The sequence below is a fragment of the Arthrobacter sp. MOO21 genome (assembly GCF_057369995.2).
The window spans coordinates 456,069-682,304 of sequence record NZ_CM170671.2 but is presented as its reverse complement, the minus strand read 5'-3'; the positions used below and the strand labels follow the sequence as shown (position 1 = coordinate 682,304).

208 protein-coding genes, 3 rRNA genes and 3 pseudogenes (2 of these 214 running past the window's edge) are annotated in these 226,236 nt (G+C 65.4%); 104 read left to right on the top strand and 110 right to left on the bottom strand.

What is annotated here, in order from left to right; translation table 11 throughout:
* Positions 1 to 184 carry the 5' end (the start) of an aldo/keto reductase gene (locus AC2JAJ_RS03080; protein ID WP_486414300.1) on the bottom strand. 791 nt of this gene lie to the left of the window's left edge, so only the first 184 of its 975 coding nucleotides appear in the window; it begins with the start codon at positions 182 to 184; its stop codon lies off the left edge, out of view.
* 306 nt (positions 185 to 490) lie between these two features.
* On the opposite strand from AC2JAJ_RS03080, the gene fdhA reads away from it, so the two are divergent.
* The 5 genes from fdhA (at position 491) to AC2JAJ_RS03055 (ending at position 5,515) form a co-directional block, all read left to right on the top strand.
* The gene (fdhA, locus tag AC2JAJ_RS03075) at positions 491 to 1,702 is read left to right on the top strand and encodes a formaldehyde dehydrogenase, glutathione-independent (RefSeq protein ID WP_486414301.1); all 1,212 of its coding nucleotides are present in this window, start codon (positions 491 to 493) and stop codon (positions 1,700 to 1,702) included.
* Positions 1,703 to 1,815: 113 nt separating this feature from the next.
* A complete protein-coding gene (locus AC2JAJ_RS03070) occupies positions 1,816 to 2,169 on the top strand; it encodes a GNAT family N-acetyltransferase (protein ID WP_221387036.1) in 354 nt (117 codons plus the stop codon).
* Positions 2,170 to 2,371: 202 nt separating this feature from the next.
* Positions 2,372 to 3,307, top strand: a complete 936-nt coding sequence (locus AC2JAJ_RS03065) for a serine hydrolase (RefSeq protein ID WP_473693705.1) — start codon at positions 2,372 to 2,374, stop codon at positions 3,305 to 3,307.
* 67 nt (positions 3,308 to 3,374) lie between these two features.
* Positions 3,375 to 4,739, top strand: a complete 1,365-nt coding sequence (locus AC2JAJ_RS03060) for an MFS transporter (protein ID WP_486414302.1) — start codon at positions 3,375 to 3,377, stop codon at positions 4,737 to 4,739.
* A gap of 32 nt (positions 4,740 to 4,771) precedes the next feature.
* Complete coding sequence (locus AC2JAJ_RS03055; RefSeq protein ID WP_486414303.1) at positions 4,772 to 5,515, top strand: dienelactone hydrolase family protein; 744 nt, start codon at positions 4,772 to 4,774, stop codon at positions 5,513 to 5,515.
* Between the two features lie 101 nt (positions 5,516 to 5,616).
* On the opposite strand, the gene AC2JAJ_RS03050 is transcribed toward AC2JAJ_RS03055, so the two are convergent.
* The 4 genes from AC2JAJ_RS03050 to AC2JAJ_RS03035 form a co-directional block, all read right to left on the bottom strand.
* Entirely contained in the window at positions 5,617 to 6,912 is a 1,296-nt protein-coding gene (locus tag AC2JAJ_RS03050; protein ID WP_486414304.1) for a hemolysin family protein, read from the bottom strand.
* Positions 6,913 to 6,982: 70 nt separating this feature from the next.
* Positions 6,983 to 7,735 (bottom strand): SDR family NAD(P)-dependent oxidoreductase, encoded by a 753-nt coding sequence (locus AC2JAJ_RS03045; RefSeq protein ID WP_486414305.1) that lies wholly within the window; start codon positions 7,733 to 7,735, stop codon positions 6,983 to 6,985.
* A gap of 17 nt (positions 7,736 to 7,752) precedes the next feature.
* The gene (locus AC2JAJ_RS03040; RefSeq protein ID WP_486414306.1) at positions 7,753 to 8,598 is read right to left on the bottom strand and encodes a fumarylacetoacetate hydrolase family protein; all 846 of its coding nucleotides are present in this window, start codon (positions 8,596 to 8,598) and stop codon (positions 7,753 to 7,755) included.
* A 37-nt stretch (positions 8,599 to 8,635) separates the two neighbouring features.
* A complete protein-coding gene (locus tag AC2JAJ_RS03035; protein WP_486414307.1) occupies positions 8,636 to 9,604 on the bottom strand; it encodes an aldo/keto reductase in 969 nt (322 codons plus the stop codon).
* A 165-nt stretch (positions 9,605 to 9,769) separates the two neighbouring features.
* Between AC2JAJ_RS03035 and AC2JAJ_RS03030 the strand changes: the two genes are divergently transcribed.
* The gene (locus AC2JAJ_RS03030) at positions 9,770 to 10,540 is read left to right on the top strand and encodes a FadR/GntR family transcriptional regulator (protein WP_486414308.1); all 771 of its coding nucleotides are present in this window, start codon (positions 9,770 to 9,772) and stop codon (positions 10,538 to 10,540) included.
* Positions 10,533 to 11,879 (top strand): alpha-L-fucosidase, encoded by a 1,347-nt coding sequence (locus AC2JAJ_RS03025; RefSeq protein ID WP_486414309.1) that lies wholly within the window; start codon positions 10,533 to 10,535, stop codon positions 11,877 to 11,879. The genes AC2JAJ_RS03030 and AC2JAJ_RS03025 overlap by 8 nt, the downstream gene beginning before the upstream one ends.
* A gap of 78 nt (positions 11,880 to 11,957) precedes the next feature.
* On the opposite strand, the gene AC2JAJ_RS03020 is transcribed toward AC2JAJ_RS03025, so the two are convergent.
* From AC2JAJ_RS03020 to AC2JAJ_RS03010, 3 genes are all read right to left on the bottom strand, one after another.
* Complete coding sequence (locus AC2JAJ_RS03020; RefSeq protein ID WP_473693683.1) at positions 11,958 to 12,710, bottom strand: ArsR/SmtB family transcription factor; 753 nt, start codon at positions 12,708 to 12,710, stop codon at positions 11,958 to 11,960.
* A gap of 42 nt (positions 12,711 to 12,752) precedes the next feature.
* Entirely contained in the window at positions 12,753 to 13,985 is a 1,233-nt protein-coding gene (locus tag AC2JAJ_RS03015) for a mechanosensitive ion channel family protein (protein WP_486414310.1), read from the bottom strand.
* Between the two features lie 85 nt (positions 13,986 to 14,070).
* Positions 14,071 to 15,501, bottom strand: a complete 1,431-nt coding sequence (locus AC2JAJ_RS03010) for an FAD-binding oxidoreductase (protein ID WP_486414311.1) — start codon at positions 15,499 to 15,501, stop codon at positions 14,071 to 14,073.
* Between the two features lie 249 nt (positions 15,502 to 15,750).
* Between AC2JAJ_RS03010 and AC2JAJ_RS03005 the strand changes: the two genes are divergently transcribed.
* Positions 15,751 to 16,086 (top strand): cupin domain-containing protein, encoded by a 336-nt coding sequence (locus tag AC2JAJ_RS03005; RefSeq protein ID WP_486414312.1) that lies wholly within the window; start codon positions 15,751 to 15,753, stop codon positions 16,084 to 16,086.
* Between the two features lie 21 nt (positions 16,087 to 16,107).
* Here the strand turns inward: AC2JAJ_RS03005 and AC2JAJ_RS03000 are convergent, their stop codons facing one another.
* From AC2JAJ_RS03000 to AC2JAJ_RS02940, 13 genes are all read right to left on the bottom strand, one after another.
* Positions 16,108 to 16,920, bottom strand: a complete 813-nt coding sequence (locus AC2JAJ_RS03000) for a hypothetical protein (RefSeq protein WP_486414313.1) — start codon at positions 16,918 to 16,920, stop codon at positions 16,108 to 16,110.
* Positions 16,917 to 17,465: an RNA polymerase sigma factor gene (locus AC2JAJ_RS02995; protein ID WP_486414314.1), complete on the bottom strand. Its 549-nt coding sequence runs from the start codon at positions 17,463 to 17,465 to the stop codon at positions 16,917 to 16,919. The genes AC2JAJ_RS03000 and AC2JAJ_RS02995 overlap by 4 nt, the downstream gene beginning before the upstream one ends.
* Before the next feature lie 91 nt (positions 17,466 to 17,556).
* Positions 17,557 to 18,207 carry a hypothetical protein gene (locus tag AC2JAJ_RS02990; RefSeq protein ID WP_486414315.1) on the bottom strand — a complete coding sequence of 217 codons (651 nt, stop codon included), beginning with the start codon at positions 18,205 to 18,207 and terminating at the stop codon, positions 17,557 to 17,559.
* A 156-nt stretch (positions 18,208 to 18,363) separates the two neighbouring features.
* Positions 18,364 to 19,617 (bottom strand): MFS transporter, encoded by a 1,254-nt coding sequence (locus AC2JAJ_RS02985; protein WP_486414316.1) that lies wholly within the window; start codon positions 19,615 to 19,617, stop codon positions 18,364 to 18,366.
* A gap of 161 nt (positions 19,618 to 19,778) precedes the next feature.
* Positions 19,779 to 20,000, bottom strand: a complete 222-nt coding sequence (locus tag AC2JAJ_RS02980; protein ID WP_486414317.1) for a hypothetical protein — start codon at positions 19,998 to 20,000, stop codon at positions 19,779 to 19,781.
* A 37-nt stretch (positions 20,001 to 20,037) separates the two neighbouring features.
* Complete coding sequence (locus AC2JAJ_RS02975) at positions 20,038 to 21,315, bottom strand: AGE family epimerase/isomerase (protein ID WP_486414318.1); 1,278 nt, start codon at positions 21,313 to 21,315, stop codon at positions 20,038 to 20,040.
* Positions 21,316 to 21,353: 38 nt separating this feature from the next.
* Entirely contained in the window at positions 21,354 to 22,097 is a 744-nt protein-coding gene (locus tag AC2JAJ_RS02970; RefSeq protein ID WP_486414319.1) for a sulfite exporter TauE/SafE family protein, read from the bottom strand.
* Positions 22,098 to 23,537, bottom strand: a complete 1,440-nt coding sequence (locus tag AC2JAJ_RS02965) for an NAD-dependent succinate-semialdehyde dehydrogenase (RefSeq protein ID WP_486414320.1) — start codon at positions 23,535 to 23,537, stop codon at positions 22,098 to 22,100.
* 82 nt (positions 23,538 to 23,619) lie between these two features.
* Positions 23,620 to 24,435: a carbohydrate ABC transporter permease gene (locus tag AC2JAJ_RS02960; protein WP_486414321.1), complete on the bottom strand. Its 816-nt coding sequence runs from the start codon at positions 24,433 to 24,435 to the stop codon at positions 23,620 to 23,622.
* 4 nt (positions 24,436 to 24,439) lie between these two features.
* On the bottom strand, positions 24,440 to 25,396 hold the full coding sequence (locus tag AC2JAJ_RS02955; RefSeq protein WP_486414322.1) for a carbohydrate ABC transporter permease: 957 nt from the start codon (positions 25,394 to 25,396) through the stop codon (positions 24,440 to 24,442).
* Positions 25,393 to 26,682, bottom strand: coding sequence for an ABC transporter substrate-binding protein (locus tag AC2JAJ_RS02950; RefSeq protein ID WP_486414323.1), 1,290 nt, complete (start codon positions 26,680 to 26,682; stop codon positions 25,393 to 25,395). The genes AC2JAJ_RS02955 and AC2JAJ_RS02950 overlap by 4 nt, the downstream gene beginning before the upstream one ends.
* Positions 26,683 to 26,771: 89 nt before the next feature.
* Positions 26,772 to 27,656 (bottom strand): aldolase, encoded by an 885-nt coding sequence (locus tag AC2JAJ_RS02945; RefSeq protein WP_486414324.1) that lies wholly within the window; start codon positions 27,654 to 27,656, stop codon positions 26,772 to 26,774.
* A 32-nt stretch (positions 27,657 to 27,688) separates the two neighbouring features.
* A complete protein-coding gene (locus tag AC2JAJ_RS02940) occupies positions 27,689 to 28,588 on the bottom strand; it encodes a carbohydrate kinase family protein (protein WP_486414325.1) in 900 nt (299 codons plus the stop codon).
* Positions 28,589 to 28,726: 138 nt separating this feature from the next.
* On the opposite strand from AC2JAJ_RS02940, the gene AC2JAJ_RS02935 reads away from it, so the two are divergent.
* The 9 genes from AC2JAJ_RS02935 to AC2JAJ_RS02895 all read left to right on the top strand — a co-directional run bounded on the left by AC2JAJ_RS02935 (position 28,727) and on the right by AC2JAJ_RS02895 (position 35,016).
* Complete coding sequence (locus AC2JAJ_RS02935) at positions 28,727 to 29,869, top strand: Gfo/Idh/MocA family oxidoreductase (protein WP_501053353.1); 1,143 nt, start codon at positions 28,727 to 28,729, stop codon at positions 29,867 to 29,869.
* Positions 29,870 to 29,940: 71 nt separating this feature from the next.
* On the top strand, positions 29,941 to 30,723 hold the full coding sequence (locus tag AC2JAJ_RS02930; RefSeq protein WP_473693653.1) for a DeoR/GlpR family DNA-binding transcription regulator: 783 nt from the start codon (positions 29,941 to 29,943) through the stop codon (positions 30,721 to 30,723).
* The gene (locus AC2JAJ_RS02925; RefSeq protein WP_486414327.1) at positions 30,720 to 31,637 is read left to right on the top strand and encodes a 2-hydroxyacid dehydrogenase; all 918 of its coding nucleotides are present in this window, start codon (positions 30,720 to 30,722) and stop codon (positions 31,635 to 31,637) included. The genes AC2JAJ_RS02930 and AC2JAJ_RS02925 overlap by 4 nt, the downstream gene beginning before the upstream one ends.
* 51 nt (positions 31,638 to 31,688) lie before the next feature.
* Positions 31,689 to 32,156 (top strand): SRPBCC family protein, encoded by a 468-nt coding sequence (locus AC2JAJ_RS02920; protein ID WP_473693649.1) that lies wholly within the window; start codon positions 31,689 to 31,691, stop codon positions 32,154 to 32,156.
* Between the two features lie 7 nt (positions 32,157 to 32,163).
* Entirely contained in the window at positions 32,164 to 32,508 is a 345-nt protein-coding gene (locus AC2JAJ_RS02915) for an iron chaperone (RefSeq protein ID WP_473693647.1), read from the top strand.
* A gap of 219 nt (positions 32,509 to 32,727) precedes the next feature.
* Complete coding sequence (locus tag AC2JAJ_RS02910) at positions 32,728 to 33,474, top strand: hypothetical protein (RefSeq protein ID WP_486414328.1); 747 nt, start codon at positions 32,728 to 32,730, stop codon at positions 33,472 to 33,474.
* 121 nt (positions 33,475 to 33,595) lie between these two features.
* Positions 33,596 to 33,919, top strand: a complete 324-nt coding sequence (locus tag AC2JAJ_RS02905) for a spore germination protein GerW family protein (RefSeq protein ID WP_486414329.1) — start codon at positions 33,596 to 33,598, stop codon at positions 33,917 to 33,919.
* A 228-nt stretch (positions 33,920 to 34,147) separates the two neighbouring features.
* Positions 34,148 to 34,534, top strand: coding sequence for a VOC family protein (locus tag AC2JAJ_RS02900; RefSeq protein WP_473693641.1), 387 nt, complete (start codon positions 34,148 to 34,150; stop codon positions 34,532 to 34,534).
* Between the two features lie 137 nt (positions 34,535 to 34,671).
* Positions 34,672 to 35,016, top strand: a complete 345-nt coding sequence (locus AC2JAJ_RS02895; protein WP_221386999.1) for a cupin domain-containing protein — start codon at positions 34,672 to 34,674, stop codon at positions 35,014 to 35,016.
* Positions 35,017 to 35,030: 14 nt separating this feature from the next.
* Here the strand turns inward: AC2JAJ_RS02895 and AC2JAJ_RS02890 are convergent, their stop codons facing one another.
* The gene (locus tag AC2JAJ_RS02890) at positions 35,031 to 36,287 is read right to left on the bottom strand and encodes an MFS transporter (RefSeq protein ID WP_501053352.1); all 1,257 of its coding nucleotides are present in this window, start codon (positions 36,285 to 36,287) and stop codon (positions 35,031 to 35,033) included.
* Positions 36,284 to 36,745 (bottom strand): MarR family winged helix-turn-helix transcriptional regulator, encoded by a 462-nt coding sequence (locus tag AC2JAJ_RS02885; RefSeq protein WP_486414331.1) that lies wholly within the window; start codon positions 36,743 to 36,745, stop codon positions 36,284 to 36,286. The genes AC2JAJ_RS02890 and AC2JAJ_RS02885 overlap by 4 nt, the downstream gene beginning before the upstream one ends.
* Positions 36,746 to 36,964: 219 nt before the next feature.
* Here AC2JAJ_RS02885 and AC2JAJ_RS02880 point away from each other — a divergent pair, with 219 nt between their 5' ends.
* The 6 genes from AC2JAJ_RS02880 (at position 36,965) to AC2JAJ_RS02855 (ending at position 44,219) form a co-directional block, all read left to right on the top strand.
* Positions 36,965 to 37,555, top strand: coding sequence for an SOUL family heme-binding protein (locus AC2JAJ_RS02880; RefSeq protein ID WP_486414332.1), 591 nt, complete (start codon positions 36,965 to 36,967; stop codon positions 37,553 to 37,555).
* A 309-nt stretch (positions 37,556 to 37,864) separates the two neighbouring features.
* On the top strand, positions 37,865 to 40,012 hold the full coding sequence (locus AC2JAJ_RS02875) for a beta-galactosidase (RefSeq protein WP_501053351.1): 2,148 nt from the start codon (positions 37,865 to 37,867) through the stop codon (positions 40,010 to 40,012).
* Positions 39,951 to 40,928, top strand: a complete 978-nt coding sequence (locus AC2JAJ_RS02870; protein WP_486414334.1) for an ABC transporter permease — start codon at positions 39,951 to 39,953, stop codon at positions 40,926 to 40,928. The genes AC2JAJ_RS02875 and AC2JAJ_RS02870 overlap by 62 nt, the downstream gene beginning before the upstream one ends.
* Positions 40,929 to 40,939: 11 nt before the next feature.
* Positions 40,940 to 41,839, top strand: coding sequence for a carbohydrate ABC transporter permease (locus AC2JAJ_RS02865; RefSeq protein WP_221386993.1), 900 nt, complete (start codon positions 40,940 to 40,942; stop codon positions 41,837 to 41,839).
* A 6-nt stretch (positions 41,840 to 41,845) separates the two neighbouring features.
* On the top strand, positions 41,846 to 43,480 hold the full coding sequence (locus AC2JAJ_RS02860) for an ABC transporter substrate-binding protein (protein WP_486414335.1): 1,635 nt from the start codon (positions 41,846 to 41,848) through the stop codon (positions 43,478 to 43,480).
* A gap of 49 nt (positions 43,481 to 43,529) precedes the next feature.
* A complete protein-coding gene (locus AC2JAJ_RS02855) occupies positions 43,530 to 44,219 on the top strand; it encodes a DUF624 domain-containing protein (protein WP_486414336.1) in 690 nt (229 codons plus the stop codon).
* Between the two features lie 6 nt (positions 44,220 to 44,225).
* Here the strand turns inward: AC2JAJ_RS02855 and AC2JAJ_RS02850 are convergent, their stop codons facing one another.
* The gene (locus AC2JAJ_RS02850; RefSeq protein WP_501053350.1) at positions 44,226 to 46,625 is read right to left on the bottom strand and encodes a glycoside hydrolase family 3 N-terminal domain-containing protein; all 2,400 of its coding nucleotides are present in this window, start codon (positions 46,623 to 46,625) and stop codon (positions 44,226 to 44,228) included.
* A gap of 233 nt (positions 46,626 to 46,858) precedes the next feature.
* Between AC2JAJ_RS02850 and AC2JAJ_RS02845 the strand changes: the two genes are divergently transcribed.
* From AC2JAJ_RS02845 to AC2JAJ_RS02830, 4 genes are read left to right on the top strand one after another with little or no spacing between them, the layout of a single operon-like run.
* Entirely contained in the window at positions 46,859 to 47,992 is a 1,134-nt protein-coding gene (locus AC2JAJ_RS02845) for a Gfo/Idh/MocA family protein (protein ID WP_486414338.1), read from the top strand.
* A gap of 25 nt (positions 47,993 to 48,017) precedes the next feature.
* The gene (locus tag AC2JAJ_RS02840) at positions 48,018 to 48,992 is read left to right on the top strand and encodes a DUF6807 domain-containing protein (RefSeq protein WP_486414339.1); all 975 of its coding nucleotides are present in this window, start codon (positions 48,018 to 48,020) and stop codon (positions 48,990 to 48,992) included.
* 2 nt (positions 48,993 to 48,994) lie between these two features.
* A complete protein-coding gene (locus tag AC2JAJ_RS02835; protein ID WP_486414340.1) occupies positions 48,995 to 49,726 on the top strand; it encodes a cupin domain-containing protein in 732 nt (243 codons plus the stop codon).
* Between the two features lie 31 nt (positions 49,727 to 49,757).
* Entirely contained in the window at positions 49,758 to 50,780 is a 1,023-nt protein-coding gene (locus tag AC2JAJ_RS02830) for a substrate-binding domain-containing protein (protein ID WP_501053349.1), read from the top strand.
* 24 nt (positions 50,781 to 50,804) lie between these two features.
* On the opposite strand, the gene AC2JAJ_RS02825 is transcribed toward AC2JAJ_RS02830, so the two are convergent.
* Positions 50,805 to 51,197 (bottom strand): VOC family protein, encoded by a 393-nt coding sequence (locus AC2JAJ_RS02825; protein WP_473693618.1) that lies wholly within the window; start codon positions 51,195 to 51,197, stop codon positions 50,805 to 50,807.
* Positions 51,198 to 51,477: 280 nt separating this feature from the next.
* On the opposite strand from AC2JAJ_RS02825, the gene AC2JAJ_RS02820 reads away from it, so the two are divergent.
* From AC2JAJ_RS02820 to AC2JAJ_RS02790, 7 genes are all read left to right on the top strand, one after another.
* Positions 51,478 to 52,809 (top strand): GmrSD restriction endonuclease domain-containing protein, encoded by a 1,332-nt coding sequence (locus AC2JAJ_RS02820; RefSeq protein ID WP_486414341.1) that lies wholly within the window; start codon positions 51,478 to 51,480, stop codon positions 52,807 to 52,809.
* Positions 52,810 to 52,858: 49 nt separating this feature from the next.
* Positions 52,859 to 53,578 (top strand): PASTA domain-containing protein, encoded by a 720-nt coding sequence (locus AC2JAJ_RS02815; RefSeq protein ID WP_221386983.1) that lies wholly within the window; start codon positions 52,859 to 52,861, stop codon positions 53,576 to 53,578.
* A gap of 595 nt (positions 53,579 to 54,173) precedes the next feature.
* Positions 54,174 to 55,695, top strand: a 16S ribosomal RNA gene (locus AC2JAJ_RS02810).
* A gap of 533 nt (positions 55,696 to 56,228) precedes the next feature.
* Positions 56,229 to 59,357 (top strand): 23S ribosomal RNA (locus tag AC2JAJ_RS02805).
* A gap of 175 nt (positions 59,358 to 59,532) precedes the next feature.
* Positions 59,533 to 59,649: ribosomal RNA gene (gene rrf, locus AC2JAJ_RS02800) — 5S ribosomal RNA — on the top strand.
* Together the 16S, 23S and 5S rRNA genes form the textbook arrangement of a ribosomal RNA operon.
* A gap of 140 nt (positions 59,650 to 59,789) precedes the next feature.
* Positions 59,790 to 60,467 (top strand): FCD domain-containing protein, encoded by a 678-nt coding sequence (locus AC2JAJ_RS02795; RefSeq protein WP_501053348.1) that lies wholly within the window; start codon positions 59,790 to 59,792, stop codon positions 60,465 to 60,467.
* Between the two features lie 204 nt (positions 60,468 to 60,671).
* Positions 60,672 to 60,923, top strand: a complete 252-nt coding sequence (locus AC2JAJ_RS02790) for a hypothetical protein (RefSeq protein ID WP_501053347.1) — start codon at positions 60,672 to 60,674, stop codon at positions 60,921 to 60,923.
* Here AC2JAJ_RS02790 and AC2JAJ_RS02785 read toward each other — a convergent pair whose 3' ends face one another.
* The 4 genes from AC2JAJ_RS02785 to AC2JAJ_RS02770 all read right to left on the bottom strand — a co-directional run bounded on the left by AC2JAJ_RS02785 (position 60,924) and on the right by AC2JAJ_RS02770 (position 62,507).
* Positions 60,924 to 61,172, bottom strand: a complete 249-nt coding sequence (locus AC2JAJ_RS02785; protein WP_486414344.1) for a hypothetical protein — start codon at positions 61,170 to 61,172, stop codon at positions 60,924 to 60,926.
* Positions 61,173 to 61,185: 13 nt separating this feature from the next.
* Positions 61,186 to 61,344 carry a hypothetical protein gene (locus AC2JAJ_RS02780; protein ID WP_486414345.1) on the bottom strand — a complete coding sequence of 53 codons (159 nt, stop codon included), beginning with the start codon at positions 61,342 to 61,344 and terminating at the stop codon, positions 61,186 to 61,188.
* Entirely contained in the window at positions 61,337 to 61,975 is a 639-nt protein-coding gene (locus AC2JAJ_RS02775) for a hypothetical protein (protein WP_486414346.1), read from the bottom strand. Before AC2JAJ_RS02775 ends, AC2JAJ_RS02780 begins: the two co-directional genes overlap by 8 nt.
* A 97-nt stretch (positions 61,976 to 62,072) precedes the next feature.
* Positions 62,073 to 62,507 carry an ester cyclase gene (locus AC2JAJ_RS02770; RefSeq protein ID WP_473693604.1) on the bottom strand — a complete coding sequence of 145 codons (435 nt, stop codon included), beginning with the start codon at positions 62,505 to 62,507 and terminating at the stop codon, positions 62,073 to 62,075.
* A 167-nt stretch (positions 62,508 to 62,674) separates the two neighbouring features.
* Here AC2JAJ_RS02770 and AC2JAJ_RS02765 point away from each other — a divergent pair, with 167 nt between their 5' ends.
* Both AC2JAJ_RS02765 and AC2JAJ_RS02760 read left to right on the top strand, forming a co-directional pair.
* The gene (locus tag AC2JAJ_RS02765; protein ID WP_501053346.1) at positions 62,675 to 63,724 is read left to right on the top strand and encodes a LuxR C-terminal-related transcriptional regulator; all 1,050 of its coding nucleotides are present in this window, start codon (positions 62,675 to 62,677) and stop codon (positions 63,722 to 63,724) included.
* A 17-nt stretch (positions 63,725 to 63,741) separates the two neighbouring features.
* Positions 63,742 to 64,671: a CPBP family intramembrane glutamic endopeptidase gene (locus tag AC2JAJ_RS02760; protein WP_486414348.1), complete on the top strand. Its 930-nt coding sequence runs from the start codon at positions 63,742 to 63,744 to the stop codon at positions 64,669 to 64,671.
* Position 64,672: 1 nt separating this feature from the next.
* Here the strand turns inward: AC2JAJ_RS02760 and AC2JAJ_RS02755 are convergent, their stop codons facing one another.
* The 3 genes from AC2JAJ_RS02755 to AC2JAJ_RS02745 form a co-directional block, all read right to left on the bottom strand.
* Positions 64,673 to 65,413: a hypothetical protein gene (locus AC2JAJ_RS02755; protein ID WP_486414349.1), complete on the bottom strand. Its 741-nt coding sequence runs from the start codon at positions 65,411 to 65,413 to the stop codon at positions 64,673 to 64,675.
* A gap of 110 nt (positions 65,414 to 65,523) precedes the next feature.
* Complete coding sequence (locus tag AC2JAJ_RS02750; RefSeq protein ID WP_486414350.1) at positions 65,524 to 66,840, bottom strand: MFS transporter; 1,317 nt, start codon at positions 66,838 to 66,840, stop codon at positions 65,524 to 65,526.
* A gap of 21 nt (positions 66,841 to 66,861) precedes the next feature.
* Positions 66,862 to 67,884, bottom strand: a complete 1,023-nt coding sequence (locus AC2JAJ_RS02745) for an MBL fold metallo-hydrolase (RefSeq protein ID WP_486414351.1) — start codon at positions 67,882 to 67,884, stop codon at positions 66,862 to 66,864.
* A gap of 94 nt (positions 67,885 to 67,978) precedes the next feature.
* Between AC2JAJ_RS02745 and AC2JAJ_RS02740 the strand changes: the two genes are divergently transcribed.
* Positions 67,979 to 68,896, top strand: a complete 918-nt coding sequence (locus AC2JAJ_RS02740) for a LysR substrate-binding domain-containing protein (RefSeq protein WP_501053344.1) — start codon at positions 67,979 to 67,981, stop codon at positions 68,894 to 68,896.
* 82 nt (positions 68,897 to 68,978) lie between these two features.
* Here the strand turns inward: AC2JAJ_RS02740 and AC2JAJ_RS02735 are convergent, their stop codons facing one another.
* Both AC2JAJ_RS02735 and AC2JAJ_RS02730 read right to left on the bottom strand, forming a co-directional pair.
* On the bottom strand, positions 68,979 to 69,869 hold the full coding sequence (locus tag AC2JAJ_RS02735; RefSeq protein WP_486414353.1) for a potassium channel family protein: 891 nt from the start codon (positions 69,867 to 69,869) through the stop codon (positions 68,979 to 68,981).
* 75 nt (positions 69,870 to 69,944) lie between these two features.
* Positions 69,945 to 71,621: an FAD-binding dehydrogenase gene (locus AC2JAJ_RS02730; RefSeq protein ID WP_486414354.1), complete on the bottom strand. Its 1,677-nt coding sequence runs from the start codon at positions 71,619 to 71,621 to the stop codon at positions 69,945 to 69,947.
* A gap of 108 nt (positions 71,622 to 71,729) precedes the next feature.
* Between AC2JAJ_RS02730 and AC2JAJ_RS02725 the strand changes: the two genes are divergently transcribed.
* The 3 genes from AC2JAJ_RS02725 to AC2JAJ_RS02715 all read left to right on the top strand — a co-directional run bounded on the left by AC2JAJ_RS02725 (position 71,730) and on the right by AC2JAJ_RS02715 (position 74,631).
* A complete protein-coding gene (locus AC2JAJ_RS02725; protein WP_486414355.1) occupies positions 71,730 to 72,944 on the top strand; it encodes a glycosyltransferase in 1,215 nt (404 codons plus the stop codon).
* 156 nt (positions 72,945 to 73,100) lie between these two features.
* A complete protein-coding gene (locus AC2JAJ_RS02720) occupies positions 73,101 to 74,486 on the top strand; it encodes an OFA family MFS transporter (RefSeq protein ID WP_486414356.1) in 1,386 nt (461 codons plus the stop codon).
* A gap of 1 nt (position 74,487) precedes the next feature.
* Entirely contained in the window at positions 74,488 to 74,631 is a 144-nt protein-coding gene (locus AC2JAJ_RS02715) for an MFS transporter small subunit (RefSeq protein ID WP_486414357.1), read from the top strand.
* Between the two features lie 110 nt (positions 74,632 to 74,741).
* Here AC2JAJ_RS02715 and AC2JAJ_RS02710 read toward each other — a convergent pair whose 3' ends face one another.
* Complete coding sequence (locus tag AC2JAJ_RS02710) at positions 74,742 to 75,173, bottom strand: DUF2177 family protein (protein WP_486414358.1); 432 nt, start codon at positions 75,171 to 75,173, stop codon at positions 74,742 to 74,744.
* 208 nt (positions 75,174 to 75,381) lie between these two features.
* On the opposite strand from AC2JAJ_RS02710, the gene AC2JAJ_RS02705 reads away from it, so the two are divergent.
* The 3 genes from AC2JAJ_RS02705 (at position 75,382) to AC2JAJ_RS02695 (ending at position 79,490) form a co-directional block, all read left to right on the top strand.
* Positions 75,382 to 76,251, top strand: a complete 870-nt coding sequence (locus AC2JAJ_RS02705) for a DUF1295 domain-containing protein (protein ID WP_486414359.1) — start codon at positions 75,382 to 75,384, stop codon at positions 76,249 to 76,251.
* A 147-nt stretch (positions 76,252 to 76,398) separates the two neighbouring features.
* Positions 76,399 to 77,604: a hypothetical protein gene (locus AC2JAJ_RS02700; protein WP_486414360.1), complete on the top strand. Its 1,206-nt coding sequence runs from the start codon at positions 76,399 to 76,401 to the stop codon at positions 77,602 to 77,604.
* Positions 77,601 to 79,490 (top strand): metallophosphoesterase, encoded by a 1,890-nt coding sequence (locus tag AC2JAJ_RS02695; RefSeq protein WP_486414361.1) that lies wholly within the window; start codon positions 77,601 to 77,603, stop codon positions 79,488 to 79,490. Before AC2JAJ_RS02700 ends, AC2JAJ_RS02695 begins: the two co-directional genes overlap by 4 nt.
* 167 nt (positions 79,491 to 79,657) lie before the next feature.
* On the opposite strand, the gene AC2JAJ_RS02690 is transcribed toward AC2JAJ_RS02695, so the two are convergent.
* Complete coding sequence (locus AC2JAJ_RS02690; protein ID WP_486414362.1) at positions 79,658 to 80,326, bottom strand: hypothetical protein; 669 nt, start codon at positions 80,324 to 80,326, stop codon at positions 79,658 to 79,660.
* Positions 80,327 to 80,511: 185 nt separating this feature from the next.
* Here AC2JAJ_RS02690 and AC2JAJ_RS02685 point away from each other — a divergent pair, with 185 nt between their 5' ends.
* Positions 80,512 to 81,345, top strand: a complete 834-nt coding sequence (locus tag AC2JAJ_RS02685) for a GmrSD restriction endonuclease domain-containing protein (RefSeq protein ID WP_486414363.1) — start codon at positions 80,512 to 80,514, stop codon at positions 81,343 to 81,345.
* A 22-nt stretch (positions 81,346 to 81,367) separates the two neighbouring features.
* Here the strand turns inward: AC2JAJ_RS02685 and AC2JAJ_RS02680 are convergent, their stop codons facing one another.
* From AC2JAJ_RS02680 to AC2JAJ_RS02665, 4 genes are all read right to left on the bottom strand, one after another.
* Positions 81,368 to 82,138, bottom strand: a complete 771-nt coding sequence (locus AC2JAJ_RS02680; RefSeq protein WP_486414364.1) for a YoaK family protein — start codon at positions 82,136 to 82,138, stop codon at positions 81,368 to 81,370.
* A gap of 99 nt (positions 82,139 to 82,237) precedes the next feature.
* A complete protein-coding gene (locus tag AC2JAJ_RS02675; RefSeq protein WP_501053343.1) occupies positions 82,238 to 82,702 on the bottom strand; it encodes a hypothetical protein in 465 nt (154 codons plus the stop codon).
* A gap of 238 nt (positions 82,703 to 82,940) precedes the next feature.
* Positions 82,941 to 84,236: an Nramp family divalent metal transporter gene (locus tag AC2JAJ_RS02670; protein WP_486414365.1), complete on the bottom strand. Its 1,296-nt coding sequence runs from the start codon at positions 84,234 to 84,236 to the stop codon at positions 82,941 to 82,943.
* A 127-nt stretch (positions 84,237 to 84,363) separates the two neighbouring features.
* Positions 84,364 to 85,299: a dihydrodipicolinate synthase family protein gene (locus tag AC2JAJ_RS02665; RefSeq protein WP_486414366.1), complete on the bottom strand. Its 936-nt coding sequence runs from the start codon at positions 85,297 to 85,299 to the stop codon at positions 84,364 to 84,366.
* Positions 85,300 to 85,466: 167 nt separating this feature from the next.
* Here AC2JAJ_RS02665 and AC2JAJ_RS02660 point away from each other — a divergent pair, with 167 nt between their 5' ends.
* A complete protein-coding gene (locus tag AC2JAJ_RS02660; protein ID WP_486414367.1) occupies positions 85,467 to 86,486 on the top strand; it encodes a LacI family DNA-binding transcriptional regulator in 1,020 nt (339 codons plus the stop codon).
* Between the two features lie 27 nt (positions 86,487 to 86,513).
* Here the strand turns inward: AC2JAJ_RS02660 and AC2JAJ_RS02655 are convergent, their stop codons facing one another.
* Positions 86,514 to 87,113: a TMEM175 family protein gene (locus AC2JAJ_RS02655; protein ID WP_486414368.1), complete on the bottom strand. Its 600-nt coding sequence runs from the start codon at positions 87,111 to 87,113 to the stop codon at positions 86,514 to 86,516.
* Between the two features lie 79 nt (positions 87,114 to 87,192).
* Here AC2JAJ_RS02655 and AC2JAJ_RS02650 point away from each other — a divergent pair, with 79 nt between their 5' ends.
* Positions 87,193 to 88,089, top strand: a complete 897-nt coding sequence (locus AC2JAJ_RS02650) for a diacylglycerol/lipid kinase family protein (RefSeq protein WP_486414369.1) — start codon at positions 87,193 to 87,195, stop codon at positions 88,087 to 88,089.
* Positions 88,090 to 88,161: 72 nt separating this feature from the next.
* Here AC2JAJ_RS02650 and AC2JAJ_RS02645 read toward each other — a convergent pair whose 3' ends face one another.
* From AC2JAJ_RS02645 to AC2JAJ_RS02635, 3 genes are all read right to left on the bottom strand, one after another.
* A complete protein-coding gene (locus tag AC2JAJ_RS02645) occupies positions 88,162 to 88,386 on the bottom strand; it encodes a hypothetical protein (protein WP_486414370.1) in 225 nt (74 codons plus the stop codon).
* Between the two features lie 550 nt (positions 88,387 to 88,936).
* On the bottom strand, positions 88,937 to 91,597 hold the full coding sequence (locus AC2JAJ_RS02640) for a PEP/pyruvate-binding domain-containing protein (RefSeq protein WP_486414371.1): 2,661 nt from the start codon (positions 91,595 to 91,597) through the stop codon (positions 88,937 to 88,939).
* 61 nt (positions 91,598 to 91,658) lie between these two features.
* On the bottom strand, positions 91,659 to 92,126 hold the full coding sequence (locus AC2JAJ_RS02635; protein ID WP_501053342.1) for a hypothetical protein: 468 nt from the start codon (positions 92,124 to 92,126) through the stop codon (positions 91,659 to 91,661).
* Between the two features lie 282 nt (positions 92,127 to 92,408).
* Here AC2JAJ_RS02635 and AC2JAJ_RS02630 point away from each other — a divergent pair, with 282 nt between their 5' ends.
* Positions 92,409 to 92,729, top strand: coding sequence for a GYD domain-containing protein (locus tag AC2JAJ_RS02630; RefSeq protein WP_486414373.1), 321 nt, complete (start codon positions 92,409 to 92,411; stop codon positions 92,727 to 92,729).
* A gap of 140 nt (positions 92,730 to 92,869) precedes the next feature.
* Here the strand turns inward: AC2JAJ_RS02630 and AC2JAJ_RS02625 are convergent, their stop codons facing one another.
* From AC2JAJ_RS02625 to AC2JAJ_RS02615, 3 genes are all read right to left on the bottom strand, one after another.
* A complete protein-coding gene (locus AC2JAJ_RS02625) occupies positions 92,870 to 93,586 on the bottom strand; it encodes a hypothetical protein (RefSeq protein WP_486414374.1) in 717 nt (238 codons plus the stop codon).
* Positions 93,587 to 93,779: 193 nt separating this feature from the next.
* A complete protein-coding gene (locus tag AC2JAJ_RS02620) occupies positions 93,780 to 94,586 on the bottom strand; it encodes an alpha/beta fold hydrolase (protein WP_486414375.1) in 807 nt (268 codons plus the stop codon).
* Positions 94,587 to 94,703: 117 nt separating this feature from the next.
* On the bottom strand, positions 94,704 to 95,471 hold the full coding sequence (locus AC2JAJ_RS02615) for a DUF6994 family protein (protein WP_486414376.1): 768 nt from the start codon (positions 95,469 to 95,471) through the stop codon (positions 94,704 to 94,706).
* A 207-nt stretch (positions 95,472 to 95,678) separates the two neighbouring features.
* On the opposite strand from AC2JAJ_RS02615, the gene AC2JAJ_RS02610 reads away from it, so the two are divergent.
* Positions 95,679 to 96,899, top strand: coding sequence for a virginiamycin B lyase family protein (locus tag AC2JAJ_RS02610; RefSeq protein WP_486414377.1), 1,221 nt, complete (start codon positions 95,679 to 95,681; stop codon positions 96,897 to 96,899).
* Positions 96,900 to 97,302: 403 nt separating this feature from the next.
* On the opposite strand, the gene AC2JAJ_RS02605 is transcribed toward AC2JAJ_RS02610, so the two are convergent.
* On the bottom strand, positions 97,303 to 98,955 hold the full coding sequence (locus tag AC2JAJ_RS02605; RefSeq protein WP_486414378.1) for a LuxR C-terminal-related transcriptional regulator: 1,653 nt from the start codon (positions 98,953 to 98,955) through the stop codon (positions 97,303 to 97,305).
* A 158-nt stretch (positions 98,956 to 99,113) separates the two neighbouring features.
* Here AC2JAJ_RS02605 and AC2JAJ_RS02600 point away from each other — a divergent pair, with 158 nt between their 5' ends.
* Entirely contained in the window at positions 99,114 to 99,500 is a 387-nt protein-coding gene (locus AC2JAJ_RS02600; RefSeq protein WP_486414379.1) for an antibiotic biosynthesis monooxygenase, read from the top strand.
* 292 nt (positions 99,501 to 99,792) lie between these two features.
* Here AC2JAJ_RS02600 and AC2JAJ_RS02595 read toward each other — a convergent pair whose 3' ends face one another.
* The 5 genes from AC2JAJ_RS02595 to AC2JAJ_RS02575 all read right to left on the bottom strand — a co-directional run bounded on the left by AC2JAJ_RS02595 (position 99,793) and on the right by AC2JAJ_RS02575 (position 103,753).
* Complete coding sequence (locus AC2JAJ_RS02595; RefSeq protein WP_486414380.1) at positions 99,793 to 100,074, bottom strand: HPr family phosphocarrier protein; 282 nt, start codon at positions 100,072 to 100,074, stop codon at positions 99,793 to 99,795.
* Between the two features lie 42 nt (positions 100,075 to 100,116).
* Positions 100,117 to 101,559 carry a PTS ascorbate transporter subunit IIC gene (gene ulaA / locus AC2JAJ_RS02590; protein WP_486414381.1) on the bottom strand — a complete coding sequence of 481 codons (1,443 nt, stop codon included), beginning with the start codon at positions 101,557 to 101,559 and terminating at the stop codon, positions 100,117 to 100,119.
* A gap of 126 nt (positions 101,560 to 101,685) precedes the next feature.
* The gene (locus AC2JAJ_RS02585) at positions 101,686 to 101,958 is read right to left on the bottom strand and encodes a PTS sugar transporter subunit IIB (RefSeq protein ID WP_473693521.1); all 273 of its coding nucleotides are present in this window, start codon (positions 101,956 to 101,958) and stop codon (positions 101,686 to 101,688) included.
* A 38-nt stretch (positions 101,959 to 101,996) separates the two neighbouring features.
* Positions 101,997 to 102,458 carry a PTS sugar transporter subunit IIA gene (locus AC2JAJ_RS02580; RefSeq protein ID WP_486414382.1) on the bottom strand — a complete coding sequence of 154 codons (462 nt, stop codon included), beginning with the start codon at positions 102,456 to 102,458 and terminating at the stop codon, positions 101,997 to 101,999.
* 116 nt (positions 102,459 to 102,574) lie between these two features.
* Entirely contained in the window at positions 102,575 to 103,753 is a 1,179-nt protein-coding gene (locus AC2JAJ_RS02575) for an ROK family protein (protein WP_486414383.1), read from the bottom strand.
* 311 nt (positions 103,754 to 104,064) lie between these two features.
* On the opposite strand from AC2JAJ_RS02575, the gene AC2JAJ_RS02570 reads away from it, so the two are divergent.
* The 4 genes from AC2JAJ_RS02570 (at position 104,065) to AC2JAJ_RS02555 (ending at position 106,396) form a co-directional block, all read left to right on the top strand.
* The gene (locus AC2JAJ_RS02570) at positions 104,065 to 104,676 is read left to right on the top strand and encodes an RNA polymerase sigma factor (protein WP_486414384.1); all 612 of its coding nucleotides are present in this window, start codon (positions 104,065 to 104,067) and stop codon (positions 104,674 to 104,676) included.
* Positions 104,673 to 104,930, top strand: a complete 258-nt coding sequence (locus AC2JAJ_RS02565; protein WP_486414385.1) for an anti-sigma factor family protein — start codon at positions 104,673 to 104,675, stop codon at positions 104,928 to 104,930. The genes AC2JAJ_RS02570 and AC2JAJ_RS02565 overlap by 4 nt, the downstream gene beginning before the upstream one ends.
* Positions 104,931 to 104,948: 18 nt before the next feature.
* Positions 104,949 to 105,734: a methyltransferase domain-containing protein gene (locus AC2JAJ_RS02560; protein WP_486414386.1), complete on the top strand. Its 786-nt coding sequence runs from the start codon at positions 104,949 to 104,951 to the stop codon at positions 105,732 to 105,734.
* A 92-nt stretch (positions 105,735 to 105,826) separates the two neighbouring features.
* On the top strand, positions 105,827 to 106,396 hold the full coding sequence (locus AC2JAJ_RS02555; RefSeq protein WP_486414387.1) for an OsmC family protein: 570 nt from the start codon (positions 105,827 to 105,829) through the stop codon (positions 106,394 to 106,396).
* A gap of 148 nt (positions 106,397 to 106,544) precedes the next feature.
* Here AC2JAJ_RS02555 and AC2JAJ_RS02550 read toward each other — a convergent pair whose 3' ends face one another.
* The 6 genes from AC2JAJ_RS02550 to AC2JAJ_RS02525 form a co-directional block, all read right to left on the bottom strand.
* Positions 106,545 to 107,474, bottom strand: a complete 930-nt coding sequence (locus AC2JAJ_RS02550; protein ID WP_486414388.1) for an NADP-dependent oxidoreductase — start codon at positions 107,472 to 107,474, stop codon at positions 106,545 to 106,547.
* A gap of 249 nt (positions 107,475 to 107,723) precedes the next feature.
* Positions 107,724 to 108,044, bottom strand: coding sequence for a hypothetical protein (locus AC2JAJ_RS02545; protein ID WP_486414389.1), 321 nt, complete (start codon positions 108,042 to 108,044; stop codon positions 107,724 to 107,726).
* 229 nt (positions 108,045 to 108,273) lie between these two features.
* Positions 108,274 to 109,221: an Ltp family lipoprotein gene (locus tag AC2JAJ_RS02540; protein ID WP_486414390.1), complete on the bottom strand. Its 948-nt coding sequence runs from the start codon at positions 109,219 to 109,221 to the stop codon at positions 108,274 to 108,276.
* Positions 109,222 to 109,724: 503 nt separating this feature from the next.
* A complete protein-coding gene (locus AC2JAJ_RS02535; RefSeq protein WP_486414391.1) occupies positions 109,725 to 111,272 on the bottom strand; it encodes an HD domain-containing phosphohydrolase in 1,548 nt (515 codons plus the stop codon).
* A 51-nt stretch (positions 111,273 to 111,323) separates the two neighbouring features.
* Positions 111,324 to 112,076, bottom strand: coding sequence for a hypothetical protein (locus AC2JAJ_RS02530; RefSeq protein ID WP_486414392.1), 753 nt, complete (start codon positions 112,074 to 112,076; stop codon positions 111,324 to 111,326).
* Between the two features lie 84 nt (positions 112,077 to 112,160).
* Positions 112,161 to 112,910 (bottom strand): SDR family oxidoreductase, encoded by a 750-nt coding sequence (locus AC2JAJ_RS02525; protein WP_486414393.1) that lies wholly within the window; start codon positions 112,908 to 112,910, stop codon positions 112,161 to 112,163.
* Between the two features lie 299 nt (positions 112,911 to 113,209).
* On the opposite strand from AC2JAJ_RS02525, the gene AC2JAJ_RS02520 reads away from it, so the two are divergent.
* Entirely contained in the window at positions 113,210 to 113,380 is a 171-nt protein-coding gene (locus AC2JAJ_RS02520) for a hypothetical protein (protein WP_486414394.1), read from the top strand.
* A gap of 8 nt (positions 113,381 to 113,388) precedes the next feature.
* Here AC2JAJ_RS02520 and AC2JAJ_RS02515 read toward each other — a convergent pair whose 3' ends face one another.
* The 7 genes from AC2JAJ_RS02515 to AC2JAJ_RS02485 all read right to left on the bottom strand — a co-directional run bounded on the left by AC2JAJ_RS02515 (position 113,389) and on the right by AC2JAJ_RS02485 (position 122,702).
* Positions 113,389 to 114,651, bottom strand: coding sequence for a DnaJ domain-containing protein (locus AC2JAJ_RS02515; RefSeq protein ID WP_501053341.1), 1,263 nt, complete (start codon positions 114,649 to 114,651; stop codon positions 113,389 to 113,391).
* A 196-nt stretch (positions 114,652 to 114,847) separates the two neighbouring features.
* Positions 114,848 to 116,506 carry a thiamine pyrophosphate-binding protein gene (locus AC2JAJ_RS02510; protein ID WP_486414395.1) on the bottom strand — a complete coding sequence of 553 codons (1,659 nt, stop codon included), beginning with the start codon at positions 116,504 to 116,506 and terminating at the stop codon, positions 114,848 to 114,850.
* 434 nt (positions 116,507 to 116,940) lie between these two features.
* Positions 116,941 to 119,040: a KAP family P-loop NTPase fold protein gene (locus AC2JAJ_RS02505; RefSeq protein ID WP_486414396.1), complete on the bottom strand. Its 2,100-nt coding sequence runs from the start codon at positions 119,038 to 119,040 to the stop codon at positions 116,941 to 116,943.
* Positions 119,041 to 119,200: 160 nt separating this feature from the next.
* Positions 119,201 to 119,464: an Lrp/AsnC ligand binding domain-containing protein gene (locus tag AC2JAJ_RS02500; RefSeq protein WP_486414397.1), complete on the bottom strand. Its 264-nt coding sequence runs from the start codon at positions 119,462 to 119,464 to the stop codon at positions 119,201 to 119,203.
* A gap of 74 nt (positions 119,465 to 119,538) precedes the next feature.
* On the bottom strand, positions 119,539 to 120,609 hold the full coding sequence (locus tag AC2JAJ_RS02495) for a reverse transcriptase family protein (protein WP_486414398.1): 1,071 nt from the start codon (positions 120,607 to 120,609) through the stop codon (positions 119,539 to 119,541).
* 283 nt (positions 120,610 to 120,892) lie between these two features.
* Positions 120,893 to 122,101: a phosphoribosyltransferase-like protein gene (locus tag AC2JAJ_RS02490; RefSeq protein ID WP_486414399.1), complete on the bottom strand. Its 1,209-nt coding sequence runs from the start codon at positions 122,099 to 122,101 to the stop codon at positions 120,893 to 120,895.
* Between the two features lie 97 nt (positions 122,102 to 122,198).
* The gene (locus AC2JAJ_RS02485; protein WP_486414400.1) at positions 122,199 to 122,702 is read right to left on the bottom strand and encodes an Lrp/AsnC family transcriptional regulator; all 504 of its coding nucleotides are present in this window, start codon (positions 122,700 to 122,702) and stop codon (positions 122,199 to 122,201) included.
* Between the two features lie 93 nt (positions 122,703 to 122,795).
* On the opposite strand from AC2JAJ_RS02485, the gene hisC reads away from it, so the two are divergent.
* Both hisC and AC2JAJ_RS02475 read left to right on the top strand, forming a co-directional pair.
* The gene (hisC, locus tag AC2JAJ_RS02480; protein WP_486414401.1) at positions 122,796 to 123,905 is read left to right on the top strand and encodes a histidinol-phosphate transaminase; all 1,110 of its coding nucleotides are present in this window, start codon (positions 122,796 to 122,798) and stop codon (positions 123,903 to 123,905) included.
* Positions 123,906 to 123,948: 43 nt separating this feature from the next.
* Positions 123,949 to 125,361 carry an amino acid permease gene (locus AC2JAJ_RS02475; protein WP_486414402.1) on the top strand — a complete coding sequence of 471 codons (1,413 nt, stop codon included), beginning with the start codon at positions 123,949 to 123,951 and terminating at the stop codon, positions 125,359 to 125,361.
* A 254-nt stretch (positions 125,362 to 125,615) separates the two neighbouring features.
* Here AC2JAJ_RS02475 and AC2JAJ_RS02470 read toward each other — a convergent pair whose 3' ends face one another.
* The 7 genes from AC2JAJ_RS02470 to AC2JAJ_RS02440 form a co-directional block, all read right to left on the bottom strand.
* Entirely contained in the window at positions 125,616 to 126,149 is a 534-nt protein-coding gene (locus tag AC2JAJ_RS02470; RefSeq protein ID WP_486414403.1) for a hypothetical protein, read from the bottom strand.
* Between the two features lie 78 nt (positions 126,150 to 126,227).
* Positions 126,228 to 126,938 (bottom strand): HNH endonuclease, encoded by a 711-nt coding sequence (locus tag AC2JAJ_RS02465; protein ID WP_486414404.1) that lies wholly within the window; start codon positions 126,936 to 126,938, stop codon positions 126,228 to 126,230.
* 342 nt (positions 126,939 to 127,280) lie between these two features.
* Positions 127,281 to 128,831, bottom strand: coding sequence for a GmrSD restriction endonuclease domain-containing protein (locus AC2JAJ_RS02460; RefSeq protein WP_501053340.1), 1,551 nt, complete (start codon positions 128,829 to 128,831; stop codon positions 127,281 to 127,283).
* Positions 128,818 to 129,753: a hypothetical protein gene (locus AC2JAJ_RS02455; protein WP_501053339.1), complete on the bottom strand. Its 936-nt coding sequence runs from the start codon at positions 129,751 to 129,753 to the stop codon at positions 128,818 to 128,820. The genes AC2JAJ_RS02460 and AC2JAJ_RS02455 overlap by 14 nt, the downstream gene beginning before the upstream one ends.
* Positions 129,754 to 130,472: 719 nt before the next feature.
* Positions 130,473 to 131,855 (bottom strand): phospholipase D-like domain-containing protein, encoded by a 1,383-nt coding sequence (locus tag AC2JAJ_RS02450; RefSeq protein WP_486414406.1) that lies wholly within the window; start codon positions 131,853 to 131,855, stop codon positions 130,473 to 130,475.
* Positions 131,852 to 135,262, bottom strand: coding sequence for an AAA domain-containing protein (locus tag AC2JAJ_RS02445; protein WP_486414407.1), 3,411 nt, complete (start codon positions 135,260 to 135,262; stop codon positions 131,852 to 131,854). Before AC2JAJ_RS02445 ends, AC2JAJ_RS02450 begins: the two co-directional genes overlap by 4 nt.
* A gap of 230 nt (positions 135,263 to 135,492) precedes the next feature.
* Complete coding sequence (locus tag AC2JAJ_RS02440; protein ID WP_486414408.1) at positions 135,493 to 136,461, bottom strand: IS481 family transposase; 969 nt, start codon at positions 136,459 to 136,461, stop codon at positions 135,493 to 135,495.
* Positions 136,462 to 136,717: 256 nt separating this feature from the next.
* Here AC2JAJ_RS02440 and AC2JAJ_RS02435 point away from each other — a divergent pair, with 256 nt between their 5' ends.
* The 8 genes from AC2JAJ_RS02435 (at position 136,718) to AC2JAJ_RS02400 (ending at position 146,310) form a co-directional block, all read left to right on the top strand.
* A complete protein-coding gene (locus tag AC2JAJ_RS02435) occupies positions 136,718 to 138,586 on the top strand; it encodes an ATP-binding protein (protein ID WP_486414409.1) in 1,869 nt (622 codons plus the stop codon).
* Entirely contained in the window at positions 138,576 to 139,559 is a 984-nt protein-coding gene (locus AC2JAJ_RS02430; RefSeq protein WP_486414410.1) for a PP_RS20740 family protein, read from the top strand. Before AC2JAJ_RS02435 ends, AC2JAJ_RS02430 begins: the two co-directional genes overlap by 11 nt.
* A complete protein-coding gene (locus AC2JAJ_RS02425) occupies positions 139,447 to 139,761 on the top strand; it encodes a hypothetical protein (RefSeq protein WP_501053338.1) in 315 nt (104 codons plus the stop codon). The genes AC2JAJ_RS02430 and AC2JAJ_RS02425 overlap by 113 nt, the downstream gene beginning before the upstream one ends.
* 230 nt (positions 139,762 to 139,991) lie before the next feature.
* Positions 139,992 to 141,299, top strand: coding sequence for a DNA cytosine methyltransferase (locus tag AC2JAJ_RS02420; RefSeq protein ID WP_486414411.1), 1,308 nt, complete (start codon positions 139,992 to 139,994; stop codon positions 141,297 to 141,299).
* Between the two features lie 146 nt (positions 141,300 to 141,445).
* Entirely contained in the window at positions 141,446 to 142,852 is a 1,407-nt protein-coding gene (locus AC2JAJ_RS02415; protein WP_486414412.1) for a hypothetical protein, read from the top strand.
* A complete protein-coding gene (locus tag AC2JAJ_RS02410; protein ID WP_501053337.1) occupies positions 142,849 to 144,681 on the top strand; it encodes an SNF2-related protein in 1,833 nt (610 codons plus the stop codon). Before AC2JAJ_RS02415 ends, AC2JAJ_RS02410 begins: the two co-directional genes overlap by 4 nt.
* A 103-nt stretch (positions 144,682 to 144,784) precedes the next feature.
* Positions 144,785 to 145,519 carry a protein NO VEIN domain-containing protein gene (locus tag AC2JAJ_RS02405; RefSeq protein WP_486414414.1) on the top strand — a complete coding sequence of 245 codons (735 nt, stop codon included), beginning with the start codon at positions 144,785 to 144,787 and terminating at the stop codon, positions 145,517 to 145,519.
* Positions 145,520 to 145,614: 95 nt separating this feature from the next.
* The gene (locus AC2JAJ_RS02400) at positions 145,615 to 146,310 is read left to right on the top strand and encodes a KpnI family restriction enzyme N-terminal domain-containing protein (RefSeq protein ID WP_501053336.1); all 696 of its coding nucleotides are present in this window, start codon (positions 145,615 to 145,617) and stop codon (positions 146,308 to 146,310) included.
* A 337-nt stretch (positions 146,311 to 146,647) separates the two neighbouring features.
* Here AC2JAJ_RS02400 and AC2JAJ_RS02395 read toward each other — a convergent pair whose 3' ends face one another.
* The 3 genes and pseudogenes from AC2JAJ_RS02395 to AC2JAJ_RS02385 all read right to left on the bottom strand — a co-directional run bounded on the left by AC2JAJ_RS02395 (position 146,648) and on the right by AC2JAJ_RS02385 (position 149,751).
* On the bottom strand, positions 146,648 to 147,583 hold the full coding sequence (locus tag AC2JAJ_RS02395; RefSeq protein ID WP_486414415.1) for a NaeI family type II restriction endonuclease: 936 nt from the start codon (positions 147,581 to 147,583) through the stop codon (positions 146,648 to 146,650).
* A 782-nt stretch (positions 147,584 to 148,365) separates the two neighbouring features.
* Positions 148,366 to 148,885: pseudogene (locus tag AC2JAJ_RS02390) on the bottom strand (GNAT family N-acetyltransferase).
* Positions 148,882 to 149,751, bottom strand: coding sequence for a ribokinase (locus AC2JAJ_RS02385; protein WP_486414416.1), 870 nt, complete (start codon positions 149,749 to 149,751; stop codon positions 148,882 to 148,884). The pseudogene AC2JAJ_RS02390 and the gene AC2JAJ_RS02385 overlap by 4 nt, the downstream one beginning before the upstream one ends.
* A gap of 148 nt (positions 149,752 to 149,899) precedes the next feature.
* Between AC2JAJ_RS02385 and AC2JAJ_RS02380 the strand changes: the two genes are divergently transcribed.
* The 3 genes from AC2JAJ_RS02380 to AC2JAJ_RS02370 all read left to right on the top strand — a co-directional run bounded on the left by AC2JAJ_RS02380 (position 149,900) and on the right by AC2JAJ_RS02370 (position 152,811).
* The gene (locus AC2JAJ_RS02380; RefSeq protein ID WP_486414417.1) at positions 149,900 to 151,345 is read left to right on the top strand and encodes an MFS transporter; all 1,446 of its coding nucleotides are present in this window, start codon (positions 149,900 to 149,902) and stop codon (positions 151,343 to 151,345) included.
* Between the two features lie 29 nt (positions 151,346 to 151,374).
* Entirely contained in the window at positions 151,375 to 152,376 is a 1,002-nt protein-coding gene (locus tag AC2JAJ_RS02375; RefSeq protein ID WP_486414418.1) for a nucleoside hydrolase, read from the top strand.
* A 96-nt stretch (positions 152,377 to 152,472) separates the two neighbouring features.
* Positions 152,473 to 152,811 carry a DUF8189 domain-containing protein gene (locus AC2JAJ_RS02370; RefSeq protein WP_486414419.1) on the top strand — a complete coding sequence of 113 codons (339 nt, stop codon included), beginning with the start codon at positions 152,473 to 152,475 and terminating at the stop codon, positions 152,809 to 152,811.
* A gap of 351 nt (positions 152,812 to 153,162) precedes the next feature.
* Here the strand turns inward: AC2JAJ_RS02370 and AC2JAJ_RS02365 are convergent, their stop codons facing one another.
* Positions 153,163 to 153,468, bottom strand: coding sequence for a hypothetical protein (locus AC2JAJ_RS02365; RefSeq protein ID WP_142031125.1), 306 nt, complete (start codon positions 153,466 to 153,468; stop codon positions 153,163 to 153,165).
* A 359-nt stretch (positions 153,469 to 153,827) separates the two neighbouring features.
* Positions 153,828 to 154,070 carry a hypothetical protein gene (locus AC2JAJ_RS02360; RefSeq protein ID WP_486414420.1) on the bottom strand — a complete coding sequence of 81 codons (243 nt, stop codon included), beginning with the start codon at positions 154,068 to 154,070 and terminating at the stop codon, positions 153,828 to 153,830.
* 6 nt (positions 154,071 to 154,076) lie between these two features.
* Here AC2JAJ_RS02360 and AC2JAJ_RS02355 point away from each other — a divergent pair.
* The 4 genes and pseudogenes from AC2JAJ_RS02355 to AC2JAJ_RS02340 form a co-directional block, all read left to right on the top strand.
* Positions 154,077 to 154,184, top strand: a pseudogene (locus AC2JAJ_RS02355) (IclR family transcriptional regulator); the annotation flags it as partial.
* 40 nt (positions 154,185 to 154,224) lie between these two features.
* Positions 154,225 to 154,458 (top strand): IclR family transcriptional regulator domain-containing protein, encoded by a 234-nt coding sequence (locus AC2JAJ_RS02350; RefSeq protein ID WP_486414421.1) that lies wholly within the window; start codon positions 154,225 to 154,227, stop codon positions 154,456 to 154,458.
* A 65-nt stretch (positions 154,459 to 154,523) separates the two neighbouring features.
* The gene (locus AC2JAJ_RS02345) at positions 154,524 to 155,261 is read left to right on the top strand and encodes a mycothiol-dependent nitroreductase Rv2466c family protein (RefSeq protein WP_486414422.1); all 738 of its coding nucleotides are present in this window, start codon (positions 154,524 to 154,526) and stop codon (positions 155,259 to 155,261) included.
* Between the two features lie 36 nt (positions 155,262 to 155,297).
* Positions 155,298 to 155,798, top strand: a complete 501-nt coding sequence (locus tag AC2JAJ_RS02340; RefSeq protein WP_486414423.1) for an SRPBCC family protein — start codon at positions 155,298 to 155,300, stop codon at positions 155,796 to 155,798.
* Between the two features lie 55 nt (positions 155,799 to 155,853).
* On the opposite strand, the gene AC2JAJ_RS02335 is transcribed toward AC2JAJ_RS02340, so the two are convergent.
* From AC2JAJ_RS02335 to AC2JAJ_RS02325, 3 genes are all read right to left on the bottom strand, one after another.
* On the bottom strand, positions 155,854 to 156,366 hold the full coding sequence (locus AC2JAJ_RS02335; RefSeq protein ID WP_501053335.1) for an HNH endonuclease: 513 nt from the start codon (positions 156,364 to 156,366) through the stop codon (positions 155,854 to 155,856).
* Positions 156,367 to 156,957: 591 nt separating this feature from the next.
* Positions 156,958 to 158,358, bottom strand: a complete 1,401-nt coding sequence (gene xylB / locus AC2JAJ_RS02330) for a xylulokinase (RefSeq protein WP_486414425.1) — start codon at positions 158,356 to 158,358, stop codon at positions 156,958 to 156,960.
* Entirely contained in the window at positions 158,355 to 159,335 is a 981-nt protein-coding gene (locus AC2JAJ_RS02325; protein ID WP_486414426.1) for a sugar-binding transcriptional regulator, read from the bottom strand. The genes xylB and AC2JAJ_RS02325 overlap by 4 nt, the downstream gene beginning before the upstream one ends.
* Before the next feature lie 120 nt (positions 159,336 to 159,455).
* On the opposite strand from AC2JAJ_RS02325, the gene AC2JAJ_RS02320 reads away from it, so the two are divergent.
* The 6 genes and pseudogenes from AC2JAJ_RS02320 to AC2JAJ_RS02295 all read left to right on the top strand — a co-directional run.
* Entirely contained in the window at positions 159,456 to 160,808 is a 1,353-nt protein-coding gene (locus tag AC2JAJ_RS02320; protein WP_486414427.1) for an ABC transporter substrate-binding protein, read from the top strand.
* Positions 160,809 to 160,828: 20 nt separating this feature from the next.
* Positions 160,829 to 161,812: a carbohydrate ABC transporter permease gene (locus AC2JAJ_RS02315; protein ID WP_486414428.1), complete on the top strand. Its 984-nt coding sequence runs from the start codon at positions 160,829 to 160,831 to the stop codon at positions 161,810 to 161,812.
* A complete protein-coding gene (locus tag AC2JAJ_RS02310) occupies positions 161,809 to 162,738 on the top strand; it encodes a carbohydrate ABC transporter permease (RefSeq protein WP_486414429.1) in 930 nt (309 codons plus the stop codon). The genes AC2JAJ_RS02315 and AC2JAJ_RS02310 overlap by 4 nt, the downstream gene beginning before the upstream one ends.
* A gap of 40 nt (positions 162,739 to 162,778) precedes the next feature.
* The gene (locus tag AC2JAJ_RS02305) at positions 162,779 to 163,840 is read left to right on the top strand and encodes an NAD(P)-dependent alcohol dehydrogenase (protein WP_486414430.1); all 1,062 of its coding nucleotides are present in this window, start codon (positions 162,779 to 162,781) and stop codon (positions 163,838 to 163,840) included.
* A gap of 26 nt (positions 163,841 to 163,866) precedes the next feature.
* Positions 163,867 to 165,339 carry a mannitol dehydrogenase family protein gene (locus AC2JAJ_RS02300; protein WP_486414431.1) on the top strand — a complete coding sequence of 491 codons (1,473 nt, stop codon included), beginning with the start codon at positions 163,867 to 163,869 and terminating at the stop codon, positions 165,337 to 165,339.
* Between the two features lie 147 nt (positions 165,340 to 165,486).
* Positions 165,487 to 165,777: pseudogene (locus AC2JAJ_RS02295) on the top strand (FHA domain-containing protein); the annotation flags it as partial.
* 933 nt (positions 165,778 to 166,710) lie between these two features.
* Here the strand turns inward: AC2JAJ_RS02295 and AC2JAJ_RS02290 are convergent.
* The 5 genes from AC2JAJ_RS02290 to AC2JAJ_RS02270 all read right to left on the bottom strand — a co-directional run bounded on the left by AC2JAJ_RS02290 (position 166,711) and on the right by AC2JAJ_RS02270 (position 172,501).
* On the bottom strand, positions 166,711 to 167,193 hold the full coding sequence (locus AC2JAJ_RS02290; protein ID WP_486416752.1) for a DUF4231 domain-containing protein: 483 nt from the start codon (positions 167,191 to 167,193) through the stop codon (positions 166,711 to 166,713).
* Positions 167,174 to 168,355: a toll/interleukin-1 receptor domain-containing protein gene (locus AC2JAJ_RS02285; protein WP_486414432.1), complete on the bottom strand. Its 1,182-nt coding sequence runs from the start codon at positions 168,353 to 168,355 to the stop codon at positions 167,174 to 167,176. Before AC2JAJ_RS02285 ends, AC2JAJ_RS02290 begins: the two co-directional genes overlap by 20 nt.
* A gap of 56 nt (positions 168,356 to 168,411) precedes the next feature.
* A complete protein-coding gene (locus AC2JAJ_RS02280) occupies positions 168,412 to 169,713 on the bottom strand; it encodes an ArgE/DapE family deacylase (protein ID WP_486414433.1) in 1,302 nt (433 codons plus the stop codon).
* A 96-nt stretch (positions 169,714 to 169,809) separates the two neighbouring features.
* Positions 169,810 to 171,138: an MFS transporter gene (locus AC2JAJ_RS02275; RefSeq protein ID WP_486414434.1), complete on the bottom strand. Its 1,329-nt coding sequence runs from the start codon at positions 171,136 to 171,138 to the stop codon at positions 169,810 to 169,812.
* Between the two features lie 169 nt (positions 171,139 to 171,307).
* On the bottom strand, positions 171,308 to 172,501 hold the full coding sequence (locus AC2JAJ_RS02270) for a helix-turn-helix domain-containing protein (protein ID WP_486414435.1): 1,194 nt from the start codon (positions 172,499 to 172,501) through the stop codon (positions 171,308 to 171,310).
* Between the two features lie 160 nt (positions 172,502 to 172,661).
* Here AC2JAJ_RS02270 and AC2JAJ_RS02265 point away from each other — a divergent pair, with 160 nt between their 5' ends.
* The 3 genes from AC2JAJ_RS02265 (at position 172,662) to AC2JAJ_RS02255 (ending at position 176,722) form a co-directional block, all read left to right on the top strand.
* Positions 172,662 to 174,356, top strand: a complete 1,695-nt coding sequence (locus AC2JAJ_RS02265; RefSeq protein ID WP_486414436.1) for an amidohydrolase — start codon at positions 172,662 to 172,664, stop codon at positions 174,354 to 174,356.
* Complete coding sequence (locus AC2JAJ_RS02260) at positions 174,353 to 175,606, top strand: M20 family metallo-hydrolase (RefSeq protein ID WP_486414437.1); 1,254 nt, start codon at positions 174,353 to 174,355, stop codon at positions 175,604 to 175,606. The genes AC2JAJ_RS02265 and AC2JAJ_RS02260 overlap by 4 nt, the downstream gene beginning before the upstream one ends.
* Positions 175,607 to 175,753: 147 nt before the next feature.
* Positions 175,754 to 176,722 carry an IS481 family transposase gene (locus tag AC2JAJ_RS02255; protein WP_486414408.1) on the top strand — a complete coding sequence of 323 codons (969 nt, stop codon included), beginning with the start codon at positions 175,754 to 175,756 and terminating at the stop codon, positions 176,720 to 176,722.
* On the opposite strand, the gene AC2JAJ_RS02250 is transcribed toward AC2JAJ_RS02255, so the two are convergent.
* From AC2JAJ_RS02250 to AC2JAJ_RS02230, 5 genes are all read right to left on the bottom strand, one after another.
* Entirely contained in the window at positions 176,719 to 177,483 is a 765-nt protein-coding gene (locus AC2JAJ_RS02250) for an SDR family NAD(P)-dependent oxidoreductase (RefSeq protein WP_486414438.1), read from the bottom strand. The two genes, AC2JAJ_RS02255 and AC2JAJ_RS02250, sit on opposite strands and share 4 nt — an antisense overlap.
* Entirely contained in the window at positions 177,480 to 179,180 is a 1,701-nt protein-coding gene (locus tag AC2JAJ_RS02245; RefSeq protein WP_501053334.1) for an FAD-dependent oxidoreductase, read from the bottom strand. The genes AC2JAJ_RS02250 and AC2JAJ_RS02245 overlap by 4 nt, the downstream gene beginning before the upstream one ends.
* The gene (locus tag AC2JAJ_RS02240) at positions 179,177 to 180,259 is read right to left on the bottom strand and encodes an alcohol dehydrogenase catalytic domain-containing protein (protein WP_486414440.1); all 1,083 of its coding nucleotides are present in this window, start codon (positions 180,257 to 180,259) and stop codon (positions 179,177 to 179,179) included. The genes AC2JAJ_RS02245 and AC2JAJ_RS02240 overlap by 4 nt, the downstream gene beginning before the upstream one ends.
* Positions 180,260 to 180,265: 6 nt before the next feature.
* Positions 180,266 to 180,556, bottom strand: a complete 291-nt coding sequence (locus tag AC2JAJ_RS02235) for a YciI family protein (protein WP_486414441.1) — start codon at positions 180,554 to 180,556, stop codon at positions 180,266 to 180,268.
* 176 nt (positions 180,557 to 180,732) lie between these two features.
* Entirely contained in the window at positions 180,733 to 181,629 is an 897-nt protein-coding gene (locus AC2JAJ_RS02230; RefSeq protein ID WP_486414442.1) for a LysR family transcriptional regulator, read from the bottom strand.
* Positions 181,630 to 181,773: 144 nt separating this feature from the next.
* On the opposite strand from AC2JAJ_RS02230, the gene AC2JAJ_RS02225 reads away from it, so the two are divergent.
* From AC2JAJ_RS02225 to AC2JAJ_RS02185, 9 genes are all read left to right on the top strand, one after another.
* The gene (locus tag AC2JAJ_RS02225) at positions 181,774 to 182,676 is read left to right on the top strand and encodes a LysR substrate-binding domain-containing protein (RefSeq protein ID WP_501053333.1); all 903 of its coding nucleotides are present in this window, start codon (positions 181,774 to 181,776) and stop codon (positions 182,674 to 182,676) included.
* 157 nt (positions 182,677 to 182,833) lie between these two features.
* Positions 182,834 to 184,210 (top strand): MFS transporter, encoded by a 1,377-nt coding sequence (locus AC2JAJ_RS02220; protein ID WP_501053332.1) that lies wholly within the window; start codon positions 182,834 to 182,836, stop codon positions 184,208 to 184,210.
* Positions 184,211 to 184,214: 4 nt separating this feature from the next.
* Entirely contained in the window at positions 184,215 to 185,153 is a 939-nt protein-coding gene (locus AC2JAJ_RS02215) for a shikimate dehydrogenase (RefSeq protein ID WP_501053471.1), read from the top strand.
* Positions 185,150 to 186,274 (top strand): Gfo/Idh/MocA family protein, encoded by a 1,125-nt coding sequence (locus AC2JAJ_RS02210; protein WP_486414445.1) that lies wholly within the window; start codon positions 185,150 to 185,152, stop codon positions 186,272 to 186,274. Before AC2JAJ_RS02215 ends, AC2JAJ_RS02210 begins: the two co-directional genes overlap by 4 nt.
* A gap of 9 nt (positions 186,275 to 186,283) precedes the next feature.
* Complete coding sequence (locus AC2JAJ_RS02205) at positions 186,284 to 188,350, top strand: FAD-dependent oxidoreductase (protein ID WP_501053331.1); 2,067 nt, start codon at positions 186,284 to 186,286, stop codon at positions 188,348 to 188,350.
* Positions 188,347 to 189,216: a TIM barrel protein gene (locus AC2JAJ_RS02200; protein ID WP_501053330.1), complete on the top strand. Its 870-nt coding sequence runs from the start codon at positions 188,347 to 188,349 to the stop codon at positions 189,214 to 189,216. Before AC2JAJ_RS02205 ends, AC2JAJ_RS02200 begins: the two co-directional genes overlap by 4 nt.
* The gene (locus AC2JAJ_RS02195; RefSeq protein WP_486414448.1) at positions 189,213 to 190,052 is read left to right on the top strand and encodes an aldo/keto reductase; all 840 of its coding nucleotides are present in this window, start codon (positions 189,213 to 189,215) and stop codon (positions 190,050 to 190,052) included. Before AC2JAJ_RS02200 ends, AC2JAJ_RS02195 begins: the two co-directional genes overlap by 4 nt.
* Positions 190,053 to 190,064: 12 nt before the next feature.
* On the top strand, positions 190,065 to 191,879 hold the full coding sequence (locus AC2JAJ_RS02190) for an FAD-dependent oxidoreductase (protein WP_486414449.1): 1,815 nt from the start codon (positions 190,065 to 190,067) through the stop codon (positions 191,877 to 191,879).
* An 88-nt stretch (positions 191,880 to 191,967) separates the two neighbouring features.
* Positions 191,968 to 192,447 (top strand): nucleoside deaminase, encoded by a 480-nt coding sequence (locus AC2JAJ_RS02185; RefSeq protein WP_486414450.1) that lies wholly within the window; start codon positions 191,968 to 191,970, stop codon positions 192,445 to 192,447.
* 31 nt (positions 192,448 to 192,478) lie between these two features.
* On the opposite strand, the gene AC2JAJ_RS02180 is transcribed toward AC2JAJ_RS02185, so the two are convergent.
* Complete coding sequence (locus AC2JAJ_RS02180; RefSeq protein ID WP_486414451.1) at positions 192,479 to 192,781, bottom strand: YciI-like protein; 303 nt, start codon at positions 192,779 to 192,781, stop codon at positions 192,479 to 192,481.
* 86 nt (positions 192,782 to 192,867) lie between these two features.
* Positions 192,868 to 193,530: a TetR/AcrR family transcriptional regulator gene (locus AC2JAJ_RS02175; RefSeq protein ID WP_486414452.1), complete on the bottom strand. Its 663-nt coding sequence runs from the start codon at positions 193,528 to 193,530 to the stop codon at positions 192,868 to 192,870.
* A gap of 98 nt (positions 193,531 to 193,628) precedes the next feature.
* Here AC2JAJ_RS02175 and AC2JAJ_RS02170 point away from each other — a divergent pair, with 98 nt between their 5' ends.
* Positions 193,629 to 194,078: a nuclear transport factor 2 family protein gene (locus AC2JAJ_RS02170; protein WP_473693388.1), complete on the top strand. Its 450-nt coding sequence runs from the start codon at positions 193,629 to 193,631 to the stop codon at positions 194,076 to 194,078.
* Entirely contained in the window at positions 194,075 to 194,965 is an 891-nt protein-coding gene (locus AC2JAJ_RS02165) for an SDR family oxidoreductase (protein WP_486414453.1), read from the top strand. The genes AC2JAJ_RS02170 and AC2JAJ_RS02165 overlap by 4 nt, the downstream gene beginning before the upstream one ends.
* Before the next feature lie 29 nt (positions 194,966 to 194,994).
* On the opposite strand, the gene AC2JAJ_RS02160 is transcribed toward AC2JAJ_RS02165, so the two are convergent.
* Entirely contained in the window at positions 194,995 to 195,768 is a 774-nt protein-coding gene (locus AC2JAJ_RS02160) for a DeoR/GlpR family DNA-binding transcription regulator (RefSeq protein WP_473693384.1), read from the bottom strand.
* A gap of 75 nt (positions 195,769 to 195,843) precedes the next feature.
* Positions 195,844 to 198,216: a 4-hydroxythreonine-4-phosphate dehydrogenase PdxA gene (gene pdxA / locus AC2JAJ_RS02155; protein WP_501053329.1), complete on the bottom strand. Its 2,373-nt coding sequence runs from the start codon at positions 198,214 to 198,216 to the stop codon at positions 195,844 to 195,846.
* A gap of 94 nt (positions 198,217 to 198,310) precedes the next feature.
* Between pdxA and AC2JAJ_RS02150 the strand changes: the two genes are divergently transcribed.
* Together AC2JAJ_RS02150 and AC2JAJ_RS02145 are read left to right on the top strand one after the other, a co-directional pair.
* A complete protein-coding gene (locus AC2JAJ_RS02150; protein WP_486414455.1) occupies positions 198,311 to 198,475 on the top strand; it encodes an SDR family oxidoreductase in 165 nt (54 codons plus the stop codon).
* A gap of 396 nt (positions 198,476 to 198,871) precedes the next feature.
* Positions 198,872 to 199,714, top strand: a complete 843-nt coding sequence (locus AC2JAJ_RS02145) for an esterase/lipase family protein (RefSeq protein ID WP_486414456.1) — start codon at positions 198,872 to 198,874, stop codon at positions 199,712 to 199,714.
* Between the two features lie 250 nt (positions 199,715 to 199,964).
* Here the strand turns inward: AC2JAJ_RS02145 and AC2JAJ_RS02140 are convergent, their stop codons facing one another.
* Complete coding sequence (locus AC2JAJ_RS02140; protein WP_486414457.1) at positions 199,965 to 200,207, bottom strand: HAD family hydrolase; 243 nt, start codon at positions 200,205 to 200,207, stop codon at positions 199,965 to 199,967.
* A gap of 158 nt (positions 200,208 to 200,365) precedes the next feature.
* Between AC2JAJ_RS02140 and AC2JAJ_RS02135 the strand changes: the two genes are divergently transcribed.
* Positions 200,366 to 200,986, top strand: coding sequence for a flavin reductase family protein (locus AC2JAJ_RS02135; protein ID WP_486414458.1), 621 nt, complete (start codon positions 200,366 to 200,368; stop codon positions 200,984 to 200,986).
* A gap of 76 nt (positions 200,987 to 201,062) precedes the next feature.
* On the opposite strand, the gene AC2JAJ_RS02130 is transcribed toward AC2JAJ_RS02135, so the two are convergent.
* The 6 genes from AC2JAJ_RS02130 to AC2JAJ_RS02105 all read right to left on the bottom strand — a co-directional run bounded on the left by AC2JAJ_RS02130 (position 201,063) and on the right by AC2JAJ_RS02105 (position 208,344).
* Entirely contained in the window at positions 201,063 to 202,295 is a 1,233-nt protein-coding gene (locus AC2JAJ_RS02130; RefSeq protein ID WP_486414459.1) for a Wadjet anti-phage system protein JetD domain-containing protein, read from the bottom strand.
* On the bottom strand, positions 202,285 to 205,692 hold the full coding sequence (locus tag AC2JAJ_RS02125) for an ATP-binding protein (protein WP_501053328.1): 3,408 nt from the start codon (positions 205,690 to 205,692) through the stop codon (positions 202,285 to 202,287). The genes AC2JAJ_RS02130 and AC2JAJ_RS02125 overlap by 11 nt, the downstream gene beginning before the upstream one ends.
* Positions 205,689 to 206,321 carry a DUF4194 domain-containing protein gene (locus AC2JAJ_RS02120; RefSeq protein WP_486414461.1) on the bottom strand — a complete coding sequence of 211 codons (633 nt, stop codon included), beginning with the start codon at positions 206,319 to 206,321 and terminating at the stop codon, positions 205,689 to 205,691. Before AC2JAJ_RS02120 ends, AC2JAJ_RS02125 begins: the two co-directional genes overlap by 4 nt.
* Entirely contained in the window at positions 206,318 to 207,760 is a 1,443-nt protein-coding gene (locus AC2JAJ_RS02115) for a DUF3375 domain-containing protein (protein WP_486414462.1), read from the bottom strand. The genes AC2JAJ_RS02120 and AC2JAJ_RS02115 overlap by 4 nt, the downstream gene beginning before the upstream one ends.
* Positions 207,761 to 208,002: 242 nt before the next feature.
* The gene (locus AC2JAJ_RS02110; RefSeq protein ID WP_486414463.1) at positions 208,003 to 208,116 is read right to left on the bottom strand and encodes a GNAT family N-acetyltransferase; all 114 of its coding nucleotides are present in this window, start codon (positions 208,114 to 208,116) and stop codon (positions 208,003 to 208,005) included.
* Positions 208,117 to 208,149: 33 nt separating this feature from the next.
* Positions 208,150 to 208,344 carry a hypothetical protein gene (locus AC2JAJ_RS02105; protein WP_486414464.1) on the bottom strand — a complete coding sequence of 65 codons (195 nt, stop codon included), beginning with the start codon at positions 208,342 to 208,344 and terminating at the stop codon, positions 208,150 to 208,152.
* 109 nt (positions 208,345 to 208,453) lie between these two features.
* Between AC2JAJ_RS02105 and AC2JAJ_RS02100 the strand changes: the two genes are divergently transcribed.
* On the top strand, positions 208,454 to 209,734 hold the full coding sequence (locus AC2JAJ_RS02100) for a S8 family serine peptidase (RefSeq protein ID WP_501053327.1): 1,281 nt from the start codon (positions 208,454 to 208,456) through the stop codon (positions 209,732 to 209,734).
* Between the two features lie 29 nt (positions 209,735 to 209,763).
* On the opposite strand, the gene AC2JAJ_RS02095 is transcribed toward AC2JAJ_RS02100, so the two are convergent.
* Positions 209,764 to 210,546, bottom strand: coding sequence for a GntR family transcriptional regulator (locus tag AC2JAJ_RS02095; RefSeq protein WP_486414466.1), 783 nt, complete (start codon positions 210,544 to 210,546; stop codon positions 209,764 to 209,766).
* A gap of 189 nt (positions 210,547 to 210,735) precedes the next feature.
* On the opposite strand from AC2JAJ_RS02095, the gene AC2JAJ_RS02090 reads away from it, so the two are divergent.
* Complete coding sequence (locus AC2JAJ_RS02090) at positions 210,736 to 211,593, top strand: class I SAM-dependent methyltransferase (protein ID WP_501053326.1); 858 nt, start codon at positions 210,736 to 210,738, stop codon at positions 211,591 to 211,593.
* A gap of 19 nt (positions 211,594 to 211,612) precedes the next feature.
* On the opposite strand, the gene AC2JAJ_RS02085 is transcribed toward AC2JAJ_RS02090, so the two are convergent.
* Together AC2JAJ_RS02085 and AC2JAJ_RS02080 are read right to left on the bottom strand one after the other, a co-directional pair.
* Positions 211,613 to 212,974, bottom strand: a complete 1,362-nt coding sequence (locus AC2JAJ_RS02085) for a right-handed parallel beta-helix repeat-containing protein (protein WP_486414468.1) — start codon at positions 212,972 to 212,974, stop codon at positions 211,613 to 211,615.
* A gap of 166 nt (positions 212,975 to 213,140) precedes the next feature.
* Complete coding sequence (locus AC2JAJ_RS02080) at positions 213,141 to 213,944, bottom strand: alpha/beta fold hydrolase (protein WP_486414469.1); 804 nt, start codon at positions 213,942 to 213,944, stop codon at positions 213,141 to 213,143.
* A 200-nt stretch (positions 213,945 to 214,144) separates the two neighbouring features.
* On the opposite strand from AC2JAJ_RS02080, the gene AC2JAJ_RS02075 reads away from it, so the two are divergent.
* Positions 214,145 to 215,143, top strand: a complete 999-nt coding sequence (locus AC2JAJ_RS02075; RefSeq protein WP_486414470.1) for a metallophosphoesterase family protein — start codon at positions 214,145 to 214,147, stop codon at positions 215,141 to 215,143.
* A 4-nt stretch (positions 215,144 to 215,147) separates the two neighbouring features.
* Here the strand turns inward: AC2JAJ_RS02075 and AC2JAJ_RS02070 are convergent, their stop codons facing one another.
* A complete protein-coding gene (locus tag AC2JAJ_RS02070) occupies positions 215,148 to 215,876 on the bottom strand; it encodes a hemerythrin domain-containing protein (protein WP_221384179.1) in 729 nt (242 codons plus the stop codon).
* 187 nt (positions 215,877 to 216,063) lie between these two features.
* On the opposite strand from AC2JAJ_RS02070, the gene AC2JAJ_RS02065 reads away from it, so the two are divergent.
* Positions 216,064 to 217,311, top strand: coding sequence for a S8 family serine peptidase (locus AC2JAJ_RS02065; RefSeq protein ID WP_501053325.1), 1,248 nt, complete (start codon positions 216,064 to 216,066; stop codon positions 217,309 to 217,311).
* A 118-nt stretch (positions 217,312 to 217,429) separates the two neighbouring features.
* On the opposite strand, the gene AC2JAJ_RS02060 is transcribed toward AC2JAJ_RS02065, so the two are convergent.
* The 3 genes from AC2JAJ_RS02060 to AC2JAJ_RS02050 form a co-directional block, all read right to left on the bottom strand.
* Positions 217,430 to 219,019, bottom strand: a complete 1,590-nt coding sequence (locus AC2JAJ_RS02060; RefSeq protein ID WP_501053324.1) for an alkaline phosphatase D family protein — start codon at positions 219,017 to 219,019, stop codon at positions 217,430 to 217,432.
* Positions 219,020 to 219,149: 130 nt separating this feature from the next.
* A complete protein-coding gene (locus AC2JAJ_RS02055; protein ID WP_501053470.1) occupies positions 219,150 to 220,127 on the bottom strand; it encodes a GAF domain-containing protein in 978 nt (325 codons plus the stop codon).
* 67 nt (positions 220,128 to 220,194) lie between these two features.
* Positions 220,195 to 220,443 carry a hypothetical protein gene (locus AC2JAJ_RS02050; protein WP_501053487.1) on the bottom strand — a complete coding sequence of 83 codons (249 nt, stop codon included), beginning with the start codon at positions 220,441 to 220,443 and terminating at the stop codon, positions 220,195 to 220,197.
* Between the two features lie 152 nt (positions 220,444 to 220,595).
* Here AC2JAJ_RS02050 and AC2JAJ_RS02045 point away from each other — a divergent pair, with 152 nt between their 5' ends.
* Both AC2JAJ_RS02045 and AC2JAJ_RS02040 read left to right on the top strand, forming a co-directional pair.
* The gene (locus tag AC2JAJ_RS02045; protein WP_501053323.1) at positions 220,596 to 222,386 is read left to right on the top strand and encodes an NAD(P)-binding domain-containing protein; all 1,791 of its coding nucleotides are present in this window, start codon (positions 220,596 to 220,598) and stop codon (positions 222,384 to 222,386) included.
* Positions 222,387 to 222,407: 21 nt separating this feature from the next.
* On the top strand, positions 222,408 to 223,463 hold the full coding sequence (locus AC2JAJ_RS02040) for a 2,3-butanediol dehydrogenase (protein ID WP_486414473.1): 1,056 nt from the start codon (positions 222,408 to 222,410) through the stop codon (positions 223,461 to 223,463).
* Between the two features lie 83 nt (positions 223,464 to 223,546).
* On the opposite strand, the gene AC2JAJ_RS02035 is transcribed toward AC2JAJ_RS02040, so the two are convergent.
* Entirely contained in the window at positions 223,547 to 223,831 is a 285-nt protein-coding gene (locus AC2JAJ_RS02035) for a hypothetical protein (protein WP_221384240.1), read from the bottom strand.
* A gap of 52 nt (positions 223,832 to 223,883) precedes the next feature.
* On the opposite strand from AC2JAJ_RS02035, the gene AC2JAJ_RS02030 reads away from it, so the two are divergent.
* The 4 genes from AC2JAJ_RS02030 to mgtA all read left to right on the top strand — a co-directional run.
* Entirely contained in the window at positions 223,884 to 224,258 is a 375-nt protein-coding gene (locus tag AC2JAJ_RS02030; RefSeq protein ID WP_486414474.1) for a hypothetical protein, read from the top strand.
* 109 nt (positions 224,259 to 224,367) lie between these two features.
* The gene (locus AC2JAJ_RS02025) at positions 224,368 to 225,048 is read left to right on the top strand and encodes a hypothetical protein (protein ID WP_486414475.1); all 681 of its coding nucleotides are present in this window, start codon (positions 224,368 to 224,370) and stop codon (positions 225,046 to 225,048) included.
* Positions 225,049 to 225,062: 14 nt separating this feature from the next.
* Complete coding sequence (locus AC2JAJ_RS02020) at positions 225,063 to 225,719, top strand: class I SAM-dependent methyltransferase (protein ID WP_486414476.1); 657 nt, start codon at positions 225,063 to 225,065, stop codon at positions 225,717 to 225,719.
* Positions 225,716 to 226,236, top strand: the beginning of a protein-coding gene (mgtA, locus tag AC2JAJ_RS02015) for a magnesium-translocating P-type ATPase (protein ID WP_501053322.1). 2,185 nt of this gene lie beyond the right edge of the window; the window shows 521 of its 2,706 coding nt (coding positions 1-521); it begins with the start codon at positions 225,716 to 225,718; its stop codon lies off the right edge, out of view. Before AC2JAJ_RS02020 ends, mgtA begins: the two co-directional genes overlap by 4 nt.

The following is a 226,236-nucleotide window of genomic DNA, read 5'->3' as shown; positions in this document are numbered from 1 at the left end:
GTTCCTCGTTGGTGAAGGGGCCGTACATGTCGGCAGTATCGAGCAGGGTCCCGCCGGCGTCCAGGAACTCATGGATGGTGGCGATCGACTCCTGCTCGTCCCCGTCGCCGTAGAACTCGCTCATGCCCATGCAGCCAAGGCCCAGGGCGGAAACCGTCAGTTGTCCAATAGTGCGCGTTTTCATGCCGTTCTCCTTCAAGGTGGAACCTGCTCGGGAACCGGCCAAGCGGCATTTGCGGAAGCCGGCTGGTGCAGCGTACGCCACTATAGGTGCCCACCCTTGGAGTTGCCTCGAAAAACAAGGGGCTTCCTACCCCTAGACCCCTATGGGGAGCGTGCCTAGACTGGGCGAATCCCCACCCGGGAACTGGTACCTGACCATGCCAAACATCAGGAAGCACCACAGGGCCAGGGCTGTTCCCCGCACGGGATGTCTCACCTACCCAGATCATGGCCGTCCCACCGGACGCCTGACTATAGGAGAAAATTGATGACAGGGAACAAAGCCGTTGCCTACAAGGAAGCCGGCAAGGTCGAAGTAATTGACATTGATTACCCAACGTTTGAGCTCAAGGACGGACCGGGGGTCAACCCCGCGAACGTGGGGCGGGCAGTCAACCACGGCGTGATCCTCAAAACGGTGGCCACCAACATCTGCGGGTCCGACCAGCACATGGTCCGCGGCCGCACCACAGCTCCGCCCAACCTGGTGCTCGGCCACGAAATCACCGGCGAAGTGGTGGAAGTGGGCCGGGACGTCGAATTCATCAAAGTGGGCGACCTGTGCTCGGTGCCGTTCAACATCGCCTGCGGCCGCTGCCGCAACTGCAAGGAGCGCAAGACCGGCATCTGCCTCAACGTCAACCCGGACCGGCCCGGCAGCGCCTACGGCTACGTGGACATGGGCGGCTGGGTGGGCGGCCAGGCCAACTATGTGCTGGTGCCGTACGCGGACTGGAACCTGCTGAAGTTCCCGGACAAGGACCGGGCCATGGAGAAGATCATGGACCTGGCCATGCTCTCGGACATCTTCCCCACCGGCTTCCACGGCGCAGTCACCGCCGGGGTGGGCGTTGGCTCCACGGTGTATGTCGCGGGAGCAGGTCCTGTTGGCCTCGCAGCGGCGACCAGCGCGCATTTGCTGGGCGCCGCCGTCGTTATTGTTGGCGACCTCAATGAGGACAGGCTGGCGCGGGCGCGCAGCTTCGGCTGCGAAACGGTGGACCTCACCAAGGGCGATCCCAAGGACCAGATTGACCAGATCCTGGGTGTGCCTGAGGTGGACTGCGGTGTGGACGCCGTGGGCTTCGAAGCGCGCGGCCACGGAAAGGGCGCCCAGGAAGCGCCGGCAACCGTCCTGAACGACCTCATGGACATCACCGCCGCAGGCGGCGCCCTCGGCATTCCCGGCCTGTATGTCACGGGCGACCCGGGCGGCATCGACGAAGCTGCCAAGAAGGGCTCACTGAGCCTCAGCCTGGGCACGGGCTGGGCGAAGTCGCTCAGCTTCACCACAGGCCAGTGCCCGGTGATGAAGTACAACCGGCAGCTGATGATGGCCATCCTGAACGACAAGGTGAACATCGCCAAGAACGTGAACGCCAAGGCGATCACGCTTGAGGAAGCGCCGCAGGGTTACGCCGAATTCGACGCCGGTGCTGCCACCAAGTACGTCCTGAATCCGAACGGCTACCTGAGCTGACCCGGCGGGCGGACGGGGATGCCGCCTGGGAGCCGTCGTTTGCGGAAATAAGTGCGGCCCGGGCCGGGTTAGGCTTTGCACCGGCAGCACTATCCGCAACGAAGGAGTTTCCCTTGAGTGACATCACCGTCCGCCACAACCCTGAACGCCAGCGTTTCGAGATCCTTGACGCGGGAAACCGGATCGGCAAGGCGGCGTACAAGGATTACGACGGCGGGACGGCACCGCAGCGGATTTTCTACCACACGGTGATCAACGAGGAATACGGCGGCCAGGGCCTGGCGGGCCGGCTGGCGGGGGTTGCACTGGACAGCACGGTGGACGCAGGCATGGGGATCGTCCCCGTCTGCCCGTTCATCAAGAAGTTCGTCGCAAAGCACCCCGAGTACCTGGGCAGCGTGGTGGCCGTGACGCCGGCCCACCTGGAATTCCTGGAAGCGGCGCTCGCGGCACGCACCCGCGCCTGACTTCCCGGGCAACCTACTTCCCGCAGCGCAATCCTCCCGCCGCGCAATCCTCCCGCAGCCCAGCCCCGCTGGGCGCTCCGGAAGACACTCCGCCGGCCATCAGGAAGCTCCCAAAATCCAGTGATTTAATCACCTCTGTCAGCGTGGTTTCGGACCGCGCTGACGTTGTTTGTGAATGCTGATCCGGGACAGGAGCCCTTGTATGTCCGTGCACCCCACGGTGCCCACGCCAGTCCGCGACGCACCTCCGCCGGGGCCTGGTGTACGGCAGCCCGGTAAACGGCAGGCCGCCCGGCGGCTGGTGCTGCTGTTCGTCGCCGTGGTGCTGGTCATCGGCGGCACCCTCACCCTCGCCGTGTCCCGCTCCGAACCCCGGTCAGGTGCAGCGGTGCCGGCCCAGCCGGCGGTGCCTGCCTCCCCGGTGGCGGCAGCCCCGGCGTCGTTGCAGGACAGGGTGGAATCCATCCTCAGCGAGGCGGACGAATACCGAATCGGGCTGGCCCTGGCCGACGTCAACGGGGGAGCGGAACGCACCTTCGGCGACGAGGAGGCCTTCACCGCGGCCAGCACGGCGAAAATCCTGACCGCTGCCGCCTACTACCACCTGGTGGAAAACGGCGAGGCCAGCCTGGACCAACCCCTGGGCGACTACGATGCAGCCTTCCAGCTCAAGGCGATGGTCAACGACAGCAACAACGACTCCTGGCTGCTGCTCATGGATGCGGTTGGCTACCCCCGGCTGATCGACTACGCAAAGTCCATCGGCGTCACCTACGACCCTGAGCAGAACCTCCTGACCGCCGCGGACATGGCCCTGGTGCTGAAGAAGTTGTACGCGGGGGAACTGCTCAACGAGGACAACACCGAAGAGCTGCTCAGCTACATGCAGGACACCAACAACGAGGACCTCATTCCTGCCGGTTCGAAAGCAGGCGTGGAGGTGCACCACAAATACGGGGAACTGTCCGGGGAGCTGCACGATGCGGCGCTCGTGACGTACCGCGGTTCAACGTTTGCGCTGGTGATCTACACCGAGAACCCCGACGGCGTGCAGGACGACGGCCAGGCGGACGTGATCCGTGCACTGACGCGGGCCGTGGAGGACGCCCTGTTCCCGGCGGTGACGGCGCCCAGGTAAGGCACGCCACAGGCCGCGCGGGGCCTCAAAGTCGCCCGCGCCTCGCGCTGTAGGACAGACTGTTACCGTGAGCAACAAACCCCGGACTGCCTTGGCCGTCGCCGGCCTCAGCCTGGGCACGGCACTGAACCCGCTGAACTCCTCCATGATCGCCGTGGCCCTGGTGGTGCTGCGCGCCGACTTCGGGCTCGACGTCGCTGCCGTCACCTGGGTGATTACCTCCTTCTATCTCGCCTCCGCCGCGGGCCAGCCGGTGATGGGCAGGCTGGCCGACCGGTTCGGACCGCGGCGGATGTTCATGCTCGGGATGGCACTGGTGGCTGTGACGTGTGCCCTGGCGCCGCTGGCACCAAATTTCGCGCTGCTCTGCGTGGCGCGCGCGGTCATGGCCCTCGGCACGGCAACGGCATACCCCAGTGCCGTGGTGATGGTCGGCGCGCTGGCGCACCGGGCGAAAGTGGACTCGGCGCGGCCCCTGGGGCGCCTGCAGATGGCCAACACCTCGGCTGCCGCGGTGGGGCCCGTCGTCGGCGGCCTGCTGGTGGCGCTTGTGGGCTGGGAGGCGCTCTTCCTGATCAACGTTCCCCTGGCGCTGGCCGCGCTGCTGATCGTCCGGCGTGCGGCGCCGCCGGACCAGGTCAGGGAGCACGGCAGTGTGGCGGAGCTGCTGCGGGACTCGGACATTCCCGGGATCGCCGGTTTCATCGGGGCCCTGCTGCTGGTGATGATGGCCGCGCTCAACGTCGCCCCGGCCTACCGCTGGTGGATGCTGGCCGCCGGAACCGTCATCGCGGCGCTGTTCACGTGGCGTGAGCTGCGCTTCGCCAGGCCGTTCCTGGACCTGCGCCTGCTGGGGCGGAACCGGCCCCTGATGCTGGTCTACCTGGCCTTCGCTGTGTTCAGCAGCGTCTACTACTTCGTCTTCTTCGGCCTGCCGCAGCTGCTGCAGGAGGCCGGCGGCTACGATCCGGGCCTGGTGGGGCTGCTGATGCTGCCCCTGGCGGGGATGTCCGTGGTGGCCACCCCGTGGGCAGTCTCCGCGATGGGACGGTTCGGGGTGCGCCGGGTGCTGATTGCCGGCGTCGTCCTCTTGACCGTGGTGGCCGCGCTGATGTGGCTGCTGACCGGCACCTTGGCCATTCCGTTCGTGGTGGTGCTCACCGGCCTGATGGGCCTCCCGTACGGGACCGTCAGCATCGCCTCCAACCAGGGCATGTTCCTTTCCACCCGGCCGCAGGACCGCGGTATCGCCGCCGGCATCTACCAGACCTGCCGGTACGTGGGAGCCATCACCGCCACGGTCATGATCGGCGTGTTCGCCTCCGGTGGGGTGGACCAGGCCGGCTGGATGCGGATGGTGCTGGCCATGCTGGTCCTCTGCGCGGTGACCTTGGGCATCTCGGTGTTCTGGAAGCAGCAAACCAACCCCTAGGAACCGCCCTGTCCGCGTGCCATGCTGGCCCCATGGGAAACATGATGACGCTCGGAAACGCCTCGACGTCGGTGCATGCCTACGTCAGTGAACCCGCCGGGACGCCCCGGGGCGGCCTGGTGGTGGTCCACGAAGTGTGGGGCCTGGTGGGCCATACCAAGGACGTCGCGGACCGGTTCGCCGCCGAGGGGTACTTGGCGGTGGCGCCCGACCTGCTGACCGGTGCCGGGGGAACGGCGGACCTCACCGGAGAGCTGCAGGAGGCGGCGTTCGATCCTCGGCAGCGCAGCAACGCCCAGCCGCGGCTGCGGAAACACATGGCCCCCATCCGCTCCCCGGAATACGCCAAGCACGCCGTCGCCGCCCTCCGCGCCTGCTTCGACCACCTCGAGGGCGTGCCGGGACTGGCCGGAAGGGTGGCGGCCACGGGCTTTTGCCTGGGCGGGACCTACACGTTCTCACTGGCCGTTGCCGAGTCCCGGCTGCGGGCCGCCGTCCCGTTCTACGGCCACGCCGAGTTCAGGGACCCGGAGCTGCGTGCCATCTCCTGCCCGGTCCTGGCCTTCTACGGGGAGAACGACAGCGCGCTCATGGAGGAGCTGCCCGGGCTGAAGAAGCGGATGCAGGCGGCCGGCGTGGAGTTCGAAGCCGTGGTGTACCCGGGGACGGGCCACGCCTTCTTCAACGACACCAACAAATACACCTACAACGCGGAGGCTGCGACGGACGCCTGGACCCGCACTCTCGCGTTCCTGGAGCGTCACTTGCAGAAGTAGACCTCGCGGTCGTACTGCAGGCTGTCCCTGACCTGGTGGTTGGGCCGCCTTTGGCACCTGGGCAGCGTGCCGCCGTCGTGCCTTTCAGCCTGGTTCGCCTCTTATCCTGGCTGGCCACCCAGCGGGGTGACCCGGACCCGCGCAATCCGGAGCCGGTCCATGGCAAGGACTGTCAGCACGTGTCCGGGAATCTGGACCCTGTCGCCGGTCTTGGGCAGGCGGCCCAGCCGGTCCATGATGAACCCGGCCACCGTCTCGTAGTGGCCCTCCGGCAGGTCGATCCCGGCGGCCGCCCTGAACTCCTGCAGGATCAGGCCGCCATCCACGTCGATGGTCCCGTTGGCCACGCTGACACGGTCCTCGTGCTCCGTGCCGGTGTCGTACTCGTCGTAGATCTCGCCCACCAGTTCCTCCACCAGGTCTTCGAGCGTGACCACACCGTCCGTGCCGCCGTACTCGTCCACCACCAGCGCGATGTGCTGGTTGGTCCTGCGCATGCGGGACAGCGACGGCAGCACCCGGTTCGTGCCGGGCAGTGGGAGGATTTCCCGCGCGATGTCGCGCACCGGCGCCTGGTCCTGCGCCTCATCCCGGGGCATCAGGTCGCGGATGTGCACGAAGCCCAGCACGTCGTCGGGGTTTCTGCCGATGACGGGGAACCGGGAGTAGGGCCCGTCCCTGACCATCCTGCGGGCGTCGGCCACCGTCATGGCACCGTCGATGAAGATGACCTCCGTGCGCGGCCGCATCACTTCCTGCAGCGTCCTGTCGCCGGCGCCGAACACGTCGGCCAGGATGGTCCGGCTGTTCTCTTCGATCAGTTCGTTCTCCGCCACCATGTCCCAGAGCTCTTCGGAACTGATGCTTTCCCGCCTGGCGTGCGGGTCGCCGCCCACCAGCCGGACCACCGCATTGGTGGATACCGACAGGAGCCAGATAACCGGCCGCATGATTTTGGCGAGGATGATCAGCGGCGGGGCCAGGATTTTGGTGAAGGGGACGGGCCTTTGCAGCGCCAGCCTCTTGGGCGCCAGTTCACCGAGCACCAGCGACAGGTAGGCCACCAGCAGGGTCATGCCGATCAAGGACACGGGCCCGGCCGCCGCCCCCAGCCCGAGGGCTTCCAGCAGGGGCACGACGGCGGGCGCGATCGCCGAGGCGCCGTACGCTGCGGAGAAGAATCCGGACAGGGTCACCCCGATCTGGACGGTGGAAAGGAACCGGTTCGGGTTGCGTGCCAGGTCGGCAGTCCGGGCACCGAGGTCCCCGGACTTTTCAATCCGGCGGACCTGGCTTTCGCGGAGGGAGACGAGCGCCATTTCGGCGGCAGCGAAGACCCCGCCGAGCAGCACGAAACCGAGAACCAAGGCGACGTTGAGCAGGGCACTGCTGTCCATGACATGACATTACCGGCCCGCGGCTCCCGTGGCGGCCGGCTTGGACCACCGCTGCCAGAAGGCGGCGCCGTCAGGAGGCGGAGCGGGGCCGCAGCCGGAGCGCCTGCATGCCACCATCTACGGCAAGGTCCACTCCGGTAGTGGACCCGGAGAGCGGGCTGGCCAGGTAAACGATGGCTGCCGCAACTTCCTCCGGGGAGACCAGCCGCCCGTGCGGCTGGCGCGACTCCAGCGCCGCCCGTTCCGCCGCGGGATCCGGTGCGCTGGAGAGGAGCCTGCCGATCCAGGGGGTGTCTGCAGTCCCCGGATTGACGCAGTTGACCCTCACGCCTTCCGGCAGGTGGTCTGCGGCCATGGCCAGGGTGAGTGACAGTACGGCGCCCTTCGTCGCGCTGTAGAGGGCGCGCTGGGGGAGCCCTGCGGTGGCTGCGACCGAGCACGTGTTCACGATCGCCGCGTGGCCGGACCGGCGCAGGTGGGGCAGGGCGGCCCTTGAGACGCGGACCATCCCCAGCACGTTGATGTCGAACACGCGGTGCCATTCGTCGTCGTCGTTCGCCTCGATGGTGCCCTGGGCACCCACCCCGGCGTTGTTAACCACGACGTCGATCCCGCCCAGTTGCTCTGCGGCCTCTTCGACAGCCCGGCGGACCGAGGCGTCGTCGGAGACGTCGCAGCGGATGGCTTTGACCCCGGCCGCCTGGTCCGGGTTGAGGTCCAGCACGGCGACATCGGCTCCGCGCTCCTGGAGCAGTTTCGCCGTCGCGGCCCCGATCCCGGAGGCTCCGCCGGTGACGATTGCCTTAAGTCCCGCAAACTCCATTGTTTGTCCTCTCGTGGTTAACCCTGGAAGAATTCCTGGCGCTGGCGGCCCAGTCCCGCCACTTCGATGTCGACGACGTCCCCGGCCTTCAGGTAAGGGAAGCGCCCGGACAGGGCTACTCCCTCCGGGGTGCCGGTGCAGACCAAGTCACCCGGTTCAAGGACCAGGAACTGGCTCAGGTCATAGATCACCTGCTCCACACCGAAGATCAGGTCCCGGGTGCTGGAGTCCTGGCGGATTTCGCCGTTGACCCAGCTGCGCAGCCGAAGGTCCCCGGCATCCACCTCATCGGGGGTGACCAGGTACGGTCCGGTGGGACAAAATCCTGCACAGCTCTTTCCCTTGGACCATTGGCCGCCGGACACTTCCAGCTGGAACGTGCGCTCGGACAGATCATTGACGGTGACGTAGCCGGCGATATAGTCCCGGGCCTGCGCAGGGGATTCCAGGTACGAGGCGCGCCGGCCGATGACCACGCCCAATTCGACTTCCCAGTCGGTCTTCGTGGAACCACGCGGAATCGCCACGGCATCGAACGGGCCAGCCACGGTGTTGGGGGCCTTGTGGAAGATGATGGGCACGGTAGGGGGAGCAGAGCCCGACTCGGCGGCGTGCGCGGCGTAGTTCATGCCCACACAGATCACGGAGGACGGCCTGGCGATCGGTGCACCGATCCGGGCGCCGTCCACGGTGAGTTCCGCCAGTTCCCCCGCGGCCAGCGCCGCTGCCGCGCGGCCGGGACCGTCGGATTCCCAGAAATCGGCGTCGATGTCCCGGGCCACGTGTTCCAGGGAGTAGTACTTCTTCCCGTGCAGCAGGGCGGGGACTTCCTTGCCGGGGGCACCTATGCGTGCAAATTGCATTCGTTTCTTCTTTTCTTGGTTGTGCGTGGTGGGTTTTTTAAGTGATCAGTCCGCGGTCGCGGAGGTCAGCCCACAGCTGGTCCGGGACGGCCTGCGAGGCCAGGTCCAGGTTTTGCTTCACCTGTGCCGGCGTCCGCATGCCAAGGACAACGCTGGTGACGGCGGGGTGCTGGTAGGGGAAGTGGAGGGCGGCGGCGGGCAGCGTGGTGCCGTGGGATTCGCAGACGTCTGCCAGCAGGTTGGCCCTGTCCAGCAAATCCTGCGGGGCCGGGGCGTAGTTATAGGTGGCGTTGGCCGCGGGCCGCTCCTTGGACAGCAGGCCCGAATTGAAGACACCGACGTTCACCACGCCAACCCCGCGCTCCAGGCAGGCAGGAAGCAGGTCCTGTGCTGCACCCTGCTCAAGGAGCGTGTACCGGCCGGCCAGCATGACAACGTCGATGTCCGTTTCGGTGACGAACCTGTGGAGCATCCCGGATTGGTTCATGCCTGCGCCCCAGGCCCTGATGACCCCTTCGTCCCGCAGGGCGGACAGCGCCGGGGCGGCGCCCTCCACGGCCTCGGTCCAGTAGTCGTCAGGGTCGTGGATGTAGACGATGTCGATCCGGTCGGTCCCCAGCCGCTGCAGGCTTTCCTCGATGGAGCGCAGCACCCCGTCGCGGGAGTAGTCGCGGACCCGGATGAGGTCGTCCGGGACGTCGAAGCCCTCGGTGTCCTTGCCCTGCGGGGACGGGTTGGGGCGCAGGAGCCGCCCGATCTTCGTGCTGAGCACGTAACTGTCGCGGTCCTGCCCTGCGAGCGCGGCGCCCATGCGGCGTTCCGAGAGCCCCAGCCCGTAGTGCGGGGCGGTATCGAAATAGCGGACGCCGCCCTCCCAGGCCGCGCTGACGGCGTCCACCGCTTCCTGCTCCGGGACCTGCCGGTAGAGGTTGCCGATGGGGGCCCCGCCGAAGCCGAGCACCGGCAGCAGGACGTCCGTGCCGGGGATGGTGCGGGTTTCTTGCATGATCAGTCTTTCTCCTGGCGTGCAAGGTACACGGGTAACAGTTCATCAGATGTATTTCGCCCGTTTTGGTGACACTATAGGAATGGAGCCCGCTTTCCAAGCAATAGATCAGATGAATCACGTACAACTCGCGTCCATGCAGTAAGCACGGAGATAGGGGGCGGTATGTCCAACGGGTCCATGTCCCAGACCGACGTGGTCATCACTGGCTTGAAGCGCATGCTGACTTCCCGCCGGCTGCGGCCAGGTGACCGGCTGCCTGTCGAAAAGGACCTCGCGGCAGAGCTGCAGGTGTCCCGCGGCTCGCTGCGCGAAGGCGTGCGCGCGTTGTCCACCATGGGCATCCTGGAAACCAGGCAGGGTGCCGGGACTTTCGTCACCAAGCTGGAGCCAGCCGCCCTGCTTTCCGCCATGGAGTTCTGGGTGGGCCTGCAGGATGGGGAACGGGCCAACCAGGTGCACACGGTGCGCCGCGCACTGGAGACCGAGGCCGCGGCCGCGGCTGCTGTTTCCATTACCGAGCTGCAGCTGGCAGAGGCGGAGCGAATCCTGGAGCGGGCCGGCGAAGCCATACATGGCACGCCCATCGACCACGAGGGTGCGATGCGCTGCGACATCGAATTTCACCGGCTCATCGCGGAATCATCCGGGAACCACGTGCTGTCCGCCTTGATCGAGACAGTCTCCACCAGGACAGTCCGCGGGCGGATGTGGCGGTCAATCCACGACAGCGAGGGCCTCGTGGCCACCCACGGGGAGCATCTGGGCATTCTGGCGGCGCTGAGACGGCATGATGCCGACCGCGCGCGGACCCGGATGGCAAACCACCTGTATGCCGTAGAGGACTATGTCACGGCCATCCCGGAACATGAACTCGGCGAGCCTGCCGCCGAGACGGATGCCCCGAGCCCAGGTATTGGAGTACAGCATGACTGACAGCACAGCCACGCCTGAAGACTGGAACGAGTTGTCCCGGCCCTTGCCGGAGTGGTTCCAGAACGCGCCGTTCGGCATCTTTATCCACTGGGGCGCCTACTCCGTTCCCGCCTGGGCTGAACCCATTGGCGCCCTGGGCACCATCGAGGACCGCGAGTGGTTCACCCACAACCCCTACGCGGAGTGGTACTACAACACCATCCGCATCGACGGCAGCCCTGCCCAGCAGCACCACCGGGACGTGTACGGTGGCGAGGACTATGACGCCTTCCTGGACCAGTGGAAGGCCGAGCAGTTTGATCCTGCCGACTGGGTGGAGCTGTTCAAATTTGCCGGCGCCGACTACGTGGTGCCCACCACGAAGCACCATGACGGCATCGCCCTGTGGGACGCCCCGGGAACGGGGGAGCGGAACACTGTCCACCGTGGCCCGCGCAAGGACCTGATCGGCGAAATCGCCCGGGCCGTGGAGGACAACGGGCTGAAGCTGGGCCTTTACTACTCAGGCGGCCTGGACTGGCATGAGCGTCCCTTTCCGCCGCACATCACCAGTGAAAGCGTCCATGACACCTCCCGGCCCAAAGACGCCGGTTACGCGGAGTATGCGTACAACCATGTGGCCGACCTGGTGGACAAGTACCGGCCCCACGTCCTGTGGAATGACATTGAATGGCCCGACGCCAAGCACTTCGGTGAGCCTGGGCTCGGCACCCTGTTCGAACGTTTCTACGCGGCCGTTCCCGACGGCGTGGTGAACGACCGCTGGGGTGACACCCACCAGGACTACGCCACCAGCGAGTACGAAGCCGCCAGGGAGAACGAGTCCGAATCCGAGTGGGAGAACTGCAGGGGCATCGGATTCTCCTTCGGCTACAACCAGGTGGAAGGCCCGGAGCAGTCACTCACCGGCCAGGAGCTGGCGCGCCACCTGGCCGACGTTGTCTCCCGGGGCGGCCACTTCCTGCTCAACGTTGGCCCGAGGGCTGACGGCACCATCCCGGAGATCCAGCGGCAGGCCCTGACCGGGCTGGGCCACTGGATGGCAACCGCCAAGCAGTTCCTGGTGGGCGGGCGGCCGCTTCAGGCTGGCCCGGCGGCAGGCAGTGACGGGGACAGCTGGGTCCGCTGGCTGGACCGGGGGTCCGAAGTCGTCGCCTTCGTTGACTCGCTTGGCGGTAAGAGCGAGGCCGTGGTGACGCTGGACGCGGACGCGTTCTCCCTGGCGCGGGCGTCCGTGGAGGGCGGCGGCGGAACCGTGGAGGCTTCCGGCGATGCGCTCACGGTGACGCTGTCACCCGACCGTCCCGGTCCAGCCATCGTGCGCATTCCCCGGGCGTAGGCCCCGGGGTGCCTCCACGCCAGCACCACCACGACGGCGGCCGTCCCAACCAAGGGGACGGCCGCCGTCGTCGGCGTTTTACGTGTACATCAGCGACCCGGGCGTTGTGAGTTTCTCGCCGGTCTCCAGCCAGGTCTTCAGGCCGGAGAGGATCATCGGCCAGCCGCCGTAAAGCTGCTCGTTGGCGCCCTCGCGCAGGTCGCTGTGCGTGACGGTGAGATGGCAGGAATCGCCCACCGGTTCGATCTCCCAGGTGACCTTCGAGGTGCCCTCGGCCTTGACGTCTTCACCCCAAAGGGCCCGCATGGTCTGGACCAGGCGGCGCGGCGGATCCACCTCCAGGTTCTCGCCCTCGCCCAGCGGTGCACCCGCCTTGGGGTTGTTCATCACGAACCGGCCGCCCGGGGACCAGTCTGCCTCGATGGTGTTCCCGAACTGGTAGTTGCTGCGGATGTTGCTGTCCGTGATGGCTTCCCAGAGCCGTTCCGGCGTGGTCTTGATGTAAATCTCGAAGATCTTTTCCATGGGACTTTCCAATCTGGATTTGAGGTCGCTGAGGGCAGCGGCCCATGGTTCTGCGTATTTGCTGACCCACCGGTCGTGGACCAGCCGGATGGGCACCGGGTTCAGGAAGTGCAGTTTTTCCCGGCCGCGGCGCCGGGTGACCACCAGGCCCGCGTCCTCCAGGATGCGGAGGTGCTTGGCGATCCCGAACCGGCTCATGTCGAACCGTGCCTCAAGGGCGCTCAGCGATTGGCCGTCCTCGCGGAACAGCTCGTCGAGCAGGTCCCGGCGGGTGGGGTCGGAGAGTGCCTTGAACACGTCGTCCATGACCCCAATGATAGGTGACCATATGGTCACCTATCAAGGGTTTCAGTTGCGGGAAGCCAGGCTGCGGTCCCGTTCCTCGAAGACTTCGTCACCTGGCCCGGTGAAGGCCCGGGACCGCTCCACTGCTTCAATCGAGCCGGTGAACAGCTGCGATTCGTGCGGGTCCGCCGGGGGACGCGCACCGCCCGCCGAGGGCGCACCCAGCCCGTGAAGTGGTGCGCTGCGCCGGGCGGCCGCGCCGCCGTCGTGCGCCTGTTCCCAGCGCTGGTGCGGCAGCGCTTCCGGGTGCCCCTGCTGCAGGAAGGTGACCATGGTTTCACGGACCAGGCAGCGCAGGTCGAAGAGCGCGGCACTGTCCGCCGCGCTGACCAGGATCCGGACGCGGACGAAACCGCCCGTGGCGTCGGTGATCTGCAGGACGCCCACGCGCTCGTCCCACAGCTCGGTGCCCGCCAGGACGCGGCGCAGTTCGGTGCGCATGTCCTCCACGGGCGCGCGCCAGTCCAGATCGAACTCCACGGTGCCCATCACCTCGGACTGGCGTCGGGTCCAGTTCTCGAACGGGGTGGTGGTGAAGTAGGTGGACGGCAGGATCAGCCGCCGGTCGTCCCAAAGATGCACCACCACGTAGGTCAGCGTGATCTCCTCGATCCGGCCCCACTCCTTCTGGACCACCACCACGTCGTCCACGCGGATGGCATCGGTGAACGCAAGCTGCATGCCGGCAAAGACGTTCACCAGCGAGGTCTGGGCAGCCAGGCCGGCAACAATGGAAATCACGCCGGCGGACGCGAGCAGCCCGGTGCCCAGGGCCTGGATCGCGGGGAAGGTCAGCATGGCGGTGCCCACGGCAAGCACGACCACCAGTGCCACGGCGATCCGCCGGGCCAGGATCATCTGCGTGCGCAGCCGGCGTGCCCTCCGGTTGTCCGCCACATCCACGCTGTGCCGCTTCAGCACCACGGCCTCAAGGATGAGCAGCACCGCAATGGCCAGCCAGGCGAAGGCACCGATGAGGGCTATCAGGAGGAAGTGGTCGACGGCGCCGTGCCAGCTTTCGCCGGCGGCCGTCATTCCCAGCGCGGCACGGACGCCCACCAGGCACAGTGCCAGCCGCAGCGGTTGGCGGGCCACCCGGGAGGTGGCCTGCAGTTCGGGTCGTTTCCGGTTCAGCCGCAGGACAATCTTGCGCAGCAGCCATGACAGGGTGAGTCCGGCCACCACGGCCAGGGCCATGGCGATGAAGGGCAGTGCTGGGTTCAGGACGTCTTGCATCCTTTAACGTCTATCAACTGCGGCCGGAGGGGCTGAAATCGGGGCGGCGCGCCGGCATGCCTGACCGGTCCCGGAACAGGGCCGCCTAGGGGTTGGCCGATGGCTGGCGTGGCGCGATGTTGTGGTTGCGGCTGAAGAGGTTGTCGGGGTCGTACCGCTGCTTGAGGTCCAGGAGACGCCCGTACTTGTCCGGCCCGTAGGTCAGGGGCACCGCATTGGGGTCCTGCCGGGCTTCGCTGCCCAGGAAGTTAAGGTACTCGCCCGTTTCGGCGAAGGGCTGCATCCGTGCATGCGCTGTGCGGGCAAATTCGCTAAGGCGCAGGTCGTCCTCAGCCGAAGCCCAGAACCCGTAGACGTTCAGCAGGTAGCGTGCGGAGCGGTTGGGGTAGGCGGTCGATTCTTCCGGAACCCGCGCGAAGGCTCCGCCGAGCAGGTGGACGTCGATTCCGGTGCCCTGCCACCGCACCTCCGAGGCGAACCCGGTCAGCACGTCGATGACCTCCCCGTCGAGGCGGGAGAAGGAGACGTTCTTCCAGTAGCCCCTCGATCCGGTGGGAAAAAGGCTGTCCATGGCGCTCTGCCATTCAACCCAGGAAACCGGGCCCACCTCCTCCTCGTCCGGCGGGGCAAGTGTGCGCAGCTGGTCGATCAGAGCCAGTCCGGGCCGGTGGTCCGCGCCCGCCCACGCACAGCCGAGGATCATCCAGGGGTCACTTCCCATCCCGAACTCCGGCGGCAGGACCAGGAAGCTGGTGATGGGGTTCATCTCGTCAGGCAGGTCCCGGCTCCCCCGCTCAAAGCCGGCCAGCGCGGTTGTCCAGTGGTCCGGCCGGTAAGAGAGGTTTCCGCCGAGTACGGGCTGGGGCAACTGACAAGCCCGGAAGGTGAAGGAGGACACAACACCGAAGTTGCCGCCTCCTCCGCGCAGCCCCCAAAACAGATCCGGATTCTCCCCGCCGCTGGCCTGCAGCTGCTCGCCGGAGGCCGTGACTACACTGGCGGAGTCCAGGTTGTCCAGCGTCAGTCCGTTGCTGCGGGTCAGCCAGCCAACGCCGCCGCCAAGGGTAAGGCCCGCGACCCCGGTGGCACTGATGACGCCCAGAGGGACTGCCAGGCCGTGCTCCGTGGTGGCCCCGTCCACGTCGGCCAGCGTTGCGCCCGGTTCCACGGTTACCAGATTTCGTTCCGTATCCACGGCGACCTTCCGGAGTTGGCTCAGGTCCAGGACCAGGCCGCCCTCCACGCTGCCGTGCCCGGCCACGTTGTGGCCCCCGCCGCGCACCGCCAGTGGCAGTCCGGTACTGCGTGCCGTGGCCAGGACGGGGGCGATGTCCGCAGTTGAGCCGGCACGTGCAACGGCCCTTGGCCGCAGGTCATGCATCCCGTTCCAGATGCGCCGGGCCCCGTCATATCCTGCGTCGCCCGGTTCGAGCACGCTGCCTGCGATCCGGGTTTGCAGGTCTTCCAGTTCCCTGGCCACCCGGCGTTCCGGCTCGCCACGCTCCACTAAACCCATGATCCGACCTCGCCAGGGCTGCTGGATCTCCGTCGATCCAGGCGGTTGAAAAACGAAAAAGTGCGCCTCGAACCGGCGCGACAGGCTACGGCAGTCCAAGTATCCGGCGGGGTACCGAGGAGGTCAAGATGCACGGGTCCCCTCAAGGAGGTGAGGGGCCCCGGCTGCTGCAGGAGGAGGGCCGCAAGGGCCGGAACCGTGGCGGCGGGGTGGCTCCCTTGCGGGAAGAACGCGGGTAGCCTTGGGCGCATGCAGAAGATATCGATCGACGCACTGGCCCGGCAGCAGCTTGAGGCTGCGATCGGCTCCACGAACGGGCGTGCGGCGGACACCGTGTACGGCGGCCACGAGAAGGTCCTCCGCCAGACGGTGATGGCCATGACCGCCGGGACCCGGTTGAGTGAGCACCAGAACCCGGGCGATGCCACGGTCTTTGTGATCCAGGGCTGCGTCAACCTGCGGGCAGGCACGGAGTCCTGGCAGGGCAAGCCCGGAGACCTGCTGATCGTCCCGCCCGGCCTGCACAGCCTGGACGCCGAGGAGGACTCCACCTTCCTGTTCACGGTGGCCAAGCACCGCGACTGACGTTTGCCTCCGGAGCGCGGCTCAGCGCGACGGGCTGGTTTTGTCCCCCGGTTCGTCGGGTTGTTCGTCGGGTTGTTCGCTGGGCTGGCCGGCGGGCTGGCCCGCGCCCGGCACCGCGCCGTTTCCGTTCCTGCCGGGACGGGCATCGGGTTCGACCTCCGCCGCCTGGCTGGCCGCTGGAGGCTCCGCCGGCTCGCGCGAGTCCTTGCCCGGGACGGCAGGAGTGGCGTGCTCGTTCTGGCCCTCCGGCCATGTGGCCGGGCCCTCCATCCCGGGGCCCGGGTGGAACGTCGCCATATTCTCTGCTGGACCGCTGATCTCCCCGGGTTCCGGGCCGGCAGGATCAGCAGCGGGAGAAGCGGCCGGAACACCGGCGGGCAAGGTTTCGGGGGAGACAGGCACGACGGCGGGCGCCGGGCTGGATGCCCCTGGCCCCGGTGCGGGGGGAGCGGGAGTCAGCGGCGCCGGAGGCGAAAACGACCGGAGAATGCCTTTCACGGTCCCCTCCGCTCCGCGCCGCAGGTCCTCATTTCCGGCGGCTGCCCCGCCTGCGACGGCGAGCGAGGCAGCGACGCCCAGGGCGGTGAAGACAAAGCGCCTGTTCCGCCGGGGCCGGCCGGGGTCCAGCCGGGCTACCGTCCCTGAAGGGGAGGCCAGGAGAGCGGCGACTTCCTCCGACGGCGCCGGAACCTCATCTGTCCGCAGGCTTCGCAGCTGCAGCAGCAGGTCCCGCAGCGCTGCATCGTCCCCGCATCCGGCTTCGGCAAGCAGCGCGTCCACCGCACGCTGGTCATCCAGCCGGTGCTGCCGCCGTGCATGGTTGTCGCCCGTCATGACTGGTCCTCTCTCCGTGAGGGGATGAGCTTGCGCAGCCGGCACAGTGCCCGGCGCTGCAGTTGCTTGATGGCCCCGGGGCTTTTGCCCATGATCTCCGCCGTGGTCTCGACAGACAGGTCGGCAACCACCCTCAGGGCAATAACCTCCTGCTGGTCGCGCTGCAGGGTGCTCAGCAATGAGGTGACGCTGGCCGAGCTTTCAACCGCCAGTAACTGGTCCTCTGCGGAGTCGCTGCAGCGGGAGTCCGCGGCGGGATCGTAACCGGTGGTCGGCGGGGCCTTGAGCCGGCGCCGGTGCTCGTCCACGTAACGGGCATGCGCAACGGAAAAGGCCAGGGACTTTGCCCCCTTCATCCCACCGGACAGGTCGCCGAGCTTCGGGTAGAGGGCCAGGAAGACTTCCTGGGTGAGTCCTTCCGGATCCTCGACGCCGCGTGAGCGAAGGTAGCTGAGCACGCCGGGGGAGAGCTCACGGTAGACGGCGGAAAAGTAGCCGTCGTCGGTTTGCCCGGGCCGCTCCGCCTCGTGCCTTGTCCCTTGCATCCGCCCCCCTGCGGCAGATCCGGTTGCCCGGTTTGTGGCTGCCATGCCGGGACGTCCAGGCCGTCCCGGCACGGCAGTGCTTGCTGACAGGCTACCGCCGTCCGCCGCCGGAGGGCTGGGCATAGCTGCTGTCGTCATGTCCGGCACCTCGGTTGTTGGCAGGGGCCTCCTGGCGCTGCTCCTGCACCTGGCCCTGCTCCTGGACTTCGTCTGAACCAGCGGCAGGTGCGGTGTCCTCGTCGCCGTCTTCGGGAGCAGCGACAGTGTCGCAGTATGCCTCGATACCGCCCTCGCCGCCGGCTGCGTCAGCGAGGGCGGCGTAGGCCACCGACGTGGTGCTCAACCCGCCATTGGCGAAGGCGTTGCAGAGGCCGACGGCGGCCGGTCCCGTGGCGTCCGGCCCTGCCGCCGTGGAGGTGGGCGCCGGGTCCGCGGTTTCGGTGGGAACGGGCTCGGGGGCCCCCGTTTCAGTTTCGGTCGGAGCAGGCTCCGGAGCCTCAGTCTCGGTCTCCGTAGGGGTGGGATCCGGTGACTCGGTTTCCGTTGCCGTGGGGCTGGGATCCGGCGATTCGGTTTCCGTTGCCGTGGGGCTGGGCGACGGTGACTCCGTCTCCGCGAGTACCGACGGGCTGTCCGGCAGCGACTCCGCCATGGCGGCCACCCCGGTTCCGCCTACCGCCAGGGCGCCTGCTGCGAGCACGGTCATTGCGAGCTTGTTGCCTGAAAAGGTAAAGAAAGCCATGAGACCCTCCGTTGACGAATTTTATGGATTGCGATCAACTTCGCGGGATGTCCCCGCACTTAATGGATCGAAATCCGCGTCACAGAGGTTACGGGTTTGCGATAGGTCTTTTGACTGTTTTGTCATTTCCCTGGCGTCAGGCTCCCGTCCAGGGCGTTAGGCGCGTTCCTCCACTGCCGGCTCCGACCGTTCCTTGACCGGCCGGGGCTCGAGCCATACCTGTTCCCGGGGTCCCGGCGGATAGGCGTGCCTCTTGCCGGCAAGGGTGATCACCAGCGCGGCCACCACCGGAACCGCTGCGGCCACCGGCACCAGCAGCGGACCACCCGCCACCAGCGCACCCGAGCCGTACAGGGCGCCAACGGTGATCCCCAGCTGGATGGTCAGGACCGTCAGGCCGTTGGCGGCCTCGCTGTATTCTCCACCGGCGCGCAGGATGGCGGCCTGGTTGTAGATGCCGATCGCGCCCAGGCCCGCACCCCAGACGGTCATGAGCACCATCGCCAGCACGAGGTTGCCCACGGCCAAAGGCAGCAGGACCATCGACCCGGCGACCGCCGTCGTCGTCAGAATCAGCGAACGGCGCGGACGCGAATCCACGGTGAGCCCGGCAACCCAAATGCCCAGCAGGCCCGAGGCACCCAGGATGGTGAGCGACAGGCTGGTGGCGTAATCGGGCAGCGCGGCTTCGCGGATGAACGGGGCGATGTAGGTGAACAGCGCGAAGTGGGCCAGCACCAGCAGTGGCCAGGCCGTGGCCACCGCCTTCACGCCCGGCTCGGCGATGGCACGCCGGATGGACGGCCGGGCGGCATCGGAAATGCGCCGGACCCTCGGCAGCAGGAAGAAGGCAAGCACCGCAAGGACCAGCCCGAATCCGGCCAGCACCAGGAACGCGGCCCGCCAGCCAAGGAAACCGCCCAGCGCCGTGCCGACCGGGGCGCCGATCGCCAGGCCCAGGCTGTTGCCGCTGAACACGATCGCCAGGGCCTTGCCCACCTTGTCCGCCGGAACCACCCGCGTGACGAACGGCGCCATGGTGGTCCAGAGCAGCCCGTGCGCCAGGCCGCCCACCATCCGGGCGATCATCGCGGTGGTGAAGTCCGGCGCCAGCCCCACCCAGGCGTTGCTGGCCGCGAACGTCAGCACCAGGCCCACCAGCAGCGCGTGCCGGGGGATCCGGGCCAGCAGCCGCGCCACCGGAACCACGGCGACCACAATGACGGCGGCGTAGGCGGCTGCGAGGTAACCGGCCACGGGCTCGGAAACGTTCAGGCCGGTACTGATTTGCGGCAGCAAACCGGAGGGGAGCAGCTCAGTGGTGATCGCGGTGAAGGCGATGGTGGCCAAAACCGCCATCGCGGCGTAGGGAAAACGGGCAGGGGACGGCGCGGAAATCGCGGAAAGCATGGGGGAGGGTCCATTCAAGGGGAGGGTTGGAACGCGGCTCGCTGGCCGGACAATTCCTCCCTCAAATTTACAGGATCAAAACCCCTGCTCCGCGCGGCTCACGGCGTGTTCCACCGCGTCCGGTGCGTGTCCGGCGCCCTGCCCGGGAAGGAGCCGGACTCCTAGTGGCGGGTCCCAAAATCGGTGTCCGTGTAGGCTCCGGGCCGGCGGGCGGAGGCACCCCGGCAGGTGCAGGTTCCGTCCACCTCGAGCCGGACGCTTACCGGGGTGTCGGCTTCCAGGCGGAGGCTGAGAAGGCTGTTGTTGGCCGGGCTGTTGCCGGCGTGGCGATTGCCGGTGGGGGAGTTCTGCAGGACTGTTTCTTCGGGGGCAATGGCAGACACGGGTGTGGCCTTTCGGATGGAGGGTGTTGAGGGGGAATTAGCGGGCGGCAGGTTCGGCGCCCTGGCCGGCCGCATTGTTGAGGCGTGCGTCCAGCAGGCCTGCCGCGACTGCCGGGGCCAGGCCCGGCGCCAGCGGAAGGCGCGGGACCACCAGGCAGTGCCACAGGTGGTAGATGTCCGCCTTGCCGGACCAGACGGTGGAGGTGACGTTGCCGTTCTCGTCGAGTTCCTGCTTCCAGGATCCGTGCTCGTAGTCGATGAACCAGTCGCGGGCGTGGTCCCAGATCCGCTCGTACCAGTCCGCATACTTCTTCTCGCCCGTGGCGATGTAGAGGGCGGCGGCGCCCCCGATTGCCTCGGCCGGAACCCAGCGGATGCGGGTGGTGACAACGGGCTTGCCTTCCCAGTCCACGGTGTAGACAAATCCCGGATGGCCGTCCGGCTGCCAGGCGTCGCGGATGGCGGCGTCGAACAGGCCGCGGGCGTCCTCAAGCAACCACGCCGGGACATCCAGGCCACGGGCTTCGAGCCCCGCGCGGAGGTGGAGGAGCAGGCGCGCCCACTCCACCCAGTGGCCGGGCGTTCCGCCGTAGGCGCGGAACTGGCTGGCACGGTCGTCCGTGTTGTACTCCGGCATCGGGTTCCACTCCGGGTCGAAGTGCTCGAACACCCGGTAGTTGTTGTTGCGCGCAAAGTCATGGATGAGCACCTCGGCGATGTCCAGGGCCCGTTCGATCCAGCGGTTCTCCCCGGTTACGTCGGCGACGATCAGGTAGGCCTCCACCGAGTGCATGCTGGCGTTTCCGCCGCGGTAGGCCTCGGTTTCGGTGAAGTCGCGGTTCCAGGAGTCGAAGCACATGTTGGCCCCGTGGTCCCAGAATTTCGTATCGGCGATCCGCAGCGCCTCGTCCAGCAGTTCCCGGGCTCCGGGGCGCCCTGCGGCCACGGCACTGGCGGCGGCGAGGAGCACGAAGGAGTGCTGGTAGCCGGACTTGGTGTCGTTGACCGGGCCGTTGTCGTCCACCTCGGCGTACCAGCCGCCGAACTCGTCATCGTGGAGGACGCCGTTGAGTGCCGCGATGCCGTGGTCCACCAGGGTCGCAGCACCTGGCCGTCCCATCAGCGCGGCGACGGCGAAGCTGTGGGTCATCCGCGCGGTGATCCACAGGTGGGTCGGCTTGTCGGCGAACACCTTGCCGTAATTGTCCAGCCAGCCGAATCCCGTGGGGACCTTCGAGGCTGCGGCGAAATTGATGAGCCGGTCGGTTTCCGCCTCGAGCCATCGTGCGTGGGCCGCACTGTCGAGCCAGGTCATGTCATGTCCTCTTTCTGGTGAAGGTGCAAAATGTCAGGTCAGCCGACGGCGTCGGATACGCCGCGGATGATGGTGGCGGCCGCTCCCAGGTAGGCCAGGATGATCAGGAGGATCTGCGCGGCGCGGGCGGGGACGTGCTTTGAGGCGAGGTCGCCAAGCACCAGGCCGGCCAGGCAGGCGACGGCGACGGCGATCCACATGGCCAAAGGCAGCGCCGGGAACGAGGCGGGAGCGGTAATCGCCTTCGAGACCAGGGAGAACGTGCCGATGGTGAAGAAGTACGGCTGCATGGTGGCCGCGAAGGATTTGTGCTGCCACCGCGTGGCAATGGAGTACATGCTGACGGCCGGCCCGCCCACGCCTGCCGCCGTGTTCATGAACCCGCTGAGGCCGCCGGCGGTGAAGAGGTAGCGGCGGCGCTCCGGCAGGGTGGCGGATTTCAGGACCAGCAGGACGGTCAGGCCGACAGCGAGGATCACCCCGATGGAGATCTCCAGGATGGCCGGCGGTATGAAGCGGATCAGGATCGCCGCGGGGATGATCCCCAGCAGGGCCGAGGCCGCGAGCAGCAAGTACCGCTTCCAGTCGATGTCCCGGACCACCCGGAAGATGATGGCCCCCGCCGTGACGGCGCCGCACACGTTCACCAGCACCACACCCTCCACCGGGCCCAGAAGCAGGACCAGGAAGGGGGCAGCCACCAGCGCGAACCCCATGCCGGTGACGCGCTGCATTCCTGCCCCCATGACGACGGCGCCCAGCACCAGCCCGGTGGTCAGCATTTAGGGCCTCCAGGCCACGTACTGGACCTCCTCGAACTCTTCGAGGCCCAGGCTTGATCCCTCCCGGCCGAGTCCGGACTGCTTGGCGCCGCCCATGGGGGCGAAGGCAACGGACGGCAGGGGGTCGTTCACGCCCACGATGCCGGCCTCGAGCCGTTCGGGGATGTCCCAGCCGCGCTTCGGGCTGCTGCTCCACACGTAGGCGGCCAGGCCCATCTCGGTGGCGTTTGCCTTACGGATCGCCTCGTCCTCCGAGGAGAAGGTGATGACCCCGGCAGCCGGGCCGAACACTTCGGTCGCCACCAGGGGTGCGTCGTCGGGGACGTCCGCAAGCAGCGTGGGTGCCATGAAGGCGCCTTTGACGGGTACTGAAGTCCGCTGGGTGACCTGGCGGGCGCCGCGTTCCAAGGCGTCGTCCACCAGCGCCTGCACCGCGGACACCCGTTCGGCGTCGATGACCGGGCCGAGGTCCGGGACCGGTGCGCCGGCGTCGGGAACACCGTGGCCGATGCTCATCGCGTCGAAGCGGGCACCGAGCTTCTGCGCGAACTCGTCCGCGATGCTGTCCTGGACCAGGAACCGGTTGGCGGCCACGCAGGACTGGCCGGTGTTGCGCAGCCGGCCCAGGATGGCGCCTTCGACGGCTGCGTCCAGGTCAGCGTCCTCGAACACGATGAAGGGTGCGTTGCCGCCCAGTTCCAGCAGGGGCCGGACCACGCGCTCGGACGCTGAGGCCATGATCTGCCGGCCGACTCCAGTGGAGCCGGTGAAGCTCACGGCCCGGACCGCAGGGTGGGACATCAAAGCCCCGGTGATCTCGCGGGAGGGGCCGTGGACCAGGTTCACCACTCCGGCGGGGAACCCGGCGTCGTGCAGGACCTCGAACAGTCCGGTGGCGGCCAGCGGAGCCTTCTCGGACACCCTGCCCACCACCGTGCAGCCGGCGGCCAGCATCGCGGCGAGCTTCCGGGCCTGGATGGAGACCGGGAAGTTCCAGGGCGTGAGGCTGAGGGCCACGCCGACCGGTTTGCGGGTGCTCAGGTGCCGGCGGCCCTGCAGCTCGGGAGGGCTGACGGTGCCGGTGGCGCGGCGCGCCTCCTCGGCGAACCAGCGGAAGTATTCCACGGAGAAGTCCACCTCGCCCTGCGCTTCGGGGAGCCGCTTGCCCGCTTCCAGTGCCAGGGTGTGTGCGAGTTCGTCGCGGCGTTCCGCCAGGAGGTCGGCGGCGTTGCGGAGCAGGTCCGCCCGGTTGCGGACGGTGGTCCGTGACCACGAGCCGAAGGCCTCCGCCGCGGCATCGGCCGCCTGCGTGGCATCCCCGGCGGTGCCCCACGCCACCTCGCCCACCGTGCTGCCGTTGCCAGGATCAGTCACGTCCTTGGCGGTTCCGGCGGTATGCCAGCGGCCGTTAATAAGGTGCTGGGCCGATGTGAGGTTCATGAATGGTGCCTTTCGTTGGCTGGGAGGGCGCGGCCACCCGCGCAGCCGCCCGTCGTCGTCGTACTCAATCCCTTGCCCGCGCTCATCCCTTGCTCGCGCCTGCGGTGATGCCGGCTACGAAGTAGCGCTGCAGGAAGACGTAGGCCACCACCACGGGCAGGGACGCCAGGATGACGCCGGCGAACAGCAGCGGGTAGTTGGTCTGGAATTCGCCCTGGAAGCTCAGCAGCGCCAGCGGCAGGGTGCGGTTGCCGGGAGTCTGGATGAACAGCAGCGGGTACAGCAGCTCGTTCCAGTGGATGACAAACAGGAAGATCGCGGCGGCCGCAATGGAGGGGGCGGAGAGCGGAAGGGCGATGGAGGCGTAGGTCTTCCACGGTCCGCTGCCGTCGATGGAGGATGCTTCGTAGAGTTCCTTGGGCAGCGTCCGCATGAACCCGCCCAGGATGAACACTGCGATGGGCAGGGTGGACACCACGTTGGCCAGGATCAGGCCGGCCAGGTTGTCCAGCAGGCCCAGCCTGCCGAAGAGCACGTACAGCGGCACCATGTTGGCCTGTGCCGGGATGGCCATGCCGAGGACCAGGAAACCGAAGATGGCCCAGGACATGAACCCCTTCAGCCGGGACACGGCGTAGCCGGCCAGGCTGGCCAGGAACAGGGTGAGCGGCACGGAAACGGCCGTGACGATCACGCTGTTCATGAAGGACGAGCCCAGGTTCTGGCCGCCCACCACCTCGGCGAAGTTGTCCGGGGCGAGGGAGTGCGGGAGGCTGAACGGCCCGGCGAAGAGTTCCTGCGTGGACTTGAAGCTGCCGAAGGCCACCACGGTCAGCGGAACGATAATGATGACCGCGTAGATGGCCAGGATGGCGCGGCGGCTTACTGAGGCGAGCATGCTGCTAGTCCCCCTTCGGGGTCAGCCGGAGCAAGCGGCGCTGCAGCCAGGTGACCAGGGCGATCATCGCCATGAAGATGATCGACTGGGCGGCGGCGTAGCCGAACTCCGAGTTGGCAAAGGTGCTGTAAATGCGGGTGGACAGGATGTCCAGCGAGCTCTTGGGCGGGTTGCCCGCGATGCCCAGGATCAGGTCGAACGCCTTGAATGACTGCACCGTGGTGTAGGCCACCACGATGGACGTTGCCGGTGCCACGAACGGCCAGGTGATGGACTTGAACTGCTGCCACTTGTTGGCGCCGTCCATTTCCGCCGCCTCGTAGAGCTCCTTGGGGATGGCCTGCAGGCCCGCGATGTAGACAACCATCATCTGGCCCGAGTGGAACCACACCTGGGTGACGGCCACCCAGTACAGGGCCTGCGCGTCGTTGCCGAGGTAGGCGCCGCCGTCCATCCCCACCGTTCGAAGGACCGTGTTGGCCAGGCCGAAGTTGGGGTCGTAGATGAACTTCCAAATGAAGGCCACCGACACGGAGGACAGGATAGTGGGGAAGAAGAACAGGGCCCGGAGCAGGATGCTGCCGCGCGAGTTCTTGGTGAGGAGCAGTGCGAGGATCAGTGAGAAAATCGTCTGCGCGATCACCACCAGCAGCACGAACTTCAAGTTGTTGCTGAGCGCGTTGGTGAACAGCGTGTCATTCGTGAACGCGCGGATGAAGTTGTCCAACCCCACGTAGTTGAACGCCGCCGAGAAGCCGTTCCAGTCCGTGACGGCGTACTGGAAGGCCTGCAGCGTGGGCATCACCAGGAAGAAGGCGACGACGGCGACGGCCGGCAGCGGGAACAGGTACAGCGCCGGATTCACCCGGGTGGGGGAACGGCGGCGCGCCTTGGGCGCGTTCGCGGCGGTTTGACTGTCCGGTGCCTTGCGTTTGGCAGCGGTCCCGGGATGGATGCTCATAGCCGTTCGTCAACAATCTTCTGGGCGGCTGCGGCTGCCTGCTCCGGGCTGGTGCCGGAAATGACCGCCGTGCAGCTGGCCTCCACCGCGTTGCGGACGTCCAGGTTGTTGAACTGGAACCGTGCCGCAAGGGCGGTCTTCTTTTGCAGCCAGGGGCTCAGGCGCTTCAGGTCCGGGTTGGTGTACTCCACCTTGTCCACGGAAACGTGCTGTGCGGTCTGGTTGGCGTAGTAGCCGGCGTTTTCGGGCTCGGAGAGGAAATCGATCCACGCGGCCGCGGCGGCCTGGTTCTTGCTGGCCGAGTTGACGCCCAGGATGAAGGTGGCGTTGTAGACGCCTTCATACTTGGCTTTCCCGTCGGAGGAGGTGTTGGGGAACACCAGGTCGATGGGGAATTTCGCACCCAGTCCACGGACGGCGGCGATGTGGTAGGAGCCGGTGGCCAGCATGGCGGCCTTGCCCTGGGAGAACAGGTTCTGGGCAGGCTCCACCGCGGTCCCGGTGGCGTTGGGCTGCAGGTACGGGACCAGGTCCTTGTACTGGTTCAGCATCTTGATGAACCAGTCGTCGGTGACCTTGAGCTTGCCCTGCTCGATCTGGGCGCACATGTCGTCCACCGGGGCGTTGTTGGCGATCATGCAGTTGAACAGCTGCCCGCCGTTTCCAACGTCCCCGCCTGGCCAGGAGATGGGAATGACACCCGCGGAGGCGAGCTTCTCACACATGCCCAGGAAGGCGTCCCAGGTCTTGGGGGCAGTCTCGGCGCCGGCCTTGTCGAAGATGTCGAGGTTGGCCATGGGCATGGGGAAGACCACCTGGTAGGGCAGGCCCAGCTGGCTGTCGCCGTTCTGGCCGGCGGAGAGCAGGCCCTTCTGGTAGTTCTTCACCGCCTGGCTGTCCTTTAGCTCGGTGTAGATCCCGGCTTCGGTGAAGTTCTTGAACTGGGCGCCGCGGAAGGTGGCGAAGGCGTCGCCGATGGAGCCGCCGCGCAGCTTCTGCAGGGCCTGGGCGTTGTAGTCGTTGGAGGTGGAGATGTCCTGGGCGACCTCCACGCCGCTGTGCTTTGCCGCAAAGCGCTTGATGAGCTCGTCAAACACGGCTTTGTCCTCGCCGCGCCAGTGCGCGAAGGAGACCTTGCCGGTGACGGCGCCGGTGGACGGGGCGGCCGGCCCGCTGGCTCCTCCGGGCGCGGTGGATCCGCCGGGGCCGGCGCACGCCGCCGCGGTGGCGCCGAAGCCCAGGGCGCCGAGAATGGCCATGGCCTGCCTGCGTGAAATCTGACTCACAATAATCTCCTCGTTGAGTGTGTGCTGTGCCTTGTTTGCTTGCTGCGGAGAGGGGTTGCCCCGGCGACGCTGCGGTGCTCCAACCGCGCCTAGGCGTGGGTCCGTTGGCTGGAGACGACGTCGTCCACCACGGCGCAGAGGCGCTGCAGCCGGCGGACGGCGTCCGTGGAGAGGGATTCGACGACGTCGGGGGCGCCGATGCAGGAAGCCCACACGGCGCGTCCGGAGAGGAAGCCGCTGGCCCCTTCCAGGCAGGCCCACCGGACGGCGTCGGGGAAGACGTCTTCGGGGACACCCGAGGACAGGACCACCCAGGGCCCGTCGATGGCCTTGGTCAGTTCGGCGCAGGCGGCGCGGACCTCTGCCTCGGGGGCCTGGCCCTTGAAGGGGACCTCTGCCTTGTAGAGGTCGGCGCCCAGGCCGCCCAGTTCCTTGGCGGCGGCGAGGATGCCGGCGTTCCAGTCGAAGTCGCCGCCGGCAAGTGGCTTGCGGGAGATGGGTTCGATGATGCTGATCAGCCCGGCGGACCGGCAGCTCTCCACGAATTCGCGGACCATGGCCACCCGGCCCTCGGCGGGCTCATCGGGGCGGTACAGCACCAGCAGCTTGAGGGCCTTGGCGCCGAGGGCCTTGTACTTGTGAGGCTCCACCAGGCGGTCGATGGTCACTTCGCCCACCAGTTCGCCGTGCGCGGACTCGAAGTGGTCCGCGGAGGCGATGAGTCCGCAGCCGGGGTCCACGACGCCGGCCTCGATGGCCTGGTCAAGGGCGAACTGCCGGTCGATGAGGATTCCCGAGGCATAGGGGCTGAGGATCCGTGCGGCCTCCAGCTTGAAGGTGCGAAGGTCCTCGTCGGTGACGGGCTTGTCCGTGTGCTCGGCGAACATGTTGCGCATGGCTTCGCGCTGGTCCACGGCGAGCATCGCGAAGGCGCCTGAGGGGCGCTGCAGGGGGGAAAGGTCGGTGTGGCTCATGGGCTGCTTCTTTCAGCTGGCTGGTGGGATGGCTAGGCAGGTTGGTTGGTGGCAAGTTCGGCGTTGACGGCCTGGTGCGGGATGGCCGAGCGGCCATCCAGCCCGGCACAGGATGCTGCGGCGGTGCGGCCGGCGAACGCGGCGGCCTCCACCAGCGGCAGCCCGGCCGCGACGGCGGCGAGGAGCGCGCCGTGGTAGACGTCGCCGGCGCCGAGGGTGGAAACGATCGTTGCCGGCGTGGCGGGCACGTGGACGGGTTCGCCGCCCCGTTCCAGGACCCAGGCCCCGTCTGCGCCGGCGGTGGCGACGACGGCGGAGGCGCCGTCGTCGACCGCTTTGCCCAGGAGCGCCGCGGGGGAGAGGTCCGCGCCGTACTCGGCGGCGAGCCGTTCGATGGTGGGGACGTAGAGTGCGACGCCGCGTGGGCTGAAGGACGGGATGGGGTTGCCGGCGTCCACGCTGATGTTCAGGGCGGCGGTGCCGGCCAGGGCGTTCCAGCCAAGGTGGTCCGTGTGGACCCACGCGGCTGATTCCAGTAGTTCGAAGAACCGGCTCCCGGCGGGAAAGCTGACCGGGGGCACCGGGCGGGTGACGATGGCCCGGCTTTCGGTGGCCCTGCTCACGATGATCACGCTGGCACCGGTTTTGACGTCCGGATCGCGGATGACGGCCGACGTGTCGACGCCCTCGGCCTCGAGTCCCGCGACGATGCGGTCGCCTTCTTCGTCCGTGCCGAGGACGCCGGCGAAGGCGGTGCTGGCGCCTGCCCGGGCCGCTGCGACTGCCGCCGTGGCTGCGGGGCCGCCGCCCGCCGTCGCGAAATCCGTGGCGACGGTGCGGCTGTCCGCTGCGGGGTAGTCCTGCACCAGGGCGATGGAGTCAAGGGTGGCGCAGCCTACGAAGAGCAGGGGTCCAGTTGACGGTTGGGGCACGTTCCACCTCGTTGTAGTTGCGGCTGGTACTGAAGAAATATACACACGCCATGTTGGAAAAACAACACTTTCTGTATAGTTGTGTTTGGGATGCAACGCCGCGGTCCCCCCACTCAACGTAGAGAAACGGAGCAGCTCATGTCATTGCCTACTGCGGAAACGGTCCGGACCATCCGGTACGGGCTCATAGGAGCCGGCCATATGGCCCGTGAACACGTCCGGAACCTTGCACTGATTCCCGGGAGCCGGATCACCGCAGTGTCCGATCCCACGCCGTCCTCGCTCGAGGAGACCGCCCGGGAGATCGGCTATGAGGTGCGGACCTTCGACTCGCACCGGGACCTGCTGGCCTCCGGCCTCGTGGATGCGCTGGTCATCGCCAGCCCCAACGACACCCACCTGGGCATCCTGAAGGACATCTTCGCCAGCGGAACCAACCTGCCCGTGCTCGTGGAAAAGCCCGTGTGCACCAGCGCGGAGCAGGCAGACGAACTCGAACAGCTCGCCGCCAGCTACCCCGCGCCGGTGTGGGTGGCCATGGAATACCGCTACATGCCGCCGGTGCAGGAGGTCATCCAGGCCGCGCACAACGGCAAACTCGGCAATATCTACATGCTCTCCATCGTGGAGCACCGCTTCCCGTTCCTGCACAAGGTGGACTCCTGGAACCGCTTTGCCGAACGGACCGGCGGCACCCTGGTGGAGAAGTGCTGCCACTTCTTCGACCTGATGCGGCTGATCCTGCAGGATGAGCCCGTCCGCGTCTACGCCAGCGGCGGCCACGACGTGAACCACATGGACGAGATGTACGACGGGCGGATCTCCGACATGGTGGACAACGCGTACGTGATCGTCGATTTCAAGGGCGGCCGCCGGGCCATGCTGGAGCTGTCCATGTTCGCCGAGGGGTCCAAGTTCCAGGAGCGGATCTCCATCGTGGGTGATGCCGCCAAGATCGAGACCCTGATTCCTGTTGCCGCCAACCACTGGATCCCCGGGGACGAGGCCGAGGCCACGGTGGAGTTCAGCCCGCGCTCGCCGCTGGGCCCGGAAAAGCACGAGGTCCCGGTGGACGAGGCAGTCCTCGCAGCAGGCGCCCACCACGGCTCCACCTACTACGAGCACCTGGGCTTCCGTAAGGCCATCCTGGGCGAAGGGCCGGTGGAAGTGACCGTGGCGGACGGCCTGCAGTCGGTCCGGATGGGCCTGGCCGCCGAACGTTCCATTACGGAAGGCCGCCCCGTAGAGCTTACGAATGCCGCTTCCGGGGTACGTTCCTAAGTAGATTGGTGTTGGAATTGCAACACTCCGCCAGGCTCCGGCCCGGCATATTGGGGAGGAAAGAAGGGGATATGAGCACCGCACGGAAAGAGGGTGCGCTGACGCCCCGCCAGCGCACCATCCTGGACGAGTTGGGCAGGCGCGGGTTCATTTCCACGACCGACCTGGCGGAGACGTTTGCAGTTTCGGACATGACCGTCCGCCGCGACACCCGCGTGCTGTCCAAGCTGGGCCTTGCCCGGGTGGTCCACGGCGGCGTCAGCGCGGTCGACGGGCACGGGCAGAATGCCGACTTCGCGGCGCGGGTGCGGGAGGATTCCGACGCCAAGCTGCGGGTGGCACGGGCGTGCGTGGCGATGGTCGGGGAGCGGGACGCGATCATCCTGGACGCCGGCACCACCACGTACCAGATCGCGCAGCAGCTGCCCACGTCGTTCACGGGCACCATCATCACGCACTCCGCTCCCGCCATCCAGCGCTGCCTGCAACTGACCGCGGCGCGCACCATCTGCCTTGGCGGGGAACTCCTGCTGGACAGCCAGGCGTTCAACGGGCCCATGACTGTCAGCGCCGCTGCCGGACTGCGGGCCAGGACGGCGTTCATCGGGGTGTCCGGCATCCACGACGAAGCGTTCTACATTGAGCGGGACGTGGAACGCGCCACTAAGATCGCCCTTATGAATTCGGCTGAGCAGGTGGTGGTGGTGGCAACCCACCAGAAGATGCTGCGGTACGCGCTGGCGCGGCTCGCGGCCTTTGATGCGGCGGACGTCCTGGTAACGGATGCGCCGCCGCCCAGGGAAATCGAGAAGGCGCTCAGCGCCGCCAACGTCAAGCTCGTGGTTGCCGCGTGACCGCGCCGCTGCGGGTATGCCTGCCCGACCAAAAGCTCATCGACGCGCTCGAGCCGATGGACGGCGTCGAGTTCGTCCTCTGGGACCTGTCCGGCCCTGCACCGGAAGGCCGCGTGGACCTCCTGGTGCCTGGCTACATGGGTAAGCCCACGGCGCTCGCCGCGCTGGAGGGCGTCGACGTCGGCCTGGTACAGAGCCAGTCCATCGGGTACGACGGCGTCGCGTCCGTCCTGCCCGCGGGCGTCACCTTCGCGAACGCGGCAGGTGTCCACGAGACATCGACGGCGGAGCTTGCCGTGGGCATGATGATCGCCTCCCAGCGCGGGCTTCCGGACTTCGTGCGGAACCAGGACGGCGGGACCTGGGACAACACGCAGCGGCCCAGCCTCGCGGACCGGCGCGTGCTGCTGGTGGGCTACGGGGGAGTGGGCAAGGCGATCGAGGCCAGGCTCCTGCCCTTCGAAACGGAGGTCACCCGGATGGCCAGCCGCTCACGGGAGGATGACCGGGGGACCATCCACGGCATCGATGAACTGTACGAGCAGTTGCCGGTGCACGAGATCGTGGTGGTCAGCGTCCCGCTGAGTGAGGCCACGGAGCGGCTCGTGGACGCGAAGTTCCTCGCCGCCATGCCGGACGGTGCCCTGCTGGTCAACGTGGCCCGGGGACCGGTGGCGGACACGGACGCGTTGCTGGCCGAGGCTTCAAGCGGCCGCCTTCGCGCGGCACTGGACGTGACCGACCCCGAGCCCCTGCCCGCGGACCATCCGCTGTGGACGACGCCGGGCGTGCTCATCACCCCGCACGTGGGCGGGGCGAGTTCGGCGATGTTCCCACGGATGGTCCGGCTCGTGCGGAAGCAGATCGGATTGCTGCTGGATGGCAAGGACCCGGTGAACGTAGTGCTGCCGTAGTGCTTCCGAGCCGCGCTACCCAGGGCGTTCCCGGGCTCCTATGCTTGGGCCATGTCCACCTTTGAGGTCCGCCGCAGTGCCGTCATCCCTGCCGCCGCCGAAGATATCTTTCCGCTGGTCAACGACTTCCACGAGTGGACCAAGTGGTCCCCGTGGGAGGTGGTGGATCCCGGCATGAGCCGGCGCTACTTCGGCCCGGACGCGGGCACCGGGGCCGGGTACGAATGGAGCGGCAACCGCAGGGCAGGCAGCGGAACCATGGAGATCGTGGAGTCGCTGCCGCCCAGCACCATCCGGATCCGGCTGCAGTTCACCAGGCCCTTCAAGGCGCTGAACCCCACAACCTTTACGTTCGCACCCGTCCCCGGCGGAACTGAGGTCACCTGGGTGATGACCGGCGAGAACAAGGGCCTGGGCAGGGTGTTCGCCCTGTTCATGAACATGGACAAGATGGTGGGCGCCGATTTCGAACGGGGACTCGCCTCGCTGTCCGCCGCCGTGGCGGCAAAGACGGGCTGATCGTTCCGTGGGCCTGGTGGATGAGGCAATCGCCGCCGTTGCGGAACCGGACCGCGGCTGCCTGCAGCGCGTCGTGGAGATCGCCCGAGCCCTGGCGCCGGAGGCAACCGAGGGCATGAGCTACGGCATGCCCGCGCTGAAGGTGGATGGCAAGCCCCTGCTGGCCGCCGTGGCCGCGGCCAGGCACCTCTCCATCTTCCCCTTCTCTGCCGCCGTGGTGGAGGCGGTGGCCCCGAGGCTGGACGGCTACTCGCTGTCCAAGGGAACCATCCGCTTCACCGCGGACCACCCGGTGCCGGAGGACGTGGTCGGGGACATCGTCAGGCTGCGGCTGGCGGAGATCCGCACGTAGGACAGCGAAGGATCGAGCTACCTAACGGCCTCCCGTGCTCCTCCCCAATTTGTGTTTTTGCATTCCGCTTCGCAACGCTTGAGCTTAAAATTTCCCCACAGGAGAGGGCGTTTCGGGGGATTGATGTCGCGTGCAGGGCAAGGAAGCCGGCACGCACAACGCCAGGGCGCTGGGGCGGCGGCTCATATCCGAAGTAAGAAAAGAGTGCAGCGTCAATAATTGCAGGACGCCCGGTTTTTAAGCTTGCATCGGCGGCGCCTGGCTGGGGATGCGCCGTGCAAAGGTCCACCGTTTCTGGGTGACGGCGCGGGCCATATCCGCCTTGCCGCGCGAAGCTACCGCTGCGGCAAACAGGAATTGCTATCCCCATCCTTTTGGATCATCAGCATCCACGAAGAGGCAACCATGAAATCCCACCTTCGGCCATTCCTGATGCTGTTTACGGCCCTGCTGTTCGTATTCGCGACAGGACTGTCTGCAGCGCAGGCCGCCAGCCCGCACTTCAAGAAGAACGGCGAACCGGTTTGTGCAGTTTCCGTCTCAGGAGCAACGGCTAGCACGACGTGTAAGACGGTGCTCGCTGGCCTCGGCAATGACGATCTCCTCGCAACTGTTACGGTTTCCGGCTTCGCCGTCTACGAGTGCCAAAACCAGGGCGGCAATGTCGCCCCCGGCCAGAACAAGGTCGTAACAGGCCCTGTAACCGAGCCAACCTTCATCGACAGTTCCGCCATCAAGAACGGGAACCTTAGCCTCACCACTGATGCGGCCATTTTGTCGGCTAAGTCCGAGGTCACGGCCGAGGAAGCCGGCTGCCCTAATGACAACTGGAAAGGCATCAATCCGGTGTTGACCGTGACTGATATTTACCTTGTTATCGAACAGCCGGTCGGAACGACGATCTTCAGCTGCTCGGCCACAGGTTTGAACATCACCAAGACAACGACGGTGGCCCTGACCTGCTAAATCCGTCAGGATTGTTACCGTTTGGCCATAGGCCCCAGCGTCGCCCGAAGGGGCGGACTGGGGTCTGTTCCTGGCGATGAAGGCTGCGGTTGGCAGCGGAACCAAACATAGGGTGGACAGCATGGCAAACACGTTTGAGTCCCTTGTGGACACCTTCAAGAACATGGGCGTCGCCAGGGCCTACGGCACCCCGGTGACCCTGGATGGCCAGGAGATCGTTCCCGTCGCGCTGGTGACGTTCGGTTTCGGCGGCGGCAGCGAATCAGAGGAGGGCGCGTCCGGAGGCGGCGGTGGCGGCATGGTGCTGCCTCTTGGCGTCTATGTCACCGAGAACGGCCGGCCGGTGTTCCGTCCGAATACGGTCGCCGTCCTGGCGTGCCTGGTTCCACTCGTGGGAGCCGCCGGCGTGGCGCTCCGCCGGGCGATTGCCGCGGCGCGGAAATAGCCCTTCCGGAGCTGCTTAAAACCCCTATTTCCCCCCGGTAGAAACGGTTCCATAATGGCCTCATAAGCTTCGGGGATTCCGCGCTGCTGAGGGCTGGCGCAGCGGAAAAGGGTCCCAGGTGGCCGCCCCGGCAGTCGGCGCACGGGCGGCCACGTGGCCCGGCGCGGGACGGCCGGACCGCCTCCGGGGGAGAGCAACGCCATCACAAATGTGGCAAGGAGAATTGTCATGCTCACAGATAAGCAAGTCATGGCTGTACTGCCGGCCAAGGACATCGACCGGGCCAGGGAGTTCTACCGGGACAAGCTGGGCCTGGAGCCCGCCCAGACCATCGATAACGACAATCTGGTCTACCGGTGCGGCAACGGAACCGGCTTCCTGCTTTACCGGACGGACAACGCCGGTTCCGCGAAGAACACCCAGATGGGCTGGGGCGTCGAAGACGTCGAAAAGGAAGTGGAAGAGCTGCGCGCCCGCGGCGTGGTCTTCGAAGAATACGACATGCCCGGCCTGAAGACCGAGAACGGCATCGCCACCATGGAAGGCATGGGCAAGGGTGCCTGGTTCCTTGACACCGAAGGCAACATCCTCAACATTTCCTCGATCCCGTCTTGACGGCCAGGGCCTGCGGCAGCAGGCTCAGCACATAGAACAACGACGCCGGCACTTGCCGCCCGAAGCACCCCTTGCGCGGGTGCGCCGCAGCGGCAGGCCGGCGCCGCCGTCGTACGGGCCGCAGGAAGGGGACCGCAGTGGATGGCGATGAAGTGGTGCCGGCCTCGAAAGGCGTCAGGGTTGAACTGCTGGCAACGGTGGACCTGGCGGGCGAGATTGAGGGGATGGAGGGACGCCAGCTGCGGATGCGGATGGTGACCATTGAGCCCGGCGGGGTCTTCGGTCCGCTGCATGACCATCAGGACCGCCCCGGGACCGTCTATATCCTGCGGGGAACCATCACCGACCACCGGGACGGCGTCGCCACCGAATACGGCCCGGGAGTGGGCTGGCCCGAAGACCGGAACACCCTGCACTGGCTTGAGAACCGGGGCACGGTTCCGGCAGTGGAAATCTCGGTGGACATCGTCCGCAAGGACTGACCCCACCTGATTGCCTAGACGGCGGGTTCGCGCCGGCCCAGCGCCAGCCGGACGGCGTCCCGGAAGCTGAGGCGGTTCCGCCGCGTCACCGCAATCACCGCGGCCAGCCCCGCCACCAGCACCACGATGCCGCCCGCAGCCACGGCCCAGCGCGCGCCGAATTCGCTGCCGATCCACCCCATCAGGGGCGCCCCCACCGCCGTCCCGCCCTGGAGAACGGCAAAGTACAGGGCCAGCACGCGGCCCCGGAAGTGCGGCTCCACCGAGAGCTGGATGCTGGTGTTGCAGTTGTTCAGGAACGTGATGGACGCCAGGCCCACGGGAACCAGCAGGGCGGCGTAGAGCCAGAACGACGGCGCCGCGCTGGCTACCAGCGTGAAGATGCCCAGCCCCAGTGCCCCGCCGAGCAGGTACCGCAGCCGGGGCCCGGACCGCCGCGCCGCGAGCAGTGCGCCGCCCAGCGTGCCAACGGCCATGATGGAGCCGAGGAGGCCGAATTCGCTGGGGCCCATGTGGAACTCGGTGGTGGCCATCAGGGAGTTCGTGACCGGGAAGTTCATTCCGAAGGCGCCCAGTGCCCCCACCAGCACCATGATGAGCATGAGGTCCGGCCGGCGCCGGATGTAGCCGATGCCCTCAGCCACCTGGTGCTTGCTGCGGGCGGGCCGGGCCGGCGGGGCCAGCTCGGACCTGCGGATCCTGAACAGCGAGACCAGGACGCCGGCAAAGCTGGCCGCATTCAGCAGGAACACCGGGCCGGTTCCCACCCAGGCAATGAGTACGCCGGCGATGGCGGGGCCGGTGAGGCGTGCCGTATTGAACGACGCGGAATTCAGGGCAACGGCATTGGCGATGTTGTCCTGGCCCACCAGTTCGGACACGAAGGCCTGCCGGGCCGGAGCGTCCACGGCGCTCGCCATGCCCAGGCAGAAGGCTGCCAGGTAGGCATGCCACAGCTGGGCGGTCCCGGTAACCACCAGGAGCCCCATGGCCAGGCCGGTCAGGCCCATGGCCAGCTGGGTCCAGCGCAGGATGATGCTCTTGCGGTAGCGGTCCGCCAATACCCCGCCGTAGGGGCCGAAGAGCAGCATGGGCAGGAACTGCAGGCCGGTAGTGATGCCCACGGCGGCACCCGAGTGGTCGGTGAGGACTGTCAGCACCAGCCAGTCCTGGGCCACCCGCTGCATCCAGGTTCCGATGTTGGAGACGATGGCGCCGCTGGCCCAGATGCGGTAGTTGGGGTTCTCCAGCGCCCGGAACATCGCGCTCATTTGCCGCTCATTTCCTGCATGATGCGGGCGGCCTGGCTGAGGATCAGCCGCTCTTCCCCGCTGAGCCCGGCCACGCGCTGGGCGAGCCAGGCGGTGCGCTGGCTCCGGGCTTCTTCGAGGACGGTGCGGCCGGCGTCGGTGATGTCGATCCGGACCTGGCGGCCATCTTCTGGATGCGCGGACCGGCCGACGAAGCCCTGGCTGGCGAGGGCGTTGACGATCCTGGTCATGGACGGGGCCTGGACGTGCTCGCGATCGGCGAGTTCGCGGAGGGTGCGGGAGCCAGACTCGTTCAGCTGGGCCAATACGGTGTACTGCCCGGGGGTGATCACGTCGCCGGTGGCTTCGACGCGGAGCCTGCGCGAGGTGCGCATGACGGCGGTGCGGAGGTCGATGGCGAGGGTGTCCGGTGCGGCGGGGTCTACGGTTTTCAGAGCTTTCGGCTGAGTGGATGTCATGTGGTCGGGTGCGCCTCCTGGCGGCGGTGACGATCAGGCTGCTGATAGTTAGCACTGCTAATTAGTCCTGCTAACCAGTATGCCCCCATTGCTTGCCGGGGGCAACGGGTTGCGGGTGTGCTTCCTGCCATACCTCCTTGGTCCCGGCGGAGATAGGGGGATCCTTGGGGCTCTCCGCCCTGGCTGCTCCCGGTGGACGGGCGTAGGCTCTGAAGCACCATGACCGAGCAGCAGCCCTATGAACTGGTCCGGCGCTACCCGCACTTCGAACTGCGCCGCTATCCGGAGTATGCCGTGGCCGAGGTTGTGGTAACGGCGGACTTCGACCGTGCCGGCAATGCAGCCTTCCGCCACCTCTTCAACTACATCAGCGGAAACAACGCGGGCCGGCAGAGGCTGGCCATGACCGCCCCGGTAATCCAGGAACACGTCACGGGGGAGCAGGGGGCGCCGCAGAAGCTGGCGATGACTGCGCCCGTGATCCAGAGCGGTCCCCTGCCCGGTGCCGGGGAGCCCGCCGAATTTGTTGTGGCCTTTGTGCTGCCGGCGGGAGTGACGGCTGAGACTGCCCCGGTGCCGACGGACCCCAGGGTCGCAGTGCGGGCGGTGGCGGGCTCCCTTGCCGCGGCGGTGCGTTTCTCCGGCAGCGGATCGGCGGCAGGCTTTGCGCGGCACAACGAGGGGCTGCAGGTGGCGCTTGCCCTTGCCGGCCTGGCCCCCGTTGGGCCGCCCCGTTTTGCCCGCTTCGATCCACCCTTCAAGCCGTGGTTCCTGCGGCAGAACGAAGTCATCCAGGACGTCAACGAGTAGTCCGCCATGGAAGGCCGGGTGGTATCAGCCCAGGCCGCGCGGATGCATTGACGTTCCGATAGTTTCCATATTTCCGCCGGTTTTCGCGCGGAAAATATCTTCTGGCCTCGACATTATGCACGCCTCCGCGCATACCTTCGGGGGCCTGTGCTGCTCCTGTTAGCGCCCTCACGCCAATGCGACGTGCGATAAATAGCATCCTCCCACTTGTTGTCACCTGTTGTTATTGCTGAAACTTTACGATAGTTTCTTCCGTGTGATGCAGGTCGCACTGGTGGGGAGCCCGCGGCCATAGCCAAACAAAGGACAATGATGACCAGCGAGCCCAGCGCCAGCACACCCGAACACCGCCTAAAACGCCTGCATGAACGCCTTGGCGGCATCGCCTACGGCGGGGACTACAACCCCGAACAGTGGCCCCGGGAGGTATGGCAGGAAGACGTCCGGCTCATGAAGGAAGCCGGCGTCAACCTGGTCACCCTGGCCGTCTTCTCCTGGAGCCGGCTCGAAACCGCGGACGGGGTCTACGACTTCGGCTGGCTGGACGAAATCATGGACCTCCTGCACGCCAACGGCATCGGCGTTGACCTTGCCACCCCGGATGCCGTCCCGCCTGCCTGGCTCATTGCCCGGCACCCGGACATCCTCCCCGTCCTTGCGGACGGCTCCACCTTCGGTTTCGGCTCCCGCCAGCACTTCGACGTATCCCACCCGGCCTACCGGGAAAAGTCCCTGGCCATGGCGGAGAAAATGGGGGAACGCTTCGCCAGCCACCCTGCCCTGTGCATGTGGCACGTCAACAACGAATACGGCCCCGTCTCCTACGGCCCGCACGCGGACCGGGCCTTCCGGGAATGGCTGCAGGACAAGTACGGCAGCCTGGACAAGCTCAATGCCGCCTGGAGCACCGATGTGTGGGGCCAGGTCTACTCGGACTGGTCCCAGGTCAACGCACCTGCCCAGCCGCGGACCTGGTCCAACCCGTCCCGCCGCCTGGATTTCCACCGCTTCACCTCGGACAGCATGCTGGCCCATTACACGGCCGAACGCGACGTCCTGCGCCGGCACACCCCGGACCTGCCCATCGTCACCAACTTCATGCGCTTCTACAAGAACAATGACTACTGGGCCTGGGCCGCCGAGGAGGACGCCGCGGCCCTGGACATCTACCCGGACCCGCGGGAGGACGACGCCCACGTGGCCGCCGCCCTCAACTTCGACCTGATGCGCTCCCTGCGCAAAGGCCAGCCCTGGCTGGTGATGGAACAGGCCACCGGCGCCGTCAGCCAATGGTCCGTCAACGTTTCAAAGCTCCCGGGCAAGATGCGGCTGGGCTCCTACCAGGCCATCGCCCAGGGTGCCGACTCCATCCTCTTTTTTCAGTGGCGCCAGGCCCGGGGCGGCACGGAACGCTTCCACTCCGGCATGGTCAACCACGCCGGACCCAACACCCGCATCTTCCGGGAGGTCTGTGACCTGGGGCAGGAACTGAAGCACCTGGGCGCCATCACCGGCACCCGCTCCACGGCCAAAGTGGCCATGGTGTTCGACTGGGACTGCTGGTGGGCACTGGAACTGGGCAACTCCCCGCGCTCGGACCTGAACTACCCGCAGGAAGTCCTCCGCCTGTACCGGCCCTTCTTCGAGGCCAACACCACCGTTGACTTCGTGGACACGAAGAGCGACCTCAGCCAGTACAGCCTGCTGGTCCTGCCCGCCACCTACCTGTTGAGCGATGAGGCGGCCCAGCGCATTGAGGACTGGGTTGCGGGCGGCGGCCGCCTGGTGGCCAGCTACCTGTCCGGCGTCGTGGATCCGGACAACACCATCCGCCTTGGCGGCTACCCCGGGGCGCTGCGCAACGTCCTGGGCGCGTGGAGCGAGGAGATGCACCCGCTCGCCGGCGAGGGCGAGGAAGTCAAACTTTCAACGGCCGACGGCGGCACGGCCTCCGCGGACTACTGGACCGAGCACCTGCACGCCACCACGGCAGACGTCCTCGCCAGCTACGCCTCGGGCAGGCTGGCCGGCGCCCCGGCCGTTACCCGCAACAGCTTCGGCGGCGGCAGCGCCGTCTACCTGTCCGCGCGGGTGGACAGCAACTTCCTGGCTGAACTGCTCGCGGCCGAACGTGCCGCTGCCGGGGTCCGCCCGGAACTGGACGCGCCGCTGGGAGTGCAGGTCCGCCGTCGTGCAGGCAGCGGACGCAGCTACCTGATGGTCCTCAACCACAACGACGCCCCCGCTCTGGTGGACGTCGAGAGCCGGCGGCACGGACCTGCTGGCAGGGGCAGCAGTGGCCGGCACCGTGGAGCTGGCCCCGAACGGCGTCCTGGTCATCGAAGAAACACCATCAGCATCAGCACCCGCGGAAACAGGCCGGTAGGAGGCAGTTATGGCCATGCGATTGGAAGTACCGCCCGAGGCGGCCACCACGGAGCCGGCAAAGACCGATAAACCAAAAAACAAACCCGGCAGCTGGAAGCTGGCCATCAAACGCGACTGGCGGCTCTACACCCTGGTGCTGCTGCCGCTGGCGTACTTCGCCGTCTTCCGCTACCTGCCCATGGCCGGCAACGTGATCGCGTTCCGGCAGTTCCAGCCAGGCGGCAGCATCTTCGGTGAGAAGTGGGTGGGCCTGAAATACGTCACCTTGTTCATCAACGATTCCAGCTTCTGGCAGGCGTTCCAGAACACCATCGTCCTGGGCGTCCTCACCCTCCTGTTCTGCTTCCCCATGCCCATCATCTTCGCGCTGATGCTCAACGAACTGCGCTCGCAGAAGTTCAAGAAGTTCGTCCAGACAGTGGCGTACCTGCCGCACTTCATGTCCGTGGTGATCATCGCGGGCATGATCCTGCAGAACTTCTCCATGACCGGCACCGTCAACCAGATCGCCAACACTGTCTTCGGCAGCACCGTGAACTTCACCCAGGATGCCGCCTGGTTCCGGCCCATGTACATCAGCTCCGAGGTGTGGCAGACCATGGGCTGGGGCGCCATCCTCTACCTGGCTGCCCTGACCCGGGTGGACGAGTCGCTGTACGAGGCGGCGCGGATCGACGGTGCCAACCGCTGGCAGCAGACCTGGCATGTAACCTTGCCGGCCATCCGGCCCACCATCATCACCCTGCTGATCCTGAACATCGGCACCTTCATGGCCGTGGGCTTTGAAAAGATCCTCCTGATCTACAACCCGCTGAACTACGAAACCTCGGATGTCATCTCCACCTACCTGTACCGGGTGGGCCTGGAGTCCAGCAACTTCAGCTACGCCGCCGCGATCGGCATGTTCGAATCCGTGATCGGCCTGACGCTGATCCTCTCCGCGAACGCCCTCTCCAAGCGGCTCGCAGGAACGAGCCTGTGGTGAAAGGGACAACCATGAAAGAAACCGGCGTCCTAGTCAAGGACATGAAAGTCTCCAACGCCATGCGCGTGTTCCGGGGGGTGAACCTGGTCTTCCTGCTGGTGGTGGTGTTCCTGACCCTGTACCCGTTCCTGAACATCATCGCGCAGAGCTTCTCCAGCGAGGGGTTCATCAACGCCGGCCAGGTCAACCTCTTCCCCAAGGGCTTCAATACCGAGACGTACCGGCTGATCCTGGCGGACTCGTCCTTCTGGCGGAACTACGGCAACACCGTCCTCTACACGGTGGTGGCCACCGCCATCTCCATGGTCCTGACCACCAGCTTCGCGTATGCCATCGCCAAGAAGGACCTGAAGGGCCGCAGCGTGTTCATCGGCATCGCCGTGTTCACCATGTTCTTCAACGGCGGCCTGATCCCCAACTACGTGCTCATCACCTCGCTGGGCATGCGGGACACGCTCTGGGCGGTGGTTCTGCCCAACGCCATCAGCGTCTTCAACCTGCTGATCATGAAGTCCTTCTTCGAGAACATGCCCAGGGAGCTGGAAGAGGCGGCGGCCATTGACGGGCTCACCCAGTACGGCGTCCTGTTCAAGGTGGTCCTGCCGCTGAGCAAGGCCATCGTGGCCACCATGGTGCTGTTTTACGCGGTAGCCAACTGGAACTCCTGGTTCCAGGCCTTCCTCTACCTGGACAACCCGGACCTCTTCCCGGTGACCATCTACCTGCGCAACATGATCGCCGGCGTCACCACGGCAGGATCTGCCGGCGGCACGGCGGAGAACGTGGGCCAGATCGCCGCGAACATCCAGTCCGTCACCATCGTCCTCACCGTCATCCCCATCCTGTGCGTCTACCCCTTTGTCCAGAAGTACTTCTTTTCGGGCGTCATGCTCGGCTCCGTCAAGGAATAACCCGTTATGAAAGGAAAAACAATGATCCGCAGACGAGACTTCCTCGGCCTGTCCGCGCTCGCAACCTTCGGCCTGGTCATGGCCGGGTGTGACTCCGATTCCGGCAGCACGGTGGACACCTCCAAGGCACGCACCGGCGCGATGGACAGCTTCGGGGTGGGGGACACGTTCAAGGCGACGACGCCGCTGAGCTTCACGTTCCTTTTCAGCGACCAGCCCACCTACCCCATCAAGAAGGACTGGCTGCTGTTCACCAAGATGGCCAGCGACAACAACGTCACCCTGGAAACAACCGTGGTGCCGTTCAGCGATTATGAGCAGAAGCGCAGCCTGCTCATCAGCTCCGGCAAGGCGCCGGAGATCATCGCCAAGACCTACCCCGGCCAGGAGAGCGCCTACGTGTCCTCCGGCGCTGTCCTGCCGGTCAGCGACTACGTGGACCTGATGCCGCACTACCAGGACAAGATCAAGAAGTGGAAGCTGGAACCGGAGATCGCCGGCCTCACCCAGGCGGATGGCAAGTACTACGTCCTCCCCGGTCTGCATGAGGAACTCTGGCCTGACTACACCCTGGCCTTCCGCACCGACATCCTGGAAAAGGAAGGCATTGCCGAGCCCAAGACCTGGGACGAGTTCCGCGAGGTGCTGCGCAAGCTCAAGAAGGCCCACCCCGACGTCGTGCCCTTCTCCGACCGGTTCAACGGCAACAGCGTGCTGAACATTGCCGGCACCGCTTTCGGCACCGTGGCCGGCTGGGGGCTGGTGGACGGCCTGAGCTTCGACGCGGGCAAGAAGGAGTTCACCTTCGGCGCCGGCACCAGCCAGTTCAAGGACCTCGTGACGTACTTCAACTCGCTGGTGTCCGAAGGGCTGATGGACCCGGAAAGCTTCACGCAGACGGACGATTCGGCCATCCAGAAGTTCACGTCGGGCAAGTCGTTCGTGATCAGCGCCAACTCGCAGAACATCATCACCTACCGCACGTCCATGGAGCAGTCCCTGGGCAAGGGCAACTTCGCCGTCCGCAAGATCACCGTCCCCGGTGGTCCGGCGGGCGACATCATCGGCGGATCGCGCCTGGAGAACGGCATCATGCTGAACTCCTCCGTCAAGGACAAGGACAGCTTCGTGGCGCTGATGCAGTACATCGACTGGCTGTTCTACAGCGACGCCGGCCAGGAGTTCGCCAAGTGGGGCGTCGAGGGCACCACCTACACCAAGGAGGGCGGCAAGCGTGTCCTGGCCAAGGACATCAACTTCCAGGGCCTGAACCCCGCAGGCACCAAGGACCTGCGCGTGGATTACGGGTTCTCCGGCGGCAACTTCGCCTACGGCGGCACCACCGACCTGCTCCAGTCCACCTTCAACGAGGAGGAGCTGGCGTTCCAGAAGGCGATGAAGAGCAAGAAGCCGCGGCCGGTTTCCCCGCCCGTGCCGTACACCGATGCTGACCGCGAGCAGGCCACGCTGGTGCTCACTCCGCTAAAGGACCACGTCAAGCAGAACACGCTGAAGTTCATCACCGGCCAGCGGCCCCTCTCCGAGTTCGATGCCTATCTCAAGGAGCTGGACAGCAAGGGCATGGGCAAATACGTAGAGTTGGCCAACAAGGCGTACAAGGCGTACGCGGACAAGAAATAGGGCGGACGACGGCGGCCCGGGGACTTCCGCCGTGACCGAAAGGCTGTAGGTGGTTCAGAAGAAGGCGGAGTACGGTGCCGGCCCCCTGTTCAGGGTGGCCGGCGCCGTGGCCGGCGTGATGATGGGCTCGGCCCTCCTGGTCCTGGCGAACCTGCTGCTGGTGCCGGCGCTGCTGCTGGCTCCTGCCGCCGGCAGCTGGGTGCTGCTGGCCGCCCTGGTGCCGCTCGGGCCGTCGCTGGCGGCCTGCAGCTACGCATTCAACCGGCTCCTGGCCGGGCACGGGACCGGGGTGTTCCGGGACTTCATCCGCGGCTGGCGGGTGAACTTTGGCCAGGCCGTCCGGGTCTGGCTTCCGTACCTGCTCGTCCTGGCTGTGACCGCGGCCAGCCTCACCGCGCTGCCCGCCGCCGTCGGGCCGGGGAGCCCCGCTGAGCCCGCCCTCCGGTTGGCGCTGCTGGTGCTGGCCCTGCTGGTGGCCACCGCAGCCCTGCATGCCCTGCTGTTGCTTTCCCGGTTCTCGTTCCGGACCCGGGACCTGCTCCGCCTGTCGCTGTACAGCTTCGGCGCGCAGAAGCGGGTGGCCCTCGGAAACGCCGGGATCCTGTTTGTCACCGCCACGCTGCTGCTGGCCACCACCGCGTTCCTGCTGCCGGTGATTGCCGGCGCCGTGGTGTTCCTGACCTGCCTGAACTCCCGGCCGCTGCTGCGCCTCGTGGAGGAGAACTTCACCGCCGGTTAGGGCCCCCTACTGCGGGGTCACCGCCACCGGCGTCAGCATCTCCCGTTCGAAGCCCACCACGCGGCGCTCGCCGTGCAGGGTCACCTCGTGCGTGTGGACATCGGCGGTGCTGGACGTCGCCACATGCAGCCTCACCAAGCCCGGCGTCACCACCCGCTTCAGGTCCACGCCGGTGAAGGACGTCCGGTCCGCGTGCACCGTGAACTCCACCCGGGCCGAGGCGCCGGCGGCGAGTTCCACCCGGGCGTAGCCAATCAGTTCCCGCAGGGGCCGGACCACCTCGCCCACCGGGTCCTCCAGGTACAGCTGCACCACTTCAGCGCCATCAATGGCACCGGTGTTGGTGACCGTGCAGCCAACCGTGACAGTGCCCGACGTCGACAGCGTGGGCGAACCCGACGCATGGTCGGAGAATTCGAAGGTCGTGTAGGACAGGCCGTGGCCGAAGCCGAACAGCGGGGACGGGTCCAGCGCACTGACCTCTGTCCTGCCGGCCAGGCGGCTGTGCAGGTAGGTGCCGGGCTGGCCGCCGGAGGTGCGTGGCACGGAGACGGGCAGTTTGCCGGACGGGTTCACCGCCCCGGTCAGCACGTCCCACAGTGCCTCGGCACCTTCCTCGCCCGGGAAGAAACCCTGGACGATTGCCCCGGCCCGCCCGGCGAAGTCACCCAGGGCGTAAGGACGCCCACTCAGGACCACGACGACGGCGCGCGTCCCGGCTGCCCCGGCTGCGGACAGCACCCGGTCCAGCATGGCGTGCTGGTCGCCGGGAAGCCGAAGGTCTGCCGCGTCGTTGCCTTCGCCGGAGGTACCCCGGCCGAAGAGGCCGGCGTTGTCGCCCACCACCACCACGCAGGTATCCACGGACGCGGCGATGCCGCACGCCTCGAGGATTTGTTCCTCGGTGATCACCTCGCAGGTTCCGGTTGAGGCTGTACTGACCGATCCGAAGCGTTCGGTGGCAGCGCCGGCCACCGTTGGAACCCGGATGCCCATGGGCACGTCGGGATGGGAAGCACCCACATGGGCGTCGAACGAGTAGCAGCCCAGCATCGCGAACGGATCCTGGGCCAGGGGCCCCACGACGCCCAGTGTGTGGCCGGCTGACCCGGGCCGTGCCGTTGCCGGGCCGGGCAGCGGCAGGCACGGCCCGCCGTCGTGCGTCCTGTTGGTGAGCAGCACCAGCGACTGGGCTGCGATCTCCCGGGCCAGGGCGCGGTTCGGCGCCGGGTCCAGGTCGATTGATCCGGCGGCGAGAACCGGGGGAGCCGGGCTGAAGTCGGGTGCGAGCAGTCCCGCTTCCTCCTTTTGCCGCAGCACGCGGCGCAGCGCGGTGTCCACCAGCGACTCGGGAACCGCGCCGGACCGGACGCGCTTGAGCAGCGGAGTGCCGTAGCAATTCACGGTGGGCAGTTCCACGTCCACCCCGGCCGCCAGGGCAAGGGCGGCGGCTTCGCCGGAATCGGCGGCGACGCCATGTGTGACGTTCAGGAATGCGACGCCGAAATAGTCAGCCACCACCGTCCCGGCGAAGCCCCACTCGTCACGCAGCAGGGCGGTCAGCAGGGCCCGGTTCGCGGCGGCCGGGACGCCGTCGGTGTCCGTGTACGCGTGCATCACGGAGCGGGCGCCGCCGTGCTTGATGGCAAGCTCGAACGGCGGCAGCATCACGTCCGCGAGTTCGCGCGGCCCCATGGACACCGGAGCGTGGTTGCGGCCGGCGCGGGACGCGGAGTAGCCCACGAAGTGCTTGAGCGTTGCCACGATCCCGGACTGTTCCAGGCCCGAGACGTAGGCGCTGGCCAGGGTGCCCACCAGGTAGGGGTCCTCGCCGATGGTTTCCTCCACCCGGCCCCAGCGCAGGTCCCGCACCACGTCGAGTACCGGCGCCAGGCCCTGGTGGACGCCGAGCGCGCGCATCTGGGTGCCGATCAGCCCGGCCATCCGGTGCACCAGGACCGGGTTGAAGGTGGCACCCCAGGCCAAGGGCACGGGGAACGCGGTGGCTTTCCAGGCGGCCAGCCCGGCGAGGCATTCCTCATGCACCTGCGCCGGGATCCGGAACCGGGAGGCGGCCATGATCTGTTCCTGCGCCGCCGCCAGCCGGCGTGCGCCTTCCAGCGGTTCCAGCGGAACGGTGCCGTACATCCGGGTGATCTGGCCGAGCCCGGAGGAGATCACGTCCTCCCAGGACCGGGCGTCGCCAACCATCTCGTTCTGGAGCGGCGCCACGGAATCGCCGTCGGTGGACGCGTTCACCCACACCCCCGCCAGTTGAGCCAGCTTTTCCTCCAGCGTCATGTCCCGGACCAGGTCTTCCACGGAGGGACGTCCGGCGGCGCGGGCGGCGTCTTCGCTGGACGCGTGGATGGGTGGGGCTTGCTTTTCGGCGGCACCGCTGGTCACGGGCGTCTCCTCGCAGTGGGGAAGTGTTTTCTAAGAAAGTATCAGAAACTTTTGTTTAGTTTCTAGGCCCAATTCCCTTGACTCTTCCGTCGTGGCGTTCCTACGGTTGAGAGCGGGCGCCGACATCAGCGGCCAAGGGATGCTCCGAAAGTTCAAGCGTGAGATCGAAACTTTCTCTGCGCGCGTCTCTTCCACCCGCTTCAACAGGCGATTACTGCAAAGACGGAGAGAACATGCGGACGTACAAAGTGGCCCTCGTAGGAACCGGCGGCATCGCGGCGGTACACGCGGACAACCTGGCGCGCACGGGTGGACGTGCCGAACTCGTGGCCGCCTGCGACGTGGACCAGGGCCGGCTGGACGCCTTCGCGGACGCGCAGGGCATTCCCGGCAGGTACCTGAACCTCGCGGACCTCCTGGCGGAGGCAAGGCCGGACATCGTGCACCTGTGCACCCCGCCCATGCTGCACATCGACCAGGCCATCGAATGCCTTGAGGCAGGGGTCCACGTGCTCTCCGAGAAGCCGCCTGCGTTGAGCCTTGCCGACTTCGACCGGCTGGAGAGGGCGCAGGTGAAGGGCGGCGCCCAATTCTCCTGCGTTTTCCAGCACCGCTTCGGCGATGCTTCCGCGGCAGCGCAGCAGCTGATCGGCGGGGCGGAATTCGGCCGTCCCCTGGTGGCCCGCTGCGACACCCTCTGGTACCGCCCGGACAGCTACTGGGACCTGCCCTGGCGCGGCACGTGGAGTGCCGAGGGCGGCGGGCCCACCCTGGGCCACGGCATCCACCAGTTCGACCTGCTGCTGCACCTGCTGGGCCCCTGGGAGGAGGTCACGGCGGTCGCCGGCCGGCAGGCACGCGCCACTTCCACGGAGGACCTGTCCGCCGCGCTGGTCCGGTTCCGCAACGGGACCGTGGCCACCATCGTCAACTCCCTGCTCTCGCCCCGGGAAACTTCCGACATCCGGATCGACTGCGAATTCGCCACCGTGGAGCTGAGCCATCTCTACGGCTACAGCACCGACAACTGGACCATCACCGGCGCGCCCGGCCACGAGGTGCAGGTGGCCGGGGCCTGGGCCGCGCAACCGCTGGAGCGCGGCAGCGGCCACAGCGCCCAGTTCCTGGCGATGTATGACGCGCTCGACGCCGGCCGTCCCCTTCCTGCCGGAGCGGACTCCGCGCGGCAGACGCTGGAACTCGCTGCCGCAATTTACGCTTCGGCGTTCACCGGCCAGCCGGTGCGGCGCGGGGTGATCGTTCCCGGACACCCCTTCTACGGCGGCATGGACGGCGGCGGCCTCGGCACCGAGGTCCTGGATGCCACAGCCCTGAACGAAACCGCCTTCGATTCCGCCCGCGCCTGACCCCCAAACTTCCAAGGAGATCCCCATGACCACACCAGCCAGCGCCGCTCCCCGGGCAGCCACCGTGGGCCGGCTCAGCTTCGACGATGACGGAGCAGCCCTTACCTTCACCGCCAACGGCCGGCCCATCGCCACCTATACCTACAGACCGGCCGATGACCAGTACGAGAGCCCCCGGCCGTTTTTCCACCCGCTCACCACCCTGGGCGGGGACGAGGTCACGATTTCCCGCCCGTGGGACCACGTCTGGCACAAAGGACTTTCCTGGGCACTGCCGAACGTCGGCAGGCACAACTTCTGGGGCGGCGCCACCTACACGCGCGCAACCGAGTACGCCAACCTGGACAACAACGGCGCCATGGCCCACGGGTCCTTCACCGGGATCGACCAGTCCGACGCCGGGATCACCGCCTCGGAATCCCTCACCTGGACCTCGCAGGAAGGGGAGCCCGTCATTGCGGAGAGCCGCCGCTTCGGCATTCAACTGCTGGAAGGAGAAGCCGGCAGCCACGCCGGGGGTGCGTACGCCATCCTCTTCGAGACCCGGATGAGCAACATCTCCGGCGAGGAGATCAGCATCGGCAGCCCCACCACCGAGGGCCGCCACAACGCCGGCTACGGGGGCCTGTTCTGGCGCGGCCCCCGCTCGTTCACCGGCGGCACGTTCCGGAACCAGGACGGCACGGGCACTGACGAATTCATGGGCACGCGCTCGCCGTGGATCGCCTTCACCGGCACACACGACGGGAGCTGCCGGTCCTCAACCATTGCGTTCGTGGAAGACGCGGGCAACCCGGGAGCACCCAACCAGTGGTTCGCCAGGTCGTCCATGTTCGCGTGCCTGGGCTCGGCACCGTTCTTCAGCGCGGAGGTGCCGCTGCGGGAGGGCTCGCCGCTGATGTACCGCTACGCCGTGGTCATTGCCGACGGCGGCGTGGACGCCGAACGTGCGCAGCGGCTGGCGGATGCCGCGCAGGCCGCACTCAACAGCTGGGCATAGGTGTGGGGTCCACCTTTCCGGGCGCCACCGGACTGTCCGAGATCAGCATCTACGACTGGCCCGGAGCCGACGGCGCCGCAGGCGGCTCCCCGCACGTGCACACCGCCTCCACGGAGGCCTACGTGGTGCTGTCCGGTTCCGGACGTCTTGAAACCCTGGACTCCCGCGGCTACACATCCACCCCGCTGGTCCCGGGCGTGGTCCTGTGGTTCACCCCCGGGACCGTGCACAGGGCCATCAATGATTCCGGCGACCTGAAGGTCCTGGTGGTGATGCAGAACGCGGGACTGCCCGAGCATGGCGACGCTGTGATGACCTTCCCGCCGGAGTACCTTGCGGACACCGAAACGTACCACCGCGCTGCCGCCCTGGAGCACAAGGACGCCGACGCCGGACTGGCCGCTGGGGAGAAAGCCGCCCGCCGCCGTCGTGACCTGGCGCTGGAAGGGTACCTTTCGCTCAAGGAGGCCGTGCTGGAATCCGGGCCGGACGCCCTGGCCGGCTTCCACGCGGCGGCTGCCCGGCTGGTCAGGGCCAGGACCGGGCAGTGGGCGGAACTTCTGGCCGGGGGAGCGGCCCGGCAGGCAGCGGCCACCCGGCAGCAATTGGCGGCGCTGGACACGGCAGAAAGTTTCTATCTGGCCGACGCCAGAACTACCATGGGAAAACGGGAAAACCGCAGGATCTACGGCATGTGCGGCCGGATCCAGACGTGGGAACTTTCCGATAACTAGCGCCGGCGAGTCCGGTTGAGAGGTGGTTTCCGTGGTGAGCAAGCAGGACACCAGGCGCGCGACGATCAGCGAGATCGCCCGGGAGGCCGGCGTTTCCGTCCCCACGGTCTCCAAAGTCCTGAACGGGCACGCCCACGTGGCGGCGGAGACCCGTGCGCGGGTGGAGGAGATCATCGCCCGGCGGGACTACGCCCGGCCTGCCAAGCGCCGGCAAAAGGCCGGCCTGGTGGACCTCGTGTTCCCCGGCCTCGGTTCCGAGTGGGCGCTGGAGATCATCGAGGGCGTGGAGCGCGTGGCGCAGGACGCCGGGTACGGCACCGTGGTGAGCAGCCTCAACCTGGACGGCTCCAGGATCCGGCCATGGCTGGCCAACCTGGCCGAGCGGAAATCCGATGGCCTGCTGATGGCGGTGTATCAGCTGGACGCCAAACAGATCCAACGGGTCAAGTCACTGGGAATCCCGGTGGTGCTGATCGATCCCGTGGGCCAGCCCGGTCCGGACCTGATGACGGTGGGCGCGGCCAACTGGGAAGGCGGCTACTCGGCCACCGACCACCTGCTGCAGCTGGGGCACAAGAGGATCGCCATGATCGGCGGGCGCGAGGACCTGCAGTGCAGCAGCGCCCGCGAGGACGGCTACAGTGCGGCGCTCCGCCGGGCCGGTATTGCCCTGGACCCGGCGCTCATGGTGCCGGGCGATTTCTCGATCGAAGCCGGCGAGGCCGCCACCCGCAAGCTGCTGGAGCTGCCAAATCGGCCCACGGCGATCTTCACCGGCAATGACGACCAAGCGCTGGGCGCCTACCGGGCGGCGCGGGCTGCAGGGCTCCGGATTCCGGAGGATCTGTCCATCATCGGGTTCGACGACATTCCTGCCGCCGAGTGGGTGGAGCCCGGGCTGACCACCATTCGCCAGCCGGTGGTGCAGATGGCCGAAACGGCTATGCGGGCGCTGCTCCGCCACCTGGACGGGGACGAGGAACTGCCGCAGCGGATCGAGCTGGGCACCGAACTGGTGGTGCGCGGCTCGACGGCGCCCCCCGCCGGGAAGTAGCCCGCCCGCGTTGCCTGTGGCTGCCTACGGTTTGTAGGCGCCGCGGACTGCTGGCGGCGTCTGCTCCTGCACCACCCAGCGGTTGCCGTCGGGGTCGCTGAAGTAGGCGAACAGGACGCCCCCAAGGTCCTGGATGTCGCTGATGGCCGCGCCGCGCCCTACCAGCTCGTTCCTGACTTCCGTGATGTCCGGGACTACAAGCTGCAGCCCCTCGAGGCTGCCCGGTGCCATGGCGGTCATACCCGTGCCGATGACGATCGAAGCCGCGGAACCCGGAGGCGTCAGCTGGACCACCCGCATCCCGGGAATGTGCTCCACGTCGTGGTCCAGGACGAAGCCGAGTTTTTCGGTGTAGAACGCCTTCGACCTGTCGACGTCGGACACCGGGACCTGGACAACCTCGAGGCGCATCTGCATGCGGGCCACTTTAGCTTTGACGCATCCGGCTGGGAATGGGATGTCCCGTCCCGCGTTTGTCCGGACTTGGTTTTGCGCCGGAATATTAAGTGCCGAAGCCCGAATATGCAACGGTTCCTCAAGGTTGCATCAAGAGTGGCTGAATGTTGGCTGAGGAATGCGGAAGCGGGGCGAAGGCGCCCTGAACAGGACATAGGCTCCGGACAACAAGTTTGTCGGGCTTAGCAGCAGGCCCGGCAAATGCAGGGCCCTGTTCGTGGCCCGCATCAATGGGGAAACAATGTCCGATCACCGAACCCTTCCCCGGTCTGTTCCGCCTGCGCGCCGGCCGGAGCCGCAGCGCAAGCCCCGTGCCTCCACCTTCATCGTCGGCGGCATCACCGCCCTGTTCATGCTCCTCGGCGCACTGAGCAGGGGGATCGGCCTGGCGCTCATCTTCCTGGCCATCACCGCTGCGCTCACCGGTTTGTACGTTCTTGCCACTGGCCGGCGCTCCTGGGCATGGCTACCCGCCCGGCGCAAGGCCGGGGCCGTCGCGCTTGCCGGGTCCCTTGCCCTTTTGGTCGGCGGGGGCATCGCCCTGCCGCACGTATCAAGCGCAGACCTGGAGGCGGCGTCGTCCGGGAGCGCTGCCAAGGCGGCGACCGCGAAGGCAAGCGCCACCGCCCCAGCCAAGCCGTCGCCGTCGTCCACTCCGACGCCGACCCCGCCGGCGCAGGAAACCGGCGAACCGCTGGACCCGGACACCCCGTACGTTCTGGCGGCAGGCGTTGCGGCCACCGCGCCCAACGCGCAGCCCACCTACGCCACCAGGGCGCTGGACCTGCTGGCCACCCTTCCCATCAAGGGCCGGGCGCCGAAGACGGGGTACGACCGTGCCCTGTTCGGCCAGGCGTGGGCGGACGTTGACCGCAACGGCTGCGACACCCGCAACGACATCCTCAAGCGGGACCTGACCGGCATCACGTACACGAACAGCGTGCCCTGCAAGGTTCAGTCGGGCACCCTGGCCGACCCCTACACGGGCACGAGCATCAGCTTTGTCCGCGGTTCCGGCACCAGCAGCGCCGTGCAGATCGACCATGTGGTGGCGTTGAGCGATGCCTGGCAGAAGGGTGCCCAGCAGCTGACGGTGGAGCAGCGGACCGCCTTCGCCAACGATCCATTGAACCTGCAGGCGACAGACGGGCCCACGAACATCAAGAAGGGCGACGGCGACGCCGCCACCTGGCTGCCGCCCAACAAGGCTTTCCGGTGCGAGTACGTAGCCCGGCAGATTTCGGTCAAGGCGACGTACGGCTTGTGGGTCACCCAGGCGGAACACGACGCGATGGCCCGCATCCTGGGCGATTGCGCGGGGCAGTTGGCGCCAACAAACCAGACCGCACCTGTCATTGAACCGGCTCCGGCCCCTGCTGCCGTGGCTCCCGCCACTCCTGTAGCTCCGGCGCCTGTTGCTCCGGCACCTGTTGCACCGGCTCCTGCGCCGGCCGCTGCCTACTACGCCAACTGCGCGGCGGCACGGGCGGCGGGAGCTGCGCCGCTGTACGCCGGCCAGGCAGGCTACCGCTCCGCACTTGACCGTGACTCCGACGGCGTTGCCTGCGAGTAGCGGCGCCCACGTCCTTCCATCACCATCACAACCATTCCCAGGGGGAAACATGCAAGAAAGTTCCAAACCTGCCGTCGGCACGTTGCAGAAGACGCTGGCGCTGGCCGTGCTGACCGGGCTTCTGCTGACTGGATGCGGCGGGAAGCAGGAGGCGACGCAGCCGGCAGCCACGGCAACCGCTGTTTCGCAGACAACGGAGAACGTCACAGTTCCCGGGGTGGTTGGCCTCACCCTGGACAAAGCGACCGATCAGCTGGAACGCCTCGGGCTCAAGGTCGAGGCCGTGGACACCGCCCACGGCAAGTCGGTCATCGTCAAGAAGAACTGGCAGGTGATTTCACAGGACCCCGCCAACGGCGCACAGGCGGCCAAGGGCTCCGCAGTGCATCTTGGCGTCAAGAGCCTTGACGATATCGCTGCGGAGAAGGCCGCTGCGGCGAAGGCTGCAGCCGACAAGGTCGCAGCAGAACAGGCCGCTGCGGCGAAGGCTGCCGCTGATAAGGCCGCTGCCGAACAGGCCGCTGCGGCGAAGGCTGCCGCGGACCAGGCCGCGCGGGATGCCGCTGCCAAGGCAGCCGCCGAGCAAGCAGCTGCCCAGAAGGCTGTCCCCGCTCCGGTCCAAGCACCGGCACAAGCGCAAGCGACCGTCGACGGAGTAACCCCCGGTGCGTTTTGTTCCCCGACTGGGGCCATGGGTCTAAGCGCCAAGGGGACCACCTACACCTGTAAGCCGTCGGCTACAGATACGCGATCCCGCTGGCGTCAGTAGCTGACTTCGGGAATCCTGCCGTGGACACCTCTTCCGGGAGGTGTCCACGGCATTGCTCTTTCTGTGCCGCAGCCCACACAAAGACATTGCGACGGCGGAGGGCCGGCGGGGTGCCCCGATGGCCCCTTCTGCCGCGGAATTCCGGGGGACCGGAGGCGCCGGAGGGTGGATTTGCGGTGGGGTTGTGGGGCGTGTATTGTTTTCTGAGTCGCCGCCGCTGAAGCGGAAAAATAGCGGCCAAACCCCCTTCTGAACGGCCTGGAAAATGGTTCGCTTTTGAGCGTGCTGTTGTGTGGGTGGGGCTGATCCTGGTGTTGGTGGTCGCGGAAACGTGGATTTGCCAAGTGCTGGTGGGTCGGGTAAGTTTGGAAAGTTGCTCCGGAGCGATCCTGAATGTTTGGTTTGGGTGGTGCCGGGTGTGTCTGTTGTTTGAGAACTCAATAGTGTGCCATGTTTGTTGATACCGATTTTTTATGAATTGGTTGAATTTGCTGTGCCGCCACCCCGTGGTTGGCATGGTTTTTTAGCTGGTTTCAAATTTTGTGCAGCCTGGTTCCGCGTTATTTCCGTGGTTCTTGGTTGTGTCTGTTTGTTTTCAACGGAGAGTTTGATCCTGGCTCAGGATGAACGCTGGCGGCGTGCTTAACACATGCAAGTCGAACGATGATGCCCACTTGTGGGTGGATTAGTGGCGAACGGGTGAGTAACACGTGAGTAACCTGCCCTTGACTCTGGGATAAGCCTGGGAAACTGGGTCTAATACCGGATATGACCTTCCATCGCATGGTGGTTGGTGGAAAGCTTTTGTGGTTTTGGATGGACTCGCGGCCTATCAGCTTGTTGGTGGGGTAATGGCCTACCAAGGCGACGACGGGTAGCCGGCCTGAGAGGGTGACCGGCCACACTGGGACTGAGACACGGCCCAGACTCCTACGGGAGGCAGCAGTGGGGAATATTGCACAATGGGCGCAAGCCTGATGCAGCGACGCCGCGTGAGGGATGACGGCCTTCGGGTTGTAAACCTCTTTCAGTAGGGAAGAAGCGAAAGTGACGGTACCTGCAGAAGAAGCGCCGGCTAACTACGTGCCAGCAGCCGCGGTAATACGTAGGGCGCAAGCGTTATCCGGAATTATTGGGCGTAAAGAGCTCGTAGGCGGTTTGTCGCGTCTGCCGTGAAAGTCCGGGGCTCAACTCCGGATCTGCGGTGGGTACGGGCAGACTAGAGTGATGTAGGGGAGACTGGAATTCCTGGTGTAGCGGTGAAATGCGCAGATATCAGGAGGAACACCGATGGCGAAGGCAGGTCTCTGGGCATTAACTGACGCTGAGGAGCGAAAGCATGGGGAGCGAACAGGATTAGATACCCTGGTAGTCCATGCCGTAAACGTTGGGCACTAGGTGTGGGGGACATTCCACGTTTTCCGCGCCGTAGCTAACGCATTAAGTGCCCCGCCTGGGGAGTACGGCCGCAAGGCTAAAACTCAAAGGAATTGACGGGGGCCCGCACAAGCGGCGGAGCATGCGGATTAATTCGATGCAACGCGAAGAACCTTACCAAGGCTTGACATGGACCGGACCGCCGCAGAAATGTGGTTTCCCCTTTGGGGCCGGTTTACAGGTGGTGCATGGTTGTCGTCAGCTCGTGTCGTGAGATGTTGGGTTAAGTCCCGCAACGAGCGCAACCCTCGTTCTATGTTGCCAGCGGTTCGGCCGGGGACTCATAGGAGACTGCCGGGGTCAACTCGGAGGAAGGTGGGGACGACGTCAAATCATCATGCCCCTTATGTCTTGGGCTTCACGCATGCTACAATGGCCGGTACAAAGGGTTGCGATACTGTGAGGTGGAGCTAATCCCAAAAAGCCGGTCTCAGTTCGGATTGGGGTCTGCAACTCGACCCCATGAAGTCGGAGTCGCTAGTAATCGCAGATCAGCAACGCTGCGGTGAATACGTTCCCGGGCCTTGTACACACCGCCCGTCAAGTCACGAAAGTTGGTAACACCCGAAGCCGGTGGCCTAACCCCTTGTGGGAGGGAGCTGTCGAAGGTGGGACTGGCGATTGGGACTAAGTCGTAACAAGGTAGCCGTACCGGAAGGTGCGGCTGGATCACCTCCTTTCTAAGGAGCACCTACAGCAACCATTCATCGTGTATGCGGTGGTGTGGTGTTGTCAGGAAGCAAGCCCGTTGCGCAGGCGTCTGTTCTGCGGCGGGTGCTCATGGGTGGAATATCAACGAATTTGCCGGGCACTGGGTGTCTTGTTCTTCTCTAGTACGAACCATTTGTGTGGTTCTGGAACGGTGGGGCGGGTTTCCTGGTGGTTGGTTATGGCACACTGTTGGGTCCTGAGGCAACAGGACCATGTGGCGGCTCTCCTGGTGGGGGTTGTTGTGTGGGACTTTGTTTCTGGTTTCCCTGCCGCGACGCTTTCACGCATGTTTGATCCCTTTTGGGGGGTTGGTGTGTGGGGTGTGTGGTGTGGGGTTGTTGTTTGAGAACTACATAGTGGACGCGAGCATCTTGTATAAGAAGCAATTTCCAAGATTATGAACCTGGATCTGGTTCGTGTGCTGTGGCTCTCCTTGTGGGGGTTGTGGTGCGCGGGACGGTTTCTGTGGTTCTCTCGAGTGTTTTTTGTTTTTGATCTTTGTGGTCAAGTTTTTAAGAGCACACGGTGGATGCCTTGGCATTAGGAGCCGATGAAGGACGTAGGAATCTGCGATAAGCCTGGGGGAGTCGATAACCGGACTGTGATCCCAGGGTGTCCGAATGGGGAAACCCCGCTAAGCGCGCGAGTGACTTGGTGACCCGTACCTGAACACATAGGGTGCGTGGGGGGAACGCGGGGAAGTGAAACATCTCAGTACCCGCAGGAAGAGAAAACAATAGTGATTCCGTTAGTAGTGGCGAGCGAACGCGGATCAGGCTAAACCGTTCCATGTGTGATAGCCGGCGGGCGTTGCATGGTCGGGGTTGTGGGACTTTCCATACCAGTTCTGCCGGGCTGGTGGGGTGTGATGTGCGCGCATAGGTGAACGGTTTTGAAAGGCCGGCCAGAGAGGGTGTTAGTCCCGTAACCGTAATGCGTTTGTGCCGCCTGTGAGAGTATCCCAAGTAGTACGGGGCCCGAGAAATCCCGTGCGAATCTGTCAGGACCACCTGATAAGCCTAAATACTCCCTAATGACCGATAGCGGACCAGTACCGTGAGGGAAAGGTGAAAAGTACCCCGGGAGGGGAGTGAAACAGTACCTGAAACCGTGTGCTTACAATCCGTCGGAGCAGCCTTGTAGCTGTGACGGCGTGCCTTTTGAAGAATGAGCCTGCGAGTTAGTGTTACGTCGCGAGGTTAACCCGTGTGGGGCAGCCGTAGCGAAAGCGAGTCTGAATAGGGCGTGTGAGTGGCGTGATCTAGACCCGAAGCGAAGTGATCTACCCATGGCCAGGTTGAAGCGACGGTAAGACGTCGTGGAGGACCGAACCCACTTCAGTTGAAAATGGAGGGGATGAGCTGTGGGTAGGGGTGAAAGGCCAATCAAACTTCGTGATAGCTGGTTCTCCCCGAAATGCATTTAGGTGCAGCGTTGCGTGTTTCTTACCGGAGGTAGAGCTACTGGATGGCTAATGGGCCCTACAAGGTTACTGACGTCAGCCAAACTCCGAATGCCGGTAAGTGAGAGCGCAGCAGTGAGACTGTGGGGGATAAGCTTCATAGTCGAGAGGGAAACAGCCCAGACCACCAACTAAGGCCCCTAAGCGTGTGCTAAGTGGGAAAGGATGTGGAGTTGCCCAGACAACCAGGAGGTTGGCTTAGAAGCAGCCACCCTTAAAAGAGTGCGTAATAGCTCACTGGTCAAGTGATTCCGCGCCGACAATGTAGCGGGGCTCAAGTACACCGCCGAAGTTGTGGCATTCACACATATCTCTAAGCCTTTGTGGTTCAGGAGTGTGGATGGGTAGGGGAGCGTCGTGTGGGCGGTGAAGTCGCGGTGTAAACCAGCGGTGGAGCCTACACGAGTGAGAATGCAGGCATGAGTAGCGAAAGACGGGTGAGAAACCCGTCCGCCGAATGATCAAGGGTTCCAGGGTCAAGCTAATCTGCCCTGGGTAAGTCGGGACCTAAGGCGAGGCCGACAGGCGTAGTCGATGGACAACGGGTTGATATTCCCGTACCGGCGAAAAACCGCCCATGCTGAGCGGGGGATACTAACTGCCCGAAACCTGCCCGACACCCCTTGTGGGTGAAGGGTTTTGGTGGAGCGCAGGACCTGATCCCGGGAGGCAAGCGTATTAACAGGTGTGACGCAGGAAGGTAGCCGAGCCGGGCGATGGTTGTCCCGGTCTAAGGATGTAGGGCGAACGGTAGGCAAATCCGCTGTTCATGATGCCTGAGATCTGATGGGACCCCCGTATGGGGGGATTTGGTGATCCTATGCTGCCGAGAAAAGCATCGACGCGAGGTTTTAGCCGCCCGTACCCCAAACCGACACAGGTGATCAGGTAGAGAATACCAAGGCGATCGAGAGAATTATGGTTAAGGAACTCGGCAAAATGCCCCCGTAACTTCGGGAGAAGGGGGGCCCCAACCTTGAACGGACTGCGCGTCCGGGAGGGGATCGGGGCCGCAGAGACCAGGGGGAAGCGACTGTTTACTAAAAACACAGGTCCGTGCGAAGTCGCAAGACGATGTATACGGACTGACTCCTGCCCGGTGCTGGAAGGTTAAGAGGACCGGTTAGCCTCACGGCGAAGCTGAGAATTTAAGCCCCAGTAAACGGCGGTGGTAACTATAACCATCCTAAGGTAGCGAAATTCCTTGTCGGGTAAGTTCCGACCTGCACGAATGGAGTAACGACTTCCCCGCTGTCTCAACCATAAACTCGGCGAAATTGCAGTACGAGTAAAGATGCTCGTTACGCGCAGCAGGACGGAAAGACCCCGAGACCTTTACTATAGTTTGGTATTGGTGTTCGGAGTGGCTTGTGTAGGATAGGTGGGAGACGTTGAAGCCCGGACGCCAGTTCGGGTGGAGTCATCGTTGAAATACCACTCTGGTCACTTTGGACATCTAACTTCGGCCCGTAATCCGGGTCAGGGACAGTGCCTGATGGGTAGTTTAACTGGGGCGGTTGCCTCCTAAAAAGTAACGGAGGCGCCCAAAGGTTCCCTCAGCCTGGTTGGCAATCAGGTGTCGAGTGTAAGTGCACAAGGGAGCTTGACTGTGAGAGAGACATCTCGAGCAGGGACGAAAGTCGGGACTAGTGATCCGGCGGTACATTGTGGAATGGCCGTCGCTCAACGGATAAAAGGTACCTCGGGGATAACAGGCTGATCTTGCCCAAGAGTCCATATCGACGGCATGGTTTGGCACCTCGATGTCGGCTCGTCGCATCCTGGGGCTGGAGTAGGTCCCAAGGGTTGGGCTGTTCGCCCATTAAAGCGGTACGCGAGCTGGGTTTAGAACGTCGTGAGACAGTTCGGTCCCTATCCGCTGCGCGCGCAGGAAATTTGAGAAGGGCTGTCCTTAGTACGAGAGGACCGGGACGGACGAACCTCTGGTGTGTCAGTTGTACTGCCAAGTGCACCGCTGATTAGCTACGTTCGGATGGGATAACCGCTGAAAGCATCTAAGCGGGAAGCTCGCTTCAAGATGAGATTTCCATACACATTTATGTGTGAGAGGCCCCCAGCCAGACCACTGGGTTGATAGGCCGGATGTGGAAGCGAGGACTAACGACTCGTGAAGCTGACCGGTACTAATAGGCCAACAACTTACACCACACAGAAACATACAAACTCTGCTTGCGTCCACTATGTGGTTCCCAACCAACAACCCCCGTTGCTGGTGGAACCAATTAACTGAATAACAACACCACCATGCTGTCCCAGGACAGCAAGTCGTAACCACACAAGATTTCCCAACCCCAGCCACGGCTGACGGTCCGGGTACAAGGGTTACGGCGGTCATAGCGTGGGGGAAACGCCCGGTCCCATTCCGAACCCGGAAGCTAAGACCCACAGCGCCGATGGTACTGCACCCGGGAGGGTGTGGGAGAGTAGGACACCGCCGGACACACACCACATGGTCGAGGCCCCAACCACACGGTTGGGGCCTCCCACATTTAAAACACCACCACGCCCCATTCCCGGGACGCCCGAGCGACCGCCTGTCGGTTGTCCGGGCACGCCGCCGGAGGCCTATATCGTGGAGCCATGACGTTTGACGAGGTGTTGGCTGATCTGCAGAACGAGGCCAGGACCACCAAGCACGCCGAAACCGGGCTTTGGGTTGCCGCGCAGCTCCGCAGCCGCATCGAGGCGGGACAGCTGAAGCCCGGATCCAAGCTCGCCGAGGAAGCACTCCGCGAAGCCCTGGGGGTGTCCCGCAACACGCTCCGGGAGGCGTTTACCGCCCTGCACGCCGAGCATATCGTCACGCGCATCCCCAACCGCGGTGTCTTCGTGGCCCGCCCCACGGCAGCAGACATCCGCGAGATCTACAGGGTCCGCCGGTTTCTGGAGCCCGCGGCAGTGCTGTGGTCCGGGGATGCGCCGCTGGGCCCCCTCAAGGAGATCATCCGCCGTGCCCGGGCCGCGGCCGCCAAGGGCAACATTCCTGCCATGGCCGGCGCCAACCAGGACTTCCACCGTGCGCTGGTCAACCGTGCCGGCAGTGAGCGCCTGAACGGGCTCATGGACCAGGTGCTCGCGGAGATGCGCCTGGTGTTCCACTCCATGGCCGCCGACCCCGCCTTCCACGAGCCCTATGTGGAGGACAACGCCAGGATCGTGGAGCTCCTGGAGGCCGGGGATCCTGCCGCGGCAGCGAACTTCCTTGCCGGCTACCTGAACCGCGCCGAAACGCAACTGCTCGCGGCCGTCGACCGCTAATGATCATGTGCGGGCCGGCAGTCACAATTGGTAGCCCGGGCCCGGGCGGGCATGCGCGCCCCGCCGCAGGGTAGTCTGGCTTCACCACGCAGGAGTGCGTGACCTGGAGCAGCGGGCAGGGTTGTAATGAGCTGGCCATCCGCCCGCGACGCAAGGAACACCCATGCACCACAACCAACAGAACCACGTCCAGGAGCCACGGCAATGGTAGGGCCCGCCGCTACCCTTCGGCCACGAAGGAAACGGGTCCGGCATCCCCGCCTGGCAGTGGGGGACAGTGTCCGGTACAGCGAAGGAACCCTTGCCGGCACCGGGGTCGTGGACGCCATCACGACAGACTATTCCATCATCTGGGTATGGACCGACGACGGCCACGGCCGCCGCATGTTCCTCCAGGGCTGCGGCAGCATCGTCTCCTCGCTGGCTTCCGCCGACCAGGATGCTGCGGCCGGCTGATCAGGAGTCCTTCCGCGCATCCCCGGACGATGGACCAGACCGGGTACGATTCCTGCGCAGGAAATCCCGCCTCACCAGCACCAGCACCACGGCCTCAAGGATGAAGAAGGCGCCGAGAGCAACCCAGTAGCCAAGCATGGCCTGGACGGCCACGAAGGCCACCAAGCCGAGGCCGAGAGCAACCACGAGGATGGTGACCGGTGAAAGATCCTGGGAGCTTGCCGCCATCCAGTCCGGAGGGGTGTTCACCCTGCGCCATGGCCTATGCGCCATCTCTGTCCAGCACCGCGGCGTGGCGCCGCCGCCGCTCGTCAGCCTGGCCGATCCCGTCCCGGACCGCGGCACGCACCACGGCGTACAGGATGTAGAAGAAGACGGCGACGAAGACCGCGTACAGGACAAGCCCAGTGAAACTACCCATTGCTGCTGCCCTCCCCGGGCCAGTACTGCTGAACGCCGGAAGCGGCATCCCGCAGCCGGCCGCCGTCGAGCGTGATGGACGTTTCGTCGAGGCCGAAGTCGGTCCACTGGGCAAACAACCGGAGGTCGCCGGCAGGGGGAAGCGGCCACAGCCAGAGGGTTCCGGTGCCGGCAAGTTCGTCATCGCCACCGCCGCCGCCGCCGTTGTTGAGGGCAAGCGTTGGAGGCGCTGGCTGCCCGCCGGTGCCCATGAGCCCGTACGGCACCTGATGGCCGGAACTGGCCCTCGAACCGTCGGGAAGCTGGACACCGAACATCAGCGCGGACCGGGTGGCCCTGCCCTGGTGCATGCCCATGGGCCGGAAGAACAAGCCGCGCCTTTCATCCCAGGCCTCCTCGTTTTCTTCCCCCCGGCGGAAGACCCACGACAGGTTGAACGACACACCCGTTGAGAACACCTCGGCACTTCGCAGCGCGACGACCGTCGTCGGGCTGCGGTGCAGGAAGGCGCCGAGGTGCACAACGGCCGGCAGTTCGTAGGCTGGCGGGGCGGCCCACGGCGGCGGGGCGTGCTGGGCGGCACGGGGCCGGGGTGGCAGGGGAGGGACGGGAAAATCCTGGAAGAAGGCCACGGTGGTCCTTTGCATTGGCCGGCGACCGACCAGCGGAAAAGGCAGCAGACACCGCCCTGGATCCCCCAATCCGTCCTTACCCGGCCAGTCTAGCCTCCTACTGCCTGGACGGTTCCGGGAGCAGCCCGAGCTGTCCCAGGAGTTCCATCTGGTCGAAGTAGGCACGGTATGCGGTGATCGCGCCGGCCTCCACCCTGGCGACGTCGCAGCTCCTGACCCGGACCTGCCGGCCGGTGGGCGGAAGTGTCCCGCCGGTGGGCAGGTTGAGCGCGCCGGTGTTCGTACCCGTCACGAAGCCTTCATCGATGGCCACGTTCCCGGCCTCATGCTTGTCCACGAACTCGTACCTGACGTCCGGCATGGCCTCCCAGAAATGGAAGTAATAGTCCGCGATTGCCGCGCGTCCGGTAATCTCCCCCTGGTCCGGCGTGTCCAGTACCGCGTCGGCGGCATAGCAGCCAGCCAGCGCGTCCTTGTCCTTCGACTCCATGGCCGCCATCAGCCGGTCCATGACATCGCGTGCCTGTCCCATTGCAACCTCCTTTGATCCGGTGACGCCGGGCCTGGTCCGGCATCCATAAGGGAAAAGTACGACGGCGCCACGCACCGCCGCGATCCCCTCACCGGGGGTTTCGGGGTGCTTGGGAGCCCCCCAAATTAGGGGATTGCCGCGCCGCCGTCCGGGACGATACTTGAGGTATGTGGGAGGAGCGCGCGGAGCGTGCCCGGCGGGACATCGCAGCACTGGCTGCCGGCGGGATGGGCCTGGCAGACCTCTACACCTCGGCCCTCGCCGTCGTGCAGCGCGAGGTGCCGTTCGAGCAGGGGTGCTGGGCCGCCGTCGACCCCGATTCAATGGTCATGACGTCCATCACCAACTGGCAGCCCTGGCCGGTGGGCAAGGACCAGTACGAGGAGTACAGCCTCCGTTTTGCCCAGACCGAATACACCGGACAGGAACCCAACACCTTCGCCGAGTTGCTGCGCCGGCCGCATGCCATCGCCAGGATGTCGGACGCGCCGCACCGGGAGGTGGTGCGCAGCGTCCGCATCAACGACCTGCTCAAGCCGCAGGGCCTGGAACACGAGCTGCGGGCGGCGTTCCGCGTGGACGACACGTGCTGGGGAGTGGGCAGCATTTTCCGCGACGGCGGCCGCGACTTTACCGACCGCGAGCTCGAATTCCTGGACGCGGTGACAGCCACCCTTGCGGCCGCTACCAGGGTCGCCGTCCGTGTGGCGCACCCGGTGTGGCAGGCCGCCGTCGGACCCGTCATTGTCCTGGCCGGGCTGCACGGCGAGCTGCGCGCGGCCACCTCCGCGGCCGCCACCTGGCTGGCCGAGGTGGAGGAAGCCGCCCCCGGCAGGTTCAGCATGACGCTCTATTCGGTCGTGGCGCAGGCGCATGCGGCTGCCTCCGGAACGGCGCGGGCCAGGATGCGCGACGCCGGGAACAACTGGGTGGTGCTGCAGGCCAGCCGGCTGATCACGGGGGACGACCCGGAGCAGATGGTGGTCACCGTGGAGCCCGCCACCACCCATGAACTGGCCAGCCTGCTGCTGATGGCGTACGGGGTTACGGCCCGGGAGCGGGACGTCTGCCTGGAGGTGCTGTCCGGAAATCCGACGGCGGACATCGCCAGGCACCTGTTCATCTCCCCGCACACCGTGCATGACCACCTGAAGTCGGTCTTCGGGAAAGTCGGCGTTGGGAGCCGGGGGGAGTTGGTGGCCCGGCTCGTGGCCTGAAACGCGGGGAGGTTCCCATGCATGCCCTGGCGACATCGGTGCGCAGGCATCCGCTGCCGTGGTACTTCGCCGTGACCTTCACCCTGTCCTGGGGCGCCATTGTCTCGGCCGTATGGGCCGTCACCGGCGGCCTCTCGCCGACGCCGGAGCAGTTCCAGCTCACCATCCCCGCCACGGTGCCGGCGATGCTGCTGGGACCCGCGGTGGCCAGCCTGGTCCTGACCGGAATCGTGTCGGGACGGGAAGGGTACCGGGACCTGTGGGCCCGGCTGGTGAAGTGGCGGGTCGAGGGCCGCTGGTACCTCTTCGCCCTGCTGGTCGCACCAGTAACGCTGGCCGCTCCCGTGCTGGTGCTGTGGATGTCTTCCCTGAATTATGCGCCGAGGATTGCCACGGGGCCGGACAGGGCAGGGACGCTCGTCACGGCGGTCGTGCTGGGGCTGGTGGTCGGGCCCCTCGAGGAGATCGGCTGGACGGGGTTCGCCATTCCCCGGGCAAGGCAGCACTTCAGCGTTCTCTGGACAGGGCTGCTGGTGGGGGTGCTGTGGGGTGCCTGGCACTTCTTCGTCAACTACTGGGGCGGTGGCGGCACGAACGGCGGCGTGCCGCTGGCGGTCTTCATGTCGCTGTGGGCAGCCGCGGTACTCGTCGGCCAGCTGACGGCCTACCGGGTGCTCATGGTTTGGGTCTACGACCACACGGGCAGTGTGTTCGTGGCGGCGCTGATGCACGCGAGCCTGGCGGCATTCCAGTTCATCCTCAACCCGACGACGCCCGGAGTCCCCCAGCAGGTCTACCCCTGGGGGCAGGCGGCCACGACGTGGCTCGTGGTTGCTGCCGTGGCGCTGACCAGCCGGGGCGAAACCATCGGCCCGCGCCGTTTCCGGCCCATCCACATCCGGATACCGCACAGGTCATCGCGCAGGTCATCGCATAGGCGGAGGTAGCCTACGGGCTGCTGCGGGCGGTGGCCGGAAGGTGCTGCGCGGGATCGAACGTGTCGAAGGCCGAAGCGCCGATCACGAAGATGCCCCGCTGGGGAATCCAGAAATCGCCCAGCCGGGTCTGGGCGGGCAACGGCTGCGGGCTGCCGAGGTCCTCGCCGCCAAGGGTTGCCGAACTGCGGGAGATGAACCACATGCGCCGCGGTTTGGCCCGGAATCCCTGCTTGTTGGGAACGCGGCCCGCCAGTCCGAGCCGGCCCGCGCCGAGCATGGGCCCGGCAGCGGCACTCATGGCCTTGAGGAACGCTGTGTTCGAGAGGAGCGCGTGGGGCAGCGCGCTCATGATGGCGCTCATGGAAGTGGTGATGGGAGTGGCCGCCAGCTCCACCGTCCAGGTCAGGTCCACGTCGTCGCGGCCGATCGTGGCGGTGAAGGCGTTATCCGCCGTCCAGCTGACATCGACGCCGCACTGGACGGCGTCATCCAGGGCCGCACCGAAATAGCGGGCGCAGGAGACCTCGGGCGGGGCGTCGGCATAGATGGTCCACCTGCCGGTTGGCCGGCGAAGCCAAACGGAGCTGTAACCCGGCCCCACGCTGGTCACGGGGAAGCGCCGCATGGCCAGGACGTGTCCGGAGCTGAAGGGAAGGCCCATGACGCCGTACCCGGAAAACCGCTCGTCGCCGCCCGGGGTGAGCCTGGCGTTCTGTTCCGCTTCGAGGGCCTGCGCCCGGATGCTCTTCATGGCTTCCCGCCTCCGGGTCGATGGTGGGCTGAGTCTACGCCTGGGCACTCACAGCGACAACGGACTCCGCTTTCCGGCAGGCAACGCCGGGCTGCTGGTCCAGCCGGCAGTCACTGAACGTCCCGGCGTGTGCCCTCGGGGGTGAAGCGTACCGCCGCCGCGGCCGCACCCAGGACAACAATCCAGAAGACTCCGATAAGCCAGATGCTTCCTCCGCCGGCCAGGCTCAGGCCGGTGACGATCAGGGGTGTGAACCCGGCTCCCAGCATGGAGGCGCCCTGGTAGGCGAGTGAGGCCCCGGTGTAGCGGTTGCGCGTGGGGAACTGCTCGGCGACGTAGGCGGCGATGGGCCCATAGAGAAAGCCCTGGACGAGTCCGTTTCCGAGCACTATCGCCAGGCCAAAGCCCCAAAGGGTCCCGTTGGTGATCAGCATGAGGATGGGGTAGGTGAGGACCATGCCGAGGACGGAGGCCCCGATGAGAACACGGTTCCGGCCGATCCGGTCGCTGAGGCGCGCCGAATAGAAACAAAGGACAAGGGTCAGGACTGCAGCGCCGGCCTTGATGTTCAGCACACCGTTTTTATCGGCCCCGTTCTCCACCGCGACAGATACGCCCCATACGGTGGTCATTGCCTGGCATACATAGAAGGCAGTGGTGGCGGCCAGGCCCAGGAGCACTGCACGTGAGTTGTTGCGCAGGACGTCGAGCAGCGGCACCCGCCGTTGTTCACCGGCCGCCTGGAGCTGCTGGAACGCGGGAGTTTCGGAGACCTTGAGCCTGATCACGAGGCCGACGACGATCAGCACGGTGCTCAGCAGGAACGGGATCCGCCAGCCCCACACCAGGAAGTCCCCACCGGACAGGGCTGCGAACAGTGAGAGTGCCAGGGTGCCGAGGATGGCACCGGCCGGGCCGCCGGCGTTGGCGAACGCGGCGGCGAATCCGCGGCGTTCCGCGGGAGCGTGCTCGATTGCCATGAGCGCGGCGCCTCCCCATTCGCCGCCCACCGCGATGCCCTGGATGAGGCGCAGCAGCACCAGGGCGACCGGCCCCACCATGCCGGCCTGCGCCGCTGTGGGCAGGAGGCCGATCGCAACCGTGGCGAAGCCCATGATCAGCATCGACACCACGAGCATCCTCTTACGCCCGAGCAGGTCGCCGAAGTGACCGAACACGATGCCGCCGAGTGGCCGTGCGAGGTAACCGGCCGCGAGCGTCGCGAAAGAGGCAAAGAGCGAAAATCCCGGGCCCAGGCCGGCAAAGAACACCTTGTCGAACACCAGCGACGCCGCCGTTGCATAGAGCATGAAGTCGTAGTACTCAATGGCGCTGCCGATAAAGGACGAACCGAGGATGCGGCGCATGTCCCGGGTATTGAGCGAGACGGTCTGGTCGCCGGTGATGAGCGGGGTTGTGGAAGCCATGTCGTTTTCCTGACGTAATTCTCAGCGCTGGGAGCCGAAAGGGATGGTGTCGAGGTCGTTGGGCAGGACGAAGCGGCCGGAAAAGTGTTCCGCTGCTTCCAGCCACACCCGGTCGGGTGCGTGGCCGGGGACGAGGTGGTGCAATGCGAGCTGCCGGGCGCCCGCCGCTTGGGCCGCTTTGGCGGCGTCGCGCGCGCTTGTATGCGACTTGTAGTGATGGTCGCGGGCGGCATGTGACGCGCCGTCTGTTTTGTCGCCGTACAGCTGTTCGACCCAGTCGAAGTCGATCGCTTCGTGCAGCAGAAGGTCGGTGTCCTGTGCCAGGGTGACCAGATTCTGCGTGAAGCACGTGTCTCCGGAGATGGTCACTGAGCCTTCCGCGGTGTCGAACCGGAAGGCGAACGCCGGGGCCACCGGTGGATGCTCCACGAGGATCGCCGTGACGGTGACGAGGTCGTCGCGGTAGACCTCGAAGGGGTCCATCTGCGGAGTTGGGTTGCTGTTGGGGTGGTATCCGGTGCCTTCGGGAAGCTGGATGTCTTCCGCCCGGAAGACATCCAGGGGGCTGGGCTTGAGGCTGTCGAGGATCCGGTCGTTGAGGTCCGTTGCGTGGGCGGCCATCAGGGTTTCGAACATGTGCCGGGTTCCCGGCGTGGGATTCCCGGGGGCGAGGGGTGCGGGGGCGACGGCGGCGCGCGGCGACACCGGGGGCAGCGCGCCCCGGTCGCCCGGTCCGATGATGCGGACGGGATCGTCCGTTCGGTGCTGGAGGGCGTAAAGGCCGAAGATGCCCAGGCCGGCGAGGTCATACACGTGGTCGGAGTGAAGGTGGGTGATGAACAGCGCCCGCAGGTCCTTCAGGTCCAGGCCCGCCTGGGCAAGCCGCTTGCCCGCCCCCTGGCCGCAGTCAACAAGGTAGAACGCGTCGCCGACGACAACAGCGGTGGCGATCCCGGTCCGTTCGCCCGAGTCGGCGGCGGCCCACCAGCGGGGACCGCCGGCCGTACCGAGTGTAATGACGAAGGGGGAGCGGTGGCGCGCCATGGGAATCTCCTTTGGTTCGGGGCTGCCTTAAGTGTGGTGCGGCACACAACATTTGTATAATCAATCAATTTGAGCAGTCTGATCAGGAAAACTTATGCCAGCCGAATTCACCCTCCGCCAACTCCAGTACTTCGTTGCCGTCCTCGATGCCGGTTCCGTGACTGATGCAGCCAGGAACAGCAACATCTCCCAGGCCGCAGCGTCGATGGCCATCGCCCAGCTCGAGCGGGCGCTCGGCGTCGAACTCTTCCTGCGGACCCGGTCCAAGCGCGTGGTGCCCACTGCTGCAGGCGAAGCGCTGGGGGCACGGGCACGCCGTGTCCTGGGGGAGGCAGCCGAGATTCCGGATGCCGTGCGTTCCGGCTGGGAGGAACTGCGCGGACGCGTGTCGATCGGGTGCATGGTGGCCATCAGCCCCCGCCTGATGCCACGGCTCCTGGCCGAAGTGGGAAGGCGCTGGCCCGAGATTGAACTGGACTTCACTGAAGGCGCGGCCGAGGAACTGCAGCAGGCTGCCGCCGATGGTTCCCTTGACGCGGCCTTTGTCTACTCGCTCCAGGCTGTTCCCGGCGTGGACCTCCTCCCCATCGCAGAGTCCCGGATGCACTTCCTCCTGCCTGCCAACCACCCTCTCGCGGGCCGCAAGTCACTGCACTTCGCCGACCTCGCGGACCAGGACGCGGTCCTGTTCAACGTTCCGCCCAGCGCCGAGCGCGTCCTGGCCATGTTCCAGTCGGCCGGCGTCGAGCCGCGCGTCCGCTGGAAAAGCGTGGTGTCCGAAACGATCCGCGGCATCGTCGCAAGCGGCCAGGCCTACAGCGTCCACAACGTCTGGCCCGGGATGGAACACCTTTATCCAGGATCCGGCGTCGTCCTGGTTCCCGTGGCGGACGACGTGCCGCGCAACGGCGTGGTCGCTGCCGTCCCGCCCGGGGGGCGCCGGCCCCGGCGTGTTGACGCCGTCATTGACGTGGCGAGGGAAATTGCCAGCACCGTGGCTACTGCGTCATGACCGTGACCAGTCGCTTCACCGGCCCCGGCAGGATGCGGGAAGAGACCACGCGACGCCGGGCCTGCTCCTCTATCAGCGGCGGCTACCGCCCGGGCTCCGGCGGCCGCCGGTGCCTGTGGTGGAGTTCGTAGTGGTCGAAGACATCGGAGGATGATTCCCCCACATGGCCGAACTTTCCGCGGAGGACGTTGGCCAGGTCATCAAGTGCCGCGAAGAGCATCCGGCCGGCAAAGCGAAGTTCGGGGTTGTCACTGTCCTGGGCCTCGGACGCCAGCCGGTGGGCGTAGGCGACCGTGGCCGGCAGGGACCCCCGCTGCTCCCTCTCCTGGAAGTAGTAGGTTTCGTGGAACGAGAGCAGATCGATGCTGACCGACGCCACGTTCTCGGCCATCGATTCCAGCAGCCCCGCCGCATGCCTGGGTTCCAGGGAGGCAATGCCGGACGCTCCTGCCGCTTCCCGGAAAAGGTTCAGCCGGTGCGCAAGGACCCGGCGGCGGCTCAGCGCCGGGTAGGTCTGCAGGATCCAGGAGACGGTGGCGGTCAACAGGCCGAAGCCGGCAACGGCCTGGAATGCCATCACCAGGCGAAGCAGTGGATGGGTGGCGACAATCTCGCCGAAGCCCGCGGTGGAGAGTGCCACCAACGAGACGTACAGGGCTTCCAGGAAGTCGGCCTGCGGCCTGACGTCCGGTGAGTAGGAAAAACCGTCTGGCAGGTGGGGAAGGTAGAGCAGTGCCCAGCCCACCGCGGCCAGGGCAGCCCAGGCGGCGATCACGGCAGCCATGGCAATTGGCGCCTCGCCCGAGGAAGCGCCGCCACGAAGCTTCCGGGACAGCAGCCAGACCCCGCGCATGATCGTGCGCCCCACCGGCCCCGAGCCGTGGGGATACAGCAGGGTGAGGAAGACGTCGGCGACCATCAGAAGAATCAGCGCGGCGCCCACTGCGGTCAAGAGCGCGTCCTCGAAGTCCATGACTCATCTTAAGTGCGCAGCAGCCAGGGACGTGGAGCGTACGACGGCGACGCGGGGCCTGGGTACGAAGCCTGGTCAGAGTGCACGGGCGAGTGAGCGGCCCACCGTGAGGCCGGTGAAGATGCAGCCGCCCAGGAACGTTCCTTCCAGGGCGTTGTAGCCGTGGGCGCCGCCGCCGCCGAAACCGGCTGCCTCCCCTGCGGCATAGAGCCCGGGGATGGGGGAGCCATCCTGCCCAAGGGCTTGGCCGTCAAGGTTGGTCTGGATCCCGCCCAGCGTTTTCCGCGTCACCACGTGCAGCCGGACCGCGATGAGCGGACCGGCGGCCGGGTCCAGGATCCGGTGCGGCTTCACCGTGCGGAACAGCCGGTCGCCCAGATAGCGCCGGCTGTTGCGGATCCCCGCCACTTGGATGTCCTTGGAGTAGGGGTTCCGGATCTCGGCGTCGCGCTCCTCTATCTGCCGCTTGAGCTGGGCGTAGTCCAGCAGCGGATGCTCCGTCAGCCTGTTCATCCCGCGGACCAGGTCCGCAAGGTTGTCCGCCACCACGAAGTCCGCGCCGTGCTCCTTGAACGCCTCGATGGGAGCACCCGCACCACGGCCCAGCCGGGTACGGAGCAGCAGCTTGAGGTCCCGGCCGGTGATGTCCGGGTTCTGCTCGGAGCCGGAGAGTGCAAACTCCTTCTCGATGATCCGCTGGTTGAGGATGAACCAGGAGTGGTCGTACTGCTGGATGTCCGGGGTGGTCCGCAGCAGCCGCAGGGTGCCCAGGGTGTCGTAGCCGGGCAGTCCGGGGGAGGGGAGCCTCCGGCCCAGGGCATCGAACCAGAGCGAGGACGGTCCCGGCAGGATCCGGATGGCGTGGTCCGGCCAGATGGGGTTCCAGTTCTGGATTCCCTCGGTGTAGTGCCACATCCGGTCGCGGTTCACCAGCCGGGCGCCGGCGTCATCGGCGATGTCCAGCATCCGCCCATCCACGTGCGCCGGCACCCCGGTGACCATCTTCCGCGGCGGTGTCCCCAGCCGCTCCGGCCACCAGCGCCGCACCTGCCCGTGGTTGCCGCCGATCCCGCCTGAGGCAATCACCACCGCCTGGGCCCGCAGCTCGAACTCCCCGACGATGTCCCGGTTGGAGGACACTCCCCGCGGAGACGCGTCGGGTGCCAGCACCGAGCCGCGCACCCCGGTGACCGTGCCGCCGTCGTACGTTAAACCGTCCACCCGGTGCCGGAAGAAAAACTGGACGCGTCCTGCCGACTCAGCCTCCCGGGCACGCGTGGCGAAGGGCTCCGAAATCCCGGTGCCGGTGCCCCACGGGACGTGGAAGCGGGGAACCGAGTTGCCGTGGCCGCCGGCCCTGCCGTCCCCGCGTTCGGCCCAGCCCACCAGGGGCGTGAACCGGATGCCGTGCTCCCGCAGCCATGCGCGCTTCCCGCCGGCGGCGAACTCCACGTACGCGCGGCCCCACTGCCGCGCCCACTCGTCCTCGGGATGCGCGCCGGTGAGCCGGTCCCACTGCGCCGAGCCCTGCCAGTCCTGCCACGCCAGCTCGAAGGAATCCTTCACGCCCAGGCGCCGCTGCATCGGGGTGTCCACCAGGAAGAGCCCGCCCAGCGACCAGAACGCCTGCCCGCCCAGGTTGGCCTCGTTTTCCTGGTCCACGATGGCCACGCGCCTGCCGGCCCGGACCAGCTCGTTGCTGGCCACCAGCCCGGCCAGCCCGCCGCCGATGATGATGACGTCCGCGTCCATGCGGCACCTGCTTCCAGCTTGCTACTGACGGGTACCGGTCCAACGTACAGCAGTGGGTGGGGCCCTTGTATGCTGTGGTTTCTACAGCCCGGAGGGGAGCGCTGCGCAATGAAGATCATGCTGCTGACTGCCGGATCGCGTGGAGACGTGGAGCCCTTCTTCGCGTTGGCCAGGGCCGCAGGTTCACGCGGGCACCAGGTCAGGACCGCCATCCCCGAGAATCCCGGAGCGGACCCGGCAGGCCTTGACACCGTCAGCCTGCACATCGACTTTGCCCAGCTCGTCGCAGACCGCGGTGTCTCACCCCGGGCCGCGGCCAGGGCATTCCGCACAGTGATCCGCCCAGGCATGGCCCGGCTCCTGTCAGCTGCCGTGGAGCACGTCATCGCCTTTGCTCCGGACGTTGTGGTCTACCACCCAAAGGTCCTCAGCGCTCCAGCCGCCGCACGCAGCCTCGGCATACCCTCGGTGCTGGTGGAGACAGTTCCTTCGCTGACCCCCACCGGTGAGTTCCCCGCCCGCTTCATCACCACGCGCAACCTGGGCCCTTTGAACCGCGCCAGCTACCGGACATCACAGCTGGCTGCCCTGATGTTCCGGCGTGAGCTGCGAAGCGCCGTCCACGCCCTGCCACCTGGAGCAGGGCCTCACACCGTGCCCCTGTGGAAAGCGGGACCAGATGCCACCGCGATCCCGGTCAGCCCGCAGCTTCTGCCCCGCCCCGCCGACTGGCCCGCCAGTGTCCACCTCACCGGCCACTGGGCCGGGGAGCCACCCGCCGCCAAGCCGGATCCGGAACTGGAGGAATTCATCAACGCCGGGCCCTTTGTCTATGCGGGATTCGGCTCCATGAAGGCAGGCGACGCAGCGGCACGGGGTGAAGCCATCATTGCCGCGGCCCGCAACAACAATTTACGGACACTGGTTGCCGAAGGCTGGGGCGGCATCAGCGTTGCCCCCGGCCTCAGGGGCTCCGATGTCTTGGTCAGGGAATCGCTGGCACACCACCTGGTCTTTCCGCATGCCGTGGCAGCCATCCATCACGGCGGCGCCGGCACTGCCCATGCCGCAGCCCGGGCAGGCATCCCGTCCGTGGTGGTGCCCTTCATCGCCGACCAGCCGTTTTGGGGCCACCTGCTCAACCGGGCCGGGCTGGCACCGAAGGCCATTCCGTACCGTAAACTCACCGCGGCCCGGCTCAGCCGCGCACTGGCCCAGACCCCCGGCCTGCGCGGGCAGGCCGGGGAAACCGGGATGCGGATGCGGGAGGAAGACGGCACCGCCGCCGCGGTTGCCCTGCTGGAAACCCTGGGCCGGTCCTAGGCGGGAACCGCCCGCTCACCGTAAAAACCCAGCCGCTCGGCGCGCCATTAGTACGTTTGCTGATGATCTGCCGGATGATTGCCGAAGGCAAACGGGCCCGGGTATGAGCCTTTAGCCTCTGGACACCGTCGTCTTCCAACAGCAAGGGAATCAATCATGGGCTTCCTGGACCGTGACCACTCCATCGCCCCGCCGGGCTTCAACCGCTGGCTCGTCCCGCCGGCCGCGCTCGCCGTCCATCTCTGCATTGGCCAGGCCTACGCCACCAGTGTCTACAAGACAGCGCTGGTCAAGCACTTCGGCGCCAGCCTGACCGAGATCGGCGTGATCTTCTCCATCGCCATCGTGATGCTGGGCCTGTCCGCCGCGGTCATGGGCACCTGGGTGGACACCAACGGGCCCCGCAAAGCGATGTTCACCGCCGCCATGTTCTGGGCTGGCGGCTTCCTCATCGGCTCGCTGGGCATCTTCACGCGTCAACTCTGGCTGGTCTACCTGGGCTACGGCGTGGTGGGCGGCGTCGGCCTGGGAATCGGTTACATCTCGCCCGTGTCCACGCTGATCAAGTGGTTCCCGGACCGGCCCGGCCTGGCCACCGGCATGGCGATCATGGGCTTCGGCGGCGGCGCGCTGATCGCCAGCCCGGTATCGCAGGCCCTGCTCAAGGCCTACGACCCCAACTCCGGCGCCCAGGGCTGGGTGGCCAGCGGCGACGCCGTCGGGAAGCTCTTCCTCACCCTCGCCGTCGTCTACCTCGTGTACATGCTCTTCGGCGCGTTCACCATCAAGGTGCCTGCGGACGGCTGGCGGCCCGCGGGGTTCGACCCCGCGACGGTCAAGGCCGCCAAGCTGGTGACCAGGGAGAACGTTTCCGCTAAGAACGCCATCAAGACGCGCCAGTTCTGGCTCGTCTGGGTGGCGCTGTTCTGCAACGTCACCGCCGGCATCGGCATCCTGGAGCAGGCCGCACCCATGATCCAGGACTTCTTCCGGCAGGCCGACGGCAAGTCCTTGGTCAGTGCCGGTGTCGCGGCGGGCTTCGTGGGACTGCTGTCCATCGGCAACATGTCCGGCCGGTTCGCCTGGTCCGCCACCTCCGACGTCACCGGCCGCAAGCGCATCTACATGGTGTACCTGGGCGTCGGCGCAGTGCTCTACACTATCCTGGCCCTGGCCGGCTCCAGCACCACCATCCTGTACGTGGCGCTCGCGTTTGTGATCATCTCCTTCTACGGCGGCGGGTTCGCCACGGTCCCGGCGTACCTGCGGGACCTCTTCGGTACCTTCCAGGTGGGCGCAATCCATGGCAGGCTGCTCACCGCCTGGTCCGCCGCCGGCGTGGCCGGGCCGCTGATCGTCAACGCGTTCCTGGACGCCCAGGGCAAGCCCGGCCAGCTGAACGCGGCGTCCTACCAGCCGGCGCTGTTGACCATGGTGGCCCTGCTCATCATCGGCTTTGTGGCCAACCTGCTGGTCAAACCCGTTGATGCCCGATTCCACGAACCCCGCCCCGAGCGGCACGAACCAGCCATGGAGGCCTGAGATGAGCACTGTTCCAAGCAACAATCACCAAACGCCCGTCAACACCTCTGCCGGGAAGCTCGCCGTCGGCTGGGCCCTGGTGGGCGTGCCCCTGGCCTACGGCGTCTACGAGACCCTGACCCGGGTGGCGGCGCTGTTCGGCTGACCTTTACCCCTGCCGTGCCCAACTGGCCCAGTTTTCAGGAGCGTTTGCCAGTACTCCCGTGGATTTTTGGCAGCCCACCCGTGAAAACTGGGCCAGTTTGGCTCACGGCGTCACGCAGCTGCGGGCCGAGCGAGGCGGCGCCGAAGCAGCGTTGCGGTCAGCCAGGTCACGGCGCTGCAGGCCGCGGCTCCCCAGAGGATGTCCGTTACCGCCACCACGGCGGGGAAGTCCCTGAGCACTGCGAAGGCCGTCAGCGCCCACGTGGCATAGGTGAAGAAACCGAAGAGGGCAGCGCCCGCCACGCGTTGCCGGAGCGTGGCCTCCGGGTGGTTGGGCCGGACGCCGTAGTGCACCATGCCGGCCACGAAGATGGCATAGAACAGGACGGCGCCGGGCAGGTTGGCCTTCGGCGCCAGCAGGTGGCCGATCTGGTTCTGGTACTGGGGGTTGGCCACCAGCAGGATCCAGGCCACATCCAGGACGGCGAAGATCAAGGCGGTGACAATGTAGGCGGTCAGCCAGTTCCTGGCGCGGCGGCTCATGGTGTACTCCTGGGGTCGGGGACTCCTGCAGCAGCAGTTCGGTGCCGGTGAGGCGGCCGGACTGGTCCACCCATACAACAGCCCCTCCGCTCCGAAGACTGGGTGGACAGCGCGCAAGGCGTTGTTGGATGTAACCGTCCCTTCAAAAAGGGGCGGGGGACCAGCCGTGCAGCAGCGCGCGGCAGGCCGTAGGGAAGGACCGGGCCGCATGAACGGAAACAGCCGCAAGGCGATTATCAGTATCCTCGTAGCCGTGGTGGTGGCCGTGCTCATCGCCCTCGCCGGCAGCGAGGGCGGGTCAAGGATCGGCGGGTTCCCGGTGTTCGCGCTTGGGGTGGCGGCCGCATTCGTGATCCAGTGGCTGGTGTTCATCCCGTCCTACAAGGCGCAGACGGAGAAGTTCTACGACCTCACCGGCGCCCTGACCTACATCTCCATCACCGTGTTCCTGGTACTGGCCTCCCCGGGGGTGGACGCCCGCGGCATGCTGCTGGCGGCCATGGTGGTGCTGTGGGCGGCGCGGCTGGGCAGCTTCCTGTTCCTGCGCATCCGCAAGCACGGCAAGGACGACCGCTTCGACGAACTCAAGCCGGACTTCTTCCGCTTCCTGAACACCTGGACCATCCAGGGCCTGTGGGTGGTGCTCACCGCGGCGCTCGCCTGGGTGGCCATCACCTCGGACAGGAAGGTGGGCCTGGACGGGTTCTTCTGGGCGGGCCTGCTGGTGTGGGCCGCGGGCATCACCATCGAGACCGTGGCGGACCTCGAGAAGACCCGTTTCAAGGCCGACCCCGCCAACAAGGGCCGGTTCATCAGCACCGGCCTGTGGTCAAAGTCCCGCCACCCCAACTACTTCGGCGAGATCACCCTCTGGGTGGGCGTGGCCATCATCGCCCTACCGGTACTGCAGGGCTGGCAATGGGCAGCCCTCATTTCCCCGGTGTTCGTGACCCTGCTTCTCACCAAGGGCAGCGGCGTGCCGCCTTTGGAGAAGAAGGCCGACAAGACGTGGGGCGGCCAGCCGGACTACGAGGCGTACAAGAAGACCACGCCGGTGCTGGTGCCGAAGCTCAAGTAGCGAACGTACGACGACGGCACCCGGCTTGGGTGCCTCGGCGCAGGTTAGGGGGATATCCCCCAAGTACGGGCGGCGCCGGGAATTAGGTACCCCGTACTCGTGACTTCCGGTTGACCCGGGTCCTAGCCTCGTAGGAACAGGGCCGCCATGGCCGTGGTCGATTGTGCTGCAGATGCTGCTGGAAGTCTGGAGCTCAAACTCCTGGGAGCAACAGTGCGGGACGACGGATCCACCAAATCGAACCAGAGTGGCAGCGGCCGGGGGATACGGCGGCCCCAGGCGCTCCTGACCGCCGCGCTGCTCGCGCTGGAGGGCGCCGTGGTGATGGTGCCCGTAGCGGCGACGGCCGCTCCGGCAGGCTTGCCCACTGCCACCAACTGCACGGCGCGGCTGCTCCCCGGACTGGGAGGCCGCGGCAGCAACGCAATCGCGGCCAGCAGCAGCGGCCTGGTGGTCGGCATCGCTGACACGTCCAACGGCGGGTCGGCGCCGGTCCTGTGGCAGAACGGCCAGCCGACGGCGCTGTCCATCCCGCTTGAGGTTCCGGTCCCCGCCTCGGTGAACAAGGACGGAGTCGTGGTCGGCACCGGGTATGACGCCAGCCAGGAGATGCTGGTGGGCTGGTGGTGGCAGAACGGCCAGTACCATCCGCTTGACGCGGGCCCCGGAAACGTTGCGATGCCATCGGCAATATCGGACAGCGGCGTCGTTGCCGGTGTTTTGGTCGCCAACGATGACCACGCGGACGGGCCGGGTGCCGATGAGGACGAGCACCCGGCGGTCTGGTCCAGCGTGACGGCGGCACCGCGCGAGCTTACACTGCCAGCCGGTGCGCGGGGCGGCCATCCGTTCGCGATTGGCCGGGACGGCACCATCGGAGGAGTGGCCATTGGCGACGGCGGCATGGCTGTCCTGTGGGCGCCCGACGGTACACCGAAAGTCCTCCCAGACCTGGCTGGACGTGGCGGCATAGTGCTTGCCATCGATCCAACCGGGCAGGCGCTGGGCCAAAGCGCCGTGAGCGAGGGAACCCACGCAGTCGCTTGGGGAGCCGCCGGACCTGTTACCGATCTGGGTGCAGCAGCCGCGGGGCCCGCCTCAAGCGCGCAGGGCGGGGCTGCCGGAATTGCCGTAGGCGTTGGCAGCACACCGTCCGTCCGTGCATCGCGGCCACAGGCGGTGATGTGGATCGGCAAGAGCGCCCGGGTCCTGCCGCCGGGGTCTGACGGCCAGTTCACCGGCGTGTCCGGGGCGGCGACTTCGGTGACAGGGGCGGGCGCCGCGACGACCGTCGTCGGGTATTCCGCGGCAGCCAACGGGTTGCGCCGCGCCACCGAATGGAGCTGTCGATGAACGCGCGCCAGCCATCCCACCATGCACCGCACGGTGCACTGCCCCACCCGCTGCGCTGGCTGCTGGCATGCCTGCTGGCCCTGGGACTCGTCCTCGCCAACGTGTACTTCCTCGCCACGTCGCGGGAGACCAAGGCCACCGCTGCAGCAACGGTGAGCCTGGGGTTCGCCGGCGATACCGGCGGCAACACGGTGACCGGCAAGGTGATCGACGCGGCACGGAACGCCGGGACCTCGGCCTTCTTCAACCTCGGCGACATGTCCTACTCCCAGATCACCCCGGAATCGTCCTGGTGCTCCTTCGTCTCGCAGCACGCGGGAACGATGCCCTACGAGGTGGTGGCCGGGAACCACGAGGACAACGGACCCGACGGCGTGTGGTCCAACTTCGCCGCGTGCCTGCCGGACAAGCTCGGATCGTCGGGCGACTATGGCCAGCAGTTCTACACGGACTACCCGGCCGGCAGCCCGCTGGTCCGGGTGATCATGGTGTCGCCGAAGCTGACTTTCGACGGCAGCACCACCAACTGGTCCTATAGGGAGGGCACCCAGGGCTACCAGTTCGTGTCCTCGACGATCGACGCGGCACGGGCCGCCGGCATCCCGTTCGTCGTCGTCGGGATGCACATGTACTGCCTGTCGATGGTCAACTACCCGTGCGCTGCCAGCCCGGACCTGATGAACCTGCTGGTGGCCAAGAAGGTGGACCTGTACCTGCAGGCGCATGACCACGCGTATGCGCGCAGCTACCCGCTCGCCCTCAATGGCAGCTGCACGGCCATCCCGGTCAGCAGCTTCAACCCTGACTGTGTGGCGGACACGAACCCCACCGGCCAGTTCGCCGCCGGCACCGGGACCATCCTGGCCACGGTGGGTTCGGGCGGCAGGTCGATCAACAAAGAGAGCAATACGACGACGGCGCCGTACTTCCAGAGCTTCATGGGCAGCAACAACAACCCGACGTACGGCTTCCTGAACGTATCGGTGACGGACACGACGCTGACGGGCAGCTTTGTCCGCGCGTCGGGCGGGACCTACAGCGACAGTTTCACGCTGACCCGGCCGGCACCGCCACCAAGCCCGACGCCGACTCCAACTCCAACTCCAACTCCAACGGCGACGTCAACAGCGACGCCGACGCCGACTCAAACTCCAACGGCGACTTCAACAGCCACTCCGACGCCGACTCCTACCTCGACACCAACGGCGGCGACCCCCGTCTCTGTCAGGTCCACCACGACGGGGGCCGGCGAGCTGACTGCCTCCGGCTCGTACACGCCCACCCTGCCGGCGGGCTGGCAGCCGGGCGACACGGTCTTCCTGTTCTCCCAGGTGACGGTGGCGGGCTCGGCGAACGTCACCACTCCGGCGGGCTGGACGCGGGCCATCGCGGACTTCACGAGTGCCGGCTCCACGTCGGCGCACCAGGCGGTCTGGTACCGGGTGATGCAGGCCGGGGACACTGCACCGAGCGTGTCGGAGCCCGCCTCCCGGTATGCGTGGGCCACTGTTGCCGTTCAGGGCACGAACACGACGACGCCGCTGGACGTCACCCCGGCCACTGACACCAACAGCGGGGTGGCCTACCCGGACGTGCGGGCGCCGTCCGTCACGCCGCTGACCGCGGGGGCGTTGCTGTTGACCGCTCACGGTGTGCGGAACGGCACCAACTCGGCTACCACGTCCTTCACTGCGCCGGCGGGGACAAGTGAGCTGGGAGACGTGACGTCGAACATTGCGTCCAAGTCGAACGCGGCCATCGAGGTGAACAGCCTCGCCCTGACCGATACGTCGGCCACCGGGACGAAGACGGCCACCGCGGCCTCGAGTTCCGGGACGGCCATCAACCAGTGCGGCTCGGCCATCGTGGTGCGGCCGGCCTCGTGACCGGAGCGGGAAGCCTGGCTGCCGGTTAGGCAGGTTCTTCAGACCTGGACTCACGACGGCGGCACCCGGGCTGGGTGCCGCTGTCGCCGTGCCTGCTGCGAGCCTGCGCCCGCATCCAGGCGCGGATGGACTCGCAGCTTGAGCCGGGTCGAGCCTTGTTCGCCCGATTAGTTTTGCCGGGCCGCAAGAACTTCCTGAATACGGTTAAAGTATGTCCGAGAATGGATTTCCCACCAGTCATTTGAGTCGTAGGCGAAGGCAGTATTTCCAGGAAGCTCAATAACAGCTCCCATGGTGAGCGTGCAGCCGTTAGGTGTGGGCTCGAGTCGATAGGTATAGCGCCGGTTAGCTTCGTCCTGTGCAATCGGCCTCGTCGTTGCCCACCACGGGCTTTCCTCGCCAATGACTTCGATAATTGAGACGGAGCCGTCGCGGTTGATGAAACACTGTTGCTCCCCTACGCCCGGAGGCGTGCCGGGAACAGTGAAGGCCCGCCGTGCATCTGAGAGGAAGACCGCGCTTTCAGCAGGGCGAATGAGGGACCAAACTGTGTGGGCGTCGTGGTCGTATGAGGCAGAGGCATGCAGGCTGTGAACTCTTCCCGGTAGGTTTGCCGCACCTGCTGGTGGCTCCTGTACGAGCCCCATCCGTTTGTTCTTGCGGTTAATCGCTGCTCCAAGAACGAGTATGGCCACGTACATCGACATGGCAACTGCAAAAATTGCTATCTCAATGTCTTTTCGGCCGAAGTGGCTTACCACAAGGGCGAGTACGAGTATGGAGAGGTAGCCAGCAAAAAACAGGGCATTGTGAAGGATTTTGAAAATTGTGACCACCCACTCATTATCAGATAGCTGAATTAGCCTCCGTTGAATATCGCCACAGGATTCGCGCAGGAATTGGGAAGAGTTGGCCCAGTTCGGGGAAATCGCTCGTAGGCGGCCGATAAGCTCGTCCGTGGCGTCGGCAGCCGTGGAGCCCCGGCCCTCTCAACTTTCGTGCACACAAACTGGGGAACCGCATGTCCACGTCTTTGCCCACCATGCCCGCGTCCGGCACCCGCTGGGCTGCCGCCGTCGTCCTGTCCGCCCTGCTGGCGCTCTTCGGCGGAAACCTGCCAGCCGTTGCCGCGGACACCACCACGGCTTCGGACCTCCTCGAGACCCTTCCCGTGAAGGGCCGCGCGCCCAAGACGGGGTATGAGCGCTCGCTGTTCGGACCCACCTGGGCGGACGTGGACCGGAACGGCTGCGACACCCGCAACGACATCCTCAACCGGGACCTGACGGACATTACGTACGTCAACAGCGTCCCCTGCACGGTCAAGACCGGCGTGCTCGCTGACCCGTACACGGGCACCGTCATCGACTTCATCCGCGGCACCACCACCAGCAGCGCCGTGCAGATGGACCACGTGGTGGCCCTCAGCGACGCCTGGCAGAAGGGCGCCCAGCAGCTCACCACCGAGCAGCGCACGGCGTTCGCCAACGATCCCCTGAACCTCCAGGCCACGGACGGGCCCACCAACCAGCAAAAGGGCGACGGCGACGCCGCCACCTGGCTGCCGCCGGCCAAGGGTTTCCGGTGTGAGTATGTCGCCCGGCAGGTTTCCGTGAAGGCCCGGTACGGCCTGTGGGTGACGCAGGCCGAGCATGACGCGATCGCTGGCATCCTCGGCGGCTGCCCCGGGCAGCCGGCACCGACGTATGTCGCGGCGGCCTCCAGCAGCACTGTTGTCTACTACGCCAACTGCGCGGAGGTGGTGGCTGCCGGAGCAGCGCCGCTCTACGCAGGAACGGCCGGGTACCGCTCGGGGCTGGATGGCGACGGCGACGGGGTGGCCTGCGAGGGCTGACCGCCTTTTCTGCGGCAGGGGCCTACGGTTCGGCCTGGGGATCAGGTCTTACGACGGCGGCTCCCGGGCTGGGTGCGGCCCCGGCAGTGTCTGCGGCGTGTGGGGGAGAGTGCCTGTTGGTGGCACTCCAGCCCAGCAGGGCGACCCCAAGGGTGAGCAGCGCGGTCAGCAGCACCCCGAGCCCCAGGTGGAGCTGCACGAAACCTGCGCCCACGGCAGCGCCGGCCATGATGAGCCCGATGGCAGCAAGCCGCCGCCCCCAGAAGGGGTGGGTGGCGGCGCCGAGGCGTGAGTCAGCGGCCAGACCGGTGATGGTGGACGTAACCACCACGGTGGGGACGTCCCGCACGTTCAGATGACGTGCGGTGGCGGCCTGCGTACCCATGGTGACCGCCAGCGTGCCGGTGATGGCAACCGTCAGGATCTCGTTGTGCCGCGGGTTGACCCCGGTCAGGAGAACGATTGCCACAACCGCCATGACGGCGCTGACACCTACCAGCAGCGTGGTGGTGCGGCGGTTCCAGCCCGCGCTGCTGAGCCGCAGTGCACGTCCGGAGATCATGGCACCGGTCATGAACCCGGCCAGGGCCACGATGGGGCCGAGGATGGGAAGGTTGTCGCCGCCCAGAAGCGCCATGCCCAGGATCACCACGTTGCCTGTCATGTTTGCCGTGAACACCCGGTCCAGGCCCAGATAGCCCACCGCGTCCAGCACGCCGGTGGAGAACGTGAGCGCCAGCATGAGCACCAGGTGCATGCGGGGCGGGTGGGCGGGGAGGAAGCGGGCGGGCATGGGTGTACCTTTCGGCCGTCCTGGGGACGCAGTCGTTACTGGCGGGGGAGGCTCTCTTAGTATCCTCCGGTCTTCCAAGAGGCCGCGCAGCGGTGATGGTTACTGCGATGTGCCCGGCTGCGTCCGTGGCGGCCTGTCCTTCGGCAGAACGGCTGCCGCGATGAGCGCGCCGGCCGCCAGAAGCACAAGCGGTGTCTGGAAGATTGCGACCAGGATGGCGAACCCTGAATCGGCAATGGGCTGCGATGACGCGATGAATGCTGCCACGTCCATCGCCAGGGCCACCACGTAGCCGGCGGCGAAGACGACCATCGCGGCAGGTGGTCTGAAATTCTTGGTGGCCGCACGAACGGCGGAGTCGTAAACCAGGTACTTGAGTCCGATGAGGCTGGGCGTGAAGGTCAGGACGAAGAAGACGTCGACGTCCTGCGGGAATTTGATGAGCGGGACGTTTGAGCCGCCCTGATAAACGCCCTCCGAAAAGAACCACAGGCTGCCTACATGGATCCCGACCAGCAGGGCCGAAACCAGCCCATATCGCATCCACGTTCCACGCCGTGTCATCCCCCAAGCCATGGCCCAGTACGGCGTCGGCTGGGAAGGGGATTCAACCGGGCTCCTGCCGGCCGGAAGAACTCCGGCAACAAGGTGGACTTCGTTCCCGTGCACCCCGGCATGGGGGAGTAGCCGGCGAGTCCTGCTGCGGGTCCACCCGGAGAGGTTCCTGCTAATGGAGAAGTGGCGCCTCCAACCGATCCGGTTGGAGGCGCCACCTGTCCGTGCTGTTGCTGGCGTTTCAGCGTTAGCCGAGCAACGCTGTGATCAGCCGGATGGATGAAGCGACGATGGCAATGAGCCCGATGGCAGCGAACAGGTTGTGCCACCACTTGTTGCGGAGATCGCCCATCAGGGAAGACTTGTTGGCCATGATGACGATCAGGAATCCCAGCAGCGGTGCGATCAGGACCGTCAGTGACTGGGCTACAACGATCAGGCCGACAGGCGAGCCCTGGAACGTGAGGGTGACGATCAGGCCGAAGGCCAGGATCATCCCCGTGAAGATGCGGGCCATGGGTGATCCGGCCTTGGATCCGCGGCCCAGGGCATCCGAGACCATGGTGCCGCCGGCGGTCGCGTTGGCGATCATGGATGAGAAGGCTGCCCCGGAAAGCCCGAGCGCAAAAACGGTGGCGCCGATAGGTCCGGCAAGGGGCGTGAAGATGGAGGCGAGGGCATTGATCGTGCCTGCTTCGCCCCCGGTCTTGCCGAGGACCGCAGCGGCCACCATGATCACCAGGGCCGTCATGACGCCCGGGGCCACGATGCCAGGGATGGTGTCCGCAAAGGTGATGTCGCGGTAGTCAGCACGTGTGCGGCGGTGTTCCTTGATGCCATAGGAGGTGTAGAAGGCGGCGTTGATGGAGAAATTGGTGCCCACCAGGGCCACGACCAGGATTTCGCTGCCTGCCGGGAGCGTGGGGACCGCACCTTCGAGGGCGCGGTACCAGTCTGGCTGGGCCACGACGGTGCTGGCGATGAAGGCCAGCCCCATGAGGACCACAATCACCAGAAGTACTTTTTCCACGATTCCGTAGACGTTGCGGAAGGCCAGGACGAATCCGACGGCGATGGTGCAGGCGATCGTCCAGAGGACGGGGGAGCCGCCGAAGACCAGGGACAGGCCCAGGCCTGAGCCGACGGCATTGCCGACCGAGAACATCAGGGTGATCCCGAAGACGCCGACGCCGGCAAGCACCCCTACCCACTTGCCGAGGTGGTCCTTGATCGAGGTGATCAGGGAGGTCGGTGTTGCGATGCCCAGGCGGACGCTCATGTCGGTGAAGAAGATCATGAGGACCGTTGAGACGGCAATGACCCAAACGAGGGAGTAGTCGAAGCGGCTGCCCGCCTGCACCGCAGTGGTGAGGTTTCCGGGCCCGAACTGCCAGGCCCCCACGACGAAGGCCGGGCCCATGAGGGCAAGGTAGCCCAGGAAGGAACGGCGTTCGGTGGCGCCTGCGGCCTGGTTTCCTTGCTGGGTTGCCATCTGTTCTTCCCTGTGACCTGTGCGGGTGATGGTCTTATTGTGCTCGCGCATCGGCGAGTCCTCCTTCTACAGCGACGTTGCTGGGGGGCGTGGTGGCCCGGGGTGGAGAGTAAAAAGCTGGGGCACGGGCGGCGGGCCAAGGGGGCCCGCCGCCCGTGAGGACCCGTAACGGGTGGGGTCAGACGGTGGCGGTGACCTTGCCGATGTTTGCGGCTGCGAAGGCCTCGGCGATTTCGGTCTCGGCGCCCTCCGGCAGGGGCAGAAGCGGGGTGCGTACTGTGGCGTGGTCGAGGATGCCCCGGTTCACGAGGCCCCACTTCAGGGCGACGGTGCCCTCCATGTGGGAGCCGCGGTGGTAAACGTTCTTGGTCACCGGCAGCAGCCGCTCGTGAATTGCGTGGGCACGCTTGTAGTCCTGTGCCTTGCCGGCCTCGATCAGTTCGACGAGCAGTTCGGGGGCGATGTTGCCGTAGCCGACGAGCAGGCCGTCGACATCGAACATTGTCGGCAGCAGGTATTCGTCGTGGCAGGACAGGATCTGCAGCTCGGGGTGCGCGGCGCGCAGCGCGGGGATCTCGGTGTACCAGCGGCGCATGTTCCGGACACCGTTCTTCGTGGCAAAAACGCCCTCCTGGCCGGCGATCTCCAGCTGGGTGTCGAGGTCGTAGGTGGCCTTGGTGTTGTCGGGGTACTGGAAGAGGATCAGCGGCAGGCCGGACTCTTCGTAGATCTCCCGGTAGCGCGTCTGCGGAGCACCCTTCTGGTATCCAAAGCGGAGCCACCCGTGCGAGGGGTAAACGAGACCAGCTGACGCGCCTGCCTCGACGGCCTTCTTCGCCTCGAGGGCCGCGGTCTTGTTGCCCTCCTTCGTGATGCCCGCCACGACCGGTATGCGGCCGTCGGTCGACGCCACGAATGCGCGGATAACGTCCAGCTGCTCCTCTTCGGTAAGGAACGTGCCTTCGCCGGCGTGCCCCAGGACGACGAGGCTCTTCACGCCCTCGACCGATCCGAGCCACGAACCCAGACGCTGGATCGCAGCGAAGTCGACAGCGCCGTCTTCGGTGAACGGGGTGACGGGTGCGGGGCTGAGTCCGCGGAGATCGAGTGTCATTGCAGCTACCTTCTTGTCTTCTTTGATGGTCGGTAGTCCCGCTATGGTGAGAACGTTTGCGGGAACGTTTTCAAGTTTGCAACGTGTCCTGGCTCACTGTCAAGAGAACGTTTGCAAGTTGGAGGAATAGAGTGTCTGTTACACCCCTGCTGAAGAGGAGAACCTTCATGGAACCGGCTTCCCCGGGCACGATCGTCACACTGAAGGACGTGGCTGCGGCCAGCGGCGTCAGCATTTCCACTGCCAGCCGCGCCCTGGACGAACGCATCATGTCCCGCTCCGCTGCAGCCGCCCATGTCAGGAAGGTTGCGGAGGAGCTGGGCTACCGCAGGAACTCCTTCGCTTCAAGCCTCCGCCGCGGTGAGACCCGGACCCTTGGAGTCCTGGTTCCCCGGCTCAGCGACACGGTCATGGCGCTGATGTTCGAGGAACTCGAACGTGCCGCATCCTCGCGGGGATATTTCGCAATGGTCGCCACCAGCGGCGATGACCCCGACGACGAGAAGCGGGCGGCCGAAACCCTGCTGGACCGGAACATCGACGGCCTGATCCTCGCCACTGCCCGCCTGGACGACGAGCTGCCCCGTCTCCTGCGCGAGCGCAAGGTCCCGCATGCGCTGGTACTCCGTACCGACGGCATCAGCCCCTCGGCTCTTGGTGATGACGAAGTCGGCGGCTACCTCGCGGTGCGGCACCTTCTCGACCTGGGCCACCGAGACATCGCGGTGGTCACGGGCCCGGCCTTCACCTCCACCGGCATCGCCCGCCTCGCCGGGGCCCGGAAGGCCCTCGAGGAAGCAGGCATCACCCCTCGTGAGCAGTGGTTGGTGGCGGCAGGCTACGGCATTGAAAACGGGTTCGCCGCCGGAGAGGCGCTGCTGGCGGACGGGCGGGACCGGCCCACAGCCATTTTCGGCGCCAATGACAACATCGCGATGGGCATTATGGCGGCAGCGCACCGCCACAACCTGAAGATCGGCCAAGACCTCGCGCTCGTCGGTTACAACGACACGCCCCTCTCGGCCAGGCTGCCAACGCCCCTGACGTCAGTGCGGGTTCCTTTGGACCAGATCGCCAGGACAGCCATCGACCTCATCACTGATCCCGGCAAGGAGCCGCGGGTGAGGAAATCCATCCCCACTCTCATCCCGCGCGAATCAAGCGGCCCTCCACGGCAACGCCGCTGACCTGTCCTACCCCGTAGCGCCCCTGTTTCACGGCTGGCCGGCGCTGTCCTGGGCCTTGACGACAAAGTGTTCCACCCGCCGGTCCGGCACCAGCCAGATCAGCGCGACGACGGTGAAGGCCGCGACTCCCAGGAGTGGCTGGACCAGGGTGAGGGCGATCCCGGCGAGGTAAATGACGGGGGAGGCTTTGCCCTTCCAGTCCTTCCCGACAGCCCTGGCGAGGGCCCCGTCCTTGCCCTGCACCGCAATAAGCCGACGTTCCAGGATGAAGTAGGCAATCGCGGCACACAGCAGGTTGATCCCGTACAGCAGCACGGGGACCTGCTGGAAGCCGGATTCGTCCATCCACCGCGTGGTGAACGGGAACAGCGACAGCCAGAACAGCAGGTGCAGGTTGGCCCAGAGAATGGCGCCGTTCACCCTGCTCGCGAGGTGGATCATGTGGTGGTGGTTGTTCCAGTAGATCCCCACGTACACGAAGCTCAGCAGGTAGGTGAAGAGCATCGGCAGGACGGCGGCGACCCCTGCCCACGTGGGTTCCTCCGGGGTGTGCAGTTCGAGCACCATGATGGTGATGATGATTGCCAGGACGCCGTCGCTGAAGGCTTCAAGCCGGTTCTTGTTCACCCGAACATCATGCTGTGAAGGGCGGCTCCAAGGCTAGGCTGGAGTCAGCCGCACCAGGAACCGGGAGAATGGGCACGCCATGGCTGATGACGGAGCACCTGCCGCACTCTTTGACCGCGCCGTGGTGATCTTCAATCCGGGCAGGGCCCTGATGGGCCCGCGGATCGAGGCCTTGGAGCGGGATCTGGCAAACAACCTTCCTGGCCTGCCTGTCCACCTGCTGCCCACCGGGTATGCGGGGCATGCGCGCCTGCTTGCGCGGACCGAGGCCGGCCGGGGTGCTCCGCTTCTTGTCTCAGTCAGCGGTGACGGCGGGTACAACGAGGTGGTGAACGGCGTGATGGACGTTCCCGGCAGCAACGCTGTCTGCACCGTGCTTCCGGCCGGCAACGCCAACGACCACTTCCGGAGCCTGCCGCCCCGGCCCCTGGGTGATGCACTCCGGGCGGGAAGTGTGCGGCACATCGACCTGCTGCGGGTGACGTTCCGTTCCGGACACCGGGAACAGGTCCGGTACGCGCATTCCTACGTGGGTTTCGGGCTGACGCCCTTGATGGCCATCGGCATTGAGAAGGGCGGCAAAGGGAAAGTCCTCGAACTTGTTTCCGTTGCCCGCACGCTCTCGGGCCTGAAGCCGTTCGAACTCGTACGGGACGACGGAGCCACCGCGGTGTTCGATAGCCTGATCCTGGCCAACATCTCGCGCATGGCGAAGTATGGAAAGGTCAGCGAGTCGCACTACCCGGACGACGGCCGGTTCGAGGTGGTGACGCTGCCCCATGCCGGGCTGATGAAGACGGCGCTGATGACGCTCCGCGCCGTCACGCTGGGTCTCGGGCATCAACCGAGCGTCACGGGCTACGCCTTTTCCACGCGGAATGCTGTTCCGTGCCAGATTGATGGCGAGGTGGTCCATATCCAGGCAGGCACCCATGTCCGGGTGGAAAGTGCCAAGGGAGCCCTCGCCACTATTTGACCGGGATGTCCGGCCCGGGACGCACCGGTGCCGGCCGCAAGTTAACGGCCGGCACCACGCGGTTGCTGCGGTTTAGTCGAAGTGGATGTCGGCTGCCGCCCGGCGGAGGGATTCAAGACGCTCTTCCTCGACCAGCCCCAGGGCTTCCACTTCTTCGGCGCGGTCAGTGCGTTCCTGGGAGGCCTGGGCCGAGATGTCGTGCAGGATCACGCCAATGAGGTGGGCCAACCCGGCTTTGAGGTCTGCGAGATTGGTGTTGGCGATGAGGAGGCGGCGGTCGGAGACGTGGATGTCCACGTCGCTGTATCCGGCGTCGGCGAGGCGCTGCTTGGTGGCGGCGCCGTGCAGGAGATCGATTTCCCGGGGCTGGGCCGGCGGGAGAAGACAGCCGGGACGGTGTAGCGAGTGGGACCCTGCGCCGTGCCCAGATTGTGCGGCAATGCGGATGCGAGGACTCCGCTGAGCGTCAGTGCCGAATCGGCGTGGACGGCAGAGTCTTGGGCGGTGGTGGTCATGGTGTTCTACCAGCGTTCTAGAGATGCACTGCGGATCCCGGGTTGGGGTCCGGCGGTGAAAAGGGCAGGGGACCCGGGACCGGGCCGGCTGCGGGAGGGAACGGCCGAATGCCGTTGTGGCCGTGATTCGCTCGTGGCCGCCCTCGTTGTTCCAATTCCCTGCAGCGCCGGCGTCGAAGTCACTCGGTAAGGCGCTGGTCTGCAGCCCCGGCAGGGCTGCAGGAGAATGGAACGCATGTTCGGGGCACCGCATGTCCAGTCACGGTGTTCCGAGATACTTTGAGTCTACGCCTCTTTCAGCACGCCCCGCGCCGGCGGGCCCGCGCAGCCGCTCAATCCTGTCGTGTGTCACCGGTGCGCGGACGCTCGGGGGTGACCGTCCCGGCGTCGCCATCCACCGTGACCTGCAGGCCATCGGCCAGCCGCTGCGTCGCCACCCCGGTGCCCAGCACCGCAGGGATGCCGTATTCGCGGGCCACGATGGAGCTGTGGCTCAGCGGACCGCCGACGTCGGTCACTACCGCGGAGGCCATCGCGAACAGCGGCGTCCACGCGGGAGTGGTCATGCGGGCCACCAGCACCTCGCCCGGCCGCATGAGCCCGAAGTCCTCGGGACCCCGCAGCACCCGGGCAGGTGCGGTGACGCGGCCGGAGCTCGCGCCGGCACCCTTGATCACGTCGCCGGCCTGCTGCTGCGGGCCCGCCGGCATCATCGACCCGAACGCCTTCTCCATCCAGGCCTTCTGCGGCAGCATCTGCGGGGCTGTTGCCTTCGCCTGGCCCCGCCACAGCATCCTGCGCTCCTCGACGGCGTCGGCCCGGACCGGACGTGACGCCCCGGCCAGGGAAACGCCGGCATCAGTTTCCGCCAGCCCGAACTCCACGGCACTTTGCAGCTCGGAGAACCGCAGCCAGAACACGTCCTCCGGCGCGGCAATCACCGAAGAAGCCACCAGCCGCCGCCCGAGTTCCAGCAGCATCCGCCGCAGCAGCGGCCAGGCGAGTCCGACGTCGGCCAGCGCGTCTTCGCGGACCGGCGCAGTCTCCTGCGCCCACTTCAGCAGACGGAAGAACAGGGCCCGGCGCTGCGGCCGGAGCCGTGAACCCACCTCCTGCGTGAGCGATTCCCGGCGCTCGGTCAGTTGCCGCTGCCGCTCATGAGGGTCGGTGGCCTGCCCACGCAGGTAGAACTTCACCGTCTCCAGCTGCGCGGACGGGTCGTCTGCCGGCACCGGGGTGGCGAAGTCCAGGTTGTAGACCGCGTGCCCATACAGGGCCAGGTGCTCCTGGAAGGTGAACCGCCATTCCTGCCACAGGGCGTCGTCCACGCCTGCCGGCGCCGAACCGGACCGCAGGCACTCGGCGAGCTCCGCCGTCGGCCGCTCCAGCAGGGCGGAAACCAGCGACGGATCGCTGCGCGCCCACCCTGCCAGGTCGTACAGCGACTTCTCCGCCCGGATGGGTTCGCTGTCGAAGCCCAGCAGGAAGGCCTGGGCCGGGGGATCGCCGTCGCGCCGGACGGACTTGTAGAACGCGCGGAAGGCGAGTTCGCTCATGTCGGCGAGCGGAATGATGGACTGCACTGCGGTGTAGTAGACGGTTCCGGCGTCCAGGAGGGCCTGCGCGCCGGCCAGCAGCCGTTCGCCGGCAAGCCCTGCCGGCGGCGTAGCGGACCAGTCCTTGATGGTCCGTTCGTAGCGCGGATGCGAATGCTCGCGCCATCCTTTGACGCCCATGTGGGCCTTGCCGCGGAACAGCGCGCCCATCGCCGGAACGGTCCTGCCCGTCATCCGCAGCATGGGCCAGGTGCGGTAGTAGTAATAGGCGTAGCCGTTGATGGTGGGGAAGCGGACGTCGCCCTCGCGCAGGGACTTCTGGCCCAGCGCCTCGTTCATGAGGGCCGAGATCGAGCGGGACACCGAGCCGTCGATGAGGTCGGCGAAGAGCGGGGAGAGCGGCTCCGGCATCTGCTCCACGATGCTCGCCCGGAAGTAGAGGCCCTTGGGATAGGGGACGGGCCATTCTGTGGGAACGTCGGCCGACGGTTCGGGCAGCGCGGTGATGGGGCGGGACTGCAGCAGGAAGTACTGGCCGTCCACCCGCGCCCACTCGATGTCCTGCGGCGCGCCGAAGTGGTCCACGGTCTGCCGGCCGTAGCGCGCCAGCTCCGCTGCCGCGGCATCGTCCAGGACAGGCGCACGACGGCGGGCTTCCGCCACCTTCTCCTCGGCCGTTCCGTTCGCCGAGAGGACGGTCATGAGTTCCTTGTCGGCTGTCTGCCGGGAGAGGACCTTGCCCGTGGCGGTGTCCACCACCAGGTCATCCGTGGTGACCGCGCCGCTGACCACCGCCTCGCCCAGGCCCCAGGCCGCGCTGACCACCGTCTGGTCGCGGCGGCCGTTCGCGGGGTTGGCGGTGAACATCACCCCGGCGGCATCCGCCTCCACCATCTGCTGGATGACGACGGCGAGGCGCACGTCATCGGGCCGGATGCCGGCGCGGGCGCGGTAGGCCATGGCGCGCGCCGTCCACAGGGAGGCCCAGCAGTCGATGACGGCCTTGCTGAGAGCCTCCGGTCCGCGGACGTTGAGGTAGGTTTCCTGCTGCCCGGCGAAGCTGGCCGAGGCGAGGTCCTCGGCGGTGGCGGAGGAGCGGACGGAGACGGCGATGTCCTTGCCCAGGGGCTCGTAGGCGGCCTCGAGTTCGGCCTGAATTCCGGGCGGCATGGCTCCTTTGCTGAACAGGGTGCGGAGAAGCGCGGAGGCGTGCTCATAGTCCTCCGGCGAGGCATCGGGCGGGAGGGCGGCCAGCGCCTGGATGGCTTGCCCCAGGTTGTTCTCCGCCACGAAGTCCGAGTACGCGGCGGTGGTCAGGACAAACCCCGGTGGCACCGGGAGCCCGGCCTGGATGAGTCCGCCGAGGCCCACGGCCTTGCCGCCGGCCGTGTCCAGATCGCCCCGCTGCACGTTGCCCAGGCCGTTCGCGTATTTCATGACGATGCCTCCTTGCTGCCCGACGGCGGGCGCCTGCTGGAAGTTGTACCGTGCGGGGCTTTTACGGCACGACCGGACGGCCGAAGGACGGAGGCAGGCCGGACCGGTAGGCAGAGTCGATGACGGGTTCGAGCTGGTCCAGTACTGTGGAGTTGCCCGGGAGCACCACGTGGGCCAGGAACTCGGATTCAAGGGTGGCAATTCCGGCCGACGCCGCTCCCAGCTTGGCGTCTATGGCAAGGGCCAGGGCGTGCCAGGACTTGCGGTTGGCCCGTTCCAGGATTTTTGCATTCGCTTCGTGGAGCCGGCCGTCGGCCACATCCCCGCGGATGGCGAGGGCCCCTTCGGACTGCAGCAGCGGCATGACGATCCGGAATTGCCTTCCGCCGCCCCTGAAGGCAACGGCACTCAGGTTCCCGCGCTGGGTGAACAGCACGTCGGTGGCCCCGTAGTCCGCGAGCGCTTGCCGGATGTGTTTCCGGGACGCTTCGCTGCTGAAGGAATCGCCCCGCGTGTAAGGACTTGTCATGGTCTAACTATGCGCCTTTCCGGTGCCGGTTCCTACGTCTCCAAAGTGCGGCAGTTCCCGCTTATTGACTGCCGGGAGCCCGAGGAATAACCTCTGCGGTAGCGGGGCCGATCGCTCCGCTTCCACGAAACAAGGGGCCGGATCTGGGCCGCTCCTGCACGGCCATGGGCCAGGTGAGGAGGATTCTGTGGACGCCGCCCTGCACCGGATGAGCCCGGGATCCGTGGGCGCCTTCCCGATGGCTGCGGAACACCGTGTCAGCGATCCAGGGAAGGAAACACCATGCCGAAGTATCTGTTCGAAGCAACGTACGTGGGCCAGGGCATCAAGGGGCTCATGCAGGAAGGCGGCACCAAACGCCGCGATGCCGTGACGGAGGCAGTGAAATCCGTGGGCGGGACGCTGGAGAGTTTCTACTTCGCGTTTGGCTACTACGACGTCCTTGGCGTTTTTGAACTGCCCGATGATGCCAGCGCCGCAGCGCTGTCGCTGCTGATCAACTCGTCGGGCAGCGTCAATGTACGCCTGAAGCCGCTCCTCAGCGTCGAGGACCTTGACGAGGCCGCCAAGAAGACCCCGTCCTACCGGGCGCCGGGACAATAGGGGCGCGGGCAGTAGGTTAGCTGGACGCCTTGGCCAGCGGGCCGCCGTCGTAAACGTACGACGGCGGCCCGCTGGCTGAGTGCGGCGGCGTTGGCGCGGGTGCTTGGCTGCTGCGCCCTAGTGGTCCGGGGCTCAGGGGATCAGGGGTTCAGCGAGCCGACGGCCTGGGACGTAGCCTGGATGCTTTCCCAGCCCCGGCGGGCAGCCGCTACAGTGCGTGGATCCAACGGGGTGCCCTTGTTCTGGAGGATGGCCACGAGGGTTGCGTTGACTACGTCCTCCCGGAGCTCCTTCAGCCAGGGGCCGCGGAGGTTCGGCATGACCGGCACCCGGGCCCGGCACGTCAGGAAGTGTCCGCCGGCTACGGCGAAAGCAAAGCACGCGATACCGGCAAGCAGGAGTTTCAGGAGGTCATCCGGGCCGGTGGCCACAATGTACGCCGGAGGTGCGATCAGCGCGGCCATCAGCCCCAGCCGCAATGCCAGGATCTCCTGGACCCGGCCGCCGGCCCTCCGCCGCGCCAGGGTACCGGCCAGTTGCTGATCCCAGACGGCCTGGGCTTTGAGGCGCCACTGCCGCTGCGAGCCGAGGTGAAGCCGCACGAGGGCACGCGCTGCGGCCAGTTCCTCCGGGTTCCCGGTCCGAAGTGCTTCGACAGCCGGGTCTGCTTCATCAGCCCATGCGCTCCTCAGCCTGCGGTCAATGGCCGCGGCCATCACGTCCAGGCTGAGCTTTGCAGCGCCCTCTGCCACGTCGGTGGGAGCAGTGACGGGCGTCGCCGCCTGCACTGTGCCCGCTGAATCCGTGCGGTGGCCATAGCGTGGCGAGCCGTCGGCGAGTTGGTATTCATTGCTCATGGTTCCCCCAATAAGGCCCCTGCAGAGGCAGTGCCCTGGATTTCGTTCTGTTTCCCTCGAAGAGAGTCTTCGCAGTGGCTGCTGAAAATATTGTGTGCGCGGCCGCCTGCGTAAAGCGCGATTCTTGGGGAAACCTTCGGGGATTTTGAGCCGGGGTTGAGGAAATCCCAAGAGGGCTTGAGGCCGCCGCGATTCAGCGCCGGGAGCGGAGGAACGCCATCGCGTCCGCTGCCACCTGCTCCGGGCACTCCCACAGAACCAGGTGACCGGCGTCAGGGTAAATCCTCAGCACCGCCCCCGGGATCCGGGCCGCCAGGGTTTCCTGGCTGCTGCGCGGCAGCAGGGTGTCCTGTGCACCCCAGAGGATGAGCGTCGGAACCTGGATGGTTCCGGCTTCCGTGGGCGGCGCGGCCTCGCACAACCCGTTGAGGATGTCCCTCCAGGCATGCGCCGGCATCCGCAGGCCGTCGCGCACGCGGTCCTCGACGTACCAGGCAGGGACGTGGTGGAGCAGGGGGAACCAGGCCAGCGACTCCCGCACCCAGCCCTCGTCGAGGGGGTCGGCCAGGGCGTCCACCTCGTCGGCGAAGGCGGGCCGTCCCTGCAGGCTCAGGGGAGACCCCACCAGCACCAGCGCGGCCACCTTTCCGGGATGGGCGACGGCAAGTTGCTGGGCCACGTAACCCCCGCTGGAGGAACCGACGACGGCGGCGCGTGGCAGCCCGAGCGCGTCCAGGATTGCGGCGGCATCCTCTGCCTGCTCCGCCAGGGAGTAGCCTGTGGCCGGCTTGTCGGCGTCGCCCTGCCCGCGCAGGTCCGGCGCGTAGATCCGGCAGCCGGGCAGCAGGGGGATGAGCCGGTCGAAGCTCCTGCGCGATTCGCCCCAGGCATGCAGCAACAGCAGGGGAGTGGCCGCACTGTCGGCTTGGCCGTTGTCATGGACGAGGCACGGCACCGTGATGCCGGTGCGGATCCGGAGTTGCCGTACATCGGCGTCCATGGGTTCAGGCTACGCCTCCTGCTGCTCCACGAGCTAAGCGCCCGAAGCTGCGATCCACCCGTTCCCTGACGCGCAGCCTGAAACCGAAGGTATGGCGCACGCTGGCGTGAAGGTTTGTTATTGCCGCCGGACCTCAATGTCGGGGTGGTTCTTCTCGACCCAGTCGGCCATCCGGTTGCCCCGCAGCGTTATGAACCTCAGCGAGGCTTCCCGAACCCTGATGTACTCGTCCTTCGTGACGGGGACGGCGGGACGCTCGAAGTTCGCGTCCTCCTCCCCGAGGAAGAAGTCGATCTTCCCCTCCGGCGTCACGAGATCCTGGAAGTGGAAGAACTCCACGAACTTCTCGAACGTGCCGAAGAGTTCGAAGAAGTCCCCATAGTTAGTGGTGACGTCGGCGAGGGGGCTGCCTGGCTCCTCAGCGTAGTGGCGCCGGATGCATTCCAGAGTCAGGTCCATCCGGTCCGCAATCCGTGTCCGCATTCCCCTGGCGGTGTTGAGGGTAGGCAGGTGTATTGTCCTGACGGGCCAGATCATGGCGCTGCCGATCGTGTACGGCGGGTTAAAGTAGCGGCGCTTCTGCTCCTCACTCAACTCGGCCTTAGCCTCGACCAAGGCCTTAGGCCTCCCCCACCTGGTGTAGGAGTTCGTGATGGCATCACTGCCGACCGTGAACCTCTTGTCGGGCGTCTGCTCGAACATTAGGTAGTTTTTCCGACGCACCTTGGGATCTTCCGAGACCACCAGTTCGAACAGCTGCCCCTCGCATAGCTCCTTGGTCCAGAGCAGCTGATGATCAGCCTTGAGCCGCGGACTATGAGAGTCCGGGTCCTTTCCCGGAGGGCTGTCGAGTTGGTAGTCGAAGGTGATGTCGAAGACGCGCATGGAAGGGAGTCTATGTGCCCGCTGGTTGCGAGCCGCGGACCTACAGCTGAAACAAACCGCAGCCGTCGCTGCAATTACGACGTTTCACAACCTATACCGTCACCCTCTGCCTCCACACGAGGTCCATGGCACGGACACCGGCCGGTGGCTGGCAAGTAGGATCGGAGGGTTGCCGAGGGGGTTGGCAGCATTCTTGGGGGATCATTCATGAAGACGAAGCTTTCACGCCCGCTCGCCGCGCCGTTCCCGGCCGCCATGCGGGTGCTGCTGACCGGCGTCGCGCTCTTGCTGGCTGCCGCCGTCGTGGCCGTTCCGGCGTCGGCCGCTGACTCGAAGACTATTGGTTTTTCCGGCCAGCCGGTGGCCGTCGCCACCGGGCCGGACGGCACGCTGTATGTCAGCGACCAAACCTACAAGGCCGGCGTTTTCGCCTACAGGCCGGGGGAGACCGCGCCGTCCCGCACCATCAGGACCGGGGCCGGTCCCACCTCGCTCGCGGTGACGCCGGACGGGACGCTGTACGTGGCGCAGAGCGAGGGCGCCCAGTCGGAAATCGGCGTGGTGGCCCCCGGCGCCGGCGAGGTCTCCCTGGTCATGAAGGTCTCTTTCGGCACGCACTGGCTCACGGTGGGGCCGGACGGATCGCTGTACGTGGCCAACCCGGAGGAGAACTCCCTGTCCGTGGTGAAGCCGGGCGAGGCGTGGGTGAACCGGACCGTCCAGACCGGGCCGTATCCAGTGCGGGTGGCGCTGGCAAAGGACGGGACGGCCTATGCCACCAACCAGCTCGCAGCTACCGTCACCGTGATTCTCCCCGGCGCGGCGTGGCCGTCGCACACCATTGATGTGGGCGCGCAGGCCAGCCCGCACGGGATCGCGGCGGCCCCGGACGGGACCGTCTACGTGGCCAACATCATGACCAACGACGTCGCGGTGATCGAGCCCGGCGGCACCACGGTGGCGCGGCGGATCCCCGTGGGCCGGGCGCCGCAGGAGGTGCTGGCCGCCGCCGACGGGACCGTGTACGTGACCAACAGCCTGGACGACTCCGTCTCGGTCATTCCCGCGGGGGCTCCGGCCGCTTCTAAAACCATCGCGGTCGGTGACGACCCCGGGCGTCTGGCTGAGCGGAGCGACGGATCCGTGGTCGTGGTGAACAGGCGCGGCAAGTCGCTGACAGTGCTCGACGGCGGATCTGTTGCGGCTGCTGCGTCGCCCGCCCCGGTGGCGGAAGAGACACAGTCAGCGGGGCCAGCCGACGCCGGCACAACAGACGGTGCCGGGGGTTCCTTCGGTGCCGCAGTCCCGGCGGTCGCTGCCGGAGCGGGTGCCCTGCTGCTGGCGGGCGCTGCCGTCCTTGTCGGAGTGCTGCGGCGCCGGAGGAAGGCCAGCGGCGCGGGTGTGGAGCAGGCCTGGGCGCTGGACTGACCTTCCTCGGGGCTGGTCGGTCTCGGCTTATTGCGCGCTGCGTCTGGCCGCAAGGCGTGCGAGGTCGTAGATCACTTGCCGGATTTCGCGCTCGCGGCCGGCGGACCTCGACGGCGGAGCCTGGGGGACTGCGTAGCCTCGGGGAGTAACGACAGGGCGCCGGGCAGTTGGTCGTGCCATGTATTTGGGTCCGTCGGCTGCGGGTGCCGTACCCAGGCCGGCGGTCTGCGCCGCGGCGGCATCATCGCAGCCCCTGCCGGCATTCGTGTCCGTGATCATCGAAGTTGTCCCCCTAGTCAAGCTCGTGGGATCACCTTAGAAAGGCGTGGCGTAGTCCGGGAAGAGTGTTTGTCTACCGGGAAGATTTATTGCCCCAATCTTGAGGGAACCGTGCAGCTCAGTCTTATGGGGCGGTGCTGATGATCCCACGGTCGAGGGCGTGCGTCGCAGCCTGTGTCCGGGAGTTGACACCGAGCTTGTCGAAAATGTTGCTCACATGGCGCTGGACGGTTCGCTCGCTGAGGAACAACTCTGCAGCTATTGCCCGGTTGGTCAGGCCCCGCACGATCAACCGGAGCACCTCGACCTCGCGGGGCGAGAGGCCGTGCTGGCCCGGAAGGGCCGGATGTCGGAGCATGCCCTGGACCTCCAGCAGATCGCGCCGGGCGCCGAGGCGCGTGAAGGCCTCACGCGCCGATTCGAGTTCCAGGTCCGCTGCCTCGTCGTCCCCCACACCCCGGTATGCGGTGGCCAGGAGCACGGAGCACCGTGCCGTTTCGTAGGGGACATCAAGGTCCCGCCACAGACCCGCGGCCTGCCGGAGTTCGGGAAGAGCCTTCTGCCACTCATCGTTGGCGAGAGCCACTTCGCCGAGGGCCCGTGCGTGGCTGGCCCGCACGCTGTCGGAGGCGAATCGCTCGGCGAGGCTGCCGAACTCGGCTGCAGCGGCCGCTGCTTCGCCTGCCGCGTCCGCCGCGCAGAGTACGGTCACTGCCGCCGGCAGCAGCTCCACGCGGGCTGCCGGCCCCACGGACTCGCCAAGCGCACGACGGATCCCCGTTGCTGCCGCCGGCACATCTCCGAGGGTGAGCCTCAGCAGGGCGAGCCCTGGCTGCGTGGTGCCTCCGGCGAACGCCGCCGCCCGGTAGGCCGCCTCGGCCTCGGGGAAGTCGCCCAGGAGCCGGTGCGATTCACCGAGCTCGTAACGCGCATGGCCAACCAGGCGGATTCCTGCGCCCTGGGCCAGGCTTTGGCATGCCTCTTCCAGCAGGGAGAGGGCAGCCGCCCACTGGCCTGCGAGCCGGAGGTGGACCGCGCGGTAAATCAGGCAGTTGCCGTAGAAGGGGCCGCCGAACGGAGGCACCGTATCGAGCCAGGACCCGAGGGCAGCGCTCCATTCCCGGACCCGCGAGACATCCCGGACCTCCATTTGGCACGTGCCGATCGCCGCACAGAAGAGCAGGCTCGTGACTCTCGGGGTCGTCTCGCCCGCCACTACCCGGACCATGGCATCGTCGAGCCAATCCAGCCCGTCCCCAAGTCGGCCGGACTGGACCAGGGCGCGTCCGGTGAGGAGCGTCGAGAAGGCGAGCTGGTCGGCGTCGTGCATTCTCGCGGCCCCTTCCCGGGCACGGGCAAGGAGCGTCAAAGCCTCGTCATATGCACCCGCGGCGATCCTGCCGTACGCTGCGGTGATCAGCAGCCAGCCAGGCTCGTCGCCGGCCTCGTCCGGGCCCAGTTCCCGGGCCCGAGCCATCCAGCCGTTGGCCTGGCCGAACTCGCTGTTCAGGTTGTAGGCCTCCCACAGCCAGAAAGCGGAGGCGACGGCGGGACGCACCTGGCCGTTCGCGGCCCGCGTCTCGAAGGCCTGCGCCAGCGCGGCAATTGCCTCGTCGCGGAACCCCACGATTTGTGCGCACTCGGCGAAACGCTCGACGTCCTCGACACCAAGGCCGGCGAGCCCGCCGGCGGCGCGGAACTCGGCGCAGGCCTGCCGCCATGCGTACGACGCGTGGAACGCCCGGGCGCGCGCGAGGTGATTTCCGTCGTCGGCCACGTCAACCTCCTGATCACTACTATGCATCGTCGGACTGGGCATAACTACCCAGTGCCGGATGCCGAAGGTGGCGCGATCCGCCGATGCCCGCGCGGTGCGTCGGCGGGATCCTGAAGGTGATCCGCAGGGTGTGGATCACCTGGTTTTAGGAGGCCATCATGTACGAGCCGTTTGTCTACTTGAGCACCTATACCGTGCGCCCTGGGCACCTCGATGAAGCCCTCGAGGCCTGCCGCGAGGTGGCAGGCCTGGTGGAGAGCCGTGAGCCGAGGATGCTGGTGTTCCAGTTCTTCGCCGATGAACAGGGCCGGCAGATCACCGTCCTTCAGGTCCATGCCGACGCCGAATCCATGGCCAACCACATGGCTCTGGTCAGCGAACACCTGGCACGGTCCGGGTCGTGGATCGAATCGTTCAGCAACACGACCGTCCTGGGCCAGCCGCCGACGGTTCTCTCGCAGTGGTACCAGGAGGCGGGCGAGGACCTGACAGAGTTTCCGCGGCACGTTGCGGGGGTTCTCCGGGCCGGGTCACCTGTTGGATGAGAGGGTCCGGGCAGGACCTTATCGGCTTTCCCACGGGGCGTCTCCGGCCAAAGTGGTGCTAGGGAGCTGAATCAGAAACGGAGGATTCTTGGCCGTCCATCCGATGGCAGTGAGCGCCCAGGGACGAGAGTGCAGCTGCTCGCCGGTCAGGACGGACGCAGGGTCCTGCGGCCGGCATCAATGCTCTCTCCGTCCGCGTCCCAATCAGCGCGAGGTGCCCTACTTTGCACAGCATCGGGGGTGGCGTGCACCTTGTGCGCGCCACCCCGTAGGTGCTGATTTCCTGCTGGTTTTAGGCCTCTACATCATGGTCCGTCTCCAGGATCCCCACCAGGTGGTCGAGGGCTGCATCGGCACCCGGGCCGTCGGCGCGAAGTACCACAACGTCCCCATGCGAGGCACCCAGGCTCATGAGGGAGAGGATGCTCGCAGCGTCGAGGGCCTCGTCGGGGCTGACTTCCGGGGAAGCGATGGTCACCTCCAGTTCCAGCTTGCTGACTTCCTCCGCGAAGACCGATGCGGGACGGGCGTGGAGGCCCACTCGGCTGGCAATCGTGGCTGTACGTTCGGGCATGTGGTTCCTTTGTCTGCGTGTTTTGCTGTGTTGGGGAATCGGTTAGGCCGTGGGAGTTTCTTGCTTGGCTTGGGTTTTCTCGCTTTCCTGGGCTTCGGCGAGCCATGCGTCGCGCTTGGCCCCGGGGACCCACCCAGCATCCACCACCCTCCGTTGGAAGATGATCGCGGCTGTCACAAGGGCGGTGGCGATAAGGACAGTCAGAACGGCGCCGATGGCAGGGCCGCCGCTGAGGCTGACGCCAATGAGGGTGCCGAACCAGCCGAAGTCGGCGTCACCGAAGGTGCTGTTGGCGAGCCCGAACTGGCCCAGGACGAGCAGCAGGACGGCGGGCAGGATCGTAATGATGATGCCGTTGACGAAGCCGCCCAGCATCGCTCCTCTGCGTCCGCCGGTTGCGTTGCCGTACACGCCGGCGCCGCCGCCGGTGAAGAAGTGCGGGACCATTCCGGGCAGGATCAGGGCCAGGCCGAAAGCGGGGTTCAGCCAGAGGGCGAGGACGCCGAGGGCGAGCAGGCCGCCGGTGAAGGAGCTCAGGAAGCCGATCAGCACGGCGTTGGCTCCAAAGGGGAAGACGATGGGGATGTCGAGGGCGGCCTTGGCGCCCGGGACCACCTTGGCTGCGATGCCCTGGAAGGCCGGGACGAGTTCGCCCAGTACCGTGCGGACACCGTAGAGGATGACGGCCACGCCGACGCCGAACATCAGCGCTTGCTTGAAGCCGGCCATGATGAATGCTCCCGCGTCAGGGACGTCAAAGATTGCCAGCGCCTCGGCAGAAGGAAGGGCGATGAGTCCCCAGATGGTGAAGACCATGTAGATCAGGACCATGGACAGCGAGGTGGCGACCATGGAATCGCGGAGGAACTTCAGCCCTTGCGGGAACTGGATCTCCTCGGCTGACTTGCTGCGCTTGCCCGCGGCCTGCCCCACTGCACCCGCGGCAATGTAGCCCAGCGAACCGAAGTGGCCGATGGCGATGGTGTCGTTACCGGTGATCTTCTTCGTCCAGGGGTGGAGGAATGCCGGCATGACCACCATGATGACGCCCAGCAGGACGGCCCCGAGGAGTACGACCAGCCAGTCAGAGCCTTCCCCCAGGCCGACGGACAGGATAACGGTGAGCATGGTGGCCATGAACACCATGTGGTGGCCGGTCAGGAACACGTACTTCAACGGCGTGAAGCGCGCCAGCACCAGCATGGTGAGGAAGCCAAACGTCAGGACGTATGCGCTTTGGGCGCCGAACTGTTCCTGGGCCATTGCCGTGATGACCTCGTTGGTGGGGATCACACCTTGGGCCCCGGTCACGGTGAGGATGAGTTGGCCAAGGGGATCAAGCGATCCGGTGACCACGGTGGCACCCACGCCGAGGATGAAGAAACCCAAGGCCGCCTTGAGTGCGCCTCCGATGACTTGGCCCGAGTTGCGGCGCAATGCCATGAGGCCTGCTGCGGTGATGATGCCGATCAGGTAAGCGGGCACATTGAGAATCTGCTGCCCTATGAAATTCAGTACTACTACGAGCCAGTCCATGCCGTAGGCACTCCCTTAATGCTGAAAATGTTGGTTGATGTTGTGATGGCGCAGGTGGAGGAACCTCCGCGGTGGCTAGCGGACAGCGGCAGACAGTTTCTTGTGGATCTCTTCAAGATCAAAGAAGTTCTCGATGACAATGACCTCTGCGGGGACATCACCAATTTCCGGTGCGAGCTCCTCGGACGTGAGGACGATTTCCGCCGTCTGCGCCGCACCGCGGGCCACGCCGATGTCGGCAGCCTCGATATCGGCATCGACGCCGAGATCCTGGAGGACCTTTTCCGCGTTCATTTTCAGGAGCACTGATGTCCCAATGCCCATTCCACATACAGCGACGATCTTCATGGTTCGTTGCCTTTCAATTCAGGGGGGTGGTGGTGTTGCTACTTGTTCGGCGAGGCCGTGCCCGCCAGGAGGGAGCGGACTTCTTCCGCGCTCTCTGCGGCGTCAAGGCCCCTGCGGGTGGTGGGATCAGAAAGGATCCCGGCGACTGCCCTGAGGACTTCGATGTGGGCAGTGTGGTCAAGTGCTGCAAGGCCTATGACCAGGGAAACGGGGTCGTTCGAGGTGTGCCCGAACGTGACGGGGGAAGCCAGGCTGACCCAGCTGAGCCCTCCCTTTTTGACGGATTCGGAGGGGCGGGCGTGGGCGAGCGCGACGCCGGGGGCGATGACGATGTAGGGGCCGTGCTCTTCCACGGCCGCAATCATCTGTTCGGTGTAGTCCTCCGTGGTGACTCCGCCTGCCACGAGTCCGTCGCCGGCGCGGCGGATAGCCTCCCTCCAGTCGGAGGCGGCCACGTTGGTGGTGATGGAGGAAAGTTCTTCAGCGAGGTTGATAGCCACGTGGGGATCCTTTAGTCAGCGGATCACATCACGACGATGTGAGTTAGATCACCGTAACAAGGATTTGTGGCTTAAGTCTACTAGTAGACCAAAGTGTTATTCGTCGAAGGGCCCCTTCAGACGGAGGCCATCGCGAGGGAGTTTGCTCCGCTGTGGGTCAACCGGCTGATCCTGTCGGGCGCGAAGAGCGCGTCCTGGGCAAGCAGCGATGCTCCTGTCAGGCCCGCAACGGCTCCAAGGCCGGACCGTTCGACGACGAGGTCCCGGGTGGCGAACTCACGCGCCCCTGCGTAGATGGCTTCCCGGATGGGCCGGAGGAAGGGTTCGCCCGCGGCGGCAAGGCTTCCGCCGATGATGACCGCCTCGGGGTTGATCAGTCCGACGATGTCGGCCAGTGTCTGTCCAAGGGTTGTTCCGGTTTCTTCAAGGAGGGTCAGCGTCCGGTGATCCCCGTTGTTGGCGAGCTCGACGATGTCCGCCCCTGTCCTGACCTTGTAGCCGCGGGCTACGAGTTCGGCGCGCACGACCGCTCCGCTGGCTATCGTTTCAAGCCGCTGCAGGCGGCCGCCGCCGATGCGCGGGCGGCTCAAATCTCCCGCACCTCCGCGTGCTCCGCGGTAGACGGCGCCGTCGAGGACGAAACCCAGCCCGATCCCGATGCCCGCTTTGACGCCCACAATGTCCCGGTATCCCACACCGCCGCGCCTTGCTTCGGCCATCGTCATGACGTTGACGTCCCGGTCGACCGCAAGGACGGCATGTTCGTATCTGCTTGCGAAGTAGTCGCGGACAGCGACGCCGTCCCACTGCCCATCGACTTGCGGCGATGCCAGGCGGCCGGTTGTGACATCGACCGGACCGGGGACTCCCACACCGATCCCCAGGACGTCGGCCCTGGTCTTTCCGAGGCGTTGCAGCATGAGGTCAAAGACCTGGCCGGCCCACTCGAAAATCTCAGCCGGGCCCTGGCTTGGACCGATGTCTGCCTCGTCCACGGCGAGGATGGTGGACACCAGGTCCGTAATGGCGACCTGGCTGTGTGAACCGCCGATGTCCAGGGCCAGCAGCACGCCTGAATCCGGCTTCACGGCGAACTTTTCAGGCGGGCGTCCTCCCCGTGAATCGAGCTGGCCGACGCTCCTGATGATGGACGCGTTCAGCAACTCCTCGAGCCGCCGGGCAAGGGTGATGCGCGACCATCCCAGCCGCTCCAGAAGGTCGGTCCTGGTGGTGGCCTCTCCGGACCTGATCAGGTCCAGGACAACACCTGATCCTGTCGAAAGTGATTGCGCCATTCCAACCTCTCGTGATTCGGTCGCTGCCCCGGGATCCTTACCGGAATTATGCATACTGATATTCGAAAGCCTACCCCGTCTTTACCACGGCTACTTGAGCTTAAACAGTGGCGGCAGGCTGACCTTCCAATTTCGATTGTGGCCCACGTGACGTGAAGGCCGTGCCCCTCCGGCTCCTTCAGTAGGAAGGGGCCACAGAGCTGATGCTGATGGTAGCCACGTTGCTGGCCAGCGACTCGAGTCCGGCGTTCCTCGGGAACCAATCCGGGACTGCTGCGTCTTCTCCTTTAAGGAAGAAGGTGTGTGATCCTATGAGCATGGCAACCGAGGCAGTGCGGTCGTCGGCGCAGCACGCATGGTTCTCGGATGAGGTCCAGGCGCTGCTGCCGAAGCTCTACGGTGCCGCGGTGAAGCTGTGCCGCGACCGCACCAACGCGGAAGACCTGGTCGCCGAGGCGCTGACGCGGGCTTGGGCGAAGCTCCCGACGCTGGCTGACCGCGGCACCTTCCAGGGGTGGCTCTTCCGGATTCTCACCAACGTCTACATTTCGCAGTATCGTGCCGCCCGTGTACGCCCCGAGGAGGAGTACTTGGGGGTCGATGCCGAAAACTTTTCGATTTTTGAGCGTATCCACCAGCCGATCCTGTTGTGGTGGGGCAACCCGGAACAGGAGTTCTTCGACGGGCTGCTGCGAAGTGACCTGCAGGCGGCTCTCGACTCGCTTCCGGAGCCGTACCGTTCCGCCGTGGTGCTGGTGGACGTCTACGAGCTGTCATACAGGGACGCCGGTGCGGCGCTCGACGTGCCCGTTGGCACCGTCCGGTCGCGCCTCTCCCGGGGGCGCGCGCTGATGCAGAAGCACCTCTGGCAGTACGCCGGACCAGGCCACGGGCCGGCACAGGGGAAGGGAGAACGGGAATGAAGCCCACATCGATCACCTCATGCGAGGAGGCCATCCGTGTGCTCGCCGAGCATCTTGACCACGAGCTGAGCGGGCGGCTGGAGGCCGAGCTGAACGCCCACCTGGAAACCTGCCGCAGCTGCTGCTCGAGGGCAGAGTTCGAGCGTGAGCTCAAGACGCGGATCCGCCACCTTGGCGCCGAGCCGGTGGACCAGGGCGTCGCCGGCCGGGTACAGGCCCTCCTCCGCAGTTTCGCCGATACCCCCGCCCCCTGAACCAGAAAGGCCAGTGAGATGGTCGTCATCACTTCGGACCAGCGCCAAGTCATTTTCGACGCCGTCATCGCGATGTACACGAACGTGGCGCTCAGCCCCGGGCAGGGATACCACTTCCCGACTGGCCGGGCGGCCGCGGAGTACGTCGGCTATCCGCCGGAGCTCCTCGACCGGCTGCCCGCGGCGGCGGTCGAGTCCTTCGCCGGGGTGGGCTACCCGTTCGCGGCCGAGGTCCTCAAACCGGGGGACGCGGTGCTCGACATCGGCTCGGGCTCGGGGACCGACCTGCTCGTCGCGGCCTTGTCTGTGGGCAGCGAGGGCTTCGTGTACGGGGTGGACATGACCGAAGCGATGCGCGGCAAGGCCAGGGCGAACGCGCGCCTCGCCGGAGCGGACAACGTCGAGGTCCTGGAGGGCAACGCCGAGAACCTGCCCCTCGCGGACGGCAGCGTGGACGCCGTCACGAGTAACGGCGTCATCAACCTCGTCCCGGCCAAACGGAAGGCGGTCGCCGAGATCCACCGCGTGCTCAGGCCTGGCGGCTGGGTGCAGATCGCCGACATCGTCGTCGAGGACCTGCCCTCCGAGGCCTGCCGAGCGAAGCCGCGGCTGTGGGCCGAGTGCATCGTAGGGGCGACGACGCAGGCCGACTACCTGCGGATGTTCACCGAGGTGGGCTTCACCGACGTCGAGCGGCTGGGGGACCTGGACTACTTCGCCGCGAGCAGCAGCGCCTCCACCCGGGCCACGGCCGGCGGGTTCGGCGCACACGCAATGGTGATGCGCGCCCACAAGCCCGCCTAGAACGACAGCCGGCCCCAATCGGCGGGACGGCGCCAACTGTCCGCCGGGCAGAAGAACCCTGTCCGAAAACAACAACAATGAGGAGAATTGCCATGTCCGCGCCCACCGAAGCCGTCGAATTGAACGGCATCAGCGTCACCCAGCTCGCCGACACCATCGCGGCGATTCAAGGCGAACCGTCCATCGCGGAGTTCCGCTTCCGCGCCAGCACCAGCTGGCAGGGAGGAGGCCGGAGCCAGACCCGGATCAAGGGGTTCTACGGGGCGAACGCGGAGGACTCGTCCAGGACAGGGCCTTTCACCCTGAGCGGCGACGAGCCGGCGGTACTGCTCGGCAGCAACACCGCACCCAACGCGGTTGAAGCTGTGCTGCACGCCCTCACCTCATGCCTGACCGTCGGGTTCGTCTACAACGCTGCCGCCAAGGGGATCACGGTGCGCAGCCTCGAGTTCGATATAGAGGGCGAGCTCGATCTGCACGGGTTCCTCGGCCTGTCCCGGGACGTCCGCCCCGGCTACCAGAAGATCTGGATTACCTACCGGGTGGACGCCGACGCCTCCGACCAGGAGATAGACGAACTGTGCCGCTATGTACAGCGCACGTCGCCCGTGCTCGACATCGTCCGCAACCCGGTGGAGGTCAGCCTGGCCCGCAGCCGATAAAGCCAGACCGGAACGGCAGAAACCAGCCCTTCATTGGCCTGGGGCTCGGCCCGGTCCACGCCGATATCGGAGGCAATGGGCAAGCGCGGGTCTACACGAGGAAGGCTCCGTCCCACGGGACGGAGCCTTCCTCAGCCAGCTGTGCGGGTCAGGAATGCTGGTCCACTGCGACCACGATCTTGCCGCGGGTATGTCCTTCCATGTTGGACCGGAAGGCATCCGCGGCCTTTTCGAGCGGGAAGACTTCGGCAACTTCCACACGCATTTCCCGGTTGTCCACCAGGTCCGTGAGTGCCTGCAGGTCGGCCGCCACTGGGTTGACCCACATCCACTCGCCGCCGTGCTCTTCAACTTCGCTGTCGGCAATCGAGGCGTGCCGGCCTCCCTCAGCCAGCACGGCCAGTGTGGCCTCGAGATTGCCGCCAACGAAATCGGCAACCACGTCCACGCCGTCGGGACGCAGCGCGCGCACGCGGTCTGCGAGCCCATCCCCGTAGGCAACCGGCTCGGCGCCCAGGGAGCGGAGGAACTCGTGGTTCTTCTCAGAGGCGGTGGCAATGACGCTGGCACCCGTTGCGACGGCGATCTGGATGCCGAGGGAGCCCACGCCTCCGGAGCCACCATGGATCAGGACACTTTCACCGGCCTTCAGGCCCAGCCGGTTGAGAACCTGGTAGGCGGTGAGGCCGGCCAGCGGCAGGCCCGCCGATTCGTTCCAGCCAAGCGAGGCAGGCTTCCGGGCCAGAAGGCGCTCCGGCAACGCGATGTACTCGGCAAAGCTTCCACCATGGACGTAGTCCTTGCGGCCGTAGGCGATGACCTCGTCGCCGGGCTTGAACTGCCGGGCATCGATCCCGACCGACTCCACAACTCCCGCTACGTCCCAGCCGGGGATGGCGGGAAACTGCAGGTCCATGACGGCATCCAGGTAGCCCGCCATGATCTTCCAGTCCACCGGATTCACTGCGGCTGCCTTGACTTTGACCAGGACCATGCCGGGACCCACCTTTGGCATCGGCTGGTCGCCGTACTCAAGGACGTCCGGGTTTCCGTATTCGCTGTAGGTGATTGCCTTCATGTCTGCCACAACGGCGGGGTCACGTGTGGCTATTCCGGATCTCTTCGGGAAGTGGTGCATCGCACGGGAGTCCAGCCGTGTTCTCGTGGGAACGGGAGTCGAGATCTTTGCGAGAGGTGCGGGTCTGGCCCTGGCATAGACGCGAAAATCCCGCAGCCTTTTACTTGGTGCCGGGCGGTTGGTGAGAGCGGTTGAGGGACTTTAAGGGCGCGTCCGGCCCAGCCGGACGCACCCTTAGCAAAGCAGAAACTACTTGGTTACGTGCACAACTACAGCCTTACTGACGGCTTGTTCCAGACCTGCATTATCAATTCCAGTAACTGTCCAGTTACTGAGCAACAACACGGTCTTGCCTGTATCAGAGTTGTAGACGACCTTTTTGAAACCCAAGGCAGTCAACTCATCGTCGAGCGCCTCCGCGTTCATTCCGGCGACATTGGCCGGGATCACGGCAGTTGCTGGTGCTGCCGGGGCGGGAGGTGGTGGGGCCACCGGCGGGGCCACCGGCGTCGCAACAACCGCAGGAGCGACAGGTTCAGCCGTTACCGTTACTGTTGCCGTTGCAGTCACGGTAGCAGTGGCTGTCTGTGTAACGACTTGCGTGACGGTGGGAGCTGCTTGAGGTGAGCCTGAGGAGCAGCCAGCGAGGGCTAAGCACATAATCACGCCGCTGGCTAAGGATATGGTGAGTTTCAAGAACATTACCTTTTCAAATATTAGCGAGGTAATTCCACGTCGGCAGTCACTTCGCTGATCGAATGAAATTTACCGTCTAAATGGAGTTGTCGAACCTATCGAACTAAAGCCCGGTTGTGTTTACCCCGTATTCTGCCTGTTCTGGGGTGAAGCCGTTGTAAAGCAACTGGTCGATCAGATCGCCTCGCGAGAATGAACTGAACTTCAGGTAACTCGCTGCTTTCTTGGCTGCCTGTTCGTTCCAGTCGACCGTCACGCGGTCCACTGCCCAGGTTGCATCTTCAGTCGAAAACTTGTTGTATTCCAGCTGGCCGATGAGGTCGGAGCGGGAGAAGGCACTGAATTTGAGGTAGCTCTCAGCTTTGCGGAGCGCGTTCTGCTGGCTGATAGTGCCCCTCTTGGCGGCCGCCTCAGCCTCGGCAGCAGCCTTGGCAGCCGCGGCGTCAGCATCCGCCTTTGCCTTGGCGGCCGCATCGGCTTCAGCTTTCGCTTTAGCCGCCGCCTCGGCTTGGGCCTTAGCGGCAGCATCCGCCTCCGCCTTTGCTTTCGCAGCAGCGTCAGCCTCAGCCTTCGCACTGGCTGAGGCTTTCGCTTCCGCCGCAGCGACGGCAGGATCCTTCGTGGGCGTTGGCGTTGCAGAGGCCGTCTGAGCTGCAGCGGCCACCTTCGGAGTGGAGGGAGCGGGCGCAGACGCAGGGGAAGACCCAGCCCGGGCTGAATTGACAACGATGCTCAGGAGAATGAGGACGCCGGTGACGATAAGGGCGACCTTCCGGTGCCTGTCGTAGCCCACCAGCGGAAGGCCCTGTTTGTCCCTCATTTTGTTGGTGAGAATCAGGATGAGGTCAATGAGAGCCCAAATACCAAAGCCACCGAGAGTAACCAGTTTCAGAATTCCAGTTCCCACTTTGCCCAGGTAGAAGCGGTCCACCCCGAAGACGCCAACGAGCAGTGAGAGCAGCCAGGCAGTTAGGAACGATTTGTTGCCTATCGGCGGCTGCCCATAGCCGTAGTTCGGGGGATAGGGGGCTGTGTAGGGTTGCTGGCTCATGAGAGTCCTTTCAGAGGACACCTGACCGACGTGCAATGCGAAGCGTGCGGGATGGGTGCGGTGATGGACGCAAGTGAGGGTAAGTCCGTTTTGAGTCCCATCCGCAAACGCGGACTGTCGCGCCAGCCGATAGATACAGCCATCTTCGCTTCCCCCAAGTAGCGTCGCGGGCTTAGATACCCGCAAATAGGAGGCTACTTTCTAAGGCTCAAGACTTGCTCAATGTTTTCGCAGGATCTCCGAAGCTGTTTCTTGGGAATCTTAATGATGGGAACGAAATTATCGCACTCACTTGGAATAGCAGCGCATTGTCAATCTCAGGCTTCAATATCGTTGGATGGCCGAGGGCGCTTCCAACTCAACGTTCAAATAAGAGTTGATATCAAATGAGGAACGAGTCAGCAAAATGAAGGGCAAATTCAAATAGAACGCTGCGCACTATGACCAGTACGACGGCGAACGCCGGGTGGATAGCTGCTGCGTGTCCAGAGCGGCCCAACGGGTCACTGCTCGATCAGCCCGTTCCTCACCGCGAACAGTGTGGCCCCCACCCGGTTGGTCGCACCGATCTTGGTGTAGATGTGCTCCACGTGGTTGCGGACGGTCTTGCGGGCGAGAAACAGGCTGCCGGCTATCTCGGCCGGAGTCATTCCGCGGCAGAGCATGCCGAGGATTTCCATTTCCCTGGGCGTGAGCCCAGCCGGAGCGGCTGGGCGGTGGTGGGGCTGCTGGCCGGCCGCCGTGAGCACGGCGTCCGCAGCCTCGCGGCTGATCCGGCCGGCTGAAACTTCCTGCCTCAGCCTGGCAGCCGCGTCGGCCGGCGCGAGCGCTGCCCGGTGCGGACGGGGCTCCAGGGAGGCGTGGTAGGAGTCCGCGGCCGCGAGAATCCGCTGCTTGATCCCCAACTCCGTTCCGCCAATCCCGCGCGGGTAGCCGGATCCGTCCAGCCGCTCATGGTGCAGGCCGGTCAGGGCCGCTTCGCCCTTCAGCCCGGGCACGCGGCTGAGGATCCGTTCCCCCAGGTACGGATGCATGTGGATGCGTTCCAGGTCCGCCCGGGTGAGGGGCTCCTTCTTGTCCCATACCTGGTTGGATACTCCCAGGCGGCCCAAGTCGTGAACCCATCCTGCACGGCGGAGCTCACTCACATCGTCGGCCGGCAGCCCGTGCTCCTCGCCTGCGGCGGCTGCGAGGGCAGCCACTGCGCGGGAGTGTCCGGCGGTGTAAGGGGATTTGAGGTCCGCGAAGTCACCGACCGCCCGCAGCACCGCATCCAGCTGGGGCCCGGACAGGGGAGCGTCGCTGGGAGCCAGGTCCAGGGCAGCCTGCCAGCAGTCGACGTCGAGCAGTCCTTCGGTGAGCGCCTCGGCCTGGTCGATGAACAGCCCGGCCAGGGCCGGATCGAACTGGGTGCCGCGGCGCGCCCGCACCATCGCCACCGCACCCGCCAGGCCCTCCTGGCGCAGGAACACCTCCGCCGTATCCGCCAAATGCATGATCCGCATTTCCAGCGGAATGGCGGGCCCCGCTACGCCCTCCGGCAGGCCCTTGCCGTCCCACCGCTCAAAGGTGTGTGCAAGCAGACCTGCCACGCCGCCGTCGAGCCCTACATTGCTGGCCAGCACCCCGGCGGAGATGCAGTGCGAGGCAATCATGTTCCGCACCGCAGCGCTGCCCGTTGCCGCGAAACGCGTCCAGTAGGCAACGCGGGCGAGAGGAGGCAGGCCCGCGCCGGCATGGCTGAACATGCCGGCGTACATGGGCAGTCCGTGCTGGTCGCGGTTGTAGTAATCGGCGCGGAAAGCGATGTCGTCCGTGAACAGCGCGGCCAGTTCGAAGGAATCCGCGTGGCAGCCGATCCACGCCACCTGGTTGGCGTAGTAGAGCCTGCTCTGACCGGCCGCATCAACTCCCGCCGCCTTAGCGATCCGCAACGCCAGCAGGCAGGACCGCAGCATGTGCTCCATCGGCTGCCCCAGGCCCAGGTCAATGGCGAGGGACAGCGCGGCCAGGACTTCACTGCGGCGCGGTCCAGCCGGTGACTGCTTCACACCTGCCATTCTAGGAAGCCATCACCGCGGGCAGTAGGGATCAGCCCGGCGTCATGCGGCCTGCTTCTTCCCTCCGCGGACGCCGGCGGGTTCCACGCCAGGACGGGCGGTGGACGGGAACCGCACGCCCACCCGGGCTCCGAACAGTCCACGTTGCGGAAGCCAGAAGTCCGCCAGGTGGTCCTGCACCTCCAGCGCCCCGGGCACGCCCGCGTCCTCACCGAGGATGGTGGCCTGGGAATCGGTGACCAGCCACAACTGCCGGGGCTGGGCCTGGAACGTCTGGCCGTTGGGCACCACGCCGGAGACCTTCATCCTGCCGGCGTTCAGCAGCGGCCCGGCGAAGGCTCCCATGGCGCGGAGCACGAGCTCGTTGCGCCACAGCGTTTCGGGCATCCGCATGGCCATGGCGGTCAGCATTGTGGTTGCCGCGGAGGTGCCCAGCTGCAGGTGCCAGTCAAGGACGCCCGGGACCGTGATTGCGGCGGTGAACGGCCCGCTCCAGTGGATGTCGACGTCGGTCTCCACCGTATGGTGGAAGGCTGCCCCGAAATAGCGGGCGCAGCTGAACTCGGGTGCGACGTTGGCGTAAAGGGTCCATTCCCCGACGGGCGTGCGGTGCCAGACGGAGCGGTAGCCGGGGCCAACGGAGCTCACCGGAAAGTCCCGGAATGCCAGGTAGTGGCCGCTGGTGAAAGGTAGCCCGAAGACGGCGTAGCCGGCGAAATGCTCCGCTTCGTCCTCGGGAAGTTCGGCGAGTTTCGGTGTTGCCTGTGCTGATGACTGCGGCTGGTAGGTGTTCATGGCCGCCTCCTTTTCTCCATGCCCTGAGCGTAGGACCGGGCCGCAGCAAGGGCATGGGGCAACTGCCCCATTTAGGACCGGCTTCTACGCGGCGTCGCTGGCTTCGAGCCACTCCAGGAACGTCTGGCGTCCGACGGCGGAACCCGGCGCCGGGATCAGGGCGCCTTTGCGCATGGCCTTGCCCATGGGGCCGGGGACGTGCAGTGGAACGATCCGTTTTTTCTGCCGCGTCCTGGCCAGGTAGGCCGAGACGAGGTCCTTCAGCCGTTCGGTCCGCGGGCCGCCGAGGTCCGGGATGCGGCCCTTCGGCCCCGCCTCCGCCGCGTCCACCAGGGCCGCGGCCACCTCCTGTGCCGCCACCGGCCGGGTGAACATCGTGGGCACGAAGACCAGCGGGCCCACCGAGGTGGCCCTGATGGACATCGGCACGAACTCGTGGAACTGGGTGGACCGGAGGAGGGTCCAGGGAACGCCGCCGTGCCTGACTTCGTCCTCCTGCACCAGCTTCCCGGCGTACAAGCCCGAATTGGCGTTGTCGATGCCCACAATGGACAGCGCCACATGGTGTTTCACGCCGGCCTTCTTCTCGGCCGCCAGCAGGTTCTGGGTGGCGTTGGTGAAGAAATCCACGGCTTTCTTGGTGGACATGGTTTGGATGCCGGCGACGTCGATGACTGCCTCGACATCTTGGAGTGCCTGGTCGAGGCCGCGCCCGCTGACCAGGTCCACCCCAGCGGTGCGGCTGATGCTGACCACATCGTGCCCGCGCTCTCTGGCGATGGCCACAACGTGGCGGCCCACTGTCCCGGTTCCCCCTGCAACGGCAATCCTCATGGAAGAAATCCTAGGCCGGGTCTACGACAAAACAGGTGCGTCCGGCGGCCCGGCGGTGTGGATTGATCTGGCGGCTTAGGCTTGGCCCTTCGCCAGCCCCATGAACATGGTGCGGTGCAGGATGTCCACGTGCTTCCGGGAGACCTCCACCGCTTCCTCAACCCTGCCGGCGCGGAGGGCTGCCACCAGCGCGATGTGGTCAAGGTTCGACTTGTGCAGCTTCTCGATGGGGTAGGGGATGAAGTAGTCGTACAGTTCGGCCAGGGTCTCGTGGTAAACCTCGACGGCGGTGTCCAGACATGATGCCGTCCGGAGCTGGCCAGGTCACTGGCCGACGCCGGCGCGCAGGTCCTGCTGGTCTGCTCGTCCTGGGTGCCGGGGGAGCACAGGTGCTGACGGTGGAGGTTTCGCTGGAGACGGTGGAACGGGTGCTGGAGTCGTTCCCGATGTTCCGGCAGCGGCGGCTGTAGGACGACTCCTACACCATCGAGCGAAGGAGTCCAGCCAAAGCGGGTACCTGAACAGTATGCGGGGCATCCCCCTGTATCAGGAAGGCGTGGATCTCGGACACGAGTTCTAGCGGGGTGACCAGGCGAATGGGCGCCCGGCCGGGAAGCGGGAACATGCCAGCACGCTCTACCGAAGGCAGGGCAAGGCGTCCCGTTGGTGAGTGCAGCACCACCCAACCTTCAACAACAAACCCGGGGTAGGCGGCACGAATTGCCTCAACGCCTGCTCCCAACCCAAAGGCTTTCAGCTCTCGTCCGTTTCGGAAAAGTCGTTTATTGTCCCACCAGTAGGCGCCGTCCGCCCACATTTTTGAGTCAATTAGAGCGATTCTGTTTCCGGCGATAACAGCATGATCCAGATCGGCATGTTCAGATCCAGGCCAATGTAGGCCGTTGATAAGTCTGGCAGCTGGGATTGCAGGAAGAACGGAATCAGTGATGAGCCGTGCAGTGCGCTTTTCGCCCTCAGCACCGATCTCCGCTTTGTCCCCAAAGCGCCCCACAGACAGTCCCCGACCAGGCGCACCATGCACGTTCCGGCCGATAAGTTCTTCAACCAGATAAGCGCTGGCAAGAACAGCAGGCGGTGCAGGCCGCTTCCTGGTTGTCCACCACTTTGGGAGCATGGCGAGCACAAACCAGAACCCGGCAGTCAGGACAGTAGCGAATAAACAGGCTGTCCAGGTCGAAAGCCAGTTGGGGTTTGTCTGGGAATTGCAGAAGTACCAGATCGTAGCGACCAGCGGCGGAAAGGTGAACACGCTGCCCAGGACTATAAAGACAGTTCGCCAAGTACGTGTCCAAGCAGGCGCAGGTCGCCGGATCTTCTCAGGTTTGCCCGACGGCGGTGTGAGCGGAGGGCGATACTCCACGTCCGGGCCTGTCCACGAAAGTCGCGAGGGCGGTTGCTCCATGTCAGCGAAGGCTGCCTCCGGTCTCCGCTGCGAGGAGTCCGAACGGGACCGCGTTTGTTCCTGTCGCGTCCCCTGGGTGTTCCCGCCACGATCGTGCCCGGAATTACTGCCATTCGGATTTCGGTCGTAAGCCTGCCTCCGGATCGGATCGGAGAGGACCTCGTAGGCTTCCTGAACGAGCCGAAATAGTCCTGTACTGCCGCCCATGTCCGGATGTGCTGTGCGGAGTCTGCGCTGGTAAGCCCTCTTTATTTCAGCAGCATCGGCCGTTTTCGATATCCCCAGCACCTCATAATGGGTAATGGCTGCCTGTGTCATGCGGACTATTCCTCTCGTTCCCCTGAGGCAGCCTACCCGCGGTTTTGCGTCTTTGCTTATAAGCCTTCTTTTACCAAAACTCAGTGGACCGAGATTCCCGGCTCGAGGACCTTTGTTTTCCCGAAGTCCCCTTTGAATGACAGTGGTACTTCTGAGGTTGTTCCTGACGTCTTTCATCGGGGAAGAAGATGCGTCGCTACCCGGCGACTGCTGCCTTTGCTGCCCGGCTCGCCTTCATCCACTCGGTCAGCCACGGCGCTCGGACAGAGGACGTGATGCGGCAGTCCGCCACGAACGTTCCCACCGCGCCGGCGTCGATCCAGTCCTGAAGCGCCGACAAGTCAGACAGCGACCGGATAATTGCCGACTCCGCGCCCAAAGCCCGGGCAAGCCCACTAAAATCCACCTCCGGAATCAGCATCGGCTTCTCGGTCAGGCCCAGGGAGCCGTACTGGTGGATCTCGGCCCCGTAGGCGGCATCGTTGTAGATCACAACGATCGCGCTGCGGGCCGCACCAATCAGCGATTCGAGGTCGGACAGGCCCATCAGGAAACCGCCGTCACCCGACGCCAATACCAAGGTGCGGTCGTCTTCCACCGCACGGGCGGCCCCGACGGCACTCGCCAAGCCCAGCCCGATCGATTGAAACGCCGTTCCCACCATTACCAGATCCTGCGGCCGCGGGATGTTCCAGTACATGGGCGCCCACCCGATGAAGTGCCCGCCGTCCTGCACAACCGTGCGGCGCTCCGGCAGCACGGCGTCCAGCGCGGTCGCCAGAGTGCGCGGGTCCAGCCGCCCGTCCACAGTCGAAACCGAACCGGCAGCATGACCCGGCCCACCAGCCAGACGCCGGGCAGCTTCAGCACGCCACGCCACCGCAGCAGCCTCACCATCGACCAGTGACAACAGCCGCGAAGCAGCAGCCTTCACGTCCGCCTGCACAAACAGATCCACACGCGCATGAGTCGGCTCCACCGCGGTGTCGATCTGAATAACCGTCGCATCCGGGCCCAGCAGGTGCCCGAACCGCATGGTGAACGGGCTCAGGCTCGCCCCGGCCACCAGGACCACGTCGGCCTCACACATGAGCCCGGCCGCTGTGTCGGTGCCGAAACCGCCGGCCACACCCAGGTACCCCTCGCCATTGAGGAGGTTGAGCGCGAGGGCGGTTCCGGCGGTCAGTGCGCCGAGCCGATCGGCGAGTCTGCGGAGCTCCGGCCCGGCTCCGGCGAGGTGCGCACCCCGGCCGGCCAAGATCAGCGGCCGCCTGGCACCGGCGAGCAGGCGGGCGACCTGCCCAAGGTCCGCGCCGCCGTCGTCCGTCACCTTCAAAGCTGCCGGCTCCGGAAGTTCCTCGTCCGCAGCCTCGAGTGCGGCGAGGTCGTAGGGGATGGCGAGCACGACGGCGGTGCGCCGGGTGAGTGCGTACTCCACCGCCTGCCGGGTGACGGCGCCCGCGGCGTCGCGGGTGACGGTGAAGGTGGCCGCGCCGAGGCCGGCGGCGATGACCGCCTGGTCCACGTCCCAGGGCCGGGCGCCGCTGGTGGGCGCGTCGCCGGTGACCAGCACGACGGGGATCTGCGCCTGGACCGCCTCGGCGAGGGCGGTGAGCGCGTTGGTGTAGCCGGGGCCGTAGGTGGTGGTGCCCGCGGCGAGCCGTCCCGATGCCCGGTAGTAGGCGTCGGCCGCGGCGATGGCGGCGCCCTCATGCCGCACGGCAGTGAAGCGCAGGCCCTGCTGTTCCGCCGCGTCCAGGAAGTAGACGTTGCCGTTGCCCATGACGCCGAAGACGTCGCTGACATAGCTGCTGAGAACCTGCGCCACACGGCCGGAAACGGTAAGTGAAGTCATGCACGAATCCTGTGACGCAGACCTCAGATGAGCAAGAGGCGCGTTTGCGGCTGGGATTTTTGGCAGCGGAAGGAAGGAGGAGTGACAAATCGCCCAGCTGTGGTGCCTATCGCGCCTCCCGCTCGACGAGGTTCCAGAGTGTCTCCGGTTCGCCCCTGAAGCTGCCCCTCGGACCCCATCGCAAAGATCCTGTCGAAATCGCGGGCGCGAACAGACTGGAGCGATCACTTGGTGGATGCGGGTGCCGACGCCCTCGGCGGAACGTCGCACGTATGACTCGCCCTGAAAGATCGCATTGCCGAAGCGGGTGCGGATGTGGCGGGTCCCTCGGCTGGGAGGACGTCGGTGGCCCTAGTCATCCGCCAGAGCTGGGCCGTGCAGCGACTGCCGGTTTTATCGCCGGGGCCCACGCGTCGGTCGAGTGGGTGCAACGGTTACCACTCGTCGTCATCCTTCGGCCGGTTCCCCTGGGCATACTCAAGGGCCAGCGCGACGTATCGAGCATCATCTGCTGACACTTCTGCTGCGTCTAACGATGCAAGCGCACTCAGCAAGGCTTCTTCGGTACCGTATAGCTCGACGAGGGTTTCCCAGTTGAGCTTCAGTGTCCGCCTGATGGCCCTATTTCCCATTGATTGTCCGATGGACTCAGAGCAGGCTTTTCTGATCATTGAAACGGTAAAAAATGTTTCCAGCCTATTGGCCAGCGATATTGGCTCACGTCCAAGCCGTTTAGGTAGGTAAAGAAGGCGTAGCAGTTGGTCTTCGCGCGCAAGTTCGGCCGATGTGGCCATTTCTACTTGGTCGGCAAGACCTGCGAAAAGGTGACTTTCCAATGCCTCGGAGATTAGCCTCTTGTCATCGCCTTGGTCGGGCACAAGAACGTGCAGAAGTTCGAACTTGGATGAAAGGGTGCTTAGTTGCGGCATGACCATCTTGGTCACGCTTTCTCTCTCATCTTCTGTTCCGACGTCGGATAGAATTCGATAGCAAAGGCTTCCAACAACCATGCGGGCGCCGAAGTCGAACATCCCTCTTGGTCGTTCAGGTATATCCGGAAGTATGTTAAGGATCGAAACCAGAAAGATCACTTTTCCATCCTTTGGAATCTCCGTGAATGATCTAAAGGCCGTTATGACGTCTTCCAGCTCTCCTGTATCCAGACCTCGTAGGTAGGCTTCAAACCTGGTAGCGTCCGTTACGAGTTTGAGAGCCTTCTCGGCGTGGTCGAAAGCGGCAAGCTTTTTGGAGCCAACGCGGTCGAGATACAGCTCAAGGATGTCTGGATGCGCCACAACGCGCTTCCGAAGCCAAATGTCCTGCCAGTCCGACCCATAGTGACTCTCTCCCAGATGGCGGCGACCGGCGGGAAATAGCCGCCTGATTATGGATTCGCCCAAGTCGCGCTGGTCTCCACATGCGGTAAGAAAGTCCTCTATGTCCTTTTTCGCGACAGGCGAGTCACTGTTGCCCATGCTGTACAAAGAGACCGTTTGGGTAAGACTGGACCTTATCTGTGATATTCCGCCGATCAGATCAGGCCTAAAAGTTCTGACGGCCTCTAAAGCCAGTACGTCCCCAAGCTCAATTCTTTCTTTTAGGGTCGCGACTGCCAACTGTGCGGATGAGCAGTACCTTTTTACATCGCGCATGTTTCCGACGAGAGGCAAAACAATTTCCGCGAAAGTATCTGGCCATCGATTCGCATCGAACAACGTCACATCGCCGACAGAATCCACCATCTCCTGAAGCGACCGACTGAGTTCCCGGTTTATAGCTCCCTGCGGTACGACGGGCAGGTCGATGGTGGTTTGAACGATCTTCTCCAAGTACGCTCGACCATCAATGCCAGCGGTAGTTAGTGCAGTCTCCACCCGCGTACGGTCATAGACCAGGACGTAGACAATATTGGGAAGGTTGGCAGTGAGCCGGACCAGCTTGAAGATGTCCCGGATCTCTTCCTGAGTGAGTCGGTCGATGTCGTCGATAAAGACCAAAAGCGGTTCTTTGAGGTCAATAAGGGCTTGGGCTAGCTGAGCCTTTTGCTCAACTACGCTCTTCTTTGCGTTATCGCGGATTTTCTTAGTAGCACCTGTGAGCGCCTTCCACTGCGTGAACATCCATCCCACTCCTGGAACCCACGCGAACGGGGTAAGGAGTGAGCTGTAGTTATCGATTGCATCAATGACTTTGTCGAGTTTGGCGTTGCTCCTGAGACGGAGCTGTGCAGCGAGCTCACGGAAGAAGGTGTCGACGAGTTGCGTTGTCCCCGAAAACATCCACGGGTTGAAGTCAAGGATGACGCGTTGGTCCCTAAACAGCGGACGAACCAAGTTCACTAGTGATGTCTTCCCTGAACCCCAAGCACCCGTAAGTGCTACGACGTGTCCCTCACGAGCTGGCAGCAAGTTCAAGAGATTGTGTAGCTCCTCGGCGAGGCTGGCCCTGCCAAAGAGGTCCTCGTCCGGACTCTCAATCGGGTTATCTCCGCGAGTCATGTTTACCTTTACAAAAAGCAACGAATACGTTGTCACGGACTCTACCTGCGGCGAGCAGTTTCGAACGCCAACAAAGCCAATCATTGTTCGTCGCAGACGCTAGGGTCTACGGCATGGCTATTGATTGGGGAGCACGCGGGCTTCGAGCAACGGCAGTCGTAGTTTTGGCCGCCCCTGCGTTCTGCATCGCTCGCGCTTAGGCCGAAGGACTCGCCTCCTCCTTCGACAGCCGGCTGATCAGCCCGTCGTACCGGGGCGGCATGAGTTCCAGGATGGAGATGGCCGTGCTGGTCCGCTCGATTCCCTCGATCTCCAGGATCTCGTTGGTGATGCGGTAGAGGCCGGCGGTGCCGCGGGCCACCACCTTGGCCATGTAGTCCGCGTCGCCGGTGGTGGCGTGCACCGGTGTAACTGTCGCGACTCCGGTCGCCCGCGAGACGAGGAACTTGAGACCTCTCACCCGTGAGACCCTCCCACTCACTCGAATTCTGGGCCGCTACATGACGAAGGACTCCGGTTTGGGCGAACGCGGCTTCATGCGTCCTGACCGACAGGATGTCCGTGCTTGTCGAGCGCAGCCCGCCACCGAGCCTTGCGCAGAGCTGTCCACGCAGGCTCGATGTCAATGGCGAATGCCAAGCAACCATCCACGTAGTTGATCATTGACAGGGCTGAATCAAAATGTCGAGCGCTTGCGTGGGCTGCTGGACCGAAACGCTCCACACAGCGAATGTGGTTGTCTACGCGACGTCGAAATTCGGGCAAAAGTCTTACGGCATCCGGGGTCAACATGAGCCCAAGTACAATCTGCCGGGCTCCAGGAGTAACAATGCGTGTCTTCCCTTTGTGTACCTCGAATCCGGAAAGCGAGATCGCACGTTCTATCTGAAGAATGAGTTTGGATACTTCTGGGCGGGATAGGCTCTCGGAGGACGAGAATGTGAGGTCGTCTGAGTACCTGGTGTATGTTAGCCCGCTTTCTTCCGCAATAAAGGTCAGCCGCGTGTCAAGGTGAAATGCAATTGTGTTTGCCAAGGCACCGCTGGTTGGGGCGCCTTGTGGAAGCACCCCCCGGTAAGAGGCTCCGTAAGCGTCTACACCTCGACCGGCGAGCCAAGGTTTCGGCTCGCCGCCAGACGCGATCGGCTTCGTGCAGAGTCTTGCCATTTCGAGTGCGAGCAGTGCGGGATATCCGAGGTGTCTAAGCACTCCGTAAACCCGCGACTCTTCGATGCTTCCAAAGAAGTTATGCAGGTCCATTTTCAACAACCAGCTAGCACCTACATGTAGTTCAGCGCAATGCTTTATCGATCGGCCAGTTCGATAAGCGAATGCCGCATCGTGGAACTGTAGCCCGGTCAGGACGTTTGACAGCATCCAGCGCTGAACATGCATGAGGCTGGGATTGGGTGCGGAGATTTCCCTGAAAGAGCCGTCCCGCTTGCGCCGCCGGATCGAAGAGTACTCATTTAAACGTCGTTCAACAATGGATCTTAGGTACCCCCATTCAGTACCGGTCTCTCGAGCAAGGTGACGCAATGTGAAAAGCGGGTACGCGTTGTTCGCGGCAATTACCCGTTGATAGGCAGCTGCTCGACGAAGCACGTGGACGTCGCGGCCGAGTGCGAGGCCTTCAGCTATGTAGCGATGAGGAGATGGCAAAATTCGGGCCTACTCTGATAGGAGATCCCGGAGGGATCCACGGGCAGGAAGAGCCCGAAGGCCCACGCAGGGCGGCCTGTCCGTGCTTGCACGCGTTGCGCGAGCTAGTCCGAATGCGCCGGCTATCCCGGGCACCAAGGTTCGAACACGAACCTCTTGAGCAATTTGGCTCAACGAGTCACGACGACGCCGCAACTTCATTTCTAGGCCACCTTCTACCATCTCCTCACCTCAGTGATTCAGGATAGTAGGGCCCCGGGTTCACCGGAGCTGGCCGCTGCGCGACACGCCGAGCTTTGCGTTTCCCGGCGGTCAACTCTGCGATTCCGGGTTGAGTAAGGCTGTGACTGTCCGTGATCCAACCTTGAGACACCATGTAGTCCAGAAGAGCCGAAACCTCAGCCTGGGTAAGATCCAGTGCAAGCTCCAAAAGGGAAGCACGCTCGGGTGAAGCCCTTAGGAGCGCCAGTGCAGCGAGGATGTCGCGATTGCTTTCCCGCTGTTGTTTGTGGATGCTAATGGAAAGGCGCTCTTGGCGAACCGCCGCCACCACATCATCATGAGCAACTCCTGCCTCTGAGGAGTCGAGAAGTTCACCAATTACTCCAGTTGGGACTAATCGCCCACCTTTTCCTTCGAATAGAGGTGCCCAATCGGGACCTGTCTGTCGGAAGACTTTGGGGACGGTATTTGGTACCCGGTCCTGAAACCCGAAGAGGCTGGCTTGTCCCCCATAACCAAGAACCTCGGATCCTCGCCCATACTGGCGGCAAAGAGAGATCGCCTCCGAGATGTCGTTTGTAGGCCAAGGCAAACTTCGGATGGTTGGTGCACGTCGAACGAACCGAAGGGAGTCTAACGCCGCTAAGTGAGAAAGAGCCTTTTCCCCTTCTCTGGAAACGGCGTATGCGACGACCTTTAGCTGAAACCAGTGAAACGATCGCCAGCTTTTTAGCGTGGGGTTTCGAAGTAAAGCCTGCACATACTTCGCAATCTGTGAACCTGTCTCAATTGTGTCGGTGACCACTATAATTGTGCGTAACTTTTTGTTGCGGAGTACTGAAAGTTGGGCTGTCGCCGGAAGCACACCCCTACCCTGAACATCTCTTAGTAGATGGCCGATAAGGCCCTCGCTACCAGGCATTGAAGGGATATTCATGCCTGGCTCAAAGTTTCCGAACGCGACCAACGGTTCGCCTTGATGTAGGTGGTTTGCCCTGCGGACATCGCCGGAATCCATTGCAGGAATTACCCAGACAGCACCAGCTTTCTGTGCCTCGCTTATCTCAGTCCTGAGAAGGTCTAGAAGGCGGGCACGTGCGGAAGTCCAGCTGTCAAGCGCGAACGCGTCGAGCAGTTTCCGTGCGAGTTGGCGATCTTCGCGCGCGAAATTCTCAAGCCACATGCCTCCAACTTCGGTGTCAGACAAAGTCATGTTTCCCCCCAAGCCATCTACCTAGTTCGCCGCGTTTCGTCCATTCTGACAGGCTTGAGAACATCAAGTGCTGCTCTTGCCGTTCTTCACAGCGGGTCTATTCCGTCACCCGGGACTCCTCCTTGGATAGCCGGCTGATCAGCCCGTCGTACCGGGGCGGCATGAGTTCAAGGATGGAGATGGCCGTGCTGGTCCGCTCGATCCCGTCGATCTCGAGAATCTCGTTGGTGATGCGGTAGAGGTCGGTGGTGCCGCGGGCCACCACCTTGGCCATGAGGTCCGCGTCGCCGGTGGTGGCGTGCACCTCGATGACCTCCGGGATCGCGGCGAGCCCGTTCTCCACCGAGCCGGTCCGCGTCTGGCTGATGGACAGCGAGAGGAAGGCCATCAGCTCGTAGCCGAGTGCTGCGGGGTCCAGTCTTCGGCTGAAGGAGCGGAGCGCGCCGCTTCGCTCCAGCCTCGCCAGCCGGGCGTGGACGGTGTTGCGGGCGACGCCGAGTGTCCGGGAGAGTGCCAGGGCGCTGGCTTCGGGGTCCTTGTCGAGGGCGAGGATGATCCTGCCGTCGAGCGAGTCGAGGGTGCGGGTGTTCGCGATGGTCATATTTTCACCACAAGTAGTAGAAGTTGAGCAGAAGTCCCAAGCATGGAAGCGTACCTTGCAATGTGGCCCGGGTCACTTCCATGATCGGACGTCATGAGCCCTGATCAACTCCTGGCCCTCCCAGCAACAAAGCTGCCCACCCTCCGCAGCGCCGTCTCCGGACTTCCCGCCTACGTCCCCGGCCGGCGCAGCGCCGGTGCGGACATCGCCGCCCTCGCCAGCAATGAAAGTCACTACGAGCCGCTGCCCGCAGCCACCGCCGCGGTGGTCGAAGCGGCCGGCAGGATGAACCGCTACCCGGACATGGCCGCCGTCGAACTCCGCGAACGGCTCGCCCGGCACCTGGGCGTCACCGTGGAGGAGGTGGCGGTGGGGCCCGGCAGCGTGGGCGTCCTGCAGCAGATCATCACCGGCCTGTGCGACGCCGGGGACGAGGTAGTCTTCGCGTGGCGCTCCTTCGAGGCGTACCCCATCCTGGTGGAGCTGGCAGGCGCCCGGCAGGTCCGGGTCCCGCTGGACGACGCGGAGGGCCACGACCTCGACGCGATGGCCGCCGCCGTCACCTGCCGCACCAAGGTCATCCTGCTCTGCACGCCCAACAACCCCACCGGCGTGCCGATCGGCCACGACCGGCTCGAGGCCTTCCTGCAGTCCGTCCGCCCCGACGTCCTGGTGGTGATCGACGAGGCCTACGTGGAATACGCCGACGCCGGCAGCGGCCCCGATTCCCTGGCGCTCTACCGCCGGTACCCGAACGTCTGCATCCTGCGCACCTTCTCCAAGGCCTACGGGCTCGCCGGCCTGCGCGTTGGATACGCCATTACGACGGCGACAATCGCCGAAGGTCTGCGGCGCACCGCCCTGCCGTTCGCCGTGAGCGCGCTGGCGCAGCAGGCGGCCATTGCGTCGCTGGACGCGGGGGAGGAGATGGCAGCCCGGGTTTCTTTCGTGAAGCGGGAGCGCGCCCGGATGGCCGCGGAGCTGGAAGCCCAGGGCTGGACGCTGCAGCCGAGCCAGGGCAACTTCCTGTGGATCCGCGCCGGTGACCAGCTGCTGGCGACGCTGGTGGACGCGTTCGACGCTGCCGGCATCCTGGTTCGCGCGTACCCGGGCGACGGCGTCCGCGTCACCGTGGCCGACCCCGGCTCCAACAACCGCGTGCTCCGGCTCCTCGCAGCCTACGCATCCCTTACCACTTCCTGATCCTTTTCTCCTTCCGTTCGACCGACAAGTAAGAGGAATCCCCATGGAACAACAGACAAAGCCGTCTGCCCGCCCACTCGGCGCGGCCCTCAAACCCCGCCAGCTCACCATGATGGGGCTGGGCAGCGCCATCGGCGCCGGCCTGTTCATAGGATCCGGCGCCGGCATCCAGGCCGCCGGCCCGGCGGTGCTGATCTCCTACCTCGTGGCCGGCACGCTCATCATCCTGGTGATGTGGGCCCTCGGCGAGATGGCGGCCGCCAACCCGGACAGCGGCGCCTTCTCGGTCTACACCGCCAAGGCCTACGGGCCGGTGGCCGGCGCAACCGTCGGTTGGCTCTGGTGGATCCAGCTCGTGGTGGTCATCGCGGCTGAAGCGCTCGGTGCGGCGGGCCTGCTCGCGACGATCTTCCCGGCCCTGCCGGTATGGCTGATGGCGTTGGTGTTCATCGTGGTGCTCACGGCCGTGAACCTGACAAGCGTGAAGAACTTCGGCGAGTTCGAGTTCTGGTTTGCCCTGCTGAAGGTGGCGGCGATCGTCGGGTTCCTGCTGGTGGGTGCAGCCCTGCTCTTCGGTTTGGTTCCAGGGGTGCAGTCGCCGGGCCTGGGCAACTTCATGGGGGAAGGGTTCGCGCCGGGCGGCTTCGGCGGGATTGCGACGGCGCTGTTCGTGGTGGCGTTCGCGTTCGGCGGCACGGAGATTGTCTCCGTGGCGGCAGCCGAGACCGCAGAGCCTGCCCGCAGCGTGAAGAAAGTTGTCCGGACCGTGCTGTGGCGCATCCTGGTGTTCTACATCGGCGCCATCTTCGTGATCGCGGCGGTTGTTCCCGTCGGTTCTGAGGGGCTGAAGAGCCCGTTCGCCGCCGTGCTCGAGGCCGCCGGCATGCCCGGCGCAGCCACGGCCATCACCCTGGTGGCCGTCGCGGCACTGCTGTCCGCGCTCAATGCCAACCTCTACGGTGCCTCCCGGATGGCGTACTCTCTTGCAGAGCGAGGTGAAGCACCGAGGTGGCTTGCTTCCGTGTCCAAGGCCCGGGTGCCGGTGGCCGCGGTCCTGGCCAGTGTCGCCTTCGGCGTTGTGACGGTGGTGCTGGAGCTGATGTTCCCCGAGATGGTCCTTGGCGTCCTGCTCAATATCGTGGGATCGACCTGCCTGCTGGTGTGGACGTCTGCGCTCCTGGCGCAGCTTGCCCTACGGCTCCGCGCTGACCGGGAGGGGACGGCGCTTCCACTCCGGATGCCTGGCTTCCCGTGGCTCACGGTTGTTGGACTGGTCATCCTCGCGGCGATCTTGACGGTGGGCTTCATCGGCGCGAATTCCCGCCCGCAGCTCCTGAGTACGTTCGGACTGGTGGCCCTACTGGCGGTGGGGTGCTGGGTAAACCAGCGGAAGCGGGATACTGCGCCCGCTTCCGAATCTGCCGACAGGGCCAAATCGCCGGTACTCGTCGACTGAATCAGATGGGCCACCCGACGGGCGCGTCCGGTTTTGGCCGGGCGCGTCATTCTACAGTTGTGAAAGGTAGGCACGCTGATTGCCCGGAATTGCGGCCTGCCACGGACGTGCACTATTGCCCACCGAAGCTCCGCCCGGTCTGGGGGCGAGAGCTGTCCGGGTTCCTCGTGGACTAGAAACGGTGTGACGGCAGAACCGATTCGGTCCACGCATAGGGAAAGCCCTTAAGCAGCAGGCCGATCTGCGCTTGAAGCTCAAGCTTCCAGAGAACTTTCGGCGTCCCCCGAGGAACTGTCGGGCTTATCTCCGCTTTCAGCCATGAATTTGCCGCCGACAAAAGCTAAAGCTAGGGCGGCTACAGCACCACCGACGATTGCCATCTTATTCAGAGCATCTGCCAAGAACTGCTTATCCTCAGTGTTCTTTTGGGAGGCCATCCTTGCAAGTTCCATGAGTCGGTCGAAAATCTTCTCTCTGTCCTCCGGGCTCAACCCGTCCTTGTCGAGTTCACGCCTTAGGATTTCTCTGGTGTCCTGAAGTGCCTGATAGACGTGGTCGGTACTCTGCTTGTTAGCCGCGAGTGTTTTTTCGTGTGCTTTCCCTATCGCGTCCAAGATTTCTAGGGCGAACTTCGTGAATGCGGGGAATTGCTGAATGATCTTTAGGGCCACTTCCCTGTCCATGTCAGGCATCATGGCTGCGAACTTGATTACGTTGGTTTTGGAGAGATTCCTCCATGACTCGATTCCGAGCTTGCGCTTAATCTGATCTTCGTTCGTATACTTCATGGCGTGTTCCGTCCTCGTTCTGCCTGGGTTCCCAAATCTTATAGCCGCCCCTTGCAGGCAGTGGTGCACGTTCTGCAGCTATGGCGTTTGCACCAACAACGACTTGAGGTCCTTCGGTGTCAGCCACGGATTGCCGTGGTGGATCATGCGGTGGCAGTTGGCGCAGAGCAAGACGAGATCGGAAAGGCGCGTGGTCGTGGGGCCGGAAGCGTGTAGCGGCAGTACGTGGTGAACTTCGATGTAGTCCAGGCCTCGCTGGCCGTATGTTTCTCCAAAGTCGAACGAGCAGACTTCGCAGGCGACAGGTAGGCCTGCTTTCTTTACGCTTTCGACTTTTCGGTTCCGCAAGCCGCGATTCCGCTCCCGCTTCAGGTGTCGGGCCAGCAGTAGGCGCCCCTCCGATGCCTCTATTTCGGCATCAGGATCGTCCTGGTTGGGGAGCGTAGTATCGCCTCGAAGTATCTCCGCTCGGATCGCAGCGGCCACGGTCTGCATCTTGGCCGGCGCAGAGAGGAAGTCGTTCAGCACGATCGCGTCGAGCTTGTTGCCCTTGGTCTTTTGGCCGGTGTAGTCCGGATGCTGGGTTGCGATGTCCCATGTCTTGCGGGCCACGCCGGCGGGGTTGCGAAACTTCTGATCCCGAAGTTCCACCGGATGTAGGGGGCTTTCATTCAACAGTAAGGACAGGTCTAGTACGCGGCGGTCCTTCTCATCTAAGCCGTTCCAGTTGTTTGTCCTGGTCAGGTCGCACGCAAGGATTATTTCGTCCCGCGTCCAATTGATGCTCATCCCGCCCCATTTCGGCATTGCTATTTACAGCGGGCATCAGCCCCCAATGAGTCCCTACTGTACTAAAAACCGTGCTTATTTGGACTTTAATACTCTTGTCAGAGCCCTGTAGAAGGCAGTGACTCCCAGGGGAGGGTTACTTCTAGGTGAGTATCCCTGCCCCGCAAAAGCCCGCAGCACCCGTCTCCGCCTGCGTTGCTTGCTTCGCTGGTCGAAGCAATGCGGTGGTAAATCTGACTTCGTTGCGGCAATCGGGCGCGCATTATGTCCATCATTCATCTCGGCTTTTTCGTCGACGATCAAGGATCGGAGGATAAGAATATGATGCTGACAGAAATCACACTAGGTGAAGTCGGGAACTACCGTGGACAACAACGCAGATGATCGGCTGCGTAAAACGGCGTAAGGAGAATCTGCCAGTGGCTCAACTAATCCTTGAGATGCCCATATGGAAGACGCATCGGTTTGTTCACTGCGGCAGATCTCAAAAATTTCCCGAACAGAGTGTGTCTCCCGTAGCTTTCGCCATCTCGCTGCATCGTCGTCGCTGAGAAAAATTAGGTTGGCCAGGAGCATCGCGTTCTGAACATGGTCCTCTGTGTCAGCCTGGAGCTCCGAGCGCGAGTAGAGGAGCCCGTGCCCATGGCCGTCCACGCTGGTTATTATCTCGCCTGAAAGCAAGGAGCGTGCGCCGTTTTTCCTGAGCAGGAGATTGAACCCGATCGTGACGGCCGACCCGGCGCGTCGTTGCCGTGTTGCAAGCAGATCGGGATCAACGGGTTTGCGAACTTGAAGGGCCGACGAGACCAACCCGCTCCGTAAATCTCGGATTAGGCGTGACGTGTACGACTCTGGCTTGCTCTGATGCTCTTCCGCGAATGTAGATCTCCACAACCAGGATTCGAGCGCGTCAAAATTTGTCGACGTCTCAAAATGCATGATTGCGAACAACAGCAGCCTTTGCACCTCATACGGCACCTCCGCCATGTTCGCGATCCCCGAGTGGTCGAGGAAAGTCATCATGCGATCCAACGCCCCCTCCATAGCCTCGATCTCTGCCCTTAGACCCCCTGTCTCGGTTGAGAGCTTCTCGAGCTGAAGAACATCTCGGGTGTCGAGCGAGAGCCCAGCCGTGATCGCAAGGCAGCGAATCAGGAACTCCTCGGTCAGCCCCTCCATGGAGGTCCCTTCATAGCGATCCGCGAGAGCATCAAAAGTCTCTTCTAAATCAAAACTCGACTGCCAAGTCAAAGCGCGGACAAAGTCAACCGACGAGAGCGGAGTCCCGCTGCTGTTGACCCGGCGGAAGACTTCAACCACATCCTCCAGTTTCGCGTTAGATAGAGCAATAATCGGAATCTGGTAGTCCTGAAAGGTCGTGTAAAGATCCAGAACTTGTGGGAGGAGTGTATCGCCGTCTGGAAGCTCCGCCACATCCTTTTGGACCTGAAGAAAGCGGCGGCTGTTGAAGAGTGCACTCATGGGAACATGTAAAGTTTCTATCCCCCGAAGTGAAGACGCGTGGACGAAGTCCTGAGATCGGAGGTCATAGTACATGTCGTACACGGGATTAGCAGCCGGATTGCGTAGGCATCCATAGAGGCTTGACAGTCGCTGCGCACCGTCGAGAATAACTTCGAATGTGTTCAAGTGCTCGTCCGCAGAGGGGAAGGTGTCCTCGCGAAAGCCGGAGAAATAGTCATCGGCAGCTTCGATGCGCCAGGTCAAAATGCTTCCGATCGGATAGCCCTTCCGAATGCTTCCCAGAAGCTCGATTACGTCACTCTCGCCCCAGACAAAATGACGCTGAAAACGGGGAATGCGAAGGGCGGTTCTATCAATTTGGCGCAAGACGATGTTGAGGTACTGCGCGCGCGGCTCAGGGTTTTCCACTGTCAATTCCTTCCATTTCGGCAAGCTCTCTTTTAAGCCGGACTAAAGACGCCTCTATGTAATGTGCGGTGTGTCCGACATACGACGAGGTGAAGTCAGGCGAATCGAAGATCCAGGCGAGTTTGCGCTTCTTCTGAGAGGGCAACCGTCCAGTGCGTTTGTGCTCGTACAACAGGTGGGTGAGCTCGCCGAGCGTGTCCTGAAGCTTAGTTAGTACTTTGACTTCAACGGCGACTTCGGCCTCGCTGCCATGGAGTCCCGGCACCGGTAGCAGTACATATACGTGATGCGCGTGGTAGCCCGAATCCTTCGCGTGATAGCGGCGATAGCAGCGCAATCCGAGTTCCTCAGCGGCCCCTCTAACTGTTTCGCTCACATCCACCACGCCGTCCGCGAAGGGAACGACAAACTTCGTACGAATGATGTCGTCGATGAAGCTGTGTGCATTCTCGGGTGTAATCCAGTTGCGGTTGCTTGCCTCCTTCGCCTTGTCGGCCCGCTCCTGAATGGTCAGCACAGGTGGCGCTGTCGGAGGACGGTCGTTTTCCTCGATATTCAGTCGGTAGAGCTTGTCGACAAACGAACCCCAGGATTTCCAGAGGAACCTAAAGCTATCTGTGCCGTCTGCCCACGCTTCGACACCACGGATCTTGCCAACAGCCCGCTCGGCCACCAACTGAGCCCGGAGGTCGGCGAGGCGATCGGAAAAGGTCGTGCTTCCAATCTCGGAGTGCGCAGTCCTTACAAATGCTTCGTACTGCTGCTCGTGTTTGCTGAAATCCACTCCAGTAACTGCCTTGAGCCGATCGAGCATAGCCGGCAGTGAAATCTCATCTACGGCGCCCTCCGGACTCTCATCCTCTTCATTGGGGTTGTTCTTGACCCCATCTACTCCAAAACCGCTCATATGGAAATTATCCATTGAATCTCCCTCACTTCCGATCGTAGACGTTTAGAAAGGGCTACGCGCGCTGGTGTTTCATGCAATGCTTTGACGAACGAATCGCTCAAGGCCTTGATTCCTAAACAGTTCCCGAGATCCAGGCATCGTGCGGAGCGATCATTTTCTAAATGGCGAAAGTTGTGCATAGAAATGCGCATACCGATTCACGAGTGATTTGACTTCTAAGCGCAGCGGATCTGGAGTCGAGAGGCTTAAGAACCAGGCGCTATAGGGGTGGCCGGTTTTCGAACGGCCACCCCTTGTCAGTCGCTAGCTTCGCTAGGTAGTTTCGTCGGATGGCCCAAGTCCCGTTTTTCTTTGGCGGATCCTGCCATGCACCCTCTTGATCCAAAGTGCCACTGGCGTTCATTGCCCGAAGATGGGCTCGAATAGTTTTTCCGGAGCGGCCCACCAAGTCGGCCGCCTCGTCAGCAGTCAGAGGGTCCTTCATGGTTTCGTCCTTTCTTAATGGCTGCGACTCGGTTTCCTTGTGCAATGTCGTGAGAACCGATAGTAGGCGCCAGACCCATGAACGTAGTCTCGTGCAGGATGTCCTCGTGCTCCCGGAAAGCCTCCACCTGCGTCCCAAGGCGACTGGCGTGAACGGCTGCAACGAGCGAGATGTGGTCGTGGTTGGGCTTGTGCAAGCTTCTCGATGCGGTAGCCAGCAGATATAGGGGTGACCTCCTGGCATTCGGTCAGGCTCGCCCGTGTGGGTTCGCGCCGTTCGAGTCGAGCACGTCTATGTACCGCTTGAACGCCTTATCGACTTCGCTCTGTATCTGCACGAGCGTGCCCTCTTCCATGCGGTAGGTCCGGTTCGGATCACCTTTGAAGGAAAGCCAGTTAAAGCTTGTAGTGACCCATAGATTGTCGGAGATCAAGATCTTTGCGTGTGTGTTCTGAAGGCGGACGACCCGCAGCTTGTCGTAGCGGGCAGCAAGGTTGTTGAGCTTACGAAGCGCGAAGTCATCGGACCCGCTGTCGTCAGGGCCATAACCGTGACCGATGTGAACTTCAACTCCAGCGCGGAGGCGCCGCTCAAGGGCAGCGACGAAGTCAGTGTTGACCACTCCGCCTTTCACCCATGGCGCGATGATCAGCAGTCGCTTCTTCGTGCCGTTGAGCGCTTTATTGAGAAGTTGCGGATGCTCGTGGACATCGACACTACGCACCGCAATGTCCTCGACACGCAACTGCCTCTGCGCGGGTTCCTCGTCGCTCTTTGCGACCTGTTCGACTGCGCCCCTGATACCCTCCACCTGCTCGATCGCTACTCGCTGCTTCTCGAGCTCGGGAGCAAGAGTAGGGCGGGGCTCGGGAGGAGCGACCGAGATGCCGAGCTTCATGACGGCGTCGGTGGCCGCGAGCTCCAGCCCGTGCGCGGGCTGGAGGTCACCATCGATACAAAGGCCCAGTTGTACCTCGCCAGAATCGGAGTCGCCATAGACGAGCAGCTGTGCTGGCATGTACAGGTGTTGGGCCTGGGACGCGATCTTCCGGACACGCAGGACTTCGACCTGACGTGTGTGGTCGTCGCGTGACTCGACGAGCTCGTTGAAGCGCTCGACGGACAGGTCATTGAGGTCGACCCGTGAGGTCTTCTTGGCAGGGAGAATTTCGAGACCGGCCTCTTGGGCATCCCGCTTCCTGATCAGGCTTGACCGTGCGTAGTCCTGGGCGTTCCAAACGAGTCTATCGAAGGGCACGTTGAGCTGCGTTAGAACGGGCTGAACGGCGGCAAGATTGCGAGCAGACTCGAGGCCAAGGGCAGTAAGACCAAGCTGCCCATTCCCCGCCCGCGTAACGTTATTCGAACTGATCTGGTCAGCAACAGTGTTCACAACCTGGTCGCGCTGCAGTCCGAGAAGCCCTGCAATCTCATCAATCTCACGTACGCCCACGTGCAGAAACCTCAAGATGAACTCTTCGAGGAGGGGAAATGACTTGAGCTCCTGCGCCAAAACATCTACTCGGAGTATCGTGACTGGCAAGGCAGCGTCGACCACGCTGATCAACTGAAGACCAGGGCGGTGATCACCGAACCGGCGCCGAATGGTATCTGCTGTAGCCAGGCTCATCGTTCCGCCGTCCTAAGTTCACAGTCATCCGGATGAGATTGGATGTATGTCAGTACTTTCTTCAAGGCGCCGGTTGTACCCCGGATGAATCCTGCATCGCCGACGATGGTGAGGCCGAATCGGGCCCGGGATAGTGCCACGTTGATCCGCCGCCAGTAGTCCGGCCCAATAAATCCGAGTTCGGCCTTTGGATTGCTCCTGGTTACCGAGAAGATCGCCACGTCTGATTCACGGCCTTGTACGGCGTCCACACTCATTACCGTGATCGAAAGGTGCTTTAACCGTTCGCGTAGGGGTGCGAGCTGCTGCTTGAGGTCGGCGACTTGGGCGACGTAGGGCGCAACGACGAGCACATCAAGTTGCTGCTTATCATTCGGCAGCTGGACGACCTTCTTGTCGATAGAGCCATTAAGTACTTCCAGCCGGCCAATGACGATGCGGGCCTCCGCACGGTTTGCAAAGCTCGTGCCTTTACCATGAGGGGCGGCCTCACGCCGGTCCTGCCCATGCGAGGAGGTATCCAGCCATAGGACAGGTTTGCCGTACCCAAGGAGATACCCCTCAAGTCCCAGGTGGTTTGGCGACCGAAGTTTCTCGTCGTAGAAACAGCTCGAAATCATGTCTCCGATTGGTCGGATCATCCGATACTGCTGGCTTAGCATGACTTGGGAATGGTGCGGCAGGCGGTCTGTTAGCCGTTGGAATAGCGTCTCTCGAACGTCCTCGGGAAGGAGCTGATGGTCGTTCATCAGGTCCTTGTTGCGCAGCATGTCCTCATCGATCGGCGGCAACTGGTTAGTATCACCGACGACGACCCAACGCTTGGCCCGGGATACCGGAACCAGTGCTTCGGTCAAGGTTGCCCGCGAAGCCTCGTCGACAATGCACAGGTCAATGTCGAGATCGCGAACCGCTGGGTGCCTTAGATAGCCTACGCACGTTCCCGCAATGACACTTGTTTGGTCGAGAAACGTGTTGGCGAGACCGGAATCGGACGAAATGCGCTGCAGCCACTCGCCTTGTAGTTGCAGGCGCGTAAGGAGCTGCTGCGCATCGTTGCTTTCACCGATGAGGACATCCACTGCATTGAGGGCATCTTGTGAACTCATGTCGGCCAAGAGAGTCAGATCGCTTCCTAACTCGGACTGCGCCTCCTTGAGGAGCTCGTCTCGAAGGTCCGCCAGGGCGTCGACCTTCTCTTGAACCGAGGTGGAAGAGACCGGTTCAATCAGCGAGGTTGCAATCTCCGACGGCTGCTTCTCTTCATCTTCCTGTCGGAGATTCTGAAGAGATTGGAGTTGCGACAGAGTCGCTGAAAGCTGCTGAAGGGCGAGGGCTGCACGAAGATGTGATGGCGAAAGCCCCGCTTCGGTCGCCCGCGCTCCCAGGTAGCCTTCAGCATTCTTGCGAACTTCGCGTGCCCAGCGCTTCATCTGGGAATCAAGGAGGAGATGACGCACGGACTCGTCGACACGGTTCCGGTCGGCGCTTGCCAGCCTGACCATGCTCGCCTGCCCAGCGTCGGAGAGACGTTGCAGGGCGTTGTCCACTGCAACGTTGGTCTGCGAAGCGATGAGTACCCGTGCGTGAGGATTTGCGCTCAGTGTTTGCTCCACGAGCTCCGCAATAAAGCTGGTCTTACCAGTTCCTGGTGGGCCCTGAACGACGAAGATATCAGGCGATCCCAAAGCAGTTTCGATCGCCTCCTTCTTGCTGTCATCAAGCTCACGCTTCCAGTCAGAGACTGAGACAGCTTTAGGTTCAGTATTGCTGCCCGGATTGATGAGTAGTGCCCGCAGATCAGGACGGGCTGACTTGTCACGCTGAACGTCATCGACGGCCCTGCGCTGACGGTTGAGTGCTGCCTCGTCCGGCCCGAGGTGAGGGTCAAGCACGGCTCGATCTGGCAGACTCTCCCAACGTCGGGCGCTAACGATAAGGACTCGATCGTCTTCATGTTCGATGACCTCGCCCCAAGCGAACTTCCGGTCAGTCTTCTGGTCTTTCACGCGCCACTCCGAGCCAACCAGGTCGTAGTCAACCGCGGACTCCAGCGTGAAAGCGGCCTCTCGGCCGCGGATCTGCACCTTCTTGTACGGCAGTGGCTTTTTCTCGCCCCGTGCAAGTTCTTCGCGAGCGTTCAAAACTCTACGCCACGTGTCAAAGAGTTCATCGCCGTCGCGCTCCTCTTCGCCAACCTGTTCCGGTTTGTTTTTGGCTTCATAAAAGGCGTCGATGGTATCAATCAGGGTCGCTATCCCCACCCGTGCGAGTGCCGTGTTTGGTGGCGGTGCAAACGTCCAGTCGAAGACCTGTGGTAGCAGCGCCGCTCGCCGCCGGTGATTTTCAAGTCGCTCGAAGTCGAGTTCTGCAGCTTTGATGACCGTTGCGCCGGCCTCGTCGGACTTCATAGTGAAGCTCCAAGCCGATCCATCCACCCGGATGCTGTCTCGTTGTGGTTTGCCGCTCGACTGATCGTTGTAGAACGAAGCGTAGGCGTCCCCGGAAAGATCGGCTTGAACCTTGGCTACAGCCTCCTGCCGGGCATCATCGCTTCCGCCTAACGACTTCATTGCCGCCCTTGTCAGACGAAGCCAAACGGGATTCCGAGCGATCTGTTGCTGTCCCTCGCGTCTCTCCTGGATTGCCTTAAGGGCGCTGAGAAGGTCGCTGGCATTTTTCGGTCGTTCGTCTGGTTGCGTGGCGATGCATGATCCCAGCAGGCGTCGAACGTCAGGCGGGACGGGAATTGACTCGAGCGCTCGCTCCACGCCTGCTAGGTCCTTCAGCTGTTCAGTTGTCATGCACTGAATGAGAAGTACGCCCATCGAGTAGACATCGCGCACGTACCGGATATCCGCATTAAGTTCAGGTGGCGCGTACGGCTTGGAATGCCAATCTGCCACTGTCTGTAGAGTCGAATGTTCCTCGCCTCGGATCTTCGCAATTCCGAAGTCTGCAAGGAGGGGTACTCCTGAATCGGAGACAAGGACATTCTGGGGTTTGATATCCCGGTGTTCGATCTGTTTGAGATGGGTGTAAGCCAGCGCGTCCACCAAGGGCAATGCGATGTCAGAGGCCAGGCGGTCCCAGGATTCCCAGGGTCCCGACGCTTTGAGAACATCGTCGAGGTTCCGCTCAACCCAGTCCAGAACGAGAACGTAGCTGCCGGTCTCATCAGTGCCCGCCCAGCGACAACTTACGATATTGGGGTGCGTTAGGCTCTTGAGCGTCTTGGCCTCGTTATTGAAAACCTTGCGCGTTATGTCGTCCGACTGTCCTGACAGTAGCTTGACTGCCACGAAAGTAGAGTCTCGATCATCCACCGCTTTGCGAACGATAGAGAACGTCCCACTTCGGCGCTCCACCTTCAAGAGCATGTAGTGCTCACCGACGACGTCTGGCACGCCTTACCCCCCCATGGTGCTGACAGTGGCTTTAGCCAAAGCCTATTGAAGCACAGAGGTCCACCCGGCAGCTCGAAAGGTATGAGCTTGTGGGTAGCGGTTCCCGTAAACCATGCCAGAAGCATGGAGGTGGGGGAAGTCTTCTCTGCTGGAGGATGCGGGGCAGCAGCCTGAGCGAAACGGCATCTCGAGACAGGGTGTAGCGCAAACGGCCGCTAAAGTCGTCGCGCCTAGGTGTATTGACCTGAGAGGTTGGTGACGCGGCTGGCCGGTGGCTGACCGTTGAGTGAGGTGTGGCCTCGATGATGATTGTAATGATGGAGCCAGTCGGCGAAAGCGGCAACACGCTCGGCCTCTGAGGCGTAGGGACGGGCGTAGGCCCATTCGTCGAGCATGGTGCGGTTGTAGCGCTCGACTTTGCCGTTTGTCTGAGGCCTGTAGGGTCGGGTGCGTTTGTGCTTGATGTCCGGGCCCAGAGCGTCTTTGAATGCGTAGGAGCGGTAGCAGGATCCGTTATCGGTCAGGACCCGTTTGACAGTGATCCCGTGGGACTCGAAGTAGGCATTGGCGCGTTCCCAGAATCCGGCCGCAGTGTCCTTTTTCTCATCGGTCAGGATCTCCGTGTAGGCGAGCCTGGAGTGATCATCGACGGCGTTGTGCAAGAAGGCGTGACCCGGTCTCCGGTTTGCCGCGGTACCGGTCTTGTTCCGGTTTCCGGCGGCCCTGCCGACACTGCGGTGTCCGCCGCCGTCAGGGATCCGTCCAAGTTTCTTGATGTCGACGTGGACCAGGTCCCCGGGGCTGTGGTGCTCGTACCGGCGAATCACCCGGCCCGTGGCCCGGTCCATCCACGCCAGCCTCGCCAGCCCAAACCGGGACAGCACCCGGTGCACCGTGGAGGGGTGAATGCCCAGCAGATAGCCGATCCGTGCCGGGCCCCAGCGCCGGTTGACCCTGATCGCGACGATCCGCCGCTCCCGCCGCGTGGAGGTCCGACGCGGGGAGTTGATGGGCCGGCTGGAACGATCACCCATCCCGTGCTCCCCGTGCTCCCGGTAACGGGCCGCCCACCGCGCTGCGGTCGTCACGGACACCTGGAACCGCTCAGCAGCACGGCGCAGCGGCCACCCGTCATCAACGATGCACCGGGCCAGCCGGAGCCGTCCCTTCGGCGTCAGAAGCGCGTTAGCATGGGACATTGAAGACCTCCTTGTGGACCGGACTCTTAGACAAGCCCCACTCCACTTGGAGGTCTTCTTTTTGTCACCTAACCACGCCGCATGTTCCTAACCTCCGTGGTCAATACACCTAGGTAGATGCTTACACTAATGGATGGTAGGAATGGGTGGCGCCTGGGGCGTTTGAACTAGAGGGGTACTTCCATTGAGTCAAAGCCCGGAGGATGAACAACAAGTACTGGAGCGAGTGCGTGCCAGTACTAGCCGAAACGATGTAGTGGACGCTCTACTCACTACTGATGAGCGCGTGATAGCTCGGGTCACCGATGGTATCTACCGCCAGCCGGGCTCTGCGATCCGGGAACTCATCTCAAATGCTTATGATGCCGATGCGACCCGCGTTACAGTTCTGACCGACGCCCCACGGTTTGGACGCATGGTTGTAGAAGACGACGGGCACGGAATGAGTCCGGAAGTTCTTACTCGCTTATTGCACCATATCGGTGGTAGCGCAAAGCGAACGAGCGATGGAAGAGCGCTCGGAATTACAAATCCAGATGACCCTTACCGAAGCCCTTCCGGGCGTAAATTAATCGGAAAAATAGGCATAGGCCTCTTTTCCGTCTCACAGCTAACTCAATCTTTTCAGATCGTTACCAAGGTAAAAGGTGATAATTTCAGTACCATAGCCACTATTGTTATGAAACAATACACGGAAAATGAGCCGGGCGAAAAACACGTAGGCGATGTTTATGAAGCTGGAAGGGTTAAGATATGGCGTGAGCCATCGTCATTTCCCGAGTCTCATGGAACAGCGATAACCCTTACGGGAATACGACCGACAGTGCGTAAAGTACTAAAAAGCGCTAGCATGTGGGATTTGATTGACGCTCCGACTGTGACGGATGAACCTGCATCCAGTGCTACTCCGCCCGTTTATCACATTGGCCGGACTGATCCCTCCGACAGTAACCTGCGTGTTGACCATGGTGCAGATTCCAACCTTCCCTGGGATGGCGATGATGACCCGGGGGTTGCCTTCAAGAAGCTTGTCGATGCGGTTTGGAATGAGGTTGGGCAAGGTAACCCTAATCCCCAGCTCGAGCGAGTGCTCGACTATTATCTTCAGATGATTTGGCAGCTGGCGTTAGCCCTGCCAATCCAATATGTTGACCGAAGTATTTTCGATGAAGAAGTAGGGTCGTGGGCGCAGTTTTATAAGCTATCCAACTCGCCGCGAGGTGCTGCTCTAAAATTGCATGAGCCTGAGCAGCAGACGACGGTCAAGGAGGCTTTTGAAATTGGTGCAGAAAGCTCAAGTCATCTTCCCTTTGAGGTAGATGTTGATGGACTGCGCTTACGGCGCCCAATTCGGTATCGGAACCTGCCAGCAACAGATCACGCCATACGGGAACCGATGGTGTTCATCGGTTCGAACCGACAGACATTTGAAAATGTATCCACCGATTTCAGTGGCGGTGAACTAGCATTTCACGCATATCTATTTTGGACCCCTAAAGTCGCGCCAACCGAGCACCGAGGCTCCTTGATCCGTATTCATGGGGCAAGTGGAACTCTTTTCGACCAGACCTTCATGCGGTATCAGATCGCAGAGCAGACGCGCTTAAAGCAAATTACCTGCGAGATTTTTGTATCAAAGGGCCTAGAGGCGGCGCTAAACATTGACCGAGAATCGTTCAATAATTCTCATCCACACGTTGTCTACCTAACGCGCTGGCTGCACAACGCGCTCCGACAACTCGCTAATGCCCAGAAAGCCGAGGCCCGTAGGATCCGTGCGGCTTCTCAGGTAGACAGGGCTGAACGTCAAAGAGACAGACTTTCAGCGATAGTAGAGGAAATATGGGCCTTGGAAAACGGCGACGAGGGAGCCGCTGTGCCTGGCATATTTTTCGGACCAACTCTCCCCAGTTCGGTAGCAGAGTCAGCTGCGTCCTTTTACAAATTTGAGGCCCCGCTCAGCGGTGCAAGGAGGACGACTCGGTCACAAGATAGTGGTGAGGACCGGATTAGGGCCCTTCTGCAAGTTCTGGCTGCCTTCGACGTTTTAGACAATATCGATCCTAATCGACGTCAGCGTCTTGTTACCGCGATGTACAAAATAATGAACGGCAATGATGTCTGAGCCGTTTGGGAATGATGAAGATAATGCACTCCTGGACGATATATTTCCGTCGCAGGAATACGCCGCAGCAACGCCTCCGACAAGGGCGTTCAAGCCTTGGCACCGACCTCGAAAGCAGTACATTCGTCTGGAGCAGTGGTGTCATCACATCAAGGCTGCAAGAAGCGACTGGAACCTGGAGGAATTTCCGTTCCGATATCTCACGCTACCAGGCGCTGACCTTCTCGATATCCATCTGATACACGATGAGTTCTGCGAACCGCATAATGTCGCCCTACGCTTTTTGGGCTTTGACACGTCAGCAAATGCTGACAGTCCTCAACAGACGGACCTCAATATCACCCTCTATGACGTGCGGCGCCTCAAGCACGTTGATCCGAGATCAAATGTTATCGGTGACGACATACGTCGAGCCGCGGAACCAAATAGTCTCGCTTATCAACGGCTTCTGGAGCTGGGCGGCGCTTATCATGCAATCAACCTTGATTTGTGCGATGGATTTGCCCGGAGGGGCGAAACTCAGACGCACATGCCGACGATGTTCGACTTGCTCCGGGTGCTACTCGAAGTACAAAGCCGGAGCTTGCTGCCGTCGCTACTATTTCTGACTACTCGTACGAATCGTGAATCCGCCGACGAAGCGTCAATCCAAAAGCTGTTCCAGGCGGCCTCGGACTCACTTGTTGAGTGCGAAACATACGCAAGAGATATGAGTCGGTTTATGCAAGTCTCAGACAATGAGACTCTTTTAGGTGCAGCCGGTGAGTCCGACAAGTTTGAGGACATATTCCTGATCTGTTTGTTCACATGGATGTTGAAACTGGCGGCCCTCAACCGTATGGAGCTTACCCTGGAGAGCGTTGTATGTTATAAAGTTCACCCAAGTTCAGAGCATACCGATATGGCTTCCGTTGTCTTTAAAGTTGAAGCCGATAATTGGGGCCTCGCAAGACCCGCACAGACTTGCTTCTGACAGGTACGTTGTACCCCGTTCCGAGTGCAAGTCTTTACGCGCGTTGGTCTATCCGACCAAGCAAAGACGTGACGTTGACATGATGTTGGAGCAGGATCCTGCGAAACTGGAAAAATATACGGCTAGCTCGGCTGCTCTGCTTGCAAAGGTTCGATATTCCTTTGATGACTACATTACTTGGGCTGCAGCGGGTTGTCCGTAGAGTTTCTGCTCTGATGCATGCCTGATTAGTACAAGAACCTGAGTGCTTTTGATGCGGAGCGAGCTCTCCTTAATAAATCCTCTTCAGCAAACACAAGCGAGCCTGGTCAGGCCTCTAGCTGGGTGAGCATCTGGACCTCAGCGTGGGAGGACGGTCAGAAAGTCTGGTGCATGCATGCCTGCGGCGCGCGTCCCCGAGGGAGCCGGTGAGTCTGAAAGAATAGACTCATCATGAATGATATGAAACGTGCGAGTGAGCTGACAGTGGTCGAGATCTGCGCAGGGGCAGGCGGTCAGAGCCTCGGCTTGCACCTCGCGGGGTTCCGGCACATGCTCGCGATTGAGCTTGATCGTGACGCGGCCGAAACCCTCGAGCGTAATCTTTCGCGACTGGCAGGTGTCGAGGGACTGTCAAAGCCGAAGGTTGTGGTCGGGGATGTGGCTGACAAATCAGTGTGGAATCCTGCCGAACATACAGGAGTTTCGCTCCTTGCAGGTGGAGTGCCCTGCCCTCCGTTCTCGATTGCAGGTAAGCAACTGGGTTCGTCGGATGAGCGAGACTTGTTCGCCTGGGCCGTCGAGGCGGCTGGTCGCATGCAGCCTGATGCAGTGCTGCTGGAGAACGTCCGCGGGCTCTCCATGCCGCGTTTCGCCGGCTATCGTCAGGCCGTCCTAGATCGGTTTGCCGAGTTGGGGTACCGGGCCGACTGGCGCCTCCTTGAGGCGAAGGATTACGGCGTCCCGCAATTGAGGCCTCGTTTCATCCTCGTTGCCTTACGTGAGGAATTTGCTCCTTACTTCGCCTGGCCTGAGCCGACCCCGTCTGTGCAGACGGTGGGCTCCGCGCTGTACGACCTGATGGCTGCGAATGGTTGGCCGGGCGCTGAGGTCTGGGCCAAGAGGGCTGACCGTGTTGCCCCGACCATTGTTGGCGGCTCCAAGAGGCACGGCGGGCCAGACCTTGGCCCGACACGGGCAAAGCGCGAGTGGCGCGCACTGGGCGTCGATGGTCTTGGCATCGCAGACGCGGCACCTGGCCCCGACATCCCCATGGAATTTGTCCCCAAGCTGACAAATCAAATGGTTGCCCGCATTCAGGGCTGGTCTGGGGAGGCGTACGAGTGGGACTTTGCCGAACGCAAAGGACGAAAAACCACAACTTATCGGCAAATCGGCAACGCATTTCCACCACCGGTGGCCCGTGCGCTCGGAGTCGCTATTGCATCCGCCTTGCGCAAGGACGGAACCCCGACCGGTCGACACGGCGCGGGAAGCCATGATGAGGTCTACCGGGCACTACGAGAGCACGCTGGCTTTGTCTCGTTCGCGGGGTTGCGGAAGGCGCTCGGAGGTAGTCTCTCCGACAGCGAGATTGAGCGGAGGATTGACTTCATCAGCCGTGACTTTGAGGTCGAGGTGCGCGTTCGGCGCGGTGTACCGATGTACAAGCTGGGGGAGTGGCGGGCGTTCCGCGGCCAGGCGAACCACGCCCGCCACGAAGTGTTTGCGATCGACCGCTTGCGCGCGAAGGTTAGCTAGCCGTCGAGTTATCCGGCTCCCCGTGAAGTATTTTGTTTGTGCGGTGCTAATGTCTGCGTCGCCGATAGTGTGTCGCAGATCGACCTCCGAGCCTCAACCGTCGGCCTTTGGCACACTGATTTTGATCTAATTTTTAGGAGTCCTTCATGCCCGACTTCGGCATTCCTCCAAGGGGAGAGGAAATCAAAGCGGTCATTGACCAGCGCCTGAAATTGGCGATGACGGAGAATGGCGCGAAGGTCACTATTGACTGGCGCGGGGAACCCCGGCACCTATACGTGATCACCGTGCCGGTTGACATGCTCTACTTCAATCCGGATACCCACCGAATACGTGCTCAGCGCACCCTCGACCCGGAACGCGATAGGGCTATTGATACAGAGCCCTGGGGTCAAGTAGCGCAGGGTTACCTTCACGACCTTCTTAGGCAGCGGCCGTCAAACCCGGACCAGAGGGACCCCGACTACACCGCATTGATGAACGAGTTGGACGACGTAGGCCAGCGAGAGCCCGGCATCGTTACCCCTCATGGGATCCTGGTTGACGGCAACACCCGAGCGGCTGCACTGATCGATCTCGGTGAGCAAAACATTAGGGTCGGCGTTCTGCCGGAAGACACCTCGCGCAAAGACATCAATGCCGTGGAGTTGTCACTTCAGCTACGCAAGGACCGCCGACGCGACTACTCCTACATCAACCGGCTTATCGCCATTGACGAGGAACTGGGGCATGGACGCTCTGAAGCTGACGTTGCCAAAGACTTCAATATCAAGCTTGGAACACTTCAGCGTGATCGCTGGGTTTATGCGCTGATACTCGACGCGATTGACCGCAGCAGGACCGAAGATGGTGCAACTCTGCGGTTAATCGATTTCGAGCAACACCAGGAGAAGTTGCGTGAGCTTCACCGTGATTTTGCAAAGCTAGCAATGACTGACCCTGATGCTGCGAACGCCTTGATGCAGTCGCGTTTGGCCATGGTTCTCCTGGACTACCCGAAGACTTCTTTGCGTCTCGCTGAGGCAGACTTCCACACGCGATATCTCGAGAGCCGACTGCCGGTGGATCTGAAGCCGAAGTTGTCCCTAGCGGAGAAGGTTTCAATCCCGGGCATCCCAGGTGCCGCTCTTCCTGCCCGGAGCAACACATCTGCGGCAGCCGAAGCTCTCACTAGCCAGCTTCTCCGGGCCAAGGCAACGGCGACTGATGGCAAGAGCGCAAGCCCGGTCGATGTAGCCTGGGCGTCCGGTGTTATGAAGCAGGCGCGTGAAACTTTCGACGTTGCGGTTAAGCTTGCTGGGCAGAATGCAGAACTTGTGAAGCGGCAAACGGCGGTGCCTGAACGGCTCACCGATGCAGCAGACTATGTCACCCAATGTGCAAGCGAGTTTGCTGAGGCAAAAGCAAAGCGAGCCCTTGACGACGAAGCTTTTGACGACGCGTTGATTGTTCTCCGCGACAGCCTCGAAAGTCTGGCTCGCCAGGCCGGACGCACTTTCACCGCGCCAGGGGAAGGCGTTGCCTGGCTCCTTAGGGCCGTGCGGTTGACGTGATCGTGCCTGACAGCCCGAGCCTTGCCATCGGCCTTGCAGCGGAAGTCACTCGTGCCCGGTTCATCGCTCGCCCAGGGTTGGAAGGCGATCTTCGTAGGCTGGCAGTCGGCTACCGTACGAGCACTCATCGGTCACCAGGTGTTGTCGAAGTTGAGCTCGACGACCTGCTGACAAACCTTGAGGTTCTCAGTAGGTGGCCGCACACCGCGGATGGTGATGTGACTTGGGACGCGCAGTTACAGGCGCTCGTTGTGGACTCGCTTCGGGATGCTCAAATTCTGAGTGGCCGGCTCCAAGGTAGCGGTGAGACAGATGTGGTGGACAGTGACACTGTTCCCAGCCTTCTCGGGCCCGGATGGACAGGAGACCTCACATCATTCCAGCTGCGAGACATCGCCAAGCTGTTGATATTGCACCACGGAGCCAATTTTTCCGTCCCAGGTGCCGGTAAGACGAGAGTTGGGTTGGCCGTATTTCAGGCGCTACGCCGCAAGGAGAACATCGAAAGACTGCTTATTGTCGGACCCAAGTCGAGCTACGAAGCGTGGCGCTACGAGAACAGGGAGTGCTTGCAGCCCTCGCTGACCATGGAGGTGGCTGACGGAGTCCCATCAATTACAGCTCAGTCACTCATCGTTAACTATGAACGCCTCCCCGGCATGGTCAGTATGCTCGGCCGCTGGCTCTCGGAGCAGCCCTCGATGATAATCCTCGACGAAGCTCATCGAATGAAGCTCGGGGCGGACGGCGCATACGGCGCAGCCTGCCTGGCTCTCGGCCCCCGCAGCAGGCGACGGCTCATCCTTACAGGGACCCCGGCCCCAAACGGCGTGAGGGACCTCGAGAACCTTTTTGGGTTCGTTTGGCCAGGAACTGGTCGCCAGAGCGTCCTCCGGGCCGTGAATGGCGGCGACCTCGCCCAGGCGAGCCGCGCGCTCAAGCCGCTATTCACGCGCACGACAAAAAATGAGCTGCGGTTGCCCCCAGTGGAGACTAACTTGCGGGTTGTCCCGTTGCCTCCTTTGCACGCCGAGATATATGAGGCTCTCGTAGGCCAGTTTTCAGCCCGCGCGGAGGGTCATGAGGGCGACTTTCAGGCCATTGGTCGGATTTTGGTTTACATGCTTATGGCGGCGACGAGCCCAGCTCTACTCGCAGTCGGAACCACGAAGTACGAGCCGCTTGCGTACCAAGTGCCGCCGCTTGCCGTTCCCGAGCGGTCATCGCTCTACGAGCTGATGCAGGACCTTCCGACCTATGAAATGTCGCCAAAGTATCAGGAAGTGCTGGCGATCGTCCGTGAAAATGCGGCCCAAGGTCGGAAGACGCTTGTTTGGTCTACGTTCATCCGGAGTATTAACACTCTTCAGCGAATTCTGGCGCTGTTCAACCCTGCGGTGGTCCACGGGGGCACGCCGGACCGTCAAGATCAGATCCACCGGTTCAGAAGCGACCCTGACTGCATGGTGCTGCTGTCTAATCCTGCAACGCTCGGCGAGGGGATTAGCCTGCATCATGAGTGCCACGACGCCGTATACGTTGACCGTGACTTCGCCGCAGGTCGCTTTCTGCAGAGCCTCGACCGGATTCACCGTCTTGGGTTAGGCCCCGATGTCAAGACACGAGTCACAGTCCTCGCCTCGGAAGGAACCATCGATGAGGTGGTGGCGGTGCGTCTTGCGCACAAGTTGACCTTTATGGGTGGCATACTCGACGACCCAGCAGTCCAGCAGTTAGCTGATTTGGATGAAGAGCCTGCGGTCGGTGGAGGCCTTGACCAGGGTGACCTTCAGTCGTTGATGGGCCACTTGCGTGCGTCTACCACCTGACCCCATACTTTTAGCCGCACGGCGATGGCTGGAGCTTCTCCCCGCGAGCGGTGGCATCCCACGTGCACAGGCGCTGCTGACTACCCACAGGCAGTACAGCGACGTGTCGCCCACTCAATACGCGGCAGCGCTCAATTTGTTGAGTGAGTTTGAGCTCTTGGACAAGGTTGGCTTCCCTATTCCGATGGCGAACCTAATGCTTGGTGCAATTTTCGAGAAAGCAGCACTCCCTTGGGTGCAGGATGCGGATCAACTCGTTCGCACACCAGACGAATTGCCAACGGACATAGTTTCGGCAGGAGAAGTGTTGGGACTAGATGCGAATGCAGTATATGAGCAACTCGTCGCGAGCTGGGGTAAGGTCGACACCGCCATGAGGGAGCGTGTTGGTGCTGCAGGCGAAGCAGCCCTTGTCTCTATTCTCAGGGAGAGCCCAGCCGAGAGGGTTGACCACGTGTCCACCTGGTCAGATGGGTTTGGATACGACATAGCTTTTGCACATGGCGCCGCGTCCGCCCACCTGGAAGTCAAAAGTACAACCCGGACCGGAAGGTTCGTCGCTTACCTGTCGCGGCACGAGTACGAGGTGATGTTGCGAGATCAACAATGGCTGCTCGTGGCGCTGCGGCTGTCGTCGAAACTTGAGATTGCCGGGGCCGGTTCGGTGCCCCGCGAATGGATTGCAACCAACGTTCCACGGGACGCGGGAACCTCCGGAAGCTGGGTTTCGTGCAAGCTTGAGGTGCCTGAAGAAATAATCCAAAACAAGCTCGCAGAACTCGGAGCGGATGTAGCGAACCGACTTCCGGCGTGGCGAAGTGTGCCTCTGCAGAAGTGACAGCTCGGCGAGTTTGGCCTCCATAGCTTGGAGCTAGATCATAGGATCATGGGGGAACTTGTCCATGCCCCCACCAGCAAGATTACGAGGATCAAATGAATCAACCGGCATGGGATGACCCCGATTCAACAGCGGGGACAATGGTTCGTGGAGCGTTGTGGCTCCTGCAGGTGATAGGTGAGGGCGGCACCTTTACGAAGAATGAGCTGAGAACGGCCTTCCCTGGCGTCTCGCAGGTAGATCGACGGATTAGAGACCTCAGGGACTATGGATGGGTCGTGCACTCCAGCGCTGAAGACGCATCCCTGCTTGCCGAAGATCAGCGGTTCGTTAAGGCTGGAGTAGCTGTGTGGGACCCTCGCGAACGCAGACAGGCTTCCCCGCGGAAGGCTATGTCGAGCAAGGAGCGGCAGGCAGTGCTGATAAGAGACGGGTACATGTGTACCCTGTGTGGCATCGCGGGCGCTGAGCCTTATCCAGACGACGCCGTCATGACAGCTGTCCTCGCCGTCTCGCGGCGCCGTATCCGGGCCGCTGACGGCAGTGAAACCGAAATGCCGGTCACAGAATGCGTTCGGTGCCGGTCAGGACGAGAGTCATCGACCGTAGATGAACGTGAGGTCCTCATGGCCGCGCGGGAACTCAACCCCGGAGATCGCCGCCGACTGATTCGATGGATGGGACGTGGTCGGCGGGGAAGCACTGAGCTCGACCGGGCATGGGCTGCCTACCTGCGGACGCCGAAAGATCGACGACATCACATTGCGGACCAGCTTCGCCAGGAGCAGTAACGACGCTCGCGGATATGGCTTGCCGGGCGCAGCAGTCGACGGGACAGAGGTCCACTACCTCGACCTTGATCCCGTTCGGCCCGCAAGACAGATTTGGCCGGCACCGTGGGGTGACACGGGTAACCTGCGCTGCCTGTGTGACCCGGGCACCGGGCAGGCTGCCAACCAATTGATCAGGGTGCCTCGCTGATGTCGCATTTTTCAACATTCTGGTATCGAGCTATACGTTTTTAGGACTACGCGGAATCGGGTAAGCACCCCCAATTCCGCGTAGTCTTACCACCAGCAACCCAAGCGCCTGCAGGGTGTCTGCGGTTAAGGCCTCTTCCTTTCGGGCTTACTCTTTCAGACCCCGGTCAGGCAAAATTGGCGCACTTTCTGCGACTACATCCCCCTCTTGGGCGCGTCTCCACCTACGTCCATCTATGAGCACTCCATCATGAGTGTCAGTTGGCACAACACGCACCGACACGTATTCGAGCGGGCCCGGTACGGGGACTTGTAAGGCGGAAGCAAGCGCTGGATAGTACTTGCCGCTGAGAATTATGTATCCCTCTGGTGCAAGTGCGGAGCGTGCCCCTCCGTTGTACCTGACACGCTTCTGCGCATCTAGTTGCCTGCTGACAGTAGCAACTGAATTGCGATGAACTATCATCCCCTCCGCGGCCCTAAATAGCCTATTAGTCCGTTCGGTTCCCGCCCAATGGTCGAAAATATTGTCAACCAAATCGCGAGGAAGTTGCAGGAGCACATTTGGTGGCATAGGGGCATCCTTCCACAACCATTCGATAGCCATTCTTCCATCGACATTCAAGGTGCTCTTTTTATCCCTGTTAGCACCTTCCGTCCTATGTTCTGGAAGGATTCGGACTAAGCCAAGCGACCATTGAGACAAGGCATCGTCTGCAGTTGCAACAAGGGCAATATGGTCGGTTATTTCCGGCGGAAGCATCCATCCGCCAAATCTTTGGCTCCATTTGGCGTCGACTAGTATATTAGAAATTCGGTAGTCGGTAGGGTCGTCATCATTGGCCTCGAAACGGAATTCGCGCTGCGCATTTATTTCAAATAAGGTCCCAAAATGGGTTTTTTCGGTCTTCATCAACTGATCCCAGCGATAACGGCCCGTTTCTTGACCGTTATATATCATGTCATAAGTCTTGCGGAATACGCGCCCCCATCGAACCCCATCGGAATCTTGGTCTTTGAGAGTTTGCGAGACAAGTTGTATGTCCAGATCCGCAACAAAATTGAAGTCTACTATTCCACTCATTCTCGTGAGGTTACCTGATAGGTGCAACCAGCTTCACATCATGTTCGAATAAGTCATGTCCGGTGCTGCTCGCCTTAAGTGGACGTATTACCTCTCGGTCGCCAGATGGTTAACCTGTTCCAGGAGACTTTCGAAAATGTCGGCGTCAACTAACCGCGGTGGCGATCATCCGTAAAAGCACCGGGTCGCAAGGCGTCGTTTAGCCGTTTACGCGTGAGATTCCTGAGGCTCTGTCAATGCCCCCTCTTTACGCGAATGCAACAACGGAGTTCGTCTTGCGGGAGCACGACCGGTCGCAAGGCGGAGTCAAGCTGGATGCTGGGCAGTAGTCGTTCAGGATTTCACTAGGCCTACATGGAGTAGACATCTCAGGCAGCGAAGGTCAGAAGCGTCGTTTCTTGCCGACTGGGATGTTGGTCGTTCGCCCGCATGGCCAGCCAAATGCAGGAAGGTGCAACACCGGACTCCGCGGCCCCAACCGCAAACGATTGTGCGCCATCCCGATCCGGAAGTGCGTGCGGGATGGAGTCCGGGCGAGATTGGAGTCGCCTACGACATTCGTGGCTCACTGACCGGGGGGATAAAGTATCTTTGCCCTCGAGCTCGCGGTCCCCGACGTAACGACGCCGATGATGGCATAGGGGTTGCGTTCTCCTGGGACGCAAGGCCAATGGTTCACGGCAAGGTGTAGATTTCCTCGCGTCGCGCGTTTGCGCAACATTCCCGGTCTGTTTCAAGCAGCAGTCGTAAACCCTGCTAGTTCGAATAGGGGTTCAACGGACTCAGCCATCGAGCTCCAGCCGGAACACCCACAGCAGTACGTCCTCGCCCGGCACGTACCAGTCCCGCTCCGGTGCGCCGGCGGAACCCCAACGACTCGTACAGCCCGTGGGCACGCTCCATGAACGTTGCGCTGGTGATGCTGATGGCCTCGATGCCGGGCACGTGCCGGGCGTGGTCCACGATCTCGCGCACCACGGCCCGGCCTAAGCCGCAGCCCTCGTGTGCGGGGTCCACGGCCAGCATCCGGAACTCCAACTCGCCGTCCTGTGCGATCTCACTGTACGGCTGGCCGGCGAAGGTCAGCGTCACCGCCGCCATCACCTTCCCTGCGGCCTCCGCCACCCACACCTGGGCATGCTCGGCCCGGTGCTCCACGTCCTCCAGCACACCCATGTAGGGGTGGTCGGCGGCGAAGTGTCCGGCACCGAGGTAGGCGTCGCGGGTGATGCGCCGGACCTCGGAAAAGTCCGCCGGCACTGCCCGCCGGAAGGTGACAGTCAACGGCAGAGTCACACTCACGAGGAAGCGCCCGAAGCAGCGGTTGCCCGCTCCACGTAGTGGCCCAGCTGTGCCAAATCCGGCTGCGACGACGGGTCGCCCACGGCGTCGGCACCGACGGCATTCGCCACAGCCAGAGCCCGGGTGTAGTCCAGCCCGCTCCGGAGCGCCAGGACCAGGGCGGCGCAGAACGCGTCGCCCGCGCCCACGGTGTTCGCCACCGTCACGGCAGCTGAAGGGGCCTCGGCCACCTGCCGGCCGTGCTCGAACAGCGCCGAGCCGTCCTTGCCGTACGTCACCGCCACCAGCTTCGCCTCCGCCAGGGCCGGAATCAGGGCATACTCGCTCTCGTTGACGATCACCAGGTCGCACCGCTCCAGGAGCTCCGCCGGCAGGTCCATGGCAGGCGCCGCGTTCAGCACAAAGAACCCCTTCGCCTTCCGCGAGGCCTCTAGCACCACATCCAGGCCCACCTCCAGCTGGCACAGCACCGTCTCCTCCGTGCCGAACGCCACCCCGTCCAGCGACAGGTGCGAGTTGGTGCCCGGACACACGACGATCTGGTTCTCGCCCTCGCGGTCCACCACGATCAGTGCCGTGCCGGTCGGCTGGGGGAGGACGGCCACATCGGACGTATCAACGCCGGCGGCAACCAGGGCATCGAGCATCCGCTGCCCGGACGCGTCCTTGCCGACGGCCCCGACCAACCGGGCACTGCCGCCCAGCCGTGCCGCGGCCGCGGCCTGGTTTGCGCCCTTGCCGCCGGGCTGCTCGGACAGGACGGCGCCGCCGATGGTTTCGCCCGCCGTCGGAAGTCGCTCGGCGGTGGCGATCAGGTCCAGGTTGATGCTGCCGACCACGGTGACGGCAGTACGTGTTGTGTTCATGGCAAAACTCTCTCAGGAGGAGGGCCGGAAGCGGCCGGGGTTTCGAAAAAGTGTAGCGCACAGTTGTACTTGTAAGTCATACGTGGTTGTATAACAACTCGAATCGCCACGAAAGACGATCCCTTCTGCTCGAACAAAGGAGTTTGATGTGAACACCCCGACCCCCGCCGCAGCCGCGCCGCCCGCCGAAGGAGGCGCCGCCGTCGTCATTCCCGACGACGACGCGGCCAGGCTCTCCGGCCGCCGGGCCGCCCTGCTGATCTCCACCCTGCTGCTGGGCGTGCTGTCCTTCCAGCTGAACGCCAGCATGGTCACCCCCGCGCTGCCGCAGATCGCCGCGAGCTTCGGCGAAAGCGCGGACAGCGCCGCCCCCGTCCAGTCCATGTTCTTCCTGGCCGGCGCCATCGCCGGGCCCGTGATCGGGCGGTGGAGCGACTTCATCGGCCGCCGCGCCGCGCTGCTGCTGGTCCTGGGCATCATGGGCGCCGGCACCATCCTCTGCATCGCCGCACCCACCCTGCCGCTGCTCGTCACCGGCCGGTTCCTGCAGGGCGTCTCCAGCGCCGTGTTCGCGCTCGCCTACATCGTCCTCAGCGAGAACCTGCAGGCCAAGGTCTTCGGCACCTCCGTGGGCATCATCGCCGCCATCAACGGGGGAGTGGGCGGCGTGGACGGCTACGCGGGCGGGCTCATGGCCGAGACCCTCGGCTTCCGGTCCATCTTCGTCGTCGTGCTCGTCCTCACCGCCATCGCCGCTGTCTGCATCTTCCGCCTGGTGCCCGCCGGGCGCCCTGTTGGGGTGCGCGGCGCCATGGACTGGTGGGGCGCCGGCTCCCTCTCGCTGTTCCTGGTGTTCCTGACGTACTTCGTGTCCGACGGTTCGGCCGCCGGCTGGACCTCGCCCACCGCCCTGGCCCTGCTGGCCGGCACGGTTTTGTCATTTGCGGGATTCTGGTTCATCGAGAAGCGCCGCAGCCACCCGCTCATCGCCGTGCACCACCTGCGCTCCCGCCAGGTATGGCCCGTCATCGCCACCACCGTCCTCACCCTCGCCGGCATCTTCGCGGTCATCAACTTCACCGTGGTGTTGCTGAGCCAGGATTCCGACGGCGGCTTCGGGCTTTCCGCCTCCATCTCGGCTTTGCTGTTCCTCACCCCTGCCGCGCTGATTGGCGTCTTCGCCGCGCCCTTGGCGGGGTGGCTGGCGGACCGGCGCGGGTGGGTGCGTACGTTGCGGCTGGGGACTTCCTTGAGCCTGGTGTGTGCCGTGGTGGCCGCCGTGTTTTCGTCCAGCCCTGTGGCGGTGTTTGTTGCGATTGCCTGCCTGGGGATTTTCTACAACGGCTTCTTCCTGACCGCCATCAACGGGCTCTCGGTGCTGCTTTCGCCCAAGGAGGCCCCGGCTGCCTTGCCCGGCATCAACGGTGCGTCGTTCGGGATCGGGGCGAGCCTCGGCGTCGTGCTCGTGGCGCCGTTCGCCGCGCAGGCCACCGCCGCCGGGTACGCCACCGCCCTCTGGATCTCGGTGGGCATCACCGCCGCCGCGTTCATCGTCAGCCTCTTCGTCGCCGCCCCCAAGGGCGAGACGGTCTAACCCCTCCATCTGTTGCGAAGGAACCTATTGTGACTGCCCCCGTTTATCTCGACTGCGACACCGGCATCGACGACGCCCTCGCCCTGGCCTACCTGCTCGCCTCGCCTCTTGCCTCCGTGGTGGGCATTGGGACCGTCAGCGGGAACGTCAGTGCCGCTGTGGGTGCCCGGAATACCCTGGACCTGCTTTCGTTGGCCGGTGCTGCTGCTGTGCCGGTGGCGGTGGGTGCGCACGATCCGCTGGCTGGTTCCTTTGGCGGCGGGTCGCCGTGGGTGCACGGGGAGAACGGTGTGGGGGAGGTTGTATTGGAGCCTTCTGCTGCTTCTGTTGTGGAGGAGTCCGCGGCGGAGATGCTGGTGCGGCTGGCTCACTCTTACCCCGGCACGTTGCGGGTGGTGGCGATCGGGCCGCTGACCAACATTGCCGAGGCGTTGCGGCTGGAGCCTGCGCTGCCCTCGCTGGTGGAGTCGGTGACCGTGATGGGCGGGGCCGCGCTGGCGCCGGGCAACATCACGCCCGTGGCCGAGGCAAACATCTGGCACGACCCCGAGGCCGCGGCCCTGGTGCTCGCCGCCGACTGGGACGTGACCCTGGCGCCGCTGGACGTGACCATGGCTTCCGTTCTGGAGGAGTCTCACCGGCAGGAGTTGCTTTCTTCTGCTGCGCCGGTGCCGCGGGCGCTGGGGGAGATGCTGGGCTACTACTTCAGGTTTTACGAGGGCATCTACGGCCGGCCCTGCTCCGCCATGCATGATCCCCTGGCGGCGGCGCTCGCTGTTGGTGCGGTTACGCCTGCCTTGGCACCTGTGGTGCGTGCCGCCGTCGACACCTCCGACGGGCCTGGCCGCGGCCAGACCGTGTGCGACATGCGCGGGCTGTACGCGGGGTACCCTCCGGTGTCCGGCGCACGGTGCCGCGTGGTGCTGTCATTGGAGGAGGACTTCGCCCCGCACCTGGTGGAGACGCTGCTGGGGCACTTTGAACGCACGACGGCGGGCCTCGCCTCGGCGGGATCGGTCGCCTCGGGCTGAGCCTCACCAGTTGCCGTTTGATGCTTCGTTCGCTGTGGACTGTTTCCACTTGGACTCCGCCAACGGCGGGACTTAAGGCACTGTCGCTCTGAACGGGTGCCGCTCGATCATGGACCTCACGACAATTGGGGAAAGATGTCGACCACAGCCAATTCGCATCCGGGATTCCTTGCAAGGTCCTGTCCCCACCTGGACCTCTTCAAGGTGGGGACAGACAACAAGATCTACAGCACCTGGTGGCACGATACATCCGGCTGGGCGCCCTGGTTCGTGATCTCCGGAGGAACTGCCTCGGCGGGAAGCACGGTCACGGCCATCTCCCGCATCAGCGATCACATGGATGTCTTCGCAGTCGGCGCAGACGGAAAGGCCATCAGCTGCTGGTGGGACAAAGGGGCAGGCTGGGCCAGTTGGTTCCCTGTGTCGGTCAGCTAGAACGCGGGCCAGTCTGTTCCGTCGCCGGACGTACTGGGACGGCACCAGGACCGGGTCCGACGGGCGCAGGTCCAGCAGCTTCGCCTGGCTGGGGCCAACCTGGCTGAGGCTGATCTGGCACTCGTCCGGCCCGGCGAGCCGGCCCGGCTGGTTGTTGAGCGTGGCAAGCAAGGTGCTGCCGCCGTCGCCCCTGATCTCCAGGGGCGCGGTGGCGCCCTTGCCGACGCCGATTCCCATACGGCTCACGCGTCTCGCGAAAGAGCCCCGGCCGGTGGCCAGGGCTCTTCGTGGGATCGGAAAGAGGAAAGACAGCTATGTGTGCTGTGGCTCGTTCCTCATCGCCCGCGCCAACTAGTTGTTGATAATGCGAACTGGACCGGTCGCAGCATCGCAGACGGTTACCGCGTTGCCGGTGGCATCCACTGCTTCGCCGAGAACCGCGATCGAGCCGATGTCCGCGACATCGCAGAGATTTGCTGCGACACTGGCGGCCACATTTACGTCAACAGCATCCTCGACGGTGATGTCGCCGACGGTGACACTCACGAGGCCATCATTCAATGTGTTGTTGTTTGCCGCCTGTGAAGGTCCGGCAACGGCGCCCATCAGGAACAGGCTTCCAGCGGCTGCGACGGTGGCTTTCTTAAGAACTGACATAGTTTCGCTCCCTTGATATCGGCCCTCGTACCCCTATCCGGCAGTCCATTAGTAGCTCTTGGGCTGCTGAATGCCGCGCTGATGCATGGCGCAGGGGAAGGGCGTCTCTGTGGTTGCTTCGTCTGGCATCCGCCGGTTCGGCGGGGGAAGGCGGTTCAACCGGATCGGCGCCCAAATGTCGCTTTAGTCGAGATGGGCATTAGGCCTTTGGAAGGCCCGGGGTTGAACATCTGTGTTGCGCTTCCATTAACAACCCTAAAGCTAAGCATGCTTAGCAGTCAAGGGGAACGCAGCCCCTTTTCCAACCGGAACGCGACCAGCGACGCTGCTGCCCCGGCTGCGGCCGCCGCAGCAAGGGTTCAGCCAACGGCCGGCGGAAACTGGGAGAACACGACCCCGAACAGCAACGGCCCCAGCGTCCCGCCGATATAGGTGCCGCTCTGGGTGATCCCGGTGGCCTGGACGGTGAACGGATGCACTGTGCGTGAGACCACGTACTGGGTCAGCCCGTTCCACCCCCAGCCCAGCCCGAACGCCACCACGGCCCCAGCCGAGCAACCGTCGGTGGCTGAGACGCGGCATGTGGTGATGCGGCCGTTCATGTGGGTATGGTCATGCCGCTGCACGCCGACGCTCCCGGCAAGGTGTTCCTGGCCTTCGACCCGGGCGCTTGGGATGCCTTGGACGAGCAGGGGCTCGAGGGCTTTACGCCCGATACGCCGGTGTCCCTGGAGACGCTGCGGGAGCAGGCTGCCGTTGCCCGCGAGCAGGGGTTATTTCGCAGCCTTCGGGGAGCGCAACCAGGACGTGGGCTCCATCAGTGCGCCGGTGTTCGACCACGCGGGACGGCTTGCATGCGCCATTGGCCTGGGGTTCCCTACCCAGCGGATCGGGCCCGCCGATGTTGAGCGGCTGGGGCCGGTGGTAGGCCGTGCGGGGCTGGAGGCCAGCCGTGCCTTGGGGTACGAGAGCAGCCAGGCCGCCGGGTAAACGCGCAGGAGTCGGCGTCCGGAATCGATTAGGCGTGCATCCGCAACCGGTGTAAAGGTGGACGGGTGGATGCCGACATCAACTTCTATTTCGACCCGGTCTGCCCTTTTGCCTGGATGACCAGCAAGTGGGTGCGCATGGTGCAGGCGCAGCGCGGATACAGCGTGGACTGGCGGTTCATCTCGCTGCGGCTGATCAACGCCAGCGTGGACTATGACGCCCATTTCCCGCCTGAGTACGAGGCCGGACACACGGCCGGCCTCCGCCTCCTGCGCGTGGCGGCCAAGGCCCGAGCAGAGCACGGCCGGGAGTCGGTTGCGCGCTTGTATGAGGCATTCGGTGCACACATCTTCGAAGCTGCCCCGGACACGGACAACCTGCCCACTGAGCTCGCGGTGCGTGAGCGGCGCGGGACGCGGGAGTTCGTGGAGCCGATCCTCGCCGAGGCCGGCCTGCCCCTGCAGCTGGCGGAGGCGCTGGACGACGAGTCCTGGGACCGGGAGATTCGGCAGGAGACGGATGAGGCGCTGGGACTGACGGGCAAGGATGTGGGCACGCCCATCATCCATTTTGAGCCGCCCACCGGGGTGGCCTTCTTTGGGCCGGTGATCAGCCGGCTTCCGGACGAGGAGTCGGCCGCCGAGCTGTGGGACCACGTGGTGGGGCTGGCACGCTTCCCTGGGTTCGCCGAGCTTAAGCGAAGCCTGCGTGAGCAGCCTCAGCTGCCCGCCTTCGGAGTCACCGCCGGTGCGGTAGGCCGGCAGGAGGACTGGCACGGCGGCAGCCGGCGGCAGAAGAAGTGACCCGCAGTAAGAGTGACTCTCAGTAAGGATGGACCCATGAACCAGAGCAGCACCCGCACACACCAGGAGTCCGTTACGGTCCAGGCATCGGCCGGGACGGTCTACGACTTGGTCTCCGACATCACCCGAACCGGCGAGTGGAGCCCGGTGTGTACATCCTGCTGGTGGGACGACGAGGACAGCGCCGGCCAAGTCGGTGCCTGGTTCACGGGGCGCAACGAGCTGCCCCACCGGACCTGGCAGACGCGGTCGCAGGTAGTGGCCGCCGAGCGCGGCCGCGAGTTCGCCTGGGTGGTTGGTGGCAAGTTCGTCCGCTGGAGCTTCACCATGACCCCGGCTGATGCGGGGACGACCCTGACCGAGTCGTGGGAATTCCTTCCGGACGGGATCGCCATGTTCGAGGAGAAGTTCGGTCACCAGGCCCCGGAGCAGATCGCTGACCGCACCCAGCAGGCGCTCCACGGCATCCCGGTGACGCTCGCCGCGATCAAGAAGATCGCCGAGTCCATCTCCGCAGATCAGGAGGTCCGGTCCTAGGACCGGACCAGACCGGGCGCCCCGACGCCGGGCCGGGCTGTGCGGGGACCTCCGTCTAGGGGAGCGGCTGGCGCTCGCCCACGCTGACCGGGGACGACGGCGGCAGGTACTCCCGCCGTCGTCGTTCCATCCGCCGCTGCTGGCCTGGTGACGGGATGTTCGCACGCTTGGCGCGGTTACATCTGGCACAGGCCGCGACAAAGTTCTGCAGGCTGGTGGAACCGCCCTTGGACCACGGATAAAAGTGGTCGCCGTGCTCGGCCGGTCTGCCGCAGCGCCGCCCGAACCCGGCTTCCAACTCACACAGGCCGCCGGCGCGGGCCATCCCTTCGCGGCGCTGCTGGCGGGTGAAACGCCGCACCGGATCCCGGCGTCGGACATCGCGGCTGGTGACGATGGCCGCGGCAATGCCAAGCACCACGAGGGCCACGCCGGGGGCTGCCACCGCGGCGACGACGCCCTCGAACAGGCCGCGCAACACCCCGGCCGCGGAGGACGGCCCCGCTCCGACAGCGGGTGCTGGCTTCGAGCTGAGCGCAGACACCACCGCCACAGCGACCCAAACCATCACCGCCGTGTAGGCCAAGCGAAGGCCCTGCCGTGTCCAGTAAATGCGGCCGAGTTCCGGCATGGATTCCCCCCAATTCCAGTTCGCCCAAGCGCCCTCGAGCCCGGGATGTCCAGGGATGTCCAGGGAATCGTATAAGCCGGCCGCCGGTTGCTGCCCCAGATTTGGCTCAGTTTCTGCCTAGTTTCCGCAACCGATGATTCGCCGGAAGCGCACCCGTGGTGTCGATTCCTGCTGGAGCAGCATGGAACATTGACGCCATGACCTAGGAGCAGCCTCAATCCACCGCGCCGAGACTGGACGGCGCCGGCCTCACTGGATTCAAAGGCGCCTACCAGGCCGCCCAGAAGAGCCTGGCCGAAGGCGGCATAAGCCGGACGGCAGAAGAGCTACCGGGATTCCTCCTTCTACACCACCCTGGCCCCCTGCGCCAGAACCATTATTCAGTTGAAGATCCCCCGCCTGGTGGTGGGGAGGCGCGCACGTTCTACGGCGAGCCGGAGCTTCTGCGGTTACGCGGGTTGGGGTGGTGGCCTGGATGATCAGCCGAATAGCCTCGGTCCATTTTGCCGTGATGCTGCCGTCGGCAACTCACGCGCCGTAGAAGTTCCTGCGCGCCTCAGCGTAGCGCTCCCTGACTCCGAAGCCCCACTCGCCTTCTGGCTCGTAGGAGGCTTCGATGCTGCGGTTCCAGTCGGGGAGCTCGCCTGTGGCTGCCCATGCGGCCTGCTTCGCTGCACCGAGTGCAACGTACTCCCTGCTCGCCGGGACCTCGACTGGCAGGTTGAAAATGCTCGCAGCCGCCTGGCGGAGGGCCTGCGACTTGGAGCCTCCGCCAATGAGGAGGACTTTATCCGGGGTGCCGCCGGACTGCTTCAAGACGTCGATGGCGTCGGCCAGCGAGTTGAGCACGCCCAACACGGAGGCGCGGGCAAGGTTCTCCGGAGTCATGTTGCTTCTGGTAAGGCCGGCCAGGCTTCCGCTTGCATGCGGCAGGTTGGGGCTCCGCTCGCCGTCGAGATACGGAAGGAACGTGAGTCCGCCGGCGCCGCTCTCCGCGCCCAGCGCCAGGGCATCCAGTTGTGCCAGGCCGACACCAAGCATGGACGCGGTTGCGGCCATGACCCGGGCGGAATTGAGCATGGCAAGCAGGGGCAGGTGGCCGCCGGCGGCGTCCGCGAATCCTGCGATTGCGCCCGTATGGTCCGGCATGGGCGAGGGCGAGGTGGTAAAGACGGTTCCGGATGTGCCGATGGAAACCACCACCTCGCCAGGACGAAGTCCCAGTCCCAAAGCGGCCGCCGCGTTGTCCCCGGCGCCGGCGGCGAGGACGGCGCCGTCTATGCCCCATCCGTTCCGTACCGTTCCTGCCCGCTCATGCGATGCGACAATCCGCGGAAGGCGCGGAACGCGGCCGAAGAAGCGCTCCAGCAGGTCCGTCCGGTAGCTGTCCGTAAGCGGTGAGAAATAGCCGGTACCGGACGCGTCGCTGCGGTCGGTGGTGAATTCGCCGCCCAGGGTTCCGTTCAACCAGTCGTGGGGGAGGACAACCTGGTTTACGCGGTCCGCCAGCTCGGGCCTGTTCTGCGCGAGCCAGGCAAGTTTGGAGATGGTGAAGGACGCCACCGGAACCAGGTTGACGGCGTCAACCCATGCCTCCTGGCCCAGCTCGTCCCGGAGTCTTGCCGCTTCCGCTGCGCTGCGGGTGTCGTTCCACAGCAGCGCATCGTGGACGGGGCTGTCCGTGTTGTCGAGCGCCACCATCCCGTGTTGCTGGGCACCGACGCCCACCCCGGCAACTGAGCCGCCCAGGCGGTCGACGCCGGCGGCATGCCAGGCCTCGTGCAGCGCGGACGTCCAGATGCGGGGGTCGACGGCGGTCCGGTCGGGGTGGGCCGCCGTGCCGGAAGCAACAACACCGCCGCTGTGTACGTCCACCGCGAGGACCTTGCAGGACTGTGTAGAGGAATCTACCCCGACCACAATGCTCATTGACTGTTCTCCTCATCCATGAGGTCAGCAAGGGCCCGGGCCAGCGGGATATCAATGATCAGCGTGGTCACGAAACCGGCCCTGGCCACCGCCCGCACCGCATCTGCACGGGCCGTGCCGTGCGAGACCGCGATGACGCTTGGGGTGCGCTGCAACTGCTTGACCGTGACGGCGATGATTTGTTCGTCCAGCCCCGTTTCGACCGGGACGCCCGCTGCGTTGAGCAGCCGCCCCGAGCATTCCGCGACTGCGCCGGCTTTCACGGCTGCCTCGCGCATCTCCGCTTCGGCCCGGTCCCAGACTGTGGAGCTGCCACTCTTCCAGGCGCCGACGGCGACCACCGCCAGGTCGAGCGAATCCGCCTTGGCCAGGGCGCCCGCGATCTCCGGCTGGCGCCGCAGGCCAGCCGCCGTCGTCGGGTCTTCCACCACCAGCGGCGACCATAGCGGCCAGGTGAGCCCGCCGCTCAGGTGCCCCAGCCGCTGGATCAGCTCGAGCGGATTGCTTTCGCCTTCTGTGGGCAGTGCCCCCGCGAGCTGGACGATGTCGCACCGGGGGAGCTCCCTGACGAGCATCGAGGCCACGTCCAGGATGCGGGACCACGACATCCCGAGCGTCCCGCCCGCGGGAGCCTGCCGCGTAACCTCGGCGGCGGCTGCTTTGGCCAGGATGCCGCGGGCTTGGTTCTCATCGCCCGAGGTGGAGTCTGCCACGATGACTTCGCGGATCCCCAGCCAGGATTCCAGCCTGCGGATCTCTGTGGCTGAGACGTGGGACGGATAGTGCACCTTGATTTCCACAATGCCGCGCTCACGGGCTTCGGTGAGCAGCCGTGCCACCTGGAACCGCGAAATGTCATGACTGACCGCAATTTCTACCTTGGACCGGTTCTCCAGGTAATACTCGCTGCTCACGCGGGCCAGAAGTTCCTCATGGGAATGCTCGGACATGGTGCTCACCTCTTCTCCGTCGATCATTTGAGTCCCTCGTCTTGCTCAAACGAGTATATATGACTAGAGTCACAATGCAGATGAGCAAGTAGGCGCGCTCATATGAGCGTCCGATTCATCCCGACTTTTGAGCACAAAGGAGTTCTTATGCGTCCCACGATGCGCGCGGCCTCGATGGCTGCCGGCGCCCTGTGCATTGCACTTGCTGCCTCGGCCTGCGCCGGTGCCGGCGGCGGATCCGCTGCTAACGACCCGGACAGCATCAACGTCCTGATGGTGAACAACCCCCAGATGGAGGACCTGCAGCGGCTGACCGCGGAGAATTTCACCCGGAAGACGGGCATCAAGGTCAACTACACTGTGCTGCCCGAGAACGACGTCCGGGCCAAGATCAGCCAGGAGTTCTCCAGCCAGGCCGGCCAGTACGATGTCGCGTCGCTGTCCAACTACGAGATCCCCTTCTTCGCGGCCAACGGCTGGCTGGCACCGCTGGACAGCGTGGCGAAGGACCCGGAGTTTGACCAGGCCGACATCCTGCCGGCCTATACGGCGTCCCTCACCGGCGAGGACGGCAAGTTGTATGGCGAACCGTTCTATGGGGAGTCCTCCTTCCTCATGTACCGGAAAGACATCCTGGAGGCCAAGGGCCTGACCATGCCGGAGAAGCCCACATGGGACGAGGTGGCGGACGTAGCTGCCAAGGTGGACGGCGCGGCCCCGGGTATGAAGGGAATCTGCCTGCGCGGCCAGCCAGGCTGGGGCCAGGTTTTCGCCCCGCTGACCACCGTGGTGAACACGTTCGGCGGCACCTGGTTCGACAAGGACTGGAACGGCCAGGTCAGCTCCCCTGAATTCACCGAGGCCGTGGATTTCTACACCAAGTTGGTCCGTGAGCACGGTGAACTGGGTGCAGCCCAGGCCGGCTTTACCGAGTGCCTAAACAACATGGGCCAGGGCAAGGTGGCGATGTGGTATGACGCCACTTCGGCGGCAGGAGCCCTGGAATCCGAGGCCTCGCCGGTGAAGGGAAAGATCGGTTACGCGCAGGCCCCGATCAAGGAAACCAAATCCTCCGGCTGGCTGTGGACATGGTCCTGGGCCATGCAGGCTGCCTCCAAGAAACAGGAAGCCGCGGGGAAGTTCGTCGCCTGGGCCAGCTCCAAGGACTACGAGGAACTGGTCGCCGCGAAGCTTGGCTGGGCGAAGGTTCCCTCCGGAAAGCGCATCTCCACCTACGAGAACACCGAGTTCCAGAAGGCCGCACCGTTCTTCGAGGCCGAACGCTTCGCCATCGAAAACGCCGACCCGAAAAACCCGGGAGCGCAGGAACGCCCCGCCGTCGGCATCCAGTTTGTAGGCATCCCCGAGTTCGCTGCCCTGGGCACAAATGTCTCCCAGGGCATCAGCTCCGCCATCGCGGGCCAGGGCACCGTGGCCGAAGCGCTGGCAAAGGGCCAGGAAGCCGCGCAAAAAGTCGGCAACAAGTACAAGCAGCCCTAACAGAACCGCAGGAGAAAATCATGACTACCGCAACGGCGCGCATCTCCCGCCCGGGACGCAATGCAGCCACCCCCTCACGAAACACCCGGCCGCGAAGCACCCGGCAGCGGGAACGCGCCCTGGCATGGGCACGGCGTGCACCGCTGCTGCCCGCCCTGGTCTTCCTCATTGTTGTCACCCAGCTTCCGTTCGTGGTGACGCTGGTCATCTCGTTCATGAACTGGAACAGCCTGAGCCCGAACAAGACAGCCTTCGCCGGCGTCGAGAACTACGTCACGGTCCTCTCGGATCCGGACCTGCGGCAGGCGATCTTCACTACCATCCTGCTCACCGTCTCCGTGGTCCTGGCCAGCCTGCTCGTTGGCCTGGGCCTGGCCCTGCTGCTGGATAAGAAATTCATCGGCCGTGGATTGGCGCGGACACTGCTGATCGCACCGTTCCTGGTGGTTCCCGTCGCCGCCGCCCTCATCTGGAAGCACGCGCTTCTCAACCCCGTATACGGACTGGTCAACGGCACCCTGACCTGGGCCTGGTCCCTCTTCGGCAGCGCCACGCCACCGCAGCTGGACCTCCTGTCTCAGGCGCCACTGATGGCAGTCATCGTCTCGCTGGTCTGGCAGTGGACGCCATTCATGATGCTCATCCTGCTGGCGGGCCTGCAGTCCCGCCCCATGGACACCGTGGAAGCGGCCCAGATGGACGGCGCCACCCCATGGGCCATCTTCCGGCACCTGACGCTGCCACACCTGCGCCAGTACCTGGAACTGGGTGGCCTGCTGGGAGCGATCTACATCGTGCAGAACTTCGACGCGGTCTTCACCCTCACCGCGGGCGGACTTGGGACGGCCAACCTTCCCTACGCCGTCTACCAGACCTTCTACTTCGCCAACGAATACGGACTGGCGTCCGCCGCCGGCGTCGTGGTGGTCATCGGCACCATCCTGGTGGCCACGTTCGCACTCCGCACCGTCTTTTCACTCTTCAAGAAGGAGGCAGCACGATGAGCACCCTCACGGCGCCCCGCAGCCCGCACCACGCCACCACGGCCGGACAGGAGGGCGTTTCACGCCGCCGTTCCGGAAGGTCCCGGGGCAAGGCACGCATGGATCCCACCCGGAACAACACTGCTGCCGGTGTGGCCGCCTGGCTCCTCGCCCTGCTCTTCGCCGCCCCGGTCCTGTGGATGATCCTGACCTCCTTCCACTCCGAAACCGACGCCGCCACCAACCCGCCGTCGATCGCGGCGGACCTCACCCTGGACGCCTACAAGGAATTCTTCGGGGAAACCTCCGGCGTCAGCCCCTGGCCCTCCCTGATCAACTCCGCCACCGCTTCGGTCCTGTCCACCGTCCTGGTGCTGGTCCTGGCCATTCCCGCCGCGTACGCGCTGTCCATCCGGCCGGTGAAGAAGTGGACGGACGTGATGTTCTTCTTCCTCTCCACCAAGATGATGCCCGTGGTGGCCGCGATCCTGCCGCTCTACCTCTTCGCCAGGACCGTGGGTGCGCTGGACAACATCTGGTTCCTGATCCTCATGTACACCTCCATGAACCTGCCCATCGCCGTCTGGATGATGCGCTCCTTCCTGGCCGAAGTTCCGGAGGAAATGCTGGAGGCAGCCCAGATCGACGGCGCCAACCTCCTGTTGATCCTCCGCAAGATCATTGCTCCTGTCGCCATGCCCGGCATTGCCGCGACGGCCCTGATCTGCTTCATCTTCAGCTGGAACGAACTTCTCCTGGCCCGCGTCCTCACCGGTGTGGTGGCAGGCACCGCCCCGGTGTTCCTCACCGGCTTCGTCTCAGGCCAGGGTCTTTTCCTCGCCAAAGTCTGCGCCGCCGCCGTCGTCATCTCGCTGCCTGTGCTTTTCGCCGGCTTCGCCGCCCAGGACAAACTCGTCCAGGGACTCTCTCTCGGCGCCGTGAAGTAGTAAGCGGCCCACCCACCACCGACATTTAAGGACTGTCCCCATGACGACACCAACCGCCCAGACCCTGCCGGCGTACGATCAGCCGTTCCCCGCCACCATGCGCGCCTCCGTCCTGAAGCGCCAGGGCGAGATGACCCTGGAGACCCTCCCGATGCCCCAGCTCGACGCCGACCAGGTCCTGGTGCAGGTGGCAGCCGTCGGCGTCTGCGGCAGCGACGCCCACTATTACGAGCACGGCCGGATCGGCCCCTACGTAGTGGACCACCCGCTGATTCTCGGCCACGAACTCTCCGGCCGGATCGCCGCCGTCGGAAGCGCCGTCGACCCCGTCCGCATCGGCAAGCGGGTGGCCGTCGAGCCCCAGCGTCCCTGCCGCAAGTGCAACCAGTGCAAAGCCGGCCGCTACAACCTCTGCCCGGACATCGAGTTCTACGCAACGCCCCCGGTGGACGGGGCCTTCGCCGAGTACGTCACCATCCAGTCCGACTTCGCCTACGACATCCCGGACAGCGTCAGCGACGAGGCCGCCGCGCTGATCGAACCCCTCTCCGTGGGCCTCTGGGCCTGTGAACGCGCCGGGATCAAGCCCGGTAGCCGGGTCCTGATTGCCGGCGCCGGTCCCATCGGCATCATCGCCGCCCAGGCCGCCCGTGCGTTCGGCGCCACCGAAATCCACATCAGCGACATCTTCGAGGACCGTCTCGCTTTCGCCCTCGAACATGGCGCCACCCACGCGATCAACGCCAGGACAGACAGCGTGGAAGGGCTCGACGTCGATGCCTTCATTGACGCTTCCGGCGCACCGCAGGCTGTCCGTTCCGGCATCAAAGCCGTCGCGCCCGCCGGCCGGGTGATCCTCGTCGGTCTCGGTGCGGACGACGTCGAACTCCCCGTCTCGTACATCCAGAACCGCGAAATCTGGCTTTCCGGCGTCTTCCGCTACACCAACACCTGGCCGCTGGCCATCCAGCTCATCGCGGACGGGAAGGTGGACCTGGACATCCTGGTCACCGGCAGGTTCGCCCTCGCCGAAGCAGAGGAAGCGCTCAAGGCCGGCAAACAACCCGGCCAGCTCAAAGCCATCGTCTACCCGGGCCGCTGACGGTCCGCCCTGAAAGGAAAAAGCACATGCAACCGCTCAGCACTTCAACACTGGCAGAACTCCCGGCAAACTTGGGCACGCCATCCTACGACCGCTCTGCTCTCACCGCGGGGATCGTCCATTTCGGCGTCGGCGGCTTCCACCGCGCCCACCAGGCTATGTACCTGGACCAGCTGATGAACGCCGGCATGGCGCACGACTGGGCAATCTGCGGGGTGGGTGTGCTGCCCGGCGATGCCCGCATGAAGCAGGTCATGGACCAGCAGGACTGCCTGTACACACTGGTGGTGAAGAACCCGGACGGTACGCGGGAGGGCCGGGTCATCGGGTCAATCATCGAGTACCTCTTCGCCCCGGACGGCCCCGAGGAAGTCATCGAGAAGATGGCGTCCGACGCCGTCCGGATCGTATCCCTGACCGTCACGGAGGGCGGGTACAACTTCCACCATGTCACCGGCGACTTCGACGCCGACAACCCGGACGTGGTCCACGACCTCCAGCCGGGTGGCGCGCCGCGCACCACCTTTGGGCTCATCACCGAAGCCCTGCGCCGTCGTCGTGAACGGGGACTGGAGCCCTTCACCATCATGTCCTGCGACAACATCCAGGGCAACGGCGACGTCGCGCGCAGGATGTTCACCGCTTTTGCCGAGCTCAAGGACCCGGAGTTCGGCGCCTGGGTGGCCAGCAACGTGTCCTTCCCCAACAGCATGGTGGACCGCATCACCCCGGTCACCGCCGACGAGGACAGGGAGGCCATCGCTGCGGAATTTGGCGTGCAGGACGGATGGCCCGTGGTCTGCGAGCCGTTCGAGCAGTGGGTCCTCGAAGACAATTTCAGCCTGGGCCGGCCGCCGTTCGAAAAGGCGGGCGTCCAGCTCGTGGACGACGTGGAACCCTATGAGCTGATGAAGCTGCGGCTCCTCAACGCAAGCCATCAGGGCATGTGCTACTTCGGCTACCTGGCCGGTTACCGCTACGCCCATGAAGTGGCGCAGGACCCGCTGTTCGCGCAGTTCCTGCTGGACTACATGGACAAGGAAGCAACGCCTACGCTGCACCCGGTGCCGGGAATCGACCTCGACACGTACAAGCGCACCCTTATTGAGCGCTTCTCCAACGAATATGTCCGTGACACCTTGGCCCGCCTCTGTGCCGAGAGCTCCGATCGGATCCCCAAGTGGCTCCTGCCCGTGGTCCGCGTCAATCTCGAGAACGGCGGAGAGATCCGCCGGTCGGCGGCGATCGTGGCCAGCTGGGCCCGCTATGCGGAAGGGACGGACGAGCAGGGCAGCCCGATCGAGGTGGTGGACAGGCTCAAGGACACCGTCATGGCGGCCGCCGCGCGGCAGCGCCAGGAGCCCCTGTCCTTCATTTCAAACCGTGATGTTTTCGGCGACCTCATCGACGACGCCAGGTTTGTTGCGGCCTACTCCGAAGCCCTCGCCACCCTGCAGCAGCACGGCGCCGTGGAGACGCTGCGGAAGCTCCAGGCCTGACACCACTGCCCGGGGGAGCGCCAACCATGCTCGTTCCGGCCTGGGTTTTGGCAGGCTCAACCACCGTGGGCCACGTCCTTGTCAGGAATTTCCCCAGGGAGCAAACTAAGCCTACGGAATCCTTGGGGCGTGGCAGGGCGGGAAGCCATGGATGGGCCTGGTGCCAGGAATGAGTTCATCGTCGTCAGCGGGGAGGCGGCGGGGAACAGGCTTGTGATTCCGCGCGGTGAGGTCACCGTGGGCAGCCAGGACGACGCCCGGCTTCGCCTGCCGGCCTACGGTGTCAGCCGCCACCACGCCCTCCTGAGCTCCGTCGACGGCCGGACCATCCTCACCGACCAGCAGTCCCGGAACGGCAGCTGGGTGAACGGGCACCGCATCACCTCACCCACGGAACTGGCGCACGGGGACCTGGTCCAGTTTGGCGAGGTCAGCTTGCGGTTCATCGACAGGAACGCCGACGGCGGCACGCCCCGGGAGGACGGCGGCGCGCCCCGGGAGGGCGCCGGCAAGGACACCGCGAAGCCGGGCCCGCCGCAGCCCAAAGAGCGGCTGGGCACGGCGCTGATGTTCGCCGCGGGGATCAACGTCATCGGGCTCCTGGGGAACAGCCTCACCTCCTTCCTCACCGAACTCACGCCCACCTGGACCTGGTTCGTCACCCCGATCGTCGGCCTCCTCGTTGCCCTGGCCATCGAGATGCTCGGGTTCTACCGGAAGAACCAGGCCGCGAGGCAGCAGCCCGCCGGCCCCGGCCACGGGCCGCGGGGAGAGCCACAAGCCGGGCCCCGGGCCGAACCCCGTGCCGAGCCCCGGCGCCCGCTCGCCGCAACGGTGCTGCTGACGCTGCTGCTGCTCGGCGGCGGCGGTTGGCTGGTCACCGCGGGGGCGAGCTACGCCGTCGGCTATTTCTCCGGCAACGAAAGCGGCGTGCAGCGGCTGGAACGCCAGGTGGTGGCGGAGGCGCAGGGGGTGCGGGTGACCATCCTGGGCGTCCAGAGCACGGCGCACTTCACCCGCGCGGAGATCCTGGTGAACAACGGGACCACGAGCACCATCACCCTGCCGCTGTTCCAGAACGCGATGCTCACCGGACCGGACGGCACCACGTACGACGCCGACTCCTTCCGCAGCAACTGGCAACCCCAGATACCGCCCGGCGGGCAGCGCAAGGGGACCCTCAATTTCGAAAGCCAGCTGCCGGAAGGGGCAACAACGGTGTCGCTGAGCTTCGCCACCGTCTTTGTCCAGGGCTTTGACGGCCCCAGGACCATTACGGTTCCGGACATCCGCCTGAAGCCGCTGGCCGGGTCGGAACCGGCGGCGCAAAGCCCCCAGGATGCCCGGCCGGTAAACCGTTGCCGCCCGGCTTTACCGCCCCTCCGACCGGCTCGGAACCTGCTGCTGGCTGCTGGTCCATTTGGCGTGCTCCTGCGAGATCAGGCCCTCGATCCGCTCAGCCAGCTGCTGGTGCCGGTCCGCGCGCAGGTAGGGCCCCGCCTTGGCCAGGTACAGGTAGCGCTCGTGCTTGAGCGCCTCGGCGGTGGAGCGGTAGGTGATCCAGCGCTCCTGGAACTGGTAGAGGTGCTGGGCGCCCTCGAGGACCACGATGACGGCGGCCAGCGCGCCGGTCACGAGCACCGGGCTCCCTACACCGGCCACAACCGGCAGGGCTGCGGCCACCGCCAGCTCCAGCAGCTTGAGCCACTTGTACCGGCGCTGGTTGTCGCTGCTCCTGGTGTCGTACCAGTGGATCTGGTCCTCCAGCCGGTCCCACGTAGGGTCTTCTGGGGCAGGCCGGGGCACGGCAGCGATCGGCTGTGCCGGTGCCGGATCATCCTCGCGGCGCACCATCGGCTTCCCCTTCCACTGCAGCTTGCTCCTGGGCCAGGACGAAGAACACCTGCCACTTATCCGGGCAGAAGCGTTCCCCGGTCAGCACGTAACAGGGCCACATCTCCCAGCTCCCGGAGCTGTTGAGCAGCACCCGGCCCTGCGCGTTGACGGTTTCCCCGGGCGCCATGGCCCGGCCTTCATTCATGTCCTCGGTATCGTGATGGTTTCCCGACGCATCCCGCACTCCCACAAACGTGTACTCCAGCTGCAGTGGCTGGTCGGTGGTGTTCGTCAGCGCATAGCTCACCGTGACCGTGTCGCCCACCCGGGGAGCGGCCGGATCACGCCGGCTGGTGGCCTGCAGCCCGGAAAGGCGGATCCCGTCCCCGCTCGTGACGGGCGAACTGTCGACGTCGATGCCGCCGCCCCCAGCGACCGGCGCCTGCCCCTCCGCAGGGTTGGCGCTGGGTGAGGGTTTCTGGAGGCTGGTGACCAGGAGGACCACCAGCAGGACCACAACGACGACGGCGGCCGTCCCGCCCAGGATGAGCGTCCGGGGAGAGAACCGTCCCCGTTTCCGGGGCAGCGCCTCCCGGCTCCCAGGCGCGCTGTCGCTCGCTCCCGTTGCGGCCGCCGTCGGGCCCTGCTCCTCCGCGGTGCCCTGTTCGCCCGCGGTGTCCTGGCTCCTCCGCATCTCTGCGAGCGTCCCGTCCAGCACCTTGAACAGCCGGCTGGTATCAAACTCAAACCGGGCGGGACTGAACTCCAGGGCCTGCCGGCGCACCAGCTTCGCAATGCTTCCGGGCAGCTCATCGGAGCGGGGCATCCGCGCCCCATCCACCAGGATGGGGATCACCCGCACATTGCGCGTCAGGGCCGCCTGGATCTCCAGGCGCACGAAGTCGTCGGGATCGTCGAGCCTGCGCCGGCCACCGTCGTCGGCGATGGTGGTCCACTCGTCGCCGATCAGCACCAGCACCACGTCGCAGGAGCCGACTGCCCTGGTGATGGCCTCCACGAAGTCGTCGCCGAGCTGGATGGAGTCGACGTCCTTGAAGACCTGGCCGCCGCCGTAGCGGTCAGCCAGCCGGTCGTACAGCCAGCCGGCAGGGTACGCGGTCTCCTCGCGCCGGTAACTGATGAAGATCCGGCCCGACGCGGCGGGGGTGGAAGCAGCCATGGCGCACGCCTTTGCGACCAAGCCCAGACCCCGAGGGCATTACAGCGCTGCGGGCGTTACTGGCGCGTTACAGCCCGGGGGAGGGGGCCACGTTCGTCGACGCCGCACCAGCCGGCGATGAACAGGGCGATGCTCTTGGTGATCCGGCGGACGGATTCCACCGAGACCCGCTCGTCGAACCCGTGGATCGCCTCGGACACGGGGCCGTACACCAGCGCCGGCGTATCCGCGTAGAGGGCGAACACCCGGCCGTCCAGGTAGCCCGGTGTGGTGAAGCTTTCCAGCCCGCGGCCGAACACCTGCGCGTGGGTCCGCTCCAGCAGCGCCTCGGCCTCGCTCCCGGGCTCCAGCACGTAGCCTTCGGAGAAGAAGCCTGTCCGGACGCCGACGGCGGTGATGGGCGCCGGGCCGTGGCCCAGGGACTCGAGGCACTCCTGGAGTTCGTGCCAGGCCTGCTCCGCTGTGATCCCGGGATAGATAGCGGCGCGCACATCGAACTCGCACCAGGCCGGGACGCTGGAAGGCCAGTCGCCGCCCGCGATCCCGCCGAAGTTGAAGTTGATCGGGTGGTCCAGGTCCTCGAAGTGGGGGTGCTGACCCCGGTCCGCGTTCCACTTCTCCTCCACCTCGCGCAGCGCCGAAATCACCGTATAGGCGGCGTCGATGGCGTTGAAGCCGGTGCCCATCTCGCGCGGATGGGTGGGGTTTCCGGTGACCCTGACCCTGAACCAGATCACGCCGACATTGGCGCGCACCAGCATGTCCTCCTCGGGTTCGGGGATGACGACGGCGTCCGCGCGGTAGCCGCGCATCAGGGCCGAAAGCGAGCCGTTGCCCGTGCACTCCTCCTCGACGACGGACTGGAAGTGGATGCGGCCTGCCGGCTCGAACCCGGCGGCGCGGACGGCGTCGAAAGCGAAGAGGTTGGCCGCGAGGCCCGCCTTCATGTCGCCGGCGCCGCGGCCGTACAGCCACCCGTCGATGATCGGTGCGTCCCAGGGGTAGCGGGACCACGCCTCGGACGGGCCTTCGGGCACCACGTCGATGTGGCCGTTGAGGATGAGGGACCTGCCGCGCTCGTCGGCCGGACGGTAGGTGCCCACCACGTTGGTCATCCCGTCATAGGAAACCGTCACGGGCCCGAATCCGGGATGGGCGGACAGGTCCTCGGCGTCGAGCTCCCACCGGTCCATCTCCAGGCGGCGGCCGGCCATGGCCCCGTACATCAGGTCCTGGGCGCTGCCCTCCCGGGTGCGCAACGACGGGTGCTTGACCAGCTCCTGGGTGAAGGAAAGCTGGGCGTCGAAGGCGGCGTCGACGGCATCCAGGATGCGGCGGGTTTGGTCGTCATTGAGCAAGGTGGTCTCCTAACGGGCAGGGGAGCCGTCCGCCGGACGGCTCCCCTGGGTGATTGGTAGCTGTTGCGCGCCGGCTTACGGTCCGCCGCCGCAGGTCTAGCTGCTGACGAGCTTCTTGTCCTGGACGCGCAGGCGCTCGCCGAAGAACCCTCCGACGGCGGTCAGCAGGGAGATGATCGCCAGGATCAGGGCCGCACCCCAGGACTGGTTGCCGGAGACGCCCAGCATGGCGGTAGCCAGCAGGGGCATGAAGCCGCTGGTGGCGCCGGCGATGTTGTAGCCCAGGGCCACGCCGGAGTAGCGCAGCTTCGGCGGGAACAGCTCGGTGAGGAGGGCGCCGTTGACGGCATAGGCGACGGCGATGAGCATGATGCCGATGGTGATGGCCAGCGTGATCATCAGCGGGGACTTGGTGTCGATCATCGCGAAGAGGGGGAAGGCCATGACGGCGCTGACGACGCCGCCCCACATGGTGACCTTGCCCGGCCCGATCTTCTCGGCAAGCCGGCCCATGAGGAAGGTGACGCCGATCTGGGCCACTGCGGCAACCAGCGTTGCGTTGACCATGACGTTCCGGTCCACCTTCAGGGTGTTGGAGCCGTAGCTCACCGCGAAGGTGGTGATCATGTAGAAGCCACCGACGCCGAGCAGTGCGGCGAGTACGGCAATGAGCAGGCGGCCGCCCGCGTGGCGGAACACCTCGAAGGCCGGAACCTTCGCGGTCTCGCCCTGGGCCAGCAGATCCTTGAAGATGGGGGATTCCTCCACCTTGAGGCGGATCCAGAGCGCGATGCCCAGCATCGGGAAGGCCGCCAGGAACGGGATTCGCCAGCCCCAGGCGTCAAAGGCCTCGGACGGGAACAGCAGCACCAGGGAGAAAGCGCCGGAGGCCAGCAGCGTGGCCACCGGCGAGCCGACCTGTACCAGCGCCGCGTACCGGCCGCGCTTTTCGACCGGAGCGTGCTCCACGGCCATGGTCACGGCACCGCCCCACTCGCCGCCGACAGCCAGGCCCTGGACCAGCCGCAGAACCGCGAGCATGGCGGGGGCAGCCAGGCCGATGCTGCCGAAATCGGGCAGCAGGCCGATGAGGGCCGTGGCAGCGCCGATCATGACGATGGTCATCAGCAGCGCCGGGCGGCGCCCGTAACGGTCGCCGACGAAACCGAAGATGATGGCGCCGATGGGACGGGCCGCGAAGCCGACGCCGAACGTGGCAAAGGAGGCCAGCAGCGCCGCAGTGGGGTCCATGTTGGTGAAGAAGAGCCTGTTGAAGACAAGCGCCGCGGCCGTGCCGAAGAGGTAGTAGTCGTACCACTCCAGTGCCGTCCCCACGAAGGCGGCACGGGCGATCTTGCCGGCGTCCTTGCCGGAGATCACCGGAGGAGCACCTGCGGCGGGGGTAAGTGAATTTGAGGTCGTCACTGTTTGAGCCCTTTCGAGCGGGTTGAGTTTTGCATCCCGGATCCCGCGGCGGTCGAAAGGCCATGCCTGCACTGCAGCGGTGGTTATTCGAGAGTAGATCAGTGATAAAGCCCTAAACAATGACAATATCCACCCACTTTTTGCCCGTTAAATGGGCATCTTCACAAAGTCAGTCCGTGAACTCGCCGTAGCGGCTGAGGGCAACGAGGGCCCGCGCGGCCTCGGCCGGCACCGTCAGGTCAAGGCCGATGACCTGGTGCAGGCTGTGCAGGCGGTTGACCACCGTGTTCCGGTGGCAAAAGAGTTCCTCGGACGTTTCCTTGATGGACCCGGTCCGCGCATAGCTGCGCGCCACCTGCAGCAGTCGCTGGCGTTCAAGGGGCGTGCACTTGTCCAGGGCATCCTTCACGGGAGCGGAAAAGCCTGGAAACTTCTGTTCCAGGAGCCTGCCGGCAATCCCCATCCAGGCATCCTCCATCGTCGCCAGCCCGGTGCCGCGGCGCTTCTGCTGTGCGAGCACCAGCGCTGATGAGGCGGCGGCCGGGACGGCGGCCAGGCCGGCGACGCCGGACATGTAGCCTGCGGGGAATCCCGGCCCTTCCTCGTGCCAGGTCCGTCCTTGGCGCTGCTGGCGGAAGAGATACAGGACCCCCGTGTTCTCGTACAGATAAACGTTGTGGTCCGACTCGAACTGCCGCTGGGCCTGGGGCACGGCGTCCGAGGTAACCGCCAGCACTTCAAAGGTCCCGTTGGCCTGCACCCCGAGCGCCTCGGCAAGCTCCTGGGCTTCAGCAGCGTTGCCCAGTTCCGCGTTGAACAGCCGGGACAGCAGGCGCTGGCGGTACAGCTGCTTGTTGCGCGTCAGCCTGGCCTCTTCCTCCGCGTAGGCCTGCTGGATGCTGCTCACATAGCCTTCGACGGCGTCGAGGACGCGGTCCATGTTGGCCACCAGGACGCTGATTCCCTTGTCCCGGGCGACCCGTTCGAGCCCCTTCCAGAGAACACGGAAGTCATTGCGGATTGCTTCAAGGAAGGCGTCCAGGGGGACGCCCTGGCGGGCCCGGCGCGCTGCCACCTCGCGCGGAAGGGTCTGCAGGTCCGGGGGGAGCTCCAGTCCGGCCATCTGGTACAGGAACATGTCCATGGTGTCCGCCGCGGTGCGGTAAACGTCGTCCTGGGGAACCAGTGCTTCACCGTAGGAAATGGCAGAGAAGCGGTCCAGGAAGTCGCTAACGAGCAGGGAGCGTTCTTTCCACAAACTTTCCAGCAGCTCTGTCCACTCCGGTTCCATGGGCCGGCCCGGACGGAACTCGCGGGGTGTGGTGCCGGAAGGGCGGGCGGCAACGCCGTCGTGTGCTGTCATGCATCCATTTTATGCAAACGCCTAAATTTTGGCACCAAGGCCGCGTTTGATGTCTCTTGAAGGCAGCAATCGTACAGAGTTGAATGGACCGCAGCCCCACTTCCCGGCCCCAGACCCGAACCCTTCCGCACGGTTGAGGGGGCCATACCAAAGAGGATTCATGCCCGTCGATCTCCTGATTCGCAACGCCCACATCCTGACCCAGGATGCCTCCCGCCCTGCGGCGACCAGCCTGCTCATCCACGACGGCAAGATTTTCGACGTCGATCCCGACGCCGACCTTGCCAGCCATGCCGCCCTGACCATCGATGCGGCCGGGACCACGATTGTCCCCGGTTTCAACGACGTCCACGCGCACAGCGTGTGGTTCGGCCTCGGGCTCATGGAGGCTAACGCGGGGGCAGCGGCAAGCCTGGACGAGGTGTACCGGATCATCGCCGAGGCCGCAGCCGGGAAGGCCCCCGACGAATGGGTCATTGCGTCCGGCTACAGCCCGCTGCTGCTCGGCGGCCGGCAGCCCGACCGTGACCGGCTGGATGCGGCCGCCGGGGGGCGCCCGGTGTGGATCAAGCACTCATCGGGCCACGCCTGCACGCTCAACGGTGCGGCGCTGGAGCTCGTCGCCGCCCGCGCCGATCTCACAGCCCCGATCGACGGCGGCGCCGTGGTGGTGGACGAAAAGGGCCGGCCGACAGGGCTGCTGGAGGAGAATGCCATGCGGCTGGTGCAGGACCTCCTGCTTCCCTATCCGCTGGAGACCATTGAGCGCGCGCTGGACCTCGCGACGTCGCACTACCTCTCCGAAGGGATCACCAGCGTCACGGATGCGGGCATCGCCGGCGGCTGGATCGGCTATTCTCCCCGCGAGTTCGCGGCCTACCTGAACGCCCGCGACAAGGGGCTGCTCAGCGTCAGGATGCAGCCGATGCTGGTCATGGATGCCCTCCACGATGTGCCGGGCCATGCCGACGACCCGGCGTCCAGGAGCCTGGACGCCGGAATCCGCACCGGACTGGGGGACGACTGGCTGCGGCTGGGCCCGGTGAAGATCTTCAGCGACGGCTCGCTCCTGGGCAGTACGGCCTACATGACCGAGGAATACGCAGGCTGCACCCACAACCACGGCTACCTGCAGATGGACCCGGACCAGCTGCGCGAATCAGCCCTGGGCGCGTACCGGGCAGGCTGGGCGATCGCGATGCACGCGATCGGCGACCACGCCATTGACCACGCGATCGACATCATCACCGAGGCGCAGGAAAAGTACGGGCTCAATTCACAGCCCAACCGGATCGAGCACGGCGGGGTGGTCCGCCCCGACCAGCTGGACCGGATCGCCAATGCCGGCATCGTGCTGGTCCCGCAGCCGCACTTCATCACGGAATTCGGGGACGGCATGGCCCGCCTTCTGGGCCCCAAACGGACCGCCTGGTCCTATCCCGGCAAGAGCCTGCTGGATCGCGGCGTCACGCTGCCCGGAAGCTCGGACCGCCCGGTCTCCAACGGCCGGCCACTGGACGTCATGCAGTCCTTCGTGGAGCGGCTGACGCCGTCGGGCGAGGTCTACGGGCCGGACGAAAGGATCACCGCAGCGGAGGCGCTGGCCGCGTACACCACCGGATCGGCCGCCGCGACGGGAACCGGGCACATCAAGGGGCGCCTGGCGCCGGGGTACCTGGCGGACCTGGTGTTCCTCGACCAGGACCCTACCGCCGTCGACCCCTCCAACATCTCCGCCACCCGCGTGCTGGCCACCATGGTGGGCGGGAACATCCGTTTCGGCGCCGAAAATCTGCCAGCCCCGGCCCGCGTGGCAGACCTTGAGGCAGCACTGACAGGGAAGGAAACCCCATGAGCACCACCAACGACCAGTTCCTCGCCGACTTCGCCACGATGTCGGGCTTTGGCGCCACCCCCGGCGGCGGCGTGGAGCGGCAGGCCGGCACACCGGACGACCATGCCACCAGGGCGTGGTTCAGCCAATGGCTGGCCGGGCACGGCTACACCGAAGCCGTGGACGAGGCAGGCAACCAGTTCGGTCTGGTGGAACTTGTCCCGGGCGCCCCCTACGTGCTGGTCGGCTCGCACCTGGACTCCCAGCCGCTGGCCGGCCGGTACGACGGAGCCTACGGAGTGCTCGCCGCGGCGCACGCCGGCGCCCGCGTCGCGGCGGAAGCACGGGCCGGAAAGCTGCAGCCCACCTACAACCTGGCCGTCGTGAACTGGTTCAACGAGGAAGGCAGCCGCTTCGCGCCCAGCATGATGGGAAGCGGCGTGTTCACCGGGAAACTGCGGCTCGAGGACGCCCTCGCCACCGCCGATCCCGCGGGGACAACCGTTGCCCAGGCCCTTGCCGCAGGACACGCTGCCCCGGACGGGAACGCCCCCGTCCTCGCCCAGGTTGCCCGCTACGCCGAAATCCATATTGAGCAGGGCCGGAACCTGGAGGAGAGCGGGACCCAGGTGGGGATCGTGGACAGCACCTGGGCCGCCAGCAAGTACCGGGTGACCGTGGACGGAGCGCAGTCGCACACGGGCGCCACCCGCATGGAGGACCGCCGTGACGCCCTCTTCGGGGCCGCGCTGGTGATCGCCGCCGCGCGTGAACTGGCTGCCGAATTCGAGCCCGGGCTGCTGCACACCTCGGTCTCCGAGCTGTATGTCCTGCCGAACTCGCCGGTCACCATCGCCCGGCAGGTGCTGATGAACCTGGACCTGCGCTCCCCGGACGAGTCCGTGCTGGGCCTGGCCATGGAGCGGCTGGGCAAGAGGATCATCGACGCCGGGATGGACTCCCGCACGGACATCCGCCTGGACCTGACGCACAACTGGGGGGTGGTGTCCTACCAGCCCCGGGGGGCAGCCTTGGGCAGGGCCAGCGCGGAGAGCCTTGGCTACACCCACGCGGACGTGATGACCGTGGCCGGGCACGATTCGACCAACATGAAAGACGTGGTTCCCACCGTGATGCTCTTCGTGCCCAGCGTGGAAGGCATCTCGCACAACGAGGCTGAGTACACGCACGACGACGACGCGCTGCGGGGCGTCGAGCTCCTCACCGACGTCACGCGTCGCCTTGTCCGGGGCGAGTTGGAAGAGGACTAGCGGGCCGGGCGGGGGCCGGGCCGCCTTCCGACGCCTAGGTGTATTGACCACGGAGGTTAGGAACATGCGGCGTGGTTAGGTGACAAAAAGAAGACCTCCAAGTGGAGTGGGGCTTGTCTAAGAGTCCGGTCCACAAGGAGGTCTTCAATGTCCCATGCTAACGCGCTTCTGACGCCGAAGGGACGGCTCCGGCTGGCCCGGTGCATCGTTGATGACGGGTGGCCGCTGCGCCGTGCTGCTGAGCGGTTCCAGGTGTCGGTGACGACCGCAGCGCGGTGGGCGGCCCGTTACCGGGAGCACGGGGAGCACGGGATGGGTGATCGTTCCAGCCGGCCCATCAACTCCCCGCGTCGGACCTCCACGCGGCGGGAGCGGCGGATCGTCGCGATCAGGGTCAACCGGCGCTGGGGCCCGGCACGGATCGGCTATCTGCTGGGCATTCACCCCTCCACGGTGCACCGGGTGCTGTCCCGGTTTGGGCTGGCGAGGCTGGCGTGGATGGACCGGGCCACGGGCCGGGTGATTCGCCGGTACGAGCACCACAGCCCCGGGGACCTGGTCCACGTCGACATCAAGAAACTTGGACGGATCCCTGACGGCGGCGGACACCGCAGTGTCGGCAGGGCCGCCGGAAACCGGAACAAGACCGGTACCGCGGCAAACCGGAGACCGGGTCACGCCTTCTTGCACAACGCCGTCGATGATCACTCCAGGCTCGCCTACACGGAGATCCTGACCGATGAGAAAAAGGACACTGCGGCCGGATTCTGGGAACGCGCCAATGCCTACTTCGAGTCCCACGGGATCACTGTCAAACGGGTCCTGACCGATAACGGATCCTGCTACCGCTCCTACGCATTCAAAGACGCTCTGGGCCCGGACATCAAGCACAAACGCACCCGACCCTACAGGCCTCAGACAAACGGCAAAGTCGAGCGCTACAACCGCACCATGCTCGACGAATGGGCCTACGCCCGTCCCTACGCCTCAGAGGCCGAGCGTGTTGCCGCTTTCGCCGACTGGCTCCATCATTACAATCATCATCGAGGCCACACCTCACTCAACGGTCAGCCACCGGCCAGCCGCGTCACCAACCTCTCAGGTCAATACACCTAGGCGGTGTTCCGCCCGCCGCTGAGGTCCAGCACCTGCCCCGTGGTGTAGCTCGCCTCCGGAGACAGCAGCCAGGCAGCAAGTGAGGCAAACTCCGCCGGTTCGCCCACCCGGCCCATCGGCACCCGGGCCAAAAGCTCTGCGTTGCGCTCCGCGGAAAGGTCCTCCAGGAGCCGTGTCCGGAACATCGACGGCGCCACCGAGTTCACCGTCACCCCGTCCGGCGCGGCCTCCTTGGCGGCCGTCTTCACCAGTGCCACCACGGCTGCCTTCGATGCCGAGTACGCAGCCATGTTGGCGTTGCCCTCACGCGCGGCGATGGAAGCGAGCACGGCGATGCGGCCGTAGCCGGCGCGGCGCATGACGGGAAGCAGTGCGGCAAGGCCGTGGAAACACCCGTCCAGGTTGATGGCGAACGTCCGTGACCATCCCGCAAACGGCATGTCCTGCACCGCGGTTTCAGGCCCCTGGACCCCGTGGGCAAAGAGCGCACCGTCGATCCGGCCGTGCTGCCCCAGCACCTCGGCCAGTACGGCATCCCACTCCTGCCGCTGCGTGACGTCCAGGTGGAGTGACGTTGCGGGGGCCTCCCCGTTGCCCGTGCCGAGAGCATCGGTGTTGACCACTGTTGCCCCCTCGGCGCGGAGGCGCTCGCTTGCTGCCGACCCCAGGCCTCCGGCGGCCCCGGTCACCAGGATCACCCGGCCACGGAAGCGGCCGGGCCAAACCGGTGAGGGCTGGGCCGTTTCATTTCCAAGGGTCATCGGAGCTCCCCGTTCATGGCGGGACTGCACGCGGCAACGCCCGCGAGCGGTGCAAGGACCTGAGCCAGGTGCTCGCCGACGGCGAAGGCCCGGGTGATCGCCGAGCCGAGGGTCGCCCCGCCGCCGGGGTAGTTGTTGCGGAACACGCTCGCCGATACGTTGCCAGCGGCGTAGAGCCGGGGGATCGGCTGGCCGTGGCGGTTCAGGACGCGTCCGTTGAGGTCGGTGTCCAGGCCGCCGGAGGTGCCCAGGGTCCCGGCCGAAACCGGTACCGCAAAGAACGGTCCCTTCTCGAGCGGCGCCAGGCAGGGATTGGGCGCCACTCCGGCGTCGCCCAGGAAGCGGTCCTGCGGGGTGGAGCCGCGGTGGAACTCGGTATCAACGCCGGCAGCTGCATCGGTGTTGAACCTGGCCACAGTCTGCTCCAGACCGGCCGGATCAATGCCGGTCGTTCCCGCCAGGTCCCGGAGCGTGTCCGCCTGCACCATCCAGTCCGCAGGTTTCCCGGGGGTGGAGCCGGCCACCGGGTACTTCGCCATGTAGGTGGAGTCGAAGACGAGCCAGGCCGGGTTGTTCTGCTGGCCCAGGGAGTGCGGGTCGATGGACGCGAACACCCGGGAGGCGTCATGGTAGTTCAGGGCCTCGTTGACGAAGCGCTTCCCTGCGGCGTTGACCGTGATGGACCCGGGCAGCGTCATTTCCACGTTGCCCATCCGTCCGGACTGGACGCCGTCGTACCGGTGCGCCGGCGTGCTGATGACCGGCACGCCCCACACCGCGGTCATGTCCGCCACGGCGGCGCCAGCCTTGAGGCCCAGTTCCAGCCCGTCGCCCTCGTTGGAGGGCGCGCTGATGGGGGTAACGGGGAAAGGCAGGAATGCCTTCCGCAGCCGCGGGTTCCATTCGAAGCCGCCGGAGGCAAGGACGACGGCGGCCGCTTCCACTGTCCGGCTGCCTCCGCCCGCGCCGATGGCCACCTTCCAGCCGTTGCCGCGCCCGCCGTCGGGCCCGTTGCCCAGCGGGAGCAGGTCCTGGAGCGGTGCCGACACGGCGATGTGCACGCCGCGGTCCAAAGCGCTCGCGAGCAGCCGGCCCACCAACGCCCCGCCCATGGTCCGCACGCCGGCCGCGGCCCGGCGCGCCAGGAGCGCGGGATCAGCTGCCCGGCCGTTCAGTTCATCCCGTTCGGTCATGGTCAGCAGCGGAAAGTACGAGGACGGGCGGATCAGCTCCGCCATGCCGGGATAGTCCGCGGGATCGAAGGCATCATTGTCCAGGCCCCTGCCACCATCAGTGGCGCCCGCCCACTCCATGTGGTAGTCCGGCCGGGCGATCGGCGTCATGGACACCCTGGTGTTGTTGTTGAAATATTCGACGGCGCGCGGGGCCGTGCTGACGTACCATTCGATTTCCGCATCCGTCAGCACGTTCCGGCCCGCCTCGGTGAGGTAGGCGACGGCGCCGGAATGGCTGTCAGTGAACCCCGCCTTCCGGGCCAGATGGTTGTTCGGTGCCCACATCACGCCGCCGCCGGCTGCCGTGGTGCCGCCCAGTTGCGGGGCCTTTTCGACCACCAGGACGGAAAGGCCGGCGTCGGCGGCGCGTACCGCTGCGACCAGGCCCGCTGCACCGCTGCCAGCCACCACTACGTCGTAGGAGCCGGCCAGATTCTCCACGGGAGTGGTCACGGAGTTCATGCCGTGACCGCTTCCCGGGCATTGGCAGCCGCTCCGGCAGCCTGCGAAGCAGGCATGTCGATGACGATCTTGCCCACCTTTTCGGTACGGTTGCCCATCAGCGCATAGGCCTCCGGCAGCTCCCTGAAGCCAAAGCGGTGCGTCATGAGCGCCCGCGCCTGGCCGGGGTGCCGGGCCAGCAGTGCCAAACCGTCGGGAATCAGGTTCAGGCTGTTGCGGCTGCCCATGATGTCGAGTTCCTTGAAGGGGATGTCTTTCATGGAAAGCGTGACAGAGCGCGGCGAGATGCCCACCTGGACAATGCGGCCGGCGCTGGCCACGAACCGGATGGCGTTTTCGAACGAGGACGGCACGCCTGTGGCCTCGATGACCAGGATAGGGCCGTTGCCGTCCGTCAGGGCATCCAGCCGCGCGCTTTGCCCGGCGTCGGGAAAAGGTCTTGCGGGATCCACCAGGAGGGTGTCGGCCGCACCGAAGGCAGTGGCGAGCTCCAAACGGTCCGGTTCCGTATCGGCGGCAATGACCTGCACTCCCAGATCGGCCAGGTACAGGGTGGCAAGGAGTCCGATGGGTCCGCTGCCCAGCACCAGCGCAGTTTCCCCGGCAGTTGCCCGGCCGCGGTTCACAGCCTGCATGGCGATCGACGCCGGTTCCCCCATCGCGGCGATCTCCAGCGGCAGCCCGTCGGGAACAGGGCACAGCTTTTCCGCGGGGATGCTGACCAGTTCCACCAGGGCGCCGTCGGAATAGCAGCCGATGCAGCCGATGCTGCGGCAGACGTTGGGCCGGCCCAGCCTGCACGGCTGGCATTGCCCGCAGTACGTCACGGGGCTGACGGCCACCCGGTCGCCGACGCTGATGTTGGCGCCGTTGTCCCCGATGGCCTCCACGACGCCGGAGAATTCGTGGCCCTGCACGATGGGCAGCTCGGTGGGGTAGTCGTCCTCCCAGATGTGCAGGTCCGTCCCGCAGAGGGCGACGTGGTGGACCCGGACCAAGGCATGGCCTGCCTCCAGGGAGGGTTCGGCCACTTCCTCGTAGCTGATGGTTTCCTTGGCGATGGTGCGTGCGGTCAGCATCTTTCCCTACTTCCCGTCCGCGCCGAAGAAGATGTTCCACTGCCGGATGCTGCGTTCTTCGACCAGGTTGTTCCGGAAGAACGGGTCTTGGTCCATTAGGGCCTCAACATCGGCCTTGGACTCACCTTCAATGACCAACAGCGCGCCAGGCGCCTCCTCCGGGCCGAAGGGGCCGCTCTTGAGCAGCCGGCCGCCGTCGAACTGCGTTTGGAGGAACTCCACGTGGCTGGGACGGTGCGTGTCGCGGGCGGCGGCGGTCCCGTTCGCGTAGGAGTAGGTGACGGCGAAAGTGGCCATGGAAAGTTCCTCTTCATTGAGTCGGGAAGTGTGCCGGCTTGTCGGGCCGGTCCGGGTGATTCCATGGTGCTGACCCGATTGAGACAAGTCCAATACTTATTCGGTCAATGACTATGTGTAGGAATTGCATAGTCGAGGGCCCCGTGTGAGAAGAGTTCCTAGGCCCCGCCCGGGCTTTAGGCTGAGGGCGTGGGAAGGACTTCTTCCGCCACGTGCAGCGCCAGCTCTAAAGCAGGGGAGATGAGGACTGGATTCCAGGCAATGCCGGATTCCAGCCGCGGCGCATTGCCTGAGAGCGGAATGAACACCGTGCCGCCGGGCATGATCCCGGCCACCGACTGGGGCATGAGGCTTACCCCCACGCCGCCGGCCACCAGGGAGAGGGCGGTATAGGGATCCGACACTTCCTGCGCCACGCGCGTGCGGAACCCTGCAGCGGTGCAGGCGGAAAAGATGGCCTCCCGGAGGGTGGACCCCTGGGCCTGGGGCATGGTGACGAAGCCGTCCGCGGCCAGTTCATGCAACGCGATGGTGGACCGCCCGGCCAGCGGGTGGTCCACCGGGACGGTGGCGCCCAGCGGCTCCACCGCGATGCGCCGGGTGGCAAGGGCCGGCGCGTCCACCGGCAGGCCGATGAAGGCCAGATCCATCGAGCCATTGTGCAGATGGCCCAGGGCGTCCTGCGTCAGCAGTCCGCCGCTGAGGGTGAGGTCCAGTCCGGGGTAGCGCTGGCGCAGGGCGCGGGTCAGCGGCGGTAACGTGGTGTGGTTGAGCGCGCCTGAGAACCCGATGGCCAGGCGGCCGTAAACCGTCCCCGTGTCAGCGCTTGCGGCCCGCCGGGCGAGGTCCAGCTCCTCGAGGATCTTCCGGGCGTGGGGCAGGAACGACAGTCCTGCCGTGGTCAGCGAAACGGCCCGGGTATTGCGCTCGAACAGCTCCGCACCCAGGCTCTTTTCCAGCTTCTTGATGGTCTGGCTCAGCGGTGACTGTGCCATGCGCAGGCGGCTGGCCGCCCGGCCGAAGTGAAGCTCTTCGGCGACCGCCAGGAATGCCTCAATCTGCCGCAGTTCCATGTGCCTCCCGGTGGGCCGAGGTCCTGGCCCGATTGAGCGCTGATTCAACCTAGTTGCCCCGTTACTATAATCCCAGTGCACTTGAAGCATTCCCATGGATCCGGGTGGCCAGCCACAGGCAGGCTGCCAGCAAGGGGCGCGTAAATGACCGAAATCCGGTGGCTTGAAGCCTTCGTCGCTGTTGCCGAGGAACTCCACTTCGGCCGCGCAGCCCTCCGCCTCCATACCTCTCAGTCCCCGCTGAGCCAGACAATCCGGAAGCTCGAGAACGACCTGGGCACCCGCCTATTCGAGCGGAACACCAGGAGCGTCGCGCTCACGCCGGCCGGCCACGCCCTCCTTCCGCGGGCCTACCGCGTGCTCCAGGACATGCGCCTGGCGCGCGAGGCCGCACTGGCTGAAGATGAGGGTATCCGGGGAAAGATCCTGATCGGATTCTCCGGGGCCGTGAACCATTTGACCCTGCCGCCGCTCACGCGCGCCGTGCGGCGGCGCCACCCCGACATTGAACTGGACCTCACCAGCAGGGTGCGCACCAGGGACGGCCTGGCAAGCGTTGCCAACGGAACCCTTGACCTGGCCTTCGTCGGCGTTGCCGAATCCCCGGATCCGTCAGTAGTGGCCCGGCTTGTTGCCCGGGAAGAAATCGGTGCGGTGCTTCCCCTGGACCATCAGTTGGCCCGGGAGAAGTCGATACAGTTGCAGAGCCTGTCGGGCGACGACTTCATTTCGCCGCCCACGGACGGCTCGTCCTCCATGACGGAAGTGCTGCTGGCGTCCTGCATGGCGGCGGGGTTCCGGCCCCGCATCGTCCAGGAGTTGTCGGATCCCTACATGGTGCTGACGTTCGTGGCCGCCGGGGTCGGAGTCACCCTGATGAGCAGCGGGATCTCAGGCATCATTCCTTCCGGCGCAACCTATGTGCCGCTGGACGCTCCGCATCACTACATGAACCACGCCATTGCCTGGTCCGCCGACAATGACTCGGCCGTGCTGAAAGCCGTGCTCGATGTCGTCGAGGAGGTCTTCCCGCCCATCACAGCCTGACGGAATATAGATCAATCGCAGCATAGTGCTAGATCAATTTAGTCGTGGACTTACTAAGTGGCCGCGGCCACACTGGATGGAGAAGCCGCCCGATGCGGCGCCCGGTTGCAGCGCAGGCCCTGCCTGCACAACCGTTCCAGTCCACGAAGGGAAGACCATGTCAGTGTCGACATCGGTGCCAGCACGCCCAAAGAACAATGCCAGGATCGCGGCCGTCTCGGGATTCGTCGGCAGCGCGCTTGAGTACTACGACTTCTTCATTTTCGGCTCGGCCGCAGCCCTCATCTTCGGAAAGCTCTTTTTCGCGCCCGGCCCGTCCGCCATGCTGTTGTCCTTCGCCACGGTGGGCGTCGCGTACGTAGCCCGCCCGCTTGGCGCCGTGATCTGCGGACATCTGGGCGACAAGTTTGGCCGCAAGAAGGTACTCCTGCTCACCCTGCTGCTGATGGGAACGTCCACCTTCCTGATCGGCTGCCTGCCCACGTACAACCAGATCGGCATGGCTGCGCCGATCCTCATCGTGGCGCTGAGGCTCCTCCAAGGGCTCTCCGCCGGCGGCGAATCGCCGGGTTCGAGCTCCCTGACCCTCGAGCACGCCCCCGACAGGAAACGGGCTTTCTACACCAGCTGGACGATGAGCGGGATCATGTTCGGCATCGTGCTCTCCACCTTGGTCTTCATTCCCGTGGCCTCCATGCCCGAGGAGCAGCTTCTGGCCTGGGGCTGGCGCATCCCCTTCCTTGCCAGCGCCGTGGTCACCATCATCGCCTTCGTGCTCCGCAGGCTCCTCGAAGAGCCCGCGGTGTTCCAGGAAGTCCAGGCCCACGATGAAGTGGTCAAAGTACCGCTGGTCACGCTCTTCCGGCACCACTGGGTAACTGTCCTCCGCGTCACCGCAATGTCGCTCTTCACCATCATCAACACCATCATCAACGTCTTCGCCCTCAGCTACGCAACCTCCGTCGTCGGGGTGGAAAAGGGGCTGATGCTGACCGTGATCGCAGTGGCCAACCTGGCCGCAGTAGCCATGGGCCCCCTGGCAGGAATCCTCGCCGACCGCATCGGGCGCAAACCGGTCTTCCTGTCCGGACTGGTGCTGCAGATGGGCATGATCTTCGTGTTCTTCGCGGCGTTGGCAACGGCGAACGTACCCCTGATCTTCCTCACCGGAATCGTCCTGATCGGCCTTGCCTACACGGCAACCAACGCCATCTACCCCGCATACTTTCCGGAGCAGTTCCCGGTGAAGGTCCGCTACTCCGGAATGGCCGTCAGCCTGATGTTCGGCCTGCTCCTGGCCGGCTTCGCCCCGGTGATTTCCGAGCTGCTGATCGGCGGCGACAAGGCAAACTGGGGTCCAGTCGCCATCTTCGCCGCAGCAGCCTGCGCCGTCTCGGCCATCGCTGCGCTTACGGCACCCGAGACAGCCAGGACTCCAACAGCGCTGCTGGGGCTGAAGAAGGCCGGCTCCCGGCTCCACGCCCCCTCGGCCCCGGCCGCAGACAAGGTAGCAGCAGACAAGGTACAGGCCTGAAATGCTGCAAACCCTTGCAGGTCCGCAGTTGCTCCAGCCGCGTAAGCCCGATGTCCACCACCGATTCGTCGTGGGTCTGCTCGGCGCCGGCATCGCCGGCTCCCTCACCCCCGGCCTGCATGAAGCGGAAGCGGACAGGCTGGGCCTGGCGTACACCTACCGCATCATCGACCTGGAAGCCCTGGGCGGGCACTCCGGAAGGTCCGCAGAGCTGGTCAGGAGCGCAGCAGAACTCGGATACGACGGGCTCAACGTCACGCACCCGAGCAAGCAGCTGGTGCAGGAAGGGCTGGACGAGCTCTCGCCCGATGCCCGCATCCTCGGCGCGGTCAACACCATCACCTTCCATGGCGGGAGGGCCGTCGGCCACAATACCGACCACACCGGCTTCATCGGCGGCCTTCGCGCCGGGCTCCCCTCGGCGCACCTCAACTCCGTCGTGCAGGTCGGTGCCGGTGGAGCCGGGGCGGCCGTGGCCTACGCCCTCCTCGACGCCGGCGCCGGCCACCTGGTCATAGCGGACATCGAACCGGCCAGGGCAGAAAGCCTTGCCGCCCGGCTGGCCCCCCACTTTCCCCACAGCGAGGTGGTGGCTGCCCGCACCGATTCCATCGCCGGAAACATCCGCACCGCCGACGGCCTGGTTAACACAACGCCCATCGGCATGACTGGCCATCCCGGGATCCCGGTGGATCCCAGCCTGCTGCACCCGGGACTTTGGGTGGCGGACGTCATCTACCGGCCGCTCGAGACCGCGCTGATCATGGCCGCGCGGGAGAAGGGGTGCGCGGTCCTGGATGGCGGACGGATGGTGGTGGGGCAGGCCGCCGCGGCATTCGAACTTTTCACGCGCATCCCCGCGGACCCGGACCACATGCTGGCCACTTTCCGCCGGGCAGCATCCGCATCCCACTCCGAACAGAAAGATGGCATTCGTCGATGACCACCCCCTCACCCGTCACCGCCCGCCCGCTGCGCGTTGGAATCGCAGGATGCGGAGCGATCTCGCACAACCACCTGGCTGCATTCCGTTCCCTCGATGGCCTCGAGATCGTTGGCGTATGCGACGTCGACCACGGCCGTGCCCAGGCCACGGCGCGGGAGTGGGGCATTCCCCATGCCCTCAGCACCCTGGATGCACTCCTGGCACTGGACCTGGACATCGTTTCCGTCTGCACGCCCCACCCCACCCACGAGGAGGTGGTGCTGCAGGCGGCCGCAGCGGGAGTGCACGTGCTCTGCGAGAAGCCGATCGCCGTCGAACTGGCGTCCGCCGAGCGCATGGTGCAAGCCTGCGACCAGGCGGGAGTCAAGCTGGGCGTCCTCTTCCAGCGGCGGTTCTGGCCGGCAGCCCAGCGCATCCGCGCCGCCATTGACGACGGGACCGTAGGCCGTCCCATCCTGGGGCAGTGCTCGGTGATGCTGCACCGCGACCCGGAGTACTACTCCCGGGACGCCTGGCGCGGAACCTGGGCGAACGACGGCGGCGGGGTCCTGATGACGCAGGCCATCCACTACATCGACCTGCTACAGTGGTTCATGGGAGATGTGGCCGAGGTATACGGCAGGATCAACACCTACAAACACGGCGACCACATCGAAGTGGAGGATTCGGCGACGGCCGTCATCACCTTCACCTCGGGTGCCATGGCCACGCTTGAAGCGTCGACGGCGGTGTCCCCAAGTCTCGGGGCACAGGTCCGGATCACAGGGGAGACAGGTGCCTCCGCGTCATTGACCGAATTCCCCGAAGGCAGCGACGGACGCGTGGACCTGTGGGCGGTATCCGGAAGGGTCCGCACCGAACCGGCCCACCCCGAGGGCGCTGAACCCAATGTCCCCCTGGCCACCATCAACGGCCAGCTCATCCCGCACCACACCGCCCAGGTCCGCGACTTCGTCCGGGCCCTCCGCGAAGGCGGTGAACCGGCCATCACCGGCCGGGATGCCACCAAGGCGCTGCGGATCCTGCTGGCGGTCTACGAATCGTCCCGGACAGGCATCCCCGTCCGCTTCGCCCCGCTGCCCGGCACAACACGCCCCCTCACGCAGGTTGCGGGCTAAGGAAGAGCAATGGAACAGAACACGCGCTACGCCGCCGCCCCCCTGACCCTGGGGCGCAACGGCCGCACTCCCAAGACCCTCCGCAACCGGCTTGCCTCCGCCCCCATGGAACGGAACTACGGCACCACTGACGGGCGCATCACCGAGCAGTACATCGACTACCTCGTGACCCGGGCCAAAGCCGGCCTGGGCATGGTCACCACCGAAGCTACCTACGTCCGTGCCGACGGCAAGGGCCGCACCCACCAGTTGGGCCTGCACAGTGACAGCATGATCCCGGGCCTGCGGAAACTCACGGACGCGCTGCACAAGGAAGGCGCGCTGGCCGCCGTCGAACTCAACCATGGTGGCCGCACCGCGCAGGCCGCCGTGTCGGGGTTCAAGAATGTGGCGCCGTCGCCCGTGCCGTGCGAGGTGGCAGGCGGCGAAGTCCCGCACGAGCTCACCAGCGAGGAGTGCGATGGGCTCGTCGAAGCCTACGCGCAGGCTGCCCGGCGCGCGGTGCTGGCCGGCTTCGACGTCATCAACCTCCACGGCGCCCACGGCTACCTGATCCACCAGTTCATGTCACCGGTCTCCAACCACCGGAAGGACCGGTTCGGCGCCCCCGAGTACTTCATGAACAGGGTCATCGACGCGGTCCGGGCTGCAGTTCCGGACACCGTCGTGGGAATGCGGGTTTCCGTGCTGGAAGGCCCCGCCAACGGTATCTCCGCCGAAGAGCAGGTGGCCATCATGGCCAAGGCCCACCTGGACAAGCTCGACTTCCTGGACATCTCGGCCGGCAGCTACGAAGCGGGTGAGTGGATCGTCCAGTCCGGTGAATGGAAGCCCGGCGTCCTCGCCGGCTACGCCAAGGCCTACCGCCGGTTCGGCATCCCGCTGGGGATGGCCGGCCGCCTCAACTCGCCGGACATCATCGAAGAAGTCCTCGCCGCGGGGACGTGCGACTTTGTGAGCCTTGCCCGCGCCGTCCACGCGGATCCGGCCTTCGTGGGCGGCGTCCTCCACGGTGGGCGCTACCGTCCCTGCATCGCCTGCAACGTCTGCATCGACAACCTGGGCCTCGGCCAGGTGACCTGCACCGTCAACCCTGCCGTGGGCCGCTCCCGCATCCCGGTCCCGACCCCGGCCGTCCGCGAGGGGAGCCGCGTGGCGGTTGTGGGCGCCGGCCCCGCCGGCCTGACCGCTGCCCGGGAGCTCGCCGAAGCAGGGGCGAAAGTGACCGTGTTCGACGACGGCGGGCGGCCGGGCGGCCAGTTCGCCCTGGCGGAGCGGATGAAGTCCACCCCCGACTTCCACCGCTTCACGGAATGGTCCGCGGCAGAAAACGCCCGGCTGGGCATCGACCTTCAGCTTGGGTCGCGCGTGGATACCGCCCGCCTGGATGCCTTCGTCCGCGAAACTGCGGCAGACGCCGTCGTACTCGCTACCGGTGGTCTCCGCCCCGGCGCCGGCTTCCCTGGGGCAGGCTCAGCGGACGTCCTGGACATCCGGGACTGGCTGGCCGGCCACCCGGAAGTGCTCGACGAGCCAGCGGAGGGCGCCGTCATGCCGGAGTCCGTGACAATCTGGGGCGCTGATTCCGTTGCCATGAGCGTCGCCGATACCTTGGCCGACAGGGGAACAGCGGTCCTGTTGCTCGGGCCGCAGGAGGCCATCGCTCCGGAATCCGGCCGCAGGGCCAAGATCCTGGCCGTTCCCCGGCTCCAGGCCAACCCCCGGGTCCGTATCCGGCTGGACTCCGTCATCGAGGAGTACGACGGAACACGGGTCCGGGTGTCCGGGCCGGACTGCCCGCCGGCCGGAGAATGGCTGGACGCCCCGGGACCGCTCCTGGTCTCGCGCTCCGTGGTTCCGCTGGACGGCTCCATCGCGGCCGGGGCCCGCGACGCGGAACTGAGCCTTATGGCCGGAGTGCCGGTGACCCTGGCCGGAACTGTCGTGGACCAATCACCGGCGATCGCATCCAACGCGGTCAAGAGCGGCTACGACGCAGCACAACGGATCGCGGCCCGGCTGTCCCCTGACTCTCTTGGCACTACGAAACCCATCTTGGACGGAGCACTCCAATGACGCACAACCCGCCCCGGCCCATCGGCCTGGCCCAGCTCTCACTGCTGACCACAGCCCCGCCGGACCTCGTGGGCATCGCCGCCCAGGCCGGGTTCGATTTCGTGGGTGTACGGGTCCGTCCGGTGACACCCACGGAACGGCCTTTTGACCTGCAGCCGGGATCGCCGATGCTGAAAGAGACCCTGGCGCGCATGCAGGACACCGGCGTTACCGTACGGGACATCGAATTCCTGCTGCTGGACGGCAGCGACCAGCGGGACGACTGGCTGCGGATGATGGAAGCCGGCCAAGCACTGGGCGCCAGCTCCATCACTGTTGCGGGAGGGGATCCCGACAGCGGCAGGCTGCTCAACACGCTGTGGTCAATGACCGAGGACGGCCGCGATTTCGGCATCATCCCCACCCTGGAAGCCATCTCGTACCAGCCGGTTGCGTCCATTGCCCAGTCAGCGGATCTCGCCGGCAGGGCCGGCTGCAACATCGTGGTGGATACCCTGCATTTCAACCGCTTCGCCGGTGCAGGCGGCGTCGGGCAGTGGGATGCGCTGCGCGCCCACGCAGCCCTTGTGCCGTTGCTGCAATTGTGCGACGGCCCGAGAGCCCGGCCGGCCAGCCGTGACGCTCTCATCACCGAATCCCGGTCGGAGCGGGAGGTCCCCGGCGAGGGCGGATTCGGGCTTGCGGAGGTGGTGGCCGCCCTTCCGGACGGCCTTCCGGTAAGTGCGGAGACGCCGTCGGACCGGGGCGTAGCTGAACTGGGCGAGCCCGGCTGGGCACGGCGGCTCAAGGCCGGCGTGGATGCTGTGCTCGCGAGGGCCGACGCCTTGCGGGAATCAAGGATGCCCACCAGGACGGGTGTGCAATGAGCACCACCGTCGCCGGCGGAATGGCCACCGAGTTGGTGCCGGGTGTGAAGATCCCGCTCATCGGTCTGGGGACCTGGCCGATGATGGGGGAGGATGCTGCTGCCGCGGTGGCCCAGGCCATCACCACCGGCTACCGGCACATCGACACCGCCGAAAACTACGCCAATGAGGCGGCAGTGGGAGAAGGTATCCGCCGCAGCGGAATCGACCGAGGCGAACTGTTCCTCACCAGCAAGTTCAACGCCCGCTGGCACAGCCGGCCCGGCGTCCGGGAAGCTTTCGTGGAGGCAACCCGGCGGCTCGGCACGGAATACCTTGACCTGTTCCTGGTTCACTGGCCCAACCCCGCCCAGGGACGGTTCGTGGAAGCGTGCGAGGGACTCCAGCAGCTGATGGATGCCGGGTGCATCCGTGCGTGGGGCGTCTCCAACTTCAAGCCGGTCCACCTGCAGCGCGTGCAGGCCGCAGGGCTGCGGGTCCCTGTGAACCAGATACAGGTCGACCCCGAACACGGCCAACCGGCGCAGCTTCGCTGGCACGCCGGGCAGGGGATCCTGACCGCTGCCTACAGCCCGCTGGGCCGCAACGGCAGCTTCCTCGGCAACCCCGCCATCAGCGGCCCGGCCAGGGAGCTTGGAAAAACGCCGGCCCAGATCGTCCTGCGGTGGCATGTCCAGCACGGCCGCGTGGCCATCCCCAAGTCGGCACATCAGGAACGCCAGCGCGAAAACCTGGACGTCTTCAGTTTCACCTTGACCCAACCGCAGCTCGCTGCCATAGACGCACTCGAAACCGGTGCACCACCGCGTCTCGACTCAGACACCTACTTCCACTAAGAAAGCTTTGGCATGATGTCCCCTTCACAAACTCCCGCCCGCTTCTCGGACCTGGACTGCGACGTCCTGGTGATTGGTTCCGGAGCGGGCGGCCTGTCTGCCGCCGTGACGGCCGCCTACCACGGACTGAAAGTTGTTGTCGTCGAGAAAGCCGCCGTCTGCGGCGGCGCCACGTCCTGGTCCGGCGGCTGGGCCTGGACGCCCGGAAACCCGCTTGCCAAAGCCGCAGGCATCAATGAAGACCGCGACCTTTTCCGCACGTACCTCCGCCACCGGCTCGGCCGGCACTACGGGGAAGACCGGGTGGACGCGTTCCTCGAAGCAGCGCCCCATATGGTGGGTTTCTTCCACAACAAGACGAGCCTGCAGTTCGTGCCCGGAGCCAAGATCAAGGACATTTACGGCGACACCCCGGGCGCCGGCACCGGACACCGTTCCGTGGCTCCGAAGCCGATCAACGCACGCCGCATCAAGCCTGCGCTCCGGGCCAGGATGCGCCACCAGCTCTACGAAACCTCATTCCTTGGCATGGGCATTATGGCGGGACCGGACCTGACCAAGTTCCTGTCCGCCTCCCAGGGGGACATCCGGGGGATCTTCCACGCCGGCTGGCGGGTGGGGCTCCACCTCCTGGACCTCCTTGCCCACCGCCGCAACATGCAGCTGGTCAACGGCACCGCGCTGACGGGCCGGCTGCTCAAATCGGCAGACGACCTGGGCGTGGACATCCTCGTCTCCACCCCGGCCCGGCACCTGCTGACCGATGATTCCGGGAAGGTGACGGGCGCCGTCGTAAGCTCCCCGCAAGGCGAACTCCGCATCTCCGCTTCCCGCGGCGTCGTCCTGGCCACGGGGGGCTTTCCCCATGACATCGCACGGCGCAAAGCCCTCTTTCCCAAGACCCCAACCGGCCGGGAGCACTGGACCTTGGCGCCCAGGGAAACCACGGGGGACGGTATTACCATGGCCCAGCAGGTGGGTGCCCGCTTCGAGACCGAGCTGGCGTCCCCGGCCGCGTGGTGCCCGGTTTCGCTGGTCCCGTACCGGAACGGACGCACCGGCACCTTCCCGCACATCATGGACCGGGCAAAGCCGGGCAGCATCGGAGTGCGGCGGGACGGCAAGCGCTTCGTCAATGAAGCCAACGGCTACTACGACTACGTGGAAGGCCTGCTGGCTGCCACCCCTGAGGGTGAAGCCGCGGAAGCATGGCAGATCGCCGACGCCGAATTCGTGCGCAAGTACCCCCTGGGGATGGCCAAGCCGTTGCCGGTGCCTCTCTTCCCGTACCTGCGCAGCGGATACCTGAAGAAGGGAAACACGATCGAAGAACTCGCCGCGGCCTGCGGAATCGACCCCGAGGGCCTGGCCAAGACCATTGCGGACTTCAACGAGAACGCACGCAGGGGCGTGGACCCCGACTTCAACCGCGGCGCCACCGAGTTCAACAAATACGGCGGTGACCCCAGGAACACCCCCAACCCCTCACTGCGTCCCCTGGAAAAGGGCCCGTTCTACGCTGTGAAAATCGTTCCGGGATCCTTCGGCACCTTTGCGGGACTCGCGGCGGACGCGCGGGCGCGCGTCCTGGATACTTCCGGACGTCCCATCCAGGGCCTCTACGCGGCCGGCAATGACCAGGCATCAGTCATGGGCGGGCACTACCCGGCCGGCGGAATCAACCTCGGGCCTGCGCTGACGTTTGGCTACATCGCCGGACGTGACCTTGCCCGTGCCACCCACTACGAGGACGACGGCGCGTCCGCGGCAGAACAGGTGCCGGCTTCCTCCACTTCCTCGGGCGGGCCTGCTCAGCAGGCGCCATGACCTGAGGTCTTCGGCGGCACGTCCCCGGCTATGCCGGAGATCCCGCCAGGTCGGGACCCCCGGCAAGGCCGCGTGCAAGAATGGCGCCATGACCCACGAGAAGCCTGAGTCCGCCGCGCCGGAATTGGACCGTGCCGACGTCCCCGCATTCGAAGCCGCCTACCAGGCCGCGCAGCAGAGCGCGGCCGAAGGCGGCATTCCCATCGGCGCCGCGCTTGCCCGGGACGGCGTTGTGATTGCGAGCGGGCACAACGAACGCGTCCAGAACGGCGACCCGATCGCACATGGGGAGATGTCCGCGCTCCGGGCAGCCGGACGGCAGAAGAGCTACCGGGACACCACGCTTTACACGACGCTCGCCCCGTGTGCCATGTGCGCCGGAACCATCATCCAGTTCAAGATTCCCCGCGTGGTGGTGGGGGAGGCGCGCACGTTCGACGGCGAGCTGGACCTGTTGCGGTCACGTGGGGTTGACGTCGTGGTGGTGGATGACCAGCGTTGCGTGGACATGATGCGCTCATTCCAGGCGGACAGTCCCAGCCTGTGGGCTGAGGACATCGCCGAGTAATTCCCGTCCTGCCTTGTGCGGGGCCTAATGCCTAGGGGCGGACCGGCGTGGCCGCTTCTTTTCCGAGCACCGTGGTCCAGGGGCTGGCCGTCCATGAGGTGACGACGCCGTTGACGACGTAGGGATCGGCGGCTGCGAAAGCTTTGGCGGCCTCCAACGGGTTCTCACCGGTGAAGATCAGCAGCCCTTTGAAGGGTCCTTCGCCGGCGGCCCCACCCAGCAGGAGTTCGCCGCGTTCGACTGCGTCCCACCCCGCCCGGAGGTGGTCTGCGCGGTATTGTTCTCGGGTTTCAAGGTAGTTGTCCTCGTAGGTGTATTCGAGCACGGCGTGCATGGGTGACTCCATATCTTTCAGGGGTTTCGTACGTTGTAGAAATAGCCTACCCAGGGCCGGTGCCGTCGTCCTTTCCCCCTGCCTGGTCAGCCCTCCGGCAGGAGGTGGGCGGCCATTGTCCGGGCCGTGAAGCGCCCGAAGCGGTCGGCGCTCCAGCCGCGCTTGAGGACGAGGGTCTCGTAGAGTTCGGCAGAGGTGCTCATGAAGAAGACGTCGGCCACCTCCTCCGGCGTTAGACCTGGCCGCAGGAATCCCCGCCCGAGCACGTGGCGCGCATTGTGCAGCATTCGTTTATACCGTTCGGCGTCCACGTCGCGCAGGAGGGCGGCCATTTCATGGTCCCCGCCCGCCGCTGCGTCCCTGATGAGGAGGTAGATGGGCGAGCCCAGTGGGCTGACCTCGGAAATGAACCGGCCGAACTGCTCCATGAGTTCGCGGGGGTCCGTGACCATGTCCTGAGCGCGGTCCGACCGCTCCTCCGCGGGGGTGCCCCCGGCTCCAAGCAGGCTCTGCTCGTAAATGGCCCGCACGAGCCCGGGCTTGCCGCCGAACGCCTTGTACACCAGCTCTTTGGAGACAGCTGCCGCGTGCGCAATGGCGGCGATGGTGGTCCGGCCGTAGCCGTTGGCCAGGAACAGCGCCCGCGCTTGGGCGAGCACCCGCTTCCTGGACTCCTCGGCCGCCTCCTGCCGTCGCCGCGAGTCGTAGCTGCGGGGGCGAGGTTGGGTGCCGTTGACCGCCGGTCCCATCGGGCTTAAACTCCTTGTATCAGTTGAATACAGCTAACTGTATCAAATTCGGCGTACCAGCCTCTCCGCCTCCCGCGACGGAAACAAAGGAGCAGATCATGGACGCTTCAGGAATCGAGCGCGTCCCCGAAGGCCCGGTCCGGCGCATGCTGGCCGCGGCCAACCGCCATGACCTTGAGGCCATGGTGTCCGAGTTCGCCGAGGACTACCGGAACACCACCCCTGTGCACCCGGCCCGCAGCTTCACCGGGTCCGCCCAGGTCCGGAAGAACTGGACGGCACTGTTCGCCGGACTGCCGGACCTCGCCCTCACCGTCCACGACGCGGCAACGGGTCCGGACGGCAAAGTTTGGATGGAATGGAGCAACCGGGGCACCCGGCCGGACGGATCCGTGCAGCGCGCCGCCGGGGTGTCCATCCTCACCGTCCGCGACGACAAAATCGCAGCCGCGCAGTTCTACCTTGAACCCCTGGACCAGGATTCCGGCGACGTAAATCAAGCCGTCAGCCAGGCGGTCCAAGGGGCAGCCGGGGGTGCACGGTCATGATCCTTGTCGTCGGCGGCACGGGCCGCCTTGGCCGCGCCGCGGTTCCCCTGCTGGTGCAGTCCGGCCACCGGGTCCGCATCATGGCCCGCGGCAGTTCCCAGCCCTTCGCCACGGCGGTAGGCGCCGGCGTCGAACTTTTCCGCGGGGACCTCGGGTCCGAATCGGACTGCCGGAGAGCGGTGGAAGGCTGCACTGCGGTGGTGTTCGCGGCCTCGGGGTTCGGACTCAAGGACTCCGGCCCGCGCGAGGTGGACCGCGACGGCGCCATCCGGCTGGTCCGTGCGGCGGCAGCCGGCGGAGTACAGCACCTGATAATGATGTCCATGCATGGGGCCGCGCCCGACGGGCCGATCGACTACCTGCGCTGCAAGGCCGCGGCTGAGGAAGCAGTCCGCTCATCCGGCATGGACTGGACCGTCATACGGATGGGAGCGCTTCTGGAACAGCGGCTCGAGGACTTGACGGCTGCCTTCGGGGCAAAGGTCAAGGTGCCGGTATTTGGCTCCGGATCCGCCCCGGTGACTTTTACGTCGGTCCAGGATGCGGCCGCCGTGGTGCTCCGCGCCGTCCGCGACCCGGCACTGCGGAACCGCATCATCGAATGGGGCTCGCAGACGCTCACCGGCAACCAGCTGGCGGAGGCTGTGCTGGCCAGGGCGGGACATGGCTCAGTGCAACGGATCCCGCCTGCCGCCTTGAGGCTGCTCTCCGTGGCTGCCAGGCCGTTCTCGCCGTTCTTAGCTAGGGTGGCGGGTGCCGGGGTATGGCAAGAGTCCGGGGCGGGAGCCTTCGACTTTGGGCCCGGGCGCGCCGATTTTCCGGACATCCCCATCACCGGGCTGCAGCAGGTCCTTGAGGCATCCGGCGCTCCTGGATCGCCGGTGTAGGGACAACCAAAAGCGCGACGCGAGGCGACTTACCCGCTGACGGCCGCCACCTCAACCTGTACCCCCGCGTCGCGGAACTTCTGCACCTGGGCGGGGTCGGCGCCGTCGTCCGTCACCAGGGTCCAGGGCAGCGCCAGGCGCGCCCACGCGTGGAACGGCCGGAGCCCCAGCTTGGAGGAGTCCGCCAAAACATAAACCAAACGCCCGCGCCTGGCCATGAGCTCCTTGAGCCGGGTCTGGGCGTGGTCGGCTTCGCAGATGCCGTCCTCGGCGGTGACGGCGTCGGCGCCCAGGAACACCCGGTCGAAGCTCATCCGCTCCAGCGCCGCTTCGGCCAGCGGGCCCACGAAACTCTGCGAAACGCCGCGGAGCCGGCCGCCCAGGCAGTCCACCTCGATGCCCTCCGAATCGGCGAGCTCCTGCAGCGTGTTGAGACCCGGCGTCGTCACGGACAACCGGTCGAACCCGCGCAGCTCGTGCGCCAGGGCACCTGCGGTGGAGCCGGCGTCGAGCAGGATGTTCTCCCCGGGCTGGATCACCGCCGCGGCCCACCGGGCGATAGCGTGCTTCTGCTCGAACGCCTCGCCGGTGCGCTGCCGCAGCGACGCCTCCGGGTGCGCGCCCAGGGCCATGGCCCCGCCGTAGGTCCGGGCAAGCTTCCCTTGCGAATTCAGCAGGGCTAGGTCGCGGCGGATGGTGGAGGCGGTCACCTCGAACCGGGCCGAGAGTTCCTCCACGGAGGCCAGGCCGGTGGTCACGGCAAGGTGGTAGATCTCCTCGCGCCGCGCGTTTGCGCTGAGCATTCCGGGTCTCCTTCCCGTGGGCATGGCGGTGGCAGTGCTACCCATGCTAGTTCCGGCCCCCATTGAATCGGAGGGTTACACGGCCACGGACGGCCGGGCGGCCATTTCCGAGGCCTGGTGCAGCGCTTCCACCATGGACCGGGAATCGGCGATCGCCTTGCCGGCAATGTCGAACGCGGTGCCGTGGTCCACGGACGTGCGGATCACCGGCAGGCCCACCGTGATGTTCACACCGGCCTCGATGCCCAGCACCTTCACCGGCCCGTGCCCCTGGTCGTGGTACATGGCCACCACCAGGTCGTAGTCGCCGCGGCCGGCCAGGAAGAACAGCGTGTCCGCCGGCAGCGGGCCCACCGCGTTGATCCCGTCCGCCTGCGCCGCCTTCACACCCGGCTCGATCTTCTCCGCTTCCTCGCCCTGGCCGAACAGCCCATTCTCGCCCGCGTGCGGGTTGATGGCGCAAACGCCGATCTTCGGGTTCGGGATGCCCGCCCGCACCAGCGCCTCGTGGCCGCGGCGGATGGTCCGCTCCACCAGGTCCGGGTTGATCTTCCGGATCGCATCCATCAGCCCGATGTGCGTGGTCACGTGGATCACCCGGATCTTGGGCGTGGAGAGCATCATGGACACTTCCTCCGTGCCCGTCAGGTGCGCCAGCAGTTCAGTGTGCCCGGGGAAGATGTGCCCTGCGGCGTGCAGCGCCTCCTTGTTCAGCGGCGCGGTGCAGATGGCCTGCACCTTCCCGGCCATCGCCAGCTCGCTGGCCACCCGGATGTACTCGTACGCGGCGTGCCCGGCCACGGGGGAGAGCTGGCCCCACGGCAGGTCCTCCGGCAGCAGCGCCAGGTCGATCACGTTGACCCGGCCCGGCGTGAACACCGCGTCCTCCACGTTCTCTATGCTCTGGATGTCCGCTTGGATACCGAGGATGTCCGCGGCCTGGCGCAGGCGCAGCGCGTCGCCGATCACCACGGGCCGGCACTCGGCGTTGCTCTGAGGATCCAGCACGGCGGCCACCACCACCTCCGGGCCCACCCCGGCGCCGTCGCCCATGGTCACGGCCACGTAGGGGAGTGGCTGGTTGTTCGTTGCTGAGTCAGTCATTGTCGCTCCAGATTCTTCGGAAGTCTTGCGGGGAAGGGTGTTGGCGGAAGCTCCCGCGGCCTGGCCACGGCGCTCCCTGATTTCGTCATACAGCTGCAGGAGGGCCAGGTCGTCGCCGAAGCTTCCGGGCTTGGTGCCCACCAGCGTCCCGTCATCGGCGCGGCTCAGCACCGCCCCGTGCTGCACGGCCGCGAGCGGCACCAGGCTGGAGCGGCCGACGGCGTCCAGGACTTCCCGGGCCGTCTCACCGCCGGTGAGGATCAGGTCAGTGGGTGTTGCCTTCGCTGCCTCGGCCGCGAACTTCGACAGGGCACGGACGATGCGGGCTGACCCGGACGGGTCCACTTTTGAAGCGGCAAGTGTGATGGCTACGCGGTGGCCTGCCCGTAAATCGGCTGAAACCTGGGCCAGTTGGGACGCATAGGCGCCGTGGGCACCTGCATACAGCGGATGCAGCCGGACCACCCGGAAGCCGCGGGCTTCGAGCTGGGCCAGCTGCGCCTGCGCGGTCTGTGAAGCGGAGCCGACGACGGCGAGCACCGGCCGTGCGGTCTCCTGCGGCTCTGCGGTGGTTGCGTCCGCCACTGCCACACTTTGCGCATTTCGCGCAAGTTGTGTCGCCAGCCGTTGGGCGAGGGCATCGGCCGTCCCGCCGGTGCCCACCAGCACGATGCGCCGGCCGCCGACGGAGAAGTGCAGGTCCAGCAAGGCTTCGGCCACGGACTCCAGGTCCCGGACTGTTTCGCCGTCTGCGACCACGACCTGCGGCCGGTTGGAGTTCAGCAGCCCGGCCAGCCTGGTGCTCAGCGTGCCGGACCGGACCGCAGCCAGGCCGAGGGTCTGAACCGAGGCCGGGTCCGCCGGGCGCAGCAGCGACGCAACGTCAACCGGCGGGGCCGAAAGCTCGGCCTGCCACAGGTCCGTTTCCGCCAGCGGAATGCCGCCCGCCACCGGCCGCCCGTTCACCACGGAACGCTGCAGCTGGGGGAGTGCCCCCGCCACCACAGCATGGAAACCGAGGCTGGTCAGTGCGGAGATTTCGCTGCGGATGTTGCCGCGCCACAGGGAGTCCATCTTCTTGAAGAGCACCTGCGCGCCTGACGCTTCGGGGCCGGAGAAGGCGTCCTGGACCAGCGCCTCGGCGGCCGATTCCGGAAGCCCGCGGGAATGCGTGTCCACGACTACCACGTCGGTGACGGACCCTCCCAAGGAGGTCCCGCCGTCGTGTGTTCCTGAAGCACCCGCATCCAGGAGAACCTGCGCGGACAGCCCATGTTCCACAAAGCAGTAGCCAACCTCGGCGGCGCCGGAGAAATCGTCGGCCTGCACAAATACGGAAGCCACGCTGCTCCTCTCGTCCGTAGTCGGCTGGGATCCCGCCACACAGCGGGAAGCTCCCCATCATCATGACACGGTTGCGCGTTTCACGCTATGGGGGTTGCGCAAATCGCGCAAATGCCGCCGGTTGGCGGACGCTGCAGCGGTGCAGGGTGCCTTGGTGGACCCGGAAGACGTGGCTGCCCTGGCCGCGTTCCTCCTGGGCCCGCACGGCAAGTCGATCACCGGCCAGAACTACGTGATCTGCGGCGGCGCCTCCCTCTGACACCAGCCGCTGGCCTCGCCAGCACTCGAATCGCCGGAACGCTGCCGGAACGCCGGAACGGACCGGCGATCTGGCACTGTTCCGGCGATCTGGCACCGTTCCGGCGTCTCGGGCGCCGCCGAGCGACGTTGCACGTTTGTGCAGGAGCTCCTGTGCGTGCTCCCACTCGGCCAGCGGACCCCAAAACGCTACTCACCAGTAACAATGCCCCTTACCCCGTGGTCACAGTGGCAGGACGATGACCCGGTCCGGGCCGTGGAAGTGGCCGCACGTTTGTTCAGATCCGCTGCGGAGGCACGGCAGCTTTGCCAGCATGGAAAACCCCGGCCGGAGCTTACGGGACCCCAAGAGCAGCTGCTCCGGCCCCCCCGTAGACAGATGAACAAAGAGGTTTCCATGTCATTCCTTACCCGGGCACTGTCCGTTGCCGCCGGCGCGGTCCTCGCCTCATCCCTGATGGCCGCTCCCGCCCAAGCCGTCGAAATCTCCCCGCCGGGGGCCAACGACTGGTCCTGCAAACCGTCCGCAGAGCACCCGTATCCGGTGGTCCTGGTTCCGGGAACCTTCGAGAGCATGGAGAAGAACTGGTCCACCCTGTCGCCGTACCTCAAGAGCCAGGGGTACTGCGTCTTCGCCCTTAACTACGGCGAAACGAACGGTGTCTATGCGACGGCGCCGGTGGCAGAGTCCGCCAAGGAGCTCGCTCCATTCGTTGACGCCGTCCGCTCCGCCACGGGTTCCAAGAAGGTGGACCTGGTGGGCCACAGCCAAGGCGGCATGATGCCCCGGTACTACATGGGCTTCCTGGGCGGTGCAAAGTATGTCCACCACCTTGTTGGTATCGCACCGTCCAACCACGGAACCGAAGGGCTGATCCTCCCGCCGCCGGACCTGGTGCCCACGCCCGACTACACTGCCGCGGGCTGTGCCGCCTGTGCGGACCAGCAGGCCGGCTCGGCCTTCATGCAGGAGCTCAACTCCATCGGCGATACGGTCGCCGGTCCCTCATACACGGTCCTCTCCACGGTGTACGACGAGGTGGTCATCCCGTACAACAGCCAGTTCCTTAACGGCTCCGCCCGGCAGGTCACCAACATCACCATCCAGGACAAGTGCCCGGCCGATGTCTTCGAGCACGACCAGACGCCGAACGATCCCGTGGTGCACCAGCTCGTCGGCAACGCCCTGGCCCAGCCATCGGGTCCCGCAGACCCTGCCTACCAGCCAGCCTGCCTCTAGCCAATCAAACCGGCGGACCGGCGCCGGCTCGCGACTTACGGTTCAGGCTCCGAGTTGGTCCGCCAGTTCAGTGATGCGTGAGGCTGCGAGGTCCCAGTCGCCGTCCGGGGCCACGTCCGCCATCTGGCAGGGCCCCTATTCGGTGGGGCGGCCCACGAACGCCGTGGCCATTCCGGACTCCCGGGCAGCCAGCAGGTCGCTGTTGTGGGCCGCCGCCAGCATCACCTCACCAGGGTTGAGGTCCAGGAATTCAGCAGTCCGGAGGTACGCCTTGGGGCAGCGGCTTGTAAGTGCGCGCCATGTCCGAGCCGATGATCACATCCCACGGCAGGCCGGCGTTCCTTGCCATGCCCAGCAACAGTGAGGTGTTGCCATTGGACAGCGGCCCCACGATGGACCGGCGGCGGATCCTTGCCAGGCCCTGCACACTGTCGGCCCAGGGCGGCAGCCGGTGCCAGGACTTGTTCAGCTCCTCCAGGCTCTCCCCGGGCATCCGGTCACCTCCCTTGCCACACCGGTGCGCCAGTCCACTCAAGTCCCGAAGGTGTCGAAGAGGACGGCCCGCACCGGCCGTCCGGTTGATGGTGAACGGTATGGCTGGAACCCATGAGCTGTGTCCTTCCTGGCTGCCCTGACCGTTAGTCTGGCAGCATGCGAACCGATTTCAGTCCCACGGCGACGTCCGCCCGCGATTTCTACCGGCTGCTGACCTCAGTGGTGGTGCCCCGGCCCATCGCATGGGTCTCGAGCGTCTCTCCGGAGGGCATTGACAATGTGGCACCGCATTCCTTCTTCACCGTGGCGTCAACGAATCCGCCCATCGTGCAGTTCACGTCGGTGGGCGAGAAGGATTCGCTCCGCAACATCACGGAGTCAGGGGAATTCGTGGTCAACCTGGCCCCGGCCGCACTCCTGGAGGAGGTCAATGCCACCGGAACCAATTTCCCGCCTCAGGTCAGCGAGTTCGACGCCGCCGGCCTGACCCGGGAGCCGAGCCTCACCGTGGCCGCGCCCCGCGTCAAGGAGTCACCGGCAGTGCTCGAATGCCGCCTCCATTCCGTGCTGCCGATAGGGGACTCCACCCTTGTTTTCGGCGAAGTGACGCATGCCGCCGTGAGCGATGCCGTGCTCGATGGCACCCATCCGCGGATCGACTTGCTGGAGCCACTGGCCCGGCTCGGCCTGGACGAGTGGGGCACGCTTGGCGCCATCCAGGACCTCGGCCGGATCCGGCTCAAGGACTGGCCGGGCCATTTCCGGCCGAAGGCCTAGGTGCCGCCAACCCCCGTTGTGCGGGAAAAGGAAAGGGACACCCGGCATGGACGTCCCTTCCCTTCAGCGGGACCTGTTAGCCGAGAAGCCGTGGAAAGGCCCAGTCCCAGCTGATCAGTTCCTGTTCAAGCCGAACACCCGTTCCCCACGTATCGCTGCCCAGCGCTGCGTACAGGGCCGCTTCGGAAGGGTTCAGCCTCCTCAGCACCGCATCCGAAGGGGCAGGCTCCTTGCCCCACGCGTCACGGTGCGCCAGCAACGTTGCTTCGTCCATCAGAACGCTCTCGACATGGGGATGGATCGCCCGGAGTTGGTCCAGGATTCGGAACCCATGGGTATCGATGTCACCCCAGTAGAGGACATGACAGTCCCGCAACCAGGCCGCATCCCGCAACGACGAGAAACCGTAACCGCCCCCATACAATGCCATCGTTCCGGACTGTTCAGGCAATGCCAGGAAATTGACCTGGTTCTCTGTGGCAATTACGCGCCGCACCGGAAACCGCAGCGCACTGAACGCAGCGGCCGTGACGGTGATGTCCCGGGCGCCGCCGAGGACCTCGACTGCCGGATCCAGGACGCGGAACCGGACCAGCTCGGGCGGGTGGAGGAAACCGTGACGGCGGGCAAACCGGGCGGCGGGAGTGCGGCCGGCACCGTCGTCCAACGCCACATCCGCACCGGAGGCGTCCGGGACACCAGCAAGGTCCGCATCCTCTGCCTCCGGACCCGGCACCACCGCGGCCAGCATCTGCTCGATCACCTGCCGGTGCCGCTCGATGAACTTGGTGTGCACTCCCGGCAGGCCGAGCTGCCGGACATAGATCCCTGGTGCATTGTTGTCCCGCAGCCATAAAGCCACGCGCCCCGCCGTCAGCGCGTCAGGACCGAGCTCGAGGAGTTTCAACGGGCGCCGTGAAGCCCACCCCACGAGCAGGGGATCCAGCCTATCCAGGCCCTCAGCGAGCGATCGGAACCGTGCTGCTTCCCGGGTCTTCCCGACAAAAGCGATTTCATCATCCACCGTCGTGAACATCGCCGCGGCCGGGATCCTATTGGACCCCACCGTGCGCCGTCCCGCCTCAACAGTTTCCAAAGAGTAGGCACCGGCAGCGGCAGCCAGCGTGGAAGCCCAATCCCGGACAGCCGCGTAATCGCTCAACAGCTGCGCCGCCGTCGGACGCTTCAAAGTACGACGGCGGGGGTACAGGTCCGTGGGCTCCAGCACCTCCCTGAGCAACGCCCCGCTGTTCCAGGCCTTCATTGATTGCGCTCGCAGCCCCGCCAGCGATGTCCACTCAGCGGGCACGCCGCTCCTTCTCCTCGCGGTACTCCTGGATGGTCATGTTGCGAAGCTGGGAATCATCGCCGTTGGTGTTGGCCACGAAGCCCACATGCGAGACGAACGGTTCGATCACGTGGATCTTCTGCAGCGGGGTCACGATCAGCAGCTGCAGCTTCATCCGCTGGAACAGCTCCAGGCCGTACCGCGCCGACTCGTCCGAGCCCCGCCCGAATGCCTCATCAATCACCACAAACCGGAAACTCCGCCCGCTGCCGGCATTGCGGCCGGTGCCCTTCCCGGACCCCAGACCGAACTGGAACGCCAGCGCGGCGGCCAGGATGGTGTACGCCAGCTTCTCCTTCTGACCGCCGGATTTGCCGCCCGAATCCGTGAAGTGCTCGTACTCCTCGCCGTTCTCCGTCCACTTCTCGGACGCGGAGAACGTGAACCAGTTCCGCACGTCGGTGACTTTCGCCGTCCACCGCTCATCCAGCGTGGTCAGCCCCTCGCGGCCGCGGAACCGCTCAATCAGCCGCTCCACCTGCAGGTACTTCTGCTCCGAGTACTGGTCCTCGTCGCCGATAGTGCCTTCCGAGCAGGCCCGGAGATCGTTCCCGAACTCGCGCACGTCCTGGTCCGAGGTGGCTTGGTGCTCCAGCTGGATGTGCCGGCCGGTGTTGTAGGGAATCCCGGCCAGAGACTGGTTAATTTCGCCGATCCGGTCGATGATATTCTGCCTGCGGCTGTCCAGGAACGCGTTGAACGCCACCACCTCGTGGATGGTGTTCTGGTTCAGCGACTCCTTGAACTTCGCCTCGAACCGCGGCAGGTCGTTGCTGACCAGCTGCTCCAGCAGCCGGTTGTAGTCCGCGGCGGCCTCCAGCGAAGCATCAAAATCTGTGGTTTCGTTCGGATACTTGTTCCGGAAGTCCGCCATCTGCCGGACGGTGCTTTCGGCTGCCCGTGCAATCCGCTTCGCCAGCGCGTCAATGGTGTCCGTCAGTCCGCCCCGCACCGTGCTCTCCACGGTGCCCGTGTTCCGGTAGGTGAGCGGCTTGTCGCCGAGCGCTGCCTCGGTGAGGCGTGCGACGGCGGCCAGCACCACGGCGTCGTCCGTCACCGGGGTCAAGGCCAGGACGCCGCGGCACTCCTCGATCGCCTCGGCGATGTCCCGGGCATCCTTCTCATTGGCGCCAAGCCGCTGCTGCAGCTTTCCGGCTTTGTCCTCCAGCCGCTCCAGCTCCTGCGCCACCTGGGACTGCTTGGCCATGAGCTGCTGCAGCACGTCGCTGGCGGATTCAAGCTCCCTCTTTTCGGCTTTGAGCTCTTCGATTTTGCGCGCCGTGAGCTGCCAGCTGATGTCGCCGAAGTCTCGGACCGAGCCGATGGTTCCGAGCTGCTGGTTCTGCCTGCCCAGCAGACCGAGCTGCTCGTTGACCTTGCCGAGCTCCGTGGTCAGGACCTTCAGCCTTCCCTGGATCTCGTCCTGCTCGGTGCGGAAGCGTGCGATTTTGTCGTGGTTGTCCCAACCCAGCACGTAGTTGCGCCGGTCACCCAGGTCCTTGCGGTCGTCCTTCTCGTGCCGGCCGCGGCCGCCCTTGAGCTGGCCGTTGGCCGTCAGCGCCTTGGGGTAGCGGCGGAAATCGGCCAGGTCCACACAGCAGAAGTAGTCGAACCGGCTGTTGAGCTCATCCTGCAGGAAGTCCCGGAACGGAGTGCCCTGCTTGATGGCGATCTTGGCGGCGAGGGTTCCCGGTTCGGCGATCTTGGGTGCATGGGAGTTCCCGACGCGCAGGTAGACCAGGCGGCCGCGGAGGTTGTTGGCGTCCACCCACGTGCTGACCGCAGCGTAGTGCTCGGACGGTACCAGCAGCGAGAGCGCGAAGCCGCGCAGCGTCCGCTCCGCGGCACCCTCCCAGGCGGATTCGCCGTCGCGGACCTTGAGCAGCTCGCCCACGTAGGGCAGGTCGGTGTCCTTGATGCCGGTTCCATCGCAGAGCCGGCGGCGGATGTCCAGTTGAGGGAGCGGGATCAGGTTGCGCCGGGCTTGGAGGCTGGTGAGCTCGGCCGCGATTTCCTTGGCCCGGGTCTCCTGCTCCGCCTGCTGGATGGAGTGCTTGGTGATGGCATCCTGCAGCTGCTTTGCCTGATGTGCCAGCTCCTCTTCCACCCCGGCGAGGCGGGCACGGTTTGCGTCGAACAGCACACGGTCGTCCGGCGGTTGGAGCCCCAGGTCTGCGGCGGCGGCGGTGTACGTCTCGAAGCGCTGGCGCTGTGCCGCGGACTCCGCCGCGAACCGCGACAGGTCGGCGTCGATCGCCGCCAGCCTGCCGCCGCCGTTGGTGCGGATGTCCTCCTCCACCCCGGCGAGGTCGCGGCGCAGCTGCTTGATGTCGGTGCCCAGCCGAGCGGCGTCCTCCTGCAGCCGGTTGCCCGTGCGGTCCAGTTCGGCCTGGTGCTCCAGGCTCAGCCGCAGCTTCCGGTCCGTGAACCAGGGATGCAGCTGGTCCCGCTGTTTCCGCGCGAGCTCGTCCTCGGCGCTCAGCTTGGCGTGCTGCGCGGCGCCTTCCCTGATGGGCGTCAGCAGGGCGATCTGGTCCTTGGCGCGGAGGACGGCGTCATGGGCTTTCTTGAGGTCGTCGAAATGGTGGATCAGGTTGGTGATCCGCGTGGCGACGTCGTCCTCTTCGAGCATGTTGCCGCGCACGAAGGAGGTGATGTTTTCCACCTGTTTCATGGACACCGTGCGGTGGAACAGCTCCATGGCCTGGTTTCCGCTGATGCCGAACTGCCGTTTGAACGCCGCAGCGTACGGCTCGAACGCGTCCCGCACGTCAACCCCTGCGGCGCGCAGCTTCTTCTTCAGTTTCAGCGGGTCCTGGCCGAAGTTGCTGAAATCGGCCGCGATGGACTGCTCGGCCTCTGCCAGTGAATAGAAGCGGTTGGGCTGCCCGCCCTCCTGCGTGGCCCAGAGCGTGATGCCCAGCGTAACCCACTTGCCCAGAACGGCGTTGTGGAAGATGCCCAGGACCACGGTCAGCTGGCCCGTCCCGCGCAGCGCCACGGGCTTCGAGTATCCGCCGCCGGTGCTGCGGGCGCTCTTGTGGTAGCCGCGCACGTACGACATCAGGGAGCGTTCTTTCTTCTGCGCGCCCGCCGCTTTGTTGTACTCAATCTTGTGCGCCGGCAACAGCAGCGTGGTGATGGCGTCCACCACCGTTGACTTGCCGGAACCGATGTCGCCGGTGAGCAGGCTGTTCGCCCCGTTCAGCCGGAACGTGCGCACCCCCCGGTGGAAAGTGCCCCAGTTGAGCAGCTCCAAACGGTGCAGCCGGAAGCCCGGTGGAGTGCCGGCGTTGTCCGCTGCCTCGTCCAGGCTGAACAGGCCCTCCTGCAGGTCGCCGCTGAGCTGTGCCGTCACTTGCCCTCCTCCGTTGCGCCGGGTTCGGCGAGTGGCTCGCCGGCGAGTGTCGCCCGGTAGTCAGCCAGCCGCGCGTCGAACTCCTCCAGCCACTGCGCATCCACGTAAGCCTTCAAAATACGCGCCACTTCATACGTGTCCGCCTGGCCCTTCAGTTTGCGCAGGAAACCGAGCTCCACCACCTTTTTGATGTCGGTGCGGAGCCGGTCCAGGTTCCTGGCCTCGTTGCTGGAGTCCGGCCGGAACAGCGAGACCATGTCCACGATGTCCTGCTCCGTCATGATGAGGCGGGCCTCGCTGCTGTTGATGTCGAACTCCATCAGGCGCCGGCGGAGCAGCACCAGCAGCAGGCTGACGTTGAATGTGAGGGTGCGGCGCGCGATCAGCCGGGGGAGCGTCCCGTCCGGATCCTCGCGGGAACGCAGGAACGCGTAGCCCTCCGATTCGTCCAGGATCAATTCGAGGCCCAGTACGGACACGTAGTCCCTGACGTGCGAGGTCAGGCCGAGCAGGGACTGCCATACTTTCTCGTCATTCTCCGCGTAGAGCACGCCCTTGAAGAGCCGGGTGACGACGCCGGGAAGTTCCTCAGGGGTGCGGATTTCCATTTCGCTGGTGGCGGGGTTCATGCCGGCCTTCCGAAGATAATCTGTTCGATTGTGGCCTCGCGGATGCTGCCGTCCGCCAGCTGCCACGACAGGTGTTGCGACTGTTCGGGATCGATGGTGGCCCAGTCGGATTCGGTGGCCAGCTGGTAGTACGCCACCACCTCGGCGAGGCCCTGGGAGAGCGGGTAGGCCGTGGTGATCTCAGCGAGCGTTGCCTGGTCCGCCTCGGCCAGGACGGCGTCAATGTTGGCCTGTAGGCGTTCTTTGTCCACGTAGAACTGGTTGAACAGGGCACCGGCGTCCACGTCCAGGTCCTCTGCCGCTTCGATCGAATCCTCAACCAGAACCTTGCGGCTGGGCTCGTACAGCGGCCGTTCGAACGGCAGCATGACATCCACGGACGGAGCGTCGATCTCCATGAAAGCGCCCGACGGCGGCGCCTCCCGGGTGCCCAGGGTGGCGGATTCGATGCTGCGGATCAGCTGCATAATGCGCTTGTTCTCGAGGAATACCTTGTCATCGAGGAGCCGGCGCATCTGCTGGGATAACTGGCGGACGGTTGCCTGGGTCTGTTCCACAGCCGGCAGCCAGTCCTGGTGCAGGTTGGCCACCGCTTGGAGGCTGTCGCTGTTGGCAAGGGCTTCGATGCGGGTGGCCCGCTGCAGCAGGTCCTGAAGTTCCGTGCGGAGCTGCGGGGACATCAGATAGTCCCAGAAGCCCTGGAATGTACGGCCCTGGAGCGAGCTGCTGATGTCCTGCTGGTTGTCGAAGATTGACTGCAGCAGTTCCCCCTGGCTTCCGTCCCAGGTGGCAATCTGCTCCCGCACCTGGCGGTCCAGTTTCCGGAAGTTTTGTTCGACTTCACGGAAATCGGAGAGCAGGTCTTTGGCCAGGGTGGTCAGTTGCTGCAGGTGGTCCAGGGCTTCCGGGCCGGTCATCACGCGGATGTTGCCGTCCCTGATCCGCTGCATCTCGGCGTCGATTCCGTCCCGCTGCCGCTGCAGCTCGGCGAGCCGGACTTCAGGGTCCGTTTCCGACTGCTGGACCAGTTGCTCAAGGACGGCGAAGATACTGGTGAGCCTCGACTGCGTGGCGACGAACTCGCGTCCGCGCAGGTTCTCCACCCAGCGGATCACGTCTTCGGCCGCCGCTGTGAGGTCGTAGTGCGGCTCGTCCTCTCCTGGCAGGTAGTATTTCCGGAGCCATCTGCGCTCATCAGAGGCCCAGTCATCAAGGTATTCGGCGGCCGGCCTCGGAAACCGATCCTCGCCTTCGGAGTCCCGCAGTCCGAACAAGACGTCGTCCAGCACATCGGCCAGCTCCTGGCGGCCCAGGTTCCGTTTGTTGGGGCTGGTGAAAGCTGCCATGAAGAAGGCCAGTGCGAGGGGTCCGTTTTGGGCGCGAAGGAGCGACCAGCCCGCGTGGTTCTCACGCAGGGAATTGATGGCGTAAAAGTCCATGCCGGTTCCGTGTTCTGAGGGCTCTTCCGTCTGGATTCACTCTAGGGGACGGCTGCGACATTTTCCGCAGCGGCCTGCGCGTTGCCCGCCAAAGCGAGGAGCAACCAGCCTGCTCTCCGAAAATTACGTATCCGGCGTGCCGTCGAACGTACCAGTCCCGCTCCGGCGGGCGGCGGAAGCCGAATGACTCACAGAGGCGGTGGGCCCGCTCCATGAACGTGGCGCTGGTGATGCTGATCGACTCAACCCCGGGCATGCTCCACAATCTCCCGTACCACCGCCCGGCCCACGCCGCTGCCCTGGACCGAGGGGTCCACGGCCAGCATCCGGAACTCCAGCTGGCCGTCCTGCGCCACCTCCGTGTATGGCTGGGTCTGCGAACGTCAACGTCACCGCGGCCGCCACGGTGCCGGCAGCCTCCGCCACCCACACCTGCGCATGTCGGCGCGGTGCGCCACGTCATCGAGCACGCCCATGTGCGGGTGGTCGGCGGCGAAGTGCCCGGCCCGCAAGTAGGCGCCGCGGGTGACGCGCCGGACCTCCGGGAAGTCCGCCGGCACCGCCCGCCGGAACACCACAGTCACGAGGAAGCGCGCGAAGCGTGTGCGGGGTGCCGTCGCCCGAGCTGGCGGAAACCCACAGGGGTGAGGCCAGCCCTATCCAGCTGTTACTCGTGGGGCGCAAGATAACCGCATGAAAAGAATAGTTCCGGCAGGTCTCGCAGCGGTCGTGATGGTGCTCGGCGCCGTCACGACCGCCGTTCCGGGCAACGCAGCCGTCGAGTCAACCCCCGCATCGCCGTCCCCCGTCCCCGGCCACATCATGGTCAAGTTCCGCGACGACCGCGCAGCGGCCGCTGCCCTCCGCCAGCACGGCCTCAGCGACGGGCCGCCGATTGGCAGCACCGGCGCGCACCTCATTACAGTGCCCGACGGCAAGGAGCTCAAGCTCATCGAGGCGTTAAGCCGGAACCCGGTGGTTGAGTACGCCGAACCGGACCAGCTGGTCACCGCCGCCAGCAACGACCAGTACTTCGGAAGCCAGTACGCGCTGCGGAACGTCAAGCAATCGTTCACGAACACCGCCGGCACGGTCACGGTTGCAGCGGGCAAGGATGACGCCGACGTGGACGCAGTCGAGGCATGGGGTGTCACCACGGGCGGCGGTACGAGGGTAGCCATCATCGATTCGGGCGTGGCCGCTGACAACCCTGACATCTCCCCACAGGTTGCCGGCCGCGTGAACTTCAGCGACACGACGATCGTTGGCCCCGATGATTACGACAGGTACGGCCACGGCACGCACGTGGCAGGCATCGTGGCCGCGATCGCCGATAACTCAATCGGCGTTGCGGGTGTTTGCCCCAGCTGCAGCATCCTGGACGTCAAGGTGCTCAACGACACCGGGTCCGGCTCCAGCTCGGCCATCGCCAAGGGCATCGACTGGGCGGCCACCCACAACGCGAAGGTGATCAACATGAGCCTGGGGCAGCGTGTGTCCTCACGCACCCTCGAGGCCGCCGTCAACAACGCCTGGAAACAGGGTGTAGTGATTGTGGCCGCGGCCGGCAACGGCGGGACCCAGGCCCAGGTCTACCCCGGCGCCTACCCGAACGTCATCGCCGTGGCCGCGACCGACAACAACGACGCCAAGGCGTCCTTTTCCACGTACGGCAAATGGGTTGACATCGCGGCGCCGGGAGTCAGCGTGTACTCAACCTTCCCCAACCACGTGTTCGCCTTGGAAACGCAGAACAACCGCTCGGAGGGCTACGACATCCTCAGCGGCACCTCGATGGCATCACCGGCCGTCGCCGGGACCGCCGCGCTTGTGTGGAGCACGTCCGCCGGCACGTCCAACACCGCCGTCCGTGCCAAGGTGGAATCCACTGCTGATCCCATCGCCGGGACGGGGAGCTACTGGGCCCACGGGCGGGTGAACGCGTGCCGGGCGGTGGGGTGCCTTGCGCCCTAAGGGCCTCTGTCAGGACTGGAACTGCTGCGTCAGGACTGGAACTGCTGCATTACCGAAAGATGCCCGGCCCGGGCCGAGACCAGGCATTTGGCCAGGTAGAAGGGCCGGTTCGCGTGCCGGACGTACTGGGTCAGGACCAGTACCGGGTCCGAGGGGCGGAGGTTCAGCAGCTTCGCCCGGCTGGGCCCCACCTGGCTGAGGCTGATCTGGCACTCGCCCGGTCCCGCTAACCTGCCCAGCTGGTTGTTGAGCGCGGCAAGCAGGGTGGTGGCGCCGTCGTCCTCTATCTCGAGGGGCGCGGCGGTGCCCTTGCCGACGCTGACCGGCTGGGCGGTGACGTTCTCCTGCAGGTGGGCGATGGCCTCGCCATCGCGGATGAGGACGGATTCCCAGAGCCAGCAGTCGGTGCCTGGCTCGACGCCGATGCCGGGGGCGACGAACTCGGAGGCGGCCTGCCGGACCACCTGGGCGCGCTTGACCTCGAGCGTCTGGCCGGGGCCGGCGAGGACGTCCTCGAACGGCTGGATGCGCTCGATGCCGATACGGGGGAGCGTGTCCGAGACGAAACGCCCCACGCCGCGCCGCGCCCTGATGAGCCCATCTTCCTCGAGGAGCATGAGGGCTTCGCGGACCACCGTACGGCTGACTTTCATGTCCGTGCCGAGTTCGGTCTCGGTGGGGATCATGGAGCCGGGGGTGAGGAGGCCGTTGCGGACGGCCTCGGCGATGCGCGAATACACCGCCACGCGCAGTGGCGAGCCGGGCTGGGCGGCCACCGGCCGGGACAGGAACCGGGCGGCGTCCTGGTGCACGTTTAGCCTCGCTCTGTGGTTGGTTTCTCAGGGGATTCCAGACTAGAACACGTTGCACCCGTTTGTTGGACAAGTAACAGGCCGGGATGGATTTACAGCAGGGGTCCTCCTTCACGCTGCCCTTCCCGCCGCTGACCCTTCCGGCGGTATGGAGCCCGGTTGTAGTGTCATTGCGTGATCGTCCCCGATATGGCTCAGGATGCGGCTGGTGTCGCGGACCACTACGACGAGCTCGATCCCATTTATCGCCGGGTATGGGGCGAGCATGTCCATCACGGGCTGTGGACCACGGGTCGCGAGACTCCCGGCGAGGCCGTCGAGGCGCTGGTGGACGCCGTGGGCGACCGGCTGAACCTCACGCCTGGGCAGGCGTGCGTGGACATCGGCTGCGGCTACGGCTCCACCGCAAGACGGCTCGCGGCCACGCGTGGCGTCCGCGTCACCGGTTTCACGGTTTCCACTGAGCAGGGTCAGTACGCCGCCGCGCATCCAATGCCCGACGTCGACATCCAGGTCCGTGACTGGCTCTTCAACGGGCTGCCCGATGCCTCGGCCAATGCGGCCTGGGCGATTGAGTCAAGCGAGCACATGGCTGATAAACAGGCGTTCTTTGCCGAGGCGCACCGCGTGCTCACTCCCGGCGGCCGGTTGGTCGTATGTGCCTGGCTCGCCGGGACCGATGCCAGGGGGTGGAAGGTCCGCCACCTGCTCAAGCCCATCTGCCGCGAAGGGCGCCTGCCCTCGATGGGCACCCGCCAGGAGTATGAGGCAATGGCAGTGGCGGCGGGCTTTGCGGTCACCGGGTATGAGGATGTCAGCCGCCGCGTCGCCCGCACCTGGCCGATCTGCGCCGGCCGGCTCATCAAGGCCCTGCTCTTTGATCGACAGACCCGCCGCCTCGCCCTCGGCGCACGCGACCGCAACGCCTTCCTGGGCATTCCCCGCCTCATCCTGGCGTACCGCACCGGTGCGATGCGGTACGGCATCTTCACCTTCTCGAAGGCAGGGGAGAACGGGGCGCTACGCGGCGGGCGCCCCGGGAACTGAACTGCGGAACTGAACTGCGCTATCCCTGTCCAGCGCCGGTACGCGCCCGCCACGCATCGAGTTGCTCGATGGTTTCGGGATTCTGGTAGGCAATCTTCTGACCACTGGCCAGCTCGATGGTGTTGCTGTGGGTCTTGATGCCTGCGGGGATCTGCCGGTCGCCACTGGCCCGCACGAAGTTGTCCTTGGCGCCGATGAACTGGTTCCGGGCGATCTCGATGTCGCACGGCAGCTGCATGTCGTAGGTCAGCAGGTGCGTGCCCATGCCTGCCTGGTCCGGCCGGATGTTCGCGGCCCAGGAGATGCCGGCGTCGCGGCAGTCGTTGTCGGTGAAGGCGCACCGGATGTGTCCCGTCCCGGCGGCCGGCATTCCCCGGGACCAGACCTCAAGGCTCTGGTTGCAGTTCTCGATGGTGTTGCCCACGAACCGGCAGTCCGTCCACGCAACGTTGTTTCCCTCGACGCTGCCCTGCATCGTGGTGCCCGTGTCGTAGGTCTGCCGGATCGTGTTGCCCTGGACCAGCACGTTCGCGCAGCCAATCCAGATCTCAACGCCGTTCCCGTACCGGGTGGTCTTGGTCAGCTGGGACCCGCCGATCTCCTCGATCAGGCAGCCGGTGACCTCCGCGTTCCGGGTGCCGTAGATCCCGACACCGTGCCCGCCGTGGCCCAGGATGTGCAGGTCCGAGGCGGCGGTGTTGGAGGACGGCCGGAAGCCCTGCTGCTTGACGGCAATCCCGACGCCGGCGCCCGGGGAGGTGCCGAGCTTTACGTATACGAAGGTGTCGTCGCTGTAGAAGTCCCAGTCCTGCGCCAGCTCGGCCAGGCTCCACCGCTTCCAGCCGTGGATGGCGCCCCCGGCCTTCAGGAAGCCTACGTTGGTTGACGTTCCGGCCGTGTTGCCGCTGAACTGCCCGGACCCGGGCCGCAGGTTGAGCTTCCAAACGCCGGGACTGTGCAGTGCCCACGCATCGTTGCTGACCTTGTAGCCGTTGATCTGCGGCAGTTCGCCCGTGCCGTACGCACCGAGGGTAAACACTCCGGAAGTGCCCTTCACCGCCGGGATCTGGAGCGCGCCCGGGAAGACGTCGCCGCGGCGCAGCAGGACCGCATCCCCGCGCCCCACTTCGCCGGCGTCAAGTGCCGCCCGGACCCGTGCCAGCGACTGCCAGGGTGCCGCCTTCGTGCCCGGGTTGGCGTCGTTCCCGATGCTGCTCACATACCGCGCGTTCGGGTCCGCCGCGAAGGACGCCGGGGCAGCAACAGGGGCGGCGCCGGGCGCCGGCGAGGGATCCGGGCCCCGTGCAATCATGCTGGGGATGCCGGCAGTGATGGCCGCTGCCCCGATCAGCTCCAGGAATGTCCGTCGCCCTAGCAACATGGCGTCCCGGGCATGGCGATGCGAAGGTTATTGGAGAAGGGCATCCATAGATTGTAGTCGAACTGTTATGTGGGCGGCGACTTGGGCGCCTGGCGCCGTGTTAATGGAGGTAATACCGGGCGGGGCGTACGACGGCGGCCCGCACCCGGGCGGGCCGGTGCGGGGTTCAGCGGGCACCGGTGCCGGACGCCAGGTGTTGCCCCTCCGGTCGTCCTTCCGCCGCTGCCCAGTGCCTGCGGAGCCCCTCCGCCAGCCGCTTCGGCTCCGCCCGGTGAGGGGGATCGAAATGGTGCCGCCGGGGGAAGACTTCCAGATGGAAGTCGGGAAAGAAGACCCGGGCCAGCCGGGCTGCAACCTCGCCGAAGTCGTCCGGATGGCTCAGCCCGCCAAGGGCAAAGAACACGGGCCTGCTGAAAGCGGCCAGCCGTGACCTGTCGAGGTCGTAGTTGTTGAAGGTCTGCATGAAGGCCCTGATTCCGGCGGGCCGCTTGGCCATCCACGGCGGCGGGGGACCATCAGGCTGAGGCGGAAGGACGACGTCGGACCTCACCTGCAGCTTCATGAAGGCGGGCATGAACTGCTCAGGGGGCAGCCCCTCCAGCTCCCCGTACTTCTTCCAGTGTTCCGCGTAGGCGGGGCTCCAGTCCCAGCGCCCGGCCCACGCCGGCTCCACCAGGGCCAGGCTCTGCAGCCGTTCCGGGTGTGTGGCCGTGAAAGCCAGCGCCGCGGCGCCCCCGCCGGAATAGCCCAGCAGGTGGAACGTCTGCCACCCCAGCGCATCGGCTTCGCGGAGGACACCGTTGACCTCCGTGTCCAGGTTCCAGTCCTCAGGCGGTTCATCGCCCTTGTACAGTTCCAGTTCCTTGGCCACGGCCTGCACGTCCGGGCCGAGGGCCTCAATCAGGGGCGCGTAGGCGATCTCCGCAGGGACTACTGAACCAGGAAGCAAGAGGGCCCGAATCGGTTCCATGCAAGAAACCATACGCCCGTGCCGGCGGCGCACAATGGGGAGTTGGCCGCCCGCCACAGGGCCTGCGGTAGGGCGCCACGGGCCCCTCAGGCCTGCGGCCCTTGACACCCGTCCCCGCCCTTACGACTATCGAAGGGCTGGGGAGCGTCGTGTCATCCGCAAGCCGGCTGCCGTCCGGCTTCTCGAAAGGGGGAATCCGGATGCGGTCTGCACTCCCACGTCCCGGCCGCTTCCGGGGAACGGCCGCCGGCGCCGCCGCGGTTCTCCTGGCCGCCTCCCTTGCAGGCTGCAGTACCGGGGATCCGCCCGCGCCCACCCCGCAGGGTGATGTCCGGATCGCCGCTGTGGGTGACATGAACGGCGTCAGGACCTCCCGCCGGGACAGCCCCTCCGGCCGCAACGGTGCGGCCATCTCCCAGCTGGTCCAGAACAACGAAATCGACGCGTTCCTGGGGCTCGGGGACTTCCAGTACGCTGAACCGCGCTGCGACGACTACGTGAAGTACTGGACGAAGCTGTGGGGCGGCACGAAGGGCAAGTTGTACTGGGTGTCCAGCCCCAACCACGACTGGAAACCGGGCCGCAACGAAGACCTGGACGACTTCATGAACGGCCAGTGCCCGGGAGCCCCGGACAAGGCGGCGATCAACCAGCAGCGGGGGTTCATTGGCAACGCCCAACCGTACTCAAAGGATTTCGGGAAATGGCATTTCGTGTTCCTCTCGTCCGCGTACTGGACGTATGACCCCGGCGGGGCCTGGGCTTTGGCGGGGTGGCTGGACAAGGACCTCACTGCCGCGCAGGCGGAAGGCAAGTATCTCGCCGTTGTCTACCACGAGCCCTACTTCACCTCGGACACGGACCAACACGGCCGGGCCACGGAGCACAAGCCCTGGATCGACGTGATGTGGAAGCACCGCGTCCGCCTCACCCTGTCCGGGTCCCAGCACAACTACGAACGGTCCTGCCCGGTGGACAACGCGGACCAGTGCGTCGGCGACGGGATGACGGCGTTCCAGGTTTCCACCGGAGGCATTGGCCTGCGGCCGTTCACCAGCAACCCGCCGTACATCGAAAAGCGGTTCAGCGACACCCACGGGTTCCTGCGGCTGACACTGCACCCCGACGGTTCCTTCGACTGGAACTTCGTGCCGACGTCGGGAACGAGCACGGACTCGGGCACGCGCCCGGGTCCGTAAAGCCCTACAGCGTCTCGGGCACCGGCCGTCCCGGGAAGAGCATCGAATACTGCTTCCGGTACATGCGCCGGCCCACCAGGCGGTAGGCGAGCCGGACGGGTGGCGGGATCTCCTTGAACAGTTCCGCCCGGTCTGCCGGAGGATTGGTGGACAGCACCATGCCGAGGTAGCTGACCATGAACTTCTTGTCGAACTGCTTGATCCCGTGCTGGCCCACCGCGGCGGCTTCCTTCTCCGTCAGCACCCGGTCCACGGCGGGCATCACCTCGGTGACCTCGCGGCGCAGGTGCACGTTAAGGAGCGCCGACAGGTCCTCGTAGAGTGCGGCCAACTCCGCCGCCGTCTCCTCGTCCGCCGTCTCCATCCAGCGCAGGCGGACGGGCCCGATGGCGTCCAGCCGCTGGGTCACCTGCCGGTGCTGCTCGAGCATCAGCCCCACGTGCAGCGCACAGGCTGGTGCCCGCTCCTTCAGCTGCGGGTACATCAGCAGGTCCTCGCCCTCGTGGTGGATATGGAGCACCTTGTCGAAGTTCCCCAGCACTTCCCCCACATACGCGGCCCGTTCCGTGTCGCCCGCCCGCACCGAGCGGACCAGGCCGGGTGCCTCGCCGTAGGCCCACAGGAAGAAGCGGTGGATACGCCTCATGGCCGCCGTCCCGGTACACAGGACGGGTCCCGGCGGCAATGGTGCTGCGGTCTCGCCGGGCTGCATGGTGAAGAAATCGGCGGTCATGATGGGGCCCCTATCGGTCTCGCGAAACCAGGACCTCTCCCCGCGAGCATCGTAGCCCCGGGCGCCAGGGCGCACAATGGGCAGGCAGGAGTACGACGGCGGCACATGACCCGGGGTGCGCACGGCACCAACACCAGGGGCTTTTCCCCCTATCCAGCCGACGTGGGTGGGCGCAAAGATAGCCTCCATGAGAAGACTCTTCATCGCCGGTCTCACGGCAGCAGTCATGGGCTTTGGAGCCATCACCTTCGCAACCCCGGGCACCGCCGCGGCGGATTCTTCCGCCGTCCCCGGGCAGATCATCGTGAAGTTCCGCGACGGTGGCGCGGCGTCCGCCGTGCTGGGCCGGCACGGCCTCAGCCAAGGTCCCGGGATCGGGAGCAGCGGCGCCCACGTGGTCGCCGTCCCCGCGGGAAAGGAACTCCAGCTCATCGAGGCCCTGACCCGGAATCCGGCCGTTGAGTACGCCGAACCGGACGAGGCCGTCGGCGCGGCCAGCACCGACGAGTTCTTCCCCAGGCAGTATGCATTGCAGAACGACGGCCAGTCGTTCACCAACAACAACCCCGACTACCCGATAACCGTGGCCGGCGGCACCAAGGACGCCGATGTGGACGCCGTCGAGGCCTGGAACATCACCACCGGCGGCGGCATCAAAGTTGCCGTGCTGGATTCCGGCGTCGCCACCGACAACCCGGACATCACCCCCAAGGTCGTGGCCCGCGCCAACTTCAGCAGCGCGTCAACCAATGAGGACGACTACGGCCACGGCACGCACGTGGCCGGCAGCGTTGCCGCCAGCACGGACAACAGCATCGGGGTGGCCGGGGTCTGCCCGGGCTGCACCATCCTGGCCGGCAAAGTCCTGAACGACAGCGGCGTGGGCTCCAGCTCCGGCCTTGCCAGCGGCATCGACTGGGCCGTCAGCAACGGTGCGAAGGTGATCAACATGAGCCTCGGCGTCCGGGCATCCCGCACTCTTGAAGCGGCCGTCACCAACGCGTGGAACAAGGGCGTGGTGCTGGTGGCCGCTGCCGGCAACGGCGGCAACCAGGCCAAGATCTACCCGGGCGCGTACACGAATGTCATCGCCGTCGGCGCCACCGACAACAACGATGCGAAGGCGTCGTTCTCCACCTATGGCTCCAGCTGGGTGGACATCGCGGCCCCCGGCGTGAACGTCTTTTCCACCTTCCCGAACCACCCGTTTGTCCTGGCCTCGCAGAACCACCGCGCCCTGGGGTACGACGTGGGGAACGGAAGCTCGATGTCCTCGGCCATCGTTGCCGGCGTGGCCGCCCTTGCCTGGAGCGCCCACGCCAATGCCACGAACAAGTCAGTGCGCAGCAACGTTGAGGCTTCGGGCGAGATCAAGCCCGGCACCGAAACGTACTGGGCGCACGGCCGGGTGAACGCCGCCAACGCCGTCAAGTAATCCCTGCCGCACGCGTTTGCGTGACTTATGGGCGGGGCCGGAGCCGAAACCCGTGCAAAATCGGGGGCCGGTGCCGCTACAGGGCCTAAAAGTCACGCAAACGCGTCAGCGTGGAAGGTCAGGCCCGCGCCTGCAGCCCCGGGACGCCGTCGCGGATCTCGAAGGAGGCCTTCGTGGACACTGGAGCCCCCGGCGTCGTCACGTGGTCCACGACGCGGAAGTCGGCGGTCATCGCGTCCTTGGTGATGCGGGTGTTCACGTAGCCGCGGTTGTCGTTGTAGAACTTCAGGTGCGGGTTCCAAGCCATGGTGGCGTCCGTGGTGGAGCCGGTGCCGTTGCCGGTGGACGTGACGGACGTGCACACCAGCTCCGAGCCCACCACCGGTGAGGCCGGGTCCTTGTAGTCCACCTTCAGGTCGTTGGCCCAGTTCCGGTGCACGTCGCCGGTGAGCACGACGGCGTTGCGCACCTTCGCGTCCAGCCAGCCCTGGGTGATCCGCCGGCGGGAGGCGGCGTAGCCGTCCCAGCCGTCCATGGAAACGTCGTCGATGTCCGGTGCCTTGTTGCGGTCGCGCTCGGCGAAGAAGACCTGCTGGCCCAGGATGTCCCACCGCTGGGTGGAGTTCCGGAAGCCGTCCAGCAACCACTTCTCCTGCTCCGCACCCGTGATGGTCCGGTCCTCCGCGAGCCGCTCCGCCACGTTCTTCTTCCAGCCGTCGCCTGCGAGCTGGTCGTCCCGGTACTGGCGGGTGTCCATCATGTGGAAGTTTGCCAGCTGGCCCCACTGGATCCTGCGGTAGATCTTCATGTCCGGGCCGGCCGGCAGGGACGACGGGCGCAGCGGCATGTTCTCGTAGTACGCCTGGAACGCGGCGGCGCGGCGCTGCCGGAAGTGCTCCACGCTGTCGTTGAGCTGGGCGGGATCCTGGTTTTCCGGGACGTCGTCCGCCCAGTTGTTGTCCACCTCGTGGTCGTCCCAGACCACTGCCCACGGTGCGATCGCGTGCGCAGCCTGCAGGTCGGCGTCGGCCTTGTACTGCGCGTGCCGCTGCCGGTAGGTCCCGAGCGTGACGGTCTCGGGGCCCTCGTGGTCGCGCGGGTTCCCGCCGCCGATCACGTAGCTGCCCTTCTTGTACTCGTACAGGTAGTCGCCGAGGTGCAGGACCAGGTCAGGGTGGTCCTCGGCCAGGCGGCGGTAGGAGGTGAAGTAGCCGTGTTCGTACTGGGCGCAGCTGGCGAACGCCATGGCCAGGGCGGCGGGCATCTCGTGCAGCGCCGGGCTGGTCAGGGTGCGGCCCACCGGGCTGAGGTGCTTTCCGGCGCGGAAGCGGTAGTAGTACTCGCGGCCGGCCTTCAGCCCGCGCAGTTCCACGTGCACGGAGTGGGCGGCTTCAGGACGGGCCTGCTCCACGCCGCGGGCCACCACGTTGCGCATGCCCTGGTCCTCGGCCACCTCCCACTGCACGGCCACCGGCCGCGACGGCATTCCGCCGAGCCCGTCCTCCGCCACCGGGTTGAGCGCCAGGCGGGTCCACAGGACGAAACCGTCCGGCCACGGCTCGCCCGACGCGATGCCGAGCATGAAGGGATCGCTGCGCAGGCCCGCATCGTCCGCGGTGGAAACGGCGACGGCGGCATTCGGCAGTGCGGCGACAAGGCCGGCCCCGAGGCCGGCGGAGATAAGGGTTCTGCGGGAGATGTTGTCCATGGCTCCCAACGTATTTTCAGGCGTTGTACAGGTTTTGAGGAGGATGTGAATGACCGGTTAACGGTGTGACAAGGCTTGTCGACACGCTTCCGCCTGTGTCCCGGCGTGCAGGTTAACCACCGGGGCCGGGTTAACCGACTGTACAGGCAGCCCGGAACGCCAGGTAGCGCGGATCGTTGCGGCCCACCAGCCGGCCCAGCGCCTCGACGGCAAGCGGATCCCCCGCCCCCATGTCCGTGGACAGCCAGCGCACCAGGAGGCCGGGATCGCTGCTGGAGCGCACGGCAGATCCCACCGCCATGTCCAGCTGGTCGCGGAGCAGCTGGACCGCGAGGGCTCCGGACCGGCTGAGCAGGGGAGCGCGGTAGGCCTCGAGCGCTTCGGCAACCACGCCCTCGCGCAGCAGCCGCAGCACCTGCCCCGAGTCGGACCGGCCGGCCAGCCCCGCGGCGAGCCGGTAGGGGTTGGACTCCACCGCATCACCCAGCATTGAGCGGACCCGGAACATCTCGGTCCGGATGGCCTGCGGCGTCCCGGCATCACCGTGCAGCTCATACGCCAGTTCCTCCGCCGGCCACCCCTGGGACCGCGAATCGAGCAGCGCCAGGATTTCCGCCCGGCGCAGCGTCAGCGGGGCGCGGCTCCCGTCCGCAAAGACCACGGCCGGCTTATCGCCCAAAAGCTCCAGCGACTTCACGGCAGCCGCAGGCCGGGCAGCATGGGAAGCGGGCCGGCGGGACGCACTTGCAGGTGGAACGGCACCCAAGGAGGTTCCGCCGTCGGGCGTTCCCAGCAAAGCCTCCGCCACCCGCACGGCGCACCGCACCATCCGCAGGGTGTCCGCGCTGAGCGTGTCGAGCGGGCCTGAGACGTCCAGCACGCCGAGCACCCGTCCGGTGGCCGGGTCCGTGATGGGCGCCGCCGTGCACGCCCACTCATGGTGTGTTCGGACCAGGTGTTCGGCGGAGAACAGCTGGACGGGTCCGCCGGTAACCAGCGCCTCGCTGATGGCATTGGTGCCGATCCCGGCCTCGGACCAGTCCGCGCCTTCCAGGAACTCCAGATGGTCGGCCCGGCGCAGCACGGCCGGGCTGCCCACCCGCCACAGGACCTCGCCGCCAGCATCGGTGAGTACCAGCAGGTGCCGGCCGGAGCGCGAGTCATCAGCCAGGAGGTCATGGAGTGCCTGGCATGACCCGCTGGAGCCGGTGCTCCCGGCGAAGTTCCAGCACCTCGGAGACGTCGTGCAGGTGCCGCGGGCTGTGCTGGTCGGGGCTGATGCCCAGGGCCATGGACCGGCGCCACGAATCAGCAAGGCGGGCTGGGATTTCGGGCCGCGGCACACCGGAAATGACAAGCTCGTGCGCGCGCCGCAACGTCCGCGCATACGACGCCGGGTCAGAGAACCTCAGGCCGTAGTCCACTCATCCCTCCTCGCAGCCGGCGCCCTTGCCGGATCCGTGTAACGCCGCTGTTACCCCCGCCGCGCTCCAATGGTGATGCAGCTCACGTCCGCCCCAGCATACCGCAGGCCGCACGGCGGATGGAGCCCATGGAACAGCACAAAGGAGTGGAGATGACCCCAACACCTACCGCCGCCGCGCAGGCCTGGCTTGCCGGCCTGGATGACGCGCTGCAGCGGCGCGACGTGGACGCAGCCCTGGAGCTTTTCGAGGACGAAAGCTACTGGCGGGACTTCGTGGCGTTCACCTGGAACCTCAAGACCCTCGAAGGCAAGGCGGACATCCGGCGCATGCTCGAAGCAACGCTGGACCGCGTCCAGCCGGCGAACTGGGCGCTCGCCGAGGACGCCACCGGGGACGCGGACAACGTGGAAGCCTGGCTCACGTTCGAAACCGGCGCCGCCCGGGGCTACGGCCACCTGCGCCTGCGGAACGGCAAATGCTGGACGCTGCTGACCACCATGCAGGAGCTGAAGGGCTTCGAGGAGAAGAAAGGCCCGCGCCGCGAGCAGGGCGTGGCGCACGAGATCATCCGCGGGCGCCGGTCCTGGAAGGAGCTGAAGGAAGAGCAGGAAGCCCGGCTCGGCTACGGGGAACAGCCCTACTGCCTGATCATCGGCGGCGGCCAGGGCGGCATCGGCCTCGCTGCCAGGCTGAAGCGGCTGGGCGTGCCCACCATCATCGTCGAGAAAAACCAGAACCCCGGCGACTCCTGGCGCAACCGCTACAAGTCGCTGCACCTGCACGATCCCGTCTGGTATGACCACCTGCCCTACCTGAAATTCCCCGATGACTGGCCCGTCTTTGCCGCCAAGGACAAGATTGGCGACTGGCTGGAGCACTACACGCGCATCATGGAGCTGAACTACTGGTCCGGCACCGAGTGCGTCAAGGCGGCGTACGACGACGGCACGCAGGAATGGGCGGTCAACGTCCTTCGCAACGGCGAACCGGTGACCCTCCGGCCCAAGCAGCTCGTCTTCGCCCTGGGCGTTTCCGGCTACCCGAACATCCCGAAGTTCGACGGCGCGGAGACCTTCCTGGGGGAGCAGCGGCACTCCTCCCAGCACCCCGGCGGCGGGGACTGGGCGGGAAAAAAGGCTGTGGTGATCGGCTCGAACAACTCGGCCCACGACATCTGTGCCGACCTCTGGGAGCACGGCGCCGACGTCACCATGGTCCAGCGCTCCTCCACCCACATCGCCCGCAGCGAGTCCCTCATGGACCTGGCCCTGGGGGACCTGTACTCGGAGCGGGCGCTCGCAGCCGGGGTGACCACCGAAAAGGCCGATCTGCTGTTCGCCTCGCTGCCCATGCGCATCCTCCCGGAGGCCCAGGTGCCGGTGTACCAGGAGATGGCCAAGCGGGATGCGGAGTTCTACTCGCAGCTGGAGGCCGCCGGGTTCGACCTGGACTTCGGCGTGGACGGCTCCGGCCTGTTCGTGAAGTACCTGCGGCGCGGCTCGGGCTACTACATCGACGTCGGCGCCTCCCAGCTGATCATCGACGGCCGGGTGAAGCTGAAGTCCGGGCAGGTCGCCAAGATCACCGGCAACGCCGTGGTCATGGACGACGGCACCGAGCTGGAGGCGGACCTCATTGTGTACGCCACCGGCTACGGCTCGATGAACGGGTGGCTGGCGGACCTGGTCTCGCCCGACATCGCGGACCGGGTGGGCAAGTGCTGGGGATATGGCTCAGACACGCCAAAAGACCCTGGTCCGTGGGAGGGAGAGCTGCGCAATATGTGGAAGCCCACCAACGTGCCCAACCTCTGGATCCACGGCGGCAACCTGCACCAGAGCCGGCACTACTCCGCCTACCTGGCGCTGCAGCTGAAGGCCCGGATGGAAGGACTCGACACCCCCGTCTACGACCTGCAGCCCAGCCACCACACCCGCTGAACCTGTCCGAGGAGGACCATCATGAAGGCAGCACGCTTCCACGCCCGCAAGGACATCCGGATCGAGGACATCCCCGAGCCGGAGCTCCGGGCGGGGGCCGTCACGATCGACGTCGCTTGGTGCGGCATCTGCGGCACCGACCTGCACGAGTACCTGGAGGGGCCCATCTTCTGTCCCGCGCCGGGCCATCCGCACCCGCTGTCGCACGAGGAATCGCCGGTGACCCTGGGGCACGAATTCTCCGGGACCGTCTCTGACGTCGGCGAAGGCGTGGAGGGGCTGAAAGTGGGTGACAACGTCGTCGTCGAACCCTATTTCGTTGACGGCGACTGCGACATGTGCCAGGCGGGCAGCTACCACCTGTGCCGGCAGATGGGCTTCATCGGGCTCTCCGGCGGCGGGGGAGGGCTGAGCGAGAAGATTGTGGTGGACCAGCGCTGGGTCCACCCGGTCGGCAGCATCCCGCTGGACGAGGCTGCGCTGATAGAGCCGCTGTCCGTGGCCCACCACGCGGTGGCGCGCAGCGGCGTCAAGGAAGGGGACGTGGCCCTGGTGGGCGGGTCCGGCCCGATCGGCCTGCTCACCGCCGCCGTCCTCAAGGGCATGGGCGTGACCACGATCGTCAGCGAGCTCACCCAGGCCCGCAAGGAGAAGGCCACCTCCAGCGGCGTCGCCGACCACGTGCTGGATCCCAGCCAGGAGGACGTCCCGGAACGGGTACGTGAACTGACCGGCGGCACCGGGGCGGACGTCGCGTTCGAATGTGCGGGGGTGAACGCGGTGCTGGACACCATGCTCGACGCCGTCCGGCCCGGAGCCGTGGTGGTCAACGTGTCCATCTGGGGCGCGCCGGCCACCCTGGACATGCAGAAGATCGTGCTCAAGGAAATCGACCTGCGTGGCACCATCGCCTACGTCCGCGACCACCCGGCCGTCATCAGGATGGTGCAGGAGGGCAAGGTGGACCTCAAACCCTTCATCACGGGCAGGATCGCCTTGGAGGACCTGGTGGAGCAGGGCTTTGACACCCTCATCAACCACAAGGACACCGCGGTGAAGGTGCTGGTGCATCCGTAGGGGATTGCTCGGACTTTAGTCCCTGTTCTGGAATAACCCCCGGGCGTAGCTTGAATGTGGGTCCCGCAGCCGCGGGCCCGCATTCAAGGGGGCATCATGGCCAGGGCCAGGATCTCGGCATTCAGCATTCTCGGGCTTAGCGGCCTGATGGTGCTTACCGGCTGCTTCGGCCCGCCGTCGCCGGGCCCCACCACCAGTTCGGCGGCCCCCAGTCCGACGGCCAGCAGCGCCAGCCCCAGTACGACGGCGGGCGGCACCACCACGCCGGCCCCCACTTCGCCGCCCGGCACCTCAGCCGTGCCCACCACCACAGCTGCCGCGCCGCCGTCGTCCGCCCCTGCCAGCCCGCCGGCAACGCAGGAGCCCACGCCCACCGGTCTTCCTGAACAGACCGCACCCCTGACGGTCTACTACGTGGCCGTGGACGACAACGGCGTTTCCGGGCCCCGGATCGGCTGCGGCGACAGCCTCGTGGCCACCACCACGGCGCCGGTCACGTTTACGGACCAGGTGGGCCCGAGCATCAACGCCCTGCTCGCCAACAAGAACCGGGACGTCGGCCTGTCCGGGCTGATCAACGTCCTGTACCAATCGAGCCTCACCTACCTCGGCGGCGAGCTGAATGGCAGCACCATCACCATCTGGCTGTCCGGCCAGTTCATGCTTGGCGGCGTTTGCGACATTCCGCGGGCGAAGGCCCAGCTTGAGTACACCGCCATGGCAGCCTCCGGAGCCACGAGCGCCCAGGTGTTCGTCAATAACCGGCCCATCGACGAGGTGCTCAGCCTGAAGTAGGAATGCCCGCCCCTTCAAAGTCCGGGCCCCCGCAACCCGGGACGAAAGGCCCCTCCGGACCGTCCCGGCCGGGGCGTTTAATAGGGCGAAGGCGGAATGAGGAGTGGTCATGAAACGCGTGCTCGCGGGCCTGTGCACGGCAGCCGCCATCGCCGTGCCGGCGGCCCCGGCCGGAACTGCTCAGGACGCCAGTCACACCAGCGTGTCCACGCGCGGCTCCGCCGGGCTGGTCAATACCGAGGGCTGCCGGAAGACCGAAATCCATGTCTCCTCGAGCGTCGCCATGCATGCAGGGCAGCCCGGGGCAGTGGACAAAGAGGGGTTCACCGCAGTGTTCCTGCGCGTCACCGATATCTGCGCCGATCCATCCGGCGATGCAGCAGCGGCGGTGGGAGGCGGCACGGTCCTGTTCGAGGCCGATGGCCGGAACCTTGAACCACTGGTGGCTGACCCACGGCTGACCGCGGCGTCCGTCACCACCGACCTTCCCGGCACCGACCGGGATGGAAACCCGGTCACCATCAGCATCGCCGCTGCCTGGACCGGAACCGGCCCGCTCTTCCACGAGACCTCGGAAGTCCACCTCGACTACCCGGGCGAGGGCACCGTCAGCATCACTGACGGCATCACCCGGATGGGTGCCTCCGCACACGTGGCTATTATGGTCAACACCCTTGCGGCTTCCGGCACTGATGAGGGTGCAATTCTGCAACAGGTGGAATCATCGTGTGCCGAAATGCCGCGTCCCGGCGTCGGGGACTTCCACCCCTGCTTCGGCTTCCCAGGGTAGCCGGGCAGCCACGGATGGACCGCCTCCAGCACCCGCTTTTCGCCCGCGCCTTTGCCCGCGCCGTTGGTGCGCTGGACCGCCGCGGGGCCGCTGAGCACCGCAGCCGCGTGCTGGCCGGCCTGCACGGGTCGGTCATCGAAATCGGCGCAGGCACCGGCTCCTCCTTCCCGCTGTACCCGCCCGCCGCCACGCACGTGCTGGCGGTGGAGCCAGATGACTACCTGCGGGGTGTGGCGGAGGAGAACGCCGCCACCGCCAGCGTCCCTGTCACGGTGGTTGATGGCGCCGCAGAGCACATTCCCGCAGAAACCGGCAGCGCCGACGCCGTGGTGGCAAGCCTCGTCCTGTGCAGCGTCAGGAACCAGGCGGAAGCCCTCGCGGAGATCCGCCGTGTCCTCAAGCCCGGCGGGACCCTTGCCTACTACGAACACGTCCGCTCCAACCGCCCTCTCCTGGCCAGGGCCGAAGACCTGCTGACCCCCGTGTGGGGGCGGTTCATGGGCGGCTGCCACCTCAACCGCGACACCCTCGGTGCCATCACGGCGGCAGGTTTCACTGTCGAAGGGAATGTCCGCTTCAACTTTGCCGTGGGGCGCCTGAACCCTCCGCTGGCGCACATCCTGGGCACGGCCACGAGCCCGGTCCCACAAGCCCGGACGGATCCGGCGTGACAGACCTGAACGTCCGGGAACGGGCCTCCCTTCAACTGGCGATCACCGACGCCGCCGCACTGACAGCCGGGCAGGCGCTGGAACGGCTGGGTTCCGGACCCTCGGGCCTGGCAGAGGACGAAGCCGCAGCCCGCCTGGTGCAGCTTGGACCCAACGCCGTCCGAACCCACCGGGCCAACGCCTGGGCGGTGCTGGGCCGCCAGTTCGCCAGCCCCATCCTGGTCCTCCTGATTGCCACCGCCGCCCTGTCACTGTTCCTGGGCGACGCCACCAACTCGGTCGTGATCGGCGTGATCCTGCTGGCCAGCGTGGGCCTCGGCTTCGCCAACGAATACCGCGCCGAGCGCGCATCGGAGGCGCTGCACTCCCGCGTCACCCACCGTGCCGCCGTGCAGCGCGGCGGAACCACCCGGGACGTGGACGTCACCGCCCTGGTGCCGGGCGACGTCGTCCATCTCTCCATGGGCGCCGTCATCCCCGCGGACATCCGCCTCCTGGCCACCAACGACCTCCTGTG

Coding starts and splice junctions, on each gene's coding strand:
- AC2JAJ_RS02060 (WP_501053324.1), bottom strand. CDS start 219,019: ATGGACAACATCTCCCGCAGAACCCTTATCTCCGCCGGCCTCGGGGCC.
- AC2JAJ_RS02100 (WP_501053327.1), top strand. CDS start 208,454: ATGAAAAGAATAGTTCCGGCAGGTCTCGCAGCGGTCGTGATGGTGCTC.
- AC2JAJ_RS02290 (WP_486416752.1), bottom strand. CDS start 167,193: ATGGTGCGCCGCGAGGATGATCCGGCACCGGCACAGCCGATCGCTGCC.
- AC2JAJ_RS02135 (WP_486414458.1), top strand. CDS start 200,366: ATGCGAACCGATTTCAGTCCCACGGCGACGTCCGCCCGCGATTTCTAC.
- AC2JAJ_RS02180 (WP_486414451.1), bottom strand. CDS start 192,781: ATGCACGCCGTGCTCGAATACACCTACGAGGACAACTACCTTGAAACC.
- AC2JAJ_RS02190 (WP_486414449.1), top strand. CDS start 190,065: ATGATGTCCCCTTCACAAACTCCCGCCCGCTTCTCGGACCTGGACTGC.
- AC2JAJ_RS02600 (WP_486414379.1), top strand. CDS start 99,114: ATGTACGAGCCGTTTGTCTACTTGAGCACCTATACCGTGCGCCCTGGG.
- AC2JAJ_RS02080 (WP_486414469.1), bottom strand. CDS start 213,944: ATGGAACCGATTCGGGCCCTCTTGCTTCCTGGTTCAGTAGTCCCTGCG.
- AC2JAJ_RS02550 (WP_486414388.1), bottom strand. CDS start 107,474: ATGAAGGCAATCACCTACAGCGAATACGGAAACCCGGACGTCCTTGAG.
- AC2JAJ_RS02735 (WP_486414353.1), bottom strand. CDS start 69,869: ATGGACTTCGAGGACGCGCTCTTGACCGCAGTGGGCGCCGCGCTGATT.
- AC2JAJ_RS02520 (WP_486414394.1), top strand. CDS start 113,210: ATGATGCCGTCCGGAGCTGGCCAGGTCACTGGCCGACGCCGGCGCGCA.
- AC2JAJ_RS02440 (WP_486414408.1), bottom strand. CDS start 136,461: ATGTCCCATGCTAACGCGCTTCTGACGCCGAAGGGACGGCTCCGGCTG.
- AC2JAJ_RS02400 (WP_501053336.1), top strand. CDS start 145,615: ATGAATCAACCGGCATGGGATGACCCCGATTCAACAGCGGGGACAATG.
- AC2JAJ_RS02990 (WP_486414315.1), bottom strand. CDS start 18,207: ATGGCTTTCTTTACCTTTTCAGGCAACAAGCTCGCAATGACCGTGCTC.
- AC2JAJ_RS02635 (WP_501053342.1), bottom strand. CDS start 92,126: ATGACAAGTCCTTACACGCGGGGCGATTCCTTCAGCAGCGAAGCGTCC.
- AC2JAJ_RS02965 (WP_486414320.1), bottom strand. CDS start 23,537: ATGAACCTCACATCGGCCCAGCACCTTATTAACGGCCGCTGGCATACC.
- AC2JAJ_RS02745 (WP_486414351.1), bottom strand. CDS start 67,884: ATGGCGCGCCACCGCTCCCCCTTCGTCATTACACTCGGTACGGCCGGC.
- AC2JAJ_RS02320 (WP_486414427.1), top strand. CDS start 159,456: ATGCGTCCCACGATGCGCGCGGCCTCGATGGCTGCCGGCGCCCTGTGC.
- AC2JAJ_RS02710 (WP_486414358.1), bottom strand. CDS start 75,173: ATGAGCCGCCGCGCCAGGAACTGGCTGACCGCCTACATTGTCACCGCC.
- AC2JAJ_RS02700 (WP_486414360.1), top strand. CDS start 76,399: ATGGCCGTGGTCGATTGTGCTGCAGATGCTGCTGGAAGTCTGGAGCTC.
- AC2JAJ_RS02065 (WP_501053325.1), top strand. CDS start 216,064: ATGAGAAGACTCTTCATCGCCGGTCTCACGGCAGCAGTCATGGGCTTT.
- AC2JAJ_RS02625 (WP_486414374.1), bottom strand. CDS start 93,586: ATGAGCAATGAATACCAACTCGCCGACGGCTCGCCACGCTATGGCCAC.
- AC2JAJ_RS02210 (WP_486414445.1), top strand. CDS start 185,150: ATGACCACCCCCTCACCCGTCACCGCCCGCCCGCTGCGCGTTGGAATC.
- AC2JAJ_RS02045 (WP_501053323.1), top strand. CDS start 220,596: ATGACCCCAACACCTACCGCCGCCGCGCAGGCCTGGCTTGCCGGCCTG.
- AC2JAJ_RS02820 (WP_486414341.1), top strand. CDS start 51,478: ATGTCCGATCACCGAACCCTTCCCCGGTCTGTTCCGCCTGCGCGCCGG.
- AC2JAJ_RS02920 (WP_473693649.1), top strand. CDS start 31,689: ATGTCCACCTTTGAGGTCCGCCGCAGTGCCGTCATCCCTGCCGCCGCC.
- AC2JAJ_RS02365 (WP_142031125.1), bottom strand. CDS start 153,468: ATGTCAGTTCTTAAGAAAGCCACCGTCGCAGCCGCTGGAAGCCTGTTC.
- AC2JAJ_RS02565 (WP_486414385.1), top strand. CDS start 104,673: ATGAAGCCCACATCGATCACCTCATGCGAGGAGGCCATCCGTGTGCTC.
- AC2JAJ_RS02770 (WP_473693604.1), bottom strand. CDS start 62,507: ATGGGACAGGCACGCGATGTCATGGACCGGCTGATGGCGGCCATGGAG.
- AC2JAJ_RS02945 (WP_486414324.1), bottom strand. CDS start 27,656: ATGAGCCACACCGACCTTTCCCCCCTGCAGCGCCCCTCAGGCGCCTTC.
- AC2JAJ_RS02120 (WP_486414461.1), bottom strand. CDS start 206,321: ATGAACCCCGCCACCAGCGAAATGGAAATCCGCACCCCTGAGGAACTT.
- AC2JAJ_RS02900 (WP_473693641.1), top strand. CDS start 34,148: ATGCTCACAGATAAGCAAGTCATGGCTGTACTGCCGGCCAAGGACATC.
- AC2JAJ_RS02465 (WP_486414404.1), bottom strand. CDS start 126,938: ATGAGCATCAATTGGACGCGGGACGAAATAATCCTTGCGTGCGACCTG.
- AC2JAJ_RS02470 (WP_486414403.1), bottom strand. CDS start 126,149: ATGAAGTATACGAACGAAGATCAGATTAAGCGCAAGCTCGGAATCGAG.
- AC2JAJ_RS02930 (WP_473693653.1), top strand. CDS start 29,941: ATGAGCACCGCACGGAAAGAGGGTGCGCTGACGCCCCGCCAGCGCACC.
- AC2JAJ_RS02220 (WP_501053332.1), top strand. CDS start 182,834: ATGTCAGTGTCGACATCGGTGCCAGCACGCCCAAAGAACAATGCCAGG.
- AC2JAJ_RS02880 (WP_486414332.1), top strand. CDS start 36,965: ATGACCGAGCAGCAGCCCTATGAACTGGTCCGGCGCTACCCGCACTTC.
- AC2JAJ_RS02420 (WP_486414411.1), top strand. CDS start 139,992: ATGAATGATATGAAACGTGCGAGTGAGCTGACAGTGGTCGAGATCTGC.
- AC2JAJ_RS02395 (WP_486414415.1), bottom strand. CDS start 147,583: ATGAGTGGAATAGTAGACTTCAATTTTGTTGCGGATCTGGACATACAA.
- AC2JAJ_RS02090 (WP_501053326.1), top strand. CDS start 210,736: ATGGCTCAGGATGCGGCTGGTGTCGCGGACCACTACGACGAGCTCGAT.
- AC2JAJ_RS02995 (WP_486414314.1), bottom strand. CDS start 17,465: ATGCAAGGGACAAGGCACGAGGCGGAGCGGCCCGGGCAAACCGACGAC.
- AC2JAJ_RS02515 (WP_501053341.1), bottom strand. CDS start 114,651: ATGACACAGGCAGCCATTACCCATTATGAGGTGCTGGGGATATCGAAA.
- AC2JAJ_RS02885 (WP_486414331.1), bottom strand. CDS start 36,745: ATGACATCCACTCAGCCGAAAGCTCTGAAAACCGTAGACCCCGCCGCA.
- AC2JAJ_RS03030 (WP_486414308.1), top strand. CDS start 9,770: ATGTCCAACGGGTCCATGTCCCAGACCGACGTGGTCATCACTGGCTTG.
- AC2JAJ_RS02985 (WP_486414316.1), bottom strand. CDS start 19,617: ATGCTTTCCGCGATTTCCGCGCCGTCCCCTGCCCGTTTTCCCTACGCC.
- AC2JAJ_RS02165 (WP_486414453.1), top strand. CDS start 194,075: ATGATCCTTGTCGTCGGCGGCACGGGCCGCCTTGGCCGCGCCGCGGTT.
- AC2JAJ_RS02070 (WP_221384179.1), bottom strand. CDS start 215,876: ATGACCGCCGATTTCTTCACCATGCAGCCCGGCGAGACCGCAGCACCA.
- AC2JAJ_RS02075 (WP_486414470.1), top strand. CDS start 214,145: ATGCGGTCTGCACTCCCACGTCCCGGCCGCTTCCGGGGAACGGCCGCC.
- AC2JAJ_RS02720 (WP_486414356.1), top strand. CDS start 73,101: ATGGGCTTCCTGGACCGTGACCACTCCATCGCCCCGCCGGGCTTCAAC.
- AC2JAJ_RS02675 (WP_501053343.1), bottom strand. CDS start 82,702: ATGACACGGCGTGGAACGTGGATGCGATATGGGCTGGTTTCGGCCCTG.
- AC2JAJ_RS02935 (WP_501053353.1), top strand. CDS start 28,727: ATGTCATTGCCTACTGCGGAAACGGTCCGGACCATCCGGTACGGGCTC.
- AC2JAJ_RS02815 (WP_221386983.1), top strand. CDS start 52,859: ATGCAAGAAAGTTCCAAACCTGCCGTCGGCACGTTGCAGAAGACGCTG.
- AC2JAJ_RS02730 (WP_486414354.1), bottom strand. CDS start 71,621: ATGGACGCGGACGTCATCATCATCGGCGGCGGGCTGGCCGGGCTGGTG.
- AC2JAJ_RS03010 (WP_486414311.1), bottom strand. CDS start 15,501: ATGGGTTTAGTGGAGCGTGGCGAGCCGGAACGCCGGGTGGCCAGGGAA.
- AC2JAJ_RS02560 (WP_486414386.1), top strand. CDS start 104,949: ATGGTCGTCATCACTTCGGACCAGCGCCAAGTCATTTTCGACGCCGTC.
- AC2JAJ_RS02955 (WP_486414322.1), bottom strand. CDS start 25,396: ATGAGCATCCATCCCGGGACCGCTGCCAAACGCAAGGCACCGGACAGT.
- AC2JAJ_RS02670 (WP_486414365.1), bottom strand. CDS start 84,236: ATGCGCGAGCACAATAAGACCATCACCCGCACAGGTCACAGGGAAGAA.
- AC2JAJ_RS02755 (WP_486414349.1), bottom strand. CDS start 65,413: ATGAAGAGCATCCGGGCGCAGGCCCTCGAAGCGGAACAGAACGCCAGG.
- AC2JAJ_RS02870 (WP_486414334.1), top strand. CDS start 39,951: ATGGCCATGCGATTGGAAGTACCGCCCGAGGCGGCCACCACGGAGCCG.
- AC2JAJ_RS02780 (WP_486414345.1), bottom strand. CDS start 61,344: ATGGGTAGTTTCACTGGGCTTGTCCTGTACGCGGTCTTCGTCGCCGTC.
- AC2JAJ_RS02145 (WP_486414456.1), top strand. CDS start 198,872: ATGTCATTCCTTACCCGGGCACTGTCCGTTGCCGCCGGCGCGGTCCTC.
- AC2JAJ_RS02025 (WP_486414475.1), top strand. CDS start 224,368: ATGAAACGCGTGCTCGCGGGCCTGTGCACGGCAGCCGCCATCGCCGTG.
- hisC (WP_486414401.1), top strand. CDS start 122,796: ATGAGCCCTGATCAACTCCTGGCCCTCCCAGCAACAAAGCTGCCCACC.
- AC2JAJ_RS02575 (WP_486414383.1), bottom strand. CDS start 103,753: ATGGCGCAATCACTTTCGACAGGATCAGGTGTTGTCCTGGACCTGATC.
- AC2JAJ_RS02240 (WP_486414440.1), bottom strand. CDS start 180,259: ATGCTGACCGCACGCACCATCGCCAAGGAAACCATCAGCTACGAGGAA.
- AC2JAJ_RS02585 (WP_473693521.1), bottom strand. CDS start 101,958: ATGAAGATCGTCGCTGTATGTGGAATGGGCATTGGGACATCAGTGCTC.
- AC2JAJ_RS02225 (WP_501053333.1), top strand. CDS start 181,774: ATGACCGAAATCCGGTGGCTTGAAGCCTTCGTCGCTGTTGCCGAGGAA.
- AC2JAJ_RS02300 (WP_486414431.1), top strand. CDS start 163,867: ATGCAACCGCTCAGCACTTCAACACTGGCAGAACTCCCGGCAAACTTG.
- AC2JAJ_RS03050 (WP_486414304.1), bottom strand. CDS start 6,912: ATGGACAGCAGTGCCCTGCTCAACGTCGCCTTGGTTCTCGGTTTCGTG.
- AC2JAJ_RS02660 (WP_486414367.1), top strand. CDS start 85,467: ATGGAACCGGCTTCCCCGGGCACGATCGTCACACTGAAGGACGTGGCT.
- AC2JAJ_RS02360 (WP_486414420.1), bottom strand. CDS start 154,070: ATGAACGGCCGCATCACCACATGCCGCGTCTCAGCCACCGACGGTTGC.
- xylB (WP_486414425.1), bottom strand. CDS start 158,358: ATGAGCATTGTGGTCGGGGTAGATTCCTCTACACAGTCCTGCAAGGTC.
- AC2JAJ_RS02615 (WP_486414376.1), bottom strand. CDS start 95,471: ATGCGCGTCTTCGACATCACCTTCGACTACCAACTCGACAGCCCTCCG.
- AC2JAJ_RS02175 (WP_486414452.1), bottom strand. CDS start 193,530: ATGGGACCGGCGGTCAACGGCACCCAACCTCGCCCCCGCAGCTACGAC.
- AC2JAJ_RS02840 (WP_486414339.1), top strand. CDS start 48,018: ATGACCACACCAGCCAGCGCCGCTCCCCGGGCAGCCACCGTGGGCCGG.
- AC2JAJ_RS02340 (WP_486414423.1), top strand. CDS start 155,298: ATGAACCAGAGCAGCACCCGCACACACCAGGAGTCCGTTACGGTCCAG.
- AC2JAJ_RS02680 (WP_486414364.1), bottom strand. CDS start 82,138: ATGCCCGCCCGCTTCCTCCCCGCCCACCCGCCCCGCATGCACCTGGTG.
- AC2JAJ_RS03000 (WP_486414313.1), bottom strand. CDS start 16,920: ATGACGGGCGACAACCATGCACGGCGGCAGCACCGGCTGGATGACCAG.
- AC2JAJ_RS02860 (WP_486414335.1), top strand. CDS start 41,846: ATGAAAGGAAAAACAATGATCCGCAGACGAGACTTCCTCGGCCTGTCC.
- AC2JAJ_RS02540 (WP_486414390.1), bottom strand. CDS start 109,221: ATGAGCCAGCAACCCTACACAGCCCCCTATCCCCCGAACTACGGCTAT.
- AC2JAJ_RS03025 (WP_486414309.1), top strand. CDS start 10,533: ATGACTGACAGCACAGCCACGCCTGAAGACTGGAACGAGTTGTCCCGG.
- AC2JAJ_RS02085 (WP_486414468.1), bottom strand. CDS start 212,974: ATGTTGCTAGGGCGACGGACATTCCTGGAGCTGATCGGGGCAGCGGCC.
- AC2JAJ_RS02040 (WP_486414473.1), top strand. CDS start 222,408: ATGAAGGCAGCACGCTTCCACGCCCGCAAGGACATCCGGATCGAGGAC.
- AC2JAJ_RS02475 (WP_486414402.1), top strand. CDS start 123,949: ATGGAACAACAGACAAAGCCGTCTGCCCGCCCACTCGGCGCGGCCCTC.
- AC2JAJ_RS02310 (WP_486414429.1), top strand. CDS start 161,809: ATGAGCACCCTCACGGCGCCCCGCAGCCCGCACCACGCCACCACGGCC.
- AC2JAJ_RS03005 (WP_486414312.1), top strand. CDS start 15,751: ATGCAGAAGATATCGATCGACGCACTGGCCCGGCAGCAGCTTGAGGCT.
- AC2JAJ_RS03040 (WP_486414306.1), bottom strand. CDS start 8,598: ATGCAATTTGCACGCATAGGTGCCCCCGGCAAGGAAGTCCCCGCCCTG.
- AC2JAJ_RS02305 (WP_486414430.1), top strand. CDS start 162,779: ATGACGACACCAACCGCCCAGACCCTGCCGGCGTACGATCAGCCGTTC.
- AC2JAJ_RS02450 (WP_486414406.1), bottom strand. CDS start 131,855: ATGAGCCTGGCTACAGCAGATACCATTCGGCGCCGGTTCGGTGATCAC.
- AC2JAJ_RS02760 (WP_486414348.1), top strand. CDS start 63,742: ATGCATGCCCTGGCGACATCGGTGCGCAGGCATCCGCTGCCGTGGTAC.
- AC2JAJ_RS03020 (WP_473693683.1), bottom strand. CDS start 12,710: ATGGACGACGTGTTCAAGGCACTCTCCGACCCCACCCGCCGGGACCTG.
- AC2JAJ_RS02960 (WP_486414321.1), bottom strand. CDS start 24,435: ATGCTCGCCTCAGTAAGCCGCCGCGCCATCCTGGCCATCTACGCGGTC.
- AC2JAJ_RS02455 (WP_501053339.1), bottom strand. CDS start 129,753: ATGGATAATTTCCATATGAGCGGTTTTGGAGTAGATGGGGTCAAGAAC.
- AC2JAJ_RS02415 (WP_486414412.1), top strand. CDS start 141,446: ATGCCCGACTTCGGCATTCCTCCAAGGGGAGAGGAAATCAAAGCGGTC.
- AC2JAJ_RS02740 (WP_501053344.1), top strand. CDS start 67,979: ATGCCAGCCGAATTCACCCTCCGCCAACTCCAGTACTTCGTTGCCGTC.
- AC2JAJ_RS02265 (WP_486414436.1), top strand. CDS start 172,662: ATGCCCGTCGATCTCCTGATTCGCAACGCCCACATCCTGACCCAGGAT.
- AC2JAJ_RS02525 (WP_486414393.1), bottom strand. CDS start 112,910: ATGAGGATTGCCGTTGCAGGGGGAACCGGGACAGTGGGCCGCCACGTT.
- AC2JAJ_RS02245 (WP_501053334.1), bottom strand. CDS start 179,180: ATGAACTCCGTGACCACTCCCGTGGAGAATCTGGCCGGCTCCTACGAC.
- AC2JAJ_RS02555 (WP_486414387.1), top strand. CDS start 105,827: ATGTCCGCGCCCACCGAAGCCGTCGAATTGAACGGCATCAGCGTCACC.
- AC2JAJ_RS02260 (WP_486414437.1), top strand. CDS start 174,353: ATGAGCACCACCAACGACCAGTTCCTCGCCGACTTCGCCACGATGTCG.
- AC2JAJ_RS02845 (WP_486414338.1), top strand. CDS start 46,859: ATGCGGACGTACAAAGTGGCCCTCGTAGGAACCGGCGGCATCGCGGCG.
- AC2JAJ_RS02485 (WP_486414400.1), bottom strand. CDS start 122,702: ATGACCATCGCGAACACCCGCACCCTCGACTCGCTCGACGGCAGGATC.
- AC2JAJ_RS02020 (WP_486414476.1), top strand. CDS start 225,063: ATGGACCGCCTCCAGCACCCGCTTTTCGCCCGCGCCTTTGCCCGCGCC.
- AC2JAJ_RS02705 (WP_486414359.1), top strand. CDS start 75,382: ATGAACGGAAACAGCCGCAAGGCGATTATCAGTATCCTCGTAGCCGTG.
- AC2JAJ_RS02970 (WP_486414319.1), bottom strand. CDS start 22,097: ATGCTGACCACCGGGCTGGTGCTGGGCGCCGTCGTCATGGGGGCAGGA.
- AC2JAJ_RS02160 (WP_473693384.1), bottom strand. CDS start 195,768: ATGCTCAGCGCAAACGCGCGGCGCGAGGAGATCTACCACCTTGCCGTG.
- AC2JAJ_RS02385 (WP_486414416.1), bottom strand. CDS start 149,751: ATGAACACAACACGTACTGCCGTCACCGTGGTCGGCAGCATCAACCTG.
- AC2JAJ_RS02750 (WP_486414350.1), bottom strand. CDS start 66,840: ATGGCTTCCACAACCCCGCTCATCACCGGCGACCAGACCGTCTCGCTC.
- AC2JAJ_RS02905 (WP_486414329.1), top strand. CDS start 33,596: ATGGCAAACACGTTTGAGTCCCTTGTGGACACCTTCAAGAACATGGGC.
- AC2JAJ_RS02140 (WP_486414457.1), bottom strand. CDS start 200,207: ATGCCCGGGGAGAGCCTGGAGGAGCTGAACAAGTCCTGGCACCGGCTG.
- AC2JAJ_RS02875 (WP_501053351.1), top strand. CDS start 37,865: ATGATGACCAGCGAGCCCAGCGCCAGCACACCCGAACACCGCCTAAAA.
- AC2JAJ_RS02725 (WP_486414355.1), top strand. CDS start 71,730: ATGAAGATCATGCTGCTGACTGCCGGATCGCGTGGAGACGTGGAGCCC.
- AC2JAJ_RS02285 (WP_486414432.1), bottom strand. CDS start 168,355: ATGGCTGCTTCCACCCCCGCCGCGTCGGGCCGGATCTTCATCAGTTAC.
- AC2JAJ_RS02795 (WP_501053348.1), top strand. CDS start 59,790: ATGACGTTTGACGAGGTGTTGGCTGATCTGCAGAACGAGGCCAGGACC.
- AC2JAJ_RS02510 (WP_486414395.1), bottom strand. CDS start 116,506: ATGACTTCACTTACCGTTTCCGGCCGTGTGGCGCAGGTTCTCAGCAGC.
- AC2JAJ_RS02325 (WP_486414426.1), bottom strand. CDS start 159,335: ATGATCGACGGAGAAGAGGTGAGCACCATGTCCGAGCATTCCCATGAG.
- AC2JAJ_RS02230 (WP_486414442.1), bottom strand. CDS start 181,629: ATGGAACTGCGGCAGATTGAGGCATTCCTGGCGGTCGCCGAAGAGCTT.
- AC2JAJ_RS02865 (WP_221386993.1), top strand. CDS start 40,940: ATGAAAGAAACCGGCGTCCTAGTCAAGGACATGAAAGTCTCCAACGCC.
- AC2JAJ_RS02665 (WP_486414366.1), bottom strand. CDS start 85,299: ATGACACTCGATCTCCGCGGACTCAGCCCCGCACCCGTCACCCCGTTC.
- AC2JAJ_RS02270 (WP_486414435.1), bottom strand. CDS start 172,501: ATGACAGCACACGACGGCGTTGCCGCCCGCCCTTCCGGCACCACACCC.
- AC2JAJ_RS02490 (WP_486414399.1), bottom strand. CDS start 122,101: ATGACTTTGTCTGACACCGAAGTTGGAGGCATGTGGCTTGAGAATTTC.
- AC2JAJ_RS02715 (WP_486414357.1), top strand. CDS start 74,488: ATGAGCACTGTTCCAAGCAACAATCACCAAACGCCCGTCAACACCTCT.
- AC2JAJ_RS02195 (WP_486414448.1), top strand. CDS start 189,213: ATGAGCACCACCGTCGCCGGCGGAATGGCCACCGAGTTGGTGCCGGGT.
- AC2JAJ_RS02250 (WP_486414438.1), bottom strand. CDS start 177,483: ATGACCCTTGGAAATGAAACGGCCCAGCCCTCACCGGTTTGGCCCGGC.
- AC2JAJ_RS02170 (WP_473693388.1), top strand. CDS start 193,629: ATGGACGCTTCAGGAATCGAGCGCGTCCCCGAAGGCCCGGTCCGGCGC.
- AC2JAJ_RS02610 (WP_486414377.1), top strand. CDS start 95,679: ATGAAGACGAAGCTTTCACGCCCGCTCGCCGCGCCGTTCCCGGCCGCC.
- AC2JAJ_RS03065 (WP_473693705.1), top strand. CDS start 2,372: ATGTCCGTGCACCCCACGGTGCCCACGCCAGTCCGCGACGCACCTCCG.
- AC2JAJ_RS02185 (WP_486414450.1), top strand. CDS start 191,968: ATGACCCACGAGAAGCCTGAGTCCGCCGCGCCGGAATTGGACCGTGCC.
- AC2JAJ_RS02890 (WP_501053352.1), bottom strand. CDS start 36,287: ATGAGCGCGATGTTCCGGGCGCTGGAGAACCCCAACTACCGCATCTGG.
- AC2JAJ_RS02530 (WP_486414392.1), bottom strand. CDS start 112,076: ATGAACACCTACCAGCCGCAGTCATCAGCACAGGCAACACCGAAACTC.
- AC2JAJ_RS02595 (WP_486414380.1), bottom strand. CDS start 100,074: ATGCCCGAACGTACAGCCACGATTGCCAGCCGAGTGGGCCTCCACGCC.
- AC2JAJ_RS02255 (WP_486414408.1), top strand. CDS start 175,754: ATGTCCCATGCTAACGCGCTTCTGACGCCGAAGGGACGGCTCCGGCTG.
- AC2JAJ_RS02650 (WP_486414369.1), top strand. CDS start 87,193: ATGGCTGATGACGGAGCACCTGCCGCACTCTTTGACCGCGCCGTGGTG.
- AC2JAJ_RS02115 (WP_486414462.1), bottom strand. CDS start 207,760: ATGGACTTTTACGCCATCAATTCCCTGCGTGAGAACCACGCGGGCTGG.
- AC2JAJ_RS02630 (WP_486414373.1), top strand. CDS start 92,409: ATGCCGAAGTATCTGTTCGAAGCAACGTACGTGGGCCAGGGCATCAAG.
- AC2JAJ_RS02570 (WP_486414384.1), top strand. CDS start 104,065: ATGAGCATGGCAACCGAGGCAGTGCGGTCGTCGGCGCAGCACGCATGG.
- AC2JAJ_RS02315 (WP_486414428.1), top strand. CDS start 160,829: ATGACTACCGCAACGGCGCGCATCTCCCGCCCGGGACGCAATGCAGCC.
- AC2JAJ_RS02335 (WP_501053335.1), bottom strand. CDS start 156,366: ATGGTTTGGGTCGCTGTGGCGGTGGTGTCTGCGCTCAGCTCGAAGCCA.
- AC2JAJ_RS02200 (WP_501053330.1), top strand. CDS start 188,347: ATGACGCACAACCCGCCCCGGCCCATCGGCCTGGCCCAGCTCTCACTG.
- AC2JAJ_RS02620 (WP_486414375.1), bottom strand. CDS start 94,586: ATGGACGCCGATGTACGGCAACTCCGGATCCGCACCGGCATCACGGTG.
- AC2JAJ_RS02640 (WP_486414371.1), bottom strand. CDS start 91,597: ATGAAATACGCGAACGGCCTGGGCAACGTGCAGCGGGGCGATCTGGAC.
- fdhA (WP_486414301.1), top strand. CDS start 491: ATGACAGGGAACAAAGCCGTTGCCTACAAGGAAGCCGGCAAGGTCGAA.
- AC2JAJ_RS03045 (WP_486414305.1), bottom strand. CDS start 7,735: ATGGAGTTTGCGGGACTTAAGGCAATCGTCACCGGCGGAGCCTCCGGG.
- AC2JAJ_RS02790 (WP_501053347.1), top strand. CDS start 60,672: ATGGTAGGGCCCGCCGCTACCCTTCGGCCACGAAGGAAACGGGTCCGG.
- AC2JAJ_RS03015 (WP_486414310.1), bottom strand. CDS start 13,985: ATGCAAGACGTCCTGAACCCAGCACTGCCCTTCATCGCCATGGCCCTG.
- AC2JAJ_RS02975 (WP_486414318.1), bottom strand. CDS start 21,315: ATGACCTGGCTCGACAGTGCGGCCCACGCACGATGGCTCGAGGCGGAA.
- AC2JAJ_RS02825 (WP_473693618.1), bottom strand. CDS start 51,197: ATGCAGATGCGCCTCGAGGTTGTCCAGGTCCCGGTGTCCGACGTCGAC.
- AC2JAJ_RS03035 (WP_486414307.1), bottom strand. CDS start 9,604: ATGCAAGAAACCCGCACCATCCCCGGCACGGACGTCCTGCTGCCGGTG.
- AC2JAJ_RS02235 (WP_486414441.1), bottom strand. CDS start 180,556: ATGGCCACTTTCGCCGTCACCTACTCCTACGCGAACGGGACCGCCGCC.
- AC2JAJ_RS02685 (WP_486414363.1), top strand. CDS start 80,512: ATGTCCACGTCTTTGCCCACCATGCCCGCGTCCGGCACCCGCTGGGCT.
- AC2JAJ_RS02205 (WP_501053331.1), top strand. CDS start 186,284: ATGGAACAGAACACGCGCTACGCCGCCGCCCCCCTGACCCTGGGGCGC.
- AC2JAJ_RS03055 (WP_486414303.1), top strand. CDS start 4,772: ATGGGAAACATGATGACGCTCGGAAACGCCTCGACGTCGGTGCATGCC.
- AC2JAJ_RS02765 (WP_501053346.1), top strand. CDS start 62,675: ATGTGGGAGGAGCGCGCGGAGCGTGCCCGGCGGGACATCGCAGCACTG.
- AC2JAJ_RS02695 (WP_486414361.1), top strand. CDS start 77,601: ATGAACGCGCGCCAGCCATCCCACCATGCACCGCACGGTGCACTGCCC.
- AC2JAJ_RS02430 (WP_486414410.1), top strand. CDS start 138,576: ATGATGTCTGAGCCGTTTGGGAATGATGAAGATAATGCACTCCTGGAC.